We start from the raw sequence: 223793 nt of genomic DNA, 5'->3' as shown, positions 1-223793 counted from the left end.
GCCGGGCACCGGGAAGTAGCCTTTCTTGCGGTCGATGACCTCGCTCGGGATAACCCGGCGCGCCGCTTCCTTGAGCACTTGCTTGCCGCCGTCCGGCAATTTGAATTTGCCCGGCACGCGGGCCGACAGTTCTACCAGGCGATAGTCGAGAAACGGCGTGCGCGCTTCCAGGCCCCAGGCCATGGTCATGTTGTCGACGCGCTTGACCGGGTCATCCACCAGCATAACGGTGCTGTCCAGGCGCAGGGCTTTGTCCACTGCCGCATCGGCGCCGGGCTGGGCGAAATGCTCGCGCACGAAGTCGCCGGCGGCGTCATTCGCGGTCAACCATTTCGGCGCGACGGTAGCGGCATAGTCGTCGTAGCTGCGGTCGAAAAATGCGTCGCGGTAGGCCGCGTACGGGTCGCTTGCGCCATCCACCTGCGGGTACCAGTGGTAACCGGCGAACAGTTCATCGGCGCCCTGGCCGCTTTGCACCACCTTGCAGTGCTTGGCCACTTCCCGGGACAGCAGGTAGAAGGCGATGCAGTCATGGCTGACCATCGGCTCGCTCATGGCGCGGAACGCCGCCGGCAATTGCTCGATGATTTCGCTTTCGGCGATACGCAGTTGGTGGTGACGGGTGCCGTAATGCTTGGCGATCAAGTCTGAATACTGGAACTCGTCGCCGCGCTCGCCTCCAGCGTCTTCAAAACCGATGGAGAAGGTCGACAGGTCCTGCACGCCGACTTCCCGCAACAGACCCACCAGCATGCTGGAATCGACACCGCCGGAAAGCAGCACGCCCACATCCACCGCCGCCCGCTGACGAATCGCCACGGCTTCGCGGGTGCTGTCGAGCACGCGGTCGGTCCAGTCTTCCAGGGTCAGGTTGGCTTCGTCGGCGTGGGGGCCGTAGGGCAGGGTCCACCAGGTTTTCTGTTCAGTCTTGCCATCGGCGTCGATGCGCATCCAGGAGGCGGGCGGCAGTTTTTCAATGCCCGCCAGCAAGGTGCGCGGCGCCGGCACCACGGCGTGGAAGTTCAGGTAGTGATTGAGGGCCACCGGATCGAGGATCGGGTTGATATCGCCACCCTTGAGCAGCGCCGGCAAGGCCGAGGCAAAACGCAGGCGCTGGCCGGTGCGCGACAGGTACAGCGGCTTCACGCCGAGGCGGTCGCGGGCGATGAACAGGCGCTGGGCATCGCGCTCCCAGATGGCGAAGGCGAACATCCCGTTGAGCTTGGGCAGCAGGGCTTCGCCCCAGGCGTGGTAGCCCTTGAGCAGCACTTCGGTGTCACCACCGGAATAGAAGGCGTAGCCCAGGGCTTCCAGCTCTTCACGCAATTCCGGGAAGTTATAGATCGCGCCGTTGAACGCCAGGGACAGGCCCAGTTGGGCGTCGACCATCGGTTGGGCGGAGCCATCCGACAGGTCCATGATTTTCAGGCGTCGATGGCCCAGGGCAATCGGCCCCTGGGCATGAAAGCCCCACGCGTCAGGACCGCGTGGCGCCAAGTGATGGGTGATTCGTTCCACCGCTGCCAGGTCGGCAGGTTGGTGATCGAAACGTAACTCTCCAGCTAATCCGCACATAAATTCCTTACCGGTTTTTCCGTTGGGGAGGGATAGAAATGCAGCCCGCCAAAACGGCGGGTACCCAGAGACTGACCCGGGTAAATTGTGGGAGTTTTAGAACAATACGTTATAAGGCAAAGAGCCTTGACGGGCTGCGAGCCCGTCGTGGCCCTCAGGATTTGCCTGGGGTACCGCGGATCAGGGCACGCAGCGCGAAGCGATTGGGGTGACAGGCTTCGCTGACACTGCGCGGCAGCGGCAGGGGCTCATTGTCGAGCCAGGCGGCCAGCAGCTCTGCGCAGAGTGGCGCGGTGACCAGCCCCCGTGAGCCATGGCCACTGTTGATATACACGCCGTGCAACCACGGGCACGGCGCATCAGGGACCTGCCGGGCGTCTTTGCCGAGGGCGGCGTAGGTGTGATCAAACGCCTCTCGCTGCGCCAGCGGTCCGACGATCGGCAGGTAGTCCGGGCTGGTGCAACGGAAGGCGGCGCGGCCTTCGAGCTGTTCGGGTGCCAGGCTGTCGGCGCCCAGGCGTTGCAGCAAATCGAGGGAGATTTCCCGCAGCATCTGCAGATTGCCCGCGTGCTCGGCCACCGTGGGCGTAAGGTCATCGCTCTTGAAGTCGAAGCTGGCACCGAGGGTGTGCTCGCCCAGGCGTGGCGGGGCGACGTAGCCCTCGGCGCACACCACCGTGGCCAACGCCTGGCTTTGCGCCGTTTGCGGCAGGCGAGTGATTTGCCCGCGGATGCGCTTGAGGGGCAAGTCAGCGCTGAAGGAAAACCGCTTGATCTCGGCGGCGCCGGCCAGCACGACCACACTGGCTTGAGCCAGAACCGTATCGCCCTGCAACGCCTGCCACTGACCGTCGACCTGCTTGAGCTCAAGGGCGTCGTGGTGCTGGAGCACTTCGATCAGCGGGTGCCTGGCTTGCCATTCGCACAGCGCCGGCGGGTGAACCCAGCCGCCTTCGGGGAAGAACAAGCCGCCGTGCTCCAGCGTTATCCCGGCGCGCACCTGTGCCTGCTCTTTATCCAGCAGGTGCAACAGGTCCGGGGCAAAAGCGCCGGCCAGTTGTGCCTGGCGCTCGGCTTCCTTGGCGTTGAAGGCCAGTTGCAGCACGCCGCAGCCATCCCAGTCCACGCCACGTTGCAGGTGTTCCAGCAGGCGCCGCGTGTGGCCGAAACCGCTGAGAATCAACTGCGAAAGTGCCGTGCCATGGGCGGAAAGCTTGAGGTACAACACCCCTTGCGGGTTGCCGGAAGCTTCCTGTGCGAGCGCCGCGTGGCGTTCCAGCAAACTGACGCGCCAGCCGCGTGCCGCCAGGCTGGCCGCCGTGGCGCAACCGGCCAGGCCACCGCCGATGACGAGTGCATGGCGTTCACCGGAAACCGCAGGCGGGCGCGCAAACCAGGGTTTTGCCGCGGCAGGCGCAGGCGTTTCAGCGGGCCAGCCGAGAAACTCACCCCGCAGGATTTCCCACTTGTGGCCGATGCCGGGGGTGCGCTTCATCTTGAACCCGGCGGCGTTGATCAACCGCCGTACCCAGCCGGTGCTGGTAAAGGTGCTGATGGTCGAGCCCGGCGCCGCCAGCCGCGCCAGTTCGGCGAACAGCTCGGCAGTCCACATGTCGGGGTTCTTGGCCGGGGCGAAACCGTCGAGGAACCAGGCGTCGACCTGTGCGTCCAGTTGCGGCAATTGCTCCAGGGCGTCGCCGATCAGCAACGTCAGGGTGACTCGACCGTTATCCAGTACCAGCCGCTGGAAGCCTTGGTGAATCGCGATGTATTGCGCCAACAGCTGCTCGGCGAACGGTGCCAGTTCCGGCCAGAGGGCGAGGGCGCGCTGCAGGTCGGCGTGGCTCAGCGGGTACTTTTCCACGCTGACAAAATGCAGGCGTGCACCCGCCACCGCGTGTTGATCAAACAACTGCCAGGCGCACAAAAAATTCAGGCCGGTGCCGAAGCCCGTCTCACCAATCACCAAGCGCCCGCCCATCGGCAGCGCCGCAAAGCGTTCCTGCAAACGGTTCTGTTCGAGGAACACGTAGCGGGTTTCTTCAAGGCCCGACTTGTCGGAGAAGTACACGTCATCGAAGACCCGCGAGTGCGGGCGACCTTGGTCATCCCAGTCAAGCTGGGCGTGGGATACGGGGTTCATGAGCGGCTCGGCAAAGGCAAGGCGGCCATTCTAGCTGATCAACAGGGTTGTCATTGATCCATGGCAAGCCGCTGTGGAATTTCCTGCCACGTGTTGTTGCCCAATCCGCTAGTCTTGATCACTTCTGGAACGGAGCCGCCCATGTTCGAATCTGCCGAAATCGGTCACGCCATCGACAAAGACACCTACGACGCCGAAGTGCCGGCCCTGCGTGAAGCCTTGCTGGAAGTGCAGTACGAACTGCAACAGCAGAAGCGCTTCCCGGTGATCATCCTGATCAATGGCATCGAAGGCGCGGGCAAGGGTGAAACCGTCAAATTGCTGAATGAATGGATGGACCCGCGCCTGATCGAGGTGCGCACCTTCGACCAGCAGACCGACGAAGAACTGGCCCGCCCACCGGCCTGGCGCTACTGGCGCCAGCTTCCGGCGAAAGGCCGCATGGGGATCTTTTTTGGTAACTGGTACAGCCAGATGCTGCAGAGTCGCGTCCATGGCGAGATCAAGGACGCGCGGCTGGATCAGGCCATCGCCGGGGCCGAGCGCCTGGAAAAGATGCTGTGTGATGAAGGTGCGCTGATCTTCAAGTTCTGGTTCCACCTCTCCAAGAAGCAAATGAAATCCCGGCTCAAAGCCTTGCAGGACGACCCGCTGCACAGCTGGCGCATCAGCCCGCTGGACTGGCAGCAGTCAAAGACCTACGACAAGTTTGTGCATTTTGGTGAGCGGATCCTGCGCCGCACCAGCCGTGACTATGCGCCTTGGTATGTGATCGAGGGTGTCGATGCGCACTACCGCGGGCTGACCGTCGGCAAGATCCTGCTCGAAGGCCTGCAAAACGCCTTGAAAGTGCCCAAGGGTAAAGCCAGCGGCATGAACCCGGCGCCGCTGCCATCGGCGGTTGACCAGATGAGCCTGCTGAACAGCCTGGACATGACCCTGAGCCTTGAAAAGGACGATTACGAAGAACAACTGATTACCGAGCAGGCGCGGTTCTCCGGGCTGATGCGCGACAAACGCATGCGCAAGCACGCGTTGGTGACGGTGTTTGAAGGCAACGACGCGGCGGGCAAGGGTGGGGCCATCCGGCGTGTGGCGGCAGCCCTCGATCCCCGGCAGTACCACATCGTGCCGATTGCCGCGCCCAGTGAAGACGAGCGCGCCCAGCCTTACCTGTGGCGTTTCTGGCAGAAGATTCCGGCGCGGGGCATGTTCACCGTGTTCGACCGCTCCTGGTATGGCCGGGTGTTGGTGGAACGCATCGAAGGCTTCTGCACGCCGACGGACTGGATGCGCGCCTACGGCGAGATCAACGACTTCGAAGAGCAACTGCGCGACGCCGGGGTGATCGTGGTCAAGTTCTGGCTGGCGATCGACAAGCAGACGCAGCTGGAGCGGTTCCAGGCCCGCGAGGAAATCCCGTTCAAACGCTTCAAGATCACCGAGGACGACTGGCGTAACCGCGAGAAGTGGGACGACTACCGGGCGGCGGTGGGCGACATGGTGGACCGCACCAGCACCGAGATTGCGCCGTGGACGCTGGTTGAAGCCAACGACAAGCGCTGGGCGCGGGTGAAGGTACTGCGCACCATCAACCGGGCGCTGGAGGAAGCGTTCGACAAGACCGACAAGCATGACAAGAAGGACAAGAAGAAGTAACGCCATGCTTTTGCATACGCGGGGTGAATGATTGTCGCGGTTGAAGAGGGCGGGATCTATGCTCGATCCATCTCTCAACAACCACAACAATTGAGGTAGCCCATGCGTGAAGTAGTGATCGTCGACAGCGTGCGAACCGGCCTGGCCAAGTCCTTTCGCGGCAAGTTCAACCAGACCCGTCCCGATGACATGGCTGCCCATTGCGTGAACGCGTTGCTGACCCGCAACGGCATCGACCCGGCCACGGTCGAGGACTGCATCGTCGGCGCCGGTTCCAACGAAGGTGCCCAGGGCTACAACATCGGCCGCAATGTGGCGGTGTTGTCGCAACTGGGTACCGGTACGGCGGGCATGACCCTCAACCGTTTCTGTTCCTCGGGGTTGCAGGCGATTGCGATCGCCGCCAACCAGATTGCTTCCGGTTGCAGCGAGATCATTGTCGCCGGTGGGGTCGAGTCCATCAGCCTGACCATGAAGAGCGTCAACACCGATAACCTGATCAATCCGTTGCTCAAGGAGCAGGTGCCGGGCATTTACTTTCCCATGGGGCAGACGGCGGAAATCGTTGCGCGGCGGTATCACGTCAGTCGTGAAGAGCAGGATCTGTATGCGCTGCAAAGCCAGCAGCGTACGGCTCAGGCCCAGGCTGACGGGTTGTTCGATGATGAAATCGTGCCGATGGCGGTGAAGTACAAGGTTGAGGACAAGAACACTGGCGCGGTGCAGGTGTTGGAGGGGGTGGTGGATCGGGATGATTGCAATCGTCCGGATACGACGTTGGCCAGTCTTGCGGGATTGAAGCCGGTGTTTGCGGAGGATGGGTCGGTGACGGCGGGGAATTCGTCGCAGTTGTCTGATGGGGCTTCCATGACACTGGTGATGAGCCTGGAAAAAGCGCTGGAACTGGGGCTTAAGCCCAAGGCGTTTTTTCGCGGGTTTACGGTGGCGGGGTGTGAGCCGGATGAGATGGGGATCGGGCCGGTGTTTTCGGTGCCCAAGTTGCTCAAGGCCCGTGGGCTGGCGGTGGCGGATATTGATTTGTGGGAGCTGAATGAGGCGTTTGCCTCGCAGTGCCTTTATGCGCGTAATCGGCTGGAAATTGATAACGCCAAGTACAACGTCAACGGTGGGTCGATTTCCATCGGGCATCCGTTTGGGATGACGGGGTCGCGGCAGGTGGGGCATCTGGTGCGTGAGTTGCAGCGGCGCAAGTTGCGTTACGGCATTGTCACTATGTGTGTGGGCGGCGGCATGGGGGCCACCGGCTTGTTCGAAGCCGTACGCTGACTCAGTGTGGGAGTGGCGGTGCGACGATTCGACTTGCTCGCGAATGCGGCGGGGCAGTCGATGAAAATGTTGGCTGATAGACCGCCTTCGCGAGCAAGCCCGCTCCCACATTTGATCAGCACCGTATCCCAATCCGTTCACATCCCCCTAGAATGCACCTCCTCCACCTCAGGCATTCGGGGCACTCATGCACATCTCATCGGGCCGTTGGGTCTACGGTTTATCCCTGGCCCTGCTGACCGCGCTGCTCTGGGGCATTCTGCCGATCAAACTCAAACAGGTCTTGCAGGTGATGGACCCCGTCACCGTCACCTGGTTTCGCCTGGTCGTCTCCGGCAGTTGCCTGTTTATCTATCTCGCCGCCGTAAGGCGCCTGCCCAGCTGGCGTTCCCTCGGACCAAAAGGTGGCTGGCTGGTAGCAATCGCCGTGTGCGGCCTGATGGGCAACTACGTGCTCTACCTGGTCGGCCTCAAACTGCTGAGCCCCGGCACCGCGCAACTGGTGGTACAGGTGGGCCCGATCTTCCTGATGATCGCCAGCGTCTTCGTGTTCAAGGAACGCTTCAGCCTCGGGCAGGGCATGGGCCTGCTGGTGCTGATCATCGGCTTCGGCCTGTTCTTCAACCAGCGCCTGACCGAGTTGTTGACCTCCCTGGGCAGCTACACCGCCGGGGTGCTGACGATTCTCCTGGCCACCACCATCTGGACCTTCTACGCCCTGGGCCAGAAGCAGTTGCTGACGGTATGGAATTCGTTGCAGGTGATGATGGTGATCTACCTGTCCTGCGCGCTCTTGCTGACGCCATGGGCGCACCCGATGGAAGCGCTGCAACTGAGCCCGCTGCAAGGCTGGCTGCTGCTGGCCTGCTGTTTCAATACGCTGATTGCCTACGGCGCATTCGCTGAAGCCCTGGCCCACTGGGAAGCCTCGCGGGTCAGCGCCACCCTGGCGCTGACGCCATTGGTGACCTTCGTCGCGGTAGCGCTGGCCGCCTGGATGTGGCCCGAGTATGTGCACGCCGAAGACATCAATGCCCTCGGCTACGGCGGTGCCGTGTTGGTGGTGCTGGGGTCTGCGACCGTGGCGTTGGCGCCGTCGCTGTTCGCCGGGCTCAGGGCCCGGCGTGCACGATTGGCGTCTTAATGACCGGCTTCCAGCATGTTTTCCGGACGCACCCACTGGTCGAACTCTTCGTCCGTGAGATAGCCCAGCTTCAGCGCCGCTTCCCGTAGGGTCAGCCCTTCGGCATAGGCCTTCTTGGCAATCTCGGCGGACTTGTCGTAGCCGATGTGCGGGTTCAGCGCAGTCACCAGCATCAGGCCACGCTCAAGGTGCGCGGCCATTTGCTCGGCGTCGGGTTCCAGGCCGGCGATGCAGTGCTCCTGGAAGTTGCTGCAACCGTCGGCCAGCAGGCGGATCGATTCCAGCAGGTTGTGGATGATCACCGGCTTGTACACGTTCAACTGCAAGTGGCCCTGGCTGGCGGCGAAGCCAATGGTCACGTCATTGCCCAGCACCTGGCAGGCCAGCATCGACAGCGCTTCGCACTGGGTCGGGTTGACCTTGCCGGGCATGATCGAGCTGCCCGGTTCATTCGCCGGCAACTTGACTTCCGCCAGCCCGGCACGCGGGCCGGAGCCCAGCAGGCGCAGGTCGTTGGCGATTTTCATCAGGGCCACGGCCAGGGTCTTCAACGCGCCGTGCAGGGTGGTCAACGGCTCATGGCCCGACAGCGCGGCGAATTTGTTCGGTGCGGTGACAAACGGCAGGCCCGACAGCGCGGCCAATTCCGAGGCAATCGCCTCGCCAAAACCGTGGGGTGAATTGAGCCCGGTGCCGACGGCAGTACCACCCTGGGCCAGTTCACACACGGCGGGCAGGGCGCTGCGGATCGCGCGTTCGGCGTAGTCGAGTTGCGCTATAAAGGCCGAGACTTCCTGGCCGAAGGTGATGGGCGTCGCATCCATCATGTGGGTGCGGCCGGTTTTCACCAGCTTCATGTGGCGCGCCGACAACTCTGCCAAACCACCAGACAGTTCACGGATCGCCGGCAACAGCTTCTCGGTGACGGCCTGCACGGCGGCGATGCTCATGGCGGTGGGGAAGCAGTCGTTGGAGCTCTGGGAACGGTTGACGTGGTCGTTGGGATGCACCGGGCTCTTGCCGCCACGGGGCTTGCCCGCCAGCTCGTTGGCACGGCCGGCGATCACTTCGTTGGCGTTCATGTTGCTCTGGGTGCCGCTGCCGGTCTGCCACACCACCAGGGGAAACTGGTCGTCGTGTTCGCCGGCGAGCACTTCGTCGGCGGCCTGTTCGATCAACCGGGCAATGTCGGCGGGCAGGTCGCCATTGCGGTCGTTGACCCGGGCCGCAGCCTTCTTGATCAGGGCCAGGGCGTGCAACACAGCCAGGGGCATGCGCTGGTCGCCGATGGCGAAGTTCACCAGCGAGCGTTGGGTCTGCGCGCCCCAGTAAGCGTCATCCGGGACTTGCACTTCTCCCAGGCTGTCGGTTTCGATACGGCTCATCGGGCACACTCCTTCAGGTTCGTTTGCGCAGTTTAGGCCCTGATCGTCCGGTGGGGTTCCCTTAAAAGACTTTTCATCGGATTAAGCCCCGCAAAACCAGGCCCCACAAGGCGTGGGGTTGAGCCGCGGCGTTTTTTAGGCGCAGAATGGGCGCCCTTGGGGTCTTACCTCGCCTGCTAGAAAAGGAAACTCGATGACTCGTCTTCGTGCCATCTGTACCGCGGTTGCTCTGGTATGTGCCAGCGGCCAGGTTTTTGCCGATACCGCCAGCCACAACGCCAGTGCCGAAGCCTTCCTTACCCTGGCCCATGCCGACAAGCTGGGTACCCCGGTGTACATGCAAGTGCAACAAATGTTCGCCCAGCGTTTCGAGCAGACCAAGGCGCCTGCTTCCAAGCAAACCGTCCTGGACACCTACCAGGCCAAGGCCAACACCGCCCTGGACCAGGCCATCGGCTGGAACAAGCTCAAGCCGGACATGATCAAGCTCTACACCGACAACTTCAGCGAATCCGAGCTCAAGGACCTGGTTGCGTTCTACCAGTCGCCACTGGGCAAGAAAGTCCTGGAGAAAATGCCCCAGCTGACCCAGCAATCGGCCCAGATGACCCAGGCCAAGCTGGAAAGCGCGGTACCTGTGGTGAACAAGCTGCTGGAAGACATGACCAACGAGCTGACGCCAAAAGCCCCGGCCCCGGCCAAGAAGAAGTAAACAGGAATGACCATGCAACAGCGTATCGAATCGGCACTCGTCGCCCTGAGCCCGGAACACTTGAGCGTGCTGGATGAAAGCCATATGCACAGCCGTGGGTTGCAGACCCACTTCAAGGCCGTGCTGGTCAGCCAGCAGTTCGAGGGCCTCAACCGCGTCAAGCGCCACCAGAAGGTCTATGCCACGTTGGGTGACCTGATGAGCGAATTCCATGCGTTGGCGCTGCATACCTACACGCCTGAAGAATGGGCGAAAATCGACGCAGCCCCGGCCTCGCCGACCTGCGCCGGCGGTCACTGACACTGTGGCACATCAGCTTGATCTGGCGAGGAAGCTTGCTCCCGCTGGGCTGCGCAGCAGCCCTTCTGCCAATCACCGCAAGCTTTCTGAAAGGTTGCAACTGCCTGGTTGGGGCCGCTCCGCAGCCCAGCGGGAGCAAGCTCCCTCGCCACAGTAAGAGGCGGTCCATAATCGTCGCCATTTTTGTTAGAATCCGCAACGCGCCGCTCAGTCGGCGCGTTTTTTTTGCATCCGGTTCACCCTTTACGAGGGTAGCCACCTGGAGAGAACACCCATGACTCAACCGATTGTCGTGGCGGCACTGTATAAGTTCGTCACCCTCGAAGATTACGTCGCCCTGCGCGAGCCACTGCTGCAGGCGATGGTCGACAACGGCATCAAAGGCACCTTGCTGATTGCCGAAGAAGGCATCAACGGCACCGTTTCCGGCAGCCGCGAAGGCATTGATGGCTTGATGGCCTGGCTCAAGAACGACCCGCGCATGGACGACATCGACCACAAAGAGTCGTACTGCGACGAGCAGCCGTTCTACCGCACCAAGGTCAAGCTCAAGAAAGAGATCGTGACCCTGGGCGTCGAAGGCGTCGACCCGAACAAGAAAGTCGGCACCTACGTCGAGCCGCAGGACTGGAATGCGCTGATCAGCGACCCTGAAGTGCTGCTGATCGATACCCGCAACGACTACGAAGTGTCCATCGGCACCTTTGAAGGCGCGATCGACCCGAAGACCACCAGCTTCCGCGAATTTCCCGACTACATCAAAGCCAACTTCGACCCGGCCAAACACAAGAAAGTCGCCATGTTCTGCACCGGCGGCATTCGTTGCGAAAAGGCCTCGAGCTATATGCTCAGCGAGGGTTTCGACGAGGTGTATCACCTCAAGGGCGGCATCCTGAAGTACCTCGAAGAGGTGCCGCAGGAAGAAACCAAGTGGCAGGGCGACTGCTTTGTGTTCGACAATCGCGTGACCGTGCGCCACGACTTGAGCGAAGGCGACTACGATCAATGTCATGCCTGCCGCACACCGGTCAGCGTCGAGGACCGTGCATCCGAACACTATGTAGCTGGCATCAGTTGCCCGCATTGCTGGGATAAGCTTTCAGAGAAGACCCGTCGCAGCGCGATCGACCGGCAAAAGCAGATTGAACTGGCCAAGGCCCGCAATATGCCGCACCCGATTGGCTACAACTACAAGCAATCCCCATCCTCCGAGGCCTGAGCCATGTCCGCACGCCTGCTCTATGTAATGGATCCGATGTGCTCCTGGTGCTGGGGTTTCGCCCCGGTGGCCAAGGCGCTGGTTGAGCAGGCCCAGGCCGCAGGCGTGGAGCTGCACCTGGTGGTGGGCGGCTTGCGCACCGGCAGTGGCGCGGCGCTGGAGCCGACGACCCGGCGCTATATTCTTGAGCATTGGCAGGCCGTGACCGACGCCACCGGCCAGCCGTTCAAGCGTGAAGGTGCACTGCCTGATGGTTTTGTCTACGACACCGAGCCGGCTTGCCGCGCTGTGGTCACTGCCCGCAGCCTGGCGCCGGATTGCGCCTGGAAACTGCTGGGCCTGATCCAGCAGGCGTTCTACGTCGAAGGGCGCGACGTGACCCGCGCCGACGTATTGGTGGAACTGGCCGAGACCGCCGGCGTGCCGCGTATCGAGTTCGCCGAAGCTTTCGACCGCGCCGACCAGCACGCGGCCACCGCGGCGGATTTCACCTGGGTCCAGGACCTGGGCATCGCCGGTTTCCCGACCTTGCTGGCGGAGCGTAATGGGCAACTGGCGCTGCTGACCAACGGCTACCAGCCGCTGTCCGAATTGGCGCCGCTGCTGAGCCGTTGGCTGGAGCGAGCTGCCTGTGCATGATCAGCCCGATCCCGTTGAGCAACCCAAGCGTGTCGACCGGCTGACCTGGGCGGAAGTCCGCCGCCTGGCGCTGCATCACAAGAAATCCCTGTGGATCGCCAATGGCGTCGCCGTGCTGGCAACCTTGTGCAGCGTGCCGATTCCATTGCTGCTGCCGTTGCTGGTGGACGAAGTGCTGTTGGGCCATGGCGATGCGGCACTGAAGGTGATGAACCACGCATTGCCTCTGGGTTGGCAGAAGGCCGCCGGCTATATCGGCCTGATGCTGCTGGTGACGTTGCTGTTGCGTTGCGGCGCCCTGGTGTTCAACGTGCTGCAGGCGCGGTTGTTTGCGCGGCTGGCCAAGGACATCGTCTATCGCATTCGCGTGCGGCTGATCGAGCGCCTCAAGCGCATTTCCCTCAGCGAATACGAAAGCCTGGGCAGCGGCACGGTGACCACGCACCTGGTCACCGACCTGGACACGGTGGACAAATTCGTCGGTGAAACCCTCAGCCGGTTCCTGGTGGCGATGCTCACCCTGGTAGGCACCTCCGGGATCCTGATGTGGATGCACTGGAAGCTGGCACTGTTGATCCTGCTGTTCAACCCGCTGGTGATCTACGCCACGGTGCAGTTGGGCAAGCGGGTCAAGCACCTGAAGAAGCTGGAAAACGACAGCACGTCGCGGTTCACCCAGGCGCTCACCGAAACCCTCGATGCGATCCAGGAAGTGCGTGCCGGCAATCGCCAGGGCTTTTTCCTCGGTCGCCTGGGCCGGCGGGCCCAGGAAGTGCGGGATTTTGCGGTCAATTCCCAGTGGAAAAGCGACGCCTCCAGCCGCGCCAGTGGCTTGCTGTTCCAGTTTGGTATCGACATCTTCCGTGCGGCGGCGATGCTGACGGTGCTGTTTTCCGACCTGTCCATCGGCCAGATGCTCGCGGTGTTCAGTTACCTGTGGTTCATGATCAGCCCGGTGGAACAGTTGCTGAACCTGCAATACGCCTACTACGCGGCGGGCGGGGCGCTGACGCGGATCAACGAACTGCTGGCCCGCGCCGATGAACCGCAATACGCGGGCGGTGCCGATCCGTTTACCGGACGCGAGACGGTCGGCATCGAAGTGCGCGGCCTGAATTTCGGCTACGGCGAGGAACTGGTGCTGGACCAGTTGAACCTGAACATCGCCCCGGGTGAAAAAGTCGCGATTGTCGGCGCCAGCGGCGGCGGCAAAAGTACCCTGGTGCAACTGTTGCTGGGGCTGTATACGCCGCAGGCCGGCAGCATTCGCTTCGGTGGTTCGACCCAGCAGGAAATCGGCCTGGAGACGATTCGCGAGAATGTCTCCGTGGTGCTGCAGCACCCGGCACTGTTCAATGATACGGTGCGCGCCAACCTGACCATGGGCCGCGAGCGCAGCGACCAGGCCTGTTGGCAGGCGCTGGAAATTGCCCAGCTGGATACGACCGTCAAGGCGCTGCCGCTGGGCCTGGACAGCGTGGTCGGACGCTCCGGCGTGCGCTTTTCCGGTGGGCAGCGTCAACGCCTGGCCATTGCCCGGATGGTGCTGGCGGAGCCGAAAGTGGTAATACTCGACGAGGCCACCTCGGCCCTGGATGCGGCAACCGAATACAACCTGCACCAGGCGCTGGCGCGGTTTCTCAGTGGCCGTACCACGTTGATCATCGCCCACAGGCTGTCGGCGGTGAAACAGGCGGATCGGGTATTGGTGTTCGATGGCGGCCATATTGCCGAAGATGGCGACCATCAGCAGTTGATTGCTGATGGTGGCTTGTACGCCAAACTTTACGGACACTTGCAACAAGTGCGGTGATTTAGCCTACGCTGAGCTATCAGGAGCGGTTTTCACTCGCGTGCGTATTTTAGTTGTGCATGTGCAAGGGACCTCATGAAGCAAAAGCAGACTCTCGGAACCCCTCGGTTATTGGGCATTGTGTGGCCTTTTATCGCCGTCGTGCTGTTCCAGGCATTGTTAGGCTGCGTCAGTCTCTACGTACTCTCGGCGGTGCGCGGTTATGTGGCGGGCGAAAGCCTGTGGTCCAAGGGCCAGAAAGACGCGATCTTTTACCTGACGCTCTACGCCGACAGCCGCGACGAAGCCACCTACCTCAAATACCAGAACGCGATTGCCGTACCCCAGGGCGGGCATGAGCTGCGGCTGGCCCTGGACCGCCCGACGCCGGACCTGCCAGCCGCGCGCCAGGGCATCCTCAAGGGCGGTAACCACCCTGACGACGTTTCCAGCCTGATCTGGCTGTACCTCAACTTCCGCCATTTCAGTTACCTGGAAAAAGCCATTGAACTGTGGACGGTGGGCGATGGCTACCTGGTGCAACTGGACGACCTGGCCCAGGAGATGCACCGAGCGATCATGGCCAATCAGGTCAGCGGCAGCGACGTACACCGCTGGAAGCAGCGGATCTTCGCGATCAACGACGGGGTGACGCCGGCCGCGAAAGCTTTCAGCGATGCCCTGGGTGAAGGCTCGCGGATGATTCTGCGCCTGCTGCTGGTGACCAACTTGGCCACGGCACTCGGCTTGATCGTGCTGGCGCTGTTGCGCACCCACAAACTGCTGGCCCAGCGGCATGCGTTTGCCGACGCGCTCCAGTTGGAGAAGGAGCGGGCGCAGATCACCCTGGAGTCGATTGGCGACGGAGTGATCACCACCGATGTCGACGGCGCCATTGCGTATATGAACCCGGCTGCCGAAGCCCTGACCCATTGGAAAGCCGCCCAGGCCCAGGGGCTGCCGCTGGCGGCGCTGTTCAACCTGCTGGACGAAAATGCCCAGGCCGACGGCTTTACCCTGATCGAACACATATTGGGCGGCCAGCTCGGTGGGGGCAGCGAGCACTCCAAGCTGATCCAGCGCCTGGATGGCACCACCGTGTCCGTCACCCTGGTGGGCGCGCCGATCCGCAGTGCCGGCAAAGTCGTCGGCGCGGTGCTGGTGTTGCACGACATGACACAGGAACGCCAGTACATCGCCAACCTGTCCTGGCAGGCCACCCACGACGCCTTGACCGGCCTGGCCAACCGCCGCGAGTTCGAGTTCCGCCTGGAGCAGGTGCTGCACAACGTCGGGCGCCAGCAAACCGGGCGCCATGCCTTGATGTTCCTCGACCTGGACCAGTTCAAGCTGGTCAACGACACCTGTGGGCATGCCGCGGGGGATGAACTGTTGCGGCATATCTGCGCGCTCTTGCAGTCCGACCTGCGTGAAGGTGACACCCTGGCCCGGCTGGGGGGCGACGAGTTCGGCATCCTGCTGGAGAACTGCCCGGCGCCGGTGGCGGAAAAAATCGCCGAAAGCCTGCGCCACACCGTGCAGAGCCTGCACTTTGTGTGGAAGGGCAGGCCGTTTGTCACCACTGTGAGTATTGGCCTGGTGCACATCACGCACGCCCCGACCACCCTGGAGACTTCCCTGCGAGCCGCCGACATGGCGTGCTACATGGCCAAGGAAAAGGGCCGCAACCGGGTGCAGGTGTATCACGCCGATGACTCGGAATTGTCCCTGCGCTTTGGCGAGATGGCCTGGGTGCAGCGCCTGCACATGGCGCTGGAAGAGAACCGTTTTTGCCTGTACGCCCAGGAAATCGCGCCCCTTGGGCACACCGAACAGGGGGATGGGCATATCGAAATCCTGCTGCGCCTGCATGACGAGGCGGGGCGGATCATCCTGCCGGACAGTTTTATCCCGGCCGCCGAGCGTTACGGCTTGATGACCTCCCTGGACCGTTGGGTGGTGGAGAACGTGTTCAAGATCATCGCGGGCTGCATGCGTGAGCGCCCGGGCCGGCCCATGGCCATGTGTGCGATCAATCTGTCAGGCACTACCATCGGCGATGAGGACTTTCTTGGGTTCCTGCGTGAGCAATTCATTGCCTATGGCATTCCACCGGAAATGATTTGTTTTGAAATTACAGAAACCAGCGCTATAGCGAATTTGGGTAGTGCGATTCGTTTTATCAACGAGCTCAAAGAGTTAGGGTGCCATTTCTCCCTGGATGACTTCTGCGCCGGGATGTCCTCGTTCGCATATCTTAAACATTTACCTGTAGACTTCTTGAAGATCGATGGAAGTTTCGTAAAGGATATGCTGGACGACCCGATTAACCGCGCTATGGTCGAAGTGATCAATCACATCGGTCATGTCATGGGTAAGCGCACAATTGCCGAATTTGTCGAGACACCCCAGATCGAACAAGCCTTGCTTGAGATCGGGGTCGACTACGCTCAGGGATACCTGATCGAGCGACCGCAGTTGTTTACCTTTGATAGTTTGCAGTGTCGACCTGTGCGACCGCAGCCCCTGTTATTCAAGGCGCCTGGCACGTTCCGATGAAACATTTGCTGGTCTGTACATATCACAAATCAAAAGGAGCCCGACAGTGATCGACACATTCAACAGAACCGGCCCGCTTATGGAAGCCTCAAGTTACCCCGCCTGGGCGCAACAGCTGATCCAGGACTGTAGCGAGAGCAAGCGTCGCGTTGTCGAACACGAACTGTACCAGCGCATGCGCGATAACAAGCTCAGCGCCAAGACCATGCGCCACTACCTGATTGGTGGCTGGCCGGTGGTTGAACAGTTTGCGTTGTACATGGCACAGAACCTCACCAAGACCAAATTTGCCCGCCATCCTGGGGAGGACATGGCGCGCCGCTGGCTGATGCGCAATATTCGCGTGGAACTCAACCACGCCGATTATTGGGTGCATTGGGCCCGCGCCCATGGTGTCAGCCTGGAAGAATTGCAGGCACAGGAAGTGCCGCCGGAGCTGCATGCACTGAGCCACTGGTGCTGGCACACCAGCTCGGCCGATTCGCTGATTGTCGCGATTGCCGCCACCAACTACGCCATCGAGGGGGCCACTGGGGAGTGGTCCGCCGTGGTGTGTTCCACCGGCGTCTATGCCGCGGCTTTCCCTGAGGAAGACCGCAAGCGCGCGATGAAGTGGCTGAAGATGCATGCCCAGTACGATGACGCACATCCCTGGGAAGCCCTGGAAATCATCTGCACCCTGGCCGGCATGAACCCGACCAAGGAACTGCAGGTAGAGCTGCGCCAGGCGGTCTGCAAGAGCTACGACTACATGTACCTGTTCCTGGAACGTTGCATGCAGCTGGAAAAGTCGGTGGCCGCCCCCCGCAAACAACCGGCCCTGGTTGCCAGCGAGGCGTAAACGGGGTGATGGCGGGGTAAATTACCCCGCCATTGCCAGCCGATTGCGGCCTTCACGCTTGGCCACATACAAGGCGCTGTCCGCCCGGCGCAACAGGCTCTCGGCGGACTCTCCCGCCAGCAAGGTCGAGCAGCCCAGGCTCACCGTCAATTCGATCCGCTCATCATCCGCCCAATAATCCTGGGCCTGTGCCGCCTGGCGCAGGCGCTCGCCGACCATCGATGCCGCGTCCCGGCCGGTGTTGGACAGCAGGATCAGAAACTCTTCCCCGCCAAACCGGAACACCATGTCCACATTGCGCAGCTGGCTCTTGATCGAGGCGGCGACCGCCTTGAGCACCTTGTCGCCCGTGGCATGGCCGTGGCTGTCGTTGATGTGCTTGAAGTGGTCGATGTCCAGCATCAGCAAGGACAGGGGTTGCAGGTGCCGGCGAGCCATGTCGATTTCCCGTTGCAGGGTCTGGTCCATGGCGATGCGGTTACCGGTTTCGGTCAGTGGGTCGCGCAGGGCACTGCGAGTCGCCGCACGGTAGAGCAGCGCATTGCGCATCGGGTAGAGCAAGGTGGCCAGCAGCGATTCCAGGTTGGCCAGTTCGTCTTCGAGAAAGCGTTGGTTGCGCCGAAACACCAGTTCGCCAAGGTGCTCGCCTTCATGGCTGAGGGCATAGCTCACCGAATGATGGCCGCGGTGACCGTACTCCAGGCGCAGGTCGCTGGCTTCGTGGCGGTATTGCAGGGCGTCCAGCGGCACCAGGCGTTGGATCTCGCGGAAGAACAACGCAAGGATATGCTCCGGCTCCAGGCTGGTTTGCAATTGCATGCCCAGTTGCTGGCGAAGTTGCTCAACCGTCGCGGGGCGTCGTGTAAGAAGGGAAGGCTGACCAAAGCCCAGGCGTTGCAATTTGGCGCTGTCGAAGTCAATTGCGTTGGTCTGGGTCGGTGTTTTCATAAGCGAATGAGCCTCTAAGCACAAAACTGTCTTACAGGCTGGGTGAGAGCGTCGTACTGTTCCTTCAGTTCCGTAGGACTGACGTACAGTCTAGCCCGGTTTGCCTAAGGGTATAACTGCCGCACGTCTTATAGCCGGGGCCGCGTCGCCGCGGGCCCCGGGTTGGGCTTATTGTTTTTGCGGGTCGAACTGCTTGTCGCGGATAAACAGCGCTGGGATCACGCCGCAGATAAAGTACGCGCCGCCCATGACCAGGAATCCCACGCCAATCGAGCCATGGGACGCCAGGAAACCAATGGCTGCCGGTGCCACCGCCGCGCCGATTCGGCCAATGTTGTAGGCGCCGCCCACTGCCGAGCCGCGAAATTTCGCTTCGAAGCTTTCGGTCATGTAGGTCGCATTCACGCCGTAGGGGATGCCGTACAGGAAGCCGAACACAATCAGCATCCACAGGATGTTGTCCGGGCTCTGGAACAGCACGATCACCGGCAGGAAAATCGCCGTGCCCAACGCGCCGACGGCGAACACCAGGCGCCGGCCCAGGCGGTCTGCCGCGAGCCCGGCGAGGATCTTGCCGAAAATCATCGCCGCGTAGGTGCCGACCATGTAGCTGGTCATTGACTTGAAGTTCATCCCCAGCTCGCCTTCCAGGTACGACGGCATCCAGTTGTTCACGCCGTAGTAGCCGAACTGCAGGAAGCCTGCGGTCAGTGCCCAGAGGATAAACATGCGGCTGGCTTTCGGGTCGCTGAAGATCAGCTTGAACATGCCGTCGGGTTTCTTCGCCGACACGCGCTTGATGCCTTCGGCCTTTTCCCGGGCACGTTCGGCCTGGGCCTTGATCCAGGCTTGCGGCTCCGGCACCAGGCGTTGCATCAGTACGGCGAGGATCACCGGGATGATCGCCACGTAGAACAACCAGCGCCAGCCGTGGTTCGGCAGGATCCAGCCGGCGAGCAGGGTGGCGACGATATAGCCCACCGACCAACCGGCCTGCAAGGTGCCGAGCACGGTGGTGCGATAGCGGGTCGGCACGTATTCGGCCATCAGGGTGTTGCACGCGACATACAGCGCGCCGAGGCCCAGGGACGCGAAGAAACGGGTGCTCGCGAACTGCCAATAGCTGTGGGTCATGCCCAGGATCGCCGTGCCGGCGGAGAACAGCACGATGCTCCAGACCACGGTTTTCACCCGGCCAAAACGGTCACAGGCCCAACCGCCGTAAATCCCGCCGATGGCCATCCCGGCCAGGGTGAAGCTGCCCAGGCTGCCGGCTTCGACGCTGGTCAGGCCGAACTCGGCCTTGAGGCTGCTGAGGCTGTAGGACAGCAGCATCAAGTCGGCACCGTCGATCAGCAGGCCGAGGAAGCAGAAGATGAATACGATGATCCACAGTTTGTTTTGCGCGGGCGACAACGCACCCGCCGAAGCGGCGACTTCCATAGCGATACCTTGTTGTAGTTGTTAGGGCACAAGTTATGGGTGTTGCGGTAATGCGGTTGGAACACGGTCAAAATGTGGGAGCGGGCTTGCTCGCGAAAACGGTGTGTCAGTTAATGCATCCGGTGGCTGATGTACCGCATTCGCGAGCAAGCCCGCTCCCACATTGGTCCAGTGTTGTTCCCGGGTTCAGTGCTTGGCCTCGCGAATCATGTTGCGGGCGATCACCAATTGCTGGATCTGCGTAGTGCCTTCATACAGGCGGAACAAGCGCACATCGCGATAGAACCGCTCGATGGCGTACTCGCTCACATACCCGGCACCGCCGTGAATCTGGACACAACGGTCGGCCACCCGACCGCACATTTCCGTGGCGAACATTTTCGAGCAGGACGCTTCGGTGCCGATGTTCAGGCCTTCGTCACGCTTGCGCGCAGCGTCCACCACCATGCAGCGGGCGGCGTAGATCTCGGCCTTGCTGTCGGCGAGCATCGCCTGGATCAGCTGGAACTCGGCGATCGGCTGGCCGAACTGCTTGCGCTCCAGGGCGTAGTTCAGGGCATCGTTGAGCATGCGCTCGGCGGCCCCGACGCTGACGGCGGCAATGTGCAGGCGGCCCTTGTCGAGCACCTTCATCGCCGTCTTGAACCCCACGCCTTCGACGCCGCCGATCAGTTGGTCGGCCGGTACGCGCACGTTGTCGAAAATCACGTCGCACGTGTGGGCGCCTTTCTGGCCCATCTTGTGGTCGCGCTTGCCCAGGGACAGGCCGGGGGTGTTGCGCTCGACAATGAATGCACTGATGCCGCCCGCGCCCTTGATGTCCGGGTTGGTACGGGCCATCACCGTGTAGATCCCGGCGTGGGGGGCGTTGGTGATAAAGCGCTTGGTGCCGTTGATGACATAGTGGTCACCGTCGCGCACCGCCGTGGTTTTCAGCGAGGCGGCGTCGGAGCCGGAGTCCGGCTCGGTCAGGCAGAACGAACTGAGCAGTTCACCGCTGGCGAGTTTTGGCAGGTAGTGCTGCTTCTGCGCCTCGGTGCCGTCCAGCAGGATGCCGATGGAGCCGATGCCGTTGTTGGTGCCGAAGTAGGAGCGAAATGCCGGCGAAGTGCGGCCCAGTTCAAAGGCCACGTTGACCTCTTCTTCCATGGTCAGCCCGAGGCCGCCGTAGGCTTCGGGCAGGGTCAGGCCAAACAGGCCCAGCTCGCGGAACTGGCTGACGATATCCGCCGGGACGTCATCGGTCTCGGCCAGTTCGTTTTCCCGGGGGATCAGCGCCTCGTTGACGAACTGCTGCAGGGTTTCCAGCAACAGATGAAGCGTTTCGGGGTCTCGGATCATGTGCATTCCTCAGCGGCCCGTTCGGCGGGCCTGTTGTCGTCAATCTGCCGAGGCCTTGCACCGATCTGTCTAGCGGGCGGCGGCCTCGATGTTGTTCACCATGTGCTTGAGACGGGGCCCGATGTCGTCCTCGAGTTTCTCCCGGGAAAGGTGAAAACTCGGCCCGCCACAGTTGAACGTCAGCAGCCCATGTTGTGCATGCAGCAGCGGTACGGCGATGGCGTTTACATCGCGGTGCCACTCACCGATCGACATGCAGTAGCCGAAGTCGGTGTAATCCCGGAAGGCACGTTCCAGACCCTTCCTGATGCCCGGCCAGTCCTCCAGATGACGCTGGCGGATATGGTCGAGGATAAATTCCCGCTCGTTTTCCGGCATCGCTGCCAGGCAGGCGCGGCCTGCGGAACTCAAGTGCAACGGCAACCGTGTGCCGACCTGGCGGCGCATGGTCATGTTGGCTTCACCCTGGACCACGTCCAGGTAAACCATGTCCAGGCGGTCCCGCGTGGCCATCGCCACCGCGGCCTGGGCGTACTTGGCCATCGTCTCCATCAGCGGATGGGCCACGGCCCGCACCGACAGGTTCGACAGCATCGCGTAACCGAATGCCATCACGCCCACATCCAGCTGATACCGGCCTGACTGCGGCAGGTGCTTGAGATAGCCCAAGCGGGTCAGCGTGTGGGTCATCCGCGTAATCGTCGGCTTTGGCAGCCCGGTCTTGCGTGCCAGCTCCTGGTTACCCAGCACGCTTTCGCTGGGGGTGAAGCAGCGCAGCAATTCCAGGCCACGGGCCAGGGCGGTGACGAACTGGCGGTCTTTGTCTTCTTCCTCGTCGGCATTCATCGGATCGATCAGCAAGTGCTCGAAGGCGTGGTTGCCGGCAGGTGTTTCGGGTGTGTTCGGGTCCAGGTTTCGACGGCGCATGTTAGTCCCCCTTTTTTTTAGAAAATCAACAAAACAAAATTGTATTCCGCACAGCGAAACTAATCAACTTTGCGTGGCGTTGTCTTTTTGTTTAATAAAACTCGTCTAAACAACGAGTTATAGCCCGATTTATCGAAGGGTCAGGTTTTTACGTTTACATCAAGGCGACTCGGTCCTTATGATTATCGCTAAATACGGAATTTTGTTTCGCATAGCGAAACTGGCGATATCCGAACTAACAAGAACATTGCAGCAGGAGAATTTGTGGCCAGCCTCGACCAACCCGTAGTGCACCTCGACGTCCAGGACAATGGCGTCGCCGTGGTACGCATCCACCGTCCCGAAGTGAAAAACGCCTTGAACGCCCAGGTTCGCGAAGAGCTGGCCGAGCACTTTCGTGCCCTGGCCAAGCGCCGTGATGTGCGCGCCATCGTGCTCACCGGCGGCGACCAGTTCTTCGTGGCCGGTGCCGACATCAAGGAATTCGCCAGCGCCAGCCCGATCGAGATGTATCGCCGCCACACCGAATACCTGTGGGAAGCCATCAGCCGCTGCCCCAAGCCGGTGATCGCCGCGGTGAACGGGTTTGCCCTGGGCGGCGGTTGTGAGCTGGCCATGCATTGCGACCTGATCGTCGCCGGGGAATCGGCGCGCTTCGCCCAGCCCGAGGTCAAGTTGGGCCTGATGCCGGGCGCCGGTGGCACCCAGCGCCTGGTACGCGCCGTGGGCAAGTTCCAGGCCATGCGCATCGCGTTGACCGGCTGCATGGTCAAGGCCCCGGAAGCCCTGGCCATGGGCATGCTCAGCGAAGTGGTGGCCGATGACCAGACCATCCCCCGCGCCCTGGAACTGGCCGCGCAGATCGCCGCCTTGCCGCCACTGGCGGTGGAGCAGATCAAGGAAGTGATGCTGGCCGGCGCCGACCTGCCGCTGGAAAGCGCGCTGGTGTTGGAGCGCAAGGCCTTTCAACTGCTGTTCGATTCGGCAGACCAGAAGGAGGGCGCCGCGGCGTTCTTCGAAAAACGCACCGCGAACTACCTGGGGGAATGACAATGGATGATTCAATCAAGATCATGGGCCTGGTAGGCACCGGCGTGATGGGTGCCGGGATTGCACAGATTGCCGCTCAGGCGGGCGTGTTGGTGCGCTTGTTCGATGCCCGCGACGGTGCTGCGCAAACCGCTCGGGATAACCTCGGCGCCACGCTCTCGAAGCTGGCCGCCAAGGGCAAGATCACCCAGGCAGCGGTGGACGCTGCGCTTGCGAACCTGCAAGTCGCCGCCACCATTGAGGCGCTGCACGACTGCGACCTGGTGGTGGAAGCCATTGTCGAAAACCTCGACGCCAAGCGCGGCCTGTTGCAGCAGCTGGAAGGTGTGGTCAGCGCGGCGTGCATCCTCGCCACCAACACCTCGTCGCTGTCGGTCACGGCCATCGCCACCGGCTGCCGGCACCCTGAGCGGGTCGCCGGGCTGCACTTTTTCAACCCGGTACCGTTGATGCGCGTCGTCGAAGTAATCGACGGCCTGGCCACCGCACCGAAGGTCGGCGATGACCTGTTGGCCTTCGTCGCCCGTACCGGCCATCGCGGCGTGCGCGCCAAGGACACTCCGGGTTTCATCGTCAACCACGCCGGCCGTGCGTACGGCACCGAAGCCTTGAAGATGCTCGATGAAGGCATTGCCGAGCACGGCGACATCGACCGTATCCTGCGTGAAGGCGCAGGCTTTCGCATGGGGCCGCTGGAACTGCTGGACCTCACCGGGCTCGACGTTTCCCACCCGGTGATGGAGTCGATCTACAACCAGTTCTATCAGGACCCGCGCTACAAACCATCGCCCCTGACGCGCCAGATGCTGGTGGGCGGACGCTTCGGGCGCAAGAGCGGACAGGGCTTCTACCGCTATGAAAATGGCCAGGTGGTGGACGGCCCGCAGCCGCAGCCGGTGCCTTCCATCAAGCAATTCCCGCCGGTATGGATCGCCACCGAAAACGCCGAAGACTACGAGCGCCTCAGCGCCCTGGTGATCGAGTTGGGCGCACACCTTGAAAGCGCGGCGCAGCCTTCGCCTGAAGCGTTGTGCCTGCTGGCGCCCTACGGTCTCGACGCCACCTCGGCCAGCGAGCGCTTCCACACTGACCCGGCACGCACCCTGTGCATCGACCTGCTGACCGACCTGTCGCGCCACCGCACCCTGATGCAAAACCCGCTGACGTCCACCGCCACCCGCGATGCCGCCCACGCGTTGCTCGCCAATGACGGTGTAGGTGTGACAGTGATCAGCGACAGCGTCGGCTTCGTTGCCCAGCGCACCCTGGCGATGGTGGTCAACCTGGCCTGCGACATTGCTCAGCAACGCATCGCCAGCGTCGACGACATTGACCAGGCCGTACAACTCGGCCTGGGTTATCCACAAGGCCCGCTCGCCTGGGGCGATGCCCTCGGGCCACGGCGCATCCTCACGATTTTGCAACGCATGAGCGAACTCACCCACGACCCACGTTATCGCCCCAGCCCCTGGCTGCGGCGGCGTGCCGTGCTGGGGATTTCCCTGCGTCATGAAGAGCCGGCAGTCGGCTGATTTCGATTCATCACAGGACAAGAATAATGGGTGCATTGACAGGTTTGCGGGTGCTGGACTTAAGCCGGGTATTGGCCGGGCCCTGGTGTGGCCAGGTGTTGGCCGACCTGGGCGCGGAAGTGATCAAGATCGAACGGCCACAGAGTGGCGACGATACCCGCGGCTGGGGCCCGCCGTGGATGAAGACCGACACCGGCGAGTCGTCCGGGCAGGCGTCTTATTACCAGTCCACCAACCGCGGCAAACTATCCGTGGCCATTGACCTGGCCACCAGCGAAGGCCAGGAACTGGTGCGGGCCCTGGCGGCCAGCTCCGACGTACTGATCGAAAACTACAAGGCCGGTTCCCTGGCGCGTTATGGCCTGGATTACGCGACCCTGGCCGAGATCAATCCACGGTTGGTGTACTGCTCCATCACCGGCTTCGGCCAGACCGGCCCGCGCGCCGAAGAACCCGGCTACGACTTCATTATCCAGGGCATCGGCGGCCTGATGAGCATCACCGGCGAACGCGACGACCTGCCCGGCGGCGGCCCGCAAAAAGTCGGCGTGGCGTTCTCCGACCTGATGACCGGCCTGTATTCCACCGTCGCGATCCAGGCCGCACTGCTCAGCCGCGAACGCACCGGCGTTGGCCAACACATCGACATGGCGCTGCTGGACGTACAAGTGGCAACCCTGGCCAACCAGAGCATGAACTACCTGGCCTCGGGCAAGGTGCCGCAGCGTTTCGGCAACGCCCACGCCAACATCGTGCCGTACCAGGTATTCCGCGCCGCCGACCGCGACTTCATTATTGCCTGCGGCAACGACAGCCAGTTTGTAGCGCTGTGCCACAGCATCGGTTTGCCGCACCTGCCGGAAGACCCGCGCTTTCGGCGCAATGCCGATCGGGTTGCGCATCGGGCGGAGATTGTCGAACTGTTGTCGGCGCACTTCCTGGGGCGCACGGCGGACGAGTGGGTGGCGAGTATTCACGCCTCGAAAGTACCGGTGGGGGCGATCAACAACATCGCGCAATCCCTGGAAGAGCCGCAGGTGATTGCCCGTGGGTTGATGGTGAAGATCCCGCATCCCAGGAATCCGCAGTTCGAGATGGTCGGCAGCCCGATCAAGATGTCGGGCACGCCGGTAGAGTATGTAAGGCCGGCGCCGATGTTGGGGCAGCATACCGATGAGGTACTGGGCGAGCGCCTCGGGTTGTCGGCAGAGCAGTTGGGGCAGCTCAAGGCAGGAGGGGTGATTGAGCAACTCGACTGAAGGATGGCGGCCCATAAGGCCGCCATCTTTGCGCACGACTTTTTAGCGCGCGACTTCTTTAAGGTAGGCAGTTCGGGCCGCAACGGCAGTCGGCGTGAAATCCGTAAACACACCGTCAACACCGGCGCGGAAAAAGGCCATGTATTCCGCCGCCGGGTTGCCCTTGTAGGCACCTGCCAGGTATTTGGCTTCGTTGCGGAAGGTGAAAATATGCACGAACAGGCCGGCCTTGTGCGCATCGCTGATCAGGCTGGTGGGCTTGAAGGTATCGACCTCGGGCAAGCCGGGGTTATGCGCTGAAGCGGCAGTCAGCGACATCGCTTGCGGCTTCCATGGCCCGATGCCGTCGGCGTAGGTCTTGACCTCGGCCAGCCCGGCCGGGGTCAGCATCGCACCAAAGGCGCGTGGGTCGCCGGCGACGGTCCAGCTGTAGGGGCGGCCGCTGACGAAGGTGTTGGGTTTGTCGGTGATGAAAATGGTCTCGCCGGTCTTGAAGTTCACCCCGTTCCCATCCACCAGTTGAACCGCCCTGGTTTGCAGGCCGATGGAGCGCAGGTATTTCAGGCTGTTCGGGTCGAAGCTCTGCACGAACACCGGCGCGTCTTTGCGATTGAGGTTGTTGTCTTCAAGGGTCTTGAGAAACGCCGCTTCGAACGGATGACTGCCCGGCGCGCCGCAGCCGTTGGCGATGGCCTGGGCATTGTTCCAGATCGGGTTCTTGCTTTCCGGGTAGGTGGTAATCACGCGGCCCGTGGCGGCGCTTTTGGCTTTCGCGATGTCGATCACTTCCTGGAAACTCAGGATCGGCAGCTTGCCGTTGAGTTCGGTCGGGCGCTCGTCGCGGGCGTCGTACGTCGTGCCGCCGATCCATTGCTTGAGTTCGGCCAGGGTGAAATCGCTGATTGACCAGTCGTTGGTATGGTCTTCGCCATCCACGATCAAGGACTTCAACACGGATTTTGGATCGTTGGGGTCAGTCAGATCACTCAGGTACTGGGCCGGGCCATTTTCTGCAGTGGCCGGATACCTGACGTTAACCAGTACACCCGGCACCGTGCGCTTGCGGCGTGCAACTTCGGGATTGGTCTTCGCGACGTCGCTGATGTTGGTGTTGTCGCTCAACCAGGGATTGTGCCGGGCCACCAATACACAGTCCTTGGTCATGTGCAGGTCCAGCTCCAGCGAATCCGCACCAGCGTCGGCTGCATGCTCGTAGGAGGCCCGGGTTTCTTCCGGGTACAGTCCTGGCAGGCCGCGATGGCCGATAACCAGCGGCGGTGCACCGTCCAGGGTTTTGAACGAAGCAGGCGCGACAGGCGCGTTCCTGGTCACACTGTCGCACGCGCTCACCGTCAGGCTGCATCCGATAACGATAAAACGGGCAAGCAGGGTTTTTACCGCTGGCGGGCCTGAGCGAGTGTGCATGTGTCGTCCTTCAAGAAGAGGGTAGGGGCGGGGTATCTGCGGATGTTGGCGTTGACGTATGACAGCGTCGTGACAGGAAGTGGCGTGGTGATTTTCCAGCGCGGCGCACCTGGGGTGAAGCAAAAATCTCACTGAATGCTTGACTTCTCCTTTTCAATCAGTAACATACGGCGCATTCCGCGATAGCTCAGTTGGTAGAGCAAATGACTGTTAATCATTGGGTCCCTGGTTCGAGTCCAGGTCGTGGAGCCAGATAGTAAAAAAGCCTGCAGCGATGCAGGCTTTTTTTTGCCTGGAATTTGTCCCGGACACTCGATTCAGGCGTGCCCTCGAAACAGACGATATTCGGCAGGCATGCACACCGCACAAGGACGAAATCCCGCGGCGACAGCCGTCGCTTCATCGAGAAAAAACACGCGATTTTTCACGTAGCCGCCACGCGCAATGGCTCCCAGCGCCGCACGACAGTCGAGCTTTCCATAGCGCTTGCCGCCTCGGTGACCGCCCAGCGTTCCCGGCTCGAGGCTTGGGTAGGGTTTTGCATCTGCGCCCATCAGCATCCACACGTTTTTGTCAGCCATCGCCTGTCCTCCTGCCGTAGCAGCCTGCGGTACCTCCGCCATGTATCGCCGATCAGATCGGGTAACACACCCGGTTTCTTGCTTTTTTTATCACTCAAAAAGGCTCAAAGTCGGGCACGCTATCCATTTCTGCTTTTCGACAGGATTCGAACATGTCAAAACTTCCCGAAACGTCCAACGATCCCTACCAATGGCTTGAAGACGTCGACGGCACGCGTTCACTGGACTGGGTACGCGCCCAGAACCTCAAGACCGAAGACCGGCTCGCCCGCTCCGACAGCTTCAAGCAGATCAAGGCCGAGGTGCTGGAGATACTGGACTCGGACAGCAACATCCCCTACGTCGATAAGGTCGGCGCCTATTACTACAACTTCTGGATGGACGCCGCCCAGCCGCGGGGCCTGTGGCGTCGCACCACGCTGGCGGAGTACCGCAAGCCTCAACCTGCCTGGGAAACGTTGCTGGACCTTGACGCACTGAACGCCGCCGAAGGCGAAAACTGGGTGTGGCACGGTGCTGATTTCTTGCGCCCGGACTACCAGCGCTGCCTGCTGGCGCTGTCCCGTGGCGGCGCCGATGCGAATGTCACCCGCGAGTTTGATCTGGCCAGCAAGACCTGGGTCGAAGACGGCTTCCAGTTGCCCGAGTCCAAGGGCGGCCTGGGCTGGATCGACCGTGACAACGTCTATGTCTATACCGATTTTGGTGAAGGGTCGATGACCCGTTCCGGTTACCCGCGCATCGTCAAGCAGTGGCAGCGCGGTACGCCGTTGAGTGCCGCCAGTCTTGTCTATGAAGGCGCGCTGGATGATATGTACATCGCGGCGATGCACGACGACACGCCCGGCTACGAGCGTGACTTCGTCAGCCGCACGCTGGCGTTCTACAACAACGAGCTGTACCTGCGGGGCAGCGACAACCAGTTAAGCAAAATCGACGCGCCGAACTCAGCGGAAAAGTCGGTGTACAAAGACTGGCTGCTGCTGGAACTGCGGGAGGACTGGACGCTTGATGAAGTGTTTGTGGCCGGCTCGTTGCTGGCGATCCGGTTTGATCGCTTCATGGCAGGCCAGCGGGATTTCGAGGTGCTGTTCACCCCTACGGACAGCACCTCGCTGGCAGGGTTTTTCTGGACGCTGAATCACCTGGTGCTGAACGTACTGGATCACGTCAAGAACCGCCTCAGCGTCCTCACTCCCGGCGCGAACGGCTGGCAGCACAGCCCGTTCACCGGGGCGCCGAGCATGGGGACGGTGAGTGCCAGCGCAGTGGACAGCGACGACAGTGATGCCGTCTGGCTGGTGACCACTGACTACCTGACGCCGACCACCTTGTCGCTGGCCGAGATAGGTCATCCGCCCGAGGTACTGAAAACCCTGCCGGCCTTTTTCGATTCCAGCCAGCACGTGATCGAGCAGCACTTTGCGGTCTCCAGGGACGGCACTCGTGTGCCGTATTTCCTGGTGCTCGGCAAAGACCTGCCGCGCAACGGCACGGCGCCGACCTTGCTCTATGGCTACGGCGGGTTTGAATACTCCCTGACCCCGTATTACTCCGGTAAGGCAGGCCGCGCCTGGCTTTCGAAGGGCGGGGTGTACGTGGTTGCCAACATTCGCGGTGGCGGTGAATACGGCCCGCGCTGGCACCAGGCCGCACTCAAGCAGAACCGTCCGCGCGCCTACGAAGATTTTGCCGCAGTGGCCCGTGACCTGATCGACCGTGGGATTACTTCGCCCCGACACCTGGGCGCGGAGGGTGGCAGCAACGGTGGTCTGTTGGTCGGCAATATGCTTACTCAATACCCGGAACTGTTCGGTGCAATCGTCTCCCAGGTGCCCTTGCTCGACATGCAGCGCTATCACCTCCTGTTGGCCGGGGCGTCGTGGATGGGGGAATACGGCAACCCGGACGTACCTGAAGAGTGGGCGTACATCCAGACGTTTTCTCCATACCACCTGTTCGATCCGGCGAAGGCCTACCCACCGGTGTTTTTCCTGACCTCGACCCGCGATGACCGGGTGCATCCAGCCCACGCCCGCAAGCTGGCGGCGAAGATGATCGAGGCCGGCAAGGACGTGACGTACTACGAAAATATCGAAGGTGGGCACGGCGGGGCGGCAGACAATGCACAGGCTGCGCATATGAGTGCGCTGGTCTACAGCTTTTTGTGGGAGAAGCTGAGCGTCAGCCGCGACTAACCGGCGCCGGCAGTTGCCAGATTGCCGATCAACCATTCACTGAAGCACCGTGCCAGCGGGTTGTTCTCGCTGTCACGGTGGGTCAGCAAGGCCCAGTTTGGGCCGCGAATGGTTGCCTCTACCAGCGGCTGCAATAGCCCGCTCTCCAGCGCCTGGCGACTCAATAACCGGCTGACCAGCGCAATCCCCAACCCCGTACACGCCGCATCCAGCAACAGCCCTGGGTCAGAGAAATTCAGCCCCTGATCCTTCTGCCCCACATCAATCCCGGCCTCTACCGCCCAATGGCTCCAATCCATCTCCCGCTCGCCGTGGAGGGTGGTGCGTTGCTCCTTGGGCAGTGCCAATACGCGCGGATGGCACGCCGGGAACAGGCGGTCGGCATGCAGCACCTTGAAGGTGCATTCGGCCTGGGAACTGATGTCGTCGCGCACGGCGAGGTCGATGGTCTGGCTGGCCATGTCCGGGACTTCGTCGGTGCTGAATATCCACAGGTCCACTTCCGGGTGCTGGCGGCGGAAATCCTCCAGGCGCGGCAACAGCCAGTGGCGGGCGAAGGTCGGCGTGGTGTTGAGTACCAATTGATTGGGTTTGCGGTACTGCCCCAGGCGACGGACCCCCACGGCCAATTGCTGCAATAACGCCTGCGTCGTGCTGAGGAAATCGTGCCCGGCATCGGTCAGGCTGACGCTGCGCCCGCTGCGGAAAAACAGCGGCTGTTCCAGGTACGCCTCAAGGCTGCGAATTTGCTGGCTGATTGCCGATTGGGTGAGGTGCAGTTCCTCGGCGGCCTTGTGGAAACTGCCCAGCCGGGCGGCGGCTTCGAAGCCGCGGAGGGTGCCCAAGGGCGGCCAATGGTTAAGCATGCTGATAAGTTCCTCTAATCAGTTTTCCACAAAATCCATCGTTTGTTTGCCCGTTTTTACAGCCGTAGCATGCATGCCAAGACCTCGCAGGCAATTTTCATTGAACACAATGACTTAACTAAAGGGTGTTTGTCATGCAGCAGAATGAAATTCAGGACAGTGGCTGGTGGATGCCGGCGGAGTGGGCCAGGCATGCGGCGACGTGGATGGTCTGGCCGCATAACCAGGCGCTTTGGGAGTCTGGCTGGGGCGTTACGTTGCCACTGGTGCAGGAGGACTTTGCCCGTGTCGCCAATGCCATCGCGCGTTTTGAACCGGTGAAAATGATCGTCGATCCTTCGGCCGTCGCCAGCGCCAGGGCATTGTGCGGGCCGAACATTGCACTGATCGAAGTGGCGGTGGACGACAGTTGGTGTCGCGACTCCGGCCCAAGCTTTGTGTGCCACCCGCAACAGGGCCTCGCCGGTGTGAGCTGGCGCTTCAATGCATGGGGCGGCAAGTCGGCCCATGACCTGGACGAAAGCCTGGCCCGCCGCGTGCTCAATCATATGGGCATGGAATGCTTCGGCACGCCGTTGAGCAACGAAGGCGGCGCGTTTCATGTAGACGGCGAGGGCACGTTGATTACCACCGAATCGGTGTTGCTCAACCCCAACCGTAACCCTGGGGTGACCAAGGCCGAGATCGAGGAAGTTTTTACGCGGCTATTGGGGGTGAAAAAAACCATCTGGCTGCCAGGCGACCCCGACCACGTGACCGGTGACATGACCGACGGCCATGTCGATGGCGTGTGTGCATTCGCCCGCCCGGGCGCATTGCTGGTGGATGCCACCCACGACAAGCACTCGGTGTACGCCGAAGTGGTACGGGAAAACCGTCGCGCCCTGGCATTGGCCACCGATGCCAGGGGGCGCCGGTTCGAGATGATCGACCTGTACGAAGCCACCGACGCGGTGGACACCGAGGCCGAAGTGTTTTGCGCCTCCTACACCAACTTCTACATCGCCAACCACGCGATCATCATGCCCGCCTACGGCATTGACACCGACCAGGTGGCCGCCGATGTCCTGGCCCGTGCTTTCCCCGGGCGCGTGGTGGTGCCGGTACAAATCAATCACCTGGCCCACGGCGGCGGCGGGGTGCATTGCATCACCCAGCAGCAACCCGCCTGGCCGGTGAAGGGGTGATGCCATGTCAGTGCTAACGATTGCCGTCACGCAAATGCCCTGCACCTGGGACCTGCCCAGGAATCTGGATCTGGCCGAACAATTGGTGCGTGATGCGGCCAGCAAAGGCGCCCAAGTGATCCTGCTGCAGGAGCTGTTTGCCACCCCGTATTTTTGCATCGAGCAGCATCACAAACACCTGGCGCTGGCACAGGAATACCGGCACAGCACGGTGCTCAAACGCTTCGCCGCCCTGGCCCGGGAATTGGGCGTGGTGCTACCTCTCAGTTGGTTCGAAAAGGCCGGCAATGCCTGTTTCAACTCCCTGAGCGTGGCCGATGCAGATGGGCAGTTACTCGGGGTGTATCGCAAGACCCATATCCCCAACGCCATCGGTTATCAGGAGAAGGAATACTTCAGCCCCGGCGATACCGGATTTCGGGTCTGGGACACGGCATTTGGGCGCATCGGCCTGGGCATCTGCTGGGATCAGTGGTTTCCCGAAACCGCACGCTGCCTGGCGCTGATGGGCGCCGAAGTGCTGCTGTTTCCCACGGCCATCGGTTCGGAGCCGGGTTGCACGACCCTGGATTCCCGGGATCATTGGCAGATGACCATGCGTGGGCATGCGGCTGCCAACCTCGTGCCGGTGATCGCTTCGAACCGTGTCGGCCGCGAGGTGGCGACCACCGACCCGACCTTGCAGATGGACTTCTACGGCTCGTCCTTCATCTGCAATCACAAGGGCAAGCTGCTCGCCGAAGCGGATCGCGACAGCACCGGTGTGCTGGTGCACCGCCTGGACCTGGCGGCGGTGCGTGAGGACCGCCTGACCTGGGGCATCTACCGCGACCGTCGCCCGGAAATGTATGGCGGGCTGTTGAGTCTGGATGGTCACCACACCTACCGAGGGCTTTGACATGAAGATGCCTTGCACGCTGTTGCTTTGCTGCCTGGCGCTGGCGCCGTCGCTGCACGCTGAAGAAAAGACCCTGAAGCTCTACAACTGGGCCGATTACTTCGCCGAGGACACGTTGTCGCGTTTCACCGCCGAAACCGGGATCAAGGTGATCTACGATGTGATGGACGGCAGCGAAACCCTGGAGGCCAAGCTGATGGCCGGCGGCAGCGGATATGACCTGATCTTCCCTGGCGACACCGTGGGCGAACGGCTCATGCGTGCGGGCAGCCTGCAACCGCTGGATCAGTCCAGGCTCACCGCCCTGAATGATATCGAGCCCGGTTTGCAGAAGCTGCGCACGCACTACACCTACTCGAACACCGCCACCGTTCCCTACACCTGGGGCACCATCGGCCTGACCTACAACACAGAGCAAATCAAGCAGCGCCTGCCGGACGCGCCGGTCAATAGCCTCGACCTGTTGTTCAAGCCGGAGCTGGCCGCCAGGTTCGCCGACTGCGGGATTTCCCTGATCGACTCGCCGGACGAAGTGCTGGCGGTAGCACTCAACTATTTGGGGCGTGACCCACGCAGTGCCAAGCCGGCAGACCTGGCCGCCGCCAGCGAGCTATTGCTCAAGCTGCGGCCTTACATTCGCAAGTTCCAGTCGCAACCGGTGACCGACCTGGTGAACGGCAATCTGTGCCTGTCCCTCGGCTACAGCGGCGACATGACCCAGGCGCAGCGGGCGGCGGATGCTGCCGGCAAAAAGGTCAGGTTCGACTATCACATCCCCCGTGAGGGCACCACGGTGTGGATGGACACCATGGCGATCCCTGTCGATGCGCGGCATCCGGAGTATGCCTACGCGTTCATCAATTTCGTGATGCGCCCGGAGAACATGGCCGCCATCAGCAACTTCACCGGCTACCCCACCGCGCATGCCAGGGCACGCCCGCAGGTGGATCCGGCGATGCGTAACAATCCGCAGATCTACCCGGGCGAGGCCACGTTCGAGCGCCTGATCCCGGGTAAGGACATTCCCCAGGCGGACATGCGTGCGCGCATGCGGGTCTGGACCAAGTTCAAGACCGCTTCGGTCAAATGATTCAACTTCCAGAGGCACCTATGGCAACACGTCGCGAATTCATCAAACAGGTATCGGTGGTCGCCACCCTGGGTGCAGCCGCGTCTTTCGGGTTGGGTCCAGGCTGGGTACAGGCCGCCAAAAAGGGGAACGGGATCATGCCGGACGAAGGTGAAAAACATCAGCAAGCGTTCATCGCCTTTGGCGCGCAGGAGGCCATTCACGAAGACTTCACGCCGGATGTGCAAGAAGCGCTGGGCCGGATCGCCCGCGCCATCGCCCGTCACGAGCCGGTGACCGTGTTCTGCCGCGAGGAGGAGCGGGTGCTGGCCGAAGAAAAATGCGGCACCCACAACACCACATTCGTGGTCACGGAGCTGGACGACATCTGGATGCGCGACACCGGCGCCAATTTTGTCGTCGATGGCCAGGGCGGGTTGGGTGCGGTGGATTTCAACTTCAACGGCTGGGGCAATAAACAACAGCACGCCGAGGATGCGCTGTTGGCCGCCCTGGTGGCTGAAGTCACCGAGGCCCAGCCGATTCGCAGCGAACTGGTGGGCGAGGGCGGCGCCATCGAGGTGGATGGCCACGGCACCGGGATCATGACCGAAAGCAGCTGGATCAATGCCAACCGCAATCCCGGCTGGAGCAAGGCGGATGTCGAGACCGAGCTGAAGGAACGCCTGGGCCTGCGCAAAATCATCTGGCTGCCGGGCATCAAGGGCAAAGACATCACCGATGCCCACGTCGATTTTTATGCACGCTTCGTCAAGCCAGGCGTGGTGATTGCCAACCTCGACACCGACCCCGAATCCTATGATCACAAGGTCACGCTGGCGCACCTCGACATCCTCAAGCAGGCCACCGATGCTGACGGCCGGTCGCTGCAGGTGCACACCGTGTCGCCACCGCTTAATCCACGCAAGAGCCGGTTCAGTCGGAACAATCCGGATTTCGCACCGGGTTATATCAACTACTTCGTCATCAATGGGGCTGTGATTGCACCCGAGTTCGGCGACAAGTTGGCCGACGCAAAAGCCTTTGAGCTACTGTCCAGGCTCTACCCGGAGCGCGAGGTGGTGCAGCTCAATATCGATGCAATCGCGGCGGGTGGTGGTGGGATTCATTGTGTGACCAGTCACCAGCCGATGGTATAGGCAGGGGCGGCCAATGCCAGCTTCAGATGACGGTACGCCTGGACCAGCTGGGCCTGGGTAAAGCCCAGGTTTCTCCCGCTGGGATTGGGCAGAACCCACACAGCTGCATGCCCCAGGGTATGCGGTTGAAGCCCCCAGGCAATCTGCTTCTGCCCGCTCAACGCGCTATAGGCGGCCTTTCCCAGAAACGCCACATACCGTGGCGCATAACGTGCGATCTTGCGTTCAAAACTAGCCGCCGCCGCCCTGAATTCATCCGCCGACAACTGGTCCGCCCGGGCCGTAGGCCGCTCCACCACCGTGGTCAGTCCGCATTGGTATTGCAGGATCGTGCGGTCGTTCTCCGGCTGCACTTCATGGGGCGTAAACCCGGCCAGGTGCAGCGTGCGCCAGAACCGATTGCTCCTGCCCATGAAGTGATGTCCGGTGGTGGCGGCCTTCAGCCCCGGGTTTATGCCGCAGAAAATCACGGCCAGGTCTTTGGTCAGAATGTCTTCGAGTGTTTCGTTCATGCTGAGTCTCAGGCAAGTGTCTTTCACGACGTTGGGAAAAACACAGGGGCGGTCTGGCGTATCGCGTTAGTCGGGATACCCTGTGAACCTGTTCAGGCTATCTTTACAGCGGCCATCATGGTTAACGGGGCCCGCAGGTCAACAGCAGAGCTGCTTTATGTGGGAGCGGGCTTGCTCGCGAAAAAACCGAGAACGCCGCGTTGAATCAGGATGCCAGCGTCATCGTTGACGACCTTCGCGAGCAAGCCCGCTCCCACATTTGACTGTGCCCGCTCTTGATTTTGATCTTGGGCGGCCCGCGGAGTAATGCCGGCAAGAGCGGAACCAATATCAGCCATTACCTAAATAACCGATATGCCCCCTAACCCAACAACGCCCGAGCAAACTCATCAGACGCAATAAAGTCCATGGCCTTACGCAACTCGCAAGCCGCCTCAGCCCCAAACACCTCATCAAACCGCACCGCCATCTGCCTGGACACCACCCGCGCCTCTTCGTACTTACGCTGCCCCGCGTCGGTCAACAGCACCCGCCGGCTGCGGCGGTCCAACTCATCCACCCGCAACACCACCAGCCCATCCCGCACCAGCGGCTTGAGCGTATGCCCCAGGGCTGACAAATCCATCACCAACGACTGCGCCAGGTCGCGCATCTTCGGAGCGTCCCCATTGGCGATGTGGTTCATCAGCGAATACTGGGTGGCCTTCAAACCAAACGGCGCAAACGCCTCGTCATAGATCTGCGCCATACGACGGGACGCGCGCCGCACGGCTCCGTTGGAACAGGTGCTCGGGCTATTCAGGACAGGCGGTGCGCATTTCACAGGCTGATCACTCGCTACAGATCAAGGGTTAACCGAACGTTAATCCGGCAAGATGAATATTGACACATGCTGCAACAAATTAGTTGCGTATGCCACTAAACGCTATATCGTGGCATATGCCTCTATTTTGACCGGATGTCAGTGCAGTTGGCCCGGAACACAGACGGGCGGGGCAGGAGGGAAGCGCTGTTCGGTACCTCCTTCAGTCATCAACTTCCTGTCTGGATCACATCTATGCTCAACCTCGTGCGCATCGCATTGCGGCGCCCCTATACCTTCCTGGTATTGGCTATTTTCATTCTGATTGTGGGCCCGCTCGCTGCCTGGCGTACACCGACCGACATCTTCCCCGAAATTCGCATCCCCGTGATTGCCGTGATCTGGCAGTACACCGGCTTGCCACCCGACCAGATGGCCGGCCGCATCACCTCGCCGTTCGAGCGGGTGCTGACCACCACGGTCAACGACATCCGCCATATCGAGGCGCAATCGCTGAACGGCTACGGCATCGTCAAGGTGTTCTTCCAGCCGGGAGTCAACATCAGTACGGCCAACGCGCAGATGACTTCGGTGTCCCAGGCCATCCTGCGTCAACTGCCGCCGGGCACCACGCCGCCGCTGATCCTCAACTACAGCGCCTCGACAGTGCCGATCGTGCAGTTGGCGTTGTCCGGCAAAGGCCTCAGCGAACAGAAACTCGGTGACCTGGGCCTCAACACCGTGCGCCTGATGCTGACCACGGTGCCCGGTGCCGCACTGCCATACCCGTTCGGCGGCAAGACCCGCCAGGTGCAGATCGACCTCGACTCCGCACGCATGCAGGCCCGTGGTCTCTCGGCGCAGGACGTGGCCACTGCCCTGGCCACGCAGAACCTGATCACCCCGGTGGGCACGCAAAAGATCGGCAGCTACGAGTTCAACCTGCAACTGAACAACTCGCCGACGGACTTCCACGACCTGGAAAACCTGCCGATCAAGACCGCCGACGGCACCACCGTGTTGATTCGTGACGTGGCCACGGTGCGTGACGGCAACCCGCCGCAGACCAACATCGTGCACGTCAACGGCAACCGCTCCGTGCTGCTGCCGGTGCTCAAGACCGGTTCGGCCTCGACCCTCGGGGTCATCGCCGGGATCAAGGACAAACTGGCCGACAACAAAGGCGCCTTGCCGCCCAACCTGAATATCGACCTGATCGGCGACCAGTCGCTGTTCGTGCGCTCGGCCATCAGCGGCGTCGCCCGGGAAGGGATCATCGCGGCCGCGTTGACCAGCCTGATGATCCTGTTGTTCCTCGGTAGTTGGCGCTCCACGGTGATCATCGCCACGTCGATCCCGCTGGCCATCCTGTCGTCGATTGCCACGCTGTCGGCGCTCGGCGAAACCCTCAACATCATGACCCTCGGCGGCCTGGCATTGGCGGTGGGGATCCTGGTGGATGATGCTACGGTGACCATCGAAAACATCAACTGGCACCTGGAACAGGGCAAGCCGGTGGAGACGGCGATCCTCGACGGCGCGGCGCAGATCGTCACGCCGGCGTTCGTGTCGCTGCTGTGTATCTGCATCGTGTTTGTGCCGATGTTTTTCCTGGAAGGCGTGGCGCGCTTCCTGTTTGTGCCGATGGCCGAAGCGGTGATCTTCGCGATGATCGCCTCGTTCATCCTCTCGCGAACCCTGGTGCCGACCCTCGCCAATTACCTGCTCAAGCCTCACGAACATCATGCGGACGGTACGCCGGTGGTGGCGCCGTCGAGCAACCCGCTGGTGAAATTCCAGCGCGGGTTCGAGCGCCAGTTCGAGGCGTTTCGCGGGGTTTACCACGGGGCATTGGAGAGTGCCTTGCACCACCGTCGTATCGCGGTGATCGCGATGCTGGCGTTCGTCGCCGTGTCGTTTGCGCTGGTGCCATTCCTGGGTCGCAACTTCTTCCCCGACGTCGACTCCGGGCAGATCCTGTTGCATGTGCGTGCACCGATCGGCACGCGGGTCGAGAGCAATGCGCGGCTGGTCTCGCAGATCGAGAACACCATTCATAACGTGATCGAGCCCCGGGAGCTGGCGGCCATCGTCGACAATATCGGCCTGGCCATCAGCGGGATCAACGTGGCCTACAACAACACCGGCACCGTGGGTTCACAGGACAGCGACATCCAGATCAGCCTGAAAGAGGGCCATCGTCCCACCGCCGAATACATGCGCGAACTGCGGGAGCGGCTGCCCCGTGAATTCCCGAATGCGGTGTTCTCGTTCCCGGCTTCGGACATCGTCGGGCAGATCCTCAACTTCGGTTCTTCGGCGCCGGTGGATGTGCAAGTCAGCGGCAATAACCTGCCCGCCAACTTCACCTACGCCAGCACGTTGCTGCGGGAAATCCGGCGGGTGCCGGGTGTGGTGGATGCGCGTATCCAGCAGTCGCGGCAACTGCCCACGTTCAAGATCGATGTGGACCGTACCCAGGCCCAACTGGTGGGCCTGAACGAGCGCGATGTGACCAACAGCCTGGTGGTCAACCTGGCGGGTTCCAGCCAGGTGGCGCCGACGTTCTGGCTCAACCCGGCCAACGGCGTGTCTTATCCGATTGTGATGCAAACCCCGCAGTACGGCCTCGACACCCTGGCCGCCCTGCATAACCTGCCGTTGAGCGGCAGCCCCGGTTCGGCGCAAGACCAGACCCTCGGCGGCCTGGCGTCCATCGAACGCAGCCACGCGAACTCGGTGGTGACCCAGTCGGACATCCAGCCGGTGGTCGAGGTGTTGACCGCAATCCAGGGCCGCGACCTCGGTGCCGTTGCCGCCGACATCCAGAAGATCATCGCCGCCCACGCCAGCGAAGTGCCCACCGGCTCCAAGGTGCTGTTGCAGGGCCAGGTGCAAACCATGAACGCGGCCTTCAGTGGCTTGCTGTTTGGCCTGCTTGGCGCGGTGGTGCTGATCTACCTGCTGATCGTGGTCAACTTCCAGTCCTGGGCTGACCCGTTCGTGATCATCACCGCCTTGCCGGCGGCGCTCGCGGGCATCGTGTGGATGCTGTTCATCACCCACACGCCGCTGTCGGTACCGGCGCTGACCGGGGCGATCATGTGCATGGGCGTGGCCACCGCCAACGCCATCCTCGTGGTGAGCTTCTGCCGCGAACGCCTGGCCGTGCACGGGGATGCGGTGCAGGCGGCGCTTGAAGCCGGCTTTACCCGTCTGCGCCCTGTATTGATGACCGCGATTTCGATGATCATCGGCATGGCGCCGATGGCGCTGAGCCTGGGGGAGGGCGGCGAACAGAACGCCCCGCTGGGCCGCGCGGTCATCGGCGGGCTGGCCTTCGCCACCATTGCCACGTTGTTCCTGGTTCCGCTGATTTTCAGTCTTGTGCACGGGCGGCGTCAGCACGCCACGCTTGCGACCACCGCCACTCAAGGGGTTTGACATGTCTGCTTCCGTTTCCAATCCGGGTTCGCCCCGCCGTAAATCCCGTGGTCTGCTCTGGCTGTTGCTCGGGCTGGTGGTCCTGGTTGCCGTGGTGGTATTCGGCATCGGTGTGCGCGCCAGCGAATCCCATGACCTGAAAACCTGGACCGATGCCCAGGCGTTGCCCAGCGTGATCCTGATCACCCCGAGCGTGCAGCCCCAGGGTCCGATCCTGAACCTGCCGGGGCGTCTTGAGGCGTATTCGCGGGCGTCGATCTTTGCCCGGGTCAATGGCTACCTCAAGACCTGGAACGTCGACATCGGCGACCACGTGAAGGCCGGGCAACTGCTGGCCGAAATCGACACGCCGGAGCTCGATCAGCAACTGCTGCAAGCCAAGGCCGTGCTGGCTTCGGCCCAGGCCGACGAGTCGCTGGCACAGACCACCGCCAAGCGCTGGCAGGCGATGCTTTCGTCGGACTCGGTGTCGCGCCAGGACGTGGATGAGCGCACCGGCGACCTGACTGCCAAGCAGGCCAAAGTGGTCGCGGCCAAGGCCAACGTCGACCAGTTGGTTGCCACCAAGGGCTTCCAGCGCTTGACTGCGCCGTTCGCCGGCGTGGTCACTGCACGCTCCACCGATGTGGGGGCGCTGATCAGTGCCGGTGGTGCCACTGGCAAAGAGCTGTTCGCGGTCTCTGACGTCAGCCGCCTGCGGGTGTATGTGCAGGTGCCGCAGTCGTCGGCGCCGCAGATCCAGGTGGGCACCGTGGCACGTCTGAGCGTGCCGGAGTACCGCGGTGAAACCTTCAACGCCAAGGTGATCGCCACTGCCGATGCGGTGAACGCCGCGTCCGGCAGCACCCTGGTGCAACTGTTGGTGGAGAACCCCGGCAGCCGCCTGTTGCCGGGCGGCTACACCAGCGTGCAGTTCACCTTGCCGATGCAGACCGACGTGCTGCGCTTGCCTGCCAGCGCCCTGGTGTTCGATGACAAGGGCATGCGCGTGGCCACCCTCGACGCGAATAATCATGTGCACTTCAAGACCGTGACCATCGCCCGGGACTTCGGTGACAGCGTGGAAATCGGCAGCGGCCTGGTCGCCACCGACCGCGTGATCGACACCCCGCCCGACGGCCTGGCCGACGACGATTCGGTGCAACTGGCCGCCAATCCCGTGGAGGCCAAACCCCATGGCTAAGCGCACTTGCCTGGTATTGGTCGCGACCCTGGGCCTGGGCGCCTGCCATCTTGCGCCGCCGCTGGACGTGCCGGAGGTACCCATCGCCGCGCAGTTCCATACCCAGGGACCGTGGACCGTCGGCACGCCGAACGACCAGGCGAGTCGCGACGGTTGGTGGCACATCTACAAGGACCCGCAACTGGATGCGATGGAGCAGCAGTTGCTGCAAAGCAACCCGGACTTGAGCGCGGCACTGGCTCACTATTCCCAGGCCCAGGCGTTTTTGGCCCAGGCGCAATCCGGGCTGTTTCCAAAGCTGATCGGTTCCAGCAATGCCCAGCGCATTCGCCAGTCGGACACCCGGCCACTGCGCTCTGCCAGCCCGCCGAATGTTTACGATTCCGGGACAGTGGGGGTCGAACTGGACTATGAAGTCGACCTCTGGGGCCGTGTGCGCGACACCGTTGCCGCCGGCACCAGCGACGCCCAGGCCGCCAAGGCCGACCTGGCTTCGGTGCGTCTGAGCTTGCAGGCGCAATTGGCCGACAGCTACATCCGCCTGCGTGGTATCGACCGGCAAGACCAGTTGCTGCAGGAAACCAGCGATGCCTATGCCAAGGCTTTGAGCCTGACCGAAGGCTTGCACGGCGGCGGTATCGTCTCCGGGCTGGACGTGGCGCGGGCGCGTACCCAACTGTCGACGGTCAAGTCGCAGCTGAGCCAGAATTTGGTGCAGCGTGCAGTGCTTGAACACTCGATAGCGGCGATGCTGGGTGAGTCCGCATCGACCTACGCGATTGCCCCAAGCGTCGCGGATATCGCCTTGCCCGGCGTGCCCACCGGTGTACCGTCTACGCTGTTGCAGCGTCGGCCGGACATCGCCGCTGCCGAGCGCCGGATTGCCTCGGCCAATGCGCGCATAGGGGTGGCGAAAGCCGCCTGGTTCCCGGCCCTTACCCTGAGTGCCCAGGGAGGTTTCCAGAGTGATGAGTTCGCGCACTTGTTGAGCGCGCCCAACATTTTCTGGGCCATCGGCCCGTCGCTGGTGGGGACGATTTTTGACGGCGGCGCGCGCCAGGCCGGGGTGGACAGTGCCAAGGCGGCAACCGATGAAGCCGCGGCCAAGTATCGTGGTGTAGTGTTGACCGCGTTCGAGCAGGTGGAGAACAACCTCTCGATCATCTCCGGGCTCGACACCGCCCTGGTGGATCAGCGCGATGCGGCGGCAGCCGCGCAGTACGCCGAGGACTTGTCCCTGGCACGCTATCGCCAGGGTGGCGCGGCGTACCTGGACGTGGTGACGGCGCAGGTAGCGTCGTTGCAGGCACAGCGCACGGTGCTGGATCTGCAGACTCAACAGTTAAGCGCCAACGTAGGGCTGATCAAGGCACTGGGTGGCGGCTGGAATATGGCCCAACTGGCCCAAAAGAACCTGTAGGAGCGAGCTTGCTCGCGAAGGTCGTCAACGATAACGCGAGCATCCTGAAAGAACACGGCGCCCTCGAGTTTTTCGCGAGCAAGCTCGCTCCTGCCGTTAGTTGTTGTGAACATTGAATCCAAGGAGTAGTGGCATGACTGATTACGTACCGCCAAAAGTCTGGACCTGGAAGACCCAAAACGGCGGCACCTTCGCCAGCATCAACCGGCCCATTGCCGGCGCGACCCACGACAAGGAATTGCCGGTAGGCCGTCATCCGTTGCAGCTGTATTCGTTGGCAACGCCCAATGGCCAGAAGGTCACGATCCTGCTGGAAGAGCTGCTGGCCCTGGGTCACAAGGGTGCCGAATACGATGCGTGGTTGATCAAGATCGGTGACGGCGACCAGTTCGGCAGCGGCTTCGTCGGCGTGAACCCGAACTCGAAGATTCCCGCGCTGCTGGACCGCAGCGGGCCCAAGCCGATTCGGGTGTTCGAGTCGGGTGCGATCCTGCAGTACCTGGCCGAGAAGTTCGGCGCGTTCCTGCCCACCGAACCGGCGGCCCGTGCCGAATGCCTGTCGTGGTTGTTCTGGCAGATGGGCAGCGCGCCGTACCTGGGCGGTGGCTTCGGGCATTTCTATGCCTACGCGCCGACCAAGATCGAATACGCCATCGACCGCTTCGCCATGGAAACCAAGCGCCAACTGGACGTACTGGACAAGCAATTGGCCGAGCACGAATACATTGCCGGGGATGAGTACACCATCGCCGACATGGCGATCTGGCCGTGGTACGGCGGCCTGGTGAAAGGCCGCTTGTATGAGGCGGGGGAGTTTCTCTCGGTGCAGGATTACAAGCACGTCGTGCGCTGGGCCAATGCCATCGAAGCGCGGCCGGCGGTGCAGCGTGGGCGCCGGGTCAACCGTGTGTCGGGCGAGCCGTCAGAGCAACTGCGCGAGCGGCATGACGCGTCGGACCTCGACTGACCCACCACACCCACCCTTGTGGCGAGGGAGCTTGCTCCCGCTGGGCTGCGCAGCAGCCCCAAAACCTGCGCCCACTTTCTACCTGAAAGAATGCGGGCTGCTTATTGGGGCCGCTTCGCGGCCCAGCGGGAGCAAGCTCCCTCGCCACAGGTTTCAGCGGTGCCTTCACGGCGTTCCCACTTGGCAATCACCAGCGGTGCCAGGGCATTGCCCAGCACGTTCAACGCGGTGGTCGGCATTTCCATCAGGCGATACACCCCGGCGATGAAGGCGATGCCCTCCAACGGCAAGCCCGCACTCGCCAGGGTCGCCGACAGAATCACGAACATGAACCCCGGCACCCCGGCCGCGCCCTTGGATGTCAGCACCATGGTCACCACCAGCAGGGCCTGGTCGCCCAGGCTCAGGTCAATACCATACAACTGCGCCACAAACAGCGTGCCGATCCCCAGGAACAGCGACGCACCGTCCAGGTTGAACGAATACCCCACCGGCACCACAAAGCTCACCAGTGAAGGCGGCACGCCGTAGGTTTCGAGTTTCTTCATCAGTTGCGGCATCACCGCCGCCGAACTGGCGGTGGAGAACGCCAGAATCAGTTCGTCCTTGATATGTCGCATCAACGCAAACAGGTTGATCCCGCACAGCCGCGCCACCAGGTTGAGCACCACCAGCACGAAGAACGCAATCGACACGTAGCTGACCAGGATCAGCTTGGCCAACGGCAACAGCGAGCTGAACCCGAAGTTGGCCACGGTCACTGCGATCATCCCGAACACGCCGATGGGCGAATAGGCCATGATCATCGACGTGACCTTGAACATCGCCTCCGACACCCCGCGCAGCAGGGCAATCACCGGGTCCTTGCGCTCGGCCGGCAGGCGCGAAACCCCGAGGCCAAACATCACCGCGAAGAACAGCACCGACAGCAGGCTGCCCTGGGCCATGGCGTTGATGACGTTGTCCGGGATGATCCCGACAATGATCTGCCCCAGGCTGTGGCCGCCGCCGGCGCTGCTGGTGGGCAAGGTCACGGCACTCGCTTGCAGGCTGGCCAGTTCGGTACCGGCACCCGGCTTGAGCAGGTTGCCCATCACCAGCCCGACGATGATCGCCAGGGTGGTGATGCAGAAGAAATAGCCCAGGGACTTGGCCCCGATGCGTCCCAGGGATTTACCGTCACCGTGCCCGGCAATGCCCACCACCATGCAGGCAAACACGATGGGCACGACGATCATCTTCATCAGCTTGATAAAGATATCGCCCGCCGGTTGCAGCAGGTTGTCCACCAGCCACGGCCGGGATTCGGGAAAACGGTGCAGCAGGGCGCCGATGGCGATGCCGGCGAGCAAGCCGATCAGGATTTGCCAGACCAGCGCGATGCGGGGCTTGTGCATGGGAATGCCTCATTTATATCAATGATTATGAGTGTTGTTCTAGGCAGTCAATGAGCGGCCATCCCTGGCCGCCGGGTGGGGCGGGAATCCGTCAGCGCAATCGATGGCACGCTTCATTCAGGCGACGGCAACCTTCTTCAATCACGTCAAGCGAGCTGGCGAAAGACAGGCGGATATACGGCGACATGCCGTACGCCGCGCCGCTTACGGTGGCCAGGCCGTGTTCCCGCAGCAGGTGCTCGGCCAGTTGGGTGTCACTGTCGATCCGCTCGCCGTGGGCGGTGGTCTTGCCCATCAGCCCGGCGACGTTGGCGAACACGTAGAACGCGCCATCCGGTGGCGTGAAGCTCACGCCGGGAATGTCTTCGAGCAGGCCCAGCATGCGTTCGCGGCGTTGCTGGTACACCTCGCGCATCCCGGCGATGGGCGCCTGATCGCCAGCGAAGGCGGCCACTGCGGCAGCCTGGCTGAGGGAACTGGGGCAGGTGGTGGTTTGCGAAAGCAGCTTGGCAATGGCCGCGATCAGCCAGGCCGGGCCGGCACCGAAACCCAGGCGCCAGCCGGTCATGGCGTAGCCCTTGGAGGCGCCGTTGACGATCAGCGTGCGCGGCTTCAGGTCCGGTGCGAGCCGGGTCAGGGAAACGTGGCGGGCATCGTCGTAGACGAAGTGCTCGTAGATCTCGTCCGCCATGATCAGCACATGGGGATGGCGCCGCAGCACCGCGGCCAGGGCCAGCAGTTCGGCCTCGTTGTACACCGCGCCGCTGGGGTTGTTCGGGCTGTTGAGGATCACCCATTTGCTGCGCGGGGTGATCGCTTGTTCCAGGGCCTGAGGCGACAGCTTGAACCCCAGTGACTCGTCGCCGGGAATGATCACCGGCGTCGCGTCATTCAGCCGTGCGATGTCCGGGTACGACACCCAATACGGCGTGTGCACGATGACTTCATCGCCGCGATTCAGGGTCGCCGCCAGGGCGTGATAAATGATGTGCTTGCCACCGCACCCGGCGATCACTTCGTCCAGCCCATAGTCCAGCTGGTTATCCCGCTTGAGCTTGAGGCAGATCGCCTGGCGCAGGGCGAGGGTGCCGCTGGTGGCGGTGTAGTGGGTGTCGCCACCGTGCATCGCGGCACTGGCTGCTTCGAGGATATGCGCGGGTGTATCGAAGTCCGGCTCGCCCACGGTGAAGTTGACGATGTCCCGGCCCTGGGCGCGCAGTTCGCTGACCAGTGCATTGGCGGCGATGCTCGGGGAGGGCGCGATGCCCAGCACCCGGTCGGACAGAAAGGCAGTGCTCATGATGACTCCCCTCAGCCTGCCAGGCCGGCCTGTTGCAACACCTTGTCGATCCAGCTCTGGCGCACTGCACCGCTGGCGATTTCGGCTTTGACTTGCTCTTCATGGGCCGCGTGTTGCGCGGCCTTGCGCAGCACTTCGGCGGCGTCGGCCTGGGAGAAGGCGACCAGGCCATCTTCGTCACCCACCAGCACATCCCCCGGGTTGATCAGCATGCCGCCGATGGACACCGGCACATTCACCTCGCCCGGGCCGGTCTTGTAGGGGCCGCAATGCACCACGCTGCGGGCGTAGCAAGGGGTGTCTTCGAAGCTCGCGACATCGCGAATCGCCCCGTCAATCACAAACCCCACGCAGCCGCGTTGCTGGGCGTAGAGCTTGACCAGTTCGCCGATCACCGCGTTGTTGGTGTCGCCCTGGGCGTCCACCACCAGCACGTGGCCCGGCTCCAGCATGCTCAGGGCCTTGTAGATCAGCAGGTTGTCGCCGGGGCGGGTTTTCACCGTGAGCGCGGTGCCCACCAGCTTGCCGGTGCGGTTGTAGCGGTTCAGCCCACGGGCGCCGATGTGCCGGCCGAGGTTGTCGCTGATGTGCGGGGTGACCACGTGAGTGAAGGCTTCGAGCACTTCGGCAGAAGCCAGCGGCGGGTTGGGGAGGATGCGGGAACCGGGCAAGGACATGGCTGTAACTCCGATTGATCTTATGGGTCTGTGGCTAGATCTTAGGAGTGATGAACATACAGTTTTAGCGATATTTTATTATCTGATAGGATCGCTTTTTCTCATGGGAGATAGCCGATGATCACGTTCAAGCAAATCGACGCGTTGTACTGGATTGCCGAGCTGGGCAGTTTCGAGGCGGCGGCGAACAAGCTGAACATGTCGCAGTCGGCGATTTCCAAGCGCATTCAGGAGTTGGAAGAAACCTTCGATGTGGAGATTTTCGACCGCAGCAAACGCAATGCGCGGTTGACGGAAAAGGGCGCCGAGTTGCTCGACTACGCCAAGGACCTGCTGGAGCGTCGTGACTACATGCTGGAGCGGGTCAGCACCCGTGAAGTGCTGGTGCGCAGGTTTCGCCTGGGGGTGACGGAATTGACGGCTTTCACCTGGTTGCCGGCGCTGGTGGAGGCGTTGCGCGAGGCCTATCCCAAGGTGCAGATCGAGCCGTCGGTGGAGTTGAGCAGTGAGCTGTTTCGCAAGCTGGAGAGTGATGAGCTGGACCTGGTGATCGTGCCTGATGCCTACAGTGATTCGCGCTTCCTGAGTACGCCGCTGGGCAGTGTGGAAAACGCCTGGATGTGCGCACCGGGGTTGGTCAGCGAGGCTGATCCGGTGGGGCTTGAGGCATTGGCCGGGTATACGGTGTTGACCCAGGGTTCGCACTCGGGGACGGGGCTGATTTATGAGCGCTGGTTGGCAGCGCATGCTGTGCAGATGCCGCGCAAGTTGACCAGTCATAACCTGTTGGTGCAGGTCGGGCTGGCGCTGTCGGGGGTGGGGGTGAGTTATTTGCCCAAGGGGTGTTTGTCGCATTTGATCGAGCGCGGGGAGCTGCGCGCGCTGGTGACGGAACCGGCGCTACCGAGGGTTGGGTATGTGGCGTTGCATCGCGGGGATCGGCAGTTTGGCTTGAACCAGAATGTGGCGCAATTGGCGGTGCAGTGTTGTGATTTTTCGCGGTTGTTGTTTTAGTTTTTCGAAGCAGTGAGCGAGTCCTTAAAGACCTACCCGGTGTAATCCATCATGAAACGCCATTTCGAAGATTTGCAGCTGGGCAGCATCGAGCTGTTCTGCCTGGCCGCCGAGGCCAGCAGCTTTACCGCCGCCGCCCAGGTGGCAGGCGTGACCCCGGCGGCGGTGAGCCGCAGCATCTCGCGGCTGGAAGAGCGCCTGGGCTCCCGGCTGTTTGTGCGCACCACCCGCAGCATCCGCCTGACCGATGGCGGCCGGACATTTTTCGAGCAATGCCGCCAGGCGCTGACGCAACTGGTGGAAGCCCAGCAGGAAATGATGGGCGCGCAATCGGTGCCGTCCGGGCTGTTGCGCATCAGCATCCCGACCACCTACGGCCATCACCGGATCCTGCCGCTGCTGCCGAAATTCCGTGCGCTGTACCCGCAAGTCAGCGTGGATATCCACATCAGCAACCGCAACATCGATTTCGTCGCCGAAGGCTATGACCTGGCCATTCGCGTGCGGGCCCAGCCGGACTCGACGCTGATTGCGCGGTTGCTGGAAGACGCCAGGCTGGTGGTGGTCGCGACGCCGTCATACCTGAAGCGTGCCGGCACGCCCCAGGCCCTGGAGGATTTGCCGAACCATGAGTGCATCCAGTACGAATTGCCGAGCAACGGGCGGCGCATTTCCTGGCTGTTCCAGGTGGACGGCAAGGAGCGGGAGTTTGCCGGGGAAGCAGGCTACAGCTGCTCTGACGACGTGCTGGGTGGCGTAACCCTGGCCAAGCACGGCGCGGGGTTATTCCAGACCTACAAGTTCATCGTCGAGGAGGAGTTGGCCAACGGCAGCCTGGTGGAGGTCTTGCAGCCTTACGGCGGGCGCTCACGGCCGTTTACCTTGCTGTATCCCCATGGCCGCTATGTGCCCCATCGGGTGCGGGCATTTGCGGATTTTCTGCTGGAGCATCGCGCCGAATGGGCGGCGCTGTAGCGGCGGATAAGTCCCAGGTCAGCATCAGTTGGCCAATGGCAGTATCGATGGCATCAGCGTCGACGCCATCCCGGGCGAGGATCGACACGCCTTGCAGAAAACTGTCGTAGACCGTGGCCATGGCACGGGCGTTGGTCTCGGAGGGTAACTGGCCCGCCCGGATGCCGCGCTCGACACAATGCACGATGCCCGCCCGTGTGCGCTCTCGCGAATGGGTCAGCCCATGGGTGACTTGTGCGTTCTCGGGGGAGGGCGCGCTCATCACGCCCAGGGCTACCATGCAGCCTTTGGGATGCCCCTCTTCACACTGCATGCGTGCGGATTGGCGCAACGCCGTCTCGATGGCCTGGCGCGGTGGCAGGCTGTCATCCCAGAGGCATTCGGTGACCTGGGCGAACGTCGCCAGATAACGCTGCACGCACTCCTGGAACAGCGCGTCCTTGGAGCCGAACGCCGCGTAGAAACTCGGCGCGGAGATGCCGCCGCCCAATCCGGCTTTCAACTGGCTCAGGGACGTCGCGTCGTAACCGTGCTGCCAGAACAGGTGCATGGCCTGTTCCACGGCCTGGTCGCGGTCGAAGGTGCGGGGGCGGCCCATCTGTGCCATGTGGAAATCCTCTCGGGTGATGAGATAAATACTAGTCGATACATAAGTCGTTGACAACGCTGCGTGGGGCGCCCAACATTTATATCGATCGGTATTTAAGTCCTCTCGCTCAAGGAGTTTCCCTGTGACCCCCTCAACCACCTTATCGGCAGACGCCGTTCCCGACCGCTTGCCCGTCGGCGCCTTGCTCGCCCTGGCCATGACCGGTTTTATCTGCATCGTCACCGAAACCCTGCCGGCGGGCCTGTTGCCGCTGATCAGCGATGGGCTGGGAGTTTCAGCGTCCATGGCCGGGCAGATGGTCACCGCGTATGCGCTGGGCTCGGTGCTGGCGGTGATCCCGCTGACCATCGCGACTCGCGGCTGGCGTAGACGCAATGTGCTGCTGCTGACCATCGTCGGTTTTCTGCTGTTCAACTCCATCACGGCGCTGTCCTCCCACTACGGGCTGACGTTGCTGGCGCGGTTCCTCGCCGGGATGGCGGCGGGGCTGGCCTGGAGTTTGTTGGCCGGCTATGCGCGGCGCATGGTTGAGCCTCATCAGCAGGGCAAGGCGTTGGCGCTGGCCATGGTAGGAACGCCGATTGCCCTGTCACTTGGCGTACCGCTGGGCACCTGGCTGGGTGGGCTGGTGGGCTGGCGCACCACGTTCGGGATCATGTCGGCACTGACCCTGGTGCTGATTGTCTGGGTGCTGGTGAAAGTGCCTGATTACCCCGGCCAGTCGGCCCATCAGCGCATGCCGTTGCGCAAGGTGCTGACCACTCCGGGTGTGCGGCCAGTGCTGGCGGTGGTGATCTCATGGATGCTCGCCCATAACATTCTCTATACCTACATCGCGCCGTTCGTGGCTCCGGCGGGCTTGGTGGACCGTGTGGATCTGGTGTTGTTGGTGTTTGGTATAGCGGCGCTGCTCGGGATTTGGGTGACTGCCCGGTTGGTGGATGTGGCGTTGCGCAAGACGGTGCTGGTCAGCCTGGCGGGCTTTGCGGCGACGTGTTTGGCGTTTGGTTTTCTGGCGCAGGTGCCGGGCGTTATTTACCTCGGCGTGGCGGTGTGGGGCTTGAGTTTTGGCGGCGCTGCGACGTTGCTGCAAACCGCACTGGCGGATGCGGCAGGCGATGGAGCGGACGTGGCACTGTCGCTGAACGTGGTGGCATGGAACAGCGCGATCGCCGGAAGCGGCGTGGTGGGTGGCGTGTTGCTGGATACCTGGGGCGTGGCGTCTTTCCCATGGGCAATGTTGGTGTTGCTGGCGGTGGGCTTCGCGATTGTGTGGTGCGCGCGACTCCATGGCTTCAAGCCGGGGCACCGGGCCCACGGTAAACCTGTGGTTGGCGGGCACTGATATTTCCAAAGTCTTTGGAAAAACCGCTTCTAACATCAGACAAATCTTAAAATAACCTGCTGCTCGGCCGATATCCCGGGGCATAGGCTTTATCACCCCCGGGAGTATCGGCATGCGCATCAAGAGAATGTCTGCAATCCATGTTGGCCTGTTGTTCAGCCTGTCCGGTGCCTGCATGGCCGCGAGCCCGGTGGGGCAGGGAGTCATCTCGTTTCACGGCAGCATCGTCGAAGCGTCTTGCACACCGCTCGCCGTGGCCAACGGGATGAAACTCAACAATTGCCCTACGTCCGCACGCGGCAGCGCCATCAGCGTGCGCAGTGTGCAACCGGTGGGCTCGGTCACGGCCCTCGACCACAGCGCCGTGAACGTGAAGCTGGTCGCCGACAGTGGCCGGGGAGACCGCTATTACCAGCAGCAATATGCGTTGGTGGATGGCCAAGGGAGGCCTGTGACGTCGGGGCAGTATCTGATTACATTAACGTCACCTTGAGAGATGGCAGTGGATCAACCCGATGAACCTGACTGGACACAACCTCGCGCTCCTGACTTCCCTCAGCGTCTTGCTTGAGGAGAGGAACGTCACGCGGGCGGCGGCGAAGCTCAACCTGACGCAGTCGGCGTTATCCGCGCAGTTGTCGCGGTTGCGTGACCTGTTCGGCGACCCTTTATTGATGCCTGCTCAGTCCGGAAAAGGCATGGTGCTGACAGCACGTGCCGAACATTTGCGTCAGCCGTTGCGCCAGGCGTTGCAGGTACTGGGGACGGTGGTCGGTGACCTTCCATGCTTTGATCCAGCCAAGTCGGACCGGACCTTTGTGATTGGCGCGAACGATAACGCCGCTGCGATCGTCGCGCCCCGGCTGGTGCAGCTTGTGCAGGCTGCGAGTCCTGGGGGCATCCGGGTTTCGATACGTGCGATCGACCAGGTGTTGCTTGGCGATCAGTTGGAAAGCGGCGAGATTGACGTCGCGCTGGTATCACACAGCCGTATCGGGAACCTGTCGCACGAGTTGCTGCTGCAGGAAGAATTCAAGATGGCCCAGCGCGCCGATCACCCTCGCGGATCCGCGCCACCAACGCTGGAGGAATACCTGGGCCTGGAGCATGTGGTGGTGTCGGGTGCCGTGAACAGCTTTCACGGTTTTATTGATGATGTGCTCGCGCAGAAGGGGCGTGCGCGCCGTGTCGCGGTGTCGGTGCCTTACTACAGCATCGTTCCATTGCTGCTGCAGAACAGCGACTGTGTAAGTGTGCTTCCGTCCCGTTTCCTGAGCCGTTATGAGCGCTCGCTGGCGGCCCTTGCTCTGCCCCTCGAGGTGCGCGACTTCAGTTTGTTCTCTGCCTGGCATCCACGGTTCGACAAGGACCTGGCACATCTCTGGTTGCGCGAACAACTCAAGCTCTGCGTGCTTTCCTGACGACATCAGGCCCTGGCAGGTATCTACGCCACACATACCTGGCATGCGGAGTTTCGATTTCAACTATAAAAAACGCTTGAATAGGATGCCGCCGATTCCAACTGGAGAGCTGCACCATGACCAAGCTGACATTTACCCGCGTGTTGAATTACACGGCCCTTGCTGCTGCTCTGGCACTGGGAGCCATCGCGGCACCGGCGGTGGCAGTTGCCGCCGCGCCCCAAGTCAAAACCCAGGCCCCTGGTTACTATCGCACGATGCTTGGAGATTTCGAGGTCACCGCGCTGAGTGACGGCACCATCGATGCACCGTTCGACAAATTGCTGAATGAGCCGGCTGCCAAGACCACTACCGCACTGCGCAAGGCGTTCCTCGGGGTGCCCACCGAGACCTCGACGAACGCGTATCTCGTCAATACCGGCACTCGGCTCATCCTGATCGATACCGGCGCTGGTGCGCTCTTCGGGCCGACCCTGGGCAAGCTCGCGGCCAACCTGCAGGCAGCCGGCTACAAGCCGGAGCAGGTCGATGACATCCTTCTCACGCACATGCACCCGGACCACGTGGGTGGGCTGGTTGCCGAAGGGGTGATGGTGTTTCCGAACGCCACGGTACACGCCGACAAGCGTGACGCCGATTACTGGCTCTCGCCGGCGAGGCTGGAGCCTGCCTCGGCCGACGCCAACAGCTTCGTACCCGAGTTCGCGAAGGGTGCAATGGCTTCCTTGAACCCGTATATCGCGCTTGGAAAGTTCCAGCCTTTCCAGGGCAGCGGGGAGATCCTGCCGGGGTTCAAGGCGCTGTCCAGCTATGGCCATACCCTGGGGCACACCAGCTACCTGGTTGAGAGCAAAGGCCAGAAGATGATTGTCGCCGGTGATCTGATCCACGCCGGTGCCGTGCAGTTTGCCGACCCGTCGGTGACTATCGAGTTTGATACGGACAAGAAAGCCGCCACCACTGCCCGCGAGACCGTGTTCAGCCTGGCTGCGAAAGAGGGCGCGCTGGTCGGCGCGGCGCACCTCTCGTTTCCCGGCCTGGGGCATTTGCGTGGTCAGGGCGCCGCGTGGCAATGGGTGCCGCTGAATTACTCAACCGAACTGAAGTGACTCGCGATTAGTACGCTTCACGGGGAATCATGGAAATAAACTCCGACCTGAAGATACCTTCCATGACCTGCATGAAATCCGAGGCGAGCTTGGAGCGCTGCTGGTGACCCGGAAATACCATCGAAACCTCGAAGGGTATGTCCTGGTCCAGCGGTCTGAACGTAAGGCCCGGGTATTTCGAGTAGGAGGCGGTGAATGGATCACACACGGTGATGCCGAGCCCCCCGGACACCATTCCGCAGGCGGAGTGCGCGGCGGTGGTTTCAACGCTGGAGACGCCTGCAACACCCCGAGCCTCCATGGCTGATGTGATGCGTCGCTGCAAAGGATTGTTGGCGTTCAGGGTAATCAGGCGTCGCCCGTGCAAATCCTCCAGGGTCACCACGTCTTTGGTGGCCAACATATCGTTGGCCGGCATCACGCACACCGCGCTGATGGGTGGCAGGTTGATCACCTGGATCCCGGGATATTCCCCTGAAGGAATCTGCACAAAACCAATATCGATCTGGTTGGCAGACGTCAGTTCCAGGATGCCCACCGAGTTGCGCACATCCAACGAGGTTCTGACCTCGGGGTGCTTTCGCGCGAATCGGCATACCCCCTCAGCCACCACACTGAGCCCCAGCGTGCTCATTGAACTGATCCTCAATGTGCCGGTGCGCAGCGTCACAAGGTCCTCTGCAACCCGCTCGATGCGTTCTATGCCTTGATAAAACTTGTCCACCTCCGCGTACAACACCTGTGCTTCCGCCCCGGGAATGAGGCGATTGCCTTCACGGCGAAACAGTCGAAGGGAAAGGACAATTTCGAGGTCGCGGATGAGCCGGCTGATGGCCGGTTGACTGACCTGAAGTGCCTCGGCGGCGATAGTCATGCTTCCGGTGAGCATGACCGCCCTGAAAGCTTCCAATTGGCGAGGATTGAGTTTCATTGTGGCTCTCGATCGAATGTTGGAGGGCGCATTTTTGCGAGCGTATAACATTTTGTTATGTGCGTCCAACCTGTTACCGGTTTGCTATAAGCATGTAACGGCGCGATGATTTAGTTGCGTGGTTTTACCAAAGAAAAGCAGTTCCCGTTATTAATATCGGGTGCCGCTTAAGTAAAAATAAAAAAGAGGATAGCGCGTGCTGAATTATACCGTCCGCAGGTTGTTACTTCTGCTTCCGATGCTGCTGGGAGTCTCCATTGTGGTCTTCCTGGTCATGCACTTTATTCCGGGAGATCCTGCGCAGCTGGCAGCAGGTCCGGATGCAACAGCGGAAGATGTTGCGCAAATAAGGCAAAACTACGGATTGGATAAGCCGCTAATCAATCAATACCTTATTTATGTCAGGAAAGTTGTCGTGGGTGATTTTGGCGAGTCATTCCAGACATTCACGCCCGTGCTCGAAGGTATAGCCAGAACTCTTCCCGCCACGATTGAACTGACCGCTGCCGGAATGTTGCTTGCCGTCATCATTGGTGTTCCCCTCGGTATTGCGGCCGCTTTGAAGCCCAGAGGCTTCCTTGATAGTTCGCTGACCACCGTTGCAGTTCTGGGCATATCAATGCCTGGCTTCTTTCTGGGACTGATACTGATGCTGATCTTTTCAGCCAACCTCGGATGGTTGCCGCCGACCGGCAGAGGCGGGCTGCAACACCTGATATTACCGGCCTTGACACTTGGTTTGCCGTATGTTGCAACTTTTTCACGGCTGGCCCGATCCACCATGATGGATGTGCTGAGGGAAGATTATATTCGTACTGCCTATGCGAAAGGTGTACCGAGTTACAAGGTAGTACTCAAGCATGCACTTTCCAATGCGGCCATTCCATTGGTGACAGTATTCGGTATGGACTTCGGCCGGTTACTGGGTGGCGCGGTTATTGTCGAGACAGTATTTGCCTGGCCGGGAATGGGGCGGCTCTTGATTGATGCAATCATGGCTCGGGATATTTATGTCGTCCAAGGCACAGTTCTTGTGTTTGCCGCGGTGGTGGTAATTATCAACTTAATGGTGGATTTGGTTTATGGCGTCCTCGACCCTCGCGTCACTTACAACTGAGGCCGATATGAAACTTCCGAAAAAATATCGGTTGGGCTTTGTCAGTTTCCTTATTTCCAATAAGCGCTGGTTCGCGTTTGCTTCATTGATCGTGATCCTGGTGATGGTTGCTGCGGCGATAGCTGCCCCTTTGTTGTTTGATTGGGATTCGGTCACCAAGATCAACTTATCAACGTCCCTTGTCGAGCCCGGTGCAAGTTCCTGGCTCGGCACGGACCAATTGGGCCGTGACTTGTTGGGTCGAGTCGTGTGGGGGGCACGAATTACGCTCACCGTCGCAGTTTCAAGTGTCAGCATTGCGATGGTCATTGGCATCGCTTTAGGTGCGGCGTGTGGCTATTACAACGGCGCCATCGCCGGGGTGGTGATGCGGGTCATGGACTCGATGATTGCATTTCCCCGGACACTGGTTGCCATTCTGGTCATCACGGTGGCGGGCAACAGCATAGTAAGCCTGACACTGGCCATCGCCATTTCAACGATCCCGATTTACGTGCGTTTCTTTGCCGGGCCGGTCATGGCATTGAGAAACCGCGAGTTTGTATTGGCCTCCAAGTCGATTGGCGTCAGCGATCTGCGGCTGCTGCTGATACATATCCTGCCGAATATCGGTTCGCTGGTCATTATCCAGGCCACCGTCTCGCTGGCTGAAGCAATCCTCATTGGTTCCGGGCTCAGCTTTCTGGGGCTTGGCCCGCCGCCGCCCACCCCGGAGTGGGGCTCGATGATTGCCGAGTCGCGGCCGTTATTGACCACCCATCCCTACGTATTGATTGCGCCCGGATTTGCACTGGTTTTGACCATATTGAGTTTCAACATTGTGGGGGATGCGTTGCGAGACTACATCGACCCGAAATCACGTAACGCATAAATGAGTTCGGCGCGGTTAAACACGCCCTGTGTGTCCACCAGAATTATCAAGCGAGAAAGATTATGCGGCGTCTGAATTGCCTGGAAGTATTGATACGGAGTTTCGCTGTTGTCGGCATCCTTGGACTGTCGGCGGGCCTATCGTTTGTTGCCAACGCCAAAGACCTGAAGAAGCTGACATTCGTTCAAGGCGCTGATATCGATACCCTGGACCCAGCGATTTCGCGCAGTGTGCCTTCCTATAACGTGATTAATCACCTGTTTAATCGGTTGGTCGCATGGGACGGTCACGGGCATAACACGTTTGTAGCTGATTTGGCGCAGTCATGGTCAAGGTCCGAGGATGGACGGCAATGGATTTTTATCCTGAAACCGGGAATTACCTTTCATGACGGCACGGCATTTGATGCTGCAGCGGTGAAGTTTAACCTGGACCGAATCATGAACCCCAAGCTCGGTTCTCCGCACCGGTCCTACTATGCGGATATAGCTTCGGTGGATGCGCTAGCGCTGAATGAGTTACGCATCACCACAAAAAATCCGTCACCCACAATGTTGGAGTTACTGGCAAAAGAATCTTCGTCAATCAGCAGTCCGGCCGCTGTCGTTAAATATGGACGGGCTTATGGGCACCATCCCGTCGGTACCGGGCCCTACGTATTTGATAGTTGGATACCCAACGACCAGGCCGTTATTCATAAGAACAACGCTTTTTATGGAACAACGGCAAAACCGGAAACCATCGTGTTCCGTCCGGTCAGGGAAGATTCTTCCCGAGTCATAGAGCTGCGAACGAACAATGCGGATATCGCGGCAAATTTATCGCCCGAGGCGGCTATTGAATTAAAGGAACTGAATAAATCCACCTTGCTGCGGGTACCCAGCACATTCCAGGTGTTCTTTGAAATGAACCTGACCAAACCGCCCTTTGATGACCCGCGCATACGGAGGGCGGTGAGTATGGCGATTGATCGCCAGGCATTGGTCGACAAAGTGTTGTTGGGATATGGAAAAGTACCCACTGGCCCATTTCCGGAGGGTACGCAAGCCCGACGTGAATTCCCTCCGGTGAAGTACGACCCTGATGCGGCAAGAAAAATAATTAACGAGGTATATCCAGGCGGTTATCCAGGCACCGTAGTTATATGGACCCCGGCGGGACGCTATACCAAAGATCGCCAGGTCTCGGAAGTTGTCCAAGGCTATCTTAACGCCGTAGGGCTGAAGACCGAGTTTAAGGTATGGGAATGGGCAACGTATCAAAAGAACTTGTATCGCCCCGAGCCGGGCAAGGGCACGGGCAAAGGTAGCAATGACGCAAACATGTGGTTACTGGGAACGGGCATATCTGACGCGGATATTCGTTTGCGTCGAAAGTTGTCCAGCGGCGACCCGCAGAATCTCACGGGTTACAGCAACCCTCAGGTAGACAAATTACTTCAGTTGGCCTCGCGTGAACTGGATGAAAAAACACGCATGTCCTATTACGGCCAGATTCAGCAGATTCTATGGGAACAAGACCCGGACAATCTGCCGCTGTTTGACCAGGAGCAAATAATTGGTGTGCGTAAAGCGTTGAATGGCCTGGATGTCGATTATGAAGGGACCATCGATTTGACGAATGTAGAACTTATTGAGCGGTGATTTAAATGTCGAATTTACATGCCAACGAAACACTGTTAACCGACGCTCGCCTGAGTGCTCCTCCCGCTGAACGCATGGTCAAGTACCATGATATTCCGGCACTTGAGACCGAGAAACGTCAGTTTCACGAGTTTGTCGAAGTGGACCTGGCGCACACCGTGATGCTGGTTGAACAGCAGATTCTTTCTGTGTCGGTCGGGCAAGCCATCCTCGCGGAGCTGCGGTTGATTCGGGACATGGTTCCCGCCGACTTCCCGTTTGATGTAAAGAAAGGCAGCTTCCTGCTTCAGGTTGAATCGTACCTTTTCTCCCGGATCGGCGAAGACTCGGCCGGGCAGATGCACACCGGCCGCAGCCGGATAGACCAAGGGGCAACGGTACGCCGCCTGTACGACCGCAAGCGCATCCTGGCGGTGCTGGACCGTATCAATGAGTTCCAGGTGGCGTTGATTCAGAAGGCCTCCACGCATTCGGGCACCATCATGCCCGGCTACACCCATATGCAGCATGCCCAGCCCTGGGTGTTCGGCCACTACCTTTTGAGTTTTACGTCGAGGCTGCACGACAGCTTCAGCCGCTTGATGCACGCTTACACCCGGGTCAATCGCAACCCCCTTGGTGCCGTCGGCCTGGCCGGCACGTCCTGGCCGCTGGACCGTGGGCGCACCACGCACCTGTTGGGGTTCGACAGCCTGGTAGAAAACTCCAAGCTGGGCCGCGAAGCATGGTACGCAGCAGAGACGATTGGCGCATTGTCCTTTGTCATGGCCGACCTGAACGACCTGGCAACCGACCTGCATATCTGGTCGAGCGTCGAATTTGGAACGGTGGAAAGCCACGACGGCTATTGCGGCACCAGCAGTATTTTCCCGCAGAAGAAAAACCCCAGCGGCTTGGAAACCATCAAGAAAGCTGCAGGTGGATCGGTGACCTGGCTCAGCACGGCCCTGGCCACTTTCCGGTCCGAAGGTACCGGCGACCAGGCGATGCGCGACCTGCCGTTGATCCATGATGCGCTGGCCACCACCGAAGGCATGCTGGACCTGTTTACCGGCATCATTGAAACCCTGGTGGTGCATGAGGACCGGATGACAGCCCTGCTCTCCGGGAGTTGGTGCACCGCCAGCAACCTCGCCGATGTGATCGTTCGGGACCGGGGCATCTCTTTCCGCCAGGTCCACCACATCGTGGCCCGCCTGGTGCGTAACTGTCTGTACGAGGGCGTGGCTCCTGCCGGGGTGACCGGCGCCGCACTGGATCAAGCCAGCGTGGAAACTGTCGGCTCAACCCTGGGCTACTCGGATGCCCAGGTCCGCGATGCTTTGAACCCGCGCCGTTTTGTCGAGACCCGCACTTCCGCGGGCGGCGTCGGCCCGGACGAGGTCCGGCGATTATTGTCGATCGCCCAGAACGAACTGGAGCAGGACCGTGAGTGGGTTGCGCAGAGCCGGCGCAAGGTCGATCAATCCCGTGCCGACCTTGACGCGGCCATCTCGGCGATCGTCGATTAAAGGAGCGCCCCATGAACGAGAATTTGGTAGCCCGGGTGAAAAACCTGAGTGTCGGCTTCGGCACCAGAGGGCGCGAGACGCCGGTGGTGCGCGATGTGTCCTTCGAGGTGATGCGCGGTCAGACGCTGGCGATCGTGGGTGAGTCCGGCTCCGGCAAATCCGTCACCTCAATGGCGATGATGGGCCTGATCAAGCGCGCCGGCGGACGGGTGCTTTCGGGCTCGATGGAGCTGCAAACCAGGAATAACCAGATTGTCGACCTGGTGGCGGCGCCCGAGTCTGTCATGCGCACACTGCGGGGCTCGTCCATGTCGATGATCTTTCAGGAGCCCATGACTTCGCTGAATCCGGTCTTCAAGATCAGCGCGCAACTCATCGAAGGCATCTTGCTGCATCAGCGGTGCAGCCGTGCGCAAGCCGAAGCCCAGGCATTACGCATGCTGGACCTGGTGCGTATTCCGGATGCGAAGCAGGTCATGAACCGGTTTCCCCATGAGCTTTCCGGCGGCATGCGCCAACGGATCATGATTGCGATGTCGCTGGTCTGCGAGCCCACATTGCTGATCGCCGACGAGCCGACCACAGCGTTGGATGTGACGGTGCAGGCGCAGATCCTGCGGATTATCAAGGAGCTGCAAGATAGCCTGGCCATGGGCGTGATCTTTATCACCCACGATATGGGCGTGGTGGCGGAAGTCGCAGACCATGTGATGGTGATGAAGAAAGGCGAGACCGTTGAGCAAGGTCCGGCAAGGGCAGTGCTGCAGGAGCCCAAGCAGCCCTACACCCGGGCATTGCTGGCGGCTGTTCCAAAAATCGGCTCAATGCGTGGCACTCAACTCCCCGCAAAATTTGCCTTGATCGATGATGACGTCGCAGCGGGTGCAGAACCTGCGCCTGGCGTGGCCCCGGACTACCAGAGTCCGCCAGTGCTCAGAGTCGAGTCGTTGTCCATTCGGTACGACCTCAAAGGTGGTCTCCTCGGGAAGGTCCGGCGCCGTGTGCATGCCGTCGAAGGCATCGACTTTGATATCTACTCAGGTGAAACGCTGGCCCTGGTGGGCGAGTCCGGGTGCGGGAAATCCACCAGCGCTCGTGCGATTGCCGGGCTGATGCCGATACAAGGCGGGAATATCGTTTTCGGTGGCAAGAACCTTACGACGTTGAACAAGAGCGATATGAACTCGCTGCGCCGCGATATCCAAATGGTCTTCCAGGATCCCTATGCATCCCTGAACCCGCGTCTCACGATCGAGAACAGCCTGCTGGAGCCGCTGCATGTTCATGGCATTGCACATGGCGCGCAAGCACGAAAGCAGGTGCGAATATTGCTGGAGAAGGTGGGGCTGTCGGCGGAGCATGCACAACGCTATCCGCACGAGTTCTCGGGTGGGCAGCGACAGCGGATCTGCATCGCGCGGGCGCTGACTCTGTCTCCGAAGCTGATCATCGCCGATGAAGCCGTCTCGGCGCTGGACGTGTCCATTCAAGCCCAGGTGATTAATCTCCTGCAGGACCTGCAGCGCGAGATGGGCATTTCATTCCTGTTTATTTCCCATGACCTGGCGGTGGTCGAGCGGGTCAGCCACCGGGTCGGGGTGATGTACCACGGACGCATCGTTGAGATCGGGCCACGCCAGTCAGTGTTCGAGCAGCCTCAGCACCCTTACACCCAAAGGTTGCTGAGCGCGGTGCCCTCGGCGGACCTGAACGTGCCCAGAAAGCCGTTCAGCCTGATGGAGGAGCGCGTGCCCAGCAGGATTTACGAGGTGGGCTACAAGGCTCCGCCGATCAGTTACCGCGAGGTCGCCGCGGGCCACTTCGTTGCAATTTGAGCGCCGGGTATCACAGGTCGACACACCGCCCTGTGCGGGCGGGTTCAACTGCCCTTAACGAGCATGTACTTGCTGAAATTGTTGATGTGATCATCAAGATTATCCTCAAGCATCATCCGGTACTGATCACAGAAATACTTCAGCATCGCCTCACGCGCCTGGGCCATTTCTTCGCCGGATTTAAAGCTGCGTGCGCTGACCCAGGCATTGAAGCGTGTGGTGCCGAACATCATCGAGGCGCTGACTTTGCCCAGGTCGGCGAACGCCCTGAACTGCTCGTTGGACAGCTCGATGTGCGCGTCCGCGCGATCATAGAAGCCGTTGTCGGTGGTGTCTGGCATTGCGGTTACCTTCCTGTTCGTGAGTGCGGCGAAGGTACCGCCGCGCTCCACAGGAAGGCAACCACATCGGCCGCTTCAGGCCTTATTTATTGCGCGTCACCCTCCACACCGTGTTGGCCAGGTCATCGGCAATGATCAGCGCACCCTTCGGATCAACAGTGACCCCCACCGGCCGCCCGCGAGTCTTGCCATCGTCCCCGCGGAAACCCGTGGCGAAGTCCAGCGGCTCACCGGCAGGCCGGCCATTGCTGAACGGCACGAAGATCACCTTGTAGCCCACCGGATTGTCCCGGTTCCAGCTGCCGTGCTCGCCGACGAAGACGCCGTCGGCATATTTCTCGCCCATGGCCGGGATGGAAAAATCGACGCCCAGCGCGGCGACGTGGGAACCCAGGCTGTAATCCGGCTTGATCGCGGCGGCGACCTTGGCCGGGTTCTGCGGTTGGGCGCGGGTGTCGACGTTCTGGCCCCAATAGCTGTAGGGCCAGCCGTAGAATTCGCCTTCGCGCACCGAGGTCAGGTAATCCGGCACCAGGTCCGGCCCCAGTTCATCCCGCTCGTTGACCACCGCCCACACCTGCCCGGAGCCCGGTTGAATGGTCAATGCCGTCGGGTTGCGCAAACCGGTTGCATAAGGCTTGTGGGCGCCGGTGGCGGCGTCGATCTGCCAGACCATCGCCCGGTCGATCTCGACCTCCATGCCGCGTTCGGTGATGTTGCTGTTGGACCCGATGCCCACATACAGCGAGCGGCCGTCGGGGCTGATCGCCAGGGATTTGGTCCAGTGGTGATTGATCGCGGCGGGCAGCTCGGTGACGGTGGTGGGCGGGCCACCGGCCTTGGTCTGGCCGTCTGCGTAGTCGAAGCGCACCAGCGCATCCTGGTTCGCCACGTACAGCTTGCCGTCGGCAAAGGCCAGGCCGTAGGGCGCGTTGAGGTTTTCGGCGAACACGGTTTTCAACTCGTAGGTGCCGTCACCGTCGGCATCGCGCAGCAGGGTCAGGCGATTGCCGCCCTTGACCTTGGTGTTGCCCTCGGCCTTGATCACGCTGGCGATCACATCCTTGGGCTTGAGTTTCGCTGCGCTGCCGCCCCGGCCTTCGGCGACGAGAATGTCGCCGTTGGGCAGCACCAGGGTCTGGCGCGGGATCCGCAGGTCGGTGGCGATGGCCGTGATGCTGAAACCCTCGGGCACCGTAGGTTTCTGCTCGCCCCAGGCCACCGGTTCGGCGATCTTCATGCTGGGCAACAGGCCGCGCTGGGGTTCCGGCAGCTTGGGGTCGGGGCCGCGAGCCTGAGTGCTGTCGGCTTCGCCACCGCAGGCGCTCAACAACATCGCCATGCTTAAAACGGTCAGCGTGCTGGAAGGCTTCATTGGGCACCTCCCGAGCGCAGGTTGGTCAGCCCGACCCACGTGGTCACGCAGGCCAGCAGGGTCACGACGGCAGACAGCACCAGGCCCGAAGGCATCACGGCCCAGGCATCCTTCGCATGCTCAAAGGCATTTACCAGGCCCAGCGCCCAGGTCCCCAGCAACAGCAGGAAGTACACCGTGGGGCGCCCGGCCTTGCGGTCGGCACGCAGCAGGTTGACCAGTGCAAACAATCCCGCCAGCCCGCAGAACAGCAGGGCGCCGGCGATCAGCCAGGCGGCGAAGTTGCTCCATTGGATCTGGTAGGTCTGGTAGTAGGCAATGTCGCTCAGCAGGGCGCCGAGAAACAGCGGGACGGTACCGGCCAGCAAGGTCGCGTGAAGCGGACCAGGCGTGCAGCGGTAGGTGAGGGTGGTGGTGTCGGTCACGGGCGGCTCCTTATCGTTGAGCGGCCCTGATGAGGCTCATCAGGGCCGCGCTGACTGCGCTTAAGGAAGGAGCGTGCTGCTTGCGCGTTAGTTCACCCGCTATTCGTTTCCAAATATGTTGCGTCAGTTGATGCGTGGATGTTGCTGCACCAGGTTTTCGCGCTTGGCTTCCAGCTCGGCGATTTGCGCGTCGATATCTTCGATCTTCTGCTCGATATTGTCTTCGTGCTCCTGCAGCAGCTCCTTGGCTTCCTCGATATCCGACGCCGCCGGTGCCGCACCGCGCAGGGGTTTATTGGCGGTTTCCTTCATGGTCAGGGCGGTGAAAAGCCCCAGCACGGCGAACACCATCAGGTAATAGGCCGGCATGTACAGGTTGTTGGTGGTCTCCACCAGCCAGGCCATGGCGGTTGGCGTGAGGCCGGCAATCAGGATCGAGATGTTGAAGGCGCTGGCGAGCGCGCTGTAGCGGATGTGGGTAGGGAACATCGCCGGCAGGGTGGACGCCATCACGCCGATAAAGAAGTTGAGCACCACCGCAATGATCAGCAGCCCCGAGAAAATCAGCCCGAGCTTGCCGCTGTTGATCAGCATGAACGCCGGAATGGCGAGAAAGAACAGCGCGATGCTGCCGAACAGAATGAAGGGTTTGCGCCCGATCTTGTCGCTGACAAAGCCAATCATCGGCTGCACGAACAACATGCCGACCATGATCGCGATGATGATCAACACGCCGTGATTTTCGCTGTAGTGCAGGTTGTGCGACAGGTAGCTCGGCATGTAGGTGAGCAGCATGTAGTACGTGACGTTGGTCACCACCACCACGCCGACACAGGTCATCAGGCTGCGCCAGTGCTTGGTGGCGACTTCCTTGAACGAGACTTTCGGGCCGCCCGCCAGGCCTTCGCGGTCACCTTGTTCGAGTTGCTCCACGTGCTGTTGAAAGGCCGGTGTTTCTTCCAGGGCATGACGCAAGTAGAGCCCGATCATGCCCAGCGGCAGGGCGAGGAAGAACGGCAGGCGCCAGCCCCAGGACTGGAAGGCGTCTTCGCCGATTACCGCCGAAATCAGCACCACCACGCCCGCGCCGAGCACGAAGCCGGCGATGGAGCCGAAGTCCAGCCAACTGCCGAGGAAGCCGCGCTTGCGGTCCGGGGCGTATTCGGCGACGAAGATCGAGGCACCGGTGTACTCACCGCCCACCGAGAAGCCCTGGGCCATCTTGGCCAGCAGCAACAGGATCGGCGCCCAGATGCCGATCGAGTCATAGGAGGGGATCAGCCCGATGGCGAAGGTGCTCAGGGACATGATCACGATGGTCGCCGCCAGGACCTTTTGCCGGCCGTATTTGTCCCCCAGCCGGCCAAAGAACAGGCCGCCCAGCGGGCGAATCAGGAACGGCACCGAGAAGGTCGCCAGGGCCGCGATCATTTGTACGCTGGGAGACGCTTCGGGGAAGAACACCTTGCCCAGCACATAGGCGACAAAGCCATACACCCCGAAGTCGAACCACTCCATGGCATTGCCCAGCGCAGCGGCGGTGATCGCCTTGCGCATCTTGGCGTCGTCGACGATGGTGATGTCATCCAATCCAATGGGATTGACGGTTTTCTTGCGTGATTTCATGGGAATACTCAGCCGCAGGTCCATTTCGATGCCACTGTTTTGGTGGCATGCGCTTAATGGGTCAGATACATGCGGACACTGAATAATTCACCACTGGCTGGATTTTTTTGTTAACGGCCCGGCAAGGATTAACTGATCCGCTCGCCCCCCAGGGAATCACGCTGCATCGACTGCAGGTTTTTCTCGATGGTTTCGCAAAGGGCTTCCATCTGGATCTGGTGCTCGCTGTCGCGGAACGGGCTTTGCAAATCGGTGCCGATGCGTTCGATGGCCAGCAGCATGAAGCCCACCACCGTGGACGCCAGCGGGGTGAACCAGCCCAGGGATTCCACCAGGCCCACCGGCACGATCAGGCAGAACAGCGAGATGAACAGCCGTGGGAAATACACGTAAGGGTAGGGCAGCGGCGTATTGGCGATGCGCTCCATGCCGCCCTGGCTGTTGGACAAATCCACCAGGGTCGACTCCAACCGTGCCAGGCGAATGCTGTCCAGGCGCCCGGCCTTGTATTCCTGGGCCAGCAGGGCTGCGGAGCCGTTGATGATGTCGTTGGAAAAGTTATTGGTACTGGTGCTGCGGGCGAACTCGTTGGCCGGCAGGAAGGCGCGGATTTCTTCCGGGCAAGGCTGGCCCCGCAAGTGCGCCGCCAGGCAGTTCACATAGGCCACGTGCCGGCGCAGCAAGGTCGCCTTTATCGGGTTGACCTCATTGTTCGGGTCATCCAGCAGCGTCAGCACTTGCCGGGCGAAGCTGCGGGAATTGTTGACCATCGCCCCCCACAACGTGCGTGCCTCCCACCAGCGGTTGTAGGCGCTGCTGTTGCGGAAACTGATCAACACCACCAGCGCCGAGCCGAGCAGGGTGAGGGGCATCAGCGGCAGGTTGATCTTGCTGTTGAGGAACAGCATGAAGTCCACGGTGACGGCGATATCCCAGAGCAGCAGCCAGAACAGCGCCCAGCCTACATAGCCCATGGTCTTGATGATCAGGCGGTATTTTTTGATGATGGCAGCTTTCAAACGGAAACCTCGCGGCGAGCGGTAAACATCAATGCCCTAGCTCGGACGGTGTTTACCGGGTAAAGGTTCGCCGGGGGGCCGGGTCTTCAGGCCTGGAATGTCAGGACAAAGCGGTTTTCGCCCTGGGGCTTGCCGTCCGGTGCGGGCTGGTCGGGCACGAAACCGCAGCGGGTGAGGACTTTTTGTGAGCCCACATTCTCGGGGTACACGTACGCCACCAATTGCTTGAGTGCCCAGCGCGCCTGTGCCTCGTGGATCAGATGGTTCAGCGCCAGGGTTGCCAGCCCTTGCCCGCACGAGCGCTCGCCCACGCGGTAACCGACTTCGGCAGAGCCCTTTGGCGAGTCGATGCTTTTCAGGTTGGCGCGACCGACGATTTCGCCGTTGGCGTCTTCGATCACGAACGGGTGCCATGTGCCGGTGGCCAGGCCTGATAGATAACCGTCAATATGCTCGGCGACGCCCTGCACCGAGTAAAACGATGGGTCGCGCGCCTCGATATGCGACTCGAACCAGTCACGGTTACGGGCTTCGAAGGCCAGCAATGCTTCAGTGTCCGTACTGCTCAGCTCGCGAACGCGAAATGACGTCATTGCTCGAATCTCCAGGGTTGTTCTGTCCATTTAGTCATGTTTTCGTCATAAAGGCGTGTGAAATTTGCCTGCCAAAAATATGAAATCATGGAGTTTTTCCGATGAGGGTAGTCACCTCCGGCTCGGCGTATCTGGACATCGATGCATACGCCTGCTGCATTGCGTATGCCGAGTTGTTGAATCGTCAGGGAATCGAGGCGCGTGCCGTCAGCAGTGCTCCACTGAATGCCAGCATCTCCAGGACCGTGCTCGGCTGGCTATCATCATTGGATGACTACCGACCCGGGCCCGGCGATGAGTTTGTGATGGTGGATATCTCGGACTTCCACCACTTCGACCCGGTGGTCGTGCTCGATCAGGTGGTGGAGGTGATTGACCATCACCCGGGGTTTGAAACCTATTGGGCGCAGAGGCTGGGAAGTGCCGCAGACATCCGTTTGATCGGTGCAGCAGCGACGCAGGTTTTCCTGCGTTGGGAAGCGGCCGGTTTGTTGCCGCTGATCAGTGAGCACAGTGCCGCGCTGCTGGCCACGGCAATCCTGGACAATACCCTGAATTTTACCGGGCAGTTGACCACCGCGGCGGATGTTCGGGCTTATGAAACCCTCGCGCTGCTGGCGAAACTCGCGGCAGACTGGCCTGAGCGGTATTTCTCCGAGTGCCAGGCCACTATCGAGTCAGACCTTGAAGGCGCGTTGGCGGGTGACCTGAAGTGGCTGAAAGCCGACAGCAACCTGCCGCAGGTTTTTGTGCAGATGACGGTGTGGGATGCCGGTGCGCTGGTCCGAAAGCATCGCTCGACCATCGCTGATTGGCTGGCGGCGCAGGGGGAGGACTGGCTGGTGAATCTCATCAGTATCCGCGAGTGCAAAAGTTATTTCCTGGCTGAGCCCAAGGTCAGCCAGGAAAAACTGAGCCAGTTGCTTTCCATCGACTGGCAGGCTGGGATGGCGGTGCTGGATCGTTCGCTGTTGCGCAAGGAGCTGGTAAGGCTGGCGGCCACTGATTGACGGCGTTCACCAAAGTGACGTTCCTCTTTGAAGAACCCGCAATACAATGGCCAGGGTATTACCGAAAAGGAACGGCAGTTGAACGAACACACATTGTCCATGCGCCTTGAGCGCGTGGCGACGCACGTCCCCGCCGGGGCGCGCCTGGCGGATATCGGCTCCGACCACGGCTACCTGCCGGTGGCATTGATGCGCCGCGGCGCCATCGTGGCGGCGGTGGCGGGCGAGGTGGCCCTGACGCCGTTTCGCGCAGCCGAGCGCACGGTGCGCGAGAACGAGCTGGAGCAACACATCACCGTACGCCTGGCCAGTGGCCTGGCGGCGATCGAGCCGGGAGACGGGATCAACGCGATCAGCATCTGCGGCATGGGCGGCGAGACCATCCGCGACATCCTCGACAGCGACAAGGCGCGTCTCAGTGGCGAGGAGCGCCTGGTGCTGCAGCCCAACGGCGGCGAGCAACCGTTGCGCCAGTGGTTGATGGAGAACGGCTACCGCATCGTGAGCGAAGAGCTGCTGCGGGAAAATCGCTTCTTCTACGAAATCATCGTTGCCGAGCACGCCGGGCCTGTGACCTACACCGCCGAAGAACTGTACTTCGGCCCGCTGCAAATGCAGGCCCGCAGCCCGGAATTCCTGCTCAAGTGGCAGCGCATCCTGCGCCACAAACAGCAGACCCTGAGCGACTTCGCCCAGGCGCGGCAAGCGGTGCCCGAGGACAAGATGCAAGAGGTCGCCCAGCAGGCGCGGTGGATCGCAGAACTGCTGGCGTGAGGGTCAGCCTGCGAGGGTGTTCAGCTCTGCGAGTACCTCATCCGAAAGATCCAGCTCGCCCACCGCGATGTTTTCCCGTAGATGGGTGACCGAGGACGTTCCCGGGATCAGCAGGATATTCGGGGAACGGCGCAGCAGCCATGCCAGGGCCAGTTGCATCGGGGTGACGCCGAGGCGCTGTGCGACGTTCGACAACACCGCTGACTGCACTGGCGAGAACCCGCCCAGCGGGAAGAATGGCACATAGGCAATGCCGTCCCGGGCCAATTCGTCGAGCATCGCGTTATCGTGTTGGTGGGCGATGTTGTACAGGTTCTGGACGCACACGAAGCGCACGATTTTTCGCGCCTCGGCGACCTGCGTCGGGGTAACGTTGCTGATGCCGATATGGCGTATCAGGCCCTGTTGTTGCAGCTCGGCAATGGCACTCAGGGGTTCCTCGATCGAGCCTTCGGCAGTGCCCATCACGCCGTGCATGGCCCGCACATTCACCACGTCCAGCACATCCAGGCCCAGGTTGCGCAGGTTGTCGTGCACGGCCTGGGTCAGCTCGGCCTTCGACGAAGCGTTGAACCAGGCGCCATCGTCGCCACGGCGGGCGCCTACCTTGGTGACGATCGTAAGATCGTCTTTATACGGGTGCAGTGCCTCACGAATAATCTGATTGGTGACATGCGGCCCGTAGAAGTCGCTGGTGTCGATATGGTTCACGCCGCAAGCGACGGCCTCGCGCAGTACGGCCAGCGCTGCATCACGGTCCTTGGGCGGGCCAAACACGCCTGGGCCGGCCAGTTGCATGGCGCCGTAGCCGATGCGGTTGACGGTGCGATCGCCGAGATTGAATGTGCTGGTGGTCATGGTCGGAGCTCTTGCTTGACGGGAGGAAGCCTATAATATGAAGGATCCTTCAGGTTTAGAATTCGCATTCCATGAGCCCTCTCAAAGCGTCGTTAAAGCCAAGAAAATCAGCGGTCCAGGCCCGGTCGGCGGCGACGGTGGAAGCGCTGCACACGGCAACCCTTCAGGTTTTGACCGCTCAGGGCCTGGTGCGCTGCACCACGACCCGCGTGGCCGAGCGGGCGGGCATGTCGGTGGGCAGTCTCTATCAGTACTATCCGAACCGCGATGCACTGCTTGCTGCGGTATTGGAGAAGCATCTGGTGCAGGTGGCCGAGACCGTCGAGCAGGCGTGCGATCAACACCAGGGCACCACGGTGGCGGAAATGGCATCGGGGTTTGTCACGGCTTTTCTCGCCGTGAAGCTGATGGACCCGACGGCGTCCAAAGCCCTGTATGCCATCGCAGGTGAGCGGGGCGGTGCGGAGCTTGTGGCGCGGATCAACAAGCGGGTGGTGGCCGCGATTGCAGCGATGTTGGCGACGGCGTCGGATGCGCGTTTTGAAGACCCATCCCTTACCGCCGCCATCTCGCTCAGCGCGGTGGTGGGACCGGTTCGGGCGTTGCTTGAAGGCAATGCATCTGCGGCCTTTGAAGCCGGCCTGGAACAGCAGGTGACCCGCATGCTGCGAGCTTATCTTCAAACCTATCAGTCACTTACGTAAACCGTGTTCAGGGTATTTTGCAGCGCTGCTTCGCACTAAAGTCACATCCATGGGTCCATAAGCCCCGCAATCGAACTTTGAAGATTTAACCCATGCACCTACGCAAAATTGCAGTTGGGCTGTCGGCCCTTGTTTTGCTCTCCACCGGGGCGCAAGCCCGTGGCCTGCTGGACCTCATCACACCGCCTCAATCCCATACCTCCCGCTCGGGCTCCATCAGTCAGGGCGCGGCCCTGGGTCTGTATTCAAGCCAACAGAAAAAGCCATCGTTCGACAGTTGCGCCGACCTGTTCCCGGCCGCACAACCGATCAACACGGCCACCGTGCCGGCCACCATGAAACCCCTGGCGCTGTGTTCCGATAATTTCGCGGTGCTGTACTCGCAAACCAGCAAGACCCCGCTGGTGGTGGTCGAACGCCTGAATGCCGGCCAGTTGAAGGATGCCAAAGGCGAAGAACGCACCAACCAGTTCTACCCCGACCCGCGTATTCCCAAAGGCGCGCGCGCCGAGTTGAGCGACTACCGTGGCCAACACCCGGCCGTGGACCGTGGCCATCAATCCCCGGCGGCGGATGCGCCGAGCACCAACGCCATGGCCCAGTCCTTTGCGCTGTCGAACATGGTCCCGCAAGACCCGACCAACAACCGCAAGATCTGGAGCAAGGTCGAGGCGGACGTGCGCAAGTTTGCCAAGCGCGCCGACGGCAATGTGTTCGTGTTCACCGGGCCGTTGTTTGACCCGGGCTACAGCACCATTGGCGACAACAAGGTCTGGGTGCCGACCCGCCTGTTCAAGCTGGTTTACGACGTGTCGTCCAAGCGCGCCTGGGCGTATGTACTGCCCAACGCTGAAACCCGTATCGAGAAGCCGATGGACTACGCGACGTTTGTGAAAACCACCGGGCTCAAGTTGCTCGGGAATTTGCCGGTGACGGGGTCAGTCGGGCGTACTTGACGGCCTGAAACCGGGTGCGTCACTTGCCCTTTTTCAACGTCTTCAAGCGCAACGTTGCGCGCTGCACAGCGGCCATCTTCTCTGGCCGCTTCATCTTTTTCCATTTGCGAATATCGTCCTTGGTGCGTCCACAACTCACGCACAGCTCACCACTGAGCTGGCAGGTTGAGACGCACGGGTTCTCGATATCTTTAGCCAAGGCTTTACCCCTTTACCGCATACAGTTTGAGCAGGCGCAGGCGCCAATTGCCGCCATGCTGCAGGTGGCATTCTTCCTCGGAGTCGAAGCGCACGTAGCGGTGCGAAGAAGGGCGATCCACCCCGGCATCCTCCAGCGCGGTGGCCGTCAGTTCGCGCATGCGCAGGTCCAGTCCGGTAGAAAGGGCCAGTTCCCGGTTCGCCCTGGTATCGAATACCCAGATGACCAGCAGGCTTTGGGCAAAGGCCTGGTAGTCGACTTCGTGGGTCAGCCAGTCGAAGCCGGTGATTTCGGCTTTCGCGATCTCACAGGCATCGGTCAGGGTCGCGACCAGGCGACGTTCGATGCGTGCGCTGTCGCGTTTGCTTGAAGACATGGGGATTCCTTGAGGAGCGAGGAGGGTGATGATACGCGAGAGGTCCACTGTAGGAGCTGTCGAGCTTTAGCGAGGCTGCGATGGCGGACTGGCAGGCGACATCTTTATTGCCTGACAGGGCCTCTTCGCAGCCTCGCTGAAGCTCGACAGCTCCCACACTGGATTCGTGTTGCCCTTCAGATATTGATCGTATGATCGTTCCCACGCTCTGCGTGGGAATGCCGCCTCGGACGCTCTGCGTCCAGCTGACGATGCAAGGTTCAAGTCCTGCGCAATGATGACGCGGAGCGTCACAGGATGTATTCCCACGCAGAGCGTGGGAACGATCAACTGTGCGAGCCTGCGAAGATCAACTGAGGGAGCTGTCGAGCTTTAGCGAGGCTGCGATGGCGGACTGGCAGGCGACATCTTTATTGCCTGACAGGACCTCTTCGCAGCCTCGCTGAAGCTCGACAGCTCTCACACTGGATTCGTGTTGCCCTTCAGATATTGATCGTTCCCACGCTCTGCGTGGGAACGCCGCCTCGGACGCTCTGCGTCCAGCTGACGATGCAAGGTTCAAGTCCTGCGCAATGGTGACGCGGAGCGTCACAGGATGTATTCCCACGCAGAGCGTGGGAACGATCAACTGTGCGAGCCTGCGAAGATCAACTGTGGGAGCTGTCGAGCTTTGGCGAGGCTGCGATGGCGGACTGGCAGGCGACATCTTTATTGCCTGACAGGGCCTCTTCGCAGCCTCGCTAAAGCTCGACAGCTCCCACACTGGATTCGTGTTGCCCTTCAGATATTGATCGTTCCCACGCTCTGCGTGGGAACGCCGTCTCGGACGCTCTGCGTCCAGCTGACGATGCAAGGTTCAAGTCCTGCGCAATGGTGACGCGGAGCGTCACAGGATGTATTCCCACGCAGAGCGTGGGAACGATCAACTGTGCGAGCCTGCGAAGATCAACTGTGGGAGCTGTCGAGCTTTAGCGAGGTTGCGATGGCGGACTGGCAGGCGACATCTTTATTGCCTGACAGGGCCTCTTCGCAGCCTCGCTGAAGCTCGACAGCTCCCACACTGGATCGTGTTGCCCTTCAGATATTGATCGTTCCCCCGCTCTGCGTGGGAATGCCGCCTCGGACGCTCTGCGTCCAGCTGACGATGCAAGGTTCAAGTCCTGCGCAATGGTGACGCGGAGCGTCACAGGATGTATTCCCACGCAGAGCGTGGGAACGATCAACTGTGCAAGCCTGCGAAGATCAACTGTGGGAGCTGTGTTGCCCATCACATATTTTTAGGCCGATCCAGCTTGCGCGTCATGGTGTACACCGCCACGCCGGCCGCCAGGATGCCCGAGGCCGCGCCGACCGCCAACGCCCAGCGCGGGCCAAGATGGTCGGCCACCCAGCCCACAATCGGTGCGCCAATCGGTGTGCCGCCCAGGGCCACGCCCACCCGCAGGGCGATTACCCGGCCGCGCATGGAGGGTTCGGTGGTGAGTTGCATCAGGCTGTTGGTGGTGTTGCTGAAGGTCAGCGCGCCCACGCCGATGATCACCAGCGCCCCGGCGAACAACCAATAGTTCGGGGCAATCGCCGCCAGCGTGCAGCCCACCCCGAACACCAGCGCGCCGATCAACAACGCCTTGAAGTGTGGCCGCTCGCGACCGGCTGCGAGCAGCGCCCCGGCAACGGTGCCGATGGCCAGGGTCGACGTCAGCAGGCCATAGCCGCGGGCATCGGCGTGGAACACGGTGACGGCCATGGTCGAGATGAAGATCGGAAAATTCATGCCGAAGGTGCCGATCAAGAACAGCATGACCAGGATCGCCATCAGGTCCGGCCGCGCCCACACATAACGCAGGCCTTCAGTCAGGCTGCCCTTGGTGCGCAGCGCCCGCAGGCTGGTGTGCAGGCCGGAAACCCGCAGCAGAAACAGCGAGGCCAGCACCGCGAAAAAACTCGCGCCATTGAGCAGGAACGCCCAGCCGGTGCCCACCGATGCGATGGTCACGCCGGCCACCGCCGGGCCAATCATGCGCGCCATGTTGAACGAGGTGGAATTGAGCGCGATGGCATTGGACAGATCCGCTTCGCCCACCAGCTCCGCCACGAATATCTGCCGCACCGGTGCATCGAAGGCCGAGGCGCAGCCGGACAAAAACGCGAACACATACACGTGCCACAGCTGCACGATGCCGGTCAGGGTAAACACCCCCAGCATCAGCGCCAGCACGCCCATCACGCCCTGGGTGACCATCAGCAGCTTGCGCTTGTCGTAGTGATCGGCGGCGAAGCCGGTCCAGGGCAGCAACAGCAATTGCGGCCCGAACTGCAACGCCATGACGATGCCGACGGCCGACGCGTTATGCGGCGTGAGCTGGGTCAGCACCAGCCAGTCCTGGGCCGTGCGTTGCATCCAGGTGCCGATATTCGACACCAGGGCGCCGGCGGCCCAAATGCGGTAGTTGACGCTGCGCAGCGAGCGGAAAATGCCCATCGAACTCACACCGGCCCTGAGGAATGACCACCGTTGAAGCGCCCGAAATGCTGCGCCAGGAAAACACTCAGGGCCAAGGCCCCGAGCCCGAGGGCGAGCACATCAGCGGTGTTTTTGAGGTCGAAGTCCCCGACCCGGCAGACCAGCACGTAGCCGATCACCAGGTTGAGAAAACCCCAGAGCACATTCAGCGTCGAGGAGGACCGCCCCTGGCCGCGCGGCTTGGCAAACGGCGTCTGGAAGGACTGGCCCATCAAGCCACTGAGGCAATGGGGCAGCGCGTTGGTGAGCAATACGCCGCCGAAGAAATAAGACACCAGCTCATGCCATTGCATCGTCACGCCCCCCTTGTTTCAAGCAAGCCGATGATCTCTTGCGCCGTGCCGGTTTCCCCCAGCTTCGGGAATACCTGGTTCAGGCTGTAGTGATGGGCCTCGGCGTTCGCGTCGGTCATGGCATCGACGGCCAGGGTCACGTTGAAGCCGGCCTCGTAGGCCTGGCGCGCGGTGGACTCCACGCCGGTTCCGGTAGCAACGCCGGTGATCACTACTTGAGTCACGCCGAGTGCTTTGAGTTGCGCCTCAAGATCAGTGCTGGCGAAGGCACCCCAGGTGCGTTTGGTCACCCCAATGTCGCCGGGTTGCTGATCGAGTTCGGGCAGCAGGTCGGCCCATCCCGGTGGAAATACATCGCTGCGCCGTGGCCGCTCGGTGCGCCCGGGGGCGAAGCCTGTGACGTTGACCAGCACCACCGGCATGCCGCGCTCGCGGAACGCGTCGAGCAGTGCACGGGAGCGTTCCACCACGGCGCCGATGGGGTGGATGAACGGGTATTCGGCGATGCCTTTTTGCAAGTCCACGATGATCAGCGCGGTGTTGGGATCCAGCAAGGTGACGGCCATGGGATGTCCTCGAACGGATAGGGGGCTCAAAAGTCGGCGAGGCGCTCCAGCAGCTTTACCGCTGCCGCGAGTTCAGCTTGTTCTTCGGCAGACAGTTGCTCCTGCAGCGCCCGCAGCAGCCAATCGTCCTTGGCTGCCCGGCTGGCGATCAGGTGCTTACGAAAGCCGGGAGTCAGCTCGATCAGGGTTTGGCGCCCATCGCTGGGGTCGGGTTTGCCCCTGATCGCTTTCATCGTTTCCAGCCCGGCCACGGTGATGCGCATGGACTGCGGCCGCACGCTCTCCGCCCGGGCCAGGGCCGAGACGGTGCTGGGCCCGTCTCGGTCCAGGCGCAGCAGCACCGACTTCTGGGCGGAAGTGAAATCGTTCGGATGGGTTTGTTCCCGCAGCCGGCGTATCAGCTTGCCCAGGGAGATGCGCAGCTCGGCAGCCAGGGCGGCGGATTGGGTTTCGGAGGTGATGGAAGGTTTGTTCATGCCCGGACGTTAGCATGCGTGCAGAAAAACTGTACAGTTTAGCTGTATGAAATTTTTGTCATAAAAGCCCGCGTCGACGGTCCTTTTGCCGGGGCGTTACCTGGTGTCGCGGCTGGGCGTGCTGTCGTTCATGGACCGGGATGGTGCAAGACCGAATGCTATGTGGGTGACCGATTGTTGGGCGTGGATGATGAACGGGTTCTGCAACTGTTCACGGACTTGATGAGCCGCGCATTGACCTGATCGACATGCATGCGCGGCTTTTTCCCGGCCTATCAAGTGTGTTGATAGCGGTACTCCTGAGTCACCCCTTCATAGCCGTAGGCACTGGCCCGGCAGTCGATGATGTGCACATTGGAGTGCGGGTGCAGGTTGCCGATCAACTCCGCCAACAGCGTGTAGGCCTCACGATGAAAACGCGCCTTTTGCGCCTTGGTGTTGGTCTCATCGGTCACGGTGACTTCCAGGCGGAATGCGTTGCGCCCGTGTTCGGCCAGCGAGCGGTTATGAATGAACCACTGGTCGTGCGGCACAAAATCGAGAATCAGCAAGGTCTGCTCCGGGCGTTTCTCGAGCACTTCACAGGTCAGTGCAGTGAGCTGCGGGACGAGCTGGCGGACCAGTTCGGGATTGCGTTCTCCGGAGATTTTCAGGGTGATGCCTGGCATGGCGAATTCCTCGTAAGGGTAGGGTGAGGTGCCAGATTAAGAAAATTATTCGGATCTGAAAAACGGGAAGATATAATGATATCTATCGGAAAAAACGCAGGTTAGACATGCGCCCCTTTGACCTTGAGCAACTGCGCTCCTTCGTCACCATCCTGGAAGCCGGCAGCCTTTCGGCGGCCGCGCCCAAGTTGTGCCGTTCCCAGTCCGCGCTCAGTGAGCAACTTCGCAAGCTGGAAACCTTCACCGGCGTGACGCTGCTGGAGCGCGGCAAAAAAGGCGTGAGCCCCACACCTGCCGGAGAGCGCCTGCTGGCACATGCGCGTGAATTGCTCGCGCTGAGTGACTGCGTGCTTGAGGATATGCGCGGCGTAACCTTGAGCGGCGAACTGCGCCTGGCCATCACCGACTATTTTTTGCCCAGCGCCATCGCGGGTATGTTGAAGGGGTTGCGCACGCGATATCCGCAGCTTCGGTTGCATGTTTCGGTGCGCAAGAGCCTCCAAATCGAAAAGGGCGCCAACAGCGGCGAATTCGACATTGGCCTGTCGATGCGCATCCTCGATGGTCGCAGCCTTCCCGAAGGCATTCCCGTACGACGAGAGGCCCTGCGGTGGGTGGCACTCAGTGGGTTCGACGCACAGCACGAACTCGTGGCGCCGCTGCCGTTGGTGGTACTTCCCCAGGATTGCAGCTTGCAGCGGTTCACCATCGACCTGTTGGATGCGCGCGGGGTGCCGTATGTCATTGCGCATTCCGCGTCCGGGGTGGCGGGCCTGCAATCGGCACTGCTGGCGGGGCTGGGCGTGGCGTGCCTGAACAGCTCGGCCGTGCCTGCCGGGGCCGAGGCATGCCGGTCGATTCAAACGCTTCCGGCGCTGCCCGATGTCGAGTTCAGCCTGTTACCGCCGCGTCCGGGCGAGGCTTCGCTGGTCAGTGCAGTGCGAGAAATGTTGATCACGCACTTTTCCTAGCGGCTCAAGATCGCCGGCTGGCCCCCGGCGGCTGCCCGGTGACGCGCTTGAATGCCCGGCTGAACGCGGCCTGGGAGTTATAGCCAAGGCGTTGCGCCACGGTTTCAATGGGCAGCCGCTCCAGCGTCAGCCACTGGCTGGCCAGGCGCATCCGCAGTTCGGTGGCGTAGCGCAACGGTGGCGTGCCGATCGTGGTTTGAAAGTGTTGGGCGAACACCGAGCGCGAGGTATGACACTGCGCCGCGAGCTCTTCCACCGTCCAGTCGCGCCCAGGCTGTTGGTGCAACGCCAGCAGGGCCTTGGCCAGGCGCGGGTCGCGTAGCGCAGCCACCAGGCCGGACGCATTCCCGCAGGCACATTCGACCCAGCCCCGAACAACCATGGCCGCCACCACGTCCGCCAGGCGCGCCAGAATGCCGGCGAAGCCGATGCGGGCGCTGCTGACTTCACGCTCCATGGCCGCCAGGATCGGCATCAGCCCCGGATAACGTTGCCCCTTGGCGTCGATCAGCATCAGGTCCGGCATCAGGCGGCCAAGGCCGTGCAAACTCCCCAGTTCAAACTCCATGCAGCCGCTGAAGAGCAGGGTGCTTTGAGCCACGCCTGCATTGGCGCGGGCATCCACGGCACACACTGCATCGCCGAGGGCTGCGGCGTTGAAGCTGTCGATGTCCTGCACCGGCACCTCCGGGCTGGAGAGCAACTGATGGGCGCCTCCATGGGAGATGAACACGGCGTTGCCCGGCGTCAGTTCGTACTGCGTGCCGTCCTCGGTACGCAGGGTGACGCCGCCGGCGGCGACAAGGTGGAAGTACGCATGCCCGGGTTTGGCCGCAAAGCCCAGGCCAAACGCCGGCCCGGCCTGGATACGGCGGTACTCGACGCCCCGCAGGCGCATGCCGCGCAACAGCTCGTTGATGAGGTCAGAGGACACGTCGAACGGTTCTGGAGGCATCATTTTCGGGGTTTAGGTAAAGGATTCAAGATTTTGCATCATAGATCATCCTGTCCTGCGTACCTAGACTGGCGGTCGCGATAACTTTTGGAGGGTGACCAGTGATGAGCAGTTGTGTGTGTGACGCCGTAACCGGTGCAGATGTAGCGCCCGCGACACCGGCCTGGATGGCGGTATTTTCGTTGGCGATGGGCGTGTTCGGATTACTCACGGCGGAGTACCTGCCGGCCAGTTTGTTGACGCCGATGGCGGCCGAACTCGGCGTCTCGGAAGCCTTGGCAGGGCAGGCGGTGACAGTCACGGCGGTGGTGGCGTTGTTCGCCGGGTTGCTGGTACCGGGCCTGACCCGCGGGATCGACCGGCGCGTGGTGCTGTTGTGCTTCAGCGCACTGATGATCTGCTCCAACCTGCTGGTGGCGGTCTCGTCGAGCCTCACGGTGTTGCTGCTGATGCGCGTCCTGCTGGGCATCGCCCTGGGTGGCTTCTGGAGCATGGCGGCGGCGGTGGCGATGCGGCTTGTACCGGCGGCACTGCTGCCGCGTGCCTTGTCGATCATCTTCAGCGGCATCGCGGTGGGCACTGTCGTGGCGGTGCCGCTGGGCAGCTTTTTGGGTGGGCTTTACGGCTGGCGCAGCGCGTTTCTCGCCGCCGCCGCAGTGGGCGGCGTGACCCTGGTGTTCCAGCTGTTCACCCTGCCGCCGCTCGCACCCCGCAGGACCGCCCGCTTGAGGACGGTGCTGGAAGTGCTGCTGCGCCCGGGCATTGCCGTGGGCATGTTGGGGTGCGTGCTGGTGCACACCGGGCACTTTGCGCTGTTCACCTATATCCGGCCATTCCTGGAAAGCACCACTGGCGTCGATGCCGAGGGGCTGGCGTTGATGTTGCTGGGGTTTGGCGTTGCGAACTTTGCCGGCACGCTGCTGGCTGGTTGGCTGCTGGTGCGTCTGCCGCGTGGAACATTGGTGCTGATGCCCGCGCTGGTGGGCGTTGCGGCGCTCGCCCTGGCGCTGTTGCCGGCAACCGTGACCGGCCAGGTGTGGTTGTTGATGCTCTGGGGCCTGGCGTTTGGCGGGGTGCCGGTGGCCTGGTCGAACTGGGTGGCGCGGGCAGTGCCTGACCAGGCTGAAAGCGCCGGGGGCATGGTGGTGGCTTCAGTGCAGTCGGCGATTGCCGCCGGGGCGGCGGCAGGCGGCGCGATGTTCAGTTTCAGTGGTATCGGCGGGGTCTTTGTCGCGGCAGGTATCTTGATGCTGTTGGCGGCACTGTTGATTGCGCTGAAGGTGAAGGTTGAAGCGCCTCCACAAGGTACAGAGGCGGGGCCGGTGTTTCATCTCTGAAACCGTGATAGAGGCAGGGGGCGAGAATAAACGCATGCGCTTCGCCCCCTTTCAGTCCGCTTGATCAATCCTGCTGGTTTGGGGCTCAGGTCCGACTCCGAGCAATCGTAGCTGAACGACCGCCTGCTGATCATTGCCCGGCAACGACCCTCGTATCTCTCTTTACTTCGGTAGCTACGCAAAATAACCTCTGCCTCGCAGGCACCGTCCTGCTCCTTCAGGTTTGGCAAGGCGCTTCACACTCACCAGCACCGCCTGGCAGGTGTCATGGTGCTTGCACGTTGAGGTTCTGCGATGAGCGCAGTCGTTGATCATGGCGTCCGTTTCGGACGAATTGCAGTAACGCTTCCCGTAAAGGACATGGGCAGGGCCCATGATTTTTACACCAGGGTCCTGGGGTTTACGAAAGCCTTCGAAAATGGAAACCCGATCGGCTTCATGATTCTGCAGCGCGACCAGGGCGAGCTGCATTTGACCTTGCAACCCAACCATCCAGCTGCCGCGTTCACGATTGCCCACCTGATGGTGGACGATGTCGACAGGCTGCACGCCGCTTGCGTGCAGCATGGGGCGAGGATCATCAAGCGCCTCAAGGATCAGGATTACGGGTTGCGGGCGTTTGTGTTCGAAGACCCGGACGGGAATCGTATTGATGTAGGTCAGCCGCTCTAACCGAGCAATCAGGGAAGATAATGTTGACGACTACCGATGTTGTTCACACGCTGCGTGCACCGTCAGAGCTTGATTACTACGACACCCGTTCAGCCCCGCTGCCTACTGAAATCACCGCGCTGGATGCCTGGAACATCATGACCGGCGAACCGGGGCCGTTGATGCAGGTGGCTTTCCGAATCAGGGATGCCATTTCCTCGTTGTTTGGTGTGAAGCGCATCGGTGGGTTCTCCGGCACCTTGCGCGAGGCTTTGCAGGTCGGCGACCGGCTGGACTTCTTCCTGGTGGAACGCAGCGCGCCCGACATGCTGGTGCTGACCGAGCGTGACCGGCACCTGGATGTGATGATCTGCCTTTCAATCGCTGACCGTGTACTCACGATCACCTCGTCGGTTGTCACCCATAACACCTATGGGCGCCTCTACATGCTGCCAGTGGGGCCAGCGCACAAACTCATTGTGAATGCTCACCTACGACGACTTGAACGAACGCTGCAAGAGACAGCCGCAACGCCCGGCGGGTAGGCACGTTCACCGCCCGCCGGGAGGTGGATCAATTGCCTTTTTCAGCCGCCAAGAAGTACGCAACCAACGCATTGGCGTGACCATGGCCCATGCCGTGTTCAGTCTTGAGCAAGGCCACAAGCTCCATATGCTTCCTGGAACTGGCGGCCTTGAGCAGATCCAGCCAGTGGCTAATGGGTTGCCCATAGTTTTTTTCGATGGAGGGGAAGTACGACGCTGGCCCTTTTGTTTTTGTGTCGTCGGTCATGATGCAAACTCCCTTTTTGCTGAGGTGATAATGCCCGGATAACGTTACCGCTCTGGACTCACCGGGTCCACCGTACGGCCCGTCCCTACACGCCCCCGTTGGCCTCGCCAATCAGAATATCCTCGAAGAACGCCCCGACCGGTTGTGTGGGATGGCAGATCTGTATCTCCAGCACCCAGACCATCTCGCTCGGTACGATCTCGACTTCAGCCAGCTTGTCCTGCCCGAACAGGGCATGGGGGAAGTCGGCGATGCGGTGTCCGGCCAGGTTGCGCTCAAGGCGCCAGCCCTTGGAGAGGGCGCTACCCTCAGCGAAGTCGTACAGCTCGCGCCCGGTCAGCCCGCGGTGCCAGGCATCGCGGGTCTCGTCGAACACTTCATGCAGGGCCTTCGTGCAAGCGTCATGCAACGGGTGCTCGCCGAAGACGAAGGTGTCGCCATAATCGCCTTCATAGCCATCCCACACCGGGCCAAGGTCCACCACGGCGATATCGGTGGGCCGCAGCTTGCGCAGCAGGTCGATGCCTTGGCGGGGTGTGCGGACGGTGTCTTCGCCAAAGCGAATATAGGTGGGATGCCAGGTGTGAGACGCGCCCATGGCCTGCAATGTCTCGCTGGCCATTGCGAGGGCTTGCGCCGTGGTCATGCCGACTTTCAATTGATCGGCGATGGCGGCCAGGGCCCTGACCGTTTGCTCGCGGGCGGCGAGCATGCCGTCCAGCGAGTAGCGCGGGCCGACTTTTTCCAGCACCGGGTGCCGCGTGTTGAGCGACTCCGCTGGCGTCAATGCACCGCTGGGGACGAAGGCTTCGGCGACAAAACGATGCGCCTGCGCACCCGCCGCCAGGCAGGCTTCGCGGGCCTGGTTGATCATCGTGCTATTGCCGCAGGCGTAGATTTGGCTCTCGGCCCAGTCATGGGGCTGTGTCAACGCGACCTGCTGTACGCGGGCGTCTGCCGACAAAACCCGATGCCAGAGAAAGCGTGGATGGGCCTGGCTGGCCCGTTCGAGAAACTCGACGTCGTAGAAGTCCGCCGGTGCCGAGTTACCCCAATACAGGGTGACCTCGGCCTGGCGGGCCAGGGCCGTCAGCAACAAGGGCTTGATACCGGCATAACCGGTCCCGGTAGCGAACAGCACAACAGGGCGCTGATCGTCGTGTTGCCAGGTGCAGGCGCCCACGGGGCCTTCGAGTTTCACCGCATCGCCCACTTGCAGGGTCGGCAGGATGCGTTCGGAAAACAGGCCGCCGCTGACCTGGCGAATATGAAACACCAACCGGCCTTGGTCCTGCGCGGGCAGATTGGCCACGGAGAAACAGCGGCTGTCGCCATCGTCGAGGCGAAACCTGAGGTACTGGCCGGCCCGGACTTCGAGTGGCTGGGCAGTCAGCAACACCAGCTCGACGATGTCGGCGCTCAACGCGCGTTTGCTGATCACCTGTGCGCTGGCTTCCAGCGCGGGCGTGTCCAGTGACCAGCCGGGGATTTCCAGGCGCATGTCGCTGCAGGCATGGCTCTGGCACAGCAACATCTCGTCAGCCGCGAGCGGATAGGAGGCGGCAGGGGTGTCGGGTGTGCGCAGCTTTTCCCGGTGCTGGCCCGACACCACCTTGACCTTGCACGACCCGCAGGCGCCGCGCCGGCAGGAAAAGGGTACGGCGAGACCGCTGGCCAGCATGGCGTCGAGCAGCAATTGATCGGCAGCTTCGAAGGATTTGCCCGAGGGCAACAATTCAACGACATGGCGGTTGTGCATAAACACCTCGGGGCAATTGAGGCTCGATTGTTGCGGTAGACTAGGACCAGGAGAACCTCCAGTTTTGGATAATTCATATGGTCCAGCTTCGGAAATGGCGCCCGTTGCTCAAACTCGATGGGGAGCAGCCGCAGGCGTCCTACAGAAAGATCGTCGAGGGCCTGGTGAGCGCGATTGTCGAGGGCCGCCTGCGCCCCGGAGCGCTGTTGCCCGGCACGCGGGAGATGGCGCAACTGCTGGACGTCAACCGCAAGACGGTGATCCTTGCCTACGAGGAGGCGGTGACCAAGGGCTGGCTGGTCAGCCTTCAACGTCGCGGCACCTTCGTCAGTTCGCAGCTGGCGACAGGCGCGGTGCCGGCCACCCGCGCCCCGAAGTCGTTTGCCCCGGCATTGCGGGAGGTGCCTGCGGCGGCCTATTTCACCCCGGGCGAACAGGTGACAGCCCTGCAACACCGGCCCGGCGCGCTGTTTTTCGACAATGGCGCCTGTGACCATCGCTTGCTGCCGCAAGCCGTGCTGCACCGCTATTACCGCAATGCCTTGCGCAACAGCTTTACCACCAACACCGTGCGCCATGGCAGCGAAGGCAGCGGCCAGTACCTGCGCAATGCCCTGGCCGAAATGTTACGCCACAATCGCGGCCTGACGGTCGGCGCGCCGCAGATCTGCCTGACCCAAGGCGTGCAGATGTCGCTGTACCTGACCGCCAGCGCGCTGCTCAAACCCGGTGATGTGGTGGTGGTCGAACGCCTGAGTTACCCACCGGCCTGGGAGATTTTCCGCCAGTTGGGTGCGCAACTGGTCACCGTGGACCTCGACGACGAAGGTTGCCGGGTCGACCAGCTCGCCGAGCTGTGCCGCCTGCATAACGTACGGATGATGTACGTCACCCCCCATCACCAGTTTCCTACCACCGTCAGCCTGCGTGCCGGACGTCGCCAGCAGCTCCTGGAACTGGCCCGGCTGCATGACTTCTGCATCATCGAGGAAGACTACGACCACGAGTATCACTTTGCCGGACGGCCCTATTTGCCCCTGGCCAGTGACAGCGCCCAGCGTCATGTGATCTACATCGGCTCGCTGTCCAAGTCCCTGGGCAGCACCTTCCGTTGCAGCTATATCGTTGCCCCGTCGAACCTCATCGAAGTGCTTGAGCGTACGGCGGCGGTGAGCCTGGGCCAGGGCGATGCCGTGATGCAGCGGATGCTCGCGGACTTGATCAACGATGGCGAATTGAAGAAGCACCTGCGGCGGGTTTCCAGGGAATACCGCCGGCGTCGGGAGACCCTGCTCAGTTGTTTGCTGGAAGCTTTTGGCGAGCAGATCTCTGTGCAGGAACCCGAAGGCGGGCTGGCGTTGTGGGTAAGGTTCGCCGACTCAATCGACGTCGACCGACTGGCCGAAAAAGCGCTGGAGCTGGACCTGGTGGTGCGCAGCGGTCGCCTGTTTTCACCGTTTGATCATCCCGAAAATGCCTTGCGCCTGGGCTTCGCCTCGCTCAATTCGGAGGAAATCCGCGTCGCTACGCAGCGCTTGGCTCAGGCGGCGCGGGCGATTGGGGTAGTGGCTAAATAATTACGCCGGCCGACGCCCACACTGTTCAGTCCGGCAGTGGAGATCTAACAAGCAAAGAAAAAACAATGTGGGAGCGGGCTTGCTCGCGAATGCGGTGAGCCAGTCAGCTCATTTTTCACTGACAGGCCGCATTCGCGAGCAAGCCCGCTCCCACAGTTGATCTTTGTTGGATTGGGCATTGCGTTCACACCAGCCGAACCTAGCGCGACAACACCGGCGCCGTGCCTTTTTCCTCCACGCCCACCTCATGCAGCGAAATCCGCGACGTCTCCGGCAACGCCAACCCGCCCGCCAACGCCAGCACCGCCACCGCAATCAGATAAAACGCCGGCGACAGGTTGCTGCCGGTGGTACTGATCAACCACGTCGCCACCAACGGCGCCGTACCGCCAAAGATCGTGTACGCCATGTTGTAGGTAATCGCCGAAGCCGTATACCGCGTGCGTGTCGGAAAGGTCTCCGACAACAACGCCGCCGTCACCACCCCACACAGCACCGCGCCCACCGCCAGCAACATCACCCCTACCACCGATGCCGCGAACGACCCGGAACTGGCCATCAGGAACGACGGGTACACCACCACAATCAACAACACACACGCCGTCATCACCGTGACCCGACGCCCCACCCGATCCGAATACAACCCCGCCAGCGGGCAGATCGCCGCCGCGAAAATCAGCGCAATCAGCGACACCAGCAACGCCACCGCCCGACTCAAGCCACCCGCCACCTGCAGATACGTCGCGAAGTAGGTGGTGAACATATAGAACGACAACGCCGTGAGCGACACAAAAGCGCCCAGGCAACAGATCGCCGCACCATGGTTGCGCAAGGTTTCCTTGAGGGGAGAGTGCGCTACCGCGTGCTCCTGCTTCACCGCCTGGAAGGCCGGCGTCTCATCCAGCTTCCAGCGCAGGTAAAGCCCCACCAGCCCCAGCGGCGCAGCGATCAGGAACGGCAAGCGCCAGCCCCAACTGCCCATTGCCTCGGCGGACAGCGAAGCCTCCAGGGCGTACGCCACCACGGCCGCCGCAGCGAACGCAGAAAACGTCGACACCGGCACAAAACTGCCATACCAGGCGCGCTTGTCACTGGGCGCGTGCTCCATCAAATAGGCACAGGCCCCGGCGTATTCGCCCCCGGCGGAAAAACCCTGGGCGCAGCGAATCAACGACAACAGAATCGGCGCCGCCACGCCGATGGCGGCGTAGGTGGGCAGCAGGCCGATCAGCGTGGTGGCGCCGGCCATCAGCAAAATCGTCATGGCCAGCGTGCGTTTGCGCCCGATCCGGTCGCCGAGCATGCCAAAGAAAATCCCGCCCAGGGGCCGGAAGGCGAAGGCCACCGCGAACACCGCAAAGGTCTTCAGCAACGCCGCGCTGGCGTCACCGCTGGGGAAGAATTGCTGGGCGATGGTGGTGGCGAGAAAACCGTAGACGGCGAAGTCGAACCACTCCACGAAGTTACCGATGCCGGCGGCGATGATCACTCTGCGCAGGGTTTGGGGGCTGACCTGGTCGGTGGATGGGCTCGTCATGGGGGAAGGCCTCGGCGGTGGTAAGGGGATACTTGATTATCGGGGGCGGGGATTGGGCGGCGGGGCTCAAAAGAGTCGTCCGCGTAGTCAGTAGCGACTGGGTGGGAGTGATGCAGGCAGGATTTGGGCCAGGTAAGGCAGGGAGCTATCCAGGGAAGGGGTGGGTGATTTCTACGCAAGGACCACAACGGAAAAGGGGGCATTTATTAGATCAAAAATAAATGCCCCCTTTTCCGTCCCGTATTGAGACCTACGCGACCTGAGAGGAATAGGGGTCTGACTCCTATTTCATTCTTAGCGTACAAAGCCGTTTCAGTAACTTAATGCCCTGAAACCGGCTCTTCCTCCTGAACTTTGCGTATGACGTTGGAGACCGACTCCAGAGCCACCAGGTCTTGCCACTTGCCATCTGCAACGATTCTGCCCGTGTCGAAGACGATGACTCGATCAAAGTGATTGAGCACAGTGAAATCGTGGGTTACACAGATCAGACTTTTATCGGCAAAGCAGGTGAAGAGTGCATCCCAGATTAACGAGGCGCCCTGGGGATCAACGGATGAGGTCGGCTCATCGAATATGTTGAAATTCCCAGGTCTTAGCAGCACGCGTAGAAGCGAAAGCTTTTTTGCTTCGCCACCGGAAATACTGGTCGCGTCTTGATTTATCGTTCGAACAGGCAATTCGTCAAACAGATGCTGGATATTAAGCTGCGCCGCGACGCTGCTAAATGTCGAGTTGAACGAGCCATGAAAAAAAACAGCGTCTGCCAGGTTGCCTGATAAAAACTTCGGAGTTTGGGGGCAATACCGAATGAGCCGAAAATGTTCCTCTTCAGCGATTGACTCTAGCGCGGTCTGTCCTATCCGGACGGTGAGCCCGGGACGCTGCTTCACGCCCACGAGCAGTTCCACAAAGGTTGATTTTCCGGAGCCACTTGCCCCAACGACGGCAAGATGCTCACCGGGGCGCACTTCGATGGCCTGTTGAATGACTAATGAAACGCCCTCGGCGATCAGTGCAGTGGAGGCGGGGTAAATCAAGCTGTCAGAATCCAAGGGCAAGCTCTCGGCCTTACCCTTGAAGCTTTGCTCGCGCAGAATCGATCGAAACTTGGCGTAGTCCGAAGAGAATTGATCGGCGAAACGATAGACCTCTCCGATGCTGAACACCGTGTTGAAAAACATCGTGGATAAGGTAAACAAGACGACAAAGTCGCCAACCGTCAGTTCGGACGCCGAAGCCTGTCTTACAAAGATGCCGTACCCGATCACTGTGCTGCTGGTCAGGGTTAAGAAAAGTGCCCTTGACGCCCCTAGTACCGCAGCGGAATATCCGACTTTTGTGGCGGCATCCGCGTACTGGTAAAACGTATCGAACAGGGGTTTCAGCCCCGATTCCTGGGCCCGCTCCAGCCTTATCTGTTTACCCGCCTGAATCGTGTTTGCAAATACTCCCGCCTGTTCATCTTCGGCGTCATTGACCGCATCGATATGAGCGCGACGCCACGTGATCAAGTAGTGGGTCAATGCCAGGTAGACACCGGAAAGTGCAAGCACAAGCGCCAGGAACACAATATTCGCAATCCATACCAGCCACGCCGAAATCACGATGAACTCGATGCAAAGCGGCAAAATAGTGATCAGCGCGTAGTTAAGAATTCGCTCGCTGGCTTGTATGCCGCGTTCAATCGATTTGAGCATCTTGCCGATATTGATCGATGAGAACAGGTCGAAGTGCTTGGTGAATATCTCGCGAACCCATCGAATCGAAACATCGCTGAGCCCTTTTTGAATAAAACGGGTCAAGTAGTACCCCTGAATAGGGATAAGAATAACGTTAATAACGCCGACGCAGATAAACCCCAACAGATACAAGGCCGTCTCTGAATCCAAGGTGTGCTGGGTAAAGGTATCTACTACGCGCCCGATGATAATCGCCGGCATTATGGTTGCCACTTTGGATAGGATGACAATAACCATCACTAGCCAGAACAGCCTCTTATGACGGTAAAGTGCGTGTTTAAAATCCTCAAGCATGACCCGCCTCCTCAGTTGCTCTCGTTAATTGTGTTCAAGCAAAACGTTATTGGGTACCACGAGAGAAAAGAGTAGGGGGCAGCCCCCGTTTTCAATAATGGTGGTCTGACCCCTATTTAAAAATGTGGGCGCAGGCTATCCCAGTTCACACTAGCCTCCAATACCAGCCTCGCTATTATTTATGCATACCCAAAGAGAAAAATATTCTATGAGACTACTCTATAAATTTTCACATGTTGTGCCTCATGGGGCGGGAATTCAGGAACTCTCAGGATTTTCCAATCAACTTGCCGCATGGCGTTGTCACGTCGTGACTTTCCCGGCACGGGCCACTATTGCCAAGAAAATACTTCATGACGCAGTTCTCTATTTTCTACTGCGCAGTTGATACCAGCCCTTCATCGTTCTCCCGTCAGGCACGTCACCACGCTTTCGCAGCTCGCGTTAATCGCCAGCTGCAAGACCCAAACAGCGCAGAAACCAGAGAAGAATAGGGGTCAGACCACGTTTTCAATAATGGTGGTCTGACCCCTATTTCTGCATCTATTATCTGAGGTCGAACCAACTACCGAAGTTGTCGAAGTGGGATTACTTTTGAGCATGGGGCCGCCGATGCAGGGAAAAACGTTCGAGATAGTGCGAATAGATCAAATCCACGAAATTGTTTCGCCAACCATAGAGTCACTTTTACAGCCGTTAGGATTCGAAGTTCAGGGCCCGCTGTCCTGGCTTCGTAGCGTCGATGCTCCCATTCGCCAACTCTTTCGCCTTGAGCAGTGGAAAGGCGGCGCGCTAGCGCCGTCATGGGCTCTGTCACTGGACTTCGTTCCCCATCTTTCCGGCAATGAAATCAAATGGCACAGGACGTCAAAATCAGCACGACCTGATCTGACTTTCGATGTGCGCGATCGAGCGTTTGATATCTCATGCAGCTACGGACCTGATGCCATAGCAACCAGCGCACCCAATATCCTCCGGGCTGCCATTCCAAAAGCTGAATCGTTTTGGGACGAGGCTCGTTCGATAGCCGACCTGCCTGGTGCTTTCGAGCGGGTCAAGCAGCATTTGTCGACGGGTGGCCTGGGTTTCTACAACTACATACAACATCCTCTTGCATACGCGTTTGTATTGGCCATGAACGGCAAGCCCGACACAGCCGAAGAAGAGTTTCAACGCTATTCACAGCGTCTTTCAGAGGCGGCTCGAAAAAAACTCCGCAAGCTATTCATTGATGCAGGCGGTCACCTTGGCTAAGGGAGTACGGCTTTTTCAACAGAATCGGCCAGAAGCGGCCGCTCATGACCGACCGCTTCCGACCCAACGCAGCCATCCGCTCCTGACTATTGGGTTAATGCACCCACGTCATTCACCAGTGTGCGCCAGCCATCCTTTGCCTCCTGCTCCGAGGTAAAGACTTGCACTTTGGGATGCCAGAACGCCCCCTCGATTACGATGCATTCCAAGGTAGAGTCCTGAAACGTAAAGACATAGTGGATAGCATCTTTCATGAACCGCTGTTTGTCGTGTCGAGGATGAATGGCGTTCCTTTGCTCAAGCTCTGCTAACCAAGGCGAATTATCTATTCGATGAATTTGGTAATGCTTTAGGCCAAGTCCAATGAGCGGATGGCCGCCCAAAGCTTCGTCGTTTGGCGAACCGAATTGGATTTTCTTTACTAGCGGAAAATGAACCACAGCTATTTCTTCTCCGGTGGTGTAATACCGTAAACATAGTTGCGTGTCCGTGGCGAACACCACTGGTTCAGGCGACGTACTTGGCTGTGGCCAGGAGTCGAGCAGCACTACGGTCGCTAATGACATGCGGGAACCTGATGAATGAATGGATTATAAACAGAGTGCGAGAGCGACTCGTTGTCGTCAAACCTTTCTGATCGCGACCGACTGCTTCTGGCCGAAACCGGCCCTTTAATTCCCATACCGGTCTACCATGGCCCCCCCGGCAGTGGTTCCACGCGCTACCGACCTCAATCTCAAGGTATCGCCCATGACCTTTTCACCCCGCATCACCCCATCCCGCACCTTATCCGAGGCATCCCTATGAGCATCGACCAAATCAGCCTCCCAAAAGGCGTAGGCCCTCAAGCCATCAAGCTCCTCGACGCCATCACCGGTGCTGACACCAAAGAAGACCTGAACCGCGCAGGCGGCAAAGCCGAAGGTTTTGTATTGGGGCTGGAAAGTGCCAAAGCCATCAAAAGCCAAATCGCCGAGTCGTTGTATGTGGCATACGACGACGCGGCGAGTAATCGGTTGGGTGAGTTGAAGGGCTAGTCCCGCAGGGCCGCGTTGGGTTCTACGCCCGTGGTGTTTCGCGGTCCATCAGTTTGCCGATCAGCAGCACACTCAATTCGCTCAGTTGGTGTATGGCCAATGCCACGTCGCGGTCTTTGCCGGTCAGTTCGTCGGACAGGTCGAGCAGCAGGGCGCTGACGGAGGAAACGGTTTCGTAGCTGTTGGCGATCAGGATTTCGCTGCTGACGCCGGAGGTGACGCTGAAGAGGGCGGTTGTCTCTGGGACTGTCTCGGCATCGGTGCCGGGATTGAGGTAGTGATCAATGGCGCGCTGGGCAGCCTGGTGGAGTTTTAGATCCGGCTTGTTTGGCGGATTCGGCGTTATCTTGAACATATAAGTATTCCTGAGTCGGGCCGCCACCTCGTCGCTACTAAACGATAGGGTGGCAGCTGTGCGCAGGTTAGTAGACCGGTGAATACTTAAAGCCGGCGCGCCCGAGGGCGCCCTACGCACAGCCACCATCAAGCACAGACAGGACGTCTGGAAGATGAGGTTCATGCACGTAAGTATTCAAAGCAGGGCTACTAAACCCGATCACTGAGTTTTCAGCGACCGAGCAACCTTAGAGATGACCACCCAGGTGCACAAGCCGGCGGATTCTGACGCAAGCGTAGGCAAAGGAGCAAGGTGCTACGGCCTACGCAAAGTCTCCTTTATCCCGCAAAAGGAACCACCAGTCGGTACGCCCTCAACCCCAAATCACTCAACCCCTCCAGGCTCTCGCCCTGGCCAGGCATGAGCAGGCTGATCCCCAGATAATGCTCAAGGTGCAGGGTGAGGGTCTGGCCTTCGACGCACAAATCCCAATAGCGCTGATCCAGCCCGTCGGCCTTTACGGTCCATTCACCTTTCAAGCCGTGCTCCAGCGTTTCGGCGATGGCCGCGAACAATTGCCAGTCGGACGTTTCCGAAATCTGTATTTCCATAAAGCTTCGCCGAGAGGTACTTGTCGTAGAATGTGACAGAACCTGCGCAGCTTTCAAAGGAATGACCCCCCTGGCAACGCGCGCAACGACCTGCCGTGCCCGTTATGGAAAACCTATGCGCTCTTATCGCCTGTTGTACGTGTTACTGGCCCTGATCCTCAGCGGCTGCAGCATTCCGTATCAAACACCCGAAGCCCGGCAGCAAATCGAGCACGACCTGCAGATTGCCCCCGGTTCGGTGCGGGCCCTGAGCCAGACCAACTGGTGCTACTTGCCCTACGGCTCGGAGAATGGCGGCGACGGCCAGTGCCGTGCCACTCAGGGGCTGGGCGTTCTGGTGGACGATGGCTTGATTCTGAGCACCTATTCAAGTGGTCGTTATCAGCGCTTTATCACGCTGCGTACCCGCGATGTGCTGTGCGTGAAAACCTTCCGCAGCCGTGAAGCCGCCGCGGCGTTTTTCGCGTTCACTCGGGCGGGGGCTGCTCAGATCATTCCGCTGACGGCCGAAGGGCAGTTCAATACGCCGGTGAAAATCCAGTTTCTGGATTACCTGCTCGGTGAGAACCAGCCGGGCGATCTGACCACCGACAAGACCTATGTGCGTGACACCGGCAAAAATGCCTACTCCGTCGGGATCATTCCAGGTACGAAAATTCCGTATGTGTCTGCGGTGGCGGCGACGGAAGTGTTCAATCCCTGTCCGGAAAAGTAGTCGCCGGCAGTAACCCAGCGCGTATGAATCACTATCAAGGAGAGCGACATGGCGGGTGGCGAGATTGGGTGTGGTTCGTTTCAGGGCTGCGACAAGTCGGGATCGGCCTTTGAGGCGGTGCTGGACGCGCTGCCGTTGCAGGCGCGGGACTGGGTCGAGGCGGCCAGGCAGCAACTGGACTCGGCTGACGTTGTGCTGCTGGAGGTTGATCATGCGCAGGGCTTGCTTCCCTTTTTGAAGGACTACCAAACACGCTTGATCGCCGAGATCGGGCACGATGATTGGGAGCGGGCCGCGCGGGATGAAGCGGCGTCGTTTGATGATGTGGCTGCCAAGTGGGGCGCGGGCAAGGGCTGGCGACTTTATTGTGTACGGGATCTGGTCCGTGCTTGTGAGCAGTCGGCGGTGGAGCAGCAGCCTGTTTACATCGCGTTCAGCTAGGGCATCTGTGGCGGGGCACGGAGCAAAGAAAAATACACTTTTTGCTGCGCGGGGCGTCCAATCCTGAAACCGCCGTCAAGGCTTTCATCTCCAGGCAGCTGCTCTCAGCTAAGGACCGATCATGGTGACGTTGTTTATTTTTCTTCTGGCCTGCGGTGCTGCTGCGAGCACCGGCATCATCTTCAAACCGGGCGACTGGTACGCCACCCTGGTCAAACCCAGCTTCACCCCACCCAACTGGCTGTTCCCGGTTGCCTGGACGATCATCTACCTGCTGCTCGCCTGGGCCGGCTACCGCCTGACTCTGATCCCCGGCAGCGAAATCGTGCTGGCTCTATGGGCTGCGCAGATCGCACTCAACACCCTGTGGACGCCCGTGTTCTTCGGTGCCCACCGGATTTTCGCCGGGATGGTGATCATCACGCTGCTGTGGCTGGTAGTGGCCGCCATGGTGCTGCTGACGGTGCGCCTGGATTTGATCACCGGGCTGATCCTGTTCCCGTACCTGGTGTGGCTCAGCGTTGCGGCTGCGTTGAATTTCTCCATCCTGCGCAATAACTGCTGAGCCTGGCGGCGTGGGCAGAGGGCGGAAACATCATTGCCATGATGCCCACGCACACTGGCCAAGGTGAACATCTCTTTTAGAGATAGGGGGAATATCGAATTGGGAACTCACACGCTGTGGCCTGCTGAAGAACATGAACTGGCGCAAATGCAGCGCTTTAACCAGAAGCTCGCCTGGATGCCGCGTTTTCGCATCCGCAACCGCGTGACGCCCCGGGTGATCCAGGCGCTGTTGCGCTCCAGCCAGATGGTGGCCGGCAACAAGTTGCTCAAGCATGGCCTGCAGGCTGAAAGCCGGCGGGTGGGCTCGGTGCCGGTGCGCATCATCCGGCCGAAGGGCAAGGCCAAAGGCGTGGTGCTGGATATCCATGGCGGCGGCTGGGTGATCGGCAATGCGCAGATGAATGACGACCTCAACGTGGCCATGGTGAATGCGTGCGAGGTGGCGGTGGTGTCGGTGGATTACCGGCTGGCGGTGAATACACCGGTCGAAGGGATTCTGGAAGACTGCCTGGCCACGGCGCGCTGGTTGCTCGGGGACTGTGAGGAGTTCGCCGGCCTGCCGGTGATCGTTGTCGGCGAGTCTGCCGGTGGGCATCTGGCGGCGGCCACGCTGCTGGCGCTGAAGCAATCGCCCGAATTGCTGGCGCGGGTGAGCGGGGCGGTGCTGTATTACGGCGTCTACGATTTGACCGGTACACCGAGCGTACGCACGGCGGGGCGGGAAACGCTGTTGCTGGACGGGCCGGGCATGGTGGAGGCGCTGCGTTTGCTGACGCCGGGCCTGAGTGACGAGCAGCGCCGGCAGCCGCCGTTGTCACCGTTGTATGGCGACCTTGCCGGGCTGCCGCCAGCGCTGATGTTTGTGGGGGAGCTGGACCCGTTGCTGGACGACACGCTGCAGATGGCCGAGCGATGGGCGGGGTCCGAGGTGTTTTTGTTACCGCAGGCGGCTCATGGGTTTATTCATTTTCCGACGGCGATGTCGGGCCGCGTGCTGGCTTACAGTCGCGAGTGGATAACGGGTCGTTTACGCTCGGTTGGTTGATATTGGATTTTTACAACAAGGCCACATGGAAAGATGAGAGCAAAAACATTCATCGCGTCGCTGGGGATTTTATCGCTGGTTCAAACATCACTGTCCTTTGCGGACAACGCTAACGGGAAAAACATTTATCTGCAGCGCTGCGCCATGTGCCACGGCGCGGATATCAAAGGCACGGGACCCTTGGCGAATAAAAGCAATCCGCCTACGCCTGACCTGACAACGGCTACTTTCAAAAAACGCTTGAGTGATTATCCGGGCGTTATCGTGTCGTCCGTCATTCTTCGTCCAAATGGCGACCTGATTCCCAGAACGTTGCGGGAGAACGGTGTGAAGTTGTCACCGTTCACCTGGAAAGTTCAGGACTTTCGCGATTTGAACGAGTACATGAGCGGAGCGATTTCAAAAAGCCGGTGATGCTGCTCGTTCCCACGCTCCGCGTGGGAATGCATCCCGTGACGCTCCGCGTCACCAACAGCGGGACGCAGAGCGTCCCAGGCGGCATTCCCACGCGGAGCGTGGGAACGATCAGTCAGCAACCGGTCAACGCTACCTGCGGACGCTCGCCTGCAAAGAAGAACGGCCGCAACCGCACACCCACACTATTACCGACAAACGCCGCCACCAGCCACACCCAGCCATGCAGGCTACCCGAGGCAATCCCGCTGAAGTACGCGCCGATATTGCAGCCGTACGCCAGGCGCGAGCCATAACCCAGCAGCAACCCACCGATCACTGCGGCGAACAGCGAGCGTGCCGGAACTTTGAGGCTTGGAGCGAAACGCCCGGCCAATCCCGCAGCCAACAGCGCACCGAGGATGATGCCGATGTCCATTACGCTGGTAACGTCTTCCCACACCGGCGCCGCCAGGGCCTTGGCATTGCCCGGCATTTGCCAGAACGCCCAGCTGCCTACGTCCACGCCCAACCCGCCGGCAACCTTGGCGCCCCACAGGGCGAACGCCGAAGTGATACCCCATGGCCGCCCGGCCAGTGCCAGGGTGGCGTAGTTGAGCAGGGCCAGGCCAATTGCGCCCCACACCAATGGCCATGGCCCGCGCAGGAAGCGGCGCAGGCCATGGTGCTGGCTGGTGACGCCGGCTTCGAGTTGCCCGTGACGGCCTTTTTCCAGGCGCACGGTGACTGCCGCGATGATGCCAAATACGGCCAGGCTCAGCAGCAAGGCCGGCACCACGCCGAAGCTTTTGACGATGGAAACCGCCGGGAACGAAGGCAGCGAGAACCACCAGTCGACGTGGTGAGTCGCGATCAACGAACCACAGATAAAGAAGAACAGCGTCACCAGCATGCGCGCGTTACCACCGCCCACGGTGAACAGGGTGCCGGACGCACAACCGCCGCCCAGCTGCATGCCGATGCCGAAGATGAATGCCCCGAACACCACCGAAACCCCGGCCGGCGCCACTAGCCCGACCACGGGCTGGCCGAACAGGGTGCCGGCCCCCAGCGCGGGGAAGAACAGCACCACGGCAATCGCCAGCATCACCATCTGCGCACGCAAGCCCGCGCCACGCCGGTCGGTGATGAACACCCGCCAGGCCGAGGTGAAGCCGAAGGCCGCGTGGTACAGCGTCAGGCCCAGTGCGGCGCCGACCACCAGCAACAGCACTTGGCGCGAGCCGACGCTGTTTTGCAGGAAGACGGCACCGAACAGCAGGATGGCAAACGCCAGCAATGGCGCGACCGGCTTGCGCGCTGGGGTTGTGGACAGGGAAAGGCTCATCGGGAATCTCGGGTGATGTGGGTTAAGGGCGAGGTGGCGAAGTATAAACCTCGCGCTCCGCCACTGGCGCCTTGAAAAGCAACGCCAGCGCCACGATCACCGACAGCGCCACGGCCACCGCGCCCGCCAGGTACACCGATGCCACTCCGGCCACGCCGGCCAATGCGCCGATCAGCGGGGTGCTGACCCCCAGCGAAATATCCAGGAACGCCACATACGCACCCATCGCCAGGCTGCGGGATTGGGGCGGCGCGCGCTTTATCGCCTCCACCCCAAAGCCGGGAAACGCCAGGGAGTAGCCGAAACCGGTCAGCGCCGCGCCCAGGTAGGCGGTCAAGGCGCTGTCTGCGCCCCAGATCAACAGCTGACCGGCGGCTTCAATTATCACGCACACCAGCGCGACCTTGGCACCGCCGATCTTGTCGGGCAGGTGCCCGAAGAAAATCCGCGCGCCGATAAACGCCAGACCAAAGGCGGTAAACGCCAATGACGCATTGCCCCAGGCCTTGGTGGCAAACAGCAGCGCGATAAACGCGGTAATCACGCCAAACCCGACGCTTGCAAAGGCCAGGCCCAAACCCGGTACCCACACCGAGCGCAGCACCTTGAAAAACGAGGTGCGCCGCTGGCTGGTCGGCGCAACGCCTTGCGCTCCGGCGACGATGGCCAGTGCCAGCAGCGGAATCACCATGGTCCCGACGGCGATCCCGCTGAAACCCCACTGGCTATTCACCGCCACCCCAAGGGGCGCGCCCAGGGCAAACGCGGCGTAGATTGCGATGCCGATCCAGGCCATGACCTTGCCGGTATTTTGCGGCCCCACCAACCCGACACCCCAGCCCATCGAGCCGGTCACGATCAGGCTTTCCCCCAGCGCCAGCACCACGCGCCCGGCGAGCAACACCCACACCGAGACCACCGGCGACGCCACAAACGCCAGGGACGCGAGGTAGATCAAGCCGGAGCTGGCCGCCACCAGCATGCCCACGAGCATGGCGCGCTTGGGGCCGCGCATATCGGCAAAATTGCCGGCCCAGGACCGCGACAACAATGCCCCGGCAAACTGCGCACCGATCACCACGCCCACCACCAGCGTGTCCATGCCCAAGGTGTTGTGCAGGTGCAGCGGCAGCACCGGCAGTTGCATGCCGATGATCAGGAACCCGACAAACACCGCCAGGGTGATGGGCAGTAATTTCAGTACCACAGGGCTTACCAATCCAGACATGAGTTGAATCCTCTGACGGGCATCAGCCCAGGCGAACGGAAAGCTCGACGTCGTCACCGATCGGCACCGACAGGTAGCCGTTTGCTGGCGAACGCACCCGGGCCAGGTAGTCGGGGCAGTAGTCGGTGTTGTCGGCGATGATCAGCGCGCCGGGCTTGAGGCGGCTTTCCACCAGGTTCAACACGTCGCCATACAGCGCCTTGGCGCCGTCGAGCAGCAGCAGGTCGACGCTGTCGGGCAGGCCGGTGGCCAGGGTAACCAGGGCATCGCCTTGGCGGATCTCCACGAGGTCGCTCACGCCGCCTTGTTCCAGGTGTTGCCGGGCGAGGGCGATCTTCGAGGGCTCGAACTCGCTGCTGATCAGCGTGCCGCCGCCGTTGTCCCGCAGGGCGGCCGCCAGGTGCAGGGTGGACAGGCCGAACGAAGTACCGAACTCGACGATGGCCTGCGCTTTGCTGCTGCGTGCGAGCATGTACAGCAGGGTGCCGGTGTCGCGGGAGACGGGCAACCACAGGTCTTTCAGCATTCCGTAGAGTGCCAGGTAGTCGGTCTTGCTGCGCATCAGGCGGTCGCGTTCTTCGTGGGTCACTGTGTTGATGATGGGGCTGGTGGCGGCATCGGCCTGTGTGTACAGCCGTTCAATCAGGGCCGCCATCGGGGCCGAGGTAAGCGTATTCATGGGGATGTCCTGCTGCAGGTTGAGCGCCGTGAGGCGCCGGGCTAGTATGCGAATGATTCGTCGCATTTAAAGTATGCGAACAATTCGTCACATTCGCTATTCGCATTCCAACGGCAGCAGGAACGCCCCATGACCGATCGCCAGACCTCGCAGATTTCCTCACGCAAAGAGCCCAAACAGGCGCGATCCACCGGGTTGGTGACGGCCATTCTCGAAGCGGCTATTCAGGTTTTGGCCAAGGAAGGCGCCAGCCGTTTCACCACCGCACGGGTCGCGGAAAAGGCCGGTGTCAGCGTGGGGTCGGTGTACCAGTACTTTCCCAACAAGGCGGCCATCCTGTTTCGGCTGCAGACCGATGAGTGGCAGCAAACCTCGCAGATGCTCAGCCGCATTCTGCAGGACGTAAGCCAGCCGGCCCTTGAGCGGTTGCGGGCGTTGGTGCATGCGTTTATTCGTTCGGAGTGTGAGGAGGCGCAGATGCGCGTCGCCCTGAGCGACGCCGCGCCGCTGTACCGTGATGCGCCCGAAGCCCATGAGGTTCGCGCAGAAGGGCAACAGATTTTCCAGGCGTTCATGCTGGAACTGCTGCCGCAGGTGCCTGAAGCCACCCGCGCCCTGGCCTGCGATTTGATCGCCACCACCTTCAGTTCGGTGGCGAAGGAATTCTCGGGAAGCCCGCGCACTGAGGCGCAAATCACCGCCTATGCGGATGCCATGGCGGATATGTTCAGTGCCTACGTGACGGTGCTGAACCAGACAGCACGATGACCCGCAGGGCGGGCCATCGCTTGCAGCGCTTGCCTTAGCGGCGGTTCAGCCACACGGTCTGCGCGTTGCAGAATTCCCGCACACCGAAGTGCGACAATTCCCGCCCGAAGCCGCTCTTTTTCACACCACCAAACGAGACCCGGGGATCGGACACGCTGTAGGCGTTGATAAAGATCCCGCCGGTTTCCAGCTGGTTGGCGATGCTGCGTGCCTTCTGCGGGTCGGTGGTGAACACACTGGCGGTCAGGCCGAACTCACTGTCGTTGGCCAGGGCCACGGCGTGGTCCGCATCGCGGGCGGTGATGATGGAGGCGACCGGGCCGAACAGTTCCTGTTTGAACGAGGTCATCTGGTCGGTGACGTTGGCCAGCACGGTGGGGGCGTAGTAGTTGCCCGCGCCTTCGACTTTGCTGCCGCCCAGCAGCAGGGTGGCGCCTTCGGCCAGGGTGGCCTGGACCTGGCCGTCGAGTTCGTCCCGCAGGTCGAACCGGGCCATCGGCCCGATGTAGGTCTCGGTAGCGGTCGGGTCGCCCATCACCAGGTTGCGGCTGGCTTCGAGGAATTTGGCGGTGAAGGCTTCCACCACGCCTTCTTCGATGATCAGGCGCTTGGCGGCGGCGCACACCTGGCCGGAGTTCTGGAAACGGCCGATCAGGGCGGCTTGCACGGCTTCGTCGAGGTTGGCGTCGTTGAGCACGATGAACGGGTCGGAACCGCCCAGCTCCAGTACGCATTTTTTCAGCGCGGCCCCGGCCTGGGAACCGATGGCCATGCCGGCGCGCACGCTGCCGGTGAGGGTCACGGCGGCGATGCGCGGGTCGGCGATGGCTTTGGACACGCCGTCCTGGGTGACGTTGATCACTTCGAACAGGCCATCGGCAAAGCCGGCGCGCTGGAAGGCTTGTTTCATCAGGTACGCGCTGCCCATCACGTTAGGCGCGTGCTTGAGCACGTAGGTGTTGCCGCTGAGCATGGTTGGCACCGCGCCGCGCAGCACTTGCCACACCGGGAAGTTCCACGGCATTACAGCGAGGATCGGGCCCAGCGGGCGGTATTCGATCTGGGCGGTGCCGTTGTCCACCAGGGTGGCTTCCGGGGCCAGCATGGCTGGGCCGTGGGCGGCGTACCACTCGGCGAGTTGCGCGCATTTTTCGATTTCGCCACGGGCCTGGGCGATCGGTTTGCCCATTTCCAGGGTGATCATCTGGGCCATTTCTTCGGCCTGGTCGCGCAGGGTGCTGGCCAGGGCCAGCAGTAATTCGGCGCGCTGGGCGACGGGGGTATTGCGCCCGTTGCGGAAGGCGTTGATCGAGCGGGTGAGGGCGGCATCCAGCTGCGCCTCGGTTTCGTACGGGTAGCTGGCGACCGTTTCACCGTTGGCGGGGTTGATCGACAACGCGTGGGTCTGGGAGGAAATGGAGTTCATGGCACCGTCCTGCGCAGTGAATGGGATGGAGGCCAGCGTACGGGGCTGTATCTTTTTCGGAAACTGAATAATATTAAGCAATACGTTCACGTTTGGAGAATGATTTGGATCTGGTCCAGCTGGAAATTTTCAAAGCCGTTGCTGAGCAAGGCAGCATCAGCGCTGCAGCGCAATTGATCCATCGCGTGCCGTCGAACCTGACCACGCGGATCAAGCAATTGGAGCAGGACCTGGGCGTGGACTTGTTTATTCGCGAGAAGAGCCGATTGCGTTTGTCACCGGCCGGGTGGAATTTCCTCGGGTATGCGCGGCGGATTCTCGACCTGGTGCAGGAAGCTCGGGCGACGGTGGCGGGGGAGGAGCCTCAGGGCGCGTTTGCGTTGGGCTCGCTGGAGAGTACGGCGGCGGTGCGCATCCCGGCATTGCTCGCGGCGTATAACCAGAAGCACGCCAAGGTCGAGCTGGACCTGACCACCGGGCCGTCCGGCACGATGATCGAGGGTGTGTTATCGGGGCGGCTGGCGGCGGCGTTTGTCGATGGGCCGGTGCTGCACGCGACGCTGGAGGGCGTGGCGGTGTTCGAGGAGGAGATGGTGGTGATTGCGCCGTTGCATCACGCGCCGATCACCCGGGGGCGGGATGTGAGTGGAGAGAGCATCTACACGTTTCGTTCGAACTGTTCGTACCGGCATCACTTCGAGCGCTGGTTTTCACAGGATGGCGCGGTGCCGGGGAAGATCTTTGAGATGGAGTCCTACCACGGGATGCTCGCCTGTGTGAGTGCCGGTGCTGGGTTGGCGCTGATGCCGCGGAGCATGCTGGAGAGCATGCCGGGGTTTACGGCGGTGAGTGTGTGGCCGCTGACCGATACGTTCCGGATTCTGAATACCTGGCTGATCTGGCGCCGGGGTACGGTGTCGCAGAGTCTGAACAGTTTTGTGCAGTTGCTGGAAGAGCGTGGCCTGGCCCTGGCATCGTAGCCGTAGCAGCTGTCGAGCTTCAGCGAGGCTGCGATGGCGTCGGCACAGTCGACATTTATGGTGCCTGACCCACCGCTATCGCGGCCTCGCTAAAGCTCGACGGCTCCCACATTTGATCTTTGTCAGCCGCCAAATTGCAGGGGGACTGCTTGGATCGAGTTGAACCAGCCACACGAGCGCGGACTGAAGGCGGGAGTAGACCCCTGTGGGAGCTGTCGAGCTTCAGCGAGGCTGCGAAGGCGTCGGCACAGTCGACATTTATGGTGCCTGACCCACCGCTATCGCGGCCTCGCTGAAGCTCGACGGCTCCCACATTTGGTCTTTGTCAGCCGCCAAATTGCAGGGTGTCCATGGCCGATTTGGCGATCAGGGCGCCGGTACCCAGTTGCATCAGTCCCACAGGTCCCCTGTGGGAGCTGTCGAGCTTCAGCGAGGCTGCGAAGGCGTCGGCACAGTCGACATTGATGGTGCCTGACCCACCGCTATCGCGGCCTCGCTGAAGCTCGACGGCTCCCACATTTGATCTTTGTCAGCCGCCAAACTGCAGGGTGCCCATGGCCGATTTGGCGATCAGGGCGCCGGTACCCAGTTGCATCAGTCACACAGGCCCCGTGTGGGAGCTGTCGAGCTTCAGCGAGGCTGCGAAGGCGTCGGCACAGTCGACATTTATGGTGCCTGACCCACCGCTATAGCTCGACGGCTCCCACATTTGGTCTTGGTCAGCCGCCGAACTGCAGGGTGCCTGCTTGCACCAGCCACAAGGCCAAACCGATTGCTGGAGGAGCGTTCAAGCGGTGGGGTGAGGTTGATGTGTTCTCGACTACGCTGATGGCTAGTGGCCTTAGGCCGTTTGCCAGTAGGGAAGGGAAACCATGCTTAAGCCTCCAGGCTCGAAACTCGTTGAGTCGCCGACACAGGACCGTTTTTTTCAACGCTTCATATTCTGGGTGCCGCTGGCGTTCACATCGGTCCTGGTGTTTGGAGGGTTGAGTGAAGATTTTCTCAATCTGAGGTGGGCCAATGCCTTGGTGGGTGGGCTCGCAGAAGCGCTGCCGTCGATAGAGAAATGGGCGCAACGCTCGTACTTCCCGACGGTGACCAAACTGATCTTTTCACTGGCTTGGCTGTTCAGTGTTTTCTATGGGGTGCTGATTGCGCGCTGGGGGCCTTATCGAAGGGCTTTCCTGCGTTCACTGGTCAATCGACGGCGCCATATGGCGGTCTTGCCGGTGGCGACCATGATTGGCGTCGGAGTGTTCTGTTTGACGGTGGCTTTCCCGGAAGAGCCCAATTGCACCCGCAAATGCCTTTATGAGTCCCCGCTGATTCAGGTGCTCTATTCGTCAGCAGGGTCGGCTTTTTTGGGTTACGGCCTGGCGATGTTGTACTGGTGGCTGCGTCACTTCTCCAGGATTCACTTCGACAGGCCCGCGGGCAACTAGTTAGCCGCCGAACTGGAAGGTGCCCATGGCCAGCTTGGCCATCAGGGCGCCGGCGCCCAGTTGCACCAGCCACAAGGCCAAACCACCGAGGAATACGCCAAGCGCGACTTGCAGCACCAGGCTTTTCTGGCGCTTGGCGGGTGGTGGGCGCGGGGTGAAGTGGTCCAGTTCGTCGCGGTCGGCACGCAGGTCCAGGTCGTCGTTTCTCATAGGCTACTCAAGGAAGGGGACTGTCTTGCTGTCAGTCTAGGGGCAGCGGACTGAAAGCAGCGAATTTTTAGGGGGGATGCACTCATCTATTGAAGCAATCTGCTCACCCTGTGGCGAGGGAGCTTGCTCCCGCTGGGGCGCGAAGCGGCCCCCATTCAGGCACCGCATTCATTCAGAAAGTTCACGGTGGCAGGTTTTTGGGGCCGCTGCGCAGCCCAACGGGGGACAAGCCCCCTCGCCACAGGTTCGGTGTTCACAAAAGAATGTTGCAGTAAAAAGGGGAAGCCACCGGCTTCCCCTTTTTTTGCATCACAACAGGCTTACAGCACCTGAACGATGGCCTTGGTCACTGCATCAATGTTTTTCTGGTTCAACGCCGCCACACAGATACGACCGGTATCCAGCGCGTAGATACCAAACTCGTTGCGCAGGCGTGTCACTTGTTCAACGCTCAGGCCGGAGTAGGAGAACATCCCGCGCTGGCGACCGACGAAGCTGAAGTCGTGGCCCGGAGCAGCCTTGGCCAGGTCAGCCACCATCTGCTCGCGCATGCCGCGAATGCGCAGGCGCATTTCCGCCAGTTCCGCTTCCCACTGGGCGCGCAGCTCAGGGTTGTTCAGCACCGCCGCCACAATCGCCGCGCCGTGGGTCGGCGGGTTGGAGTAGTTGGTGCGGATCACACGCTTGACCTGGGACAGGATGCGCGCGCTTTCTTCCTTGGAGTCGGTGACGATGGACAGGGCGCCCACGCGCTCGCCGTACAGCGAGAACGACTTGGAGAACGAGCTGGACACAAAGAAGGTCAGGCCCGACTCGGCGAACAGGCGCACCGCAGCGGCGTCTTCGTCGATGCCGTCGCCAAAGCCCTGGTAGGCCATGTCGAGGAACGGCACGAGGTTTTTCGCCTTGACCACGTCCAGCACTTGTTGCCAGTCGGCCGGGCTCAGGTCGACGCCGGTCGGGTTGTGGCAGCAGGCGTGCAGCACGACGATGGACTGTGGCGGCAGGGCGTTGAGGTCTTCCAGCAGGCCGGCGCGGTTTACGTCGTGGGTGGCGGCGTCGTAGTAACGATAGGTCTGCACCGGGAAGCCGGCTTTTTCGAACAGCGCCTGGTGGTTTTCCCAGCTCGGGTCGCTGATGGCGACGACGGCGTTGGGCAGCAGTTGCTTGAGGAAGTCAGCGCCGATTTTCAGGGCGCCGGTGCCGCCGACCGCTTGGGCGGTGATAACGCGGCCGGAGCTGATCAGCGGCGATTGCGCGCCGAACAGCAGCTTTTGCACGGCCTGGTCGTAGGCAACAATACCGTCGATCGGCAAGTAGCCACGGGCGGCGTGTTGCGCCACGCGAATGGCTTCCGCTTCGGCAACGGCACGCAAGAGTGGAATCTTCCCCTCCTCGTTGCAGTAAACGCCCACGCCAAGGTTCACCTTGGTGGTTCGGGTATCGGCGTTGAATGCTTCGTTGAGGCCCAGGATTGGATCGCGTGGTGCCATTTCGACAGCGGAGAACAGGCTCATTTTTGCGGCAGCTCTATAGAGAGTGGAGGGACGTGTCGCGCTCCAGCCGAATGCACTAGAGCGGTGCACAAACGGGGAGCTAGTATAGAGGCCATCACCGCTCGCGGCGACAGCCGAAACGGCTTTTCGGCCAAGTTTTTCGGTTTATTTACCGACCGTTAGTCTTATTGCAACAGTGACTGGCAATGGCATGTAGGACGTTTGCCTTGAAACCCGTCACATTCGCCTCCACTTCTACAGCTATCATGGTTTTTTCCTGCAACCTGCGCCGAACAGTCGCGGGTCGCGGTCTTTTTCGTCCCCGTTGCTGTTTCCGGCCTCGGGGTGACTCAAGAGGTACGTTATGTCGGATTTCCAGCTAGTCACCCGTTTCGAGCCTGCCGGCGATCAACCGGAAGCCATCCGCCTGATGGTCGAAGGCATTGAGGCCGGCCTCGCGCACCAGACCTTGCTCGGGGTGACCGGCTCCGGCAAGACTTTCAGCATCGCCAACGTGATCGCCCAGGTGAACCGCCCGACCCTGGTGCTGGCGCCGAACAAGACCCTGGCCGCGCAGTTGTATGGCGAGTTCAAGGCGTTCTTCCCGACCAACGCGGTGGAGTACTTCGTTTCCTACTACGACTACTACCAGCCGGAAGCCTACGTACCGTCGTCCGACACCTTTATCGAGAAAGACGCCTCGATCAACGACCACATCGAGCAGATGCGACTCTCGGCGACCAAGGCGCTGCTGGAACGCAAGGATGCGATCATCGTCACCACGGTGTCGTGCATCTACGGCCTGGGCAGCCCGGAAACCTATTTGAAGATGGTGCTGCACGTCGACCGCGGCGACAAACTCGACCAGCGCGAACTGTTGCGTCGCCTGACGAGCCTGCAATACACCCGCAACGACATAGACTTCGCCCGGGCGAGCTTCCGCGTGCGCGGCGATGTGATCGACATCTACCCGGCGGAATCCGACCTGGAAGCGATCCGCATCGAGCTGTTCGACGATGAAGTCGAGAGCCTGTCGGCCTTCGACCCGTTGACCGGCGAGGTGATCCGCAAGCTGCCGCGCTTCACCTTCTACCCGAAAAGCCACTACGTGACCCCGCGCGAAACCCTGATGGGCGCCATCGAGGGCATCAAGGCTGAGCTGGTGGAGCGCCTGGAATACCTGCGCTCCAACAACAAGCTGGTGGAAGCCCAGCGCCTGGAGCAGCGCACCCGCTTCGACCTGGAGATGATCCTCGAGCTGGGCTACTGCAACGGCATCGAAAACTACTCGCGCTACCTCTCGGGCCGCGAGTCCGGGCAGGCGCCACCTACCTTGTTCGATTACCTGCCGGACGATGCCTTGCTGGTGATCGACGAGTCCCACGTCAGCGTGCCGCAGGTGGGCGCGATGTACAAAGGTGACCGTTCCCGTAAAGAGACCCTGGTGGAATACGGCTTCCGCCTGCCATCGGCGCTGGATAACCGGCCGATGCGTTTTGACGAGTTCGAAGGCATCAGCCCGCAGACGATTTTTGTCTCGGCCACGCCGGGTAACTACGAGGCCGAACATGCCGGTCGGGTAGTTGAGCAACTGGTGCGCCCGACCGGCCTGGTGGACCCGCAGATCGAAATCCGCCCGGCGCTGACCCAGGTGGATGACTTGCTCTCGGAGATCACCAAGCGCGTGGCCCTGGAAGAGCGGGTGCTGGTCACCACGCTGACCAAGCGCATGTCCGAAGACTTGACCGATTACCTGGCCGACCACGGCGTGCGCGTGCGCTATTTGCACTCGGACATCGACACCGTGGAGCGCGTGGAAATCATCCGCGACCTGCGCCTGGGCGCCTTCGATGTGCTGGTGGGGATCAACCTGCTGCGTGAAGGCCTGGATATGCCGGAAGTGTCCCTGGTGGCGATTCTGGATGCGGACAAGGAAGGCTTCCTGCGTTCCGAGCGCTCGTTGATCCAGACCATTGGCCGGGCGGCGCGCAACCTGAATGGCCGGGCGATTCTGTATGCGGACCGGATCACCGGTTCCATGGAACGGGCGATTGGCGAGACCGAGCGTCGTCGCGACAAGCAGATTGCCTACAACCTGGAACATGGCATCACGCCGAAGGGTGTGTTCAAGGACGTCGCCGACATCATGGAAGGCGCAACGGTGCCGGGCTCGCGCAGCAAGAAGCGCAAGGGCATGGCCAAGGCTGCGGAGGAGAATGCCAAGTACGAAGCGGAATTGCGTTCACCGAGCGAGATCACCAAGCGTATTCGCCAGCTGGAAGAGAAGATGTACCAGTTGGCGCGGGATCTGGAGTTTGAAGCGGCGGCGCAGATGCGCGATGAGATCGGCAAGTTGCGGGAGCGGTTACTGGCGGTCTGATGATCGTTCCCACGCTCTGCGTGGGAAAGCAGCCCGGGACGCTCTGCGTCCCAAGAGCGGACGCGGAGCGTCCAGTGAGGCATTCCCACGCAGAGCGTGGGAACGATCTTCAAGCTCTTTGTGGCGAGGGAGCTTGCTCCCGCTGGGCTGCGAAGCGGCCCCAAAATTCTGGGAGCGCTCCGCACTCCAGCGGGAGCAAGCTCCCTCGCCACAACAAGCTCCCTCGCCACAGGTTATTTCAGTGAGATTCCCCAGCCTTAAGCCCCGCCGGCAACGCCTTGGTCAACAAGATCGCCACCATGCTGATCCCCAACGCCAACCCTACAAAATGGAACGCATCGTTATAGGCCATGATCTGCGCCTGCTGATGCGCTATCTCACTCAACTTGCCCAACGCCGCCGTCTCACTGCCAAACGTCTCCGTCAGCCTGGCCATGCGCTCTGCCACCTGCGGATTGGTCGGCACAATCGCCTCACGCAGGTAATCAAAGTAGGTCTTGGTGCGTGCATCCAGTAGCGTCGCCAGCAACGCAATCCCGATCGCCCCGCCCAGGTTTCGCAGGATATTGAACAGGCTCGACGCCGACCCCGCGTCCTTCTGCATGATGTATGCCGTGGCAATCAACGAAATTGTCACCATGATCAACGGCTGCCCCAACGCACGGATGATCTGGATGCGGTTGAATTGGTCGCCGGCAAAGTCCGGGTTCAGCACCCCCGATGAGAAACTCGCCAACCCGAACAGCCCGAAACCCAGGGTGCACAGCCATTTGGGCGACACGTACTTCATCAGCTTGGGCACCAGCGGAATCAAAAACAGCTGCGGAACCCCCATCCACATGATCACTTCGCCGATTTGCAGGGCGTTGTAGTTCTGGATCTGCGCCAGGTACAGCGGCAGCAGATAAATCGAGCCATACAACCCCACGCCCATCCCCAGGCTCGAAATACTCGATAGCCCGAAATTGCGATTGCCGAGGATGCGCAGGTTGATCAGCGGGTTGGGCTTGGACATCTGCACGATCACAAAGGTGATCAGGCTGAGCAGGGCGACAGTACCCAAGCTGACAATCAGGCTGGATTCCAGCCAGTCCTTGCGATGGCCTTCTTCCAGAAACACCTGCAAACACCCAAGGCCCACGGCCATGGTGACGATGCCAAGATAGTCGGTGCTTTTGAGCAGGTCCCAGTTGGAGTCCTTTTTCTCCAGGCCGTACAGCAGCCCGGCGATCATGATCAGGCCCGGTGGGATGTTGATGTAGAAGATGTATTCCCAACCCCAGTTTTCCGTGAGCCAGCCGCCAATGGTCGGGCCGATGGACGGGGCGAAGGTGGCGGTCATGGCGAACATGGCCATGCCTTTGGCGCGGTGATGTTCGGGCAGCTTGATCAGCGTGAGGGTGAACGCCAGGGGGATCAGCGCGCCGCCGGTAAAGCCCTGCAGCGCGCGGAATACGATCATGCTTTCCAGGCTCCAGGCCATGGAGCACATCAGCGAGGCGATCAGGAACCCGCCCGAGACCCACACCGCCAGCCGACGCGCCGACAGCAGCTGCACCAGCCAGGCGGTGAGGGGGATCATGATGATTTCGGCCACAAGGTAGGAGGTGGAAATCCACGAACCTTCTTCCAGGGTGGCCGACAGCGCGCCCTGGATGTCCTTGAGGGACGAGTTGGTGATCTGGATGTCGAGCACCGCCATGAAGGCGCCGAGCATTACGCTCATCACTGCTATCCAGTCGCGCCGGCTCGGTTCGCCTACCGGCGGCAGCAGTTGATCACCGGCCATCGTGCGGGTCTTGGATGTTCACTTTGACCGTCACCGACATGCCCGGGCGGATTTTGCCTTGCAGCGGGTTGTCGGCGGCGAAGGTCAGTTTGACCGGAATCCGTTGTACGACTTTGGTGAAGTTGCCCGTGGCATTGTCCGGCGGCAGCAGGCTGAATTGCGCGCCGGAAGCGCCGAACAGGTTGGCGACGCGGCCTTCGATTGGAGTATCGCTGTAGGCGTCGAATGTCAGCTCGGCCTTTTGCCCGGGTTGCATGTGGCCGATCTGGGTTTCCTTGAAGTTGGCCTGCACCCAGATGTCCTGGTCCGGGACGATCGACAGCAGGTAGGCGCCGGCCTGTACGTATTGACCGTTGCGCGCGGCACGCTGGCCGATCAGGCCGCTGATGGGCGCGTGGATTTCGCTGCGGGTCAGGTTCAGTTCGGCCTGGGCCAGGTCGGTCCTGGCGTTGGCGATCATCGCGTCGAGGCGCTTGATCTCGGCGTTCAGGGCGTTGACCTGCTGGCGCTGGCCCTGCAGGTCGGCCTGGGCCATGGTCACCTGGGAACGGGCGATGTGGTTGTCGGCGTCGAGGGTGGTGACCCGTTCTTCGGAGACATAGCCGGGTTTGCGCAGGGTTTGTGCGCGGTTCAGGTCGATCTGCGAGCGGCCGAGGGTGGCCTGGCTGGACGAGACCTTGGCTGCACCGGCGGCGATCAGGCTGGCTTGCTGGGTCAGTTTGCTCTGGGCCTGCACGCGCTCGGCTTCGCGCATGGCCAGGGCGGCGTTGGCGCGGTCGACGGCGAGGTGGAAGTCGTCGCCTTCGAGCTTGACCAGCAGTTGGCCTTTTTCCACGTGCTCGTTGTCGCCCACCAGCACCTCGACGATGCGCGCACCCAGTTGGCTGGAGACCCGGGTGATCTCGCCCTGGACGTAGGCGTTGTCGGTGCTTTCATAAAAACGGCCCTTGAAGAACCACTGGGCGAAAAAGCCCCCGGCGATCAGGACCACGATAAACAGGAAGATAAACAGGCGGCGTTTGAGCGGGGCAGGCATGGCGATGATGTCGTCGACAAAAGGTAATGGAATATAGCCAGCGAACGGTCTGGCAAATAGCCATGTCGAGACTTGAGACCGGAGCTTGTCTCATATGCCCTTTGTTCGCCTCCCCACGCTGGAGCCCAAGGGCTTGGGGCTGTTACCATTCGCCCCTTGTTTCATTTTCAGTTTTATCGCCAATTCGAGACCCGCCATGACCACCGTCCGCACGCGCATCGCGCCATCGCCTACTGGGGATCCCCACGTAGGTACTGCTTACATCGCCTTGTTCAACTACTGCTTTGCCAAGCAGCATGGCGGTGAATTCATCCTGCGGATCGAAGATACCGATCAACTGCGCTCCACGCGCGAGTCGGAACAGCAGATTTTCGATGCCCTGCGCTGGTTGGGCATTACCTGGGCTGAAGGCCCGGACGTCGGCGGCCCCCACGGCCCGTATCGCCAGAGCGAGCGCAGCGACATCTACAAGCAGTACACCCAGCAACTGGTTGACATGGGCCATGCCTTCCCGTGCTTCTGCACCGCCGAAGAGCTGGACCAGATGCGCGCCGAGCAGCAGGCCCGTGGCGAAACCCCGCGTTATGACGGCCGCGCACTGCTGCTGTCGAAGGAAGAAGTGGCCCGGCGCCTGGCTGCCGGCGAGCCGCACGTTATCCGCATGAAGGTGCCGAGCGAAGGCGTGTGCGTGGTGCCGGACATGTTGCGCGGTGACGTCGAGATCCCGTGGGACCGCATGGACATGCAAGTGCTGATGAAGACCGACGGCCTGCCGACGTACTTCCTGGCCAACGTGGTGGACGACCACCTGATGGGCATCACCCACGTACTGCGTGGCGAAGAGTGGCTGCCATCGGCGCCGAAACTGATCCTGCTGTACGAGTACTTCGGCTGGGAACAACCGCAGCTGTGCTACATGCCGCTGCTGCGTAACCCGGACAAGAGCAAGCTGTCCAAGCGCAAGAATCCGACCTCGGTGACCTTCTACGAGCGCATGGGCTTCATGCCCGAAGCGATGCTCAACTACCTGGGCCGCATGGGCTGGTCGATGCCGGACGAGCGCGAGAAGTTCTCGTTGCAGGAAATGGTCGATAACTTCGACCTGTCCCGCGTGTCCCTGGGTGGGCCGATCTTCGACATCGAGAAACTCTCGTGGCTCAACGGCCAGTGGCTGCGTGACCTGCCGGTGGAAGAGTTCGCCAGCCGCGTGCAGAAATGGGCGTTGAACCCCGAGTACATGATGAAGATCGCGCCGCTGGTGCAGGGCAGGGTGGAGACCTTCAGCCAGGTCGCACCGTTGGCGAGTTTCTTCTTTGCCGGTGGCGTGAACCCGGACGTGAAGCTGTTTGAGTCGAAGAAACTCTCGGGTGACCAGGTTCGCCAGTTGATGCAGTTGATCCTGTGGAAGCTCGAAAGCCTGCGCCAGTGGGAGAAGGAGGCGATTACCGCGACTATCCAGGCGGTGGTTGAATCCCTGGAGCTGAAATTGCGCGATGCGATGCCGCTGATGTTTGCCGCGATCACCGGGCAGGCGAGTTCGGTGTCGGTGCTCGATGCGATGGAAATTCTGGGCCCGGACCTGACTCGCTTCCGTCTGCGCCAAGCCCTTGATTTGCTTGGTGGTGTGTCGAAGAAAGAAAACAAGGAATGGGAAAAGCTGCTGGGCGCTATCGCTTAAGCACGCTGTTGTAACGGCCAAACCCCGGTTTTCCGGGGTTTGCTCGGTAAGTGATTGTTATCTCGGCAAAAAATTTTGAAAATTGTTGAAAATAAATTTGACACGTTTCGAATACGCCATTAAGATTCGCCCCGTCCTCACCGACGAGGGGCTATAGCTCAGCTGGGAGAGCGCTTGCATGGCATGCAAGAGGTCAACGGTTCGATCCCGTTTAGCTCCACCAATTTACAGGTTCAAGGTCTGGCCACACCGTCCTTGAATTCGATCAGACTCAGCCTGATCACGTTGTATAGAAGGTTTGTGTCCCCTTCGTCTAGTGGCCTAGGACACCGCCCTTTCACGGCGGTAACAGGGGTTCGAGTCCCCTAGGGGACGCCAGTTTCAACAAGCAGTTCGAAAGGTCTGCTGCGCCGCGAGGCGAAAAATCCGGGGCTATAGCTCAGCTGGGAGAGCGCTTGCATGGCATGCAAGAGGTCAACGGTTCGATCCCGTTTAGCTCCACCAATTTACAGGTTCAAGGTCTGGCCACACCGTCCTTGAATTCGATCAGTTCTCAGCGCTGATCAGTTGTACAGAAGGTTTGTGTCCCCTTCGTCTAGTGGCCTAGGACACCGCCCTTTCACGGCGGTAACAGGGGTTCGAGTCCCCTAGGGGACGCCACGATTACCCGCTCTGCGGGATTTTTAAGGGTCATTCAATTATTGAATGGCCCTTTTGTTTGTCTGGCGTTTGGCCAACCCTCCTTCCTTTTTCCCTGAATGTTCTTCTGACCAATGGTCATGCCTGTGGCTTGCGAAATATTATTATGGTAATAATATTCGAAGCATGAGATTCGGAGGCAACGATGAACGATAAAAAAGCGCAAACCCGCGAACGCATTCTGCAAGCTGCCGGCGCCGCCCTGGTACAACGCGGCCCGGCCGAGCCGAGTGTGGGCGAAGTCATGGGCGCGGCGGGGCTTACCGTCGGCGGTTTCTACGCGCACTTTGAAAGCAAGGACGCACTGATGCTGGAGGCCTTCACCGAGTTGCTGGCCCGGCGTCGCGCCGCCGTCGATGACATGGACTCCTCGCTGACCGGTGAAGAGCGTCGCGCGCTGGTCGCAGCGTTCTACCTGTCGCGTAAACACCGTGACTCCACCAGCCAGGCGTGCCCGATCCCGTCCACCGTGGGCGAGATGAGCCGCCTGCCGGACGAATTTCGCCAGGCCTTGAACGAACACTGCGAACTGATGGCAGCACGGCTGGCCGCCAGCCCGGAAGACACCGACAAGGCCCTGGCCGACATGGCGCTGATGATCGGCGGCTTGTCGCTGGCCCGCGCCCTGGGCCCGGGTGAGTTATCGGATCGTGTATTGCGTGCGGCCAAGTCCGCAGTGCGTTAAGAACGGCTTCTGGCCTGGGGGATGAGCGATGGGCACGTTGAAATGGATTCGTGGCGTCAATGGCACCTTGGGCCGGCTGGCGCCGCAAACGGTGGCCAGCAAGATGCGTCGGGTGTTCATGACGCCTCGCGATTTGCCGCCCCGTGATTGGGAGCTGCCGCTGCTGGCGCAGTCCGAGCGCATCACTTTGCGTTTCGGCCTGTCGGCGCTGAAGTGGGGCCAGGGCCCTGCGGTGCTGTTGATGCACGGCTGGGAAGGGCGCCCAACGCAATTCGCCAGCCTGATCAGCGCATTGGTGGAGGCGGGTTATTCGGTGGTTGCGCTGGATGGTCCGGCTCACGGGCGTTCGCCGGGGCGCGAAGCCCATGTGCTGCTGTTTGCCCGTGCCATGCTGGAAGCGGCTGCCGAACTGCCACCGCTGCATGCGGTTGTCGGTCACTCCATGGGTGGGGCCAGCGCGATGTTGGCGGTGCAGTTGGGCTTGCGCACCAAGGCGTTGGTCAGCATCGCCGCACCCTCGCGGTTTCTCGACGTACTGCGCGGCTTTGCCGGCATGGTCGGTTTGCCGGCGCGAGCGCGTTCGGCGTTTATCCAGGAGGTCGAGCTGACGATGGGCATGCCTCTCAAGCACCTCGATGTCGCCCACTATCAAATGAATATCCCGGGCCTGATCGTGCATGCCGAAGACGATACCTTCGTCTCGGTCAAGGCTTGCCAGGTCATCCATGACGCCTGGTTCGACAGCCGCCTGCTGCGCCTGGAGCAGGGCGGGCACCAGAAAGTGCTGGCGGATCCGCGTGTGATCGAAGGCGTGCTGGCGCTGCTGGCCGGCCGCCACGTGCCGGAGCGCCAAACCGCCTGAGCCATGGGTTACACTGCTCGCCGCCGACATTAATCGACCGGGAGCACCCCATGGGCTGGGATTTGGCAACGCCGTTTATCATCGATCTGCAGGTCGGTGCCGACGACATCGACGGTCTGGGGCACGCCAACAACGCCGTTTACGTGTCCTGGCTCGAACGCTGCGCCTGGCGCCATTCCCAGCGCCTGGGGCTGGACCTTAGCGAGTACCGCAGGCTGGATCGCGCGATGGCCGTGGTGCGTCATGAGATCGATTACCTCGCCGCCGGTTACGAGGGCGATGAGCTGCAGTTGGCGACCTGGATCGTCGACTGGGACCAGCGCCTGAAAATGACCCGACGCTTCCAGCTGGTACGCCCGCGTGATGGCGCTACCTTGCTGCGAGCGCAAACCACCTTTGTCTGCATCGAACTGTCCAGCGGCAAGCCCAAGCGCATGCCGTCGGAATTTCTTGAGGGTTATGGCCCTGCGCTGCAAGGCGAATTACCTGCCAGCGTCTGAAACCAGTAAACTGCGCCACGTTTTTGGTTGAGTGTTTTCCATGCAAATTGCTTTGGCGCCCATGGAGGGGTTGGTCGACAACATCCTGCGGGACGTGCTGACCCGGGTCGGTGGTATTGATTGGTGCGTGACCGAGTTCATCCGGGTCAACGACCGCCTGCTGACGCCTGCCTATTTCCACAAACTCGCCCCTGAGTTGCTGCACGGTGCCAAGACCGCTGCCGGCGTGCCGCTGCGTGTGCAGTTACTCGGTTCAGACCCGGTGTGTTTGGCGGAAAACGCCGCCCTGGCGTGTGAGCTGGGCTCTCAGGTGGTTGACCTCAACTTCGGTTGCCCGGCCAAGACCGTGAACAAGTCCCGTGGCGGTGCGGTGCTGCTCAAGGAGCCGGAGCTGCTTAACCAGATCGTCGAACACGTACGGCGTGCGGTGCCGGCGCATATTCCCGTCACGGCCAAGATGCGCCTGGGCTTCGACAGCCCCGACGGTGCCCTGGTGTGCGCCACGGCCCTGGCCGAAGGCGGCGCAGCGCATATCGTGGTGCATGCCCGCACCAAGGCTGATGGCTACAAACCTCCGGCGCACTGGGAGTGGATCCCGCGTGTGCAAGAGGTGGTCAAGGTGCCAGTGTTCGCCAACGGTGATATCTGGAGCGTTGAAGACTGGCGGCGGTGTCGCGAAATCAGTGGTGTCGAAGACATCATGCTCGGTCGCGGTCTGGTGGCTCGTCCCGACCTGGCCCGGCAGATTGCTGCCGCGCGGGCCGGGGAAGAGGTGGTCGAGATGACTTGGGCGCAGATGCAACCCATGCTCCAGGAATTCTGGCGGCAATCCGTTGAGCAATTGACCGAGCGCCAGGCGCCGGGACGCTTGAAGCAATGGCTGGCGATGCTGACCCGCAACTATCCCGAAGCAGTTGAACTATTTACGCTGATGCGGCGGGAAACCGACCTGGAGCAGGTAGGACGATTGTTAGGGGTGCCTGATTCGGTTGCGCTGCAAAATTGAGTACATATATATAAGCGTTTCAATCCAGTAGGAAAGGGTGCCGTGGGCGCCCTTTTTTTTGCTTGAAATAAGGCCGCGGATCGTTAACAGCGAGTGTTTGTGGGCACGTGACTAGAGCTTTTTGATTGCTTTATATATGTGAGCAAGTTTCTTGTTTGCTACAGAGTCTTGCGGTGTCAGCGGCGCATATTTTTAAGTTTTGTTAGTTGGAGTATGAGGGGCGCGCGCAATAACACAGATATGAATGACTGGCGTGGGTGAGTGATTTCATCAATTTGCCTTAACGGCTGACTGTTGCCTGATATATCCATTTTGCCCACGGCGACCACCGGGTAAGCATGATGTTTTACGGAAAGTCCATAGGATAAAGTCTCTATTTTCATTTGATTTCCTTATGTGAAGGCCGATTTTCGGAACCCGATGCTCGCAACACCCACGAAAGTAGGGAGTGTGCAGCACTCGGGTTTGTTTCCAGTCCAGAACCTGGACGGTCTGTTTGCAGACCGCTGAAGGAGTTTTGGCAATCACTGAATAAGGATTTGTTTATGTCTAATTTGTCGGTCAATAATTTCCCTCGCTTGACTAATGACTTCAATCAGCAGAATGCAGACCTGCCAAAGTCTGTCGACAAGAGCGCCGGCGAAATCCGGGCAAATACGCCCGGCACAGTATTGAAAAACAATCCCGCCGTGGTGACGGATGGAACCGTCACCTTCAACAAGGATGCACTCGAGAAGTTGTTCGAGTTGTTTGAATATGCATTCAAGGCCATACGGAACATGCTGTCCGGGCAGGGGAGGATGCCCAAGTTGGTACCCGATGCTGGCCCGCTGCCTAAACCCGAAAAGAGTAGCGATACTCCGGTGAAGGATAAGGCGGACAGTAAATCGAATGTGCCGGACACTGCGGCCAAGAACAAGGCGGGGACTGACTCGCAAGTGCCGAACACTGTAGCCAAGGACAAAGCCGAGACCAACTCGCCGGTATTGAACACTGCACTCAAGGACAAGTCCGGGACCAATCCTGAGGTGTCGGTACAGAAAGACAAGCCAGCAAACAATCCAGCGGTCCCGAGTTCCGAGGTTAAGGTAACGCCTAAACCCCTGCCAGAGCCCCGCAGGCCAGACCTCGCATCGGGCAAGGACGTGCAGCCGAACGCCCGGAGCAGTTCCGACGTGAACGTCACGGTCCAAGTGATGAACTGCCATTGCCCTCACCCGGATGCAACGAAGCCGGTCCCGCCGAAGGCCGACGTGCCGGTTCCGCCGAAGCCCGATGCACCGGTCCCGCCTAAGCCTGATGCACCGGTTCCGCCGAAGCCCGATGCACCGGTCCCGCCGAAGCCAGACGTGCCGGTTCCGCCGAAGCCCGATGCACCGGTCCCGCCGAAGCCGGACGTGCCGGTCCCGCCTAAGCCCGATGCACCGGTTCCGCCGAAGCCAGACGTGCCAGTCCCACCGAAGCCCGATGCACCGGTCCCGCCGAAGCCAGACGCTCCGGTCCCACCGAAGCCGGATGCGCCTAAACCAGATGCTCCGAAGCCGGATAAGCCGGAGCCGGACATCACTTCGCCAGGGCCGTCTGAGGATTTCTTTGAGTTCGAAACCAGCGGCAGGCGTCGAGCGTTCGACAACGACTGGCGGTTTAATCCCGGCCGCCGGATAAGCAGGTAAGTCGGCCACTTCCTCAGTTTTTTTCAACAAGGCGCTCCCGATCAAAAACGTCGGGGGGCCCTTGATGAAGGATGGTTATATGTCTTGTTCAGAAATCAATAATGCGGGCGCGGTCAGAAACTATTATCAACATTCGCAAACCGGCAACACACCAGGACGATCGGTTCCCGTGCAGCCGGTATTCGTTAATAACCAAGTCCTCTCATCGTTCGGTAATAACGATCAAAGTACCGTTGGAAACACAGCCAGCGACACCCCGCTGTTAGCAAAGCTCCTCGAACTGTTCACCCAGTTTTTTACACAGTTGCAAGGCCTGCTGGCGGGCAAGGAACTGGCGAATACAGTGGCGACCAAGGTAACGCCTGCGCCCCCGCCGGCAGTGCTGCCCAAGCCGGATGCACCCCTGCCGGATCCAACACCGCAGCCGCTTCCTGATCTGTCCGATAAGCGCAACGGCGCCAAGCCGGCAAATATATGGAACGGTTTTCGCCAGGGCCCTGACGGTAATTGCGTGACCATTTCGGCGATCAAGGCGGCGATGGCGAAGTTCGGTCAAAGCCCGACCGATATCTTCAAGTCTGTTCAAGCCAAGGGTGATGGCTATCACGTTGTCATGCGTGACGGGTACGCGCTGGATTTGAGCAAGGATGAATTGGCCCAGGCCAGGCGTGGCTCGAAGTTTGTCCCGATGCGCGATCCCGGCATGCTCAAGGATGCGCACTTTCTATTTGCCGTCAGCGCCAAGCGAGCGATGCTGGAAAACAATGACGGGACTGCAGGCAGGAGCTTTCAATCCGCGATAAACAGCCTCAACGACGGTGAGGACGAAACGGGGCCCGGGGAAGGCTTCAAGCGTCTGGGCTTGCGCCAGCATATGAAAGAAGTTCCGGTCAGTGCGTTTGCTGATAAATCATTGATCGGTATGGTCAACAGGAGCAGGCACTCTGTAGCAGTGGTTGATGGGTGTGAGGAGATGTATGGGACTAAAGCGGGAAGACCGCGGTTTGGACGGGCTATTGCATTGGTTGGCTAACGGGCCGTCCATAAAACAATAAGAAGATGATCGTTGCTGCGCAACACGTTAAATCTATAACTAGATCTTGTTGAACTTATTATCTGACTGAGTGCAGTTCATCGCGTGCAGAAAATACTGTATGCCGTGTTCATGCACTTTCTTTTTATGCCTGAACGCAACGTGCAGGTGGCAGCGTTTACCACGGGCTATTGTGTGTTCGCCCTTTAAAGGAGTGCTCCATGATTACGATGAATACGGGTTATGCAATGAGTACGGCGGTCCATCATCCGGCGCGTGTATACGGGGGCGAAAATAAATCCGTCGACAGTGTAAGTACTTTGAATTCTACCGAGCGACAGTTCGGTGAGCATTTTGATACGAGCAGCCATTCTGCTGTTATCCAGATGATGATATCGACCTTCGGTCCTGCGCGCGCCTATCTATTTGATGAAGTAAAGCGCGTTGGCTCGGGGTATGACGTTACGCTGAAAGACGGTTATAAGTTGCATGTTGCCGATCATGAAGTGCATGGCACTGCCTCAGCGTCGAGATTTGTCGGTGGTGATGCCAGTACAGTGGAAAACGCGAATTTCGCATTGGCTGTCTTCGTCAAGCGCAAACAAATGTCCAGTTCCGACAGCCGTATCAGCAGCAGCTTTAACGCGGCCTTGACCACGTCCTTACAGGGTGAGACTGCATCGAACCTGCTCAAGGGCATGGGCATGGGCCGTTTTATGCAGCAGATCCCTTCGGAGCAACTCGTCGGCAAGAACTCCGTCGGCGTCATGGAGGCGCATAACTTCGGTGCCGCGTTGATTCGGGATGGGGTGGCGCATCGGTTTGACCGTCAATATCGCCCCGACCGTCCCTACGTCTACGTGCTGGACAAGGAGGGGCAAACGGCTAAGCCGGTCAAGCGGGATGTGCCGGTTGCTCCGGTCGATGTTCCCCTCGTCGATACGCCGTCCACCCGGCGTGGCCGCAAGCCCGTTGACATTCTCAGCGGATTTAACGCGGCCGAGCGAGGATTCGGTGAGGTTGTTGATGGCAGCAGCCATGCCTGCGTCATAAAAATGATGATGATGAGGTTTGGTCCAGACGCCACGGATATGCTCGAGAAAGTCACCCCGGCGGGAGACGGTTATGACATCACGATGAAGGACGGTTTCGAACTGCATTTTTCCCGGCAAGAGTTGCAGCAAGCGACCACGGCCTCGCGTTTCGCTGGGAACAACCCCGACGCGGTGAAGCAGGCCAACTTCATGCTGGCGGCGTACACGAAGCGCAAGCAGATGACACGCGGTGACCAGGACCCTGGGGCATCGTTTGAAAAGGTTTTATCGAACACGCTCAAAGGCGATACGGAATACCGCGTGTTGAAGGGCTTGGGCATGACTGGCTTCTTGCGCATCGTGCCACCCGCCAAGATGCAGGAGCAGGGCGCGGTCGGGGTGGTCAGTACTTTTGGCTATTCGAGTGCCTTGGTACTGGATGGCCTGCAGCACAGCAATGGTGACAAGCCATCGATCGTCAAATCTTATGGCTACATGCTCGCCGAGGAGGTACCGGACGGAGTACCCGTTGGTTCAAGCTTGCGGCCCCTGCCTATTTCCAATGTGCCGGTCGGGGTCAAGCCTGGGGATATCTGGCGTGGATTCTATCAAGGCGTCGAGGGGAACTGTGTCACGGTATCGGCGATCAAGGCGGCGATGATGAAGTATGGGCAAAGTCCCCGGGGCATCTATAAAAACATCACCGAGACCCGCGACGGTTACACCGTGACGATGCGCGATTCCAGCAAGGTCAGCTTGACCCATGCAGAACTGAAAACAGCCCGGGAACACTCGAATTTCAAAGGCACCGACGCCGGCCTGCTCAAGGATGCGAATTTCCTGTACGCCGTCAGCGCCAAGCGGGCGCAAATGGAGAACCACGAGTTTCGTGCCGGCGAGAGCTTTGAAGCGGCGATGAGTACGCTCAATGATGGCGAGACCCCCGGTGATGCACTGCGGCGCCTGGGTTTGTTCGCCTTTACCCGAAGCAGCAGCGTCCAGGCGCTGGCAGATGGTGCAACCGGCACGTTGGCGAACTTCATGCATTCTGTTGTCGTCGTTGATGGGGCTTTTGATGATTACGGGTATAAACACCCACTGAAATCATCAAGCTGGATGGATGAAGAGGGCACCGCGCTAACGCTGGTTTAGGTTCAAAGGTGCAAAGTTTGAGAAACACAGGCCACGAGATCTCGTGGTCTTTTTTCTGCGCGCAGAAAAGACAAGTCCGATGGTGGCCGGCTGCATATGCCTTGCAATCTGTGTCCGCATACGTAGTTGGCCTCGGCTACTCTCATCGACTCTTGGAACCTCCTGGTCATGGATGAAACTCAACAGCATTGGCTGTATGCCCTGTCTGCTCCCATGGTGTCCATCAACCCTGGCGCCGGTTATCTCGAGGCGCCGCCTAGCAGCGCCGGGGAGTGCTTTGCATCCTGCATGGTAGGTGTGCCCGAAAATGGAAAGCACTTGAACCTACAGGCTCAAAAAGCAGCTGCCCATCAGGAAAATCCGGTGCAACTTATTCCGATGAAGTGGCCTGGGGCATTCTCTTCAGTACCTGCCTGAACCCTTCCACCGGCAAGGGCCGACTGTGCAGATACCCCTGATACAAATGACACCCAAGCCCCTGCAAAAACGCCAGTTGCTCAGGGGTTTCCACACCTTCGGCAATGACGTCCAGGTTCAAGCTGCGCGCCATGGCCACAATGGCACGGATGATCTCCGCATCGTTGGGGTCATGGGTGGCGTCGCGCACAAACGACTGGTCGATCTTCAGCGCATCCACCGGCAGGCGCTTGAGGTAGGTCAGCGACGAATAGCCGGTGCCGAAATCATCCATCGCAAAACTCACGCCGAGCTTTTTCAGGCGGCGCATTTTGCTGATGGTGTCGTCCAGATTCTGGATCACGATGCCTTCGGTGATTTCCAGCTTCAGCAGGGTATAAGGCAGGTGGTGGGTGCGCAGGCTGCGTTCTACCCGTTCGACAAAATCATTCTGGCGAAACTGCCGCGGGCTGATGTTGACGCACAGGCTGAAGTTCAGCGGGTCTACCAGGCCCTCGGCAATCAACTGCGCGAAGGTGCTGCAGGCTTCGTCGAGGATCCAGGTGCCCACTTCAAGGATCAGGCCGCTGTCTTCCAGGACCTTGATGAATTCCGTCGGGGACTGTGCGCCCAACTGCGGATGTTGCCAGCGCACCAGGGCCTCGGCGCCGACGATGGTGTTGCCGCGCGCATCCACCTGGGGTTGGTAATGCACGCTGAACTCGCCGCGGGACAGGGCCAGGCGCAGGTCGGTTTCCATGCGCAGCCGCTCGCTGGCGGTTTTCTGCATGCTGTTGTGGAACATCTGGATGGTGTTGCGCCCTGAATCCTTGGCCCGGTACAGGGCGATGTCGGCGCGCTTGAGCAAATCGGCCGGGGTTGAGCCGTGATCGGGGATCAGCGCCACGCCAATGCTCGGGGTGACTTGCAGGCGGTGGCCATCCAGGAACATCGGTTCGGATAACAGTTCGCGCAGGGTATCGGCCAGCTCCTGGACCTGAGTGCTGACTTGCGGGCGCGTGCCTTCCAGGCCGCTGAGCAGCACCACAAACTCATCGCCGCCCAGGCGTGCCACGGTGTCTTCCATGCGCACACTGGCTTCGAGGCGTGCAGTGACGATCTTCAGCACCGTGTCGCCGACCGGGTGGCCGAGGGAATCGTTGATGTGCTTGAAATGGTCCAGGTCAAGAAACAGCAGGGCGCCCCGCAGGTTGTGGCGCTTGAGCAGGGCGATCTGCTGGCTCAGGCGGTCCATCAGCAGGGCGCGGTTGGGCAGGTTGGTCAGGGGGTCGTGATAGGCCAGGTGGCGAATCTGCGCCTGGGCGTTTTTCAGCAGGCTGACGTCCCGGGCGGTCAGCAACAGGCAGGGGGTTTCATTGAGGGTGATGGGCTCCACCGACACTTCAACCGCCAGCACTTCGCCGCGCTTGTTGTGCCAGAGCATTTCCAGGTGATGAATGCGGCCCTTGATCTGCAACTCGGCCAATAACGCCGCGCGCTGGTTTTCATCGGCCCAGATGCCGATCTGGTACAGCGTCAGGCCGATCGCTTCTTCGGCGCGGTAGCCGGTGAGGCGGCAGAAGCCGTCATTGACCTCCACGTAGCGCCCGGTATCGCGCTCGGTGATCGACACCGCATCGGGGCTGGAATGAAAGGCCTTGGCGAATTTCTCTTCGCTGGCCTTGAGCGCCGCTTCCGAGCGTTGCTGTTGGGTGATGTCCCGCAGGGTGGTGACGATGCAGGGTTGGTCGCTGACCTGGATCAGGCGGCTGGATATTACACAGTTCAGGGTCTGGCCGTTCTTGTGATGAACGGTGATTGCCACGTTGCTCAGGGATTGTTCGCGGATCACCTGCTCGATGCGCTGCAGGCGTTGGCTGGACTCCTCCCACAAGCCGATCTGCTCGGCGTTGTTGTTGAGCACCTCGGCGGCGGTCCAGCCGAAGGTCTGGGTGAAGGCCGGGTTGATCTCGATAAACTGGCCGGTCTCCAGGCGCGTCACGCAGATCGGGTCGGGGCTGGCGAGGAACAGGCTGGCGAATTTTTCTTCGGATGCGATCAGGCGCTGCTCCCGTTCAACCTGGTCGGTGATGTCGAGCAGGGTCCCGGCCATTCGCAACGGTACGCCCGTGTCATCGCGATACAGGCGGGCGCGGCTTTCCAGGTAGCGCGAACTGCCGTCTTCCAGTTGCACGCGGTAGGTCAGTTGGTAGTTGCCCGCCGGGCCTTCGCGCAGGGTGCGGTAGGCGTTGCGCATGCTCTCGCGCTCTTCCTGGGGCATGCCTTCAAAGAAGGCCTCGAAGGATTCGTGGAACGGTTGGGGTTCCAGCCCGTGCAGTTGGGCGGCGCGGGCCGAGCCATAGAGCATGCCGCTGGGGATGTGCCAGTCCCAGGTGCCCAGTTGCGCCGAGTCCAGGGCCAGGTCCAGGCGTTCCTGGCTGTCCTTGAGGGCCTGCTCGGCATTCTTGCGCTCGGTGGTGTCGAGGAAGGTGCTGATCAGGTAGTCCTCGCCGTCCAGCTCGACTTTCTGGGCGCTGAGGGTGCCATCGTGGACCTGCCCGTTGCTGGCGCGAAACTGCACTTCCATGGTGATGGGGGCGCCTTTGCGCTGGGTGGCCTTGACCAGATGCGCGCGTTGTTCCGGGTGTACCCAGAGGCCCAGCTCCAATGTGCTGCGGCCAATGGCATCGGCCAACGGCCAGCCGAACAGGCTTTCGAAATACTGGTTGGCTTCGCTGATCAGGCCGTCCGCCTGGCGGGTCAGCAGGACCATCAGCGGGCACAAATGGAACAGGGTGGCGAAGCGCTTTTCCGAATGGCTGAGGGCGTGTTCGCGCTCGCGCTGGTGGGTGATTTCGCGGATCACCCCGATCATTCGACGACGCCCGGCCTTGTCCGGTAGCAGGCTGCCGTTGATTTCCAGCCAGTGCAGGCTGCCATCGGGCCATTGGATACGGTGGTGCATGGCCTGGACAGCGGGTTCGCCGGCCAGCACCGCATGAAAGGCCCGGACCACCTTGGCGCGGTCCTCGGGGGCCAGCAGGTCCAGGTACTCCAGGTCTTCAGGCAGCGGCTGGCGCGGGTCGAAGCCGAACAGGGCCTGAGTGCCTCGGGACCAGCTGATCCGGCCGGTATCGATTTCCCAGCTCCAGGCGCCCAGCCGGGCAGCGTTGAGCGCCGCCAGCAGTTGCGGCGCGCTGTCCCAGCTTTGCTCCGCCTCCTGTGGGTCCAGGGCGTAGATGCGGGGCAGGGGTGGCACGGTATCGACGGGGTTGCGCATTATCAAAGGGCCTTGGCTCGATGGGCGTTCGGCGCGGGTTCCACGGTCTACGGGCCACGGCGATTCAAGCCTGATTCCCTGGCAGATCGACCTGTGCATCCAATAGGCTCATGAAAGCCCGCGCAGCGTTCGACAGCGTCCTTTCGGTGTGCACGATATAGCCTAGCTGGCGACTGAGCTGTATGCCCGGCAAAGCGATGCGTGCCACCTGGTCATCGAGCATGGTGCGCGGCAACACGCTCCAGGCAAGGCCAATGGAGACCATCATCTTGATGGTTTCCAGGTAGTTGGTGCTCATGGCGATGTTTGGCGTCAGGCCCTGGGCCTCGAACAGCCGCTGCACGATATGGTGGGTAAAGGTGTTGCCGCCGGGAAACACCGCCGGGTGCCGGGCGATGTCCGCCAGGCTGACGCTGCCGTTGCTGATCAGGCTGTGTTCCGGCGCCACCACGAAATCCAGTGGGTCGTCCCACACCGGGGTGGCCCGCACCAGCGTGTGGGGTTCCGGCGCCAGAGTGATCACGGCCACTTCGGCGCGGCCATGGAGGATTTCTTCGTAGGCCACTTCCGAGTCAAGAAACTGGATGTCCAGCGCGACATTCGGGTATTCCCGGGTGAACGTGCGCAGGACCGGTGGCAAGCGGTGCAGGCCGATGTGATGGCTGGTGGCCAGGGTGAGACGACCGCTGACCTCGCCGGTCAGGTTGGTCAGGGCGCGGCGGGTGTCGTCCAGTACATTGAGAATCTGATACGCCCGGGGCAGCAGCGCCCGTCCGGCTTCGGTGAGGCCGACTTCACGCCCCAGCCGGTCGAACAGGCGCACCTTTAATTGTTGCTCCAGGCCGGCGATGCGCTTGCTGATGGCCGGTTGGGTCAGGTGCAGGCGTTCACCGGCACCGGAGAAGCTGCCGGTCTCGGCGATGGCGATAAAGGCATTGAGGTTGGCCAAGTCCATTGTTCTATTCCAGTTGGTAATCCAAAGCATAAAAAATATGAATTTGAGTTATTTAATGTAGCGCCATACCATCAGCCTCACAAGCCAAAGGGTTATTGAATCGTTCAAGGCCCGGGGCATAGAAACACCTGATGAGGACCGCGTGATGGCCGGCAAAACGCTTTACGACAAGCTTTGGGATTCCCATGAAGTGAAACGGCGCGATGATGGGTCGTCGCTGATCTACATCGACCGTCACATCATCCATGAAGTGACCTCGCCCCAAGCGTTCGAAGGCCTGCGACTGGCCGGGCGCAAGCCTTGGCGCGTCGACTCGATCATCGCCACCCCGGACCACAACGTGCCGACCACCCCGGAGCGTAAAGGCGGGATCGACGCCATCGTCGACACCGTGTCGCGCCTCCAGGTGCAGACCCTCGATGATTACTGCGACGAATATGGCATCACCGAATTCAAGATGAATGACGTGCGCCAGGGGATCGTTCACGTGATCGGCCCGGAGCAGGGCGCTACCTTGCCCGGCATGACCGTGGTTTGCGGCGACTCCCACACCTCTACCCACGGTGCGTTTGGCGCCCTGGCCCACGGTATTGGTACCTCCGAGGTGGAACATGTATTCGCCACCCAGTGCCTCGTCGCCAAGAAAATGAAGAACATGTTGGTGTCGGTGGAAGGTGAGTTGCCTTTCGGCGTCACTGCCAAGGACATCGTCCTCGCCGTGATCGGCAAGATCGGCACCGCCGGCGGTAACGGCCACGCCATCGAATTCGCCGGCAGCGCGATTCGCGACCTGTCCATCGAAGGCCGCATGACCATCTGCAACATGTCCATCGAAGCCGGTGCCCGCGTGGGCATGGTGGCGGCGGACGAAAAGACCATTGCCTACGTCAAGGGTCGCCCGTTCGCACCTGCCGGTGCTGATTGGGACGCCGCTGTCGAAGCCTGGAAAGACCTGGTTTCCGACGCCGATGCGGTGTTCGACACCGTGGTTACTCTCGATGCCGCCCAGATCAAGCCGCAAGTCAGCTGGGGCACTTCGCCGGAAATGGTGTTGGCCGTTGACCAGAACGTGCCGGACCCGGCCAAGGAAACCGACCTGGTCAAGCGTGGTTCCATCGAGCGCGCCTTGAAGTACATGGGCTTGAAAGCCAATCAGGCGATTACCGACATCCAGCTGGATCGCGTATTCATCGGCTCCTGCACCAACTCGCGGATCGAGGATTTGCGCGCTGCGGCGGTGATCGCCAAGGGCCGCAAAGTCGCCTCCACCATCAAGCAGGCGATCGTGGTGCCAGGTTCGGGCCTGGTCAAGGCCCAGGCTGAAGCCGAAGGCCTCGACAAGATCTTCCTCGAAGCCGGTTTTGAATGGCGCGAGCCGGGTTGCTCGATGTGCCTGGCGATGAACCCGGACCGTTTGGAGTCGGGCGAGCATTGCGCGTCCACCTCCAACCGTAACTTCGAAGGGCGTCAGGGCGCCGGTGGCCGTACCCACCTCGTCAGCCCGGCCATGGCTGCTGCGGCTGCCGTCAACGGTCGTTTCATCGACGTTCGCGAATTGATCTGAGGAATACCCGATGAAAGCTTTTACTCAACACACCGGTTTAGTCGCGCCGTTGGACCGTGCCAACGTGGACACCGACCAGATCATTCCCAAGCAGTTCTTGAAATCGATCAAGCGCACCGGTTTTGGCCCGAACCTGTTCGACGAGTGGCGCTACCTGGACGTGGGCTACGCCTACCAGGACAACTCCAAGCGCCCGCTGAACAAGGACTTTGTGCTCAACGCCGAGCGTTACCAGGGTGCCAGCGTGTTGCTCGCCCGGGAAAACTTCGGTTGCGGCTCCAGCCGTGAGCACGCGCCGTGGGCCCTGGAAGAATATGGCTTTCGCAGCATCATCGCGCCGAGCTACGCCGACATCTTCTTCAACAACAGCTTCAAGAACGGCTTGCTGCCGATCATCTTGAGCGATGCCGAAGTGGATGAGTTGTTCCAGCAGGTGGAAGCCGATGTGGGCTACCAGTTGACCATCGACCTGGCGGCGCAGACCGTGACCCGTCCGGACGGCAAGGTGTATCACTTTGAAGTGGACGCCTTCCGCAAGCACTGCCTGATCAATGGCCTGGACGACATCGGCCTGACCTTGCAGGACGGCGATGCGATTGCCGCGTTTGAAACCAAACACCGGGCCAGCCAGCCTTGGTTGTTTCGCGACGCTTGATTCCATGTAGACCGGACTGGCCCCTTCGCGAGCAAGCCCGCTCCCACATTTGATTGCATTTCAACTGAAGGAACTCGGTCGAATGTGGGAGCGGGCTTGCTCGCGAAAGGGCCAGCAACAGCAACACAAAAACCAGGGACATCATCATGACCAGCACTGCCCACACCCAAGTCGTGCAAAAACAATTCGGCGAACAGGCCTCGGCCTACCTGAGCAGCGCAGTACATGCTCAAGGCACCGAGTTCGCGCTGCTCCAGGCCGAACTGGCCGGGCAGGGCGCTGCACGACTGCTGGACCTGGGTTGCGGCGCCGGTCACGTGAGTTTCAACGTGGCACCGTTGGTTAAAGAAGTGGTGGCGTACGACCTGTCCCAACAGATGCTTGACGTGGTCGCCGCCGCTGCCGTGGACCGTGGCCTGGACAACATCCGCACCGTGCACGGCGCCGCCGAGCGCCTGCCGTTTGCCGGTGGCGAATTCGACTTCGTGTTCAGCCGCTACTCGGCGCACCATTGGAGCGACCTGGGCCTGGCCCTGCGTGAAGTGCGCCGGGTGCTCAAGCCGGGTGGCGTGGCCGCGTTTGTGGACGTCTTGTCACCGGGCAGCCCGCTGTTGGACACTTACCTGCAAACCGTCGAAGTGCTGCGCGACACCAGCCACGTGCGTGACTATTCCGCCGGCGAGTGGATGCGCCAGCTCAGCGAAGCCGGTTTGCATGTGCGCAACAGCAGCCGCCAGCGCCTGCGCCTGGAATACACCTCGTGGGTCGAGCGCATGCGCACCCCAGAGGTATTGCGTGCCGCGATCCTGGAGCTGCAAAAGGCGATGGGCCAGGAAGTGCGCGATTATTTCGAGATTCAAGCCGACGGCACCTTCAGCACCGACGTGCTGGTGGTGTGGGCCGAACGCTGATTAATTTTTCCCGACCTGCCCACGTGCGGGTCGCTTGATGAAATGAGGAACCCATGAGCAAGCAGATTCTGATTCTCCCTGGCGACGGCATTGGTCCGGAAATCATGGCCGAAGCGGTCAAGGTGCTGGAAGTGGCTAACGCCAAGTACAGCCTGGGCTTCGAACTGAGCCACGACGTGATCGGCGGCGCGGCCATCGACAAGCACGGCGTGCCTCTGGCCGACGAAACCCTGGAGCGTGCCCGCGCAGCCGACGCCGTGCTGCTGGGCGCCGTGGGTGGCCCGAAGTGGGACAAGATCGAGCGTGACATCCGCCCTGAGCGCGGCCTGCTGAAGATCCGTGCGCAACTGGGCCTGTTCGGCAACCTGCGCCCGGCGATCCTTTACCCGCAACTGGCGGACGCTTCCAGCCTGAAGCCGGAAATCGTCGCGGGCCTGGACATCCTGATCGTCCGCGAACTGACCGGCGGTATCTACTTCGGCTCGCCACGGGGCGTGCGCGAGTTGGAAAATGGCGAGCGTCAGGCCTACGACACCCTGCCGTACAGCGAGAGTGAAATCCGCCGTATTGCCCGTGTCGGTTTCGACATGGCCCGTGTGCGTGGCAAGAAGGTCTGCTCGGTGGACAAGGCCAACGTATTGGCGTCCAGCCAGCTGTGGCGTGAAATCGTCGAGGAAGTCGCCAAGGACTACCCGGACGTCGAGCTGAGCCACATGTACGTCGACAACGCCGCCATGCAGCTGGTGCGTGCACCGAAGCAGTTCGACGTGATCGTCACCGACAACCTGTTCGGCGACATCCTGTCCGACCAGGCCTCGATGCTCACCGGTTCCATCGGCATGCTGCCGTCGGCCTCCCTGGATGCCAACAACAAGGGCATGTACGAGCCGTGCCACGGTTCGGCGCCGGACATCGCCGGGCAGGGCATTGCCAACCCGTTGGCGACCATTTTGTCGGTGTCGATGATGCTGCGTTACAGCTTCAACCTGACCGATGCCGCGGATGCCATCGAGCAGGCCGTGAGCCTGGTGCTCGACCAGGGCCTGCGCACTGGCGACATCTGGTCCCAGGGTTGCACCAAGGTCGGTACGCAAGAAATGGGCGACGCAGTAGTCGCCGCGCTGCGGAATCTGTAATCTCTCGGGCCCGCTTGCAGATGTTGCTGCAAGGCGGCCCACTTTTGAACAAGGTGTAGTTGCGATGAAACGTGTAGGTCTGATCGGTTGGCGCGGTATGGTCGGTTCCGTGCTCATGCAGCGGATGCTGGAAGAGCAGGATTTCGATCTTATTGAGCCGGTGTTTTTCACCACCTCCAATGTAGGTGGTCAAGGGCCGTCCGTGGGCAAGGACATTGCTCCGCTCAAGGACGCCTACAACATTGAAGAACTGAAGACCCTCGACGTCATTCTGACCTGCCAGGGTGGCGACTACACCAGCGAAGTCTTCCCCAAGCTGCGCGAAGCCGGCTGGCAGGGTTACTGGATCGACGCCGCTTCCAGCCTGCGCATGCAGGATGACGCGGTGATCGTGCTGGACCCGGTCAACCGCAAGGTGATCGACCAGCAACTGGACGCAGGCACCAGGAACTACATCGGCGGCAACTGCACCGTCAGCCTGATGCTGATGGGCCTGGGCGGCTTGTTCGAAGCCGGCCTGGTGGAGTGGATGAGCGCCATGACCTATCAGGCGGCCTCCGGTGCCGGCGCGCAGAACATGCGTGAACTGATCAAGCAGATGGGCGCGACCCACGCCGCTGTCGCCGACCAACTGGCTGACCCGGCCAGCGCGATCCTCGACATCGACCGCCGTGTGGCCGAGGCCATGCGCAGCGAGGCCTACCCGACCGAGAACTTCGGTGTGCCATTGGCCGGCAGCCTGATCCCGTGGATCGACAAGGAACTGCCTAACGGCCAGAGCCGTGAAGAGTGGAAGGCCCAGGCCGAGACCAACAAGATCCTCGGTCGCTTCAAGAGCCCGATCCCGGTGGACGGTATCTGCGTGCGCATCGGCGCCATGCGTTGCCACAGCCAGGCGTTGACCATCAAGCTGAACAAAGACGTGCCGATCGCCGATATCGAAGGGCTGATCAGCCAGCACAACCCTTGGGTCAAGCTGGTGCCGAACAACCGTGATATCAGCATCCAGGAACTGAGCCCGAACAAGGTGACCGGTACCCTGAATGTGCCGGTTGGCCGTCTGCGCAAGCTGAACATGGGGACGCAGTACCTGGGTGCGTTCACCGTCGGCGACCAACTGCTGTGGGGCGCGGCTGAGCCGTTGCGTCGCATGCTGCGGATCTTGCTGGAGCGGTAATCGCTGCTGGTAATAAGAAACCCGCGTTCTGGTGACAGGCGCGGGTTTTTTATTGCGCGCTCGGGCCTCTTCGCGAGCAAGCCCGCTCCCACATTTGATCGCATTTCAACTGAAGAAACTCGCTCGAATGTGGGAGCGGGCTTGCTCGCGAAGAGGCCATCAGCCACACCACAACCCCCAGGTTAATTGCCTCACCCCCAGCCACCCGGTAAAGTGCCGCTCCCCCCGCAATGCCCGAGGCAGCCCCCATGACCCAGACCTTTGATATTGCCGTGATCGGCGCCACCGGCACCGTTGGCGAAACCCTGGTGCAGATCCTCGAAGAGCAGGACTTCCCGGTAGGCAGCCTGCACCTGTTGGCCAGCAGCGAGTCGGCCGGGCATTCGGTGCCGTTTCGGGGCAAGAACGTGCGGGTGCGGGAAGTCGATGAATTCGATTTCAGCAAAGTCCAACTGGTGTTCTTCGCCGCCGGCCCTGCGGTCACCTTGAGTTTTGCCCCGCGCGCCATCGCTGCGGGCTGCACCCTGATCGACTTGTCCGGCGCCTTGCCGGCCGATCAGGCGCCGCAGGTAGTGCCGGAAGCCAACGCGCAGATCCTCGATGGCCTGAAAAAACCTTATCAGGTCAGCAGCCCAAGCCCGTCGGCCACTGCCCTGGCCGTGGTGCTGGCGCCACTGCGCGGCTTGCTGGACATTCAGCGCGTCAACGTCACCGCCAACCTCGCCGTTTCCGCCCAGGGCCGTGAGGCTGTCAGCGAACTCGCCCGGCAGACCGCCGAGTTGCTGAATGTGCGCCCGCTGGAGCCGAAATTCTTCGACCGGCAAATGGCCTTTAACCTGCTGGCCCAGGTCGGCAAGCCTGACGCGCAAGGCCACACCGCCCTGGAAAAACGCCTGGTGCACGAATTGCGCGCCGTGCTGGAAATGCCTTTGCTAAAGATTTCCGTCACTTGCGTTCAAGCCCCGGTGTTTTTTGGCGATAGCCTGACTGTGTCACTGCAATTGGGGGCAGCGGTGGATCTCGCTGCCGTCAACCGTGCCCTGGACTCGGCACCGGGTGTCGAATTGGTGGAAGAGGGCGATTACCCCACGGCTGTGGGCGATGCGGTCGGTCAGGACGTGGTCTACGTGGGCCGGGTTCGTGCCGGTGTTGATGACCCTGCGGAACTAAATATGTGGCTGGCGTCAGATAACGTACGCAAAGGGGCGGCACTGAACGCCGTACAGCTGGCGCAGTTGTTGATAAAAGGCCTTGTGTAAAAGATACTTGGCGGCAATTTGTAGATTGATTCTAGCCAAGCGCTATGCTTGGCCCCAAGCTGGAAAAATTGCGCGTCGGTGACCTATCGGCTCGCCATGCCTAATGGCAGCGGTTACCCACCTTCTCGCCGGCCGGGGAGTGTTCAAAAAGGATGAGGCTATGGTTCAAGTTCGCAAACTGGTGTTAGCAATAGCGGCCGCCTCGGCGCTGTCCTCCGGTATGGCGCAAGCACTGCAGCTTGGGGAGATGACCCTCAAGTCGAAGCTGAACCAGCCGCTGTCGGTGGAAATCGAGTTGCTCGATGTCGGTGGCCTGACCGCCTCCGAGATCACCCCCAGCCTCGCGTCGTCCCAGGCCTTTGTGGATGCGGGCGTCGATCGCCAGGCGTTCCTGAACGACCTGACCTTTACCCCGGTGGTCAATCCCAACGGCCGCAGTGTGGTGCGTGTCACCTCCAGCAAGCCGCTGCCGGATTCCTACGTGCGTTTCCTGCTGCAGGTGCAATGGCCCAACGGCCGCCTGATGCGCGACTACAGCGTGTTGCTGGACCCGGCCAAGTTCGACCAGTCGACCCCGGCCGCCGGTGCACCTGCACCCGCGCCACGCTTGAGTGCGCCCGCGACGACGGCTCCGGCAGTCACCAAGGCCAAGGAACACACCACGACTTCCCGTGACACCTTGTGGGAAATCGCCGCGAAAAACCGCAATGGCGCCTCGGTGCAGCAGACCATGCTGGCCATTCAGGCGCTGAACCCTGACGCCTTTATCGACGGCAACATCAACCGCATGAAAACCGGCCAGGTCCTGCGCCTGCCGGATTCGGGGCAAAGCACCAGCCTGCCGCAGCCCGAGGCGATTGCTGAAGTGACGGCGCAAAACGCGGCGTGGCGCGAGGGCCGCCGTGGCGGCAATCAGCTCGCCGGCAAGGCGCAGCTGGACGCGACCAAGCGTACCCAGGCGGGTAATGCGCCGTCGCAGACCAATACCAAGGACAATTTGAGCCTGGTCTCGGCCGAAGCGGCCAGGAAAGGCGGGAAGGGCGCGGCGGGCGACAGCCGGGCCTTGAACAACAAGCTGGCGGTGACCCAGGAAAGCCTGGATTCGACCCGTCGCGAGAATGAAGAACTGAAAAGCCGCATGGCTGACCTGCAAAGTCAGCTGGACAAGCTGCAGCGGCTGATCGAGCTCAAGAACAACCAACTGGCCAAGTTGCAGACCCCGGGTGGCGCTGCGGCGCAGCCTGCTGCAACGGCGGCGATGCCGGCCGAGCTGGCTGCACAACCGGCGGCGCCGGCAGCGGCAGCTCCGGCAGCAACCCCCGCGGCTGCGCCGGTCGAGACCCCGGTCAAGCCGGATGCGGCGCCTGCCAGCACTGAAGGTAAATTCAATGACCTGCTGACCAACCCGATCGTGCTGGGGGTGATCGGCGGCGCAGCGGGTTTGCTGGTGCTGTTGCTTCTGCTGCTGTGGGCCCGTCATCGCAATGCGCGCCTTGAAGAAGAAAAGCACCTGCGCATGGCACGGGCCCTGGCTGAAGAGCCGGAATTTGCGCCGAACATTGATCACGATCTGCCATCTGACAGTTTCGAAGGCCTTGATGTACCGCCGCCGAACGTCAAGCTGGCTCCAGCTCCAGCTCCAGCTCCAGCTCCAGCTCCAGCTCCAGCTCCAGCTCCAGCCCCGGCGGCGGTGGTTGCCCCGGTGATTGCGCCGGTGGTCGCACCTGTTGCTGTGCAGCGTCCGACCGACGCCCTGGCGCAAGCCCAGTCGCATATCGACCGTGGCCACCTGAACCAGGCTGCGGAAGTGCTGGAAGATGCAATCAAGCAAGAGCCCGCCCGCAGTGACCTGCGTCTCAAGCTGATGGAAGTCCACGGCTTGCAGGGCAACAAGGACGGGTTTGTCACCCAGGAGCGCCAACTGGTCGCCAATGGCGACAACCATGCCCAGGTCGAACAGCTGAAAAGCCGCTTCCCGGCCATGGCCGTGTTCGCAGCAGGCGTCAGCGCTGCCGTTGCCGCTGCCGCTCTCGACGCCCAATACGTCAAGGACCTGCTCAAGGACGAACCGGCACCGCCTGCACCTGAGCCTGCGCCGGACGCGTTTGACACTGACTTCGACCTCAGCCTGGACGATCTGGAGGCTGCTTCGCCAGCCGTGGTCCGCCCGACGTCGGACGACGACCTTAGCTTTGAATCGGTGCTGCAACAGCAGACCGAGGCCAAGGCCAGTGCGGAAGACCTCTCGGATTTCGACCTGGACCTGCAACTCGATCCACCCTCGTCGGCCCAGTCCGACGACGACTTCCTCTCCGGCCTTGAAGACCAGATGAAGGACCTGCCGCCGGTAGAGCCGCCGACACTGACGCCGGCCGACCTGGACGACCTCGACCTGCCGGAGGATTTCGACCTGTCCCTGGCCGACGAGCCCGAGGCGCCCGCAGCGGCCAAGCCGGACGCGTTTGCGTCGGAGCTTGATGATGTCAACGCCGAGCTGGATCGCCTGTCGCAAAGCCTGGAACATCCGCCAATCGAACCGTCCTTCACCGCCGACGACGCGGCGTTGGGTGGCGATGAGCCGGAATTCGACTTCCTCTCCGGTACCGACGAAGTGGCCACCAAGCTCGACCTGGCGCAGGCCTACATCGACATGGGCGATGCCGACGGGGCGCGGGACATTCTTGGCGAGGTGCTCAAGGAAGGCGATGACGGTCAGAAGGGCGAGGCCAAGGAAATGCTCAGCCGGCTGGCTTGATACGCGCGGTAAATACAACGGCAGCCTTCGGGCTGCCGTTTTGCCATCCAGGCACCAAACCCATGGCGTCCCAGGCGCGCGGCCTTATAATGGCCGCTTTTGCGCAACTCATCAGGCTCTCAGTTCTTGGCAAATATAGATAACGCGGCCGCCGAAATGGCGGCCGCAGGCTTTTTCAGAATCGCCCTGGGCGTGGAATACAAAGGCTCGCGCTATCGTGGCTGGCAACGCCAGGCCTCCGGTGTGCCGACGGTGCAGGAAACCCTGGAGAAGGCCCTGTCGAAAGTCGCCGACTCACCGGTGTCGCTGATGTGCGCCGGGCGTACTGATGCCGGCGTGCACGCTTGCGGGCAAGTGGTGCACTTTGACACTCAGGCCGAGCGCTCGATGAAGGCATGGGTGATGGGCGCCAATATCAACTTGCCCCACGACGTCAGCGTCAGTTGGGCCAAGGTGATGCCGGCGGACTTTCACGCGCGCTTCAAGGCCATCGCCCGGCGTTATCGCTATGTGATCTACAACGATCAGATCCGCCCGGCCCATCTCAACGAAGAAATCACCTGGAACCACCGCCCGCTGGACGCCGAGCGCATGGCCGAGGCGGCCCAGCATCTTGTAGGTATCCACGATTTCAGCGCGTTCCGTGCCGGCCAGTGCCAGGCCAAGTCGCCGATCAAGGAAGTCCACCACCTGCGGGTGACGCGCCACGGCAAGATGATCGTGCTGGATATCCGCGCCGGCGCGTTCCTGCACCATATGGTGCGCAATATCGCCGGGGTGCTGATGACCATCGGTACCGGCGAACGCCCGGTGGAATGGGCCAGGGAAGTCCTGGAAAGCCGGATTCGCCGTACCGGCGGCGTCACGGCGCATCCGTTCGGCCTGTACCTGGTGGATGTGGAGTACCGCGACGAGTTCGAATTGCCCCAGCGATTCATCGGGCCACACTTCCTCACAGGTTTCAGCGAACTTGGCGGCTGACGCCCTCAAAAGCATTTGTTACCATCCGGGACTTTCCCCGACACGCCCTGAGGTTTCATCGACATGTCTGCCGTTCGCAGCAAGATTTGCGGGATTACCCGCATAGAAGACGCGTTGGCGGCGGTCGAGGCGGGGGCCGATGCCATCGGTTTCGTGTTTTATGCCAAAAGCCCGCGGGCGGTGAATGTGTTGCAGGCGCGGGCGATCATTGCCGCGTTGCCGCCGTTCGTGACCACCGTGGGGTTGTTCGTCAACGCCAGCCGCTGCGAGCTCAATGAAACCCTCGACGCCGTGCAACTGGACATGCTGCAGTTCCATGGCGATGAGAGTCCGGACGAGTGCGAGAGCTACCAGCGCCCGTACATCAAGGCGCTACGGGTCAAGGCCGGGGACGATATTGCTGCGGCATGCGCTGCCTATGGCGGGGCTCGCGGGATTCTTCTCGACACCTACGTCGAAGGCGTTCCCGGTGGTACTGGCGAGGCGTTTGACTGGTCGTTGATTCCCGAAGGGTTGAGCAAGCCGATTATCCTCGCGGGCGGCCTGAATCCGGACAACGTGGCCAGTGCCATCCAGCAGGTTCGGCCGTATGCCGTGGACGTCAGCGGCGGGGTAGAGCAGGGCAAGGGCATCAAGGATCACGCAAGGATTCGCGCATTCATGCAGGCCGTGCGCGACAGCAGCGGGACGATGTGACGGCTGGCAGTCTGCCGCCGTCCATAACTACCACTGTGTAAAACAGCCCGGCGCCGCCTGTGGGAGGCCCGGAAATGAAGTGGCAACCCTGCACGGCAGGTTGTCTGGAAGGCTGAGGGCACAGGCAGGAAATGGCTGGTCGAACGTCTGACCCCGTCCAGTTTGTGTCATCGCCACATATGAATTTAGCTCAAGGGCATACGCGGGGCTGTGTTCAAGCCACCGGTACTGGAGAAAGAAAGCATGAGCAACTGGTTAGTAGACAAACTGATCCCTTCGATCATGCGTTCCGAGGTGAAGAAAAGCTCGGTTCCTGAAGGTCTTTGGCACAAGTGCCCATCCTGCGACGCGGTGCTGTACCGCCCGGAGCTGGAAAAGACCCTGGACGTTTGCCCCAAGTGCAATCACCACATGCGTATCGGCGCCCGCGCCCGCATTGATATTTTCCTCGACGCCGATGGTCGCTCCGAGCTGGGCGCTGACCTGGAGCCGGTTGACCGTCTGAAGTTCCGCGACGGCAAGAAGTACAAGGACCGCCTGACCGCGGCCCAGAAGCAGACCGGTGAAAAGGACGCGCTGATTTCCGTCAGCGGCAAGCTGCTGGGCATGCCGGTGGTGGTTTCGGCCTTCGAATTCTCCTTCATGGGCGGCTCGATGGGCGCCATTGTCGGTGAGCGTTTCGTACGTGCCGCCAACTACGCGCTGGAAAACCGTTGCCCGATGATCTGCTTCGCCGCCTCCGGTGGTGCGCGGATGCAGGAAGCACTGATCTCGCTGATGCAAATGGCCAAGACCTCCGCGGTACTGGCGCGTCTGCGCGAAGAAGGTATTCCGTTCATCTCCGTGCTGACCGACCCGGTCTACGGCGGTGTGTCCGCCAGCCTGGCGATGCTGGGTGACGTGATCGTCGGTGAGCCGAAGGCGCTGATCGGCTTTGCCGGCCCGCGTGTTATCGAGCAGACCGTTCGCGAAAAACTGCCGGAAGGTTTCCAGCGCAGCGAGTTCCTGCTTGAGCACGGCGCGATCGACCTGATCATTCCGCGCGGCGAACTGCGTCCGCGCCTGGGTAGCCTGCTGGCGCAAATGATGGGCCTGCCGACACCTGTGTACGTCGCGCCTAAAATCGAGCCGATTGTCGTGCCACCGGTGCCTGCAAACATATGACCCAACGTACCCTGGGCGAATGGCTCGCCTACCTTGAGCAGTTGCATCCGTCAGCCATCGACATGGGCCTGGAGCGCTCGCAACAGGTAGCGGCCCGTCTCGGGTTGGGCCGGCCGGCGCCGCGTGTGATCACGGTGACCGGCACCAACGGCAAGGGCTCTACCTGCGCCTTTGTCGCGGCCTTGCTGCAAGCCCAGGGCCTGAAGGTCGGCGTGTACAACTCGCCGCACCTGCTGCGCTACAACGAGCGGGTGCAGCTCAATGGCGTCGAAGCCACTGACGAGCAACTCTGCGAAGCCTTCGCCGCACTTGATGCCGGGCGTGGCGAGATTTCCCTGACCTATTTCGAGATGGGCACCCTGGCGGCGTTCTGGCTGTTCGAGCGTGCGCCGCTGGATGTAGTGGTGCTGGAAGTCGGCCTGGGTGGGCGTCTGGACACGGTCAACGTGGTGGATGCCGACCTGGCGCTGATTACCAGTATTGGCGTCGACCATGCGGACTACCTGGGTAACACCCGTGAGTCCGTGGCCTATGAAAAAGCCGGGATCTTCCGCCAGGGCAAGCCTGCACTGTGCGGCGACCTGGACCCGCCGCATACCTTGCTGGACAAGGTGCGCGAGCTGGATTGCCCGTTCTTCCTGCGTGGGCGTGATTTCAATCTCGAGATTGGCGACCAATTCTGGCAATGGCGCGGGCTTGACGCGCGCGGTCAAACCGTCGAGTTGCGCGACTTGCCACTGCTGAACCTGCCGATGGAAAACGCCGCGCTCGCGCTGCAAGCCTACCTGTTGCTGGATTTGCCCTGGCATGCCGAGCAGATTGCCGCTACGTTGCAGGCTACTCGCGTGGTGGGGCGCCTTGACCGGCGCACGTTCGACTGGGAGGGCAAGCGCCTGAACCTGCTGCTAGATGTGGGGCATAACCCTCACGCCGCTGAATACCTGGCCAGGCGCCTGGCACGCACGCCGCCCGCCGGTCGCCGCCTCGCGGTGTTCGGGTTGTTGTCCGACAAGGACCTGGACGGCGTGGTTGCACCCTTGCTGGGCGACGTCCAGGCCTGGGCGGTTGCACCGCTGGATACGTCCCGCAGTCGTCCTGCCATCGAGTTGCAGGTTGCCTTGCAGAACCTTGGCGCGTCCGTGACGTCCCATGCAAGCGTGACAGCCGCCCTGGAAGCCCAGTGCGCGGTTGCGACGCCTGAGGATGAGATTCTGTTGTTCGGATCATTTTATTGTGTTGCCGAGGCGCTCGAATGGTTGGCCCGGCGCTCCACGGAGGAAGCTGCACATGGCATTACTGGATAGCGCATACAAGCAGCGAATGGTTGGAGCCCTGGTCCTGGTGGCGTTGGCGGTGATTTTCCTGCCGATGCTGTTTTCCCGTCAGGATGAGCAGCGCCAAGTGACCGTTGAAGCGCCAGCTGCGCCCCAGGCGCCTGCGGTGCCTCAGGTTCAGGTTGAGCCGGTGGTGGTTCCCGAGCCGCAAGCGCTGCCGGAAGAAGAGCCGGTGCCGACCGATGACGAAGTGGCTGCACAGCAAGCGCCGTCGATGCCGGTGCAGCCGAGCGTGCCGGTGGTTAAGCCTGCGCCTGCTGCGCCTGCTGCTCCTGCAGTTGCTGCGAAGCCTGCGGCGCCGGCGCCAGCACCAAAACCTGTGGCCCCGCAACCTGCGGCACCGGGCAAGCCGGACGTGGGCCAGAGCCGTATTGACCCGAATGGCTTGCCGATCAGTTGGTCGATCCAGCTGGCCAGCCTGGCTAACCGCGAAAGTGCTGATGCGTTGCAGAAGAAGCTGCGCACCCAGGGTTACAACGCCTATATCCGCAGCGCCGATGGCAAGAACCGGGTATTCATCGGGCCGCTGATCGAGCGGGCTGAAGCCGATCGCTTGCGGGACCTGTTGGATCGCCAGCAGAACCTCAAGGGTTTTGTGGTTCGCTTCCAGCCCGAAAAAGGCTGAGGCTGCAAGGATTCAAGCTGGGATGCGGTCAATGTGGGAGCGGGCTTGCTCGCGAAGCGGTGTATCAGTCAGCAGATTTATTGGCTGCCCCACCGCCTTCGCGAGCAGGCCCGCTCCCAAAAGTGTTTTGGGTGTGCCGCAACAGGCCGGTTTCCCCTATAACTCATTGATTTCAAATGCACTGCCAATCACAGCTTACCGATAGCCCAGCGCTCTGCTAAAATGCGCCGCCTTATCCGTCTGTAGGCTGAACTGTGCCATTTACCTGGGTTGATTGGGCGATCGTTGCAATCGTCGCCATCTCCGCTTTGATCAGTCTGAGCCGCGGCTTCGTCAAAGAAGCATTGTCGCTGCTGACATGGATCATCGCAGGAGTTGTAGCCTGGATGTTCGGCGGTTCATTGTCTGTCTACCTGGCCGGATACATCGAGACACCTTCGGCTCGCGTCATCGCGGGCTGCGCCATCATGTTCATCGCCACGTTGTTGGTGGGGGCAATGGTCAATTATCTTATCGGCGAATTGATACGCGTCACCGGCCTCTCCGGGACCGATCGATTTCTCGGCATGGCCTTCGGCGCCGCGCGTGGCGGCTTGCTGGTGGTCGTGGCGGTCGGGCTGTTGAGCCTGGGGCCGGTACAGCAGGATTCGTGGTGGCAGGAGTCGGTACTCGTGCCAAAATTTCTATTGGTTGCAGATTGGTCCAAAAACCTCATTTTGGGGTGGAGCAGTCAGTGGCTGGCCAGCGGGATCAGCGTACCCGCTGATCTTCCGTTCAAGGAACACCTCTTGCCGGCCAAAACGCCTCAGTAAGTTGTGTTCAGTCAAGATTCATTAAGTAGGGGTTGCGTCGCATGTGTGGCATCGTCGGTATCGTCGGTAAGTCGAACGTGAATCAGGCGCTGTATGACGCGCTAACCGTCCTCCAGCACCGCGGCCAGGATGCTGCCGGTATTGTGACCAGCCACGACGGCCGGTTATTCCTGCGCAAGGACAATGGTCTGGTGCGTGACGTGTTCCATCAGCGCCACATGCAGCGCCTGGTCGGGCACATGGGCATTGGCCACGTGCGCTACCCGACAGCGGGCAGCTCGACCTCGGCCGAAGCCCAGCCGTTCTACGTCAACTCGCCCTATGGCATCACCCTGGCGCACAACGGCAACCTGACCAACGTTGAACAACTGGCCAAGGAGATTTACGAATCTGACCTGCGCCACGTCAACACCAACTCGGACTCCGAAGTACTGCTGAACGTGTTCGCCCACGAGCTGGCCCAGCGCGGCAAGCTGCAGCCGACCGAAGAAGACGTGTTCGCTGCCGTGACTGACGTGCACAACCGCTGCGTCGGTGGCTATGCGGTAGTGGCGATGGTGACCGGCTACGGTATCGTCGGTTTCCGCGACCCCCACGGCATCCGCCCGATCGTGTTCGGCCAGCGTCATACCGACGAAGGCGTCGAGTACATGATCGCTTCCGAAAGCGTGTCCCTGGACGTGCTGGGCTTTACCCTGATTCGCGACCTGGCGCCGGGCGAAGCGGTCTACATCACTGAAGACGGCAAGCTGCACACCCGTCAGTGCGCACTGAACCCGAAACTCACCCCGTGCATCTTCGAGCACGTCTACCTGGCGCGTCCGGATTCGATCATCGACGGTGTTTCGGTGTACAAGGCGCGCCTGCGCATGGGCGAGAAGCTGGCGGACAAGATCCTGCGCGAGCGCCCGGATCACGACATCGACGTGGTTATCCCGATCCCGGACACCAGCCGCACCGCTGCGCTGGAGTTGGCGAACCACCTGGGCGTGAAATTCCGCGAAGGCTTCGTCAAGAACCGTTACATCGGCCGTACCTTCATCATGCCTGGCCAGGCTGCGCGCAAGAAGTCGGTGCGCCAGAAGCTCAACGCGATCGAGCTGGAGTTCCGCGGCAAGAACGTGATGCTGGTGGATGACTCCATCGTACGCGGCACCACCTGCAAGCAGATCATCCAGATGGCCCGCGAAGCCGGTGCGAAGAACGTTTACTTCTGTTCCGCCGCGCCTGCCGTGCGTTACCCGAACGTGTACGGCATCGACATGCCGAGCGCCCACGAACTGATCGCCCACAACCGTTCGACCCAGGACGTTGCGGACCTGATCGGCGCCGACTGGCTGATCTACCAGGACCTGCCGGACCTGATCGAAGCCGTCGGTGGTGGCAAGATCAAGATCGAGGAGTTCGATTGCGCGGTGTTCGACGGCAAGTACGTCACCGGCGATGTCGACGAGGCCTACCTGAACAAGATCGAGCAGGCCCGTAACGATTCCTCGAAGATCAAGACCCAGGCGGTCAGCGCGATCATCGACCTGTACAACAACTGAGTAGACACCGGCCCTGAGGGGCCGGTTTTGTATCTTTGATAAAGCATTCGAGTTGAGGAGTAGAGCATGAGTCAGGAATGGGATGCCGGTCGCTTGGACAGCGACCTCGATGGCGTAGCTTTCGATACCCTGGCTGTGCGCGCCGGCCAGCACCGCACCCCGGAAGGTGAGCACGGTGACCCGATGTTCTTTACCTCCAGCTATGTGTTCCGCACTGCGGCCGATGCCGCTGCGCGTTTTGCCGGTGAAGTGCCGGGCAACGTTTATTCGCGTTACACCAACCCGACCGTGCGCGCGTTCGAAGAGCGTATCGCCGCGCTGGAAGGCGCCGAGCAAGCTGTCGCCACTGCCACGGGCATGGCCGCGATTCTCGCGGTAGTCATGAGCCTGTGCAGCGCCGGTGACCACGTCCTGGTATCGCGCAGCGTGTTTGGTTCGACCATCAGCCTGTTCGAAAAGTACTTCAAGCGTTTTGGTATTGAAGTCGACTACGTGCCGCTGGCGGACCTGTCCGGCTGGGACGCGGCCATCAAGGCCAACACCAAATTGCTGTTCGTCGAGTCGCCGTCCAATCCATTGGCCGAGCTGGTGGACATTGCCGCATTGTCCGAAGTGGCCCACGCCAAGGGCGCGATGCTGATCGTCGACAACTGCTTCTGCACCCCTGCATTGCAGCAGCCGCTGAAGCTGGGCGCAGACATCGTTGTGCACTCGGCCACCAAGTTCATCGACGGCCAGGGCCGTTGCATGGGGGGCGTGGTTGCCGGCCGCAGCGAGCAGATGAAGGAAGTGGTGGGCTTCCTGCGCACCGCCGGCCCGACCCTGAGCCCGTTCAACGCCTGGATCTTCCTTAAAGGTCTGGAGACCCTGAGCCTGCGGATGAAGGCCCATTGTGCCAACGCCCAGGCCCTGGCCGAGTGGCTGGAGCAACAGGACGGTATCGAGAAGGTCCACTACGCCGGCCTCAAGAGCCACCCGCAACACGAGTTGGCCCAGCGCCAGCAACGTGGTTTCGGCGCCGTGGTGAGTTTCGAGGTCAAGGGCGGCAAAGAGGGCGCCTGGCGCTTTATCGATGCGACTCGCCTGATCTCCATCACCGCCAACCTGGGTGACAGCAAGACCACTATCACTCACCCGAGCACCACCTCCCACGGCCGCCTGGCGCCGCAGGAGCGTGAAGCTGCCGGGATTCGTGACAGCCTGATCCGCATTGCCGTGGGCCTGGAAGACGTCGCTGACCTGCAGGCCGACCTGGCCCGTGGGTTGGCTGCCCTGTGATCGAGTGGTCCATGGAAGCGGCGAGCGCCAGTAACGGGCGGGTCGCGCTGGTGACCGGCGCGGCGCGGGGCATCGGCCTGGGGATTGCCGCCTGGTTGATCAGCGAAGGCTGGCAGGTGGTATTGACGGACCTGGACCGTGAGCGCGGTTCCAAGGTGTCCAAGGTGCTCGGCGACAACGCCTGGTTTATTACCATGGACGTGGCCGATGAGCGGCAGGTTGCCCAGGGCGTGGCCGAGGTACTTGGCCAGTTCGGGCGCCTGGATGCGCTGGTGTGCAATGCCGCCGTGGCCGACCCGCGCAACATCACCCTGGAAAGTCTCGACCTGGCTTACTGGAATCGTGTACTGGCGGTGAACCTCAGTGGTCCCATGTTGCTGGCCAAGCACTGTGCGCCCTACCTGCGGGCCCACGGCGGCGCCATCGTCAACCTGGCGTCGACCCGGGCACGCCAGTCGGAACCGGACACCGAAGCCTATGCGGCGAGCAAGGGCGGTTTGCTGGCCCTGACCCACGCGTTGGCTATCAGCCTCGGGCCGGAAGTACGGGTCAATGCCGTCAGCCCGGGCTGGATCGATGCCCGTGACCCGGCTGCACGCCGTGCCGAGCCGCTGACGGATGCGGATCACGCCCAGCACCCGGCGGGCAGGGTAGGCACTGTGGAAGACGTAGCGGCGATGGTGGCGTGGTTGCTGTCGCGCAATGCCGGGTTTGTCACCGGGCAAGAGTTCGTCGTCGACGGCGGCATGAGCAAGAAGATGATTTACACCGAGTAGGGCGGGTCGCGGTCCTGAAGCAATTTTGTCTTTTTCAGAAAAACTTCAAGCAGGCTATTGACTTAGGTCCGCTACCTGCGTAAATTTCGCGGCCTCAACGAAGCAAAGGGTGATTAGCTCAGCTGGGAGAGCATCTGCCTTACAAGCAGAGGGTCGGCGGTTCGATCCCGTCATCACCCACCACTTCTTGAGAGTTTTGCTTCAGGGCAAGACGCAACGTTAAAGGTTGCACCGACGCGCAGCGGTAGTTCAGTCGGTTAGAATACCGGCCTGTCACGCCGGGGGTCGCGGGTTCGAGTCCCGTCCGCTGCGCCATATTTTCCAGGTCTGATGTTTCAGATTTGAGATTGAACAGCCAAGGCTGGTCAGTCAGATGTTTGAAGGCGGTTGAAGGTGACACTTCAGCAGTCTGAGCGATACGCAGCGGTAGTTCAGTCGGTTAGAATACCGGCCTGTCACGCCGGGGGTCGCGGGTTCGAGTCCCGTCCGCTGCGCCATATCTGTTCCAGGGCCCACTGAACGCCCTGAGACGCCAAAGCAAGCCGCTGGCTTGGTTGGATCGATAGCAAAGACCCTGGTCGAAAGACCGGGGTTTTTTGTGTCTGCGATTTGGTGCCGGCGCGGCAAGTACAGGGGCCGGCAAGCCAGCCCCGTGGTCCGGGGTCAGAATCCCAGCTTGTCCCGCAACCCGTAATACCAGGCCCCCAGCGCCGCAAACGGCGTGCGCAGCAGTTGTCCGCCGGGGAAGGGGTAGTGCGGCAGGCCGGCAAACGCATCAAAACGTTCTGCCTGGCCTCTCAGCGCTTCCGCCAGTACCTTGCCCGCCAAGTGGGTATACGTCACGCCATGGCCGCTACAGCCCTGGGAGTAGTAGATGTTATCCCCCAGGCGACCGACCTGCGGCAGGCGCGACAAGGTCAGCAGGAAATTGCCGGTCCAGGCGTAGTCGATCTTCACGTCCTTGAGCTGCGGGAAGGCCTTGAGCATCTTCGGCCGGATGATCGCCTCGATATTCGCCGGGTCACGCGCGCCGTACACCACGCCACCGCCGAAGATCAGGCGCTTGTCGCTCGTCAGGCGGTAGTAGTCCAGCAGGTAATTGCAGTCCTCGACGCAGTAATCCTGCGGCAGCAGCGTCTTCGCCAGTTCATCGCCCAGTGGCGCGGTGGTAATCACCTGCGTACCACACGGCATCGACTTGGCCGCCAGTTCCGGAACCAGGTTCCCCAGATAGGCGTTGCCTGCAACAATAATGAACTTGGCCCTGACCTTGCCGTGCGCCGTATGCACTACCGGATTGGCGCCGCGCTCGATGCGAGTCGCCGCCGACTGCTCATAAATCGTGCCGCCCAGGGACTCCACGGCTGCCGCTTCGCCCAGCGCCAGGTTCAGGGGGTGAATGTGCCCGCCGCTCATGTCGAGCAGGCCGCCCACATAGTTGTCACAGGCGACCACTTCTCGAATGCGCCGCTCGTCCAGCAGCTCCAGCTGGGTGTGGCCGTAGCGCTCCCACAGGCGCTTCTGCGACTCCAGGTGGCCCATGTGCTTGCTGTTCAGTGCCGCGAACACACCGCCGTCCTTCAGATCGCACTGGATCTGATACTTGGCCACCCGCTCCCGAATGATCCTGCCGCCTTCAAATGCCATGTCGCCGAGTAATTTCGCCTGCTGGGGGCCGACACTGCGCTCGATCACATCGATATCACGGCTGTAGCTGTTGACGATCTGCCCACCATTGCGGCCCGACGCGCCAAAGCCTACCTTGGCAGCTTCCAGCACTGTCACGCGAAAGCCGTTTTCCAGCAGGAACAGCGCACTGGACAGGCCGGTATAACCGGCGCCAATCACGCAAACATCGGTTTCAACTTCACCTTGCAGCTCTGGGCGAGGAGGTACCGCATTCGCAGACGCGGCGTAATACGACTGGGGGTAGGGGGTGTTCGCCATCCTGGAACCTCTGTTTTATATTTTTTACGAGTGCGCCGATCCTACCTGAGTTGAAAATCCGCTGCCAGCCGCCGGAAAATACCGTTGTGCTGGCCACAAATAAAAAATTCGCATATTCATAGGCTTAGCTGCAAAAAAGGTGTTGACACCCCTCGGGAATTCCGTAGAATGCCGCCTCACAGCAGGCACGTAGCTCAGTTGGTTAGAGCACCACCTTGACATGGTGGGGGTCGTTGGTTCGAGTCCAATCGCGCCTACCAAACAAAATCCGCTCTGCTGGGCGGTCTAGAAGGGCTCACCGAAAGGTGGGCCCTTTTTTGTTGCCTGTGTTTCGTCCTGAATGAGGTCTACACCTTCTGATCTATTTCCAGGAGGGCGTAATGGAGGCAGGAAAAAGGCGTAGTCATCGAGACTACACGCTGACCTTTAAATTGTCGGTCGTCGACCAAGTCGAAACGGCGAGCTGGGCTGTAAAGAGGCTCAAGAGCGCTACCGGATTCAAGGCAAAACCACCGTTCTGACGTGGTTACGCAAGCGTGGAGCCCAGGCACATAGATTGGCTCGCCGGGATGGGGTCTGTGCCCGACAGAAACCGACCACTAACGCCATGGCAACGCATCAAAGATGCTTGAAGAACAGTTGGCGTTTTCCAATCAGAAAGCGCAGTTTTTCGAGGCGGTCGTGGATGTCTTGAAAAACGCCTACGGTCTCTCTGTCGTAAAAAAGCGTCCCGGCAATTCCTCGCGCATAAACCAATCCAGAACCTGAGCATCAGCAGGGCTTGCCAGTGCTTGGGGATAAGCCGACAGGCTTACTGCAAACGCAATCGCACCGATGCAACTCGTCTGGTTCTGGATCAGAAAGTTGCCGACTTCGTTCAACAAAAAAGTCAGCGTCGGCCGCGTTTGGGTACCCGAAAGCTGCACCACTTGCTGCGTTGCCAGCCTCAACTTGAACTGCAAGTGGGGCGAGATCGGCTGTTTTCGATCCTGCACCGAAGGCGTTTACTGGTGGTCCGCAAGCGGGCGTAGCACAAGACGACCGACAGTCATCATCGCTTTCTGCGCCATCCGCACCTACTTAAACCGGGTCCTGATCAGGTTGTTCCAATCGGTCCGGAAAAAATCCGGGTAGCTGACATCACCTAACTGCCCGTTCAGAAAGGTGTGGCCTATCTGAGACTTGTGACGGATGCTTTTTCGCGAAAGATCGTGGTTACCAGGTCCATGAAAGTCTGCACACCGAGTCGGTAGTGCAGGTTACGTCGAGCCGTGAGTCAGGATCAAACCGCGCAGCCACTGGTTCATCACTCTGACAGAGCCGGCCAGTATCGCTTGGGAATGTACCAGGAACAGCACGCGAAACACGGCATCCGGTGTTCCATGACGGGCGGCTATGACTGCTACCAAAATGCTTTGGCAGAGCGGGTCAACGGGATCTTGAGGGCGGCGCTTCTGCCTGAGCGACCACAGGATTTCATGCAGTCCGTAGAGCCAAACGTTACTCAGCGCATGCTCAACGAATTATCGCCATCACCCGCGAATGGGGGAGCGTCGTGATCGCGCTGCGGGCTTGTCAGGCGTACGCCAGAGAAATCTCGAAACAAAAATATGGCTGCTTTGCTTTGATTTTGTGCTGTATGTATGTACAGTATATCGAGTGGTTAAGGATAGCCACTAATCAGGAGAAGTAATGTCTATGTACTACGCGACACCATATGTATTCACGCCAAGCGCCACGCTCGACAATGGGCCTCAGCTCAGATCAATTATTCAAGCCGGATATCGCTGGATTCAAATTAACCGCGACGTATGCCCGATCAAGACTACCGTGCCCTTGAATAAGGCCGACCTAACCCCGGTTCACGGTCTGGTCATTGAGCCCGCACCAGGCATCGAGAAGGTGCTTATTGACTCAAGCGGAATTGGTCGAAATCCGGAAGTACCTACCGATCCGAGCTATGCAGCGTTTGATTATCAAGGGAAGGTCCGGCCTGCAAGTTTTTTAACGCGGGAAGCTTTTCTGAATCAGAATGAAATTTTTGTCGATGATCCGACAAAATATGTAGCTGGGGACTGGATTGTAATTTCCGATGCTTCAACAGACTTCCATAAGCAGCCGCTTCCACTTGATGGTCCTATGGAAGTTCGGCAGGTTATTCGAGTATTCAGCGGGTCGCTGGTGATCAACAATGTTCTCAAAAAAGGACATCCGGATGGAGCCATTGTTGCTACGTGCGTGCCGATTCGTAACGTTATAATTCGAGGCCTGGAGTTCACTGGGAACTCTGCTGTCGGAGTTCATATTCACTACGGCCAGCATTGTACTATTCAAGATATTACCTCTGTTAACTGGACTGGGCGGTCGCTTGTTCTCATTGATAACGGCGGTAGCAATAACTCAGTCATTGATTGCTACTGTACCGGGACAGAGGCTGGTGGTGGGCCAACACAAAATGCCTGGGGTGTAGTCATGGAAGGTCAGGATTCATCCCGGATGGTGAATAGCGGCGGTGAATTTTGCGGTAATGGCAGTGCAATGAATTACTGTATTGATAGCGTAGCTGTCGATGCAAGAGCCCGCAGGAATAATGTAAATGTCGGCGTATATACCCACTCTATCCGAAGTGGTTATATCCGGCCGAGAACGGAACGTCCTCTAATTCTTGACACATACGAGAGTCCAGAGAACGTTGATTGCTTTATCTTTAGCAAGCGGGGTTTATCATAAACTCTAGCTGTGTTATGAGTTTGTTCGCCTCTCAATGTTTTAATGTCATTTAAGAGGTAGTGCGAAGAAGGCCGAGTCTAGGCCTTCTTCTCTCAAAAAATAACCCCTGAATGGCTTTCTATTTCCCCCGACACGAAGGCTGCCTAAGACTGGCAGTCATAACTTCTCGCGAGGCGCTCTAAAAAGACTATACGTTCGCATAGTACCGCTTATGCTTTTATTTTAATTTAACGGATGGAGTGCAGCGTGAGGTTGGGCAGGCATTGTTGAATTATTTTTTGAGCTTAAGTTGAATGCGCGTCGCCAGTAGAAACCCAGTATCAGCAGAAATATAGGGCCTGTAGATGGGGAAGAAAGACCATCTTGAAATACATTGAATACAGTAAAGAATGGTATAACCATTGCCATCATTGCAATGTAAAATCTCTTTTGAAATTCATCGCTTTGAGGGATTTTGAAGAAAGGTTTTACGATGCTCCACAGGAATATCAGATAGAACAATCCAGCAAGACCTCCCATTTTCCAAATGGCACCTAAATATTGATTGTGTGGCGTATAACCTGATGTGCTCACATCGTTATCGAAGTAGCCAAGCTCAGAGTTAAAAAGCCCATAGCCACCAAAGCCAGTACCAAATATCGGGCTGCTTATTAAGTCATCAATAATTATCATGTACAGGCCTAATCTTCCTGATGAAACCCCATCCCAATTTCCAGAGTAGATGTTGTCTGTCATCAAAAGTATTTTGGCGAATAATTCAATAAAGTAGTCTGAAAAAATCGCTATTATGGTTGCAGATGTAACGATGGCAAGCGTGATGTATAGAGCAGCTCTAAATATCCTGCCGACTGTCATTTTTCCCGCGAAGAAGCAACATAAGCAACTAACGATTAAACCAAATGCAGCTTGTCTAGATCCACTGCCTAGGACGAGTATTAAGCTGCACAACATTCCAGTGTACGAAATAATCCGTATGCTTTTTTTGGGTTTCATGATTACGCCTAGCGCTAGACAAATCATGAATGCCGTCGAAAAAAATACAGCTATTCCATTTATTCCATTGCTACCATGAAATTTCATACCGAAAAATGTAGGGTCGAAGACGGCGCCGTAAATGACTTCGCCTGGGATACGCTCAAATTCAGTAAATATAGTAACGTGGCCCTTCATGAAAATCGCGTCAACCGTTGCTGCAAGCGCGGTTGCCGTGAGTAGATAGATTAATGTCTTGTTGAACCTGTCAGGGTGAATGCTTGACTCTCCAATATTTCTACCCAGCAAATAGACCAGGTATGGCTTGAAGAAAAACGCTATGGAGAAAATAGATCTGGCGATGTTTCCCGGCTGGATAAATAATTGTATGTATATTAGTGAGATGAAAGAGAAAATTATGCTGAGTAGCAGCCACTTATTTATCTTGTGGTGAATGATTAGTATGTAAGGGAGGATAAGTAGGCATAGCAAGTCAGATGGGGCAATTTCAACGCCAAGAGCAGGCACGAATATTCTTAGTGGAATGCACAGTAAAACAGCTGATAAAAATAAAAGCATGTTCGACTATCCCTGTAGTAACAAAACTTAAAAAGGCACACTTCATGCATTCTTTATTGTCTTGAGCGCCTTTTGAGGCAGCGTCATGCCGCCCATCTGCGCGCCAGAATAGTTAACTTGTCATGGCAAGCTTGCCGAAAGCGCGAAACGTGATCGAAAATTGATAAGTGGCATGATGGTTCCTTTGTATTGCGGTAATCGAAGATCCGTTCGAATTGCTGAAATTGTAGACGTGTTTCGGTGTAGTGAGAGGATTTCGAGTTGCTCGGTTCGGCAGGACACTGTGAATGGTTGATTACTGTAGGAATAGACAACGCTAAGTTAATGATTTTTATAAGGTTAAACGGGAAATTCGTAGCCTTTCAAAGGGCGAATTTTCCCCTATGGATCAATCGGTTGCAGATTTCTCGGGATCACCTTCAAATGGTGGGGGGCGCTGGCTCGAGTCCTATCGCGCCGACCAAACAGAATCCGCTTTGCTGGGCGGTCTGGAAGGGCTCACCGAAAGGTGCGCCCTTTTTTGTTGCGATTTGCGAAGCCTTTTCAACCTACCTCCTCAAAATGACAATTCGGCGTCCCTTCCTGGCTTGTCGATTTATCCCGTTGTGCTTCTTTCGAGCGTGCTTCGGCATCTTCTTTTCCCGTCTCCCATGAGCCTCCCTGAACGCCACAACGTAGATCACGCGCCCGATACGCGTGATGCGTATGTCGGCGTCGGTGGGCAACAGCTAGAGGGTGCTGCTTTCGTAGAATTTTTAACTGTATGCATGTACAGTTGTTTCGCCAAAAAATGGCCATGGGAAATCAGGAGAAGTCATATGTCAATTTACAGCGATACCCCTTATGTTTTTACGCCGGATCCCTCTGCGGATAACGGTCCTCAACTCCAGTCGGTGATGAAGGCCGGATACCGCTGGATTCAAATCAATGGCACTGACTGCCCAATCGGGACAACAGTCCTGCTAAACCGTGATGACAATTGGCCCTACAGTGGGCAGATCATCGAGCCAGCACCAGGGATCGATAAGGTCACTATCGACGTTTCAGGGATCGGTCGTAACCCGCTGGACCCAACAGATCCGAGTTATGCCGCCATCGACTACCAGGGTAATGTTCGCCCGGGCAGTTATCTGACCGCGCCGGCCTACGTCAATACGACCGAAATCTCCGTGGCTGATACCACTCCGTACACAAACGGTTCCTGGATCGTCATCTCGGATGCTTCAACCGATTTTGCAACCTACCCGATGCCACTCGACGGCCCGCTGGAGGTTCGCCAGGTTATTTATGTGCTGGCTAACTCATTGATTGTTAATCGCGTAATCAAACGTGATCATCCCCAGGGCGCAATCGTGGCTTTATGTGACCCGATTAAAAACGTGTACATCCGCAACCTTGAATTCACCGGGGACGCTGCGGTAGGGCTGCATCTGCACTACGCACAACACTGTGTGATCGAGAACATCACGTCGGTCGACTGGACTGGGCGCTGCATGCTGCTGCTGGACAACGGTGGTGAGTACAACACCATTCTTGATAGTTATTGCACGGCTACAGAGCCAGGTGTCGATCCTGAACAGACCGCCTGGGGTGTCGTCATCGAGGGGCAGGACTCTACCCGCGTGATTAATTCAGGTGGTGAAAATTGCGGCTTGGGGATGGGGATGAATTACAGCATTGATTGTGTGTCGATTAACGCAAGGGCTCGCCTCAATACAGTAAACGTTGGGGTCTATACCGCATCCATTCGTACGGGGTTCCTTCGACCTGCGACCGAATCCCCTCTGATCCTGGATAACGTCATCACTTCAGACTGCGTTGATTGCTATATGGTTGAACCCATACCTTTTTCCGGATAATCATGGAAAAAAAGCCCGCATTGAGCGGGCTTTTTTATTGGAAATATTTATTCCCAGGGTATAGGTTCGCGGCCAGCGCCGTTGCGACGCCCAGCAACAGAGCGGCCGCAATTGTCCCTTGGTAATCATTGGCCAACACAGAAGCACGGCCAGGTAGGGCAGATTCGAATGGGCGCTGAGTCGGCAGGATGCCGCGGAACCTGTAAAGCGCCCGTCCAGACGCAGTTCTGCAGCCATTGTCATGCACTCGATTTTCTCGTCGTGCCCCTTCAGATTGCGCTTCGCAAGTCTTTCGCCTGAACGTCCTGGGGATTCCGTTCGGCAACGTTAGGACTTTTCCGAGGTTAAAGATGGCGTCGTACTACTACTCTTCCTGTGTTGTTCCGAAGGATCGATAGGCATGCCCCGATTCGTCATAAATAACTACAGAGAGCTGCCCCATGCTTCAACTCGACTTCTATTCAACGCTGGTCGCCGCCTCCCTGGTGCTTTTACTTGGGCGCGGGCTGGTCGCTCGAGTCGGTTTCCTGCGCACTTACAATATTCCGGAGCCGGTGGCCGGCGGTTTAGTGGTGGCGGTGCTGCTCCTGGTCCTGCGTATGCTCGCTGGCATTGAGGTCCGGTTTGATTCGTCGCTGCAGACGCCACTGATGTTGGCTTTCTTTGCCACCATTGGTTTGAATGCGGATTTCGCCAGCCTGAAGAAAGGCGGGCGGGTGCTGGGGATTTTCCTGCTGGTGGTGACGGCGCTCCTGGTGGTCCAGAACGCGATGGGGATTGCGCTGGCCAAGGCGCTGGGGCTCGATCCGTTGATGGGGTTGTTGGCGGGCTCCATTACGCTGTCGGGTGGGCACGGGACCGGCGCGGCCTGGGGCGCGGTGTTCAGCGAGAAGTATGGCGTGGCGTCGGCGTCCGAACTGGCCATTGCTTCCGCGACCTTTGGCCTGGTGCTCGGCGGCCTGATTGGCGGCCCGGTCGCTCGCCTGCTGATCAAGCGCGTCCAGACGCCCGCCCTGGCGCCGGTACAACCGCTAGGGCCAAAAGGATTCGAGCAGCCGAATCAAGAGCGCATGATCACCTCCTTCTCGTTTATCGAGACCCTGGCGCTGCTCGCCATCAGCCTGCAAGTGGGCACGTTCCTCAGCGGTTTTATCCAGGGCACGGCCTTTGAGCTGCCGACGTTTGTGTGTGTCTTGTTTGTCGGTGTGGTGTTGCGTAATGGCCTGTCGGCGCTCGGCTGGCACCAGGTATTCGAGCGCGAAGTCTCGGTGCTAGGGAATGTCAGCCTGTCGTTGTTCCTGGCGATTGCATTGATGTCGCTCAAGCTCTGGGACCTCGCCGCGCTGGCCCTGCCGATTTTCATCCTGCTGGCTGCGCAGGCGTTGATGATGGCGCTGTTTGCGATTTTCGTGACGTTCCGGGTGATGGGGAGCAACTATGACGCGGCGGTCCTGGCGGCGGGGCACTGCGGTTTCGGGCTCGGTGCCACGCCAACTGCCATTGCGAACATGCAGGCGGTGACCCAGCGTTTCGGGCCATCGCAGATTGCATTTCTGGTGGTGCCGATGGTGGGCGCCTTTTTCATCGATATCACCAATGCGATCGTGATCAAGTTGTACCTGGCGCTGCCGATCCTGGGCGTCGCGGGATAAACGCGGTTTACCGGATTTGCCGTTTAATGACTCGCCAGGTCCTGCTTGCCCAGGACCTCGTCAATCACCCCAAGCTGCCAGGTGAAATACGGATTGAACGTCAACCGCGCGTGCATCTTGCCCGGCTCACGGTAGCCCCAGTCCGAATACCACACGTCGGCCCCCTGTTCGCAGGCGCGGGTTGCGTCGTCCGTCTGGCCGTTCCAGCAAAACCGCAGGCTGCCCTGTTCGCCATACAGAGCGTTGTCGGGTGAGAACAGCAACCCCATGTGGGAGAACTGGCTGATCCTTAACTCCGGCAGGTAGTCGGTACGCGCTTTTACACGGCGTGTATCCCAGGCGCTCTCTGGCAATGTGCCGTACCAGGCGAGGCGGCTATGGGGGTTGCTGAAGCGTTGCTGGAAGGTCGCCAGCACGTAGTGCGTATCGAGTACTGAGTCGTGGGCTGCGACGGCAATGAACACCGGCTTGTCATAGGGGCGCCGCTCCAGGTCCTGGCGGGCTAGCCGGCTGCTGCGGTAGAACTGGGCAAAACCGTTGGTGGGCACTGTCATGTAGCGCACCAGGCTCTGTTGTGGCCGGCTGGCGTCTGGCGCCAGCAGCCAGGGGCGCGCCCAACTGATCAGGGGTGTCAGCCAGTCGTAGGTCATGCTGGACTGGAACGCGGGAGAGAACAGCAGCAGCCCCGCGACGTCGTCGTGTTTGTAAGCGTAGTCGAGTACCAGGTTGGCGCCGGTGGAAAAGCCGCCGAGGTAGATTTCTCCCACCTCTGCGCGAAGGATCGCAGCCTGTTCGTCGACCACCCGGCGCCAGTCTTCCATGCGCACCTGCAGCATGTCGGCCGGTTGCGTGCCGTGGCCGGGCAGCAGCACGGTCCTGACCAGGAAGCCGCGGGCGGCCAGTGCGCTGCCGATATCGTGGAAAGACCAGGGTGAGTCGCCCAGGCCATGCACGAGAATGATCCCGCGCTTGGGGGCACCCGCCGGGCGCCATTCCTGCGGGGCGTTCCAGTTGAGTTCGGCATCCTTGTCGGTGCCCTGGAAATCACGATGGTCCCGCAGCCATTGCAAGGTAGCGGCGCGATACGCTTCGAATGATTTCTGGCCAAGCGGCATGCCCGGTTCTGCGAGGGCTGTCGTGCAGAGCAATAGGGCGAGCATGCCGCAAGCAACGCTTCGGAGCGTTCTGCGCATCGATGGACGGTGCTGCATACAGGTGTGGTTGTTCAAGGCAGGTTCTCAACGGAGCGTAACCGTAAGGTCATGCACGATAATGACCTGCCTTGTATCGCCGAAAGTGCGAAACAGTAGCAAGACGTTTCCGATGATCTCAGAAACGATCCAGCCGGTAGGGCCCAAGTGCCGGCAGCTCGTTGGACGCGGCCGCAGGCGATGCCAGCCGTGCAATCAACTCCGCCGTCACCGCAGCCTGCGTCAGGCCCAGATGCTGATGCCCAAAGGCAAGCAGCACCTTGCCCTTGCACACCTTGTCGATAATCGGCAGCGAGTCCGGCAGGGAAGGGCGAAACCCCATCCACGGCGTCGCGTCCTCGGCACTCAAGTCACGACGAAACAGCCCCTGGCTCAGCCGATGCAACTGCCACGCGCGTTCCATGTTCGGTGGGCGATCAAGGCCGGCGAACTCCACGGTACCTGCCAGCCGCAATCCGCCGTCCATGGGCGTCATGATGAACTTGCGCTCCAATGACGTGACCGCAAACGGCAACCGTCCATGCTCATGGGGCAACATCAGGTGATAGCCGCGCTCTGTATCCAGCGGGACCTTTTTGCCAGTCAGTGCGCCGGTCAGGCTGGCTGAGTGCGCACCGCATGCGATCAACACCTGGCGCGCGGCCACGGTGCCTTGGTCGGTCCGCAATGAAACACCGTGCTCGTCCAGCTTCCCGCCCACGACCTGGCGCTTGAGAAATTGCACCCCGCTGGCTTTGGCCGCTTCCATCAGCTCGCAAACCACCCCATAGGGATCGAGAAAATGCCCGGTGCGAGGAAAGAACAACCCGCCCTGAATCCCTTTGCTGAGTTGTGGCGCCGCGTCCTGCACCACGCTGGCGTGCCAGTGGTCCACCGGCACTTCCTGCTGACTCATGCGTGCCTGCAATGCATCAATGGCCTGTCGCGACTCGGCGCGCTCGAAGACCAGCAACGAGCCGTCTTCGCGCATCAGGTGCGGGCGCTCGATGCTGCCCAGCAGCCGGTGCCAGGCGCCCAGGCTGCCTTCATTGAGCGCGCGGATCCCGGCGACGGTGCGCTGGAAGGGCGCCGGGCGCAGGTTCAGCAGCAGCCGGGTAAACCACGGCAGTGCACGCGGCAGGTATTTCCAGTCCAGGCGCAGCGGGCCCATCGGGTCCATGAGCATGGCGGGCAAACGCGTCAGGATCGACGCATCCGCGATGGGGAACACTTGCTCGGTCGCCAGGTGGCCGGCATTGCCGAACGAGGCGCCGTGGCCGGGTTCCTGCTGATCGATGATGACCACCCGCCGGCCCTGGCGCGCCAGTTGCAGCGCGCAGGCGACGCCGATGATGCCGGCGCCCACTACGGCGACGTCTGGCATGACGTTATCGGACATGTTCTAGGCTTCCCTCTGACCGTCGAGCAAGCGCCGCAGCAGCAATGGGTTGCCGTGTTGCAGGGCCGTCGGCAGCAAGCTATCCGGGAAATCCTGGTAGCACACCGGCCGCAGGAATCGCAGGATCGCGGCGGTGCCCACCGAGGTGGTGCGTGAGTCCGAGGTGGCCGGGAATGGTCCTCCGTGCACCATCGCATCACACACTTCAACGCCGGTCGGCCAGCCGTTGACCAGCAGGCGGCCGGCCTTGCGTTCCAGGGTCGGCAGCAGCGCGCGGGCAGTTGCCAGGTCGTCGTCATCCAGATGCAGGGTTGCGGTCAGTTGGCCCTCCAGGTGTTCGCTGACCTGGCGGACCTCATCGACGTTGGCACATTGCACGATCAATGACGTGGCGCCGAATATCTCGGCTTGCAGGCTGTGATTGGCGAGAAAGTCCCGGGCCTGGGTCACGAACAAATGGGCCTGTCCCTGGTTCGGCCCTTCTGCCGGCAGACCGGTACCTGCGAGCTGAGCATGCCGGGTCAGGGCGCTGACGCCGTCTTCGTAAGCCTTGAAGATCCCCGGTGTCAGCATGGTCTGGGCAGTGCTGTGTTGAAGCAGGTTGGCAGCCGTGCCGACGAAGTGGTCCAGCGCTTGCCCTGCAACGGCAATCACCAGCCCGGGGTTGGTGCAGAACTGGCCGGCACCCTGGGTCAGGGACGCGACAAAACCTTGTGCCAATGCTTCACCGCGTGCGCTCAACGCAGCGGGAAACAGGTAGACCGGATTGATCGAACTCATCTCTGCATACACCGGGATCGGCTCGGGGCGAGCCTGGGCCGCCTGGCACAAGGCAATACCGCCGCTGCGCGAGCCGGTGAAACCCACGGCCTTGATGCGCGGATCGCAGACCAGCGCGATACCGACCTCGCGGCCCGAGCCATACAACAGCGAAAACACACCCTCAGGCAGGCCACATTGCTGAACGGCCCGGGCCACCGCGCGGCCCACCAGTTCGCTGGTGCCAGGATGCGCGCCGTGTGCCTTCACGATCACCGGGCAACCGGCCGCCAGTGCCGACGCGGAATCACCGCCCGCCACCGAGAATGCCAGCGGAAAATTGCTCGCGCCGAACACGGCCACCGGCCCCAGCGGTACGTGGCGTTGACGCAGGTCCGAGCGAGGCAGCGGCTGGCGTTCCGGTTGTGCAGTATCCACCCGCACATCCAGCCATTCACCCGCGCGCACGGTGCGGGCAAAGGTGCGCAATTGCTGGCAGGTGCGCCCGCGTTCGCCCTGGATGCGTGGGCGGGGCAGGCCGGTCTCGGCCATCGCCCGTTCAATCAGTTCATCGCCCAGGGCTTCGATTTCGTTGGCGATGGTTTCAAGGAATTCGGCGCGAGCCGCCAACGGCGTTTCGCGATAGTTATCGAAGGCGCTCCAGGCCAACGCACAGGCGTGTTCGACATGTTCGGCGGTGCCGCCGGCGTAGGCGGGTTCCAACGCAAGGTTGGTGGCAGGATTGATCGCCCGGATGGCCTCGCGGCTGCCTGGAATGGAGTGCTGACCAATCAGCATGGTGCCCGTCAGAGTCATGGCGTAGTCCTGGAAAGTAAAGATGGGCTTGGCGAAGAGAATCCACTGTGGGAGCTGTCGAGCCCCAGCGAGGCTGCGATGCAGGCGCTGCGGTCTGGCAGGTACACCGCAGTGATCCCATCGCAGCCTCGCCGGAGCTCGACAGCTCCCACATTTGATTTTTGCTGCCTTGAATAGTGTTAAACGACGTTCTGCTCGGCCGACCAGTTGGCGTACCACTGGCGGAACAGCGCGTACTGGTTCTCTGCATAACGACGCTGGGCATCGCTGAGGGCATCGGTCTCGTTGAAGTGCAGGGTGTATTCCTTGTCGCCGTTGAGCACCATCAGATGCTTGTAGAACAGCACCAGGTCGCAGCCTTCGTCGAAGGACGACAGCACCGCCAGCGCCGACTCCAACTCCCGCGCCTGGCGACGTGCAGTGGCGTCGCCCTTGGCGGCTTTCTTGCTCAAGGCCACCAGTTGCAGGACTTCCCGTGGCAGTGCATTGCCGATGCCGGTGATTGCGCCGGTGGCGTTGCAGTTGACGAAGCCGTGCACCACTTGGGTATCCACGCCGACCATCAAGGTCACGTCATCGTCCTTGGAGGTGATGTGTTCGGCCGCGTAGCGCAGGTCTGCAGCACCGCCGAATTCCTTGAAGCCGATCAGGTTCGGGTACTCGCGACGCAGTTCGAAGAACAGGTCGGCGCGGGTGGCGAAGCCGTAGTAAGGGCTGTTGTAGATCACCGCCGGCAGGTTTGGCGCCGCCTTGAGGATGGCTGCAAAGTGATCCTTTTGCGCCGTCGCCGATGCGCCACGGGACAGCACCCGCGGGATGACCATCAAACCATGGGCGCCGACCTTCGCCGCATGCGCTGCATGGGCCACGGCTTCACGGCTGTTGACTGCGCCGGTGCCGACGATGGTCGGCACACCGGCGGCCACCAGGCGCGCCACGCCTTCCTGGCGCTCGGCCTCGGTCAGCAACGGCCAGTCGCCCATGGAGCCGCAGTACACCACCGCGCTCATGCCGATATCGATCAGTTCGCGGCCCTTGGCGACCAGTGCGTCAAAGTCCGGTTTGCGCTGGGCGGTGCACGGCGTCATCAATGCAGGGATGCAACCGGTGAAGATAGTGGTATTCATTGTTTCAGCTCCAGTTTGATTGAAGGGGCGGGGGCGGTTCAGATGCCCCACGCGAAGGGGTCCTGTTCGTCGATCAGCAAGGTGCTGTCGGCGGTCATGTAGGCGCGGCCGGTGATGGAAGGGCGCACACGTTCGCCCTCCCATTCATAGCTGCCTTCGAATTGGCTGCCGGTGATGCTGGCTTGTATCCACGGCTCACCGGCGGCGAGTTTCCCGTCGGCCGCCAGGCATGCGAGCTTGGCGCTGGTGCCGGTGCCGCAGGGCGAGCGGTCGTAGGCCTTGCCTGGGCACATGACAAAGTTGCGGCTGTCGGCCTGGGGGTCGTCGGCGAACAGTTCGATATGGTCGATCAGGGCGCCGTCTTCGCCGTGGATGCCCTGGGCTTCGAGGGCCTTGAGCATTGTCCAGGTGTAGTCGGTCAGTGCTTCGACGTTGTTCATTTCCAGCGCTTGGCCATGATCGGAAACCAGGAAGAACCAATTGCCGCCCCAGGCGATATCGCCGTAGACCAAGCCATGTCCAGGCACTTGCACCGAGACATGCTGGCGATAGCGATAGGCGGGCACATTGCGCAACGTGACCGCGCCGTCGGCGTGCAACGTGGCGCTCACCGGGCCGACCGGCGTGTCGATCTTGTGCACCCCCGGCGCGATCTGCCCCAAGTGGTGCAACGAGGCAACCAGGCCGATGGTGCCGTGGCCGCACATGCCGAGGTAGCCGGCGTTATTGAAGAAAATCACGCCGCAGGTGGCATCGGCCGAGACCGGCGCGCAATACAGCGCGCCCACCAGAACATCGTTGCCACGGGGCTCCAGCAGGCACGCCCTGCGCCATTGGTCATGCCGGGTGCGCAGGTCGTCGAGTTTGTCGACCATGGTCTCGCCGGCCAGCGTGGGAAACCCCGTCATCACCAGGCGCGTGGGCTCGCCGCCGGTGTGGGAATCAATGATGTGCACTCGTTTCATAGAACAATCCATCCAGTGGTTGGCTGAGGCTCAGGAAGCCAGCTGTGCCCGGCCGATATCGGGCTCAGGGGCTTCGCTTTCGTCGTCTTCGGTTTCCAGGCGAACCAGGTGCGCCGGCACGCCGGTGGCCGCGCCCCAGTAATAAATCCCCAGCGCGCAAGCGGCGACGACCACGGTGTCGAACGGGTGGCTGAGGATGCCCAGGCCACCGAAGCTGCCGAGTTTCGACAGGATGATGGTCACGGCGTAGAAGCCGATCAGCCAGGCGGAGGAGCGAACCTGGCGGCCCAGGCTCAGGTGCAGGGTCGGCACAAAACGGCCGCACAGCAGGTACACCACGAACATCAGGATTTGCAGGCCGAGCAGCCACGACACGGTGCTCCAGCCGGACCAGTAGACGATCAGCGCGGCGATGATGAACGACAGCGGGCCGAGCAAGCCCATCCACTTGACCCGGAACGGGCGCGGCAGGTCAGGTGCATTGCGGCGCAGGGCGGCCACGGATACCGGCGCCACGGCGTAGCTCAACACCAGCGCGGCGGACACCACGTTGATCAGCGCTTCCCACGACGGGAAGGGCAGGGTCCAGAACACCGACAGGCCAAAGGTCAGCCACAGCGCCGGGCGCGGGATGCCGGACTTTTCGTCGATGCGGGTGAAGATCTTGAAGAAGGTTCCGGTTTGCGCCCAGCCGTAGATCACCCGTGGCGTGGCGTTCATGTAGATATTGCCGCAGCCGCTGGGGGAGATCACGGCGTCGGCGACCACCAGGTACGCCAGCCAGCCCACGCCCAGGGCGAGCGCGATGTCGCGGTACGGCAGGGCCAGTTCCTTGGCGACGCCGGCCCAGCCGTTGGCGAGCATTTCGGTGGGAATGCCGCCGAGGAAAGCGGTCTGCAACAGCACGTAGATTGCAGTGGAGAGCAGCACCGACAGGATCAGTGCAATTGGAATGGTGCGTTGCGGGTTCTTCACTTCGCTGGCCACCGAGATGATCGGCGTCAGGCCCAGGTAGGCGAAAATCACCCCGCCGGCAGACACGGCCATTTCAATCCCCGACAGGCCGAACGGCGCGAAGCCCTGGGCGTGGAAATTCTCCGGCTTGAAAAAGGTGAACAGCACGCCGATCACCAGCAGCGGCACGATGAACTTGAACACGCTGACCAGGTTATTGGCCATGGCGAAGGTCTTCACGCTGCGGTAGTTGAGGGCGAAAAACAGCGAGAGCAGCGCAAACTGCACGAACCAGCCGAGGACGGTGGGGTTGCTGGAACCCGCCTGCGTCAACTCGGGAAACCACGCCGCGGCGTATTGGCGCGAGGCGACCACTTCAATTGCCACCAGGCTTGAAAACGCGATCAGCGTGATAAAGCCCATCAGGTAGCCCAGCAGCGGGCCGTGGGAATAGACCGGGTAGCGCACCACGCCGCCGGCGCGGGGCAATGCCGCCCCCAGTTCGCAATACACAATGCCCAGCAGCAACACGGCGAAGCCGCCCAGCAACCAGGAAAAAATCCCCGCCGGCCCGGCGATGGCGGAGACGTGACTGGCCGCGAACAGCCAGCCCGAACCGAAGATCGCTCCCAGTCCGATAAAGGTGAGGTCGATCAATGAAAGCTGTTTCTTGAACTTGCCTTGGGCTGACATGGCGGCGCCTTCTTGTGGGTTATTGGATAGGCATGCAGTGGCCATACAGTGAACCCATCAACGGCGCCGCGATTGATGTTTTGCGCAGGCTGCGATGACGAAATCAGCACAATTGCGAGTGCTCGACAGGGCCACCGCCATGCGGCAATCTGCTCGCCAGGCACCGCCCGCCGGGCGCCTGGCCTGTCCGCAAAATGCAGGAGAGAGCGTCATGATGCAGAGCGCGTTCGCGACCCTATGCCAAGGGAGCGAGTCGAATCGTCCACAGACCATCGAAGAATTACTGGCCGGCGTGGGGTTGCTGTTGCCGATGCTGGACGTGATTCCCAATGCCGCGATCTTTATCAAGGACGTGCAGGCGCGCTACGTATTGGCCAACCGCACCCTGGTGCAGCGGTGCGGCTTGAAGGACTTGCAACCGCTGTTGGGAAAAACCAGCGCCGAGGTATTTCCCGCGCAGTTGGGGCCCGGCTATACCGAGCAGGATCGGCGGGTGCTGGAGCAGGGATTTGTCCTCGAAGACCAGTTGGAATTGCATTTGTACGGTACCCGCGAGCCGGGTTGGTGCCTGACCCACAAATGGCCGCTGTACAGCCGCGACGCTGCAATCATCGGCCTGGCGGGCATCTCGGTCGACCTGCAAACCGCCAGCGAAACCCACCCGGCCTATCAACGGCTGGCGGCGGTGGACGAGCACATCCGGGCGCATTTCAATCGGCGGGTCACGTTGGGTGAACTGACGCGGATCGCCGGGATTTCCGTGGCGCAACTGGAGCGCTACTGCAAGCGCGTGTTCCACCTGACACCGCGCCAGATGATCCAGAAGGTACGCCTGGAACATGCGCACCGGCTGCTGCATACCGAGCTGCCGATCACTGAGGTGGCGTTGCAGTGCGGGTATACCGACCACAGTGCGTTTACCCGGCAGTTCAAGGCGTTGACCGGGTTTACGCCGCGCCAGTATCGGCAGGCGACCAGTGTGCGGTGATGTCTAATTGGATCTACGTGAATGTCATGAGCAGCGGTGGCGCCAACAAGGAGGGCGCCAACGCTCTTCGCAGTTGCGCAAACCTGGTCAGTTTTATCCCTGCCGTTGGTGCGACTTATCAAGTCATCCAGTCCGTGCCGGTGAGTGGCTGCGTGGTGGATGTCACCGACAAAAGCACCGGGGGCTCTCCCGATTCGTTCAGAAGAGAAGCGGTTATCGGTGGGTGTTCGCCTTGACTCAGTAGGACGGCGTCACCTGGGTAATCACTGACCGGCCTTCAACGTTTCAAGCATCGCCTGCGCTGCCAGCGCATGCACCTTGCGCGTCGGATGCCATTCATCCCAGTAGTAATGCGCATCCGGGTTTTCACACACCGGCTTCACGTCCGGATAGGTGTGTTGGCAGGGCGTATCCAGGTCTTTCAACCCCGCCACCTGGGGAGCTGCGCGCAGCTTGTCGCTGAACGCCACGTGGTCGAAGTAGCTGATGCTGACCTGATGCGCCTTAGCCAATGTGCTCAGCACAACCGGCAGTTCTTGTTCCAGTACCTGCTGGTAGTTTTTCGCGTTCTCGACTTGATTGCCCTGCACCACGGCTGGCACATGACTCAAATCCGTGGTGCCCACTACCATCACGTGTTTTGCGCCCGCTGTAATCAGTGTCTCGGTGGCTTTCTGAATATTTGCCACGCTGTTCTGGCTGAGTACGGCAACCGACTCTGGGTGCGAGAAGTCGGCCCATTCAAAAAAGTCGTTGGCCGAGATGAAAATGAAATACAGCGCCTTCGGGTCGGCTTTGTGTGCCTTGGCGGACTTCAGGTAGTCAGCGATCTGGCCTGAAACGCCGGTGTCGCGGGCGGGCTCCATCCAGGCGTAGTAGTTGCCATTGCCACTCTTGGCGCCGCCCACTGCGTAGTCGGTCAAGGGTGTTTTCAAGGCGTGGGCCAGGTTCTCGACGGCAGTCGGGCCATTGCTCCAGCGGCCCTTCCAGTACAACGAGCCGGGCAGTTCCTGGGCATCCTTGACCTTCAGAGTGGCCAGGGTCTTGGTGAAGCGTTCACCCGCACCGTTATCGGAGTAGCTATCGCCGAACGCATAGAGGTGATCGTAGCGGGGAGCGCCAAAGGCGGTGGAGGCGGTCAGTACCAATAGAGCGGCCAAGCAAGCGCGTAGAGTCATTGGAAATCTCCCGGGTGGTGCTCCAAGAGTACTGGCGGTGAAGTGCATGCCCGCGGGCGGTTGCGACCTGTGTGTAGCTGAGGGCGCAAAGACTGTCCTGTATGCGACAGGTGGCTATCGCTGGTAGTGTCCGCAGAATTGGGCATTCACATCAGGAAGATTGAGATGGCATCAGCGATAGAGTTGTCTTTTGAAGTTACGGCGCAAGAGCGCCAGGCCATCCTTCAGCCGCTGAGGGCATACAACATCAGCCAATGCGGCGAGAACCCGTTCGAAACGTTCGGGCTGTTACTGCGTGATCCCGCCAGCCAGGAAGTGGTGGGCGGCCTGTACGGGAAAATTTCCTATGGCTGGATGTTCATTGAGCTGTTGAGCGTGCCTGAGTCAATGCGCACTCAAGGCATGGGCTCGCGGCTGATGCTCGCGGCTGAGGAGCTGGCACGGGAGAAAGGGTGTGCGGGGATCTGGCTGGACACCTTCAGCTTCCAGGCGCCCGGGTTCTACCGGAAGCTGGGTTTCAGCGAGTTCGGGCATATTGCCGAGTACCCGCCAGGACACACGCGCCACTTTTTCCAGAAGCACCTGGGCTGAGGGCTAGCGGGTCACCGACCGCCACGTGACCAAGCCGTCCAGCCCTTTATCGGACTTCAAGTACCTGAGCACGTTCTGCACCTGGGCCTTCTCTTCAAACGGGCCGACAAATGCCCTCTAACGCTTCAAACACCCACAAACTTTATTGGATTGCAGCAACAATTTTTCTTGTTGGACACCTCCCTCCCCAAGCAGCAAAGATGCGGCCACTGACGCTCGACCTTCCAGGTCAACAATAAAAAATCGAGCCGGGCTGCACGCCGTTTTCTTGCAGTGAACCCTTTGTTCACTACCTGCTTTACTGGCGCCGCAGCGCGCACTTAAGGACCTCACCACCATGCAAACTGTTGTGAACCTATGGCCGCTGATTGGCGTACTCGTCATCGTGGTCGGCTTTGTGTTGCGCTTCAATCCGCTGCTGGTCGTCACGGCGGCAGCGATTGCCACCGGGTTTGCCGCCCACTTTCCACTGGAAAAGATCCTCGCCACCATGGGCGACGGCTTTCTCCAGACTCGCGCCTTGCAATTGATCCTGTTGTTGCCCCTGGCTGTCATCGGCTTGCTGGAGCGCCATGGCTTGCGCCTGCATGCGCAAAACTGGATCGCGCGCTTTGAGCGGGCCACGGTTGGGCGCTTGCTGATCATCTATCTGTTTGTGCGTGAATCCACAGCGGCCATGGGCCTGACGAGCCTGGGCGGGCACCCGCAGATGGTGCGCCCGTTGCTGGCGCCGATGGCGGAAGGTGCGGCGGAAAAACGCTATGGCAAACTCCCCGACAAGCTTCGCCACAAGGTCCTGGCCATGTGTGCCGCGACCGACAACGTCGGGCTGTTTTTTGGCGAGGATATCTTCGTCGCCTTTGGTGCGATTGCGTTGATGCACACCTTCCTGCTGGGTTCGGGGATTGATGTCGAGCCTCTGCACATTGCGGTCTGGGGCATCCCGACGGCGATCTGCGCCTTCATCATTCACGCCATCCGCTTGCACCGCTTTGACCGAATGCTGACCCGAGAGCTGTTGCCGGCCAACACAGCGGAGGCGGCGCAATGATCATTTCCATTCAATACCTGTACTGGCTGGCCGGCGTTCTGCTGGTGATCACCGCCGGGATGATCCTGATGGATCGCACCCACCCCAAGCGCTGGTCGAGTTCGTTGTTCTGGCTGCTGTTTGCCATTCCGTTCCTGGTGGGGGAGCGCCTGCCCTCGGTGGTGGTCGGCGTGGGCGTGGTGGTGATGGCACTCATCGCGGGCCTGGGCGGCGTAGGCCGCGGCGCGCATGCCCAGTTGCATGACAAGGCCGCACGGGCCAGCGCTGGTCGCCTGGGGCATAAATTGTTTATCCCGGCATTGGCCATTCCGTTGACCACGGTGATCGGCTCGGTATTGCTCAAACACACCGAGATCGGCGGCGTGCCGCTGCTGGACCCGAAGAACACCACCTTTGTTTCCCTGGGTATCGGCTGCCTGATTGCACTGGCGCTGGCCTGCTGGCTGACGCGGGACACCCCGGTGCAAGCCCTTCGCGAATCCCGGCGCCTCACCGAAGCGCTGGGCTGGGCGATGGTGCTGCCGCAGATGCTGGCGATGCTCGGGCTGTTGTTCAACGAAGCGGGCGTGGGCACAGCGGTGGCGCACATCACCACCACCTATATCAACCTGGATTACAAGCTGGTAGCGGTGATGGTGTATGTGTTGGGCATGGCACTGTTTACCGTGATCATGGGCAATGGCTTTGCCGCCTTCCCGGTGATGACCGGCGGCGTTGGCGTACCGGTGCTGGTAGGCATCTACGGCGGCAACCCGGCGGTGATGGCTGCCATCGGCATGTTCTCCGGTTACTGCGGTACGCTGATGACACCCATGGCGGCCAACTTCAATATTGTCCCGGCAGCGTTGCTGGAGCTGCCGGATAAAAACGCGGTCATCAAGGCACAGATGCCGACCGCGTTGATGATGCTGGTGGTCAATATTGTCCTGCTCTACCTGCTGATGTGAGGCTGTAATGCGCACTGTATTGCTGACGGGTTTCGAACCGTTTGACCAAGACCTTGTCAACCCGTCCTGGGAGGCGGTACGCCTGTTGGAGGGTGTGCAGCTGGGCGCTGATGTGCGGATTGTCGCGCGGCAGTTACCCTGTGCCTTTGCCACGGCGGGCGAGCGCCTGGCTCAGCTGTTGGCCGAACACCGCCCGCAGATGGTCATTGCTGTCGGGCTGGGCCCCGGGCGCAGTGATATTTCCATCGAGCGGGTCGCGATCAACCTCAACGACGCGCGGATTCCGGACAACCTGGGTGAGCAACCTGTCGACACGGAAGTGCTGCCCGGCGGCCCTGCGGCCTACTTCGGCACCTTGCCGAGCAAGGCCATGGTGAGGGCCGTGCGCGAGGCCGGCATTGGGGCCAGCGTGTCGCAAACCGCCGGCACTTTCGTGTGCAACCAGGTGTTCTATCTGTTGCAGCACGCGCTCGCCGGGTCAGCGGTGCGCAGCGGTTTCATCCATGTGCCGTGGCTGCCCGAACAGGTGGCGGGCCGAATACCCGAGCCGGCCTCGATGGCATTGCCGATGCAGGTCGAGGGCTTGCGGATTGCGTTGCTGACGGCCTGGAATACCTTGGTGGATATCAGTGAAACGGGTGGGCAAGTCAGCTGAGGTTTTCGGCTTCGCGTCCCGGGAAAAACAACGCGAAGCAGGTCACACCGTTCTCGCTGCTCACGCTGTATCGGCCGTTATGCAACTGCATGATGGTCGCGACAATCGACAGCCCCAATCCATTGGAATGCGCCGAACGCTCCCGTGATTCATCCACGCGATAAAACCGCTCGAACAACCTGGGCAAGTGCTCCGCCGGGATGGTCGCGCCGTGGTTGGTCACCGTCAGGTTGATGCCTTCGGCGCAGGGTGTGGCCTGGATCAGCAGTTCAGAGGCGGGCGCACCATATTTGATGGCGTTGGCGCACAGGTTGGCCAGGGCACGGCGCAGCAGCATCGGTTCGGCCCAGATCACACCGGCGCCCTGGGCGAGGATGCTGATATCGACATCGCCCGCCAGGCCTTCGAAGTAGTCGGCCATGCGTTCCACTTCATCGGCCGCGTCCAGTTCCTGGCGCTGGCGCAGCGCACTGGCCGGGTCGGTGCGGGCCAGGAACAGCATGTTGTCGAGCATGCGCGCCAGGCGTTCGAGTTCTTCGACGTTGGAGGCCAGCAGTTGCTGGTAGGCCTCGATGCTACGGTGTTGCTGCAGCGCCACCTGGGTTTCCCCGAGCAAGTTATTGATCGGCGTGCGCAGTTCGTGGGCCATGTCGGTGGAGACCTGGCCCAGTTGCACAAAACCCTTGGCCAGGCGTTCGAGCATGGTGTTGAACGAATCAATCATCGGCAGCAGTTCTTTGGGGGCGCCGTGGCTGTCGAGGCGCGCGGCGAGGTTGCCGACGCCGATGCCCTGGGCATGCACGGCCAGGCGCCGCAATGGCAGCAGGCCGCGATGCACCATCAGGTAACCGACCACCGCCAGTACCAATGCCGCGATGCTGGCGAGGATATAGACACTCAGCCGGTAGCTGGCGAGCACTGCGGTGCGCTCGGTCATCAACCGCCCGGTAGTGACTTGCAGGCTGCCCAGGTCGCCTGAATCGATGGTGGCGGCGAGGGTGGAGAAGGGGACGCCATTGACGCCGGGTAAATGCTGCACGTCGGCGAATTCCAGGGCGTGGTCCCGGGGCACCGGTGCAACGTCGGGCATGTCGATGTTGCCGGGGTTCACTTCCAGCAGCGGTTTCTGCCCGGGTGCGGCGATGCTCAGTACCGATTCGCGGTTGCCGAGCATATTCTGGAACAGTTCGGGCTTGGTCTTGATCAGGTCCAGGGTGTTGCTGTCGTTCAGCAGGTTGCGCAGTTGGTCGACGCGGTAGATCAGCGCAGCGTCGTCACGGTGGATCAGTTCGCGCTCAAGGTCGCGGTACAGCGCCACGCCGAGGGTTGCCAGCAGGGCGAACGCCAGCAGGGCGAAGATCAGCGCCAGGCGCAGCGTCAGGGAGTAATGCCGGGGCTTGCTCATGGTTGCGTATCGAAGCGATAGCCGATGCCGCGCACGCTATGGATCAGCTTGAGCTGGAACGGGTCGTCGATTTTCAGGCGCAGGCGGCGCACGGCCACGTCGACCACATTGGTGTCGCTGTCGAAATTCATGTCCCACACCCTTGAGGCAATCAGCGAGCGCGAGAGTACCTGGTCCTGATGGGTGGCGAACAAGTGCAACAAGGCGAACTCCTTGTTGGTCAGGGTGATGCGCACGCCGCCACGGCTGACGCGGCGCTTGAGCACGTCGATCTGCAGGTCGGCGATCTGCAAGTGTTCTTCTTCACGGCTTGGCCCGCGCCGGGTCAGGGTGCGCAGGCGCGCCACCAGTTCGGCGAAGGAAAACGGCTTGATCAGGTAATCGTCGGCGCCCAGTTCCAGGCCCTTGATGCGGTCGGCAATATCGTCCCGGGCGGTCAGGAACAGCACCGGCGTGTCGGCTTCCTTGCGCAGGCGACGCAGCACTTCCCAGCCGTCCATCTTCGGCATCATCACATCCAGCACGATCACGTCGAACGGGGTTTCCAGGGCCTGGTGCAAACCGTCCACGCCATCGCGGGCAAGGCTCACGGAGTAACCCAGTTCCTGCAGGCCGTTAAGCAGGTAGTTGCCCGCCTTGGGCTCGTCTTCGACTACGAGGATATTCATGGGATTCGCCCTGGTGATGTGCAGTTCTTGCGTGGCGCAAGTGTAGCCCGATCAATTGTCATTGGGGCAGCCGATGCCCTGTACTTGATAGTCCAGCACGTGTTCGCGGCCCTGGCTGTCGAGGTAGTCGAGGCGCGCAGGGACAATGCCGCACTGGCCGTAGGTATCGGTGCTCGACAGTACTTTGGCCACGTCCATGTGCATGAAGAAGCCGGGGGTGTCATGGATCACCGAGGTGGTGGCGGTGGTATCGGCAAAGGCCGAGCCGGTGGCGAGGAGGGCAGCAAAGCCGAGGATAAACAGTTTCATGGCGGTATCTCTCTTTAAGGGTTGGCTGCCGGTATCCGGCAGTGAGTTCACAGTAACCAGGCGACACAAACAGCCAGCCAACAGGATGATGACAAGATCGTAATGAAGGGCTTAAGGCTGGCGGCCGGACGCTTCGAGGATCAGGTCGGTGATTTCCTTGGCGTGGGAAACCAGGGACAAGTGGCTCGATGGCACCTCGATGGTGGTGGCGTTCATGCGCTTGGCGAGAAAGCGTTCCAGGTCCGGGTTGATGGTCTGGTCGTTGCTGGACACCGCATACCAGGACGGCTTGGTGTGCCACGCGGCGTTGACGGTGCGACCGCTGAACAGGGTCTTGGCGATCGGTTGTTGCACGGCGTACAGCTCCATGGCCTTGGCGTGGGGTACGTCGGCGGCAAAGTACTTGAGGAAGGCGTCCTGGTTCAGGGTCAGGTAACCGTCGTGCTCCACCACACCGGCCCGCACGGGTGTGCTTGGGTACTTGGCGGACAGGGCGACGAAGTCTTCGTTGGCGTCCGGAGCGCGGGCGGCGACGTATACCAGGGAGCTGACCTTGGGGTTGGCCCCGGCGTCGCTGACCACGGTGCCGGCGTAGGAATGGCCGACCAGCACGGTAGGACCGTCCTGTTGATCGAGTACGCGATTGGTGGCAGCGACGTCATCCGCCACCGAGGTCAGCGGGTTTTGCACGGCGGTTACATGCAAGCCGGCGGCCTGCAGGCGGGTAATCACTTCGGACCAGCTGGAACCGTCGGCCCAGGAGCCGTGTACCAGCACTACGTTATTGGCTTTCACCGGTGCAATCGGGCCGGCCACGGCGGCGCCGGTCCCCAGCATCAACAGGCTGGCGGCGATCAGGCAGAGTTTGCTTGCAGGTTTCATGGGCGGGCTCGCTTCATTTTCAGTGGGAAGTTGGGTCACCCGCTGTGGGTGACTGACGACTTCACTGTATGAAGTGAGGGTGAGGGCAACACTGACAGCTTGATGACAAGTTTGTAATGCAATGGGCAGCCGGAAGGCTGCCCTGGTTGGACGGTGACCCATCAGACAGTACGGGTTGCTTGCAGGCGTTCAGCGCCGCCTTCCGCCAGGCCGCGTTCGTGCAGGCGATCTGCGCCGCCCTCGGCGAGCAGGTGGGATGGCTGGTCTTTGACCGCGCCAGCGTGGGTGTCGGCCGACGCCATGGATGACAGCCCGAGGCCCGCGATGACAGTCAGGCCGAGTACCAGGGACGAAGCTTTCGAGAGATTGAACATGATGAGGCTCCTACGCGTGAGTCAGCCGGATTGGCTGGTGGTCGTAGTTAATCGCCGGGGTGTATCTGCCATGTGTGCCCAGGCATGGCGAAATGCGGGTTCGCGTATCCAGGCGGGGTTCCCATACAGTCCGATACAAACCACGGGAAGGTTTACAGCGTTTGGGCCGATCCGTAGATTGCACCAGGCAAGTGGTTCGTCAGCGCCCAAGACCGGGTGACGAAAGCAAGAGGAAGCCGAGCAGTGTCCACCCGCGATTCAGCTGTATTCGCCCACCGTTACCGCGCCTTTCTGTTCGATATGGATGGCACACTCCTGAACTCCATTGCCGCCGCCGAGCGCGTATGGGCCACCTGGGCTGAACGCCATGGGCTGGATGTCGAGGCTTTTCTGAAGACCATCCATGGTGCCCGGGCCATCGATACCATCACCCGCCAGGCGTTGCCCGGTGTGGACGCGCAGGCTGAGGCGCAGTGGATTACCGAGGCTGAACTTGAGGATGTGGAAGGGGTGGTGGCGATTGCGGGCGCGGTGGAATTCCTCAACGCATTGCCCGGCGATCAATGGGCGCTGGTTACGTCTGCCCCCAAGGCACTGGCTCTGCGCCGTATGCAGGCGGCCGGGATCAACCCGCCGGCGGTGCTGGTCACCGCGGAGGATGTCGCCAGCGGCAAGCCGGATCCGGCCTGTTATGTGCTCGGTGCGCAACGGCTGGGAGTACCGGTACAGGACTGCCTGGTGTTTGAGGATGCCAGCGTCGGGATTCGCGCCGGCGAGGCGGCGGGGGCCGATGTGATGGTGGTGACGTCGACCCACCTTGTGCCCATGGTCACCGCGCATCCGTCGATTGACGGGTATGAGCGTCTACAGGTTCAGCGGGACGAAGCCGGGCTGTTGCATCTACAGCGCCTGGCGTAAAAAAAAGGCCGACCCGGTTACCCGGATCGGCCTTCTTCGTAAAGGGGCGGTTCAACGTTGGAGCTGTTTCCAGTCAGCGTCTGCAGGCGGTTGCCCTTGAGCCCCTGGCGGGACAAGACCATTTCCTTGAGGATTTCGCTGGCAAGCCTGGCAATCGCCTCCGGCCCTCGATGGTGTGCGCGGACGATGCCGGTCACCGCAAAGTGATCAGCTTCCGGGCCGCTGAGAATCGCGGAAAGCGTGCCATCGGCATGCAGGGTGCAGACGATTTTGTAGCTCGGCAGGCGCGCTGCCAGTGCTGATTCGATTTCGCTTTTACTCAGTGTGTCCATCAGCGCTACAACCTTTCACCGACCGTGCATGCCCAAGCATAGGTTGTGTCGCGCAGCTGTAAATACCGGCGATCTGATAGCAACTGCGGCGGCGGTTTCAACCCGCTTGCGGGATACACCGCGCTGGGGCAACGAACTTCAAGATGAAACCCAAAGCCGTCAGGATGAGGCTTTGCGGCGATCACTGTGAGGCGCGCGCCGGCACAGTCTGCGATGGACGGCGACCTGAATGGGCTTGAGGCAGAAGAAAAACAAGTACGCGCTCAGGAACAGCGTCAGGTCCAGCCATGAGTAGGCTTTGTCGGAGGAGCCTTCGATTTCGAACTTGAGGCCATACTCCAGCGCCACAAACGCCACGCTGATCAGCGTGACAATCAACCAAGACTTGGATAAGTAAGGCTGTTTAACGGTACGCCTCATCAACGTGCTCCTTGGCGCGCTGCAGACTGTAGGGGATTTGTCACGAGATTCGGCCCTGGAAAACTCCACAAGTTCCCTTTGTTTGCAGGCTGTTTCATGCGTTGAACGCAGCCAGCGACTATTACTGAGAAGTGTTCCTGCCATGTGTCATACAAAAGGGAGTACGCCTTATGTTGGTTCAGTGGTTTCTTGCAGCAGTCCATTTACTGGCATTCGCCATGGCTTTGTCGGCCGTGCTTGCGCGTGGCAAGGCATTGCGCGGTGTATCTGATAGTGACCCATCCACCCTGCGCCGCGTATTGATCGCGGACAACATCTGGGGAATCAGTGCCCTGGTGTTATTGGTAACCGGTGGCCTGCGGGCCTTCGGCGGCTACGAAAAGGGCAGTGATTATTACCTGCACCAGCCGTTGTTTCACGTGAAGATGACGCTGCTTGTATTAATTTTGTTACTGGAGCTCGCGCCGATGATTCGCTTTATCAAATGGCGCATCGCGTTGGCGCGTGGCACGCGCCTCGATTTGCACAAGGCAGGTCTTTTTGCGCGCATCAGCCATGTGCAGGCGTTACTGCTGGTGCTGATGATGATTGCAGCGAGTGGCATGGCACGCGGTGTCGGCCTGGGATGACGCTGGCCTGACGCTGGAACAAGGGAATAGGGCGCGCTGGCCGCGGGAAGCCGCGAACAGGCTGAAAGAGGTTTTCGCCAGCCGTTACAGTGAACGAAAGGGCTGGCTACTGGAGGCGCTTCAAGGTGTCTGGTTTTTATCCGGAGCCGTCAGGCCCGCCTGGATACGTTGGTAGATCTCCTCGCGATGCACGGCAACGTCCTTTGGAGCATTGATGCCGATTCTTACTTGCTGGCCGCTAACGCCCAGGATGGTGATCGTGATGTCATCACCGATGTTTATGCTTTCACCGACTTTGCGGGTGAGTATCAGCATGGACTTCTCCTTGATTGCTTTGAAGGACACATGTTTCAGACAGGGCAGATGTCGGATGTGTGTAGCTTACTGCGAAGCGCTTCCCTGTGGCTGCCTCTTTTAGGACGCATAGAGGCGGCATTAATTCCCATGCCGCCATCATACAGGTCTGCGATACATCATTCGCATTGTTTAAGCCAACGTTTATGACGGCCAGAATAGACAGTGAATGATAAAGTCGCCTCTTTGATCCTCTAAGGAGCAGGGTAGTGCGTAAAGTAGCGATGGCAATTGCGGTGTTGGCATTGGCCGGTTGCGGTGAAGGTAAAAGTGTCGACGCCCCCAAGGCCAGGCCTGCCGTTGCCGAGGCGCCCGCCCAGGCGCAACCTGCGGTCGGCGCGATCGCCTCTCAAGAATGGGATGTATGGGTGGGGCCGCCGGATCACAAGCTGCAGGCGATGACTGACCTGACCGCGTGGTTGCTGGAACACGGCTTCAGTTTCTATCTGGCGAAGGAAGACGGTAAGGACCAGGTGCTGCTGGGCCCATTCAGCACCAAGGCCGAGGCCGAGGCGAAACAAGCGCAGTTGACCGAGAAACTGGCCACTGCGAAGAAGAATGACACGGTGTCCGAGGTCATCGAACACAAGGTTGCGCAGTAAAGAGTCGACAAGCGGGAGGCCATGGCGCTCCCGCTTTTTTCGTTCAGCCGCAGGCTTTCAAGTTCACCGGGCCGACAAATTCATTGCCGCGCCCCATCACGCACGCCACGGTTTGATTGCGCTGGCGTTCCCAGGGCTGTACCGGGTAGGTCTTGTTCCAGGCTTCATACAGCTGGCGATCCTGTTTCGACAGGCGCAGGCCATACTGCTTACTCATATAGAAATACGTTCGGGCGATCATGCCGCGAATGGAAGGGCGGGGCATGACCTTCTTGGCCTTGAAGTCCACCTGGGTCAGGCATGATCCATATTGGCCGCTTTGTACCGGCAGCCAGCCAAAACTGAAATTGTTTCGGTCGCCATTCACCTCGCCGATGCTCGGCACCAGGTTGTGCAGGTCGGCTTCGGCCCGCTTGTAGACCGCGTCCTTGCGGGTGCAGTTCTTGCGCCCGCCATCCTGCCAGCACTGGCGCTGATGGCCGATCTGCCAGGCCGGAACAATGTGTTCCCATTCAATACGTGCCGCCCGGTTGGCGTTTTTGCGCGGGATATAGCCGCAGGCTTTCAGGTCTACCCGGTTGCCGTTGTATTTGCAGCCGCAATAGAACTCTGTGGATTGCGGTTCATACAGTTTCCAGGCGATTTTCTTGGCTTCGCTGAACGTCCTGGGGGCTTGGGCGTGAGCGGTGACAGCAAAAAACACGAACAACACACTGATAAAACGGACACTCATTGACTCAATCTTCCTTCGGCACAACCCAGAAAATCTGCACGCCACCGTCATCGCGATAGGCGAGGGTGACGTTGTCGTTTTCTGCGATTTCCTCCAGTAGTCGTGCCCACTCGTCTTCCGGTTCCTCCGGCAAACGGAAGATCAACGCCGCCTTGTTCTTCTGGGCGTTGGTGGAATTGATGATTTTTTGCACGCGAACGGCCAGGCGTTGATAGGCGTCAGGCGCTGCGGGTGCTGCGGAAGAAGGCTTTGCCACGGAGTATTCCTTATTAGGCTGTACGTGCATACAGTATTTAACTGTGGGCAATTTCGCAACTGCTTAAAATTCAAGAAGTTCTTCTGACAGTGGTTTTGCCGATTTTGTGTAGGAACGCTTTGTTTTTCAAAGGTTTTTTTGCGCGGGGGATAAAGCGGGGGAAATCAGACCCGCTCGCGGTACGCCACGAGCGGGATGGCCCAACCGTTGCCGGCCGGGCCCGGGAGCGATCAATATTCCCAGAACATCCGTTGCAGTTCCTTGCTGTCCTGGGTCTTGGTCAGGGCGACCATGGCCAGGATGCGGGCTTTCTGCGGGTTCAGGTCATGGGCAACTACCCAGTCGTATTTGTCGTCTGGTTGTTCGGCGTTACGCAGAACGAAACCACCGGCATTCACGTGGGAAGAGCGAATGATCTGTACGCCTTGCTTGCGCAGTTCCTGCAGGGCAGGCACCACCTTGGACGACACCGAACCATTGCCGGTACCGGCGTGGATGATGGCTTTCGCGCCGGCCTGGGCCAGAGCCTTGTAGGCGGTGTCGCTTACGTTGCCATAGGAATAGGCGATTTCGACGTCCGGCAGGCTTTTGATGGTCTTGATGTCGAATTCCGAGTTCATGGTGTGACGCTTGGCTGGCAGGCGGAACCAGTAGGATTTGCCTTCTACCACCATGCCCAGCGGGCCCCATGGGCTCTTGAACGCTTCAGTCTTGATGTTGATCATCTTGCTGACGTCGCGACCCGACTGGATCTCGTCGTTCATGGTCACCAGTACGCCTTTGCCGCGGGCGTCCTTGCTGCCGGCGACGGCAACGGCGTTGTACAGGTTGAGCATGCCATCAGCCGACATGGCAGTGCCTGGGCGCATCGAGCCGACCACGACGATTGGCTTGTCGGTCTTTTCCACCAGGTTGAGGAAGTAGGCAGTCTCTTCCAGGGTGTCGGTACCGTGGGTGATCACGATGCCGTCGACGTCCTTGCTGTCGGCCAGTTCGGCGACACGACGACCCAGTTGCAGGAGGTTTTCGTTGGTGATGCTTTCGGAGGCAATTTGCAATACTTGTTCGCCGCGGACATTGGCGATCTGGCTAAGCTCAGGAACACCGGCGATCAATTGTTCGATGCCGACCTTGGCGGCCTGGTAGGTCGCACTGTTGGCCGCGCTGGCGCCGGCGCCGGCGATGGTGCCGCCGGTGGCAAGGATCACCACGTTGGACAGTTTTTGCTGGGTTTCAGCTTCTTTTGCCTGAGCGGCAACGGGGAACAACAGCAGGAGGGCTAACGCGCCCGGTACGAAAGTTTTCAACGCAGATTTCATTATTCTTCTCTCTAGTTTTGATGAGTGCTGATGCAGGTTCATCTAGAAACACCCGGGCGGTTCTGAACGCCACGAGGTGCTGAGTAAGAGCAGGATTTGTACCAGCGGGATTTTGTTTGGCAATAGAATTTAACCTATTGATTTATATCTATATTTGTTTGATTTGTAAGTAAATGGCTTGGTCTTCTGTCCGGCTTTCCGAACAAAGCGGTGCGCGGGTGTTCGGTTGTCCGAAAAGGATGACGGAAAAGTTTGGTTTTAAACGCAGGAGGCACGCCGCGACCTGTCGTTTCAGAGAACGATCCAGCAACGCGGATGTTTAAAGGGGGTACCGGATGGCTTCGAGGGCAGGGCGTAAAGCGGATTCAACAAAAGGCAGTTTTCTCCCGTTGACAAATCTCGACAAGCTTCTCATAGTTTGACCTAACGCAAACGTTTGCGAGATGTTTCACGGGGTGCTCCTCGAGTGTCGTGAAAGCTCGTATCAGCCGCCCGGGTGGGTTGGCTGCCGAAGCGTTCTTCGGTGCAAGCGTTGCTCACAATAATCATAAGATCGGAGTGAACCCATGAAGCTGCCATTTGCTGGACGTCTTCTTGCTGTCGCTGTGCTTGCTGCCGCATCCGCTGCCCTGCCTCTTTCCTCTGCATTTGCTGCCGAGACCGCCGCCAAACCCAAGGTCGGCCTGGTCATGAAATCCCTCGCCAACGAATTCTTCGTCACCATGCAGGACGGTGCCAAGGAATACCAGAAAGCCCACGCCGCCGACTTCGACATGATCACCAACGGGATCAAGAACGAAACCGATACCAGTGCACAGATCGATATCGTCAATCAGATGATCCTGTCCAAGGTTGACGCGATCGTCATTGCTCCCGCCGATTCGAAAGCCTTGGTCACCGTGCTGAAAAAGGCCTCCGACAAAGGCATCAAGATCGTCAATATCGACAACCGTCTTGATGTGGATGTACTGAAAAGCAAAAACCTTGATATCCCGTTCGTAGGTCCAGACAACCGCAAGGGCGCGCGCCTGGTCGGTGAAGAACTGGCCAAGCACCTCACCAAGGGTGACCAGGTTGGCATCATCGAAGGTGTGTCCACCACCACCAACGCCCAGCAGCGTACCGCTGGCTTCAAGGACGCGATGGATGCCGCCGGCATGAAGATCGTCTCCACCCAATCCGGTGAGTGGGAAATCGACAAGGGCAACGCGATTGCCGCTGCCATGCTCCAGGCAAACCCGAACATCAAGGCACTGCTGGCCGGTAACGACAACATGGCACTGGGCGCAGTATCCGCCGTACGTGGCGCCGGCAAGGCTGGCAAGGTGCTGGTCGTAGGCTACGACAACATCGAGGCCATCAAGCCGATGCTGCAGGACGGCCGTGTCCTGGCCACCGCCGACCAGGCTGCTGCCCAGCAAGCCGTTTTCGGTATTCAGAACGCACTGAAGCTGGTCAAGGGTGAAAAAGTCGATGCCGTGGATGGCATGATCGAAACCCCGGTCGAACTCATCCTCAAGAAGTAATTCCCCGGCAGCACAAAACAGCGTCCGCTCACCCGAGCGGACGCCTGGAGACGTTCCTATGTCATCTTCCGCACCGAACGCTGTCCTCTCGGTCAGCGGTATCGGCAAGACCTATGCCCAACCGGTTCTGTCCGACATCACCCTGACGCTCAATCGTGGGGAGGTGTTGGCGCTTACCGGTGAGAATGGCGCGGGGAAAAGCACCCTGTCGAAAATCATCGGCGGGCTGGTCACCCCGACCGACGGCCAGATGCAGTTCAATGGCCAGGCCTACACGCCAGGCAGCCGGACCCAGGCTGAAGAGCAGGGCATCCGCATGGTCATGCAGGAGCTTAACCTGCTGCCAACCCTGACGGTCGCTGAAAACCTGTTCCTCGATAACCTGCCCAGCCACGGTGGCTGGATCAGCCGCAAGCAACTGCGCAAGGCCGCCATTGAAGCCATGGCCCAGGTCGGCCTGGACGCTATCGACCCGGACACCCTGGTCGGCAGCCTCGGCATCGGCCACCAACAGATGGTCGAGATCGCCCGCAACCTGATTGGCGACTGCCACGTACTGATCCTCGATGAACCTACGGCGATGCTGACCGCCCGTGAAGTCGAGATGCTGTTCGAACAAATCACCCGCCTGCAGGCCCGGGGCGTGGCGATTATCTATATTTCCCACCGGCTCGAAGAACTGGCCCGGGTTGCCCAGCGCATTGCGGTGCTGCGTGACGGCAAGCTGGTGTGTGTCGAGCCGATGGCCAACTACAACAGTGAGCAACTGGTCACGCTGATGGTGGGCCGCGAACTGGGCGAGAAAATCGACCTGGGCCCGCGCACCATCGGCGCGCCGCTGTTGACGGTAAAAGGCCTGACCCGCTCGGACAAGGTCCGCGACGTGTCGTTTGAAGTGCGTGCCGGCGAAATCTACGGCATCTCCGGCCTGATCGGTGCGGGTCGTACGGAATTGCTGCGCCTGATCTTCGGCGCCGACCTGGCCGACAGCGGCACCGTGGCCCTGGGCACACCTGCGCAAGTCGTCAGCATTCGCTCGCCCGTCGACGCGGTTGGCCATGGCATCGCCCTGATCACCGAAGACCGCAAGGGCGAAGGCCTGCTGCTGACCCAATCCATCGGCGCCAACATTGCCTTGGGCAACATGCCGAAGGTGTCCAGCGGTGGCCTGGTGAACAGTCGTGACGAAACGGCCTTGGCCAAGCGCCAGGTCGACGCCATGCGTATCCGCAGTTCCAGTCCGGCGCAACTGGTGTCCGAGCTGTCGGGTGGCAACCAGCAGAAGGTGGTGATTGGCCGCTGGCTGGAGCGCGATTGCGCGGTGATGCTGTTCGATGAACCGACCCGAGGCATCGACGTCGGCGCCAAATTCGATATCTATGCGTTGCTCGGCGACCTGACCCGCCAGGGCAAGGCGCTGGTGGTGGTGTCCAGCGACCTGCGTGAGTTGATGCTGATCTGCGACCGCATCGGCGTACTTTCCGCCGGGCGCCTGATCGAGACCTTCGAGCGCGACAGCTGGACCCAGGACGAATTGCTTGCCGCTGCTTTTGCCGGCTATCAGAAACGTGATGCGCTGCTCAACGACGCAGCGCCTAGGAATACCCCATGAAAACCACTTCCTCCCCCGCAAAACGTGGCGGCAACTTCTATGGCCTGGGCACCTACCTGGGCCTGGCCGGCGCCTTGCTGGCGATGATTGCGCTGTTCTCGTTCCTGAGCGACCACTTCCTCTCGTACGACACCTTCAGCACCCTGGCCAACCAGATTCCCGACCTGATGGTGTTGGCGGTCGGCATGACCTTCGTGCTGATCATCGGCGGCATCGACCTGTCGGTAGGCTCCGTGCTGGCCCTGGCCGCATCGGCCGTCAGCGTGGCGATTCTCGGCTGGGGCTGGAGTGTGTTGCCGGCAGCCGTGCTGGGCATGGGCTGCGCCGCGTTGGCCGGGACCATTACCGGTTCGATCACAGTGGCCTGGCGGATCCCGTCGTTCATCGTGTCCCTCGGCGTGCTGGAAATGGCGCGCGGCGTGGCGTACCAGATGACCGGCTCGCGTACCGCATACATCGGTGATTCGTTTGCCTGGCTGTCCAACCCGGTGGCCTTCGGCATTTCACCTTCGTTCATCATCGCGTTGCTGGTGATCATCGCCGCGCAGCTGGTGCTGACCCGTACCGTGTTCGGTCGCTACCTGATCGGCATCGGCACCAACGAAGAGGCCGTGCGCCTGGCGGGTATCAATCCCAAGCCCTACAAGATCCTGGTGTTCAGCCTGATGGGCCTGCTGGCGGGTGTGGCGGCGCTGTTCCAGATTTCGCGCCTGGAAGCGGCCGATCCCAACGCCGGTTCCGGCCTGGAGCTGCAAGTGATCGCTGCGGTAGTGATCGGTGGCACCAGCCTGATGGGCGGGCGTGGCTCGGTCATCAGTACCTTCTTCGGCGTGCTGATCATCTCGGTACTGGCGGCAGGGCTGGCGCAGATTGGCGCCACCGAGCCGACCAAACGTATCATCACCGGTGCCGTGATCGTGATCGCGGTGGTGCTCGATACTTACCGCAGCCAGCGCGCCAGTCGGCGAGCCTGAGCCATGGCAACGATCAAGGATGTGGCCGCGCTGGCGGGGATTTCCTACACCACGGTGTCTCATGTGGTGAACAAGACGCGCCCGGTCAGCGAGCCGGTACGGATCAAGGTCGAGGCGGCCATCAAGCAGCTCGACTATGTGCCCAGTGCGGTCGCGCGCTCGCTGAAGGCCAAGACCACAGCCACCATCGGCCTGTTGGTGCCCAACAGCCTCAACCCGTATTTTGCGGAACTGGCCCGGGGCATCGAGGATTACTGCGAGCGTAACGGCTATTGCGTGATCCTCTGCAACTCCGACGATAATGCCGAAAAGCAGCGCAGCTACCTGAGGGTGCTGCTGGAAAAACGCATCGACGGCTTGATCGTGACCTCGGTGGGCGGCGACGACAGCGGCCTGGCGACAGGCCTCAAGGCGGTACGCACGCCGATGGTCATCGTCGACCGTGCACTGGACGGGATTGATGTCGACCTGGTGCGCATCGACCATGAACAGGGCGCTTACCTGGCGACCCGGCACTTGCTCGATCTGGGTCATCGCGACATTGCCTGCATTGGTGGCCCGAGTCATACCCGCGTGGCGCAAATGCGGATGGCGGGTTACTACCGCGCCCTGGCCGAGGCGGGGCTCGAAGTGCCGGCCGGCCGTGTGCTGGAAAGTGATTTCACCAGTACCGGTGGTTACGCGGCCGCGGCGCAATTGCTGGCGGATAATCCCCCCAGCGCGATTTTTGCCGGCAACGACATGATTGGCTTCGGCGTCTTGCGCGCCGCTGCCGAACGTAATATCCGGGTGCCCGGTGAGCTGTCGGTGATCGGGTTTGATGATATCCAGATGAGCCAGTACGTGTACCCGGCGCTGACCACCGTGGGCCAGTCGATCCTGCAGCTGGGAGAGATGGCGGCCGAGCTTTTACTGCGACGAATTGCGACACCCCAATTGCCGATCGATCAACGCATCGTGACGCCGAGTATTGTCCTGCGCGAGTCGACGGCGCCGTTGGCCGGTGTGTTTGCCCAATACCGCTGAACCGAATTGATGAGTATTGATGTATGCCAGCAAAAGTAGTGGTAATAGGCAGCCTGAACATGGACCTGGTCACCCGGGCCAGTCGGCTGCCCCGCGCCGGTGAAACCCTGATCGGCCAATCGTTCTCCACCGTTCCCGGCGGCAAGGGCGCGAACCAGGCGGTCGCTTCGGCGCGCCTCGGGGCTGAGGTCGCCATGGTCGGCTGCGTGGGCACCGATGCCTATGGCGCGCAATTGCGCGACGCGTTGCTGGTGGAGGGCATTGATTGCCAGGCCGTCAGCACCGTCGACGGTTCCAGCGGCGTGGCGCTGATCGTGGTGGATGACAGCAGCCAGAATGCGATCGTCATCGTTGCCGGCAGCAACGGCGAGCTGACCCCGGCCAGACTGCAGACAGTTGACAGCGTGCTGCAGGCTGCCGACGTGATCGTCTGCCAGCTTGAGACGCCGATGGAGACTGTCGGCCATGCCCTCAAGCGCGGTCGCGAGCTGGGCAAGACGGTGATCCTGAACCCGGCGCCGGCCAGTGGTCCGCTGCCCGAGGATTGGTACGCCGCCATCGACTACCTGATTCCCAATGAAAGCGAAGCCTCGGCCTTGAGCGGCGTGGTGGTCGACTCGCTGGACAGCGCCAAGGCCGCCGCCACACGCCTGATCAAGGCCGGTGCTGGCAAAGTGATCATTACCCTCGGCTCCGAAGGCGCGTTGTTTGCCGATGGCCAAGGCTTCGAGCACCTGGTCGCGCCCAAGGTCAAGGCGGTCGATACCACGGCTGCCGGTGACACCTTCGTCGGCGGTTTCGCAGCCGCGCTGGCCAACGGCAGGAGCGAGGCCGAGGCCATTCGTTTCGGCCAGGTAGCCGCCGCGCTGTCCGTGACCCGCGCGGGTGCGCAACCCTCTATTCCCACATTGCATGACGTCCAAGGTTTTGTGCCCTCATGAAAAAGACTCCCTTGCTCAATATCGCGCTGTCGCGGGTGATCGCATCCCTTGGCCATGGCGACATTCTGGTGATCGGTGATGCCGGCTTGCCGGTGCCGCCGGGTGTCGAGCTGATCGACCTGGCGCTGACCAAAGGCATTCCGGATTTCGTCAGTACCTTGCGCATCGTTCTCAGCGAGATGCAGGTGGAAAGCCACGTGCTCGCGGAAGAAATCCTGCTCAAGCAACCGCCGGCCCTGGCGGATCTCAATACCCTGACCGAACAGGCCGCCCTCGGCGAGCGCCGCCTGGTCAGCCATGAAGAGTTCAAGCAGCTCAGCCGCAAGGCGAGGGCGGTGGTGCGCACCGGCGAGTGCCAGCCCTACTGCAATATCGCGCTGGTTTCCGGCGTAACGTTCTAGAATTCCCCAACGACAAGGAGTGCGTCATGCAACGTGGTACCCAAGCCCTGCGACACCTGTTCCGGAGTGTGCTGCTTTTGTCCGTGCTAACTGCTGCAAGCGCCCACGCGGCGGAAAAAATCGACCTGATCATCGACACCGACCCCGGTGCCGACGACGTGGTTGCCTTGCTGTTCGCCATGGCTTCGCCCGATGAACTGCAGATCCGCGCGCTGACCACCGTTGCCGGTAACGTGCGCCTCGACAAGACCTCCCGCAACGCACGCCTGGCCCGCGAATGGGCAGGGCGCGAGGACATCCCGGTATATGCCGGTGCACCGAAACCGATGCTGCGCACGCCGATCTACGCTGAAAACATCCATGGCAAGGAAGGTATCTCCGGCGTCACCGTGCATGAGCCGAAAAAAGGCCTGGCCGAAGGCAATGCCGTTGATTACCTGATCAAGACCCTCAGCACCGCCAAGCCCCACAGCATCACCATCGCCATGCTCGGTCCGCAGACCAACCTGGCGCTGGCATTGACCCAGGCGCCGGAGATCACTCAAGGCATCAAGGAAGTGGTGGTGATGGGCGGCGCGCACTTCAACGGCGGCAATATCACGCCGGTGGCCGAGTTCAACCTGTTCGCCGACCCGATCGCGGCCGAGATCGTGCTCAAGAGCGGCGTCAAGCTGACCTACCTGCCGTTGGACGTGACCCACAAGGTCCTGACCAGCGACGCACGCCTGAAGCAAATCGCTGCGCTGAACAACAACGCGAGCAAGGTGGTGGGCGATATTCTCAATGAATACGTCAAGGGCGACATGGAGCACTACGGCATCCCGGGCGGCCCGGTGCATGACGCTACCGTCATTGCCTACCTGCTCAAGCCTGCGCTGTTCAGCGGCCGTGAGGTCAACGTGGTGGTGGACAGCCGTGAAGGCCCGACCTTCGGCCAGACCATCGTCGACTGGTACGATGGCCTGAAACAACCGAAGAACGCGTTCTGGGTTGAAAATGGCGATGCCCAGGGCTTCTTCGATCTGCTGACCGAACGCCTTGGTCGCCTGAAGTAAACAGCCTGCCGGTCGACGTTCGTCGGCCGGGTCTTATTCGCGCTCGGGGTCTGGCGCCCCCATGTGATCGGCCGGGTATTTCTCGAATACCTGGCCGATGAATGCCTGCGCGGCCTGTGTGCCCAGTTCCTTGACCAGCAGGTCGATACCGATGATTGCCAACTCCTCCGGGCTGCCCGGGCTATAGGAGCTTTGCCCTTGGGGCCACTTGGCTTTGATGTCGGCGTGGATCGTGACGATGGTCATGGGTGTCTCGCGAGGCTGAAAGGCGGTTAGTGCGTTCTGCGTGTGGAGTTAACCATTTTGCGCCGTGTTTGGCACTGCTACTTAGGCATGAGGGGAGGGCTGTGCGACACTGTCCGCTTGTTTAATTGCCAGGGCAAACCGCGTGCAGATCGACTTGAACAACCCCGTCAACCTGACGCTGGACGCTGTGCGGCAGCTGCTTGCGTCCGCCAGTGACAACGTTCACACCCAATTGCGCGTTACCAAGGCCGGCATTGCCTACATTTCTTCGGGCGTGGTGGGTGGCGTCGATATCGACGGCCTTCTGTTTCGCCTGGAGACCTGGGCGGCGGGTTCGGGTTATGTCGGCAACGTCGCAGCCAGCGACGAGGTGTGGGTGATGCAGATTTTCAACGCGCTCAAGCAGAATTGGCCAACCCCGCCGTTTGATTACATCGACATCTACTGAGTGCGTTCATATCTGGTGACGATTGATTCGCCAGCGCCCGGTGTCGACTCAGGCAGACTGGCCCACAGCCAATTGTGACAATTCTGAAACCAATCGGCCAAACCACGGTCGCACGATCTCTGTCCATTTTTTCTCAAAGGAGGCTTCATGCCTTGGAAGCTCGCATCATTCGGTACTTTGTTGGCTGCGCTCGCCTTGTCGGGTTGCAGCACCCCGGGTACCTCTGAGCCAGCCAAAGACACTGCTGTGACCGATGCTGGTCATAGCCGCTGTGAGGCGAAGGCTGCCGAGTTCGCAATCGGCCAGAAAGCTTCGCCACAATTGCTGGAACAGGCCCGTAGCCGCGCCGGAGCGCAGAACGCACGCATTCTCAAGCCAGATGACATGGTCACGCTGGAATACCGCTCCGATCGCCTGAACCTCAATACCGATGACAACCTTGTGATCAATCGGGTCAATTGCGGCTGATTGCTCCAGCGCTTTTCTCCAGGCCATAAAAAACCCCGTCACATGGACGGGGTTTTTTTAGTTCGGCGCAGAATTACTCTGGGCGAACCTGTGCAGCTTGCATACCCTTTTGGCCTTTCTCAGCCACGAAGGAAACGGTTTGGCCTTCTTTCAGGCTTTTGAAACCGTCGCTTTCGATAGCTTTGAAGTGTACGAACAGGTCGTCACCGCCACCTTGAGGAGTGATGAAGCCGAAGCCTTTTTCATCGTTGAACCATTTAACGGTGCCGGTTTGGCGATTAGACATGGTGTATCTCCAAGAAACATATATTTTCAGTAGTGCTGTGCTGCTCAGGCCAACTGGGCACACCGAGCTATCATAGTCGAAATGTTCGGCTTGGGAGCCCCCCCAAGGCATTGTTTGCTAATCAATCGCGTTGTGTTTCATGCCTTGGTTGGCTGAAAGCCCCGATCTACGGGGCTTTCAGGCGAAATATCAGCTGTTAAAAAAAGCCGTAAAAGCTGCGTAATTTGTGAGAAATGGCAGTTTTCATGGCGATTTCTGGTCCTTCAGCCGGTCTGGCAGGGTGTAAAAATTACTTTTTCTTCACGACTTTGCAGGACGAAATAGCCGTCACAGCTTTGGTCTTGAGCGCAGGATCTGCGTTCTGGTTGGTCATGAGTTCCTTGATTTCGGCACTGCTCAATTCGGCATTGATTTTGTCCGCGCCACATTCACAGTGGTCTTTGGCGGTTTTGGCATCAACACTTTGCTGGGCGGCTGCGCTGCAATCCTTGATGAAGCTGTCCCGCGCACCGGCAGGCCAGTTCGACGGGGCTGCGGCGTGCGCACCCAGGGACATGAGGGTCAGGGATGCAGCAAGGGCGAAAGTCGAGGTAAAACGCATAATCAAATGCTCCTGGAGTCGTGGACGAACGGCGATTCTCGGTGTGTTTGAGGGCTGCCGTACAGTTCAAGTTCACTTTTGCCCTTAAAAGCCGGGAATTTTCGTTTCGTGAAGCGGCTTCGGCGCCATGACCGTTCATCTGTGCTAGCATCCTCCGCTTGGCTATTTTCCGGCGCGCCCTATGCCGCCTTGCCAAGGTCTTTTTTGTTTAACTCCAGTCACTCTGGTTCGATTATCGGTTGGCCGAAAGGCTCCTGCCGCTGTAAGGCAGGCGTTCATCACTGAACGGCCTGGTATTGGATCTTGTACTGGCTCATCCCAACCCACGTGACCTTTGGTAGGGGTCACCACTAGGAGAGGAGGCGCCATGCCAACTATTACTCTTCCCGACGGCAGTCAACGTTCATTCGATCATTCGGTTTCCGTAGCCGAGGTCGCCGCATCCATTGGTGCCGGCCTGGCCAAGGCCACCGTGGCCGGCAAGGTCGACGGCAAGCTGGTTGACGCCAGCGACCTGATCACCGGCGATGCCAGCCTGCAAATCATCACGCCCAAGGATCAAGAGGGGCTGGAGATCATTCGCCACTCTTGCGCGCACCTGATTGGCCATGCGGTCAAGCAGCTGTACCCAACCGCGAAGATGGTCATCGGCCCGGTCATCGACGAAGGCTTCTATTACGACATCGCCTACGAGCGTCCTTTCACCCCGGACGACCTGGCGGCTATCGAACAGCGCATGCACGCGCTGATCGAAAAAGATTACGACGTCATCAAGAAAGTCACTCCGCGTGCCGAAGTGATCGACGTGTTCACCGCCCGCGGCGAAGACTACAAGCTGCGCCTGGTGGAAGACATGCCGGACGAGCAGGCCATGGGCCTGTATTACCACGAAGAATATGTCGACATGTGCCGTGGCCCGCACGTGCCGAACACACGCTTCCTCAAGTCGTTCAAGCTGACCAAGCTGTCCGGTGCCTACTGGCGCGGTGACGCGAAGAACGAACAGTTGCAGCGGATCTACGGCACTGCCTGGGCTGACAAGAAGCAGCTGGCGGCCTACATCCAGCGCATCGAAGAAGCCGAAAAACGCGACCATCGCAAGATCGGCAAGCGCCTGAACCTGTTCCACCTCCAGGAAGAAGCGCCGGGCATGGTGTTCTGGCACCCGAACGGCTGGACCCTGTACCAGGTGCTCGAGCAGTACATGCGCAAGGTTCAGCGCGACAACGGCTACCTGGAGATCAAGACGCCGCAAGTCGTTGACCGCAGCCTGTGGGAGAAATCCGGGCACTGGGCCAACTACGCCGACAACATGTTCACCACCCAGTCGGAAAACCGCGACTACGCCATCAAGCCGATGAACTGCCCGTGCCACGTACAGGTGTTCAACCAGGGCCTGAAGAGCTACCGCGAGTTGCCGATGCGCCTGGCCGAGTTCGGTGCCTGCCACCGTAACGAGCCATCGGGTGCACTGCACGGCATCATGCGCGTGCGCGGCTTCACTCAGGATGACGCCCACATCTTCTGCACCGAAGAGCAGATGCAGGCCGAATCCGCTGCATTCATCAAGCTGACCATGGACGTGTACCGCGATTTCGGTTTCACCGAAGTCGAGATGAAGCTGTCCACTCGTCCGGAAAAACGCGTCGGTTCCGACGAACTGTGGGATCGCGCCGAAGCTGCACTGGCCGCAGCGCTGGACAGTGCGGGGCTTGCGTACGACTTGCAGCCGGGCGAGGGCGCGTTCTACGGTCCGAAGATCGAGTTCTCGCTGAAAGATTGCCTTGGTCGCGTCTGGCAGTGTGGTACCCTGCAGCTCGATTTTAACCTGCCGATCCGTCTGGGAGCCGAATACGTCTCCGAAGACAACAGCCGTAAGCACCCGGTTATGCTGCACCGGGCGATCCTCGGCTCGTTCGAACGGTTCGTCGGGATCCTGATCGAGCACTACGAGGGTGCATTCCCTGCGTGGCTGGCTCCGACCCAGGCAGTGATCATGAATATCACTGATAAACAGGCAGATTTTGCCGCTGAAGTTGAAAAAACTCTCAATGAAAGCGGATTTCGTGCCAAGTCCGACTTGAGAAATGAAAAGATCGGCTTTAAAATCCGCGAGCATACTTTGCTCAAGGTTCCCTATCTTTTGGTTATCGGAGATCGGGAAGTCGAGATGCAGACTGTCGCTGTGCGTACTCGTGAAGGTGCTGACCTGGGCTCGATGCCCGTCGCCCAGTTCGCTGAGTTCCTCGCGCAAGCGGTTTCCCGGCGTGGTCGCCCAGATTCGGAGTAATTATTATTAAGCGTGAAATGAGACAAGATAAACGAGCTGCACCGAAAGCCCCGATCAACGAGAATATCTCGGCACGCGAGGTTCGGTTAATTGGCGCTGACGGCGAGCAGATTGGCATCGTCTCGATTGATGAAGCGCTTCGTATTGCTGAAGAGTCCAAATTGGACCTGGTGGAAATCTCCGCCGACGCAATCCCACCCGTTTGCCGGGTGATGGACTACGGCAAGTCGATCTTCGAGAAGAAGAAGCAGATTGCCGCGGCGAAGAAGAACCAGAAGCAGATTCAAGTAAAAGAAATCAAGTTTCGTCCAGGGACGGAGGAAGGGGATTACCAGGTAAAACTGCGCAACCTGGTACGTTTCCTGAGTGATGGGGACAGGGCCAAGGTATCCTTGCGATTCCGCGGCCGTGAGATGGCCCACCAGGAGCTGGGGATGGAACTCCTCAAGCGGGTTGAAGCTGACCTGCTCGAGTACGGTTCGGTCGAACAGCATCCTAAGATGGAAGGACGCCAGCTTATTATGGTCATCGCCCCGAAAAAGAAGAAGTAATCAATAGGGCACGGCAGGCCTTCTGATTATGTTTATCAACTGAATGCGGAGTACCGAACATGCCAAAGATGAAAACTAAAAGTGGTGCTGCTAAGCGGTTTCTGAAAACTGCTAACGGTATCAAGCACAAGCACGCTTTCAAGAGCCACATCCTGACTAAAATGTCGACCAAGCGTAAGCGTCAACTGCGCGGTAGCAGCTTGCTGCATCCGTCTGACGTGGCAAAAGTCGAGCGCATGCTGCGCCTTCGTTAATTTTAGTCAAGAATAGAGGAAGTAACTCATGGCTCGTGTAAAGCGTGGCGTCATGGCGCGTAAGCGCCACAAGAAAATTCTGAAACTTGCTAAAGGCTACTACGGCGCGCGTTCACGCGTATTCCGTGTTGCCAAGCAAGCGGTTATCAAGGCTGGCCAATACGCCTACCGTGACCGTCGTCAGAAAAAACGTCAGTTCCGCGCTCTGTGGATCGCTCGTATCAACGCTGGTGCACGTGTTAACGGTCTGTCCTACAGCCGTTTCATCGCTGGCCTGAAAAAAGCGTCCATCGAGATCGACCGTAAGGTTCTGGCTGATCTGGCAGTGAACGAAAAAGCGGCGTTTGCTGCGATTGTCGAGAAAGCTAAAGCCACCTTGGCTTAAGTACCCCCGACAGTCACCCTGGGTCGCTTCCGCGGCCCACGGTGTTAAACGTCTTAAATAGGGGAAGAGCCTTCAAGCTCTTCCCCTATTTTGTATCTGGAGTCTGTACATGGAAAACCTGGATGCGCTGGTCTCTCAAGCACTAGAGGCTGTGCAAAGCGCAGAAGATATCAATGCCCTGGAGCAAATCCGGGTTCACTACCTTGGCAAAAAGGGTGAATTGACTCAGGTGATGAAGACCCTGGGGAATTTGCCGGCTGAAGAGCGTCCGCAAGTCGGTGCGCTGATCAACGTGGCCAAGGAGCGTGTTACAGAGGTTCTCAATGCGCGCAAGGCGTCGCTCGAGGAGGCTGATCTTGCGGCCAAGCTCGCCGCCGAATCCATTGACGTGACCCTGCCTGGCCGTGGCCAGACCTCGGGCGGCCTGCATCCGATTACCCGGACTCTGGAACGTATCGAGCAGTTCTTCACCCACATCGGCTACGGCATTGCCGAAGGCCCTGAGGTTGAAGACGACTATCACAACTTCGAGGCGCTCAACATCCCAGGCCACCACCCGGCCCGGTCGATGCATGACACCTTCTATTTCAACGCGAACATGCTGCTGCGCACCCATACCTCGCCGGTACAGGTCCGCACCATGGAATCGCAGAAGCCGCCGATCCGCATCGTCTGCCCAGGCCGTGTGTATCGCAGCGACTCCGATATCACCCACTCGCCGATGTTCCACCAGGTCGAAGGCCTGCTGGTTGATCGCGACATCAACTTCGCCGACCTCAAAGGCACCATCGAAGAATTCCTGCGGGTGTTCTTCGAGAAGGAGCTGGCGGTACGTTTCCGTCCTTCATTCTTCCCGTTCACCGAGCCATCCGCTGAAGTCGATATGGAATGCGTGATGTGCAGCGGTAAAGGCTGCCGCGTCTGCAAACAGACCGGCTGGCTGGAAGTGATGGGTTGCGGCATGGTTCACCCCAACGTACTGCGCATGTCCGGGATCGACCCGGAAGAATTCTCGGGCTTTGCCTTCGGCATGGGCGTTGAACGTCTGGCCATGCTGCGTTACGGCGTGAACGACTTGCGTCTGTTCTTCGACAACGACTTGCGGTTCCTCGCGCAATTTCGCTAGTCGTAACGGATCTTTAGGAGAGCAGGATGAAATTCAGTGAACAATGGCTGCGTGGCTGGGTAAGCCCGCAGGTAAGTCGCGACGAGCTGGTTGCTCGTCTGTCGATGGCCGGCCTTGAGGTCGATAGCGTTACGCCGGCCGCCGGTGTTTTCAGTGGCGTGGTAGTGGGCGAGGTGCTGAGCACCGAGCAACACCCGGACGCTGACAAGTTGCGTGTGTGCCAGGTCAGCAACGGCGCGGAAACCTTCCAGGTCGTGTGCGGAGCGCCAAACGTGCGCCCGGGCCTGAAAATCCCGTTCGCCATGATCGGTGCCGAGCTGCCAGGCGACTTCAAGATCAAGAAGGCCAAGCTGCGTGGCGTTGAGTCCAACGGCATGCTGTGCTCCCAGGCGGAACTGCAGGTCGGTGAAGGCAACGATGGCCTGATGGAACTGCCGGCCGATGCGCCAGTGGGCCAGGACATCCGTGTCTACCTGGAACTGGAAGACGCCAGCATCGAGGTCGACCTGACCCCGAACCGCGGCGACTGCCTGTCGCTGGCGGGCCTGGCGCGTGAAGTCGGCGCACTGTACGCCGCGACCGTGACCCGCCCGGTGGTTGCAGCGGTACCTGCCGTGCACGACGAAGTGCGTTCGATCGAAGTGCTGGCCCCCAACGCCTGCCCACGTTACCTGGGTCGCGTGATCCGTAACGTCGACCTGTCCAAGCCAACCCCGCTGTGGATGGTTGAGCGCCTGCGCCGTTCCGAAGTGCGCAGCATCGACGCTGCCGTCGACATCACCAACTACGTGATGCTGGAACTGGGCCAACCGCTGCACGCCTTCGATCTCGCCGAAATCAACGGCGGCATCCGCGTGCGCATGGCCGAGGAAGGCGAGAAGCTGGTACTGCTCGACGGCCAGGAAGTCAGCCTGCGTGCCGACACCCTGGTGATCGCTGACCATTCCCGCGCCCTGGCGATTGCCGGCGTGATGGGGGGTGAGCACAGTGGCGTGTCCGCAACCACTCGCGACATCTTTCTCGAAAGCGCTTTCTTCGATCAGATCGCCATCGCTGGCAAGGCCCGTTCCTACGGCCTGCACACCGACGCCTCGCACCGCTACGAGCGTGGCGTGGACTGGCAGCTGGCCCGTGAAGCCATGGAGCGCGCCACTGGCCTGCTGCTGGAAATCACTGGCGGCGAAGCCGGCCCGATCATCGAAACCGTCAGCGAACAGCACCTGCCGTCGGTTGCACCGATCATCCTGCGCGCCAAGGCCGTTGAGCAAATGCTCGGCCTGGTGATCGAGCCGGTTGAAATCGAGCGCCTGCTGTCGGCACTCGGCCTCGGCATCTCGGCCGGTGAAGCAGGGCAGTGGCACGTAGAAGTGCCAAGCCATCGCTTCGATATCAGCCTGGAAGTCGACCTGATCGAAGAACTGGCCCGCCTGTACGGCTACAACCGCCTGCCGGTTCGTTACCCGCAAGCGCGCCTGGCGCCGCAGCCGAAAGCCGAAGCCCGTGCACACCTGCCGGAACTGCGTCGCCTGCTGGTTGCCCGTGGTTATCAGGAAGCGGTGACCTACAGCTTCATCGATCCAAAGCAATTCGAACTGTTCAACCCGGGTGTCGAGCCGCTGTTGCTGGCTAACCCGATCTCCAACGACATGGCCGCCATGCGCTCGTCGCTGTGGCCGGGTCTGGTTAAGGCGCTTTCCCACAACCTGAACCGTCAACAAGACCGCGTGCGCATGTTCGAAAGCGGGCTGCGTTTTGTCGGTCAGTTGGATGGCCTGAAGCAAGAGCCGATGCTGGCTGGCGTGGTTTGCGGCAGCCGTCTGCCGGAAGGCTGGGCACAAGGTCGCGACACCGTCGACTTCTTCGACGTCAAGGCCGATGTGGAAGCGGTGCTGGGCTTTGCCGGTGCGCTGGATGCCTTCACTTTCACCCCTGGCAAACACCCGGCGTTGCACCCGGGCCAGACCGCCCGTATCGAACGTGAAGGTCGCCTGGTGGGCTTCGTTGGCGCGATTCACCCGGAACTGTCGAAAACCTTGGGGCTGGACCGTCCAGTCTTCGTTTTTGAGCTAGTCTTGGCTAAAGTGGCCTCGGGCAAAATGCCTAAATTCAGCGAGTTGTCGCGTTTCCCTGAAGTACGACGTGATCTGGCGCTGATTGCCGATCAAGGTGTTGCGGCCAGTGCTGTTCTGGACGTAATCCGTGAAAATGCAGGGGAATGGCTGACAGACCTCAGGCTATTTGACGTCTATCAGGGTAAAGGCATTGATCCGCATAGAAAAAGCCTTGCAGTTGGCTTGACCTGGCAGCATCCATCGCGCACTCTTAATGACGATGAGGTGAATACGACGACGCAAAATATCCTCACCTCGCTCGAACAAAGGTTGAACGCCACGTTAAGGAAGTGACGTATGGGGGCTTTGACGAAAGCTGAGATGGCGGAACGTCTGTATGAAGAGCTGGGCCTGAACAAGCGCGAGGCCAAGGAATTGGTCGAGCTGTTCTTTGAAGAAATCAGGCACGCACTTGAAGACAACGAACAGGTCAAATTGTCCGGTTTCGGCAATTTTGACCTGCGGGACAAACGCCAGCGGCCTGGCCGCAATCCAAAAACGGGAGAAGAAATCCCGATCACGGCTCGCCGTGTGGTCACCTTTCGTCCAGGGCAGAAGTTGAAGGCCCGAGTTGAGGCTTATGCTGGAACCAAGTCATAACGACGAGCTGCCCGTCATCCCAGGCAAACGCTACTTCACCATTGGTGAAGTCAGCGAGCTCTGTGCGGTAAAGCCGCACGTGCTGCGCTATTGGGAGCAGGAGTTTCCTCAACTCAACCCCGTCAAACGCACCGGGAACCGTCGGTATTATCAGCGCCAGGATGTGCTGATGATCCGACAGATCCGTGCGTTGCTGTACGACCAGGGGTTCACCATCAGCGGCGCGCGCCAGCGTATGTCCGGTGATGAAGCCAAAGACGACACCACCCAATACAAGCAAATGATCCGCCAGATGATCTCCGAACTGGAAGATGTGCTGGTGGTTTTGAAGAAGTAATTCCGGCTTTTAAAATACTTCCACATTTCAAAAGCTTGCGGTATATTCCTGATCGCTTCGTTGCGAAGCGAACCCAGTAACACGCCTAGTCGGGGCGTAGCGCAGTCCGGTAGCGCACTAGCATGGGGTGCTAGGGGTCGAGTGTTCGAATCACTCCGTCCCGACCATATAATTCAATGACTTAGGCCAATGTTCACAGCATTGGCCTTTTTCATGTGCGTGACTTTTGCGTGACTTGTCGTTTTCTCACGCCTGCTTCCTCTTCAAAATTGTCAGAACCGGCCCTCGGGAATCGGTTGCTGATACCATGTTCGCAGCTTCGATCAGATGCCCGAGTTCAGCGCCCGAGTAGTGGCTGGTGATGCTGCCGTTCTTGTGCCCCAAAAGGGCCTTGCGATCTTCTTCGGTTACGCCTGCTGCACGCAGGCGGCGGCCAAATGTGTGCTTGAGGTCGTGAATCCTTATGGATGCATAACCTGGGTGAGCGGGGCGAAGGTTTTCCTCCTGCCAGAGTTTCGCCGCTCTCACCCGCGCCTTCTTCCAGGCCGAATCGTTCATACGGTGCATCGCGGTACCGTTGTAAGGGAAAACCCATTCCTTGCTGATACCGCGCTGCTTTTCAATGATCGACCTGGCCACGCTATTCAGCACCACCAGCCTCTCGTCACCGTTCTTGACGCCGGAGCGCTCATGCCGGCCACCGAAGTCGGCCGGTATCAGAAATACGCTGGTGCCCAGTTCCGGTACCGCGATCTCCCAATCCCACCTCAGCTTGCAAACCTCCTGCTCCCGCGTCCCAGTGTTCACTTTGAACAGCGCCATCGTTTGCAGGTGGGCCGGCAACTCTCCAAAAAGAATCGATTGCTCCGGCCACGACATTGGGTACGGCTTGCGGCTCGATTTCTTCTCTTCCAGTTTCGTGAGCATCGGCACGCTATCCAGCCACGGCCTACGCTCATCATCTCGCCACTTCCTGGCACACAACGACAAAACCCGAACCACACGCTCGATCGAGATATTCACCGTTCTGTTGCTGACACCTTTCTTCACCTTTCCGCATTCCAGCTTCTTTGTCGCCAGCCTGTCCTTGATGAAAGGCACAAGGGCCTGGTCATCAATGTGGGTCAGCGGCATGTCGCCAATGAAAGGGTCCAGCTGTGAAAGGTGATGGGCGGATAGCTTGATTGACGGCTGGTCTTTGAACTCCAGCAAGAAGCGAGTCGCCGCCTCCCGCCAGATCCTCACCTTCTTTACTCCATACACCTTCTGTTGCCGAATCTGCTCAAGCCGGTAGATCAAGTAGCGCTCCGCTTCCTCCCGGTCACCAGTTCCAGTGCTTTCGTAAAGTCGTTCTCCGTTGATTTTCTTGTCGATGTGCCAGATACCTTTCCGCTGAGAGAGGCCTGTGATCGATTTTCGCGCCATGATTTATCTCCTTTCTGGCGCTCGCTGCGGGGCGATTGTTGCTCCGTTGCGCCTTTTTTATCAATCGACTTTGCCTCGACGTACGCCGTTGCCCAGTCGTCAAGCTCCTGCCGATCGAACCCTACGCCGCGGCCGCCAATGGGAAATTCGCTGACGTAAGGCCTGACGGTTTCGTCGAAAATTGCGCGACACATACCTAAATAGCCTGGCGCTTCCTTTGCTCGTATGAATCGGGGTATCAGTTGCTGTGCCCCCATAGCTACCTCCCGCCGGCCGCTGTGGGTCGCGCCGTCTTGATGATGTGAATTACCAGGCTGAAGGTGATCAGCATCCAGCCGCAGGTGCCGGCGAAGGCGTAGAGGATGTCGGCTGTGTCGCCGTCCGCCAGAAGGCGTGGGCCGAGCCAAAAGAACCAGCCGGCGCTGGCGAACGCATACAGCAAAGCGCCCAGCAGGATCAGGGTGAGTTTGATTGCGAACATGTGGTGTCCTTGCCGCGCTGGGCGGCAGAAGGTGGGTTAGTTGGTACGTTTGCCGTCGGCGCCGAGGCGGTAGTAATTGCGGCAGTTGCAGCGCGGGCATACGAGGTCGCGAACACCTTTGAGCCAACTGCTCGGCACGCTCTTGCGATCGCTGTGAAGGTGCTTGTTCCGGCAGCGGGTACACTGCACTTGGCTTTCTTCGTCCACGGGAATACCTCGCCCGCCGCTCACCGGCAGGCATGTAGGGGAATGGAGTAATGGCTTTTTGCTCGGGTTTCTCAACCCTTTGGATGGGTGTACAACAGGTGTTCGATTCGTTGCGCCTGTGGGAGGACGCGTGTCACATAATCTGGATGTGCCGATTGCTCATGAGTACCGAGGTCACACGGTATTCCTCAAGTTCGTCTGGAAAAGGCCGAACGACCCGGTGCCTACATCCGCGACAATCATCGAGCCCGTGGACATACACGGAATGGGTGAAGTCGCTGCTGAGCTTTCAGGGCCGTGGGCCGATTACCCAGCCGCATTGGACGAAGCAATGACAGCGGCAGAGCGCTGGGTTGATAGTCAGCTTCCGTGATTCCTCCCGCCGCTCACCGGCAGGCATGTAGGGGGATTGGGGTTAGGCTGCTGGGTGTTGCGCTGTGTCGCGGAAGACATCCATCTGCGCCGCGCCGTCGAGCCAGGCTGCTGCGATACGCCGCTCAGCCATTGCGGCATATTCCGGGTTCAGTTCGCACAGGATTGATCTGCGGCCTTCCTGCATGGCGACCACCGCCGTCGTACCGGCACCGCCGAAAGGGTCAAGCACGATGCCGCCGAGTGGCGCGCCGGCCAGGACGCATGGGCGAATCAGGTCAGGCGGGAAGGTGGCGAAGTGTGCGCCCTTGAAACTGTGCGTCGGCACAGTCCATACGCTGCGTTTATTTCGCTCGGTGGGCATAACGGCGAGGGCTGAGTTCATCGAATCGTTGTCCTTGATTCGCCCCCGCGCTCTTTCTTCACTGTCGGTACCGTGACCCCAGCCCACGCCGTTTGACTTCCTAGCCACCGCCTTCATGTTACCGTTGCTCTTGGCCCCGCCGTTGGCGCGCTCACTCCCGATCTGCGAGAGAACGTCTTGTGAGAGGCGGTTGTGGGTGTTGGGTGAGCATGGTTCAAGGATTGGCGCCTGGTCGTAGTAGTACTTCGCCGACTTGCTCAGCAAAAAAATGTACTCGTGGGCCTTAGTGCAGCGGTCGCGGACACTCTCCGGCATTGGATTTGGCTTATGCCAAATGATGTCTTGGCGCAGATACCAGCCATCGTCCTGCAGGGCAAAGGCCAAGCGCCAGGGCATTCCCATCATGTCCTTGGACTTGAACCCAGGTACGGCGTAGTCACTGCGCGGAACGCTTTCATTATCCCTACGGCGGGAGGCAACGGTGCGGCGGGCCTTGGCGGCTGTAACGCTTTCATCGCGCCCGACGCCGGTAATTGACTGACTGTTGCCACCGCAGCGGGAGCCGGCATAGCTATCACCCATATTCACCCAGGCCGTTCCGTCGTCGCGGAGTACTCGACGCACCTCGCGGAACACATCCACCAATCGCGCGATAAATTCGGCAGGCGTTTCCTCCAGGCCGATCTGGCCCTCGACACCGTAGTCCCGCAAGCCGTAGTAGGGCGGGCTGGTAACGCACATTTGAACCGATTTATCCGGTAGCGTCCGCATCGACTCAATGCAGTCGCCGATCAAAACGCGATGCTGTTTCATGGCCTGGGCCCCTTGTAGATGAAGACGTAGGCGAACCTGAGGGGGGCGATCATGGCTGCTGCTCCTTTTCGAAGTGGAACACCACCGGCGCTCCGGTCTCGGCAATCAGTCCGTAGGACTTGGCCAGACGGTAGATGGAGTGGTAGCTGTTGAGGGAGTTGATGTGCCCGGTGCTCCAGGCCCGCCAGCCCTCCAGCGTCTGCCGGCCCTTGCTGATGTTGCAGGGCGCACAGGCCGGCATCATGTTGTCGAGGTTGTGATTCTCGGCCTGCTCGGCCACGCGCTCATCACTGACCCTGATGACTGGCTCTCGGTGGTCGGCGTGCCACCGGTCACCCAGCAGCACCCCGCAGTAGGCGCAGTGCCCGCCGTACTTCAGGCGCACTTGCTCGCGCTCAGCTTTCTTTAGGCGCATTTATCACTCCGTACCCATCAGGTAGGTGGGCTCAGTTGCTTCGGCCAACCAGTCGCGAAGGCACCCACATTCAGCGTGCGGCGGATCCTCGTCCGTCCACTGCCGATCAAGCATGGTTTCGCTGGTCAACTCGACGTCCCAGTCTGCGTAGTCGGTAGGGTCATCGCCGTTCATCTCAGCCAGCACACGCCGCGCTTCGTCTTCGCTGGTTGCCGCTACCCAGTCTTGATCGCCGACGCTGTAGCAGCGCAGATCAGGGCGTGCAGGTTGGGAGCCGTTCAGTTCGAACTCAGTGCTTTGGTTTTCAGTGGTCATGACTTCGTCCTTGCCGCTATAGCGGCAATCTTGGTTAAATGGATCAATAAGTAGCGATTTTGTATGGGCGGGTAATCAGTTTGAAATGGAGGGGTTATGATTTTTGGAGAAGATCGAAGAAAGATAACTAAATTTATTGATGAGTTTAAGAGTGAGTCAGATCGTGGTTGTGCGGTGCTTGTTCTTTGTGTGTTGGAAGATTTATTGATTGAAACGGTAAAGCATCGCCTACCTGTGTGTAGCAATGAAGAACTTCGGTCCATTGCGCCGTTTGGCAGGCTCTCAACCACTGTGAGCAATGCTTTCCTAATAGGCGCTATCTCTAGAAGAGAGCGTGATGAGTTTTCTCGCCTGATAAAAATCAGGAACAAATTTGCTCACAAGGCGCTCGAAGGGCTTAGCTTCTCTCATCCTGACATAATTGATATGTGTAAAAAACTTGAGCTTGCAGATGTGTTTGATGAGTTTAAGTCTGATGTTCCCCGTATTAGGTTCAATGTTTCTGCTTTGATAGTTTATAGCTCTCTTCACACATCTCTAGGTGCTTTAGATAAGTTAGGTGAGTTAGAAGCCAGAAAGCATGTGCTTCAATCCTATTCTGATTTTGAAGAGCAATAATCAACCTCTTCTAATTTGTTGATGTCTGCTAACCCTGATTCGGTCCGGGCGGTTTTTATGGCTTATGCCGCGCGCGCCTGGCGATCTTCTGAGCGCCATGGGTCGTTGGCCCGAGCCAGCGCTGCCATCGGCGGCGGGCTGACACTGTTGCCGCACATGTGCACCTGTTGGGTCTTGGTGAACGGCTTTCCGTCCGCGCCGTGGGTGATGATGTAGTCGGCAGGGAAGCCCTGGGCCTTGTACAGCTCGGACGGCTTCAGCATCCGCAAGCAGATGTCGACGATCACATAGGGCGTACCCTTGACCATCACGGTGACCATTGCCAGGCGGTCCTTGGTGGTGATAGTCGGCGCCGGAGAGTCGCAAGCGCTGATGTTCTCGGTGCCGTAGTAGCTGATCAGGAAGGCGGCGACACGCAGGGCGCCGGCTTCATGCTCTGGCGAAAGGGTGAGCGACACCAGTGAGCTCTTGCCGCCACCACCGGCAGTGATGGTCGGCGCTGGTTCTTCCAGGCCCTGGCCAATGCTGCCGCCGAATGCCCGCTCCATGAATGCGCTGACCAACCCGTGGTGCTGGCCGCTGGCGCTGATGGTGTGCAGCGGGTCGTTTACGTCCCGTGCATCGCAGTTGCCACGCAAGTGCACCAGGTTCGCCGCCACCAGCTGCTGCTGGCTGCCGGTGTTGGTCACAGTGGTCATCGGGTCTTCGATGCTCTTGGCGACGGTGGTGTTGAAGCCGCCATTCATCTGGGCCATGAAGGCGGTGGCCACCGCGCGGTGACTGCGTGTCATGAGCGTACCGACTGGCTGATCTGCTGTAACTGGGTGACCGGCATACACCGGCCCACCAGCACCCACCAGAATTGAGCTGGTCAGTGCGTGCTTAACGCCGCCGGCTACCACCGTTCCCAGCGGTTGGTCCAGGCCTGGCACTCGCGGCTCCTGCTCGGGGCGCTCACCGTAGCCCGACTGAATCAACGTAGGACTGATCAGCGTCAGCTCGCCGCGGTTCGCGCAGGTCACAGTGGGCAGCGGTTCAAGCGGGTCATTGATTCGGTCGCTGCCCTGGTGGGTAGCCGGGGCAATGATAGGGCTGACCACCGAGAAGGCGCCGCCCTTTGGGTAGGAGGTGATCGTGCGCAGCGGCTCTTCGGCTGACTGCACTGCCTCGCCGGACCAGTTGGCAATCGGGACAATGAACGGCGCCGGGTTGTCGATGACAAACTTCTTCATGCCCTTGGCAACGCGGCGTAGGGTGGCCGGCGCCAAGTCTTTCTTGCGGCCGAATATGCTTTTGCCCAGATCAGTGAAGTCGATGCAGTCGGCGGCGGTCTTCCACTTCTGCTGGCCCTTGGTGGGGTTCTTGGCGTGGGTTGGCTCGGGCCACACGATTGGCTGACCGTCGCACCGGGCAATCATGAACAGGCGTTCCCGGCTGGTCGGCGCGCCGAAGTCGCAGGCCTTGATGACCTTCCATTCAACGACGTAGCCCATGCCTTCCAGCAGGGCCACGAAACGGCGCCAAGTACGGCCGCGCTGTTTCGGGTCAGGGATTAGGAACTGCTGGCCCACCGGTACAACCTCACCAGGTGCCGCCACGTCGCCGCCGAGTTTCACCACGCGGCCGGTGACCTTGTCGCGCTTGGCGATCAGCCGGCCCCACTGAAGGATCTGCTTCACGTTCTCCAGACTGATCACCCGGGGCCGCTTCATGCCCGCCCACTTAAGGCCGATCCACGAAAGGTTGCGGATCTCGCGCTTGCGCGGCTGGCCTCCGGCAGCCTGGCTGTGGTGGGTGCAGTCCGGCGACATGTGGAACCAGCCGACGGCCTTGCCACCGCACTCGGTGTCCGGGTCACCATCGAATACGTCGGTGGTGAAGTGCTGGGCACCCGGGTGGTTCATGGTGTGCATGCTGATTGCCTGGGGGCTGTGGTTCTTCGCCACGTTCACCGCGCGGCCCAGGCCGATCTCCAGGCCGGTACCGGCACCACCACCACCGCAGAAGAAGTCGACAACGATCTCATCGTCCTGAGGGTTGAAGCCGAGTCCGTATTGGGTTTTGAAATCGAAGGGGTGTTTCTTCTGTTGTGCGGACATAGAGGATCCTTATTGGTATATTTGACCGAATTGATTTCACGGGGGGCGTTATGATTTGCGCACTTTGCAGGGAAGAAAAAGGCAAGCTTATCGATAGCCATTTTATGCCAGCGGCTGCCTATCCTCATGTTCGAGGAACCGAAGAAACTGGTAGTGGACCACCCGTATTAATTAACTTACGAAGAAAAAGCGCGATCCAAACAGATAGGCAAATTAAGCGTCCGCTGCTTTGTTCTGAGTGTGAAGACCTTTTTTCAAAAAATGGGGAACGGAGGATGGGTCACCTTTGGGCTACTGCCTCCGGGTTTCCTTTACTAGACATGCTAAATTCTGAGGCAGCAATTTCTAAAGGTGAAAGATTCGATATTTACGACAGTCGTTTGTTGGAAGTAGGTGTTGTGGACTCAATCTTCTACTTTGCAATGAGTATATTTTGGAGGGCGCAGGTCTGGGATTGGGGCCATGATGGGGATGCCTATAATCGTGCGCTTGGGCAGCATTATGAATCCAAGTTCAGGAGTTTTTTGTTAGGAAAAACAGAATTGAATAACGTGTTGTTGTTCGTCAATGTGAACTCTGACTTAGATACCTCAGCTATTATGACGTTTCCTAGGTCAGGGAGAATCGGCTCAGATCGGATTCATTCTTTTAGTCTGCTGGGCTTGAATTTCGATATGTATGTCGGCCGAAAAATTAGTTCTGTGACTCGAACTCCTTTTGAATTTCATGATACGCAAATCATGTTTGTTTCTTCTGATCTGAAAAAGTCCGCTGCATTTAAGAAATTGGCATGCAGAGTTCGAACAGAAGTAGAGGCGAAGGGGAAGTTGAAAGCCAACCCAACGAATAAATTCAATCATTCACAAAGACCATAAGCAGATGAACAGCTGTTCTGGCTATCGGTGCGCGCGATCAGGTCGACCATGTCGAACTGGCGGCCGCCGCGCGCGGTGTTGCTCCAATCGACTATTCGGTCAATGCCATGCGTTACGGCGTTCACCTTGTCATCCGATCTGACGGTGGGGTCTGTGACGGTGGCGAAGAACGTTGCCGCTCCACGCTTGCTGGCAATGCTCACCAGTCGCTCCCATTCGCGCACCCGGTCAACTTCCTCTGGCCACCTGGCTGCGATTTGTCGGAGCTCGTCTTTCGCGCACATGATGCAGGGCATGCAGCCGACGCGATTGCAGCCTTGCAGGTACAGCGGATTGGGTTTGATGCCGGCGGCCCGGTGAGCCTCGAAGACGGAGTCAACCGTCCACTTCAAGATGGGCCGGTAGTTGAACAGGCCGCCCCCAACCTCGTCGCACTCAGGCAAGTACTTGCGGGCCGGCGACTCATCGGCACGTACACCCTGCCAGGATAGCAGCATGTTTTCGCCGTCCATCAGCGGTAGGTAGATCTGCTCGATGATCGGGTTGCGCTTGAGTTCGTCGGTGCAGAAGCGCGCCTTGGTGCTGGGGAATCGGCCTTTCCACAGGCACAAGTCCAGGAACGGGTTGCCGGTAGGGTGGAGTACTTCCAGAGCACCCAGCACCACCGATTCCGGCACACCCTTTTCGCGCCACTTGGTCTCGATGAATTTTCGCTTACCGGCGATCTGCCTGGAGAAGTCTGCCTTCACCCAGCGGATGGGAACACCAGTGGCTTCAGCCAGGTAGTGGATGTAGTCGTACGTCTCTGGATGCTCATGCCCGGTGTCAGCCACTACAGCGCTGAGGTTTGGCACCTCCAGCTCCCTGGCGACCAGCAGCATAGCCGTGCTGTCTTTACCGCCGCTCATGCTGACGATGTTGTGAGTAGGCATAGGGGATCCTCGCCGGGTATATTTGCCGGTTGGTAGTCACGGTGGAGATTTAAGATGCTGAATGATTGCGGAATAAGACTGTTGAAGCCCTGGCTTTCAGTACAGAACGTATTGTTGGTCTGCGCGTTGATTTTTACTGTTGCTCTTTTGAAGCCAGGAAGCAGTGAGCTTGCTAGTTGGGTTCAGGCAATAGGATCAATTGCCGCTATCATCGGCGCCACATACATTGCGGGAGAGCAACGGCGCCAGAAAATAGAAGATGATGCCAAAGAGAAAGATCAATATTTGATTAAAGCATTTGGAATCGCCGAGATATGCTTTGGCTTGATCGAGCGTATAAGCCGTATCGCGCATTCAGGGGGGATGTATGACCCGAGGGAGCTGCTTCCAAGAGCAATAACAACATTGTCTGACTGCCAGTTGATGCTTGCTGCAGTTGACGCACTCAGGTTTGAGATGCCAGAGCACACGTCTGCTTTCGTAGAGATAAGATTTAACGCTTCCATCGTTAAAGGTTTGTGGGAACAGGTAGTTGCTGGCGGTGATTATAACGCTGGCCTTAACCAGCTTAACCTGGATTCGAGCGTTGAGGCGTGTAAGGAAGCTATTCAAACAATGCGATCTTATTTGTACCCCGTTGAGATTATCTAGCAGCGGACGGAGGCGCCCGAATTAAGCGCGGCATAGTGCAGGCACTCTTCTTCGCTCAAAGCACTTGCAGAGATGCTCATAGATTGTCTCCAAGCATGCGTCTGCGTAGCCGGCTGGCGTGATTCGTTGATATGGGGTATTACGGGTGACCGGCATGGAGCCGGATCAAGGAGAAATACGATGAGTCACAAAACTGGAATCGTTTTTACTGTCAAGGAAGCAGCCGATGGCGCGCCCTATCTGCACATGGAGTTCCACGATCAGATCCCGGGCCTTCAAGATGAACCGCCAGCTTTTGACTTAAAGCCAGGAACCGATTTGGCGCAGGCAAAAGAGATCGCGAAGTACCTGAATGAAAATCTCACCTCGTATCGCCCTTTCCCTTCTCGGCCAACTCACGGATTTCAGACTTTCGTAAGGTAGTGCCGTCCTCCGTTAGCAGATGCAACAAAGGCGGATTGGAAATTTGATTTTTGGTTGGGATTACCGGTGACCGGCATGGATTCCGATCGGGACGTCTAGCCCTCAAAAGGCTAGGCGTTAGGAGAGATCAAACTAGTAGTGGCCAATTGCTCTGCTTTCAGGTATCACAATATCTCGGTATCTCGCCGACGGGAGAGTGAAATGGCAGTTTTGATTTCAGGAAATCAGATTATCGGCGCAATAACTGGAATTTTAGCTCCAGCGGATGCGGACATGCAGGTTATCTCCAATAGTTTCCAAGGGGTGAAAACGGCTGTTCAACTTTATCAGCCTCTACCGCTAAAAAAGCTGGGGATTCCAGCCAACGCACCAATGGACCAAGTCAATGAGGCGCTTGAGGCGTTTAAGAAAATCCCAGATGCATCGGTTGAACAAGCTACTTCGGCTATTTCGGCATCAAGACTTGGCCAGTGGCTAGGCAATGCTGAAAAGATAGCGAAGGTCGCAAACAGCCTTGTTCTCATGGCTAAAGCAGGGAGTGATTTCCTGAAGTAGTGGTTTATGCATGGCCCGCGCTCCGAAAAGTCAGAGGCTACGAACAGGTTGAGTTATGCGGTCTTTCGATTTCGTCGCCAAGTTCTGGCGGGTCGTCGTCGAGAGAGTTGAGGCCCGCGGCCCGAATGAGTTGCGACACCTTTTCAGTAACAACAAAAGGTGTCGTGACTCACTCAAGTGCCTGCCTGGCGGCGTTGAGTCTCAAGGTCCGATTCGCGAGTTACATCGACAACTCTCTCAGCTTCCTTTCCGTCGCACGATCAAACTGGAGGAGAAGGGCTTCAGATTGCTCCTCAGTGATGGCGCCAGTGCAAGTCAGCCCGATCACAAAGCCATTCGCTTTGGCACCGCACTTCACCGCAACGATCATTGATCCAGCATTGGCTATTTCGCTCAGAATTTTTTCAGCGGGGCGCAATGCTGCGACTGGTAAGTCGAAACTGAAACTGTTCATCATCTACTCCACACACGCAAAGTTCTAAGGCTCTAGGCCTCCCGGGGCTTTTTGCCCTCTATAAATCACGACTGCTGCAGTAAAGCGGGGTTCAAAATAATGAAAGGATCCGGCTTATGAGCTCAGGCTGGCGAAAAATATTCGTCGCCTGGATCGTTGTGTAATTCTCGCAGACTTTCGCTATGAAAGGCTCGCGCCACGTTTTCGCTAATCACGATTTCGTGGCGCGGATACAGCAAGAACTCGATCAACTCGTCGTCGCCCATCAAGTCCATCTTCATGATGGCGATCTGCAGAACCTCGCTGATGATCGGCGTCTTGCCTCTGGTGCAGATCCGCTCCATGGCCTGCTCGATTCCAGGCCTGACCTTGTGCCGCAATTCCTTCTCGGCGACCGCCAGGCGCTTCTGCGCTGCTTTGGCCGATCGTTCCTGAACAGTCTTGGCCATGGCCTACCTCTTCTATTCCTCTGGCCGGCAGTGCGAGCCAGGTTTGACGTTTGCGTTGCTGGGTGCGGGCTATGCGGCGCATCGAGTGGCCCTCCGGACCAGCTTTGGATAGTCGATCCCGTGCGCCGCGATGATCCGCTCGAATGCCTTGTTGCTGATCGCCAGCTTCCCGCAGCACTGTCGGCGGGAAATTCCCAACTCCTTGAAAGCCTTGATGCGCTCGGCGAACTTCGCGTCGCGTTCCTTATCGACTGTGTTGTGCACCAAGTTCCGGGCACCGCCTCTCGTTGGCGCCTTGAACGTGATGTCGTACCGGGCGGCGTAGTTGTAGATGAGCCGACGGCTGACACCGAGTGCAGCAGCTACTTCGGTTTGGGTGTGCGTAACGCCGAGTTGACGTATTTGCTCAGCGAGCTTGAGTCGTTCCTGGGTGCGGATATCGTCCTTATCGAGTGGTAGGGGAGACGCTTCAACCCGCCGCCGAACAAACGGCTTCGGCGCTGGCGGCTCCTGAGGCACATACACGACGGGCTTCGGTGGCGGCGGAGGCTCGGCAATTTCGATTTCGCCGCCGGCCGCCACAAACTCGGCGACCTGGGCCGCGAGTTCATCCGAGGCCGGGCGTAGTGCCTCGACCAGGCTGAGGTTGTTGCTGATCATGATGGCCTCACTTGATCCGTATCGAACTGTCGCCGCGCTCCAGATGAGCCCAGGTTGGTTCGGGTAGTAGTTCGTGTTCGGCGTCTTCACCGGCGGCCATCCGCTTGCGCACAGCCTCGTTGTGATCGCGGATTTCCTTGAGCTTGGAGGCGATGGCTTTTTTGTCTGGGGTGATGCTTGATTTCACAGAGGTCAACTCATCCGGCACCGCATCCTCGTTGTCAACGATCACCCGTTCGCTGCCCATGGCCAGGGTGATGGTGAACAGCGGCCGCTTGATCGACTTGATGTTGGCGGCTTCCATGTTGCGGCGCAGGTAGTCGCTGATCTGCGAGACGCTGTTGGACTTGATCCGTTTGAGTTCGGCCAGGCGTTCGATCTCGTTGTCGATCGCTGTCACGTCGCTTTCGATGTTCCGGCGCAACATGACGATGGTGTCGGCCTTGTCGTTGAAGTCGCCTTGAACCTCGTCCATGGCGTGCTGCAGGGCCTCTTTCAAGCCTTCGTCGTCGGTGTCGGCCATGGCCTGGAGTTCGGCGAGTTTGCCGGTGAGTGCGTAGAGTTGGGTCATGCTGCGGCCTCCGTGCCTTTTTCAAGCACAGCTTTGCGCTCCTCGAATGCTCGAGTGATTCGCGCGATGAAGGTGGGTTCGTTGCGACGAGTTGCCTCGCGGATGTATTTCACGTTCAGAAGCTTGAGTTCGTGAGTCGTGACGGCCTTGCCGATGGTTTCGACCGCTGAGGCAAGCCAGTCGACACGCTCTTGTTTTTGGCGAAGTATCTCGGCGTCCTTGTCCTCGGCTTTTTCAAGCTTGAACTCTTCGGTGATGGTGTCGACGTAGGTCGGATCGTCGAACATGCCCATGTAGATGTCGGCGGCGAACCCCAACGGCTGCAGGCATTTACCGATGGCGTCCGTCAGTGATTTTTTCGCTGCGTCCCAGTCAGTAAGAATCTTTCCCTGCTGCAGGTAGATAAATGGCGTATGGCCGTAGTGCTGAACCGTGCATTTTTGCCCGGCGTTGCCCAGGTACCAAAGTTCGATTTTTACGGTGTGCAGCTTCGCGCAGATCATTGGAGCCTCTGGCCACTCTTTTGTGGGTGCCTGGAGCGGTGCACCCTCGTCGAATCGATCCTCAAGGACGCTCCAGCCCCAGCCCTCACCGCATGGTCCGAAAATTTCTGTTGCCTTGCGCATTAGGTAGGTTGGCCTGATCGCAGTGCCCTTAAAGCCACCTGCGCCAGTGTATTTTTTAGTAGCGTCAGGGTCGGTTGTGTTGACCTGGTCCCAAATTCTCGTGTTCTCGGACATTACTTATTCCTCCAGCCGTCAGCACGCTTGACCAGCTCCTTGAAGGAGGCCGCGGGCAGCCTGCTCATGTATTTTTTGTTGTCGCGATACCATTCTTCCAGGGCAGCTTTGGGCGTCTGGATGGCCACGACGTGGGCGACCTGCTGTTTGTATGAGGTCGAGTTGGCGACTTGCGAGTGGAATGTCCGGCTCACCACTACGGTGTTGGTCATTCCCTGCTTGACCAGGGTGTTCAACTCTTCCTGGGATTGAACGGCAATGGCGCCCGGGTGCTTCTGCTGGAACAACCTGTAGCAGGCCTCTCTCACAAGCTCGGTGCTGCCGTACTCGACGTATTCAACGTCGGGAATTCCGGCCTCGATCTTCTCCGCCACTTCATCCAGGCGCCCGGTGTCGATCCAGGCGTTTTTGGATACCTGTTTCAAATCCCAACCGCTGACCGTCTGGCGGTCACGCTCAAGCTGCAGGTGTTCGGGGAGGATGTCGTAGCCGTAGGTCAGGTCGGTGTCGCAGACGAAGAGCGTGCCGACGTACAGCTTGCCAGGCCGGGATGGCAGGATATGGCCGTACTTGGTGCCGATCACGTCGCTCATAGGCGGCTGCATGCGCAGGCACATGCTGCGGATTTCGGTTTCATCTTCCTCGGTGAGGCCGGAGACAACGAACTCAACGCCCTGATTCTGCCGATGCGCCGGCGTCTCGTTGATGCACAGCACCTCTGCGTCGAACTGGTCGCTATGCCGGAACTCAGGTACCCACTGCTTGTTTCCGTTCCAAACCTTCACGTCGTAGCCGTTGCGGGTCAGCACCAGCAGGGCGATCTTGTAGCCTTCGCCGAAGCTGCCGATGGCGTCGGATCGGTCGGCCTTGGACGTGCTGCCCAGCACCAGCGTGCTGGCTTCCAGCCTTGCGAAGCGGCTGGTGATGAACAGTTGACCTTCGGCAAAGGCGTATTCGAAAGGCGATTCACTGTCCAGGGCGTTCTGTACCAGCTCCCGGATAGCCTCTTTCAGACCCCAGTGGCGGACGTAATCGCGGGACAGGGGAAGTTCATAGGATTTGGAACGGATGCGATCTGCAATTGCTGCGAGCATGACTATCTCCCGCGCCATCCTTGCGGTGGGCGCTGTGCGGAATGGTTTATTGAGTGATCAGGCCGCCGATGGCGGGGCCCAGGAATACAACTGCGATGAAGGTCAGGCCGACGATGGCCGAGGTCAGGCGGATGGTTTGGCGGGTCGTCATGGTATGCACCGCTCGCTACCGCCGCAGTAGCTGTAATCGGGGTGGAACTCACGCGCGTCGCAGTCGAACACGTAGTCATTCCCGCACGACCTGCACTCTGCTTTCCAAACTTTGCCGATCCGCTGCAAACCCTCGGGCTCCCGCCCCTGAGAAGCTTCGTTGCGGTAGTTGCGCTCGATTCGATTGTTACGTTTTCTCTGCGCTGCGCGAATGCGCGCGGTGTCAGTCGCGTCGAACCTTCTGAGCTTCATACCTTCACCTCATAAGCTACTGTCCACTCACCGCACATGCAGGCCCGGCCGCTCCAGGCGTGAACATTGGGGATGCCAGCGTCATGTGCCAGCGACAGGGCGCCCAGCCATTTGGTGTGGGTGAAGGCCAGGATCATGCGGTCTGCGGGTAGCTCTTCGATTTGCTCGTCGATCAGCGATTTCACTATTGGCGTGGTCATGCAGCCTCCTTGTGGTGCCTGGTGATTTTCAGCAGGCGCTGGCAGTAGTGGTTGAATTCTTCGACGGTGATCGCGTCGCCGGTGAGCATGTTGGTGATCATCCGCACCACCACCGCCTGGGCGCCGGGCTCGCTGGCGGGATGCTGCAGGGCCTCCAGCGCCTCATCTATCAGGATGTGCGGGCTCATAGGTCTGCATCCACGTCGTCTTCGCGCTCTTCCCGTTCCGCTGCTACGGCGTCTTCGGCGTAGGGCCTCAGCAGCGCTACAGCGATCTTCTCGACCGCTTCAATGGGCCGTTGCTGACCCAGCAAGTCGGCAGCGTGGGCCCGCGCATCGCTCTGGCTGCCGATCATTGCCGACAGCAGCAGGCGGGCAAACGCGTCACGCTGATCCAGGCCGTCGATCTGGCGCTGGTTCAGGTGGCCTTGCAGAACAGTGCAGAACCGGTCGAACGTCACCACCTGCGGCTGCCCGTAGCGGCGCTTCCACTTGATGTCGACGCCGCACACCAGGCGCTCCGCCGAATGCTCGAGCCAGTCAGTCACCTCGTCGCTGTCGCTGACCTCTGGAGGCAACCGAGCGTCGTAACGCTCCTGGCATATCTTCAATGCTGCGTTCATGGTCGCCTCCAAGGTGGCGGGTTGTTCACCTGTATTCGTCAACACTCATGCCTTCCGCTGGTTCCCGATAAGCGCGGGAGGGGAGAAGTGCTCGCAGCTAAAGACTGGGTAGTTGAGCTGTGGGGTAAATGGGCTAAGATGGAGAATCAACAAAGTGGAGTTACGTGCCTTGGCTAAGCAAATGAAAGCGGGAATTGACAAGCAACTTGCGGAAATACGTTCTCGTTTGCAGTTTGGACATGTAGAAAGCTCCTACTACGAAACAGCATCTAGGATTTTTTCTTTAGGCCAAGTTCTAAAGAGGATTGAAAATACTGGCGAAAGAGAGTTGTTTCGTTATTTTCCTGTAGCTGCAATTGCTATACTTGAGTCGCACTTTAGAGCGACGATATCGTTGATAGTTGATCAAGGGACGCCATATTTTGAGCGAGGTTTGAGTCTTGTTGGTGAAAAATTAAAGGCAGTTGAAGTTATACCAATGATTCACAACAGAGCGGTAACGGTTGGAGAACTCGTTGCCTATAGCCTGCCATTCAGCTCCTTGGGCCACTTGGTGACCGCCTATGACGAAATTCTTGGCAACGACATAAAAAAGTTAGCCACAACAATAGAAGACCCTTATTTCGCCCGGCAAGGGAAAGGTGACAGGTCGCCATTAATAGACGACGTTTCCGCGCTTTGGGGCGATTTGGCGAAGTCCTTCGAGGCCAGACACATCCTGGCGCATGAGTCTGCATCTCAATACGAAATTAGCTTTGAAAGAGCATCCGCAACGGTCGAAAGTGTGAAGAGCTTTACGGAGGCTATTGATGCGATTTTGTGGTCGACCGCATGGAAGGAAAAACCGTTAACCCAGTATGAGATGAATGTAAGTGCTTATGAAGAATATAAGGCTACAAGGAGATTGTTGGCTAAAGCAATAAAGGCTAAGAAGCAGGAGCTTGACGAGGTAGAGGATAGGGCTAGATTCCGACGTTTACATTTACAATGGAAAAAGTGGACTTTTGAATGGTGTAATTTTGATGCGGACAGGTTCATCGGTGGCTCAATGAGGCCAATGATTCTAGCTGGCTGCCTTCAACAAAGCGCGAAGAATAGATTAAAAGAAGTTGTCAATATGACTGGTGTTTGATTTTGGAGTCGAGCGTCAGCCTTAGCGCTCACGCGACTACCGCCTTCGAGCATCATATTCAGACAGCCATAATTTAGCCTTAGCGTCAGGCGATCAATTCAGGGTATTCCGTTCGGCGTACCATCCGCACCTGAGCCATTCGCCTTTCCGGCGTCCGTCGATCACAACGCAACGAGTCGTCACTGATCATCGAGTGCATGGCAATCAGCGCCGCCAGCACAATGCAAACCGGCGTGATGATCTGGCGCTTCATGGCCTCGGCTAACAAAGCAGTGCGCTTCGTGACGCCCAATTTGAACATCGCATTGGTCAGGCGCTTCTTGACTGTGCCGGCCTCTATGCCTGCCTCCAGGGCGATCTCTTTCGAGCTGAAACCCTGGGCAATCCAAAGCAGAAACTGAAGCTCTCGCGGCGCCAAGCCACGTCCGAGGTGGCCCTTCCATCCGCAGTTGATGATCGTTGCTTCCATCGTCGTGATCCTGGGTTGGTTTCCCGTTAGGCCCTGTTGCCAAGGACTATCGGTGAAACCCCCGACCTCGCTACTGGCGTCAGGCCGGGGTTGTTGCGTCAGCGGTGTGGCCCGTTGCCCGCTGCTGATTGCAGGGCTGGCCGTTCGTCTTCGGTGTGGGCTTCGAGCTTCCTACTCACAGCGTCAAACAGCATCTGTTCGCCATGGATCACAGGTCCTTACAACATGCACGCTACAGCTCTGAATGCCCTGGCTGAGTGGGGTAGGGTGCATGAGGTCCGGCGTTCCCAGCCGAGGCTATCGGGATCGCTAATTCTTGAATTCGGTGTTTCATCTCCACCACGCGCATCGCCCGATTCATATCTCTGGCCGGCGTCACACATTTCGTGGACGGTGTTATTCGCCGACCGGCTTGCGTGGTTTCGCGTACTCACATCTGGTGAGCACGGCCAGTTCCAGAGCTGGCGTGGAGATCGAATTTATTGCTCGCACTGTGCCCATTGCTGGGGATCGATCTGCGAGGTTCCCGTGCTGTTAAAGAGCGGCGGGCTGTGAGGCCCTTCGCAGTCCCTCGTAAGTCGCTGCGATGAAGCAAATATAGGTAATCCCATATTTAACGTCAATGGGTATTCCCATATATTTTATGGGAGGCGATAAAAAGCCCGCTCACTGGCGGGCTCATTTAGGATTCGCAGTACTCGCGCCAGCCGATCCGGACGGCTCCGTCTTCCAGGTGCTCGACCCTTATGCCGGCGGTGTCGCCGATGTCTTGGATGACCTGGCGCCACGCTTCAGGGCTTTCGTCGTCGCGCCTGGATACCTCCACCAACTGAATCCTCTGGACCCGGGGAGAAGCGATCAAGCCTTGCAGGCGGCGGCCAACAAGCTCGTAGGAATTTCGTGGTTTTGATGCGGAGTAGGGTGCCTGGTTCATGCTTCGCTCCTTGCAAATACTGTATGCATACACAGTATTGGTGCTGACATATCTTGGCAATAGTGCGGCGCGAAGTTTCATGCATAAATGCATATTTTTAAGGAGGTATTTTTCGGCGGGCATGAAAAAGCCCGCGCTTGGCGGGCTTGAGGTTGATCGGGAGAGCTACGCGTCAGGTGCCACAATATGGATTTCGCCGAGAAGGTCGCTCACTGAGCGGATGTTGTCGCGCGCACATAGCGCCTCAGCCTCCGAGGCAAATGGTCCGACAGCGACGTATTTGGCCGATCCTTTCGTGGTCGGGAGCCCCAGGCGCTTCACTGACCGGGTTGCCTCTGCGTGAGCCCATGGCTCGCATTCCACCCGCACAGTCCATCCTGACATCAAGGGTGCTTGTGAGGACAGTACTGGGAGCACGTCACCACCACAATGTTTGCACTTGATGGCTGCTCTTTTGATGTTCTCTGCACAGAGCGGGCAGAGGCGGGTATCTGTCTCAGCCGCTGATTGCGGCGCAGTGGATTTTCCGCCGAGAAGCACCATAAGCAAGCCGGCGAGTATGATCACTCCGCCGACAATCGTGTGCACCTGGCGGTCTGCCATGAGGCCTAGGTTGTTGACCCGGCCACCCGCGCCGGTCGAGACGGACACATCCATACTCAGCGCGAATATGAGCCAGCAGATGCCAGCTATCAGCGCGAACGTCCCAAATCCTTTCATTGGATCCCTCCGTAATTGAGCTCGCACTTTACCATTCATGGCGTACAGCCACCATCAAAGAGGCAGGGCGTGCAGCCAACAAAAAGCCCGCTCGATTGCGGGCTTTCTGTAACACCTGGGGCGCCGATCCTTCAGCACCGCTAGTGTGCAATCTGGCGGATTGCCATCTCAATGGTGGCACTGCGAAGGGCAAAGTTAAGAAATCCGGAACTGGATTTACTTCGCGCGACTTAGTCCCCGGCAAAGAAAAGCCCACGATTGCGTGGGCTAACTAGATAAAAGTTAGAGCTAATTAACAACCACCTCAAAAGCCTTACTGAACTCGTGACCATTTATATCCATCGTTAACAAATGGAGGCCTGACTTCTTAAATTTGGTATTAATGAACTTGCCAGCAACCACAAGCATTGATGTTTTTTGATCCTTTGGGACAGGAACCACACCGTCTGCAATAAGTTCGCCATCCGGGTCAGTGATCTTTATTTCTACAGACAAAGAGTCCGAAAGCCCTTCAAATTCACCATACGCCGAGACGGTGTGTAGTGCATGATCCTGCCCTGGGATAAGGTCAAGTGAAATGGCTTGATGCGTAATCCCCATTATTGAAAAACGATCATTGAGCTCGGCTCTGATATCTTCAGCTATTAACAGTGTATAGTTTGGAGATTTTTTTTTCATTCTGTCCTGCTACCACAAAATTCAAAATTAATAGCGTTTAAGCCCAGTGGAGAGTTTATGGTTTGCTCCACTATTGTCGGAAGAAACGCAGTTTGTGCAGCCATGACGACCTCTTTGAAAAAAGAGAACACAGGACTGTCTGCTGGCTTTTGCGGTATTGCAGGCGGAATATAAATTTCCGTTTGAACAGAGGCGAGCGCACGCCGTTGCTCATCAGCCTGAACGAGTACTTCTATAAGGGCTGGCTTTAAATCTAGAACTCTAAGCATGTTATCAACTGCAACCGACTGCTTGATAACTCCCGATTCATACTTAGAGAAAGCATTCCCTCCTCCTCCGATTATAGAGGAGGCAACTCTCTGGGAGAGCTTTAGTTTTTTTCTGATTCTATGCACTTCGTGAGTTGATAGAAGCCCGTCAACTGCGCGTTGAAAGTTGATGTTTAGTAGCTTGTTGTATTTGGTTTGTGCATGCGTGGCAACACAAGAACCGCAAGTGTCACACTTGGACGACTCAAAAACGTCTGCCATGCAGGTTACATTTTTATAGCTTATCTCTCTTGAAAAGTGATAGCTATGGAGATGTCCCTCGCAGCACACCGGGCAAATCTCTAAATTGTTCATAACTTATCTCTATGAACTGAAAAAAATAAAATCATCGAACCTAGTTTGTTTATTGAGAATTTCAAATAATAACTACATTGACGAATATCTCTTTCCGAGGGAAGCTTCTCAGCTCTCCGAATTCGGTACGAATCTGCCTCGAACCATGGACTGATCGAGGAAAATTTGCACCACTCAGATCCGTTGTAATGCCTCTCTCGGAGATTCATAACCAGATCCGCCAAGTCTTGCTCATCCATGCAATAGTCAATCATTTCTCCTGATCCATCCTCTGTGGCAACGTGTATACCCTTGTATCCTTTTTGTCGGATGAGGGCGTGCACGGATGCCAAGTCGTGGCATGGTCCATCGTCGATTTTTCGATCTGCATCGCTCGGATGCGGCCTGGATGGCGGCAGGCGTTTTTGATTATTAACCATAATGGGTACAAACGCTAGACATCACCCACATCTTCCTTGTTCCCCTGTCCACCGCAAACCTTCCTATTTTTTCGGTTTGGAGCCTATTTTGATCAGAATTTCACGATAATCAGAAATTGTATGATGGCCCATTGATGCCTGTCGACCATCATTTGAAGAGGTGCTATTCGGAGACGCGTAAAGCACATCGCCACACAAAGCATTGAAAGAAATGGATCTGCGCTATCAGCTCAATCACGGCCACGAAAACGCAGAGCGCAATGGGGCCGGGGCTAAAGATGCGTGCGATCAGGTCAGCTTCCGCTTAGCCAGCCTGTGTCGAAAGCGTCAGGAATCGCCATGAGAAACGTCATCAAGAAAATGACTCTAACCCTTTTCAGAAGCTTTGCTTTCGCCATGAGGTCGAAGGTTGTCCAGCGGCGGAGGGCATCAGTAAAACTTCTGCAGCGCCTGCACAACCACGCCCACGATCCGGCAATTCTCGTCAACTGCCTCAATGGGGTAGCTCGGATTCAGCGGTTTTAGGAACAGCCGGCCGCCGTCGCTCACCAGCTTCTTGAATGTGGCTTCGTTACTGTCCGGCAGCTTGGCCACGACCAGCTTACCTGGTGCGGCTTCAGCTTCGGTGTCCACCAGGATCAGGGTGCCTTCGGCGATGCTCTGGCCGGCGGGCGCCGTCATTGAGTCACCTTTGACCGTCAGCCAGAACGCCGGGCCTTTGGAGTCGTACTCCGAAAACTCGTAGGTGTCCGAGATTCCAGCCGGGTAGGGCTCCACTGCTTCCGCCCAGGCGCCGGCGGCAACCCAGCTCACAACCGGGTAGCGGAATGATTTGGTGGGCTGGGCGGCAGGGGAGACGTTCGATTCACCAGAGCCGGACGTTAACCCAGGAGCCAGCATTGGCCCGATCTCGTCTGAGAGCCATTTGGCGTTAACCCCGCATGCATCGGCGATCTTCACGACGTGTGCGGTGGCTTTCGATTTTCCACGCTCAAGGTCAGAAATCGACGTCTGCGTGATACCAGCTTTAGCGGCCAATTCGCCCTGATTGAGCTTGGCGTGCCGGCGCGCTGCCTTTAAACGATCTTTGAATTCCATCCAGCGAGTATTACGGGTGATCCCATATCCTTGCAAATCGGTATTCCCATAACCTACTATATGGGTATTCCCGTATGGAGGGGCAGCATGAACACTATTTATAAGGACCTCGTTGCCTTCTTCGGCACTCAGGAGGTCACGGCTGAAAAGCTCAAGGTTGATCAAAGTACCGTTTCCGGTTGGGTTCGCGAGAAGCATGGCATGTCTCCAGTGGTTGCCAAGCGAGCGGAGGCGTTGACCGGAGGTGCCTTCAAAAAAGAATCCCTTTGTCCGTCGTTTCCATGGGCCGAGATGGCCGCCTAAGCGACATCCCTGTCCGCCGTTCCATTGAAGCCAGATTAGAAGAGAGCAGTCCCCATGCAAACGTCCAGTTCCAGACACAACGTACAAACCCGTGATCAGGTTCTGGTTGCCCACGCTGCAAACCAGATCGCGCGCACCAGCTTGAGCCAGGACGACTTCGCCCAGGCGCTGAGCCGCGAGCTTCATCTGTTGTGCCCGGAGAAGGCGATCGCCAAAGAGGTGCCGGACTTCGCAGCGCTGACCTTACAGAACGACGTTGCCGACTTCGTGAAGGCGACCGGCCGCTGGCTCAAGCGTGTTCAACGCTGGTTGTCCGGCGATCAAGAAATGCCGTCCTGGCTAGAAGAGTCGTGGGTCAACGCCCTTGAGCCTGAATTCCGTGACCACTGCGTGAATGAGCTGGCGAGCCGTCATGGCTTGACTGGCGCCCGCCAGATGACCAGTGACCAATGCGCGAACAAAACCTTCGGCGCGCTGATCCGCGCCCTGGGCGATGTGATCGACACCGGCAGCGAAGTCTTCGACGACCAGGTGATGTGCGAACTGGATCTGCCGCACTTACCGGCGTTCGCCAAGCAGTGCCGCCAGGTTGAAGCGAAGGCGGGGGAGTTGGGGCGTCGTGCGGAGCAGTTGCTCGCCGGGGCGCGGCCATTGAAATCCATCGCCTGAATTTCAGACACAAAAAAGCCGACGTACGAGGTCGGCTTCTTCAACAGCTTTAAGCGAGAGAAATCATGCCAAACATTTTTGCGTTACACAACCCTCGGGGATTCACCCGTATGGACAATAGCCTTATGGAGGCATTGGCTACGGTTGACCTGCCAGCGCGTGAGCTGCGCGTGCTCATGGCCATTGCACGCCAGACCATCGGCTATCAACTGGAAACCAAACGCCTGACTGCCGACGATATCGGCAAACAGACCAACTTGCGCCGTGACGTCACGTCGAAGGCGATCAGCCACCTCCTTGAGCGCCGGATCATTTTTCGCGTTGGTGGGAGCCGTGGGGATATCGGCATCGCGCCTGTCCGCGAGTGGTCTTTCTTCGAAGAAAAACAACCGAGTCTCACTGAGACCAAAACGTCTCACTCAGACAATATCGTCTCACTGAGACCGCCTGCGAGTGAGACCAAAACTGCTCACTCCCTTCTTTATACAAAGAAAGAACCCCTATTAACTCTTTCTTCGAAAGAGATTAATCCGCCCCAAGATCCAGTCGAACCTCCGAAGCCTGACCGCAAGACTCCGTTCGGCATGGCGCAGTTGTTGGCCGACAACCCGCACAACGTCCCTGAGCAACTGCTGGCCGACTGGCTGACTCAGCGCAAAGCCAAGCGTGCAGCAGTGACAGCCACTGTCTGGTCGACCGTGAACACCGAGCTGGCCAAGTGCGCCGAGGCCGGGATCACCCCAGACGACGCAATCACCGAAGCGCTGAATTCCGGCTGGCAGGGTTTCAAGGCTTCCTGGGTGATCAAGCGTCTGTCGGAATCCGCACCGGTGCAAGCGCCCCAATCGAGTCACACAGGCTTTGCCGAGCGCAACTACACCGATGGCCTGATTCAGCGTGAGGACGGTTCCTATGCGATCTGAGCCTGCCCAGCAAACCCCTGAACTGCCGCCAGGCACCCGCATCCAGCCCGCCGAGTGCGAGACCCACGGGCACTACGACCAGAAGATTTTCCCGGTGCTGGGCAAGGAGCTGAAGAGCGGTTGCCCTGAGTGCGGCCGGATCATTCGCGAGAAGGCTGAAGCTGCCGAACTGGCCAACAAGGCGATGGAGCTCCGCATGGCCATGGAGCGCAAGCTCGGCGCCGCGCTGATCCCCAAGCGCTTCGCCAGCAAGACCCTTGACGGGTACGTCGCCACCACGACTGAGCAACGCAAGGCGCTGAACACCTGCCGCCGGTACGCCGCTGAGTTCGCGCAGATCGCCGAGACGGGCCGCTGTCTTTTGCTGCTTGGCAAACCCGGTACCGGAAAGACGCACCTGTCCGTGGCGATCGCCAACGAGATCATGGCCAAATCCAGCGCGACCGCGGTGTATCGCACGATCGGTGCCGTGCTGCAGGCCATCCGCGCCACATACGACCACTCTGGTGACCAGAGCGAAAGCCAGATCCTGTCGAGCCTGATCAGCCCCTCGCTGCTCATCCTGGACGAGATCGGCGTCAGCAAGGAGAAGCCCAGCGACTTCGAGCTGACCACGCTGTTCGCAATCATCAACGGCCGGTACGAAGAGCTGCGCCCGACGGTGATCGTTTCCAACCTGGATGGGCAGGCGCTGCCAGGGGCCATCGGCGAGCGCTGCATTGATCGGCTGCGGGAGGGCGGGGTGATCGTCATTCCGTTTGACTGGGAATCGCAGCGTGGAAAGGAGGGTTTCTGATGTCCGACAAAATCAGCGTCAACTGCCAGGCCAAGCTCTCCGAAGTCATCACCAAAATCAGCGCTATGTACAAAGACAAGAAGTTTGTCGTGGTGACCCTGCGCCCGGGCAAGGACCGCACGCTCGACCAAAACCGGTTGTGGTTCGGGATGTACAAGCGCATCGCCGAGATGACCCAGATCGGCGATGCGGCCGACGCTCGCCGTTACTGCAAGCTGCACTTCGGCGTGCAGATCCTGCTGAATGAAGATGCTGGCTTTCAGGCCGAGTGGTACCGGGTAATGCGTCATCTGCCCTACGAAACGAAGCTGGCCATGATGGGGGAGTGCCACTTGTTCGGCCCCGACGGCTTTCCGGTGACCAGCCTGTTGAACCGTGCCCAGGGCATCAATTACACCGACCGCATCGCCACCTATTTCACAGGCCAAGGTGTGGTTTTTACTGATCTACTCAGCAAGGAGGCTGCATGATCGCCAAGCAACCCAAACCAAAGAAGTGCAAGAACCCGGCATGCGGCATCAGCTTCCCGCCGCAGCGCCTGGGCCAAGCCGTGTGCAGCCCGAAATGCGGCCTGGCCATCAAGGACGTGAACCAGGCGAAGGCCCGCAAGTCACTTGCCCAGGTCGAGCGCCGCGAGATCAAGGTCCGTAAGGAGAAGCTGAAGAGCCGCGGCGAACACATGCGTGAGGCTCAGCAGGCGTTCAACGAGTACGTCCGCACCCGGGACCAGGCCGCCGGGCACCCCTGCATCTCCAGCGGCAAGCCGTTGGACTGGAGCGGCAACGCAGTCGATGCAGGCCACTACCGCAGCGTTGGCTCCGCACCGCACCTGCGCTTCGATGAACGCAACTGCCACGCCCAGAGCAAGCAAGACAATCGCTTCCTTTCGGGCAATGCCGTGGACTACCGGATCGGGCTGATCGCGCGCATCGGGCAGGAGGCCGTCGACGCCCTGGAAGCTGACCAGAGCGTGCGCAAGTACTCCGTCGAGCAGATCAAGGGCATCAAAGCCTACTACCGGGCAAGGACCAGAGAACTGAAGAGGGCTGCAGCATGACCTATCGCAACGTTGTTTCAGCAGTAGTTCGAGCCCTTGCGGCGGAGACCATCAGTTCCGCCGGCGGCTGCGACTTTGAACCCAAGGTGCAGTGCGCCAAGCAGAAGGGGGAGATCGTCGGTAAGGAGGCGGCGTTTCTCCAAGACTGCTGGGTATTCGGCCGACTGCACAAAGCGCTCACCCCTGCACACTGGCGCGCACTGGTAGCGAAGTACTCCACTCACGAAGAGCGCAAGCACGGAGCCATTCTGGAGCTGCTGAATTCGGTAAAGACTCCAGCACCGAAGCGCTTTCGGGAATGCGCCGTGCTGACCTGGGCTATTCCTCAGATAGCAGGCGCCGACGGCAAGCGCTCCGCCGCGGTGCTGCCAGCGGCATGGTACGACATCACCAATTGGGACAATGACGGAAAGCCAGAGTCGACCCGATATCGTTGGCGTTCATCCATACGAAATTCTTTGGATGGCCAGGTGAATGAGGCGCTGATGGCCGCTCAAGAGATACTTGACGCCGAGGGGCTAATGGAGAAGTTCATGGCGTCATAATTTGCTGCGGCAATGAACTGGACAGATGGCCTGAGCGACATCAGCTTTAAGATCGGCGGGAGGTGATAACAGGCTTCCCGCCGACAGGTTTTGATGGACTACAAGGACTCGGTGCCTGGCGTTCTAGTCCCATCACATACCGAGCTGAAACCACCTTGCGCCAGCCATTTTTCTAATGGTTCCGCTTTCAGGGGTTTTGTTATCAGGTATCCCTGAGCCTCTGAACACCCCCAGAGCGTGATCAGGTCCAGAATGCTTTGGGTTTCGACGCCCTCTGCTACGACTCTATAGCCTAATCCTCTGGCAAGCTCGATGAGTGTCTTAACTAGCCGTTTATCTTTTTCGTTGGTGTTGAGGTTGCTGATTAGTGACTGGTCTAATTTAACCGTACTCACAGGCAGTTGCCTTAGATATGTCCAGTTGCTGTAGCCAGTGCCGAAGTCGTCCACGGAAACTTCAATGCCTAACGCGCGGGCGCGCTCAAGCTGCTCAATAACTGTCTTCGGGTCTGACATGAGCATGCTTTCCGTGAATTCAAGCTCTAAATTTTTCGACAGAAGGGCGCCGTTGTTTATATATTCTGTAATTTTATTTAAGAACTTAGAGTTCTCAAGATCACTGACAGTGACATTCATGGAAATTCGTAATTCAATACCTTTGCCGAGCCACTCCTTGGCTTGGTCAACTACGGCGTCAAGTACCCAGAAGGTAATTGCATGCATCAACGCAGTTTTCTCTGCAAGTGGTATAAATTCTGCGGGACTGATAGGCCCGAGCGTAGGATGATTCCACCGGATCAATGCTTCAACATTTTCACATGCTAGACTAGGTAATGTGACTTTCGGATGAAAAGTTAAGCTCAGCTGATCTTCAGACCGAACTGCATCAGACAGGGAGCTCAATAGGGTAAACGCTCGCTGCTGAGCTGCGTCCAACTCAGGTTGATACATCGCCCAGCCCAAGTTTCGAACCCTTGCGTCATCAGCTGCCCCTACGACTAACCGTAGCCAGTCCCTCTCTTTTGCATCGGCGATTTTCAATACTCCAATACCTGTCTGCATGAGTATTGGGATTCCTTGGCAATCAACCGGCTCGTCAAAATTTGAAAGAATCTTAAGGCAGAGACCTTCCACCGGATGGCCACCTTCTAACAGAAACCCAAAACGCGTTGGACTGATTTTGTACAAGAGAGAATTCTTAGGTAATAAAGACTGAAGTCTACCCTTAACGCTGAGCATTAAATTTTGAGAAAAGCTGTAACCAAGCGCTTTTACTACGTCATTCAAAAATTTTGGAGATATTACGTCCACAGCAAATAGATCGTGCTGAATGCCGCTAGAGCTTGCTAGTCGAATATCTTCTTCCAGTCTGAGTCGGTTGAAAAGTCCGGTTGGCTGATCAATAAAATTACGGGAACGTAAACCCATAATCCGCAAGACAACGAGTTGAGCGAAATAAACGAGCATTGCTGCATCTCGCGTGCTCATTGGTTGTCGAGGTGAAGTATCTATTATGCATAGGCTGCCCAGAGAGAAACCATCACTTGTGAGAAGTGGCGCGCTAGCGTAATAGCGAATGAAGGGCGCGCCGGTGACCATGGGGTTATCTTTGAAGCGCTCATCATTCTGCGCATCCAAAACCTCTAACGCCTTCCTGTCGCGTAGAGAGTGTGCGCAGAACGAAACGTCCCGAGGTGTAGTTTGCTGCTCAATCCCGATCCGTGCCCTGAACCACTGGCGGTGCTTGTCGACAATAGAAATCAGGGCGATGGGAGCATTGAAGTATTCTGAAGTCATTGAAATCATTTTTTCGAAGACTTCGTCGTCTTGTTCATTTTGCGGGCAAAGGGCCTCAACGCGTTTTAAGCGTTCTGCTTCGTACTCAGGGAAGTGGGTATTTGCGTCCATGACTAACCTCGTGTATCACGACCATGTGGCTAAACGGTATCAGATCACCGTTAACCCTACGACTTCATTTACTTATTGAGTCAGTAGGTACGACCCATTCATGCGAAGGGAATACGACAAAATACGGGCGTTTCGCTTCTCGAAAGGACAGAGCGCATTGGATCCGCTCACTCTGCATCTATAAATCACAATGCAGAATCCGAAGAAACGTTGCATTAATTGAGAAAATGAGAGAGTATTTATTCATCGTGCCCATACACTGCATTTCGAACGGTCTTCAGCGTTGAAATCAACCAATGAGTCCGGTCTAAAGAAGGCTCCGCCAAGTACGGGGCCTCTTTCGTTTGGTTTCAGGGAAACCTGGTCAATCTCAAGGCCTCGCCATCGTGCGGGGCCTTTTTCGTTTTCGGCCCCGCCACACCCTTCGCACTTAGTAGGGAGTGCCGCCGGGGCTGACCTATTTCAAACATGCCCCACGGAGTCGAGCGCATGGAGTATCTACAGCGCCTGCTCGACAAGATCGACAGGTTCGAATTGCTGATTGCGGGCCTAGTTGGCGCCGTGATCGCCAGTTGGTGGCACAAGGACGACTTGAACGACTGGCGTGCCTGGATGATCTTCCTGATCACCGGCATGGCCTGCTCGATTTATCTGACGAGCATGGTCAGCACCTATCTGGGAGTGACCGAGCCGAAGATCGTCGCCTGTATCGGCTTTCTGTTGGGTGCATTCGGCGGCTCGCTCCTGGCGGCCATCAATCGAGCCATCAAATCCGCTGACCTCTGGGCGCTTATTCGCCAGCGGTTCGGGGGAGGCAATCCACCATGAATCTTGAACTGATCAACTCCATCGCCTGCGGCCTTATCGCGCTGTGGGCCGCCTGGTGCGTACTGAGCGGTAAGGTGAGGGACGGCATCCTCGGGAAGCTGATCTACTCGGCCATTGCCATCAGCGGTTTCGTCGTTATGGCGCGCAGCCAGAACATCTTCTTCGGCCCGACCAGCGCCGGCCTGACGTTGCATGTCGCCCTGGCCCTGGCCGGCGCTCGCCACATCTTCATGGTCACGTACTGGCAGCCAGTAAAAGCCTGGCTTTGCCGGACGCTGAACTGTGAGCACTGCCTGCACTGTGATAAGGCGCCTGGCGGTGTCGAGCGCCGAGGTAAGTAATCCGCGCCACGTTTTCGAATGCGCCAAATCGTCGCGCGTCAGCTCATGTTATTCCCGCGAACAATGAATGCGGGCTCGATAAAACCTGTGTGCGCGTCCGGCGCGTAAAACAGAGTGTGCTTGCCCAAAGCAGCGATGGTTTCCTGAAGCTCCCATGGGTTATCCGGGACTTTTATGATTAAAGAAACAACCACCTCGTCGGCGTGGTCGCCTACAACCCTAGCCCAGTCAGATAGTTTCCCCTGAAGGCTGCGAAAGGGGTCGCTCCGGCATGGACCAATTTTATTGATCCAGCAGTCTTTTCCTAGAACCCAAGCAAATATGTATTCGTGTCGAGTAATTGCCTGGTCGTCTTGGTGGTCGGAGGCCGAGGTAGCCATTGGAGCCTTGGTGAGTACTGATTGGCTCCACTCCACCGATTTCTGGTAAGTCGATACACCAGTCATGAGCGAGCCATAACCGGTGCCAGAAGCTCCTGCTATTGCCAAAGCAAGTACTGACGCCCTAAAAAAACTGACGATCTTCATGATCCGATCCCTGTGTTCATCTTGAGTTTTAGATTCTAGGGCCGGAAACATTCAATAGCGAGGCACCAAAGTCTCAAGGAATCCCTATGGCGCTGACAGCAAAACAGCAGCGCTTCGTTGATGAGTACTTGATAGACCTGAATGCCACGCAAGCGGCTATCCGCGCTGGTTACAGCAAGAAGACGGCGCGGCAGATAGCGGATCAGAACTTGTCAAAACTTGACATCAAGGCGGCGCTCGAAAGGCGCATGCAGTCAAGGTCGGCCCGCACCGAGATCACCCAAGACATGGTTCTTCGTGAGTTGGCCAAGATCGGCTTTAGTGACATCCGTAAGGTGGTTCGCTGGGGCGAGACTCAAGTCCGCATGGTTGACGTCGAAGACGATGGGCCGGAGGACATGGTGCCTTACCACGGCTTGGCACTGATCGACTCCACTGAGGTGGACGATTCAACAGCGGCAGCTATTGCCGAGGTCTCTCAAGGTCGTGACGGGCTGAAGGTCAAGTTACACGACAAGAAGGGCGCCTTGGTCGATATAGGTCGTCACCTCGGTATGTTTACTGCGCCAGGTCACGCTGAGCTCGACGCTGAGTTGAAACGCCTTGAAGTCGAGAAGCGCCGCGCAGAGCTGAAACTGATAGAGAAGGGCGGAGGTAACTCAAACGCCCAACTGCTGGCTGATCTAATCGCGAGGCTGCCGTCATGATGGCCAACACCGGTAACCTGATGCTGGATCGTCAGCTATCACGCTGGTACCCGCTCAAGGATCACGCTGTACAGCTCGCATTGGTTGCGGCTGTGTCGGAAGGCATACGCTTTCCCCTGGTGCCTGCTGGTCGCCGGAGTGGAAAAACCGAACGGTTCAAGCGCTTCCTCGTTAAGCAGGCCTCGGCCTACAACGGGATGTACTTCGCTGCGGCACCAACGCACGCCCAGGCTAAGAAGATCTTCTGGGATGACCTGAAGGCCTTTACTCTGAGTTGCATGCATAGCCGTCGGCCTTCTGAGTCGGACCTGATCATCTACCTGGACAACGGTAGCGAGATTCACGTCATCGGCCTGGACAAGCCGCAGCGGATTGAGGGTATCCCCTGGACCGGCGGTGGCATCGACGAATTCGCCGACATCAAGCCGGACGCCTGGGAGGCCAACATTCTCCCGGCGCTGAACACCGTCAACCCAACCATGCCGGATTACCGGGCCTGGTGCTGGCTGCTCGGGGTGCCGGACGGCCTGAACCACTACTACGACCTGTGCATGCAGGCGGAGTCGGGCAATGACCCGAACTTCCGGGTGTTCCATTGGAAATCGGCCGAGATTCTGCCGGCTGACGTAATGGACGCAATGAAGCGGGCCATGTCGGCCAAGCAGTTCAAGCAGGAATTTGAAGCATCGTTCGAAACGGCGTCTGGCCGGATCTACGAGGACTACAGCAAGGCGAACATCACCGATGCAGCCATTGAGCCGCATGAGCAACTGATGTGGATGCACGACCAAAACTTTACCCCTCTGTCATCAGCGATCGGTGTCCGGCGCAATGAAGGCAAAGACCTCTATCTGCTGGATGAGATCGTGCTGATCAGCGCCGTTTCGAAGCAGTCAGCTGCAGAGTTCGTAGACAAGTTCAAGGATCACAAGAACAAACACGTCCTGATCTACGGCGACCCGGCGGGCAAGGCGGGCGAGAAGCACGGCCACGCATCCGACTACACCGACATCGAGGGCGTGCTGAAGGCCAATGGCTGGACGTACACGCGCAAGGTCAAGCCGGCGCACCCGTCCATCAAGGACCGGCAGAACGCCGTACGGGCGAAGATCCTGACCGCCTCAGGCGAAACAAGCCTGTTCATCAACCCAGTTACCGCGCCCTGGTGCCACAAGGGCTTGAGCACGGTTCAGCTTCAGGCCGGTTCAACGTTTCAGGAAGACCAGAAAAACGACTACCAGCACATCACCACGGCGATCGGCTATTGCATCGACGTTGAGTGGCCGTGCATCAAACGCACAGGCGGAACACGCCGAATTGGAGGCTTGGCCTGATGCCAGTGCAATCGACAAACCCCGACTACGACGCGCACATCGCTGAGTGGGAGATGATGGACGACGCGCTCGAGGGTGAGTGCGCCGTAAAGCGCAACGAGCGCAACTTGCCAAAGCCAAGCGGCATGG

General features: G+C 59.9%; 219 protein-coding genes, 10 tRNA genes and 1 pseudogene (2 of these 230 cut by a window edge). 134 read left to right on the top strand and 96 right to left on the bottom strand.

Going from position 1 to position 223793, the window contains the following annotated elements; genetic code table 11:
- Both HX817_RS15360 and mnmC read right to left on the bottom strand, forming a co-directional pair.
- On the bottom strand, positions 1 to 1575 hold the 5' portion of the coding sequence (locus tag HX817_RS15360; RefSeq protein ID WP_003216754.1) for an N-acetylglutaminylglutamine amidotransferase. 198 nt of this gene lie to the left of the window's left edge; 1575 of the gene's 1773 nt are visible here — the first part of the coding sequence; the start codon lies at positions 1573 to 1575; its stop codon lies beyond the left edge, outside the window.
- Between the two features lie 154 nt (positions 1576 to 1729).
- Positions 1730 to 3718, bottom strand: a complete 1989-nt coding sequence (gene mnmC, locus HX817_RS15355) for a bifunctional tRNA (5-methylaminomethyl-2-thiouridine)(34)-methyltransferase MnmD/FAD-dependent 5-carboxymethylaminomethyl-2-thiouridine(34) oxidoreductase MnmC (protein WP_177040524.1) — start codon at positions 3716 to 3718, stop codon at positions 1730 to 1732.
- A 141-nt stretch (positions 3719 to 3859) separates the two neighbouring features.
- Between mnmC and pap the strand changes: the two genes are divergently transcribed.
- From pap to HX817_RS15340, 3 genes are all read left to right on the top strand, one after another.
- Positions 3860 to 5377 carry a polyphosphate:AMP phosphotransferase gene (gene pap, locus HX817_RS15350; RefSeq protein WP_003216749.1) on the top strand — a complete coding sequence of 506 codons (1518 nt, stop codon included), beginning with the start codon at positions 3860 to 3862 and terminating at the stop codon, positions 5375 to 5377.
- 102 nt (positions 5378 to 5479) lie between these two features.
- The gene (locus HX817_RS15345; protein ID WP_003216747.1) at positions 5480 to 6664 is read left to right on the top strand and encodes a thiolase family protein; all 1185 of its coding nucleotides are present in this window, start codon (positions 5480 to 5482) and stop codon (positions 6662 to 6664) included.
- A 187-nt stretch (positions 6665 to 6851) separates the two neighbouring features.
- The gene (locus tag HX817_RS15340; protein ID WP_003216745.1) at positions 6852 to 7808 is read left to right on the top strand and encodes a DMT family transporter; all 957 of its coding nucleotides are present in this window, start codon (positions 6852 to 6854) and stop codon (positions 7806 to 7808) included.
- Here HX817_RS15340 and HX817_RS15335 read toward each other — a convergent pair.
- Positions 7805 to 9193: a class II fumarate hydratase gene (locus tag HX817_RS15335; RefSeq protein ID WP_003216744.1), complete on the bottom strand. Its 1389-nt coding sequence runs from the start codon at positions 9191 to 9193 to the stop codon at positions 7805 to 7807. The two genes, HX817_RS15340 and HX817_RS15335, sit on opposite strands and share 4 nt — an antisense overlap.
- A 193-nt stretch (positions 9194 to 9386) precedes the next feature.
- On the opposite strand from HX817_RS15335, the gene HX817_RS15330 reads away from it, so the two are divergent.
- The 7 genes from HX817_RS15330 to HX817_RS15300 all read left to right on the top strand — a co-directional run bounded on the left by HX817_RS15330 (position 9387) and on the right by HX817_RS15300 (position 17255).
- Positions 9387 to 9905, top strand: a complete 519-nt coding sequence (locus HX817_RS15330) for a DUF2059 domain-containing protein (RefSeq protein WP_003216742.1) — start codon at positions 9387 to 9389, stop codon at positions 9903 to 9905.
- 6 nt (positions 9906 to 9911) lie between these two features.
- Positions 9912 to 10205 (top strand): BolA family transcriptional regulator, encoded by a 294-nt coding sequence (locus HX817_RS15325; RefSeq protein ID WP_003216739.1) that lies wholly within the window; start codon positions 9912 to 9914, stop codon positions 10203 to 10205.
- 274 nt (positions 10206 to 10479) lie between these two features.
- A complete protein-coding gene (locus HX817_RS15320) occupies positions 10480 to 11424 on the top strand; it encodes a rhodanese-related sulfurtransferase (protein WP_003216738.1) in 945 nt (314 codons plus the stop codon).
- A gap of 3 nt (positions 11425 to 11427) precedes the next feature.
- Complete coding sequence (locus HX817_RS15315) at positions 11428 to 12063, top strand: DsbA family protein (RefSeq protein WP_008433236.1); 636 nt, start codon at positions 11428 to 11430, stop codon at positions 12061 to 12063.
- A complete protein-coding gene (locus HX817_RS15310) occupies positions 12056 to 13876 on the top strand; it encodes an ABC transporter ATP-binding protein (RefSeq protein ID WP_134326024.1) in 1821 nt (606 codons plus the stop codon). The genes HX817_RS15315 and HX817_RS15310 overlap by 8 nt, the downstream gene beginning before the upstream one ends.
- Before the next feature lie 75 nt (positions 13877 to 13951).
- Positions 13952 to 16414, top strand: coding sequence for an EAL domain-containing protein (locus tag HX817_RS15305; protein ID WP_008433239.1), 2463 nt, complete (start codon positions 13952 to 13954; stop codon positions 16412 to 16414).
- A 79-nt stretch (positions 16415 to 16493) separates the two neighbouring features.
- Positions 16494 to 17255 carry a TenA family transcriptional regulator gene (locus HX817_RS15300; protein WP_218166164.1) on the top strand — a complete coding sequence of 254 codons (762 nt, stop codon included), beginning with the start codon at positions 16494 to 16496 and terminating at the stop codon, positions 17253 to 17255.
- Between the two features lie 21 nt (positions 17256 to 17276).
- Here HX817_RS15300 and HX817_RS15295 read toward each other — a convergent pair whose 3' ends face one another.
- From HX817_RS15295 to HX817_RS15280, 4 genes are all read right to left on the bottom strand, one after another.
- Positions 17277 to 18203, bottom strand: coding sequence for a GGDEF domain-containing protein (locus tag HX817_RS15295; RefSeq protein WP_003216729.1), 927 nt, complete (start codon positions 18201 to 18203; stop codon positions 17277 to 17279).
- A 168-nt stretch (positions 18204 to 18371) separates the two neighbouring features.
- Positions 18372 to 19646 (bottom strand): MFS transporter, encoded by a 1275-nt coding sequence (locus HX817_RS15290; protein ID WP_003216727.1) that lies wholly within the window; start codon positions 19644 to 19646, stop codon positions 18372 to 18374.
- A gap of 186 nt (positions 19647 to 19832) precedes the next feature.
- On the bottom strand, positions 19833 to 20987 hold the full coding sequence (locus tag HX817_RS15285) for an acyl-CoA dehydrogenase family protein (RefSeq protein ID WP_003216725.1): 1155 nt from the start codon (positions 20985 to 20987) through the stop codon (positions 19833 to 19835).
- 69 nt (positions 20988 to 21056) lie between these two features.
- Positions 21057 to 21914, bottom strand: a complete 858-nt coding sequence (locus HX817_RS15280) for an IclR family transcriptional regulator (RefSeq protein WP_008433245.1) — start codon at positions 21912 to 21914, stop codon at positions 21057 to 21059.
- Between the two features lie 264 nt (positions 21915 to 22178).
- Here HX817_RS15280 and HX817_RS15275 point away from each other — a divergent pair, with 264 nt between their 5' ends.
- The 3 genes from HX817_RS15275 to HX817_RS15265 are packed head-to-tail and all read left to right on the top strand — an operon-like array spanning position 22179 to position 25755.
- A complete protein-coding gene (locus tag HX817_RS15275; RefSeq protein WP_010175990.1) occupies positions 22179 to 22964 on the top strand; it encodes an enoyl-CoA hydratase in 786 nt (261 codons plus the stop codon).
- Between the two features lie 2 nt (positions 22965 to 22966).
- Positions 22967 to 24496, top strand: a complete 1530-nt coding sequence (locus tag HX817_RS15270; protein ID WP_177040523.1) for a 3-hydroxyacyl-CoA dehydrogenase — start codon at positions 22967 to 22969, stop codon at positions 24494 to 24496.
- Positions 24497 to 24522: 26 nt separating this feature from the next.
- A complete protein-coding gene (locus HX817_RS15265; RefSeq protein WP_003216714.1) occupies positions 24523 to 25755 on the top strand; it encodes a CaiB/BaiF CoA-transferase family protein in 1233 nt (410 codons plus the stop codon).
- Between the two features lie 42 nt (positions 25756 to 25797).
- Here the strand turns inward: HX817_RS15265 and HX817_RS15260 are convergent, their stop codons facing one another.
- Positions 25798 to 27180 carry a glycerophosphodiester phosphodiesterase family protein gene (locus tag HX817_RS15260; protein ID WP_177040522.1) on the bottom strand — a complete coding sequence of 461 codons (1383 nt, stop codon included), beginning with the start codon at positions 27178 to 27180 and terminating at the stop codon, positions 25798 to 25800.
- A gap of 176 nt (positions 27181 to 27356) precedes the next feature.
- Between HX817_RS15260 and HX817_RS15255 the strand changes: the two genes are divergently transcribed.
- Positions 27357 to 27432, top strand: a tRNA-Asn gene (locus HX817_RS15255).
- Between the two features lie 65 nt (positions 27433 to 27497).
- On the opposite strand, the gene HX817_RS15250 is transcribed toward HX817_RS15255, so the two are convergent.
- Complete coding sequence (locus HX817_RS15250; protein ID WP_134326030.1) at positions 27498 to 27761, bottom strand: Ada metal-binding domain-containing protein; 264 nt, start codon at positions 27759 to 27761, stop codon at positions 27498 to 27500.
- 152 nt (positions 27762 to 27913) lie between these two features.
- Here HX817_RS15250 and HX817_RS15245 point away from each other — a divergent pair, with 152 nt between their 5' ends.
- Positions 27914 to 29959 carry a prolyl oligopeptidase family protein gene (locus HX817_RS15245; RefSeq protein WP_177040521.1) on the top strand — a complete coding sequence of 682 codons (2046 nt, stop codon included), beginning with the start codon at positions 27914 to 27916 and terminating at the stop codon, positions 29957 to 29959.
- On the opposite strand, the gene HX817_RS15240 is transcribed toward HX817_RS15245, so the two are convergent.
- A complete protein-coding gene (locus HX817_RS15240) occupies positions 29956 to 30825 on the bottom strand; it encodes a LysR substrate-binding domain-containing protein (RefSeq protein ID WP_177040520.1) in 870 nt (289 codons plus the stop codon). The two genes, HX817_RS15245 and HX817_RS15240, sit on opposite strands and share 4 nt — an antisense overlap.
- Positions 30826 to 30959: 134 nt before the next feature.
- Here HX817_RS15240 and HX817_RS15235 point away from each other — a divergent pair, with 134 nt between their 5' ends.
- From HX817_RS15235 to HX817_RS15220, 4 genes are read left to right on the top strand one after another with little or no spacing between them, the layout of a single operon-like run.
- On the top strand, positions 30960 to 32012 hold the full coding sequence (locus HX817_RS15235; protein ID WP_177040519.1) for an agmatine/peptidylarginine deiminase: 1053 nt from the start codon (positions 30960 to 30962) through the stop codon (positions 32010 to 32012).
- 4 nt (positions 32013 to 32016) lie between these two features.
- Positions 32017 to 32910 carry an N-carbamoylputrescine amidase gene (aguB, locus tag HX817_RS15230; protein ID WP_177040518.1) on the top strand — a complete coding sequence of 298 codons (894 nt, stop codon included), beginning with the start codon at positions 32017 to 32019 and terminating at the stop codon, positions 32908 to 32910.
- A gap of 1 nt (position 32911) precedes the next feature.
- Positions 32912 to 34000, top strand: coding sequence for an extracellular solute-binding protein (locus HX817_RS15225; protein ID WP_177040517.1), 1089 nt, complete (start codon positions 32912 to 32914; stop codon positions 33998 to 34000).
- A gap of 20 nt (positions 34001 to 34020) precedes the next feature.
- On the top strand, positions 34021 to 35139 hold the full coding sequence (locus tag HX817_RS15220) for an agmatine/peptidylarginine deiminase (protein ID WP_177040516.1): 1119 nt from the start codon (positions 34021 to 34023) through the stop codon (positions 35137 to 35139).
- On the opposite strand, the gene mug is transcribed toward HX817_RS15220, so the two are convergent.
- Both mug and HX817_RS15210 read right to left on the bottom strand, forming a co-directional pair.
- Positions 35121 to 35651 (bottom strand): G/U mismatch-specific DNA glycosylase, encoded by a 531-nt coding sequence (gene mug / locus HX817_RS15215; RefSeq protein WP_177040515.1) that lies wholly within the window; start codon positions 35649 to 35651, stop codon positions 35121 to 35123. The two genes, HX817_RS15220 and mug, sit on opposite strands and share 19 nt — an antisense overlap.
- 361 nt (positions 35652 to 36012) lie before the next feature.
- Complete coding sequence (locus HX817_RS15210) at positions 36013 to 36399, bottom strand: MarR family winged helix-turn-helix transcriptional regulator (RefSeq protein ID WP_003207888.1); 387 nt, start codon at positions 36397 to 36399, stop codon at positions 36013 to 36015.
- Positions 36400 to 36708: 309 nt separating this feature from the next.
- Between HX817_RS15210 and HX817_RS15205 the strand changes: the two genes are divergently transcribed.
- The 4 genes from HX817_RS15205 (at position 36709) to yghU (ending at position 43467) form a co-directional block, all read left to right on the top strand.
- On the top strand, positions 36709 to 39897 hold the full coding sequence (locus HX817_RS15205) for an efflux RND transporter permease subunit (protein ID WP_008433261.1): 3189 nt from the start codon (positions 36709 to 36711) through the stop codon (positions 39895 to 39897).
- A 1-nt stretch (position 39898) separates the two neighbouring features.
- Positions 39899 to 41080, top strand: a complete 1182-nt coding sequence (locus HX817_RS15200) for an efflux RND transporter periplasmic adaptor subunit (RefSeq protein WP_177040514.1) — start codon at positions 39899 to 39901, stop codon at positions 41078 to 41080.
- On the top strand, positions 41073 to 42500 hold the full coding sequence (locus tag HX817_RS15195; RefSeq protein ID WP_003207893.1) for an efflux transporter outer membrane subunit: 1428 nt from the start codon (positions 41073 to 41075) through the stop codon (positions 42498 to 42500). The genes HX817_RS15200 and HX817_RS15195 overlap by 8 nt, the downstream gene beginning before the upstream one ends.
- Before the next feature lie 133 nt (positions 42501 to 42633).
- Positions 42634 to 43467 (top strand): glutathione-dependent disulfide-bond oxidoreductase, encoded by an 834-nt coding sequence (yghU, locus tag HX817_RS15190; RefSeq protein ID WP_177040513.1) that lies wholly within the window; start codon positions 42634 to 42636, stop codon positions 43465 to 43467.
- 101 nt (positions 43468 to 43568) lie between these two features.
- Here yghU and HX817_RS15185 read toward each other — a convergent pair whose 3' ends face one another.
- The 3 genes from HX817_RS15185 to HX817_RS15175 form a co-directional block, all read right to left on the bottom strand.
- The gene (locus tag HX817_RS15185; protein ID WP_177040512.1) at positions 43569 to 44864 is read right to left on the bottom strand and encodes a cation:dicarboxylate symporter family transporter; all 1296 of its coding nucleotides are present in this window, start codon (positions 44862 to 44864) and stop codon (positions 43569 to 43571) included.
- A 91-nt stretch (positions 44865 to 44955) separates the two neighbouring features.
- Positions 44956 to 46164 (bottom strand): pyridoxal phosphate-dependent aminotransferase, encoded by a 1209-nt coding sequence (locus HX817_RS15180; protein ID WP_003207899.1) that lies wholly within the window; start codon positions 46162 to 46164, stop codon positions 44956 to 44958.
- Positions 46165 to 46175: 11 nt separating this feature from the next.
- The gene (locus HX817_RS15175; protein WP_134326042.1) at positions 46176 to 46841 is read right to left on the bottom strand and encodes an RraA family protein; all 666 of its coding nucleotides are present in this window, start codon (positions 46839 to 46841) and stop codon (positions 46176 to 46178) included.
- Positions 46842 to 46958: 117 nt separating this feature from the next.
- Between HX817_RS15175 and HX817_RS15170 the strand changes: the two genes are divergently transcribed.
- Together HX817_RS15170 and HX817_RS15165 are read left to right on the top strand one after the other, a co-directional pair.
- Positions 46959 to 47855, top strand: a complete 897-nt coding sequence (locus HX817_RS15170) for a LysR family transcriptional regulator (RefSeq protein WP_008433274.1) — start codon at positions 46959 to 46961, stop codon at positions 47853 to 47855.
- Positions 47856 to 47906: 51 nt separating this feature from the next.
- Complete coding sequence (locus tag HX817_RS15165) at positions 47907 to 48830, top strand: LysR family transcriptional regulator (RefSeq protein ID WP_177040511.1); 924 nt, start codon at positions 47907 to 47909, stop codon at positions 48828 to 48830.
- Here HX817_RS15165 and HX817_RS15160 read toward each other — a convergent pair.
- The gene (locus HX817_RS15160) at positions 48733 to 49437 is read right to left on the bottom strand and encodes a TetR/AcrR family transcriptional regulator (RefSeq protein WP_177040510.1); all 705 of its coding nucleotides are present in this window, start codon (positions 49435 to 49437) and stop codon (positions 48733 to 48735) included. The genes HX817_RS15165 and HX817_RS15160 overlap by 98 nt on opposite strands.
- Positions 49438 to 49561: 124 nt before the next feature.
- On the opposite strand from HX817_RS15160, the gene HX817_RS15155 reads away from it, so the two are divergent.
- The 4 genes from HX817_RS15155 to HX817_RS15140 all read left to right on the top strand — a co-directional run bounded on the left by HX817_RS15155 (position 49562) and on the right by HX817_RS15140 (position 53315).
- Positions 49562 to 50785, top strand: a complete 1224-nt coding sequence (locus HX817_RS15155; RefSeq protein WP_003207907.1) for an MFS transporter — start codon at positions 49562 to 49564, stop codon at positions 50783 to 50785.
- 112 nt (positions 50786 to 50897) lie between these two features.
- A complete protein-coding gene (locus tag HX817_RS15150; RefSeq protein ID WP_003207908.1) occupies positions 50898 to 51278 on the top strand; it encodes a type 1 fimbrial protein in 381 nt (126 codons plus the stop codon).
- Positions 51279 to 51300: 22 nt separating this feature from the next.
- Entirely contained in the window at positions 51301 to 52206 is a 906-nt protein-coding gene (locus tag HX817_RS15145) for a LysR family transcriptional regulator (RefSeq protein ID WP_003207910.1), read from the top strand.
- Positions 52207 to 52322: 116 nt separating this feature from the next.
- A complete protein-coding gene (locus HX817_RS15140; RefSeq protein WP_003207912.1) occupies positions 52323 to 53315 on the top strand; it encodes an MBL fold metallo-hydrolase in 993 nt (330 codons plus the stop codon).
- A gap of 7 nt (positions 53316 to 53322) precedes the next feature.
- Here HX817_RS15140 and HX817_RS15135 read toward each other — a convergent pair whose 3' ends face one another.
- Complete coding sequence (locus HX817_RS15135) at positions 53323 to 54246, bottom strand: LysR substrate-binding domain-containing protein (protein ID WP_087692926.1); 924 nt, start codon at positions 54244 to 54246, stop codon at positions 53323 to 53325.
- A 196-nt stretch (positions 54247 to 54442) separates the two neighbouring features.
- Here HX817_RS15135 and HX817_RS15130 point away from each other — a divergent pair, with 196 nt between their 5' ends.
- From HX817_RS15130 to HX817_RS15110, 5 genes are all read left to right on the top strand, one after another.
- Positions 54443 to 55363, top strand: coding sequence for an ABC transporter permease (locus HX817_RS15130; protein ID WP_003207915.1), 921 nt, complete (start codon positions 54443 to 54445; stop codon positions 55361 to 55363).
- A 7-nt stretch (positions 55364 to 55370) separates the two neighbouring features.
- Positions 55371 to 56234: an ABC transporter permease gene (locus HX817_RS15125; RefSeq protein ID WP_008433279.1), complete on the top strand. Its 864-nt coding sequence runs from the start codon at positions 55371 to 55373 to the stop codon at positions 56232 to 56234.
- A gap of 62 nt (positions 56235 to 56296) precedes the next feature.
- Positions 56297 to 57877, top strand: coding sequence for an ABC transporter substrate-binding protein (locus tag HX817_RS15120; RefSeq protein ID WP_177040509.1), 1581 nt, complete (start codon positions 56297 to 56299; stop codon positions 57875 to 57877).
- A 5-nt stretch (positions 57878 to 57882) separates the two neighbouring features.
- Positions 57883 to 59388, top strand: a complete 1506-nt coding sequence (argH, locus tag HX817_RS15115; protein WP_023659030.1) for an argininosuccinate lyase — start codon at positions 57883 to 57885, stop codon at positions 59386 to 59388.
- A gap of 11 nt (positions 59389 to 59399) precedes the next feature.
- A complete protein-coding gene (locus tag HX817_RS15110) occupies positions 59400 to 61223 on the top strand; it encodes an ABC transporter ATP-binding protein (protein ID WP_177035758.1) in 1824 nt (607 codons plus the stop codon).
- Between the two features lie 44 nt (positions 61224 to 61267).
- On the opposite strand, the gene HX817_RS15105 is transcribed toward HX817_RS15110, so the two are convergent.
- The 6 genes from HX817_RS15105 to HX817_RS15080 form a co-directional block, all read right to left on the bottom strand.
- Positions 61268 to 61564, bottom strand: a complete 297-nt coding sequence (locus HX817_RS15105; protein ID WP_003207921.1) for a DUF3144 domain-containing protein — start codon at positions 61562 to 61564, stop codon at positions 61268 to 61270.
- An 82-nt stretch (positions 61565 to 61646) separates the two neighbouring features.
- Positions 61647 to 62939, bottom strand: a complete 1293-nt coding sequence (locus HX817_RS15100) for a sorbosone dehydrogenase family protein (RefSeq protein ID WP_177040508.1) — start codon at positions 62937 to 62939, stop codon at positions 61647 to 61649.
- A complete protein-coding gene (locus tag HX817_RS15095; protein WP_087692924.1) occupies positions 62936 to 63364 on the bottom strand; it encodes a DUF2231 domain-containing protein in 429 nt (142 codons plus the stop codon). Before HX817_RS15095 ends, HX817_RS15100 begins: the two co-directional genes overlap by 4 nt.
- Positions 63365 to 63487: 123 nt before the next feature.
- A complete protein-coding gene (gene proP / locus HX817_RS15090) occupies positions 63488 to 64990 on the bottom strand; it encodes a glycine betaine/L-proline transporter ProP (RefSeq protein WP_003207926.1) in 1503 nt (500 codons plus the stop codon).
- A 128-nt stretch (positions 64991 to 65118) separates the two neighbouring features.
- On the bottom strand, positions 65119 to 66009 hold the full coding sequence (locus HX817_RS15085; protein WP_177040507.1) for a bestrophin family protein: 891 nt from the start codon (positions 66007 to 66009) through the stop codon (positions 65119 to 65121).
- A gap of 86 nt (positions 66010 to 66095) precedes the next feature.
- Positions 66096 to 66602: a GNAT family N-acetyltransferase gene (locus HX817_RS15080; protein ID WP_177040506.1), complete on the bottom strand. Its 507-nt coding sequence runs from the start codon at positions 66600 to 66602 to the stop codon at positions 66096 to 66098.
- 101 nt (positions 66603 to 66703) lie between these two features.
- On the opposite strand from HX817_RS15080, the gene HX817_RS15075 reads away from it, so the two are divergent.
- Positions 66704 to 67612 carry a bifunctional oligoribonuclease/PAP phosphatase NrnA gene (locus HX817_RS15075; protein WP_177040505.1) on the top strand — a complete coding sequence of 303 codons (909 nt, stop codon included), beginning with the start codon at positions 66704 to 66706 and terminating at the stop codon, positions 67610 to 67612.
- Positions 67613 to 67690: 78 nt separating this feature from the next.
- A complete protein-coding gene (locus tag HX817_RS15070) occupies positions 67691 to 68386 on the top strand; it encodes a tRNA (adenine(22)-N(1))-methyltransferase TrmK (RefSeq protein WP_177040504.1) in 696 nt (231 codons plus the stop codon).
- Between the two features lie 3 nt (positions 68387 to 68389).
- Here the strand turns inward: HX817_RS15070 and HX817_RS15065 are convergent, their stop codons facing one another.
- The gene (locus HX817_RS15065) at positions 68390 to 69244 is read right to left on the bottom strand and encodes an aldo/keto reductase family oxidoreductase (protein ID WP_008433296.1); all 855 of its coding nucleotides are present in this window, start codon (positions 69242 to 69244) and stop codon (positions 68390 to 68392) included.
- Between the two features lie 71 nt (positions 69245 to 69315).
- On the opposite strand from HX817_RS15065, the gene HX817_RS15060 reads away from it, so the two are divergent.
- On the top strand, positions 69316 to 69948 hold the full coding sequence (locus HX817_RS15060; RefSeq protein ID WP_023659027.1) for a TetR/AcrR family transcriptional regulator: 633 nt from the start codon (positions 69316 to 69318) through the stop codon (positions 69946 to 69948).
- A 92-nt stretch (positions 69949 to 70040) separates the two neighbouring features.
- On the top strand, positions 70041 to 70904 hold the full coding sequence (locus HX817_RS15055; RefSeq protein WP_003207938.1) for a DNA/RNA non-specific endonuclease: 864 nt from the start codon (positions 70041 to 70043) through the stop codon (positions 70902 to 70904).
- A 19-nt stretch (positions 70905 to 70923) separates the two neighbouring features.
- Here the strand turns inward: HX817_RS15055 and HX817_RS15050 are convergent, their stop codons facing one another.
- The 7 genes from HX817_RS15050 to HX817_RS15020 form a co-directional block, all read right to left on the bottom strand.
- Positions 70924 to 71103 (bottom strand): DUF1289 domain-containing protein, encoded by a 180-nt coding sequence (locus HX817_RS15050; RefSeq protein WP_003207939.1) that lies wholly within the window; start codon positions 71101 to 71103, stop codon positions 70924 to 70926.
- Between the two features lie 4 nt (positions 71104 to 71107).
- Positions 71108 to 71479, bottom strand: a complete 372-nt coding sequence (locus tag HX817_RS15045; protein WP_008433303.1) for a hypothetical protein — start codon at positions 71477 to 71479, stop codon at positions 71108 to 71110.
- A 1267-nt stretch (positions 71480 to 72746) separates the two neighbouring features.
- On the bottom strand, positions 72747 to 73961 hold the full coding sequence (locus HX817_RS15040; protein ID WP_177040503.1) for an MFS transporter: 1215 nt from the start codon (positions 73959 to 73961) through the stop codon (positions 72747 to 72749).
- Positions 73962 to 73966: 5 nt separating this feature from the next.
- Positions 73967 to 74296, bottom strand: a complete 330-nt coding sequence (locus HX817_RS15035; protein ID WP_177040502.1) for a hypothetical protein — start codon at positions 74294 to 74296, stop codon at positions 73967 to 73969.
- A 2-nt stretch (positions 74297 to 74298) separates the two neighbouring features.
- Positions 74299 to 74862 (bottom strand): isochorismatase family protein, encoded by a 564-nt coding sequence (locus tag HX817_RS15030; RefSeq protein ID WP_003214524.1) that lies wholly within the window; start codon positions 74860 to 74862, stop codon positions 74299 to 74301.
- Positions 74863 to 74888: 26 nt separating this feature from the next.
- On the bottom strand, positions 74889 to 75338 hold the full coding sequence (locus HX817_RS15025) for a MarR family winged helix-turn-helix transcriptional regulator (protein WP_003214523.1): 450 nt from the start codon (positions 75336 to 75338) through the stop codon (positions 74889 to 74891).
- Between the two features lie 275 nt (positions 75339 to 75613).
- Positions 75614 to 76006, bottom strand: coding sequence for a tautomerase family protein (locus HX817_RS15020; protein ID WP_003214522.1), 393 nt, complete (start codon positions 76004 to 76006; stop codon positions 75614 to 75616).
- Positions 76007 to 76113: 107 nt separating this feature from the next.
- Here HX817_RS15020 and HX817_RS15015 point away from each other — a divergent pair, with 107 nt between their 5' ends.
- A complete protein-coding gene (locus HX817_RS15015; RefSeq protein WP_177040501.1) occupies positions 76114 to 76977 on the top strand; it encodes a LysR family transcriptional regulator in 864 nt (287 codons plus the stop codon).
- A gap of 4 nt (positions 76978 to 76981) precedes the next feature.
- Here HX817_RS15015 and HX817_RS15010 read toward each other — a convergent pair whose 3' ends face one another.
- Positions 76982 to 77935 carry an AraC family transcriptional regulator gene (locus HX817_RS15010; protein WP_371317778.1) on the bottom strand — a complete coding sequence of 318 codons (954 nt, stop codon included), beginning with the start codon at positions 77933 to 77935 and terminating at the stop codon, positions 76982 to 76984.
- Positions 77936 to 78036: 101 nt separating this feature from the next.
- Here HX817_RS15010 and HX817_RS15005 point away from each other — a divergent pair, with 101 nt between their 5' ends.
- From HX817_RS15005 to HX817_RS14995, 3 genes are all read left to right on the top strand, one after another.
- Positions 78037 to 79269, top strand: a complete 1233-nt coding sequence (locus HX817_RS15005; RefSeq protein ID WP_177040500.1) for an MFS transporter — start codon at positions 78037 to 78039, stop codon at positions 79267 to 79269.
- A gap of 294 nt (positions 79270 to 79563) precedes the next feature.
- A complete protein-coding gene (locus tag HX817_RS15000; protein WP_008438853.1) occupies positions 79564 to 79941 on the top strand; it encodes a glyoxalase/bleomycin resistance/extradiol dioxygenase family protein in 378 nt (125 codons plus the stop codon).
- A 20-nt stretch (positions 79942 to 79961) separates the two neighbouring features.
- Entirely contained in the window at positions 79962 to 80465 is a 504-nt protein-coding gene (locus tag HX817_RS14995; protein WP_177040499.1) for a DUF2867 domain-containing protein, read from the top strand.
- Positions 80466 to 80493: 28 nt separating this feature from the next.
- On the opposite strand, the gene HX817_RS14990 is transcribed toward HX817_RS14995, so the two are convergent.
- Together HX817_RS14990 and HX817_RS14985 are read right to left on the bottom strand one after the other, a co-directional pair.
- Positions 80494 to 80712, bottom strand: a complete 219-nt coding sequence (locus HX817_RS14990) for a DUF4287 domain-containing protein (RefSeq protein WP_003214516.1) — start codon at positions 80710 to 80712, stop codon at positions 80494 to 80496.
- 85 nt (positions 80713 to 80797) lie between these two features.
- The gene (locus HX817_RS14985) at positions 80798 to 82471 is read right to left on the bottom strand and encodes a M24 family metallopeptidase (protein ID WP_177040498.1); all 1674 of its coding nucleotides are present in this window, start codon (positions 82469 to 82471) and stop codon (positions 80798 to 80800) included.
- A gap of 77 nt (positions 82472 to 82548) precedes the next feature.
- Here HX817_RS14985 and HX817_RS14980 point away from each other — a divergent pair, with 77 nt between their 5' ends.
- Positions 82549 to 84048 carry a PLP-dependent aminotransferase family protein gene (locus HX817_RS14980; RefSeq protein ID WP_177040497.1) on the top strand — a complete coding sequence of 500 codons (1500 nt, stop codon included), beginning with the start codon at positions 82549 to 82551 and terminating at the stop codon, positions 84046 to 84048.
- 199 nt (positions 84049 to 84247) lie between these two features.
- Here HX817_RS14980 and HX817_RS14975 read toward each other — a convergent pair whose 3' ends face one another.
- Together HX817_RS14975 and HX817_RS14970 are read right to left on the bottom strand one after the other, a co-directional pair.
- Positions 84248 to 85585 (bottom strand): MFS transporter, encoded by a 1338-nt coding sequence (locus HX817_RS14975; protein WP_177040496.1) that lies wholly within the window; start codon positions 85583 to 85585, stop codon positions 84248 to 84250.
- 320 nt (positions 85586 to 85905) lie between these two features.
- Positions 85906 to 87621 (bottom strand): ABC transporter ATP-binding protein, encoded by a 1716-nt coding sequence (locus HX817_RS14970; protein ID WP_177009657.1) that lies wholly within the window; start codon positions 87619 to 87621, stop codon positions 85906 to 85908.
- A gap of 612 nt (positions 87622 to 88233) precedes the next feature.
- On the opposite strand from HX817_RS14970, the gene HX817_RS14965 reads away from it, so the two are divergent.
- Positions 88234 to 88875, top strand: a complete 642-nt coding sequence (locus HX817_RS14965; RefSeq protein ID WP_256344133.1) for a hypothetical protein — start codon at positions 88234 to 88236, stop codon at positions 88873 to 88875.
- Positions 88876 to 88961: 86 nt separating this feature from the next.
- On the opposite strand, the gene HX817_RS14960 is transcribed toward HX817_RS14965, so the two are convergent.
- Positions 88962 to 89441 carry a hypothetical protein gene (locus HX817_RS14960; RefSeq protein ID WP_023659022.1) on the bottom strand — a complete coding sequence of 160 codons (480 nt, stop codon included), beginning with the start codon at positions 89439 to 89441 and terminating at the stop codon, positions 88962 to 88964.
- A gap of 237 nt (positions 89442 to 89678) precedes the next feature.
- Here HX817_RS14960 and HX817_RS14955 point away from each other — a divergent pair, with 237 nt between their 5' ends.
- Positions 89679 to 89912 carry a hypothetical protein gene (locus tag HX817_RS14955; protein WP_003214497.1) on the top strand — a complete coding sequence of 78 codons (234 nt, stop codon included), beginning with the start codon at positions 89679 to 89681 and terminating at the stop codon, positions 89910 to 89912.
- A gap of 22 nt (positions 89913 to 89934) precedes the next feature.
- On the opposite strand, the gene HX817_RS14950 is transcribed toward HX817_RS14955, so the two are convergent.
- The gene (locus HX817_RS14950; RefSeq protein ID WP_177040495.1) at positions 89935 to 90267 is read right to left on the bottom strand and encodes a DUF6124 family protein; all 333 of its coding nucleotides are present in this window, start codon (positions 90265 to 90267) and stop codon (positions 89935 to 89937) included.
- 320 nt (positions 90268 to 90587) lie between these two features.
- Entirely contained in the window at positions 90588 to 90860 is a 273-nt protein-coding gene (locus HX817_RS14945; protein WP_177040494.1) for a DUF3630 family protein, read from the bottom strand.
- A 115-nt stretch (positions 90861 to 90975) separates the two neighbouring features.
- Between HX817_RS14945 and HX817_RS14940 the strand changes: the two genes are divergently transcribed.
- The 5 genes from HX817_RS14940 (at position 90976) to HX817_RS14920 (ending at position 94042) form a co-directional block, all read left to right on the top strand.
- Positions 90976 to 91575, top strand: coding sequence for a hypothetical protein (locus HX817_RS14940; RefSeq protein WP_177009660.1), 600 nt, complete (start codon positions 90976 to 90978; stop codon positions 91573 to 91575).
- Between the two features lie 48 nt (positions 91576 to 91623).
- Complete coding sequence (locus HX817_RS14935) at positions 91624 to 92016, top strand: hypothetical protein (RefSeq protein ID WP_177040493.1); 393 nt, start codon at positions 91624 to 91626, stop codon at positions 92014 to 92016.
- Between the two features lie 124 nt (positions 92017 to 92140).
- Positions 92141 to 92581 (top strand): TspO/MBR family protein, encoded by a 441-nt coding sequence (locus HX817_RS14930; RefSeq protein WP_177040543.1) that lies wholly within the window; start codon positions 92141 to 92143, stop codon positions 92579 to 92581.
- A 147-nt stretch (positions 92582 to 92728) separates the two neighbouring features.
- Positions 92729 to 93628 (top strand): alpha/beta hydrolase, encoded by a 900-nt coding sequence (locus HX817_RS14925; protein WP_050550331.1) that lies wholly within the window; start codon positions 92729 to 92731, stop codon positions 93626 to 93628.
- 33 nt (positions 93629 to 93661) lie between these two features.
- Positions 93662 to 94042, top strand: coding sequence for a cytochrome c (locus HX817_RS14920; protein ID WP_177040492.1), 381 nt, complete (start codon positions 93662 to 93664; stop codon positions 94040 to 94042).
- Between the two features lie 115 nt (positions 94043 to 94157).
- Here the strand turns inward: HX817_RS14920 and HX817_RS14915 are convergent, their stop codons facing one another.
- The 3 genes from HX817_RS14915 to HX817_RS14905 are packed head-to-tail and all read right to left on the bottom strand — an operon-like array spanning position 94158 to position 97276.
- Positions 94158 to 95369: a YeeE/YedE family protein gene (locus tag HX817_RS14915; protein ID WP_177040491.1), complete on the bottom strand. Its 1212-nt coding sequence runs from the start codon at positions 95367 to 95369 to the stop codon at positions 94158 to 94160.
- Positions 95370 to 95391: 22 nt separating this feature from the next.
- Positions 95392 to 96597, bottom strand: a complete 1206-nt coding sequence (locus HX817_RS14910; RefSeq protein WP_177035784.1) for an arabinose transporter — start codon at positions 96595 to 96597, stop codon at positions 95392 to 95394.
- Between the two features lie 22 nt (positions 96598 to 96619).
- Positions 96620 to 97276, bottom strand: coding sequence for an O-methyltransferase (locus HX817_RS14905; RefSeq protein WP_003214482.1), 657 nt, complete (start codon positions 97274 to 97276; stop codon positions 96620 to 96622).
- 129 nt (positions 97277 to 97405) lie between these two features.
- On the opposite strand from HX817_RS14905, the gene HX817_RS14900 reads away from it, so the two are divergent.
- On the top strand, positions 97406 to 98044 hold the full coding sequence (locus tag HX817_RS14900; protein WP_177023159.1) for a TetR family transcriptional regulator: 639 nt from the start codon (positions 97406 to 97408) through the stop codon (positions 98042 to 98044).
- Positions 98045 to 98078: 34 nt separating this feature from the next.
- Here HX817_RS14900 and HX817_RS14895 read toward each other — a convergent pair whose 3' ends face one another.
- Entirely contained in the window at positions 98079 to 99470 is a 1392-nt protein-coding gene (locus HX817_RS14895; RefSeq protein ID WP_177009665.1) for an aldehyde dehydrogenase family protein, read from the bottom strand.
- A 104-nt stretch (positions 99471 to 99574) separates the two neighbouring features.
- On the opposite strand from HX817_RS14895, the gene HX817_RS14890 reads away from it, so the two are divergent.
- Both HX817_RS14890 and HX817_RS14885 read left to right on the top strand, forming a co-directional pair.
- Positions 99575 to 100450, top strand: a complete 876-nt coding sequence (locus HX817_RS14890) for a LysR family transcriptional regulator (protein ID WP_003214475.1) — start codon at positions 99575 to 99577, stop codon at positions 100448 to 100450.
- A gap of 872 nt (positions 100451 to 101322) precedes the next feature.
- Positions 101323 to 101892, top strand: a complete 570-nt coding sequence (locus HX817_RS14885) for a hypothetical protein (RefSeq protein ID WP_177040490.1) — start codon at positions 101323 to 101325, stop codon at positions 101890 to 101892.
- Here HX817_RS14885 and HX817_RS14880 read toward each other — a convergent pair whose 3' ends face one another.
- Positions 101893 to 102102 carry a hypothetical protein gene (locus tag HX817_RS14880; protein ID WP_017478782.1) on the bottom strand — a complete coding sequence of 70 codons (210 nt, stop codon included), beginning with the start codon at positions 102100 to 102102 and terminating at the stop codon, positions 101893 to 101895.
- 320 nt (positions 102103 to 102422) lie between these two features.
- Entirely contained in the window at positions 102423 to 103619 is a 1197-nt protein-coding gene (locus HX817_RS14875; protein WP_008438775.1) for an amino acid aminotransferase, read from the bottom strand.
- 343 nt (positions 103620 to 103962) lie between these two features.
- Between HX817_RS14875 and uvrB the strand changes: the two genes are divergently transcribed.
- Positions 103963 to 105978, top strand: a complete 2016-nt coding sequence (gene uvrB, locus HX817_RS14870) for an excinuclease ABC subunit UvrB (protein WP_177040489.1) — start codon at positions 103963 to 103965, stop codon at positions 105976 to 105978.
- Between the two features lie 238 nt (positions 105979 to 106216).
- Here the strand turns inward: uvrB and HX817_RS14865 are convergent, their stop codons facing one another.
- Together HX817_RS14865 and HX817_RS14860 are read right to left on the bottom strand one after the other, a co-directional pair.
- Positions 106217 to 107707: an MDR family MFS transporter gene (locus tag HX817_RS14865; protein ID WP_177040542.1), complete on the bottom strand. Its 1491-nt coding sequence runs from the start codon at positions 107705 to 107707 to the stop codon at positions 106217 to 106219.
- Positions 107708 to 107756: 49 nt separating this feature from the next.
- Positions 107757 to 108803: an HlyD family secretion protein gene (locus HX817_RS14860; protein ID WP_177040488.1), complete on the bottom strand. Its 1047-nt coding sequence runs from the start codon at positions 108801 to 108803 to the stop codon at positions 107757 to 107759.
- A gap of 196 nt (positions 108804 to 108999) precedes the next feature.
- On the opposite strand from HX817_RS14860, the gene gltX reads away from it, so the two are divergent.
- From gltX to HX817_RS14815, 9 genes are all read left to right on the top strand, one after another.
- Entirely contained in the window at positions 109000 to 110481 is a 1482-nt protein-coding gene (gene gltX, locus HX817_RS14855) for a glutamate--tRNA ligase (RefSeq protein ID WP_177040487.1), read from the top strand.
- Positions 110482 to 110628: 147 nt separating this feature from the next.
- Positions 110629 to 110704: transfer RNA gene (locus tag HX817_RS14850), tRNA-Ala, on the top strand.
- A gap of 79 nt (positions 110705 to 110783) precedes the next feature.
- A tRNA-Glu gene (locus HX817_RS14845) sits at positions 110784 to 110859 on the top strand.
- A 50-nt stretch (positions 110860 to 110909) separates the two neighbouring features.
- A tRNA-Ala gene (locus HX817_RS14840) sits at positions 110910 to 110985 on the top strand.
- Between the two features lie 80 nt (positions 110986 to 111065).
- Positions 111066 to 111141: transfer RNA gene (locus tag HX817_RS14835), tRNA-Glu, on the top strand.
- Positions 111142 to 111325: 184 nt separating this feature from the next.
- Positions 111326 to 111865: a TetR/AcrR family transcriptional regulator gene (locus HX817_RS14830; RefSeq protein WP_177040486.1), complete on the top strand. Its 540-nt coding sequence runs from the start codon at positions 111326 to 111328 to the stop codon at positions 111863 to 111865.
- A gap of 28 nt (positions 111866 to 111893) precedes the next feature.
- A complete protein-coding gene (locus HX817_RS14825; protein ID WP_003214459.1) occupies positions 111894 to 112727 on the top strand; it encodes an alpha/beta hydrolase in 834 nt (277 codons plus the stop codon).
- Between the two features lie 50 nt (positions 112728 to 112777).
- On the top strand, positions 112778 to 113227 hold the full coding sequence (locus HX817_RS14820; protein WP_003214456.1) for a thioesterase family protein: 450 nt from the start codon (positions 112778 to 112780) through the stop codon (positions 113225 to 113227).
- A gap of 40 nt (positions 113228 to 113267) precedes the next feature.
- Positions 113268 to 114233, top strand: coding sequence for a tRNA-dihydrouridine synthase (locus tag HX817_RS14815; protein WP_003214454.1), 966 nt, complete (start codon positions 113268 to 113270; stop codon positions 114231 to 114233).
- A 176-nt stretch (positions 114234 to 114409) separates the two neighbouring features.
- Here HX817_RS14815 and HX817_RS14810 read toward each other — a convergent pair whose 3' ends face one another.
- On the bottom strand, positions 114410 to 114616 hold the full coding sequence (locus HX817_RS14810) for a hypothetical protein (protein ID WP_134326072.1): 207 nt from the start codon (positions 114614 to 114616) through the stop codon (positions 114410 to 114412).
- A 162-nt stretch (positions 114617 to 114778) separates the two neighbouring features.
- Here HX817_RS14810 and HX817_RS14805 point away from each other — a divergent pair, with 162 nt between their 5' ends.
- The 3 genes from HX817_RS14805 to HX817_RS14795 all read left to right on the top strand — a co-directional run bounded on the left by HX817_RS14805 (position 114779) and on the right by HX817_RS14795 (position 119125).
- Positions 114779 to 115906, top strand: coding sequence for an adhesin (locus HX817_RS14805; protein WP_177040485.1), 1128 nt, complete (start codon positions 114779 to 114781; stop codon positions 115904 to 115906).
- 79 nt (positions 115907 to 115985) lie between these two features.
- Entirely contained in the window at positions 115986 to 116939 is a 954-nt protein-coding gene (locus HX817_RS14800) for a hypothetical protein (RefSeq protein WP_218170385.1), read from the top strand.
- A 221-nt stretch (positions 116940 to 117160) separates the two neighbouring features.
- On the top strand, positions 117161 to 119125 hold the full coding sequence (locus tag HX817_RS14795; RefSeq protein WP_177040484.1) for a hypothetical protein: 1965 nt from the start codon (positions 117161 to 117163) through the stop codon (positions 119123 to 119125).
- A 370-nt stretch (positions 119126 to 119495) separates the two neighbouring features.
- Here the strand turns inward: HX817_RS14795 and HX817_RS14790 are convergent, their stop codons facing one another.
- Together HX817_RS14790 and HX817_RS14785 are read right to left on the bottom strand one after the other, a co-directional pair.
- Positions 119496 to 122801 (bottom strand): bifunctional diguanylate cyclase/phosphodiesterase, encoded by a 3306-nt coding sequence (locus HX817_RS14790; RefSeq protein WP_003212653.1) that lies wholly within the window; start codon positions 122799 to 122801, stop codon positions 119496 to 119498.
- 64 nt (positions 122802 to 122865) lie between these two features.
- On the bottom strand, positions 122866 to 123756 hold the full coding sequence (locus HX817_RS14785; protein ID WP_003212656.1) for a LysR family transcriptional regulator: 891 nt from the start codon (positions 123754 to 123756) through the stop codon (positions 122866 to 122868).
- 145 nt (positions 123757 to 123901) lie between these two features.
- Here HX817_RS14785 and leuC point away from each other — a divergent pair, with 145 nt between their 5' ends.
- The 19 genes from leuC (at position 123902) to HX817_RS14690 (ending at position 142923) form a co-directional block, all read left to right on the top strand.
- Positions 123902 to 125320: a 3-isopropylmalate dehydratase large subunit gene (gene leuC / locus HX817_RS14780; RefSeq protein WP_008438759.1), complete on the top strand. Its 1419-nt coding sequence runs from the start codon at positions 123902 to 123904 to the stop codon at positions 125318 to 125320.
- Between the two features lie 10 nt (positions 125321 to 125330).
- Positions 125331 to 125975 carry a 3-isopropylmalate dehydratase small subunit gene (gene leuD, locus HX817_RS14775; protein ID WP_003212660.1) on the top strand — a complete coding sequence of 215 codons (645 nt, stop codon included), beginning with the start codon at positions 125331 to 125333 and terminating at the stop codon, positions 125973 to 125975.
- A gap of 146 nt (positions 125976 to 126121) precedes the next feature.
- On the top strand, positions 126122 to 126886 hold the full coding sequence (locus HX817_RS14770; RefSeq protein ID WP_177040483.1) for a class I SAM-dependent methyltransferase: 765 nt from the start codon (positions 126122 to 126124) through the stop codon (positions 126884 to 126886).
- A gap of 53 nt (positions 126887 to 126939) precedes the next feature.
- The gene (gene leuB, locus HX817_RS14765; protein ID WP_003212664.1) at positions 126940 to 128022 is read left to right on the top strand and encodes a 3-isopropylmalate dehydrogenase; all 1083 of its coding nucleotides are present in this window, start codon (positions 126940 to 126942) and stop codon (positions 128020 to 128022) included.
- A gap of 64 nt (positions 128023 to 128086) precedes the next feature.
- Positions 128087 to 129199 (top strand): aspartate-semialdehyde dehydrogenase, encoded by a 1113-nt coding sequence (asd, locus tag HX817_RS14760; RefSeq protein WP_003212667.1) that lies wholly within the window; start codon positions 128087 to 128089, stop codon positions 129197 to 129199.
- Between the two features lie 248 nt (positions 129200 to 129447).
- On the top strand, positions 129448 to 130458 hold the full coding sequence (locus tag HX817_RS14755) for an aspartate-semialdehyde dehydrogenase (protein WP_177040482.1): 1011 nt from the start codon (positions 129448 to 129450) through the stop codon (positions 130456 to 130458).
- A 160-nt stretch (positions 130459 to 130618) separates the two neighbouring features.
- Positions 130619 to 133213, top strand: a complete 2595-nt coding sequence (locus tag HX817_RS14750) for a FimV family protein (protein WP_177040481.1) — start codon at positions 130619 to 130621, stop codon at positions 133211 to 133213.
- Positions 133214 to 133369: 156 nt separating this feature from the next.
- Entirely contained in the window at positions 133370 to 134194 is an 825-nt protein-coding gene (gene truA, locus HX817_RS14745; protein ID WP_003212671.1) for a tRNA pseudouridine(38-40) synthase TruA, read from the top strand.
- Between the two features lie 63 nt (positions 134195 to 134257).
- Positions 134258 to 134890, top strand: coding sequence for a phosphoribosylanthranilate isomerase (locus HX817_RS14740; RefSeq protein ID WP_003212673.1), 633 nt, complete (start codon positions 134258 to 134260; stop codon positions 134888 to 134890).
- Positions 134891 to 135133: 243 nt separating this feature from the next.
- Complete coding sequence (gene accD, locus HX817_RS14735) at positions 135134 to 136054, top strand: acetyl-CoA carboxylase, carboxyltransferase subunit beta (RefSeq protein WP_003212675.1); 921 nt, start codon at positions 135134 to 135136, stop codon at positions 136052 to 136054.
- Complete coding sequence (gene folC / locus HX817_RS14730) at positions 136051 to 137358, top strand: bifunctional tetrahydrofolate synthase/dihydrofolate synthase (RefSeq protein ID WP_177040480.1); 1308 nt, start codon at positions 136051 to 136053, stop codon at positions 137356 to 137358. The genes accD and folC overlap by 4 nt, the downstream gene beginning before the upstream one ends.
- Positions 137342 to 138013: an SPOR domain-containing protein gene (locus HX817_RS14725; RefSeq protein WP_177040479.1), complete on the top strand. Its 672-nt coding sequence runs from the start codon at positions 137342 to 137344 to the stop codon at positions 138011 to 138013. Before folC ends, HX817_RS14725 begins: the two co-directional genes overlap by 17 nt.
- A gap of 254 nt (positions 138014 to 138267) precedes the next feature.
- Complete coding sequence (locus tag HX817_RS14720; protein WP_003212681.1) at positions 138268 to 138825, top strand: CvpA family protein; 558 nt, start codon at positions 138268 to 138270, stop codon at positions 138823 to 138825.
- Positions 138826 to 138866: 41 nt separating this feature from the next.
- Positions 138867 to 140372: an amidophosphoribosyltransferase gene (gene purF, locus HX817_RS14715; protein ID WP_003212683.1), complete on the top strand. Its 1506-nt coding sequence runs from the start codon at positions 138867 to 138869 to the stop codon at positions 140370 to 140372.
- A gap of 66 nt (positions 140373 to 140438) precedes the next feature.
- Positions 140439 to 141650 (top strand): O-succinylhomoserine sulfhydrylase, encoded by a 1212-nt coding sequence (locus tag HX817_RS14710; protein WP_008438742.1) that lies wholly within the window; start codon positions 140439 to 140441, stop codon positions 141648 to 141650.
- Positions 141651 to 141661: 11 nt separating this feature from the next.
- Positions 141662 to 142426: an SDR family oxidoreductase gene (locus tag HX817_RS14705; protein ID WP_003212687.1), complete on the top strand. Its 765-nt coding sequence runs from the start codon at positions 141662 to 141664 to the stop codon at positions 142424 to 142426.
- A 107-nt stretch (positions 142427 to 142533) separates the two neighbouring features.
- A tRNA-Val gene (locus HX817_RS14700) sits at positions 142534 to 142609 on the top strand.
- 55 nt (positions 142610 to 142664) lie between these two features.
- Positions 142665 to 142741 (top strand) — tRNA-Asp (locus tag HX817_RS14695).
- 105 nt (positions 142742 to 142846) lie between these two features.
- Positions 142847 to 142923, top strand: a tRNA-Asp gene (locus HX817_RS14690).
- A 166-nt stretch (positions 142924 to 143089) separates the two neighbouring features.
- Here the strand turns inward: HX817_RS14690 and HX817_RS14685 are convergent.
- A complete protein-coding gene (locus tag HX817_RS14685; protein WP_003212689.1) occupies positions 143090 to 144373 on the bottom strand; it encodes an FAD-binding oxidoreductase in 1284 nt (427 codons plus the stop codon).
- Positions 144374 to 144556: 183 nt separating this feature from the next.
- Between HX817_RS14685 and HX817_RS14680 the strand changes: the two genes are divergently transcribed.
- The 3 genes and pseudogenes from HX817_RS14680 to HX817_RS14665 all read left to right on the top strand — a co-directional run bounded on the left by HX817_RS14680 (position 144557) and on the right by HX817_RS14665 (position 147103).
- A tRNA-Val gene (locus HX817_RS14680) sits at positions 144557 to 144633 on the top strand.
- 120 nt (positions 144634 to 144753) lie between these two features.
- Positions 144754 to 145866 (top strand): annotated as a pseudogene (locus HX817_RS31335) (IS3 family transposase); the annotation flags it as partial.
- A 199-nt stretch (positions 145867 to 146065) separates the two neighbouring features.
- Entirely contained in the window at positions 146066 to 147103 is a 1038-nt protein-coding gene (locus HX817_RS14665; RefSeq protein ID WP_177020880.1) for a right-handed parallel beta-helix repeat-containing protein, read from the top strand.
- A gap of 222 nt (positions 147104 to 147325) precedes the next feature.
- Here the strand turns inward: HX817_RS14665 and HX817_RS14660 are convergent, their stop codons facing one another.
- Positions 147326 to 148654, bottom strand: coding sequence for an O-antigen ligase (locus tag HX817_RS14660; protein WP_177040477.1), 1329 nt, complete (start codon positions 148652 to 148654; stop codon positions 147326 to 147328).
- 383 nt (positions 148655 to 149037) lie between these two features.
- Between HX817_RS14660 and HX817_RS14655 the strand changes: the two genes are divergently transcribed.
- A complete protein-coding gene (locus HX817_RS14655) occupies positions 149038 to 150513 on the top strand; it encodes a hypothetical protein (protein ID WP_256348745.1) in 1476 nt (491 codons plus the stop codon).
- Between the two features lie 440 nt (positions 150514 to 150953).
- Positions 150954 to 152165, top strand: coding sequence for a sodium/glutamate symporter (gltS, locus tag HX817_RS14650; RefSeq protein WP_177040476.1), 1212 nt, complete (start codon positions 150954 to 150956; stop codon positions 152163 to 152165).
- Between the two features lie 23 nt (positions 152166 to 152188).
- Here gltS and HX817_RS14645 read toward each other — a convergent pair whose 3' ends face one another.
- From HX817_RS14645 to HX817_RS14620, 6 genes are all read right to left on the bottom strand, one after another.
- Complete coding sequence (locus tag HX817_RS14645) at positions 152189 to 153280, bottom strand: carboxylesterase (RefSeq protein WP_256348750.1); 1092 nt, start codon at positions 153278 to 153280, stop codon at positions 152189 to 152191.
- A 214-nt stretch (positions 153281 to 153494) separates the two neighbouring features.
- Positions 153495 to 154754, bottom strand: coding sequence for an FAD-binding oxidoreductase (locus tag HX817_RS14640; RefSeq protein ID WP_177040474.1), 1260 nt, complete (start codon positions 154752 to 154754; stop codon positions 153495 to 153497).
- Positions 154755 to 154757: 3 nt separating this feature from the next.
- Positions 154758 to 156329 (bottom strand): aldehyde dehydrogenase (NADP(+)), encoded by a 1572-nt coding sequence (locus HX817_RS14635; RefSeq protein WP_177040473.1) that lies wholly within the window; start codon positions 156327 to 156329, stop codon positions 154758 to 154760.
- Positions 156330 to 156508: 179 nt separating this feature from the next.
- Complete coding sequence (locus HX817_RS14630; RefSeq protein WP_177040472.1) at positions 156509 to 157456, bottom strand: dihydrodipicolinate synthase family protein; 948 nt, start codon at positions 157454 to 157456, stop codon at positions 156509 to 156511.
- Between the two features lie 38 nt (positions 157457 to 157494).
- Positions 157495 to 158421 (bottom strand): 4-hydroxyproline epimerase, encoded by a 927-nt coding sequence (locus HX817_RS14625; protein ID WP_102605125.1) that lies wholly within the window; start codon positions 158419 to 158421, stop codon positions 157495 to 157497.
- Between the two features lie 30 nt (positions 158422 to 158451).
- Positions 158452 to 160068: an APC family permease gene (locus tag HX817_RS14620; RefSeq protein WP_177020887.1), complete on the bottom strand. Its 1617-nt coding sequence runs from the start codon at positions 160066 to 160068 to the stop codon at positions 158452 to 158454.
- A gap of 211 nt (positions 160069 to 160279) precedes the next feature.
- Here HX817_RS14620 and HX817_RS14615 point away from each other — a divergent pair, with 211 nt between their 5' ends.
- Positions 160280 to 161056, top strand: a complete 777-nt coding sequence (locus HX817_RS14615) for an AraC family transcriptional regulator (RefSeq protein WP_174717779.1) — start codon at positions 160280 to 160282, stop codon at positions 161054 to 161056.
- Positions 161057 to 161319: 263 nt separating this feature from the next.
- On the opposite strand, the gene HX817_RS14610 is transcribed toward HX817_RS14615, so the two are convergent.
- On the bottom strand, positions 161320 to 162234 hold the full coding sequence (locus HX817_RS14610) for an SGNH/GDSL hydrolase family protein (protein ID WP_177040471.1): 915 nt from the start codon (positions 162232 to 162234) through the stop codon (positions 161320 to 161322).
- 165 nt (positions 162235 to 162399) lie between these two features.
- Here HX817_RS14610 and HX817_RS14605 point away from each other — a divergent pair, with 165 nt between their 5' ends.
- The 4 genes from HX817_RS14605 to pcp all read left to right on the top strand — a co-directional run bounded on the left by HX817_RS14605 (position 162400) and on the right by pcp (position 165478).
- Complete coding sequence (locus HX817_RS14605; protein WP_177009389.1) at positions 162400 to 162825, top strand: GNAT family N-acetyltransferase; 426 nt, start codon at positions 162400 to 162402, stop codon at positions 162823 to 162825.
- Positions 162826 to 163162: 337 nt separating this feature from the next.
- Positions 163163 to 163876 carry a DUF969 domain-containing protein gene (locus HX817_RS14600; protein WP_003219990.1) on the top strand — a complete coding sequence of 238 codons (714 nt, stop codon included), beginning with the start codon at positions 163163 to 163165 and terminating at the stop codon, positions 163874 to 163876.
- A complete protein-coding gene (locus tag HX817_RS14595) occupies positions 163873 to 164823 on the top strand; it encodes a DUF979 domain-containing protein (protein WP_003219989.1) in 951 nt (316 codons plus the stop codon). The genes HX817_RS14600 and HX817_RS14595 overlap by 4 nt, the downstream gene beginning before the upstream one ends.
- A 7-nt stretch (positions 164824 to 164830) precedes the next feature.
- A complete protein-coding gene (gene pcp / locus HX817_RS14590) occupies positions 164831 to 165478 on the top strand; it encodes a pyroglutamyl-peptidase I (RefSeq protein WP_177040470.1) in 648 nt (215 codons plus the stop codon).
- Here the strand turns inward: pcp and HX817_RS14585 are convergent.
- From HX817_RS14585 to HX817_RS14565, 5 genes are all read right to left on the bottom strand, one after another.
- Positions 165471 to 166883 (bottom strand): heavy metal sensor histidine kinase, encoded by a 1413-nt coding sequence (locus HX817_RS14585; protein WP_003219987.1) that lies wholly within the window; start codon positions 166881 to 166883, stop codon positions 165471 to 165473. The genes pcp and HX817_RS14585 overlap by 8 nt on opposite strands.
- Positions 166880 to 167551 carry a heavy metal response regulator transcription factor gene (locus tag HX817_RS14580; protein ID WP_003219986.1) on the bottom strand — a complete coding sequence of 224 codons (672 nt, stop codon included), beginning with the start codon at positions 167549 to 167551 and terminating at the stop codon, positions 166880 to 166882. The genes HX817_RS14585 and HX817_RS14580 overlap by 4 nt, the downstream gene beginning before the upstream one ends.
- 51 nt (positions 167552 to 167602) lie before the next feature.
- Entirely contained in the window at positions 167603 to 167860 is a 258-nt protein-coding gene (locus tag HX817_RS14575) for a DUF2790 domain-containing protein (RefSeq protein WP_003219985.1), read from the bottom strand.
- Positions 167861 to 167971: 111 nt separating this feature from the next.
- A complete protein-coding gene (locus HX817_RS14570; RefSeq protein WP_008438701.1) occupies positions 167972 to 168742 on the bottom strand; it encodes an alpha/beta fold hydrolase in 771 nt (256 codons plus the stop codon).
- 161 nt (positions 168743 to 168903) lie between these two features.
- Positions 168904 to 169116, bottom strand: a complete 213-nt coding sequence (locus HX817_RS14565) for a phage infection protein (RefSeq protein ID WP_177040469.1) — start codon at positions 169114 to 169116, stop codon at positions 168904 to 168906.
- A 243-nt stretch (positions 169117 to 169359) separates the two neighbouring features.
- Between HX817_RS14565 and HX817_RS14560 the strand changes: the two genes are divergently transcribed.
- Entirely contained in the window at positions 169360 to 170034 is a 675-nt protein-coding gene (locus HX817_RS14560) for an HAD-IA family hydrolase (protein ID WP_003219982.1), read from the top strand.
- Positions 170035 to 170051: 17 nt separating this feature from the next.
- Here HX817_RS14560 and HX817_RS14555 read toward each other — a convergent pair whose 3' ends face one another.
- Both HX817_RS14555 and HX817_RS14550 read right to left on the bottom strand, forming a co-directional pair.
- Positions 170052 to 170366 carry a hypothetical protein gene (locus HX817_RS14555; RefSeq protein WP_003219980.1) on the bottom strand — a complete coding sequence of 105 codons (315 nt, stop codon included), beginning with the start codon at positions 170364 to 170366 and terminating at the stop codon, positions 170052 to 170054.
- A gap of 159 nt (positions 170367 to 170525) precedes the next feature.
- Entirely contained in the window at positions 170526 to 170786 is a 261-nt protein-coding gene (locus HX817_RS14550) for a hypothetical protein (protein ID WP_003219977.1), read from the bottom strand.
- A 170-nt stretch (positions 170787 to 170956) separates the two neighbouring features.
- Between HX817_RS14550 and HX817_RS14545 the strand changes: the two genes are divergently transcribed.
- Positions 170957 to 171415, top strand: a complete 459-nt coding sequence (locus tag HX817_RS14545; protein WP_003219974.1) for a DUF2214 family protein — start codon at positions 170957 to 170959, stop codon at positions 171413 to 171415.
- 120 nt (positions 171416 to 171535) lie between these two features.
- Here HX817_RS14545 and csrA read toward each other — a convergent pair whose 3' ends face one another.
- Positions 171536 to 171730 carry a carbon storage regulator CsrA gene (gene csrA, locus HX817_RS14540; protein ID WP_003192511.1) on the bottom strand — a complete coding sequence of 65 codons (195 nt, stop codon included), beginning with the start codon at positions 171728 to 171730 and terminating at the stop codon, positions 171536 to 171538.
- A gap of 263 nt (positions 171731 to 171993) precedes the next feature.
- On the opposite strand from csrA, the gene HX817_RS14535 reads away from it, so the two are divergent.
- The gene (locus tag HX817_RS14535) at positions 171994 to 172371 is read left to right on the top strand and encodes a hypothetical protein (RefSeq protein ID WP_032899812.1); all 378 of its coding nucleotides are present in this window, start codon (positions 171994 to 171996) and stop codon (positions 172369 to 172371) included.
- 43 nt (positions 172372 to 172414) lie between these two features.
- Here HX817_RS14535 and HX817_RS14530 read toward each other — a convergent pair whose 3' ends face one another.
- The 3 genes from HX817_RS14530 to HX817_RS14520 form a co-directional block, all read right to left on the bottom strand.
- A complete protein-coding gene (locus HX817_RS14530; protein WP_003219970.1) occupies positions 172415 to 173104 on the bottom strand; it encodes an endonuclease in 690 nt (229 codons plus the stop codon).
- Between the two features lie 4 nt (positions 173105 to 173108).
- A complete protein-coding gene (locus tag HX817_RS14525) occupies positions 173109 to 173360 on the bottom strand; it encodes a DUF1654 domain-containing protein (RefSeq protein ID WP_008438695.1) in 252 nt (83 codons plus the stop codon).
- Between the two features lie 230 nt (positions 173361 to 173590).
- Positions 173591 to 174679: an asparaginase gene (locus tag HX817_RS14520; RefSeq protein ID WP_003219965.1), complete on the bottom strand. Its 1089-nt coding sequence runs from the start codon at positions 174677 to 174679 to the stop codon at positions 173591 to 173593.
- A gap of 566 nt (positions 174680 to 175245) precedes the next feature.
- Here HX817_RS14520 and HX817_RS14515 point away from each other — a divergent pair.
- The 7 genes from HX817_RS14515 to HX817_RS14485 are packed head-to-tail and all read left to right on the top strand — an operon-like array spanning position 175246 to position 182214.
- A complete protein-coding gene (locus HX817_RS14515) occupies positions 175246 to 176205 on the top strand; it encodes a sugar ABC transporter substrate-binding protein (protein ID WP_003219963.1) in 960 nt (319 codons plus the stop codon).
- A 58-nt stretch (positions 176206 to 176263) separates the two neighbouring features.
- Positions 176264 to 177817, top strand: coding sequence for a sugar ABC transporter ATP-binding protein (locus HX817_RS14510; protein WP_008438693.1), 1554 nt, complete (start codon positions 176264 to 176266; stop codon positions 177815 to 177817).
- Positions 177814 to 178791 carry an ABC transporter permease gene (locus tag HX817_RS14505; protein WP_003219960.1) on the top strand — a complete coding sequence of 326 codons (978 nt, stop codon included), beginning with the start codon at positions 177814 to 177816 and terminating at the stop codon, positions 178789 to 178791. The genes HX817_RS14510 and HX817_RS14505 overlap by 4 nt, the downstream gene beginning before the upstream one ends.
- Before the next feature lie 3 nt (positions 178792 to 178794).
- Positions 178795 to 179817 (top strand): LacI family DNA-binding transcriptional regulator, encoded by a 1023-nt coding sequence (locus HX817_RS14500; protein ID WP_003219958.1) that lies wholly within the window; start codon positions 178795 to 178797, stop codon positions 179815 to 179817.
- A gap of 23 nt (positions 179818 to 179840) precedes the next feature.
- A complete protein-coding gene (rbsK, locus tag HX817_RS14495) occupies positions 179841 to 180758 on the top strand; it encodes a ribokinase (protein WP_177040468.1) in 918 nt (305 codons plus the stop codon).
- The gene (gene rbsD, locus HX817_RS14490; RefSeq protein ID WP_008438690.1) at positions 180755 to 181159 is read left to right on the top strand and encodes a D-ribose pyranase; all 405 of its coding nucleotides are present in this window, start codon (positions 180755 to 180757) and stop codon (positions 181157 to 181159) included. The genes rbsK and rbsD overlap by 4 nt, the downstream gene beginning before the upstream one ends.
- A 26-nt stretch (positions 181160 to 181185) precedes the next feature.
- Positions 181186 to 182214: a nucleoside hydrolase gene (locus HX817_RS14485; RefSeq protein WP_177040467.1), complete on the top strand. Its 1029-nt coding sequence runs from the start codon at positions 181186 to 181188 to the stop codon at positions 182212 to 182214.
- A 33-nt stretch (positions 182215 to 182247) separates the two neighbouring features.
- On the opposite strand, the gene HX817_RS14480 is transcribed toward HX817_RS14485, so the two are convergent.
- On the bottom strand, positions 182248 to 182460 hold the full coding sequence (locus HX817_RS14480; RefSeq protein ID WP_076014608.1) for a hypothetical protein: 213 nt from the start codon (positions 182458 to 182460) through the stop codon (positions 182248 to 182250).
- 142 nt (positions 182461 to 182602) lie between these two features.
- Between HX817_RS14480 and HX817_RS14475 the strand changes: the two genes are divergently transcribed.
- Positions 182603 to 182908 (top strand): hypothetical protein, encoded by a 306-nt coding sequence (locus tag HX817_RS14475; RefSeq protein WP_177040466.1) that lies wholly within the window; start codon positions 182603 to 182605, stop codon positions 182906 to 182908.
- Positions 182909 to 183055: 147 nt separating this feature from the next.
- Positions 183056 to 183376 (top strand): I78 family peptidase inhibitor, encoded by a 321-nt coding sequence (locus tag HX817_RS14470; RefSeq protein ID WP_008438688.1) that lies wholly within the window; start codon positions 183056 to 183058, stop codon positions 183374 to 183376.
- A gap of 73 nt (positions 183377 to 183449) precedes the next feature.
- On the opposite strand, the gene HX817_RS14465 is transcribed toward HX817_RS14470, so the two are convergent.
- Together HX817_RS14465 and HX817_RS14460 are read right to left on the bottom strand one after the other, a co-directional pair.
- Complete coding sequence (locus HX817_RS14465) at positions 183450 to 183662, bottom strand: cold-shock protein (RefSeq protein ID WP_003179963.1); 213 nt, start codon at positions 183660 to 183662, stop codon at positions 183450 to 183452.
- A 289-nt stretch (positions 183663 to 183951) separates the two neighbouring features.
- Positions 183952 to 184266 (bottom strand): hypothetical protein, encoded by a 315-nt coding sequence (locus HX817_RS14460; RefSeq protein WP_080673250.1) that lies wholly within the window; start codon positions 184264 to 184266, stop codon positions 183952 to 183954.
- 364 nt (positions 184267 to 184630) lie between these two features.
- Between HX817_RS14460 and thrS the strand changes: the two genes are divergently transcribed.
- The 9 genes from thrS (at position 184631) to HX817_RS14415 (ending at position 192084) form a co-directional block, all read left to right on the top strand.
- The gene (thrS, locus tag HX817_RS14455) at positions 184631 to 186553 is read left to right on the top strand and encodes a threonine--tRNA ligase (protein WP_003219944.1); all 1923 of its coding nucleotides are present in this window, start codon (positions 184631 to 184633) and stop codon (positions 186551 to 186553) included.
- Positions 186553 to 187104, top strand: coding sequence for a translation initiation factor IF-3 (gene infC / locus HX817_RS14450; RefSeq protein ID WP_169875357.1), 552 nt, complete (start codon positions 186553 to 186555; stop codon positions 187102 to 187104). Before thrS ends, infC begins: the two co-directional genes overlap by 1 nt.
- 59 nt (positions 187105 to 187163) lie before the next feature.
- A complete protein-coding gene (gene rpmI, locus HX817_RS14445) occupies positions 187164 to 187358 on the top strand; it encodes a 50S ribosomal protein L35 (protein ID WP_002553160.1) in 195 nt (64 codons plus the stop codon).
- Positions 187359 to 187386: 28 nt separating this feature from the next.
- The gene (rplT, locus tag HX817_RS14440; protein ID WP_003219940.1) at positions 187387 to 187743 is read left to right on the top strand and encodes a 50S ribosomal protein L20; all 357 of its coding nucleotides are present in this window, start codon (positions 187387 to 187389) and stop codon (positions 187741 to 187743) included.
- A 109-nt stretch (positions 187744 to 187852) separates the two neighbouring features.
- Positions 187853 to 188869, top strand: a complete 1017-nt coding sequence (gene pheS / locus HX817_RS14435) for a phenylalanine--tRNA ligase subunit alpha (RefSeq protein ID WP_003219939.1) — start codon at positions 187853 to 187855, stop codon at positions 188867 to 188869.
- A gap of 26 nt (positions 188870 to 188895) precedes the next feature.
- Positions 188896 to 191274, top strand: a complete 2379-nt coding sequence (gene pheT, locus HX817_RS14430; RefSeq protein ID WP_177040465.1) for a phenylalanine--tRNA ligase subunit beta — start codon at positions 188896 to 188898, stop codon at positions 191272 to 191274.
- Between the two features lie 3 nt (positions 191275 to 191277).
- A complete protein-coding gene (gene ihfA, locus HX817_RS14425) occupies positions 191278 to 191580 on the top strand; it encodes an integration host factor subunit alpha (protein ID WP_002553164.1) in 303 nt (100 codons plus the stop codon).
- Entirely contained in the window at positions 191561 to 191917 is a 357-nt protein-coding gene (locus HX817_RS14420) for a MerR family transcriptional regulator (RefSeq protein ID WP_003219935.1), read from the top strand. Before ihfA ends, HX817_RS14420 begins: the two co-directional genes overlap by 20 nt.
- Before the next feature lie 90 nt (positions 191918 to 192007).
- Positions 192008 to 192084 (top strand) — tRNA-Pro (locus HX817_RS14415).
- A 79-nt stretch (positions 192085 to 192163) separates the two neighbouring features.
- Here the strand turns inward: HX817_RS14415 and HX817_RS14410 are convergent.
- From HX817_RS14410 to HX817_RS14390, 5 genes are all read right to left on the bottom strand, one after another.
- Entirely contained in the window at positions 192164 to 193342 is a 1179-nt protein-coding gene (locus tag HX817_RS14410; RefSeq protein WP_106118489.1) for a tyrosine-type recombinase/integrase, read from the bottom strand.
- Positions 193343 to 193601: 259 nt separating this feature from the next.
- A complete protein-coding gene (locus HX817_RS14405) occupies positions 193602 to 193823 on the bottom strand; it encodes a hypothetical protein (RefSeq protein WP_177040464.1) in 222 nt (73 codons plus the stop codon).
- A 622-nt stretch (positions 193824 to 194445) separates the two neighbouring features.
- Positions 194446 to 195579, bottom strand: coding sequence for a site-specific DNA-methyltransferase (locus HX817_RS14400; protein ID WP_177040463.1), 1134 nt, complete (start codon positions 195577 to 195579; stop codon positions 194446 to 194448).
- Positions 195580 to 195628: 49 nt separating this feature from the next.
- Positions 195629 to 195994, bottom strand: a complete 366-nt coding sequence (locus tag HX817_RS14395; protein ID WP_177040462.1) for an HNH endonuclease — start codon at positions 195992 to 195994, stop codon at positions 195629 to 195631.
- 3 nt (positions 195995 to 195997) lie between these two features.
- Positions 195998 to 196309 (bottom strand): hypothetical protein, encoded by a 312-nt coding sequence (locus HX817_RS14390; RefSeq protein ID WP_177040461.1) that lies wholly within the window; start codon positions 196307 to 196309, stop codon positions 195998 to 196000.
- 96 nt (positions 196310 to 196405) lie between these two features.
- Between HX817_RS14390 and HX817_RS14385 the strand changes: the two genes are divergently transcribed.
- A complete protein-coding gene (locus HX817_RS14385) occupies positions 196406 to 196927 on the top strand; it encodes a hypothetical protein (protein ID WP_177040460.1) in 522 nt (173 codons plus the stop codon).
- 62 nt (positions 196928 to 196989) lie between these two features.
- On the opposite strand, the gene HX817_RS14380 is transcribed toward HX817_RS14385, so the two are convergent.
- Positions 196990 to 199026, bottom strand: a complete 2037-nt coding sequence (locus HX817_RS14380) for a DNA cytosine methyltransferase (protein ID WP_177040459.1) — start codon at positions 199024 to 199026, stop codon at positions 196990 to 196992.
- 50 nt (positions 199027 to 199076) lie between these two features.
- Here HX817_RS14380 and HX817_RS14375 point away from each other — a divergent pair, with 50 nt between their 5' ends.
- On the top strand, positions 199077 to 199901 hold the full coding sequence (locus tag HX817_RS14375; protein ID WP_177040458.1) for a hypothetical protein: 825 nt from the start codon (positions 199077 to 199079) through the stop codon (positions 199899 to 199901).
- Here the strand turns inward: HX817_RS14375 and HX817_RS14370 are convergent.
- A complete protein-coding gene (locus tag HX817_RS14370; RefSeq protein ID WP_177040457.1) occupies positions 199883 to 200833 on the bottom strand; it encodes a phosphoadenosine phosphosulfate reductase family protein in 951 nt (316 codons plus the stop codon). The two genes, HX817_RS14375 and HX817_RS14370, sit on opposite strands and share 19 nt — an antisense overlap.
- Positions 200834 to 200887: 54 nt before the next feature.
- Here HX817_RS14370 and HX817_RS14365 point away from each other — a divergent pair, with 54 nt between their 5' ends.
- The 3 genes from HX817_RS14365 (at position 200888) to HX817_RS14355 (ending at position 202462) form a co-directional block, all read left to right on the top strand.
- Positions 200888 to 201484, top strand: a complete 597-nt coding sequence (locus HX817_RS14365; RefSeq protein ID WP_177040456.1) for a hypothetical protein — start codon at positions 200888 to 200890, stop codon at positions 201482 to 201484.
- 180 nt (positions 201485 to 201664) lie between these two features.
- A complete protein-coding gene (locus HX817_RS14360; protein WP_177040455.1) occupies positions 201665 to 201907 on the top strand; it encodes a hypothetical protein in 243 nt (80 codons plus the stop codon).
- Positions 201908 to 202108: 201 nt separating this feature from the next.
- Entirely contained in the window at positions 202109 to 202462 is a 354-nt protein-coding gene (locus HX817_RS14355) for a hypothetical protein (RefSeq protein ID WP_177040454.1), read from the top strand.
- Between the two features lie 220 nt (positions 202463 to 202682).
- On the opposite strand, the gene HX817_RS14350 is transcribed toward HX817_RS14355, so the two are convergent.
- From HX817_RS14350 to HX817_RS14310, 9 genes are all read right to left on the bottom strand, one after another.
- A complete protein-coding gene (locus HX817_RS14350) occupies positions 202683 to 202916 on the bottom strand; it encodes a hypothetical protein (protein WP_177040453.1) in 234 nt (77 codons plus the stop codon).
- Positions 202917 to 203038: 122 nt separating this feature from the next.
- Positions 203039 to 203365 (bottom strand): hypothetical protein, encoded by a 327-nt coding sequence (locus HX817_RS14345; protein WP_177040452.1) that lies wholly within the window; start codon positions 203363 to 203365, stop codon positions 203039 to 203041.
- A 69-nt stretch (positions 203366 to 203434) separates the two neighbouring features.
- A complete protein-coding gene (locus HX817_RS14340) occupies positions 203435 to 204025 on the bottom strand; it encodes a hypothetical protein (protein WP_177040451.1) in 591 nt (196 codons plus the stop codon).
- A gap of 7 nt (positions 204026 to 204032) precedes the next feature.
- Positions 204033 to 204596, bottom strand: a complete 564-nt coding sequence (locus HX817_RS14335) for a siphovirus Gp157 family protein (protein WP_177040450.1) — start codon at positions 204594 to 204596, stop codon at positions 204033 to 204035.
- A complete protein-coding gene (locus tag HX817_RS14330; protein WP_177040449.1) occupies positions 204593 to 205336 on the bottom strand; it encodes a hypothetical protein in 744 nt (247 codons plus the stop codon). Before HX817_RS14330 ends, HX817_RS14335 begins: the two co-directional genes overlap by 4 nt.
- A complete protein-coding gene (locus HX817_RS14325) occupies positions 205336 to 206430 on the bottom strand; it encodes a hypothetical protein (RefSeq protein ID WP_177040448.1) in 1095 nt (364 codons plus the stop codon). The genes HX817_RS14330 and HX817_RS14325 overlap by 1 nt, the downstream gene beginning before the upstream one ends.
- Positions 206431 to 206828: 398 nt before the next feature.
- Complete coding sequence (locus HX817_RS14320; RefSeq protein ID WP_177040447.1) at positions 206829 to 207032, bottom strand: hypothetical protein; 204 nt, start codon at positions 207030 to 207032, stop codon at positions 206829 to 206831.
- Positions 207029 to 207220, bottom strand: a complete 192-nt coding sequence (locus tag HX817_RS14315) for a hypothetical protein (RefSeq protein ID WP_177040446.1) — start codon at positions 207218 to 207220, stop codon at positions 207029 to 207031. The genes HX817_RS14320 and HX817_RS14315 overlap by 4 nt, the downstream gene beginning before the upstream one ends.
- Positions 207217 to 207654 carry a hypothetical protein gene (locus tag HX817_RS14310; protein ID WP_177040445.1) on the bottom strand — a complete coding sequence of 146 codons (438 nt, stop codon included), beginning with the start codon at positions 207652 to 207654 and terminating at the stop codon, positions 207217 to 207219. Before HX817_RS14310 ends, HX817_RS14315 begins: the two co-directional genes overlap by 4 nt.
- 154 nt (positions 207655 to 207808) lie before the next feature.
- Between HX817_RS14310 and HX817_RS31625 the strand changes: the two genes are divergently transcribed.
- On the top strand, positions 207809 to 208786 hold the full coding sequence (locus HX817_RS31625; protein WP_177040444.1) for a lysozyme inhibitor LprI family protein: 978 nt from the start codon (positions 207809 to 207811) through the stop codon (positions 208784 to 208786).
- A gap of 85 nt (positions 208787 to 208871) precedes the next feature.
- Here HX817_RS31625 and HX817_RS14300 read toward each other — a convergent pair whose 3' ends face one another.
- The 5 genes from HX817_RS14300 to HX817_RS14280 form a co-directional block, all read right to left on the bottom strand.
- Positions 208872 to 209255: a response regulator transcription factor gene (locus HX817_RS14300; RefSeq protein ID WP_177040443.1), complete on the bottom strand. Its 384-nt coding sequence runs from the start codon at positions 209253 to 209255 to the stop codon at positions 208872 to 208874.
- A gap of 682 nt (positions 209256 to 209937) precedes the next feature.
- Positions 209938 to 210189: a DUF1654 domain-containing protein gene (locus HX817_RS14295; protein WP_177040442.1), complete on the bottom strand. Its 252-nt coding sequence runs from the start codon at positions 210187 to 210189 to the stop codon at positions 209938 to 209940.
- A 1008-nt stretch (positions 210190 to 211197) separates the two neighbouring features.
- Entirely contained in the window at positions 211198 to 211587 is a 390-nt protein-coding gene (locus HX817_RS14290) for a hypothetical protein (protein WP_177040441.1), read from the bottom strand.
- Positions 211584 to 212210 (bottom strand): type II toxin-antitoxin system MqsA family antitoxin, encoded by a 627-nt coding sequence (locus HX817_RS14285; RefSeq protein ID WP_177040440.1) that lies wholly within the window; start codon positions 212208 to 212210, stop codon positions 211584 to 211586. The genes HX817_RS14290 and HX817_RS14285 overlap by 4 nt, the downstream gene beginning before the upstream one ends.
- 848 nt (positions 212211 to 213058) lie before the next feature.
- Positions 213059 to 213727, bottom strand: coding sequence for a LexA family transcriptional regulator (locus HX817_RS14280; protein ID WP_177040439.1), 669 nt, complete (start codon positions 213725 to 213727; stop codon positions 213059 to 213061).
- 87 nt (positions 213728 to 213814) lie between these two features.
- Between HX817_RS14280 and HX817_RS14275 the strand changes: the two genes are divergently transcribed.
- From HX817_RS14275 to HX817_RS14245, 7 genes are all read left to right on the top strand, one after another.
- Positions 213815 to 214030, top strand: a complete 216-nt coding sequence (locus HX817_RS14275) for a YdaS family helix-turn-helix protein (protein ID WP_003218319.1) — start codon at positions 213815 to 213817, stop codon at positions 214028 to 214030.
- A 54-nt stretch (positions 214031 to 214084) separates the two neighbouring features.
- Positions 214085 to 214699, top strand: coding sequence for a hypothetical protein (locus HX817_RS14270; RefSeq protein ID WP_177040438.1), 615 nt, complete (start codon positions 214085 to 214087; stop codon positions 214697 to 214699).
- Positions 214700 to 214809: 110 nt separating this feature from the next.
- A complete protein-coding gene (locus tag HX817_RS14265; RefSeq protein ID WP_371317777.1) occupies positions 214810 to 215622 on the top strand; it encodes a replication protein in 813 nt (270 codons plus the stop codon).
- On the top strand, positions 215612 to 216418 hold the full coding sequence (locus tag HX817_RS14260) for an ATP-binding protein (RefSeq protein WP_177040436.1): 807 nt from the start codon (positions 215612 to 215614) through the stop codon (positions 216416 to 216418). The genes HX817_RS14265 and HX817_RS14260 overlap by 11 nt, the downstream gene beginning before the upstream one ends.
- Positions 216418 to 216888, top strand: a complete 471-nt coding sequence (locus tag HX817_RS14255) for a hypothetical protein (protein WP_177040435.1) — start codon at positions 216418 to 216420, stop codon at positions 216886 to 216888. The genes HX817_RS14260 and HX817_RS14255 overlap by 1 nt, the downstream gene beginning before the upstream one ends.
- Complete coding sequence (locus HX817_RS14250; RefSeq protein ID WP_177040434.1) at positions 216885 to 217475, top strand: recombination protein NinG; 591 nt, start codon at positions 216885 to 216887, stop codon at positions 217473 to 217475. The genes HX817_RS14255 and HX817_RS14250 overlap by 4 nt, the downstream gene beginning before the upstream one ends.
- On the top strand, positions 217472 to 218020 hold the full coding sequence (locus HX817_RS14245) for a hypothetical protein (RefSeq protein WP_059398246.1): 549 nt from the start codon (positions 217472 to 217474) through the stop codon (positions 218018 to 218020). The genes HX817_RS14250 and HX817_RS14245 overlap by 4 nt, the downstream gene beginning before the upstream one ends.
- A 98-nt stretch (positions 218021 to 218118) precedes the next feature.
- Here the strand turns inward: HX817_RS14245 and HX817_RS14240 are convergent, their stop codons facing one another.
- On the bottom strand, positions 218119 to 219927 hold the full coding sequence (locus HX817_RS14240) for a GGDEF and EAL domain-containing protein (protein WP_177040433.1): 1809 nt from the start codon (positions 219925 to 219927) through the stop codon (positions 218119 to 218121).
- 489 nt (positions 219928 to 220416) lie between these two features.
- On the opposite strand from HX817_RS14240, the gene HX817_RS14235 reads away from it, so the two are divergent.
- Both HX817_RS14235 and HX817_RS14230 read left to right on the top strand, forming a co-directional pair.
- Positions 220417 to 220755 carry an MFS transporter gene (locus HX817_RS14235; protein ID WP_177040432.1) on the top strand — a complete coding sequence of 113 codons (339 nt, stop codon included), beginning with the start codon at positions 220417 to 220419 and terminating at the stop codon, positions 220753 to 220755.
- Positions 220752 to 221096: a hypothetical protein gene (locus HX817_RS14230; protein ID WP_177040431.1), complete on the top strand. Its 345-nt coding sequence runs from the start codon at positions 220752 to 220754 to the stop codon at positions 221094 to 221096. The genes HX817_RS14235 and HX817_RS14230 overlap by 4 nt, the downstream gene beginning before the upstream one ends.
- A 38-nt stretch (positions 221097 to 221134) precedes the next feature.
- On the opposite strand, the gene HX817_RS14225 is transcribed toward HX817_RS14230, so the two are convergent.
- Positions 221135 to 221623, bottom strand: coding sequence for a hypothetical protein (locus HX817_RS14225; RefSeq protein WP_177040430.1), 489 nt, complete (start codon positions 221621 to 221623; stop codon positions 221135 to 221137).
- An 86-nt stretch (positions 221624 to 221709) separates the two neighbouring features.
- Here HX817_RS14225 and HX817_RS14220 point away from each other — a divergent pair, with 86 nt between their 5' ends.
- The 3 genes from HX817_RS14220 to HX817_RS14210 form a co-directional block, all read left to right on the top strand.
- Positions 221710 to 222330, top strand: a complete 621-nt coding sequence (locus HX817_RS14220) for a terminase small subunit (RefSeq protein WP_177040429.1) — start codon at positions 221710 to 221712, stop codon at positions 222328 to 222330.
- A complete protein-coding gene (locus tag HX817_RS14215) occupies positions 222327 to 223664 on the top strand; it encodes a terminase large subunit domain-containing protein (RefSeq protein ID WP_177040428.1) in 1338 nt (445 codons plus the stop codon). Before HX817_RS14220 ends, HX817_RS14215 begins: the two co-directional genes overlap by 4 nt.
- A gap of 107 nt (positions 223665 to 223771) precedes the next feature.
- Positions 223772 to 223793, top strand: partial view of a DUF4055 domain-containing protein gene (locus HX817_RS14210; RefSeq protein ID WP_256348743.1) — the start only. The gene runs 1331 nt beyond the window's last position; 22 of the gene's 1353 nt are visible here — the first part of the coding sequence; its start codon is at positions 223772 to 223774; the stop codon falls past the right edge of the window.

This window comes from Pseudomonas sp. C6002 (genome assembly GCF_013385805.1).
GTDB lineage: Bacteria > Pseudomonadota > Gammaproteobacteria > Pseudomonadales > Pseudomonadaceae > Aquipseudomonas.
This window is presented reverse-complemented; position numbering and strand designations above follow the sequence as displayed.

What these genes read in the sequence shown, in the direction of transcription:
- HX817_RS14635 (WP_177040473.1), bottom strand. Translation starts at nt 156,329, where the DNA reads ATGACTCTGACGGGCACCATGCTGATTGGTCAGCACTCCATTCCAGGC.
- HX817_RS14480 (WP_076014608.1), bottom strand. Translation starts at nt 182,460, where the DNA reads ATGACCATCGTCACGATCCACGCCGACATCAAAGCCAAGTGGCCCCAA.
- HX817_RS15235 (WP_177040519.1), top strand. Translation starts at nt 30,960, where the DNA reads ATGCAGCAGAATGAAATTCAGGACAGTGGCTGGTGGATGCCGGCGGAG.
- HX817_RS14510 (WP_008438693.1), top strand. Translation starts at nt 176,264, where the DNA reads ATGTCATCTTCCGCACCGAACGCTGTCCTCTCGGTCAGCGGTATCGGC.
- gltX (WP_177040487.1), top strand. Translation starts at nt 109,000, where the DNA reads ATGACCACCGTCCGCACGCGCATCGCGCCATCGCCTACTGGGGATCCC.
- HX817_RS14615 (WP_174717779.1), top strand. Translation starts at nt 160,280, where the DNA reads ATGATGCAGAGCGCGTTCGCGACCCTATGCCAAGGGAGCGAGTCGAAT.
- HX817_RS14605 (WP_177009389.1), top strand. Translation starts at nt 162,400, where the DNA reads ATGGCATCAGCGATAGAGTTGTCTTTTGAAGTTACGGCGCAAGAGCGC.
- HX817_RS15025 (WP_003214523.1), bottom strand. Translation starts at nt 75,338, where the DNA reads ATGAACAAACCTTCCATCACCTCCGAAACCCAATCCGCCGCCCTGGCT.
- HX817_RS14950 (WP_177040495.1), bottom strand. Translation starts at nt 90,267, where the DNA reads ATGTTCAAGATAACGCCGAATCCGCCAAACAAGCCGGATCTAAAACTC.
- HX817_RS15345 (WP_003216747.1), top strand. Translation starts at nt 5,480, where the DNA reads ATGCGTGAAGTAGTGATCGTCGACAGCGTGCGAACCGGCCTGGCCAAG.
- HX817_RS14660 (WP_177040477.1), bottom strand. Translation starts at nt 148,654, where the DNA reads ATGCTTTTATTTTTATCAGCTGTTTTACTGTGCATTCCACTAAGAATA.
- HX817_RS14220 (WP_177040429.1), top strand. Translation starts at nt 221,710, where the DNA reads ATGGCGCTGACAGCAAAACAGCAGCGCTTCGTTGATGAGTACTTGATA.
- HX817_RS15250 (WP_134326030.1), bottom strand. Translation starts at nt 27,761, where the DNA reads ATGGCTGACAAAAACGTGTGGATGCTGATGGGCGCAGATGCAAAACCC.
- HX817_RS14570 (WP_008438701.1), bottom strand. Translation starts at nt 168,742, where the DNA reads ATGAAACCTGCAAGCAAACTCTGCCTGATCGCCGCCAGCCTGTTGATG.
- pap (WP_003216749.1), top strand. Translation starts at nt 3,860, where the DNA reads ATGTTCGAATCTGCCGAAATCGGTCACGCCATCGACAAAGACACCTAC.
- HX817_RS14485 (WP_177040467.1), top strand. Translation starts at nt 181,186, where the DNA reads ATGCAACGTGGTACCCAAGCCCTGCGACACCTGTTCCGGAGTGTGCTG.
- HX817_RS14740 (WP_003212673.1), top strand. Translation starts at nt 134,258, where the DNA reads ATGTCTGCCGTTCGCAGCAAGATTTGCGGGATTACCCGCATAGAAGAC.
- HX817_RS14825 (WP_003214459.1), top strand. Translation starts at nt 111,894, where the DNA reads ATGGGCACGTTGAAATGGATTCGTGGCGTCAATGGCACCTTGGGCCGG.
- HX817_RS14630 (WP_177040472.1), bottom strand. Translation starts at nt 157,456, where the DNA reads ATGAATACCACTATCTTCACCGGTTGCATCCCTGCATTGATGACGCCG.
- proP (WP_003207926.1), bottom strand. Translation starts at nt 64,990, where the DNA reads ATGAAATCACGCAAGAAAACCGTCAATCCCATTGGATTGGATGACATC.
- HX817_RS14260 (WP_177040436.1), top strand. Translation starts at nt 215,612, where the DNA reads ATGCGATCTGAGCCTGCCCAGCAAACCCCTGAACTGCCGCCAGGCACC.
- HX817_RS14645 (WP_256348750.1), bottom strand. Translation starts at nt 153,280, where the DNA reads ATGCCGCTTGGCCAGAAATCATTCGAAGCGTATCGCGCCGCTACCTTG.
- HX817_RS14225 (WP_177040430.1), bottom strand. Translation starts at nt 221,623, where the DNA reads ATGAAGATCGTCAGTTTTTTTAGGGCGTCAGTACTTGCTTTGGCAATA.
- HX817_RS14895 (WP_177009665.1), bottom strand. Translation starts at nt 99,470, where the DNA reads ATGAACTCCATTTCCTCCCAGACCCACGCGTTGTCGATCAACCCCGCC.
- HX817_RS14795 (WP_177040484.1), top strand. Translation starts at nt 117,161, where the DNA reads ATGATTACGATGAATACGGGTTATGCAATGAGTACGGCGGTCCATCAT.
- HX817_RS14820 (WP_003214456.1), top strand. Translation starts at nt 112,778, where the DNA reads ATGGGCTGGGATTTGGCAACGCCGTTTATCATCGATCTGCAGGTCGGT.
- HX817_RS14395 (WP_177040462.1), bottom strand. Translation starts at nt 195,994, where the DNA reads ATGCGCCTAAAGAAAGCTGAGCGCGAGCAAGTGCGCCTGAAGTACGGC.
- asd (WP_003212667.1), top strand. Translation starts at nt 128,087, where the DNA reads ATGAAACGTGTAGGTCTGATCGGTTGGCGCGGTATGGTCGGTTCCGTG.
- HX817_RS14255 (WP_177040435.1), top strand. Translation starts at nt 216,418, where the DNA reads ATGTCCGACAAAATCAGCGTCAACTGCCAGGCCAAGCTCTCCGAAGTC.
- HX817_RS14290 (WP_177040441.1), bottom strand. Translation starts at nt 211,587, where the DNA reads ATGAAAAAAAAATCTCCAAACTATACACTGTTAATAGCTGAAGATATC.
- HX817_RS15110 (WP_177035758.1), top strand. Translation starts at nt 59,400, where the DNA reads ATGAACGAGAATTTGGTAGCCCGGGTGAAAAACCTGAGTGTCGGCTTC.
- HX817_RS15010 (WP_371317778.1), bottom strand. Translation starts at nt 77,935, where the DNA reads ATGATGCCTCCAGAACCGTTCGACGTGTCCTCTGACCTCATCAACGAG.
- HX817_RS14235 (WP_177040432.1), top strand. Translation starts at nt 220,417, where the DNA reads ATGGAGTATCTACAGCGCCTGCTCGACAAGATCGACAGGTTCGAATTG.
- HX817_RS15315 (WP_008433236.1), top strand. Translation starts at nt 11,428, where the DNA reads ATGTCCGCACGCCTGCTCTATGTAATGGATCCGATGTGCTCCTGGTGC.
- HX817_RS14685 (WP_003212689.1), bottom strand. Translation starts at nt 144,373, where the DNA reads ATGGCGAACACCCCCTACCCCCAGTCGTATTACGCCGCGTCTGCGAAT.
- HX817_RS14400 (WP_177040463.1), bottom strand. Translation starts at nt 195,579, where the DNA reads ATGAAACAGCATCGCGTTTTGATCGGCGACTGCATTGAGTCGATGCGG.
- HX817_RS14580 (WP_003219986.1), bottom strand. Translation starts at nt 167,551, where the DNA reads ATGAATATCCTCGTAGTCGAAGACGAGCCCAAGGCGGGCAACTACCTG.
- truA (WP_003212671.1), top strand. Translation starts at nt 133,370, where the DNA reads ATGGCGGCCGCAGGCTTTTTCAGAATCGCCCTGGGCGTGGAATACAAA.
- pcp (WP_177040470.1), top strand. Translation starts at nt 164,831, where the DNA reads ATGCGCACTGTATTGCTGACGGGTTTCGAACCGTTTGACCAAGACCTT.
- HX817_RS14970 (WP_177009657.1), bottom strand. Translation starts at nt 87,621, where the DNA reads ATGCTTGAGGATTTTAAACACGCACTTTACCGTCATAAGAGGCTGTTC.
- HX817_RS15180 (WP_003207899.1), bottom strand. Translation starts at nt 46,164, where the DNA reads ATGAGCACTGCCTTTCTGTCCGACCGGGTGCTGGGCATCGCGCCCTCC.
- HX817_RS15045 (WP_008433303.1), bottom strand. Translation starts at nt 71,479, where the DNA reads ATGTCTTCAAGCAAACGCGACAGCGCACGCATCGAACGTCGCCTGGTC.
- HX817_RS15150 (WP_003207908.1), top strand. Translation starts at nt 50,898, where the DNA reads ATGCGCATCAAGAGAATGTCTGCAATCCATGTTGGCCTGTTGTTCAGC.
- HX817_RS14995 (WP_177040499.1), top strand. Translation starts at nt 79,962, where the DNA reads ATGTTGACGACTACCGATGTTGTTCACACGCTGCGTGCACCGTCAGAG.
- HX817_RS15300 (WP_218166164.1), top strand. Translation starts at nt 16,494, where the DNA reads ATGGAAGCCTCAAGTTACCCCGCCTGGGCGCAACAGCTGATCCAGGAC.
- HX817_RS14285 (WP_177040440.1), bottom strand. Translation starts at nt 212,210, where the DNA reads ATGAACAATTTAGAGATTTGCCCGGTGTGCTGCGAGGGACATCTCCAT.
- HX817_RS14280 (WP_177040439.1), bottom strand. Translation starts at nt 213,727, where the DNA reads ATGGAATTCAAAGATCGTTTAAAGGCAGCGCGCCGGCACGCCAAGCTC.
- HX817_RS14955 (WP_003214497.1), top strand. Translation starts at nt 89,679, where the DNA reads ATGAGCATCGACCAAATCAGCCTCCCAAAAGGCGTAGGCCCTCAAGCC.
- HX817_RS14900 (WP_177023159.1), top strand. Translation starts at nt 97,406, where the DNA reads ATGACCGATCGCCAGACCTCGCAGATTTCCTCACGCAAAGAGCCCAAA.
- HX817_RS14935 (WP_177040493.1), top strand. Translation starts at nt 91,624, where the DNA reads ATGGCGGGTGGCGAGATTGGGTGTGGTTCGTTTCAGGGCTGCGACAAG.
- HX817_RS14320 (WP_177040447.1), bottom strand. Translation starts at nt 207,032, where the DNA reads ATGACCACGCCAATAGTGAAATCGCTGATCGACGAGCAAATCGAAGAG.
- gltS (WP_177040476.1), top strand. Translation starts at nt 150,954, where the DNA reads ATGCTTCAACTCGACTTCTATTCAACGCTGGTCGCCGCCTCCCTGGTG.
- thrS (WP_003219944.1), top strand. Translation starts at nt 184,631, where the DNA reads ATGCCAACTATTACTCTTCCCGACGGCAGTCAACGTTCATTCGATCAT.
- HX817_RS14515 (WP_003219963.1), top strand. Translation starts at nt 175,246, where the DNA reads ATGAAGCTGCCATTTGCTGGACGTCTTCTTGCTGTCGCTGTGCTTGCT.
- HX817_RS15175 (WP_134326042.1), bottom strand. Translation starts at nt 46,841, where the DNA reads ATGTCCTTGCCCGGTTCCCGCATCCTCCCCAACCCGCCGCTGGCTTCT.
- HX817_RS15060 (WP_023659027.1), top strand. Translation starts at nt 69,316, where the DNA reads ATGAGCCCTCTCAAAGCGTCGTTAAAGCCAAGAAAATCAGCGGTCCAG.
- HX817_RS14365 (WP_177040456.1), top strand. Translation starts at nt 200,888, where the DNA reads ATGCTGAATGATTGCGGAATAAGACTGTTGAAGCCCTGGCTTTCAGTA.
- HX817_RS14705 (WP_003212687.1), top strand. Translation starts at nt 141,662, where the DNA reads ATGGAAGCGGCGAGCGCCAGTAACGGGCGGGTCGCGCTGGTGACCGGC.
- HX817_RS14245 (WP_059398246.1), top strand. Translation starts at nt 217,472, where the DNA reads ATGACCTATCGCAACGTTGTTTCAGCAGTAGTTCGAGCCCTTGCGGCG.
- HX817_RS14880 (WP_017478782.1), bottom strand. Translation starts at nt 102,102, where the DNA reads ATGAGAAACGACGACCTGGACCTGCGTGCCGACCGCGACGAACTGGAC.
- HX817_RS15210 (WP_003207888.1), bottom strand. Translation starts at nt 36,399, where the DNA reads ATGGCGCAGATCTATGACGAGGCGTTTGCGCCGTTTGGTTTGAAGGCC.
- HX817_RS14470 (WP_008438688.1), top strand. Translation starts at nt 183,056, where the DNA reads ATGCCTTGGAAGCTCGCATCATTCGGTACTTTGTTGGCTGCGCTCGCC.
- rbsD (WP_008438690.1), top strand. Translation starts at nt 180,755, where the DNA reads ATGAAAAAGACTCCCTTGCTCAATATCGCGCTGTCGCGGGTGATCGCA.
- HX817_RS14990 (WP_003214516.1), bottom strand. Translation starts at nt 80,712, where the DNA reads ATGACCGACGACACAAAAACAAAAGGGCCAGCGTCGTACTTCCCCTCC.
- HX817_RS15160 (WP_177040510.1), bottom strand. Translation starts at nt 49,437, where the DNA reads ATGGCACAGATGGGCCGCCCCCGCACCTTCGACCGCGACCAGGCCGTG.
- HX817_RS15305 (WP_008433239.1), top strand. Translation starts at nt 13,952, where the DNA reads ATGAAGCAAAAGCAGACTCTCGGAACCCCTCGGTTATTGGGCATTGTG.
- HX817_RS14860 (WP_177040488.1), bottom strand. Translation starts at nt 108,803, where the DNA reads ATGCCTGCCCCGCTCAAACGCCGCCTGTTTATCTTCCTGTTTATCGTG.
- rpmI (WP_002553160.1), top strand. Translation starts at nt 187,164, where the DNA reads ATGCCAAAGATGAAAACTAAAAGTGGTGCTGCTAAGCGGTTTCTGAAA.
- HX817_RS14330 (WP_177040449.1), bottom strand. Translation starts at nt 205,336, where the DNA reads ATGTCCGAGAACACGAGAATTTGGGACCAGGTCAACACAACCGACCCT.
- HX817_RS14600 (WP_003219990.1), top strand. Translation starts at nt 163,163, where the DNA reads ATGCAAACTGTTGTGAACCTATGGCCGCTGATTGGCGTACTCGTCATC.
- HX817_RS15270 (WP_177040523.1), top strand. Translation starts at nt 22,967, where the DNA reads ATGGATGATTCAATCAAGATCATGGGCCTGGTAGGCACCGGCGTGATG.
- HX817_RS14960 (WP_023659022.1), bottom strand. Translation starts at nt 89,441, where the DNA reads ATGTCATTAGCGACCGTAGTGCTGCTCGACTCCTGGCCACAGCCAAGT.
- HX817_RS14655 (WP_256348745.1), top strand. Translation starts at nt 149,038, where the DNA reads ATGGATCAATCGGTTGCAGATTTCTCGGGATCACCTTCAAATGGTGGG.
- HX817_RS15260 (WP_177040522.1), bottom strand. Translation starts at nt 27,180, where the DNA reads ATGCACACTCGCTCAGGCCCGCCAGCGGTAAAAACCCTGCTTGCCCGT.
- csrA (WP_003192511.1), bottom strand. Translation starts at nt 171,730, where the DNA reads ATGCTGATACTCACCCGCAAAGTCGGTGAAAGCATAAACATCGGTGAT.
- HX817_RS14500 (WP_003219958.1), top strand. Translation starts at nt 178,795, where the DNA reads ATGGCAACGATCAAGGATGTGGCCGCGCTGGCGGGGATTTCCTACACC.
- HX817_RS14345 (WP_177040452.1), bottom strand. Translation starts at nt 203,365, where the DNA reads ATGGCCAAGACTGTTCAGGAACGATCGGCCAAAGCAGCGCAGAAGCGC.
- ihfA (WP_002553164.1), top strand. Translation starts at nt 191,278, where the DNA reads ATGGGGGCTTTGACGAAAGCTGAGATGGCGGAACGTCTGTATGAAGAG.
- HX817_RS15120 (WP_177040509.1), top strand. Translation starts at nt 56,297, where the DNA reads ATGCGGCGTCTGAATTGCCTGGAAGTATTGATACGGAGTTTCGCTGTT.
- HX817_RS14275 (WP_003218319.1), top strand. Translation starts at nt 213,815, where the DNA reads ATGAACACTATTTATAAGGACCTCGTTGCCTTCTTCGGCACTCAGGAG.
- HX817_RS14410 (WP_106118489.1), bottom strand. Translation starts at nt 193,342, where the DNA reads ATGGCGCGAAAATCGATCACAGGCCTCTCTCAGCGGAAAGGTATCTGG.
- HX817_RS14545 (WP_003219974.1), top strand. Translation starts at nt 170,957, where the DNA reads ATGTTGGTTCAGTGGTTTCTTGCAGCAGTCCATTTACTGGCATTCGCC.
- HX817_RS15125 (WP_008433279.1), top strand. Translation starts at nt 55,371, where the DNA reads ATGAAACTTCCGAAAAAATATCGGTTGGGCTTTGTCAGTTTCCTTATT.
- HX817_RS15020 (WP_003214522.1), bottom strand. Translation starts at nt 76,006, where the DNA reads ATGCCAGGCATCACCCTGAAAATCTCCGGAGAACGCAATCCCGAACTG.
- HX817_RS15245 (WP_177040521.1), top strand. Translation starts at nt 27,914, where the DNA reads ATGTCAAAACTTCCCGAAACGTCCAACGATCCCTACCAATGGCTTGAA.
- HX817_RS15295 (WP_003216729.1), bottom strand. Translation starts at nt 18,203, where the DNA reads ATGAAAACACCGACCCAGACCAACGCAATTGACTTCGACAGCGCCAAA.
- HX817_RS14360 (WP_177040455.1), top strand. Translation starts at nt 201,665, where the DNA reads ATGAGTCACAAAACTGGAATCGTTTTTACTGTCAAGGAAGCAGCCGAT.
- HX817_RS14405 (WP_177040464.1), bottom strand. Translation starts at nt 193,823, where the DNA reads ATGTTCGCAATCAAACTCACCCTGATCCTGCTGGGCGCTTTGCTGTAT.
- rbsK (WP_177040468.1), top strand. Translation starts at nt 179,841, where the DNA reads ATGCCAGCAAAAGTAGTGGTAATAGGCAGCCTGAACATGGACCTGGTC.
- HX817_RS14575 (WP_003219985.1), bottom strand. Translation starts at nt 167,860, where the DNA reads ATGAAACTGTTTATCCTCGGCTTTGCTGCCCTCCTCGCCACCGGCTCG.
- HX817_RS14770 (WP_177040483.1), top strand. Translation starts at nt 126,122, where the DNA reads ATGACCAGCACTGCCCACACCCAAGTCGTGCAAAAACAATTCGGCGAA.
- HX817_RS14805 (WP_177040485.1), top strand. Translation starts at nt 114,779, where the DNA reads ATGTCTAATTTGTCGGTCAATAATTTCCCTCGCTTGACTAATGACTTC.
- HX817_RS15165 (WP_177040511.1), top strand. Translation starts at nt 47,907, where the DNA reads ATGAAACGCCATTTCGAAGATTTGCAGCTGGGCAGCATCGAGCTGTTC.
- HX817_RS14985 (WP_177040498.1), bottom strand. Translation starts at nt 82,471, where the DNA reads ATGCACAACCGCCATGTCGTTGAATTGTTGCCCTCGGGCAAATCCTTC.
- HX817_RS15320 (WP_003216738.1), top strand. Translation starts at nt 10,480, where the DNA reads ATGACTCAACCGATTGTCGTGGCGGCACTGTATAAGTTCGTCACCCTC.
- rplT (WP_003219940.1), top strand. Translation starts at nt 187,387, where the DNA reads ATGGCTCGTGTAAAGCGTGGCGTCATGGCGCGTAAGCGCCACAAGAAA.
- HX817_RS14265 (WP_371317777.1), top strand. Translation starts at nt 214,810, where the DNA reads ATGGACAATAGCCTTATGGAGGCATTGGCTACGGTTGACCTGCCAGCG.
- HX817_RS15145 (WP_003207910.1), top strand. Translation starts at nt 51,301, where the DNA reads ATGAACCTGACTGGACACAACCTCGCGCTCCTGACTTCCCTCAGCGTC.
- HX817_RS15340 (WP_003216745.1), top strand. Translation starts at nt 6,852, where the DNA reads ATGCACATCTCATCGGGCCGTTGGGTCTACGGTTTATCCCTGGCCCTG.
- HX817_RS14905 (WP_003214482.1), bottom strand. Translation starts at nt 97,276, where the DNA reads ATGAATACGCTTACCTCGGCCCCGATGGCGGCCCTGATTGAACGGCTG.
- HX817_RS14385 (WP_177040460.1), top strand. Translation starts at nt 196,406, where the DNA reads ATGATTTTTGGAGAAGATCGAAGAAAGATAACTAAATTTATTGATGAG.
- HX817_RS15225 (WP_177040517.1), top strand. Translation starts at nt 32,912, where the DNA reads ATGAAGATGCCTTGCACGCTGTTGCTTTGCTGCCTGGCGCTGGCGCCG.
- uvrB (WP_177040489.1), top strand. Translation starts at nt 103,963, where the DNA reads ATGTCGGATTTCCAGCTAGTCACCCGTTTCGAGCCTGCCGGCGATCAA.
- HX817_RS14420 (WP_003219935.1), top strand. Translation starts at nt 191,561, where the DNA reads ATGCTGGAACCAAGTCATAACGACGAGCTGCCCGTCATCCCAGGCAAA.
- HX817_RS15040 (WP_177040503.1), bottom strand. Translation starts at nt 73,961, where the DNA reads ATGGGCATTTTCCGCTCGCTGCGCAGCGTCAACTACCGCATTTGGGCC.
- HX817_RS14830 (WP_177040486.1), top strand. Translation starts at nt 111,326, where the DNA reads ATGAACGATAAAAAAGCGCAAACCCGCGAACGCATTCTGCAAGCTGCC.
- HX817_RS14565 (WP_177040469.1), bottom strand. Translation starts at nt 169,116, where the DNA reads ATGTTCAATCTCTCGAAAGCTTCGTCCCTGGTACTCGGCCTGACTGTC.
- HX817_RS15335 (WP_003216744.1), bottom strand. Translation starts at nt 9,193, where the DNA reads ATGAGCCGTATCGAAACCGACAGCCTGGGAGAAGTGCAAGTCCCGGAT.
- HX817_RS14505 (WP_003219960.1), top strand. Translation starts at nt 177,814, where the DNA reads ATGAAAACCACTTCCTCCCCCGCAAAACGTGGCGGCAACTTCTATGGC.
- leuD (WP_003212660.1), top strand. Translation starts at nt 125,331, where the DNA reads ATGAAAGCTTTTACTCAACACACCGGTTTAGTCGCGCCGTTGGACCGT.
- HX817_RS14940 (WP_177009660.1), top strand. Translation starts at nt 90,976, where the DNA reads ATGCGCTCTTATCGCCTGTTGTACGTGTTACTGGCCCTGATCCTCAGC.
- HX817_RS15080 (WP_177040506.1), bottom strand. Translation starts at nt 66,602, where the DNA reads ATGACGTCATTTCGCGTTCGCGAGCTGAGCAGTACGGACACTGAAGCA.
- HX817_RS15290 (WP_003216727.1), bottom strand. Translation starts at nt 19,646, where the DNA reads ATGGAAGTCGCCGCTTCGGCGGGTGCGTTGTCGCCCGCGCAAAACAAA.
- HX817_RS14390 (WP_177040461.1), bottom strand. Translation starts at nt 196,309, where the DNA reads ATGACCACTGAAAACCAAAGCACTGAGTTCGAACTGAACGGCTCCCAA.
- pheT (WP_177040465.1), top strand. Translation starts at nt 188,896, where the DNA reads ATGAAATTCAGTGAACAATGGCTGCGTGGCTGGGTAAGCCCGCAGGTA.
- HX817_RS14520 (WP_003219965.1), bottom strand. Translation starts at nt 174,679, where the DNA reads ATGAAATCTGCGTTGAAAACTTTCGTACCGGGCGCGTTAGCCCTCCTG.
- HX817_RS15200 (WP_177040514.1), top strand. Translation starts at nt 39,899, where the DNA reads ATGTCTGCTTCCGTTTCCAATCCGGGTTCGCCCCGCCGTAAATCCCGT.
- HX817_RS14980 (WP_177040497.1), top strand. Translation starts at nt 82,549, where the DNA reads ATGGTCCAGCTTCGGAAATGGCGCCCGTTGCTCAAACTCGATGGGGAG.
- HX817_RS14295 (WP_177040442.1), bottom strand. Translation starts at nt 210,189, where the DNA reads ATGAACCAGGCACCCTACTCCGCATCAAAACCACGAAATTCCTACGAG.
- HX817_RS14710 (WP_008438742.1), top strand. Translation starts at nt 140,439, where the DNA reads ATGAGTCAGGAATGGGATGCCGGTCGCTTGGACAGCGACCTCGATGGC.
- HX817_RS14755 (WP_177040482.1), top strand. Translation starts at nt 129,448, where the DNA reads ATGACCCAGACCTTTGATATTGCCGTGATCGGCGCCACCGGCACCGTT.
- HX817_RS15140 (WP_003207912.1), top strand. Translation starts at nt 52,323, where the DNA reads ATGACCAAGCTGACATTTACCCGCGTGTTGAATTACACGGCCCTTGCT.
- pheS (WP_003219939.1), top strand. Translation starts at nt 187,853, where the DNA reads ATGGAAAACCTGGATGCGCTGGTCTCTCAAGCACTAGAGGCTGTGCAA.
- HX817_RS14800 (WP_218170385.1), top strand. Translation starts at nt 115,986, where the DNA reads ATGTCTTGTTCAGAAATCAATAATGCGGGCGCGGTCAGAAACTATTAT.
- HX817_RS14925 (WP_050550331.1), top strand. Translation starts at nt 92,729, where the DNA reads ATGCAGCGCTTTAACCAGAAGCTCGCCTGGATGCCGCGTTTTCGCATC.
- HX817_RS14785 (WP_003212656.1), bottom strand. Translation starts at nt 123,756, where the DNA reads ATGGACTTGGCCAACCTCAATGCCTTTATCGCCATCGCCGAGACCGGC.
- HX817_RS15005 (WP_177040500.1), top strand. Translation starts at nt 78,037, where the DNA reads ATGAGCAGTTGTGTGTGTGACGCCGTAACCGGTGCAGATGTAGCGCCC.
- HX817_RS14815 (WP_003214454.1), top strand. Translation starts at nt 113,268, where the DNA reads ATGCAAATTGCTTTGGCGCCCATGGAGGGGTTGGTCGACAACATCCTG.
- HX817_RS15000 (WP_008438853.1), top strand. Translation starts at nt 79,564, where the DNA reads ATGAGCGCAGTCGTTGATCATGGCGTCCGTTTCGGACGAATTGCAGTA.
- HX817_RS14965 (WP_256344133.1), top strand. Translation starts at nt 88,234, where the DNA reads ATGCAGGGAAAAACGTTCGAGATAGTGCGAATAGATCAAATCCACGAA.
- HX817_RS14885 (WP_177040490.1), top strand. Translation starts at nt 101,323, where the DNA reads ATGCTTAAGCCTCCAGGCTCGAAACTCGTTGAGTCGCCGACACAGGAC.
- HX817_RS15030 (WP_003214524.1), bottom strand. Translation starts at nt 74,862, where the DNA reads ATGGCCGTCACCTTGCTGGATCCCAACACCGCGCTGATCATCGTGGAC.
- HX817_RS14945 (WP_177040494.1), bottom strand. Translation starts at nt 90,860, where the DNA reads ATGGAAATACAGATTTCGGAAACGTCCGACTGGCAATTGTTCGCGGCC.
- aguB (WP_177040518.1), top strand. Translation starts at nt 32,017, where the DNA reads ATGTCAGTGCTAACGATTGCCGTCACGCAAATGCCCTGCACCTGGGAC.
- HX817_RS15055 (WP_003207938.1), top strand. Translation starts at nt 70,041, where the DNA reads ATGCACCTACGCAAAATTGCAGTTGGGCTGTCGGCCCTTGTTTTGCTC.
- argH (WP_023659030.1), top strand. Translation starts at nt 57,883, where the DNA reads ATGTCGAATTTACATGCCAACGAAACACTGTTAACCGACGCTCGCCTG.
- HX817_RS15135 (WP_087692926.1), bottom strand. Translation starts at nt 54,246, where the DNA reads ATGAAACTCAATCCTCGCCAATTGGAAGCTTTCAGGGCGGTCATGCTC.
- HX817_RS14370 (WP_177040457.1), bottom strand. Translation starts at nt 200,833, where the DNA reads ATGCCTACTCACAACATCGTCAGCATGAGCGGCGGTAAAGACAGCACG.
- HX817_RS14790 (WP_003212653.1), bottom strand. Translation starts at nt 122,801, where the DNA reads ATGCGCAACCCCGTCGATACCGTGCCACCCCTGCCCCGCATCTACGCC.
- HX817_RS14810 (WP_134326072.1), bottom strand. Translation starts at nt 114,616, where the DNA reads ATGAAAATAGAGACTTTATCCTATGGACTTTCCGTAAAACATCATGCT.
- HX817_RS14315 (WP_177040446.1), bottom strand. Translation starts at nt 207,220, where the DNA reads ATGAGCCCGCACATCCTGATAGATGAGGCGCTGGAGGCCCTGCAGCAT.
- HX817_RS14625 (WP_102605125.1), bottom strand. Translation starts at nt 158,421, where the DNA reads ATGAAACGAGTGCACATCATTGATTCCCACACCGGCGGCGAGCCCACG.
- HX817_RS15105 (WP_003207921.1), bottom strand. Translation starts at nt 61,564, where the DNA reads ATGCCAGACACCACCGACAACGGCTTCTATGATCGCGCGGACGCGCAC.
- HX817_RS14335 (WP_177040450.1), bottom strand. Translation starts at nt 204,596, where the DNA reads ATGACCCAACTCTACGCACTCACCGGCAAACTCGCCGAACTCCAGGCC.
- HX817_RS14270 (WP_177040438.1), top strand. Translation starts at nt 214,085, where the DNA reads ATGCAAACGTCCAGTTCCAGACACAACGTACAAACCCGTGATCAGGTT.
- HX817_RS14665 (WP_177020880.1), top strand. Translation starts at nt 146,066, where the DNA reads ATGTCTATGTACTACGCGACACCATATGTATTCACGCCAAGCGCCACG.
- HX817_RS15015 (WP_177040501.1), top strand. Translation starts at nt 76,114, where the DNA reads ATGCGCCCCTTTGACCTTGAGCAACTGCGCTCCTTCGTCACCATCCTG.
- HX817_RS14725 (WP_177040479.1), top strand. Translation starts at nt 137,342, where the DNA reads ATGGCATTACTGGATAGCGCATACAAGCAGCGAATGGTTGGAGCCCTG.
- HX817_RS15240 (WP_177040520.1), bottom strand. Translation starts at nt 30,825, where the DNA reads ATGCTTAACCATTGGCCGCCCTTGGGCACCCTCCGCGGCTTCGAAGCC.
- HX817_RS14240 (WP_177040433.1), bottom strand. Translation starts at nt 219,927, where the DNA reads ATGGACGCAAATACCCACTTCCCTGAGTACGAAGCAGAACGCTTAAAA.
- HX817_RS14910 (WP_177035784.1), bottom strand. Translation starts at nt 96,597, where the DNA reads ATGTCTGGATTGGTAAGCCCTGTGGTACTGAAATTACTGCCCATCACC.
- leuB (WP_003212664.1), top strand. Translation starts at nt 126,940, where the DNA reads ATGAGCAAGCAGATTCTGATTCTCCCTGGCGACGGCATTGGTCCGGAA.
- folC (WP_177040480.1), top strand. Translation starts at nt 136,051, where the DNA reads ATGACCCAACGTACCCTGGGCGAATGGCTCGCCTACCTTGAGCAGTTG.
- HX817_RS14750 (WP_177040481.1), top strand. Translation starts at nt 130,619, where the DNA reads ATGGTTCAAGTTCGCAAACTGGTGTTAGCAATAGCGGCCGCCTCGGCG.
- HX817_RS15265 (WP_003216714.1), top strand. Translation starts at nt 24,523, where the DNA reads ATGGGTGCATTGACAGGTTTGCGGGTGCTGGACTTAAGCCGGGTATTG.
- HX817_RS15075 (WP_177040505.1), top strand. Translation starts at nt 66,704, where the DNA reads ATGAGGGTAGTCACCTCCGGCTCGGCGTATCTGGACATCGATGCATAC.
- HX817_RS15100 (WP_177040508.1), bottom strand. Translation starts at nt 62,939, where the DNA reads ATGAAGCCTTCCAGCACGCTGACCGTTTTAAGCATGGCGATGTTGTTG.
- HX817_RS14920 (WP_177040492.1), top strand. Translation starts at nt 93,662, where the DNA reads ATGAGAGCAAAAACATTCATCGCGTCGCTGGGGATTTTATCGCTGGTT.
- HX817_RS14380 (WP_177040459.1), bottom strand. Translation starts at nt 199,026, where the DNA reads ATGTCCGCACAACAGAAGAAACACCCCTTCGATTTCAAAACCCAATAC.
- HX817_RS15185 (WP_177040512.1), bottom strand. Translation starts at nt 44,864, where the DNA reads ATGCACAAGCCCCGCATCGCGCTGGTCTGGCAAATCCTGATCGGCTTG.
- HX817_RS15170 (WP_008433274.1), top strand. Translation starts at nt 46,959, where the DNA reads ATGATCACGTTCAAGCAAATCGACGCGTTGTACTGGATTGCCGAGCTG.
- HX817_RS14375 (WP_177040458.1), top strand. Translation starts at nt 199,077, where the DNA reads ATGATTTGCGCACTTTGCAGGGAAGAAAAAGGCAAGCTTATCGATAGC.
- HX817_RS14975 (WP_177040496.1), bottom strand. Translation starts at nt 85,585, where the DNA reads ATGACGAGCCCATCCACCGACCAGGTCAGCCCCCAAACCCTGCGCAGA.
- HX817_RS14250 (WP_177040434.1), top strand. Translation starts at nt 216,885, where the DNA reads ATGATCGCCAAGCAACCCAAACCAAAGAAGTGCAAGAACCCGGCATGC.
- HX817_RS15220 (WP_177040516.1), top strand. Translation starts at nt 34,021, where the DNA reads ATGGCAACACGTCGCGAATTCATCAAACAGGTATCGGTGGTCGCCACC.
- HX817_RS14300 (WP_177040443.1), bottom strand. Translation starts at nt 209,255, where the DNA reads ATGGAAGCAACGATCATCAACTGCGGATGGAAGGGCCACCTCGGACGT.
- HX817_RS14620 (WP_177020887.1), bottom strand. Translation starts at nt 160,068, where the DNA reads ATGTCAGCCCAAGGCAAGTTCAAGAAACAGCTTTCATTGATCGACCTC.
- HX817_RS14325 (WP_177040448.1), bottom strand. Translation starts at nt 206,430, where the DNA reads ATGCTCGCAGCAATTGCAGATCGCATCCGTTCCAAATCCTATGAACTT.
- HX817_RS14550 (WP_003219977.1), bottom strand. Translation starts at nt 170,786, where the DNA reads ATGAGGCGTACCGTTAAACAGCCTTACTTATCCAAGTCTTGGTTGATT.
- HX817_RS15280 (WP_008433245.1), bottom strand. Translation starts at nt 21,914, where the DNA reads ATGCGCCGTCGAAACCTGGACCCGAACACACCCGAAACACCTGCCGGC.
- accD (WP_003212675.1), top strand. Translation starts at nt 135,134, where the DNA reads ATGAGCAACTGGTTAGTAGACAAACTGATCCCTTCGATCATGCGTTCC.
- HX817_RS14340 (WP_177040451.1), bottom strand. Translation starts at nt 204,025, where the DNA reads ATGATCAGCAACAACCTCAGCCTGGTCGAGGCACTACGCCCGGCCTCG.
- HX817_RS15325 (WP_003216739.1), top strand. Translation starts at nt 9,912, where the DNA reads ATGACCATGCAACAGCGTATCGAATCGGCACTCGTCGCCCTGAGCCCG.
- HX817_RS15065 (WP_008433296.1), bottom strand. Translation starts at nt 69,244, where the DNA reads ATGACCACCAGCACATTCAATCTCGGCGATCGCACCGTCAACCGCATC.
- HX817_RS15195 (WP_003207893.1), top strand. Translation starts at nt 41,073, where the DNA reads ATGGCTAAGCGCACTTGCCTGGTATTGGTCGCGACCCTGGGCCTGGGC.
- HX817_RS14355 (WP_177040454.1), top strand. Translation starts at nt 202,109, where the DNA reads ATGGCAGTTTTGATTTCAGGAAATCAGATTATCGGCGCAATAACTGGA.
- HX817_RS15285 (WP_003216725.1), bottom strand. Translation starts at nt 20,987, where the DNA reads ATGATCCGAGACCCCGAAACGCTTCATCTGTTGCTGGAAACCCTGCAG.
- HX817_RS14465 (WP_003179963.1), bottom strand. Translation starts at nt 183,662, where the DNA reads ATGTCTAATCGCCAAACCGGCACCGTTAAATGGTTCAACGATGAAAAA.
- HX817_RS15035 (WP_177040502.1), bottom strand. Translation starts at nt 74,296, where the DNA reads ATGCAATGGCATGAGCTGGTGTCTTATTTCTTCGGCGGCGTATTGCTC.
- HX817_RS14350 (WP_177040453.1), bottom strand. Translation starts at nt 202,916, where the DNA reads ATGAACAGTTTCAGTTTCGACTTACCAGTCGCAGCATTGCGCCCCGCT.
- HX817_RS14310 (WP_177040445.1), bottom strand. Translation starts at nt 207,654, where the DNA reads ATGAACGCAGCATTGAAGATATGCCAGGAGCGTTACGACGCTCGGTTG.
- HX817_RS14530 (WP_003219970.1), bottom strand. Translation starts at nt 173,104, where the DNA reads ATGAGTGTCCGTTTTATCAGTGTGTTGTTCGTGTTTTTTGCTGTCACC.
- HX817_RS14585 (WP_003219987.1), bottom strand. Translation starts at nt 166,883, where the DNA reads ATGAGCAAGCCCCGGCATTACTCCCTGACGCTGCGCCTGGCGCTGATC.
- HX817_RS14875 (WP_008438775.1), bottom strand. Translation starts at nt 103,619, where the DNA reads ATGAGCCTGTTCTCCGCTGTCGAAATGGCACCACGCGATCCAATCCTG.
- HX817_RS15205 (WP_008433261.1), top strand. Translation starts at nt 36,709, where the DNA reads ATGCTCAACCTCGTGCGCATCGCATTGCGGCGCCCCTATACCTTCCTG.
- mnmC (WP_177040524.1), bottom strand. Translation starts at nt 3,718, where the DNA reads ATGAACCCCGTATCCCACGCCCAGCTTGACTGGGATGACCAAGGTCGC.
- yghU (WP_177040513.1), top strand. Translation starts at nt 42,634, where the DNA reads ATGACTGATTACGTACCGCCAAAAGTCTGGACCTGGAAGACCCAAAAC.
- leuC (WP_008438759.1), top strand. Translation starts at nt 123,902, where the DNA reads ATGGCCGGCAAAACGCTTTACGACAAGCTTTGGGATTCCCATGAAGTG.
- HX817_RS14610 (WP_177040471.1), bottom strand. Translation starts at nt 162,234, where the DNA reads ATGACTCTACGCGCTTGCTTGGCCGCTCTATTGGTACTGACCGCCTCC.
- HX817_RS14595 (WP_003219989.1), top strand. Translation starts at nt 163,873, where the DNA reads ATGATCATTTCCATTCAATACCTGTACTGGCTGGCCGGCGTTCTGCTG.
- HX817_RS14915 (WP_177040491.1), bottom strand. Translation starts at nt 95,369, where the DNA reads ATGAGCCTTTCCCTGTCCACAACCCCAGCGCGCAAGCCGGTCGCGCCA.
- HX817_RS14215 (WP_177040428.1), top strand. Translation starts at nt 222,327, where the DNA reads ATGATGGCCAACACCGGTAACCTGATGCTGGATCGTCAGCTATCACGC.
- HX817_RS15330 (WP_003216742.1), top strand. Translation starts at nt 9,387, where the DNA reads ATGACTCGTCTTCGTGCCATCTGTACCGCGGTTGCTCTGGTATGTGCC.
- HX817_RS14535 (WP_032899812.1), top strand. Translation starts at nt 171,994, where the DNA reads ATGGCAATTGCGGTGTTGGCATTGGCCGGTTGCGGTGAAGGTAAAAGT.
- mug (WP_177040515.1), bottom strand. Translation starts at nt 35,651, where the DNA reads ATGAACGAAACACTCGAAGACATTCTGACCAAAGACCTGGCCGTGATT.
- HX817_RS14640 (WP_177040474.1), bottom strand. Translation starts at nt 154,754, where the DNA reads ATGTCCGATAACGTCATGCCAGACGTCGCCGTAGTGGGCGCCGGCATC.
- HX817_RS14230 (WP_177040431.1), top strand. Translation starts at nt 220,752, where the DNA reads ATGAATCTTGAACTGATCAACTCCATCGCCTGCGGCCTTATCGCGCTG.
- purF (WP_003212683.1), top strand. Translation starts at nt 138,867, where the DNA reads ATGTGTGGCATCGTCGGTATCGTCGGTAAGTCGAACGTGAATCAGGCG.
- HX817_RS14555 (WP_003219980.1), bottom strand. Translation starts at nt 170,366, where the DNA reads ATGGACACACTGAGTAAAAGCGAAATCGAATCAGCACTGGCAGCGCGC.